Here is a 230,686-nt window from a genome sequence, read left to right as displayed (position 1 = left end):
TTCGTCGGCCGTGGCGAAACACTCGATCTTGGCCGCTGGCAACTGCTGGCGAATCGACTCGGCAGTGGCTTCGGCGCTCGCGAGTCGCCGGGAGCAGAGTCGAACGCGGGCGCCGTCTTCGGCCAGCATACGGACCACTCGCTGGCCCACCGGGCCGGTAGCGGCCAGCACCGTGGCGGTCGATTGGGCAAGTTCTACGTGCCGGCCAGCGGCCAGCACCGCCGCGGCGGCCGTGGTATTGGAACCGCTCGAGTCGAGCATGGCCGATACTCGCATCGGGCCAAAGCAAGTGTTGACCACCTCGGCCAGCACTTGCTCGCCGAGGGCAACGTCGCTGCCGCCGACGAAAATCGCAGTGTCATGCAGCTCGCCCGGACTTCGGGTGAAGATGGCTCCGTAGACCAAGTCGCGAACCACGTCGGGGGTCACGCCCGCATGGCGGAACAGATGGTCGGCCCCCGAGTCGACTGCCACCACGCTATCGAACACGCTCGGCTGAGGGTCGGTATCGAGGCAGATAAGAATCTTGGCTGGCATGTTGACCCGAAGTAAGAGCGTGGGCGGGAGCGAGCGTAGAAAGCAGTAGAGGAAGGGAGAACCACGAAGTTTAGGCTCTCCCTTCCTCCGAACAGTTTTTCCAGCCGCTTAGAATCCGCGGAACGGATGGGCTGCTTCATCCTTCCCGGCAATCATCTCCGCGGCGGTCGGCTTGCCTTCCATCGCGTTCTTGATCGCCATCTTGGTGGCTTCGTAGTTGTAGTCGTAGATTTTCTTGTCGTCCTCGGCCTCGGGGTGGATGAACACGCCGCAAACGCAGACGAGGTCCTCGGCAGCATCTTGGGCAATCACGCCGTCGGCGACGCTATCGGCAACCGCTTTGGCTACGGCAGCCTGAGCCGGGCCGAACATCTGCACCGCTTGCTTCATGCCTTTAATGGTGACCTTGGTAACCATGACCGTAGCGGGCTTTACCGCCAGGTTGGGGGTGAGTACGGCCAGCAGGTTGGAGTGGCCTTCGCTCTGACGAGCCAGTGCGTTGGCAAAAGCAACGCCTACGGGGCCATCTTTGCTGCCGACGAGCAGGTCGATGTGGGCAATTTCGTTTCCGTCGCCCGCCAGGGCTTCGCCAATATACATGGACATGAAAGGTGTCTCCTACAAGAAATGGAAGATACGGCCAGCCGGTGGTTTTGCCGCCAGTCCCAATGCATTGGGTAAAAACAGCCGCTACGGGAAGAAATCGGGCTGTTTTGGGCGAATGGCACTATGGTAGGGCCTACCCGTCGCGACCCCATGCCGACGGTGCCCGTGCCACAGCCAGGGAGGATACCAAAACCACCCGGCGAATCAAGCGACCGAGGCTCCGAAGCCCTCGGCCGATTAATCGTTACAACTGGTGGAGATTCGCGGTCTAACACCTATAGACAGGAGTCATTCGCCCCCGTTCCGCGGGGCAGCGTGCAGCTAGCGACTGGCACAAGAGGATGCCCGCAAGCGGTCAAGCAGCGTTATTTCTGGACAAATGGCTTATTCTTTGCAAAAATTAATACTAGGAGCCGTGCACTCGCATCGAAGCGCGCTGGCCCCTACTATGGACAGACAGGTTGAAATGCTGGTCGCCCTTCACCCCGGTCTGTTCTGCTGGCTCCGCCAGGCTTCGGGGTGTTGCCCGCAGCGAGCTGAATTATGCTACCGATCCTATTCCTACGGGCGACCACGTTGGACCAGACACCAGGCGTGACTCGCGAGGGCAAACTCGTAGCGGATCGCGTCCCATCATTTACTTGCGAGCAACTCATGGAAAGTACCCGAGTGGTTCGTCACGTTAGGAGAGAACAGATGAGGCAAACCAATTCCAGTCGCCACGCAGCGATGCGCGGCTTCACCCTGGTCGAACTGCTGGTGGTCATCGCGATTATCGGCACGCTGGTCGCACTGCTGCTGCCGGCCGTGCAAAGCGCCCGCGAGTCGGGTCGCCGCGCGACATGCACCAACAACATCCGTCAGCTTGCTCTGGCGATGCAGAACTACGATTCGAGCGCTGGCCACCTGCCTGGCTACGTGAACGATATCGAGAACACCCGAAGCGCCAAAGACAACAACTTTCAGTATACCGAGGCTCGTCAGGCCACTTGGGTCGTGATGCTCTTCCCCTACCTCGAGCAGCAAGCCCTGTGGGATAATTGGTCGGACGCAACTCAGTCGTTGAGCGACTCGGCGAACACGCCTGAACTGCCAATGCTCGAATGCACGAGCAACGCCCGCGATATTCCGGGCAGCCCTTGGTTGTCGTATGTTGCCAACAGTGGTCAGCTAATGACCGACCCCACCCGCAATGGTGTCGGCGAATCGGCTGCGAACGGGGTGTTTGTCGATCGCAGTGTTAACCTTAACGCACTACCAAGCACGGGGGCTGCCGACGGCCGCGAAAGCGCAAAGCCACCGCAGGTGTCGATCGGTTCGATTCTCGACGGCACGAGCAACACGGTCATGTTCAGCGAGAACCTCTACACGTTCTACTGGACCTACGTCGATGGCAACAACAACCCAGTGGCCAACTCGCAAAACAAGGACGACATCTTCAAAGACAATCCTCACTGGTTCGGCTTTGGTTGGACCAACTCCACCGCCTCGGGTAACGACGGACAGTGCGACACGAATTGGCTGAAGATCAACGGTGTCTCGAAGGACGCGGCCCCGATCATCTACATGAACAAATTGGACGATTGCTATTCGTACCCCTCGAGCAACCATCCCGGTGGTGTGAACATGGCGTTCTGCGACGCTCGCGTGGAGTTCGTTACCGATGGCATCGACCTGACCGTGTACGGCCAGCTATTGACGTCCAACGCTCGCCGCTCGTCGTACGCTCCTGGCGGCACGCCCGATCGCAACTTGCCACCAGTGTCGGGCGACGCGTTCTAAGTCGCCCGCTAGCAGACCACTGGCGGTCCACCGCTGGTCGGATTAGTGGAGTTACAACCATTGCCACCGAGGCTCGCGAGAGTCTCGGTGGTTTTTTGTTGCGCTCTCGCTAAAGAAATTCTGCGACACCCGTCGCCATACACGGGGTTTGTATTCTTGAAAGCCAAAACGTTCGTTGCTAGCAAATCGCACTTGGCACACGGGTTAGGCGGTGGCGGGTTTCCCCTTCTGCTCCGCTCACAATTAGACAACCGAGACAGGCTCTCTGCCTGATCCTCCAGATACGATCAAGGAGATCACGATGACCAAATGGTTGATGCTGTGCTTGACACCGCTGGCCATGCTGCTGGCGACTTCCGTTTACGCACAAGACGGACCACCCGCCCGGGAACGCGGCCAGCGCAATCCCGAGAGGATGAAGCAACTAATCGAGCGTTTCGACAACGATGGCGATGGTGAGCTAAGCGTCAAAGAACGTCAAGCCGCTCGCAAAGCGTTTGCCGAACGCCAAGCCAATCGTGGACCACGCGATGGTCGCGGACCTCAAGCCGAACGTGGACCACGCGAAGGTCGCGGACCACAGGCCCAACGCGGACCACGTGAAGGACGCGGACCGCAGGCCCAACGTGGACCACGCGATGGTGCAAAGAAACCAGAAGGCAAGGGCAAGCCCGATGCCGCGAAGGCCAAAGGCGACAAGGCCAAACTAGCCAAGGATAAGTCTCCAAAGGCCAAGGCAGCCAAAGGCAAGCCAGCTGCTGCGAAGCCGACCGGCATGCCATCGCCCGATGCGATTTTCGATCGCCTCGACGCCAACGACGATGGCGTTTTGAGCAAGGAAGAGTTCGCGACCCTCGCCAAACGCATGCAAGCGGTACGTCAGAATATGCAACGCAGCATGAGCCAACGCCGAGGACCCACAGGGGGTGGACCTCGCGTGGCCATGCAATCGAAGGGCCCCAATGGTCCTCGTCAACGCGGTGAGTTCCAAGGCCGTGGCGGTCGCGGACCCGGCCAAGGTGGACCAGCGGCTGGTGGTCCCGGACGTAGTGGTTTCGGCCCTCGCGGCGCGGCAGCCAAGTCCGATAGCGACGACGAGACCCCCAAGCCCGAGTTCCAGGGTCGCGGTAATCGCGGTCCTGGTCGCGGTGGCCCCGCCTTCGGCGGCCCCGGTCGTGGCGGACAGGGCGGTCCGGCGGCTGGCTTCGGACGCGGTGGCTTCGGACGCAGCGGCGATGAAGCCAAGGCCGACGATGCCGACGACAAGGCGAAAGCCGAAGCCCCAGCCCGCGGTGGACGCGGCGGCTTTGGCCAAGGTGGTCCTGGATTCGGCGGCCCCGGATTCGGTGGACCTGGCTTTGGCGGACCGGGCCGTGGCTTCGGTCGTCCGCAAGCAGAGGCAGATGGCGAATAGCCTTCGGTAGCCTCGTAACAATCCCCCCCGCTGATACCCCTCCGCTGAGCTTCGGCTTTGCGGAGGGGTATCTTTTTGCGTGCTTCCGTTATCTCCCTGCGAGAACGGGCTAAAACAGCAGACATCGCCCGTTTCGCGGGTTACACTTCTAGTATTGCTGGCCCGGCGCGAGCCGATTCGATCGCATCGATCCTGGCGGTTATGCCGTTGTTTGCTCCCATTGCCAGCAGCAAATATAATGGCGGAAAGAACTTCCGTTGCTCCTGTGTCTGCTCACCTGGTTACGCCACCATGCACCGACTGTGTCTGCTTGCCCTATCCCTGCTTGCCCTATCCCTGTTTGCCGCGACTTCGCTCGTTGGCAACACAGTTGCCGCCCAGCCCGAACGTTCCGGCCCACGGACGTTTGCTCCCGGCGTGATCACGACGATCGAACCCGAGATTCTCTCAGAGGAAACCTATAGCCGGAAACCGATGATCGAGATCACGGCCAACCAGGCCCTCGATTGGGATCCCGCGACGATTGCGAAGACTCGCACGCTCTACAGCCAGGCCAAGCAAACCACGTTCACCAACGAAGTTTGGGGGCTGGAATTCAGCTTCAAACCACTGCGGATGGTCACGGTCGAGGTGCCGAACGCCCAGGGCGAGAGCGAGCGAAAGCTGCTGTGGTACCTGGTTTACAACGTGCGAAACACGGGCGAGCGACTCAAAGCCGTGGAAAAAGAGCTGGGTGAGTTCACCGCCGAACCGGCCGAACCTAAGCCAGTCCGCTTCCTGCCGCACTTCGTGCTCGAAGGCCAGGATCGCGACACGAATGGCCAGAAAATCTACAAAGCGTATCTCGATCGCATCATCCCCGGCGTGGTCGAAACCATCCGCCAGCGCGAGGTGCCTGGTCGCGAATTGCTAAACAACGCCGAGATGGCGGCTACGCCGATCGAAGTCAGCACCGAAGCCGAAGACCACACCGTGTGGGGCGTGGCGATCTGGGAGCAAGTCGACCCCGAGATGGACTTCCTGTCGATCTACGTGAGCGGTCTGACCAACGCGTACGTCTGGGCTGACCCCGAAGGGGAGTACCAGGCAGGCGACCCGGCAGGCAAAGGCCGGCGAATCGCGGCCAAGACACTTCAGCTCAACTTCTGGCGTCCGGGTGACGAATTCCTGGAGAACGAGAAGGAAATTCGCTTCGGTGTTCCCGACGGCAAAGCCGACCTGTACGGCGTCGACGAGGGGGTTGCCTACCAGTGGACCTTCCGGTAGGATAGCTAGGCTCCGAGGGGAATATTGTTCCCCCAACTACCCGTACAACCCCGCAGCGGCGGCATTTTTCGCTTATTTGCTGCCGCGCGACTCCAACGTGGAGGCCCCTGAAATGGCACATAAAAAAGGTCAAGGTTCGAGCCGCAACGGTCGCGATTCGAATGCCCAACGTCGCGGCGTAAAGAAGTACGGCGGCGAAAAGGTGATTCCGGGCAACATCCTGATCCGTCAGCTCGGCAACAAGTACCACCCCGGCATCGGCGTTGGCCAAGGCAAGGACTACACCTTGTTTGCTTTGGTCGAAGGCCAAGTGATGTTCGACCGCGAAGGTCGCCGGATAAACGTGGTTCCCACTGCCTAAGTAGCAGCCAGGTGCCATCGCTAGCTGGGTGCCGCCAACCGAACAGTCGCAGAGGGACGCCAGGTGCGTCCCTTTGTTTTTGCGCTAGCCATTCCTACCCCGCCTGTCCCACGCTAAGTTCATGTTTGTCGACCGCGTAGAAATCGAATTGCAAGCCGGCCGCGGTGGCGACGGGTGCGTGAGCTTTCGTCGCGAGAAGTTCATCCCCCGCGGTGGTCCCGACGGCGGCGACGGCGGCAACGGTGGCAGCATCATCGTCGTGGCCGAAGCCGGAGTCGACAGCCTGGCCGCGATGGCCCATCGTAAACACTGGCGAGCCAAGAGCGGCACGCCTGGCTCTGGCAGCAATCGCCATGGAGCGAACGCCGACGACCTGATCATCCGCGTCCCGCCCGGCACGCTGGTTCGCGACTCCAAACACAATCTCGTGCTCCGCGACTTGGCCAACGCCGGCGACCAGGTAGTAGCCGCCCGCGGCGGGCAGGGTGGCAAAGGCAACGCACGCTTCAAAAGCTCCACGAATCAGGTTCCGCGCGAGTCGACCCCCGGTACCGAAGGCGAGCAGCGAATGATCGTGTTCGAGCTGAAGCTGATTGCCGACGTCGGCCTGCTTGGCAAACCGAACGCGGGCAAGAGCACGCTGCTGAGTCGAGTATCACGGGCGCGGCCCGAGATTGCCAACTACCCGTTCACGACCAAGAAGCCGAACCTCGGTATCGTCCAAGTCGACCTCGACACCGAGTTCGTGATGGCCGACATCCCGGGCCTGATCGAAGGGGCCCATAGCGGCGCCGGCCTGGGGCTCGAGTTCCTCCGGCATGTCGAGCGCACGCGAGTGTTGCTGCATCTGGTCGAGCCGATGCCGATGGATCAATCGGATCCGATGGCCAACTATCAAGCCATCCGCAAGGAACTCGAAGAGTACTCGGCCGATCTGGCGGCCCGCCCCGAAATCATCGCGGTAAGCAAGGCCGAACTCCCCGGCGCGGCCGAACTGGCCGAGCAACTCGCTGCCGAAACAGGCCGCGAAGTGTTTACCTTCTCGGCGGTTACCGGCGAAGGGCTCAAGGAACTACTCGGCCGCACGTTTACGATGCTCAAGGACGCCCCAGAGTAGCAGCCAGCGTTCGAGCGTCCGCTCACTTGGCAATCTCGCGATAGTAATCGATCGATCGCTTGAGCCCCTCGGCAAGATCAACCGATGGCTCGTAGCCCAACAGCTCTTTGGCCTTCGACACGTCGGCCAGGCTATCGCGGACGTCGCCGGCGCGGGCTTCGGCGAAGATCGGTTCGATCTCGGTTCCCAACGCTCCGTTCACGGCCGCGATCAAATCGAGCAGCGTTGCTTGCCGACCGCAGGCGACGTTGATCGACTGGCCGACCGCTTTGGTCGACTCGGCCGCCAGCAGATTGGCCTGCACCACGTCGGCCACGTACACAAAGTCGCGCGACTGCAGTCCGTCGCCGTAAACCGTGGGGCGCTCGCCGGCCAGCATCTTGCTGACGAAGATCGGTATCACGGCCGAGTACTCGCTGGTGGGATCTTGCCGGGGGCCATAGACATTGAAGTACCGCAAGCAAACCGTTTCGAGCCCAAAGCTCTTGGTAAACGCCTGACAGTAGTACTCGCTGGCAATCTTGGCGGCCGCGTAGGGAGAGAGGGGATCGAGCGGGTCGTCCTCGCACTTGATCGGCGTGGGGCGATCGCCATACGCAGCGCTCGAGGCGGCCAGAATCACCCTTCGCGCCCCCGCCTTGTGGGCTTCGGTCAGCACGTTGACCGTCGCGGTCGCGCATTCCGCGTGCGATCGCAACGGATCGCGGACGCTCGCGGGGACCGACGCCAACGCGGCCTCGTGATAGACGACTTCCACCCCTTCGAGGGCCGAGGCCATAATCTTCGCATCGCCGGCGTTGCCTTCAATCAGTTCGACTTTGCCAGCCAGATGGTCGAGGTTGCGACGAAAACCGCTCGACAGGTTGTCGACCACCCGCACCTGCTCGCCCCGCTCGACGAGCGCCGTAGCGATGTGCGATCCAATGAAACCTGCCCCGCCGGTAACTAAGAAGTTCGTCATCGCAGTGAAATCCATCTCCTCACACCAACAGCACCTGTCCAACCTGCAAACAAACGCAGGAAGACTGCTGGCGAGTTACCGGTAAGCGGCGATTGCGTGCTAGTTGTTGTATCGCAGCGTCTTGAACAACTGACGATAGTCGGCGCGATGCGCGGCGGCCGTATCGATCGGCAGCGACATCTCGTCTTCGATCACCAGTATATCGTCTTCGGTCGACAGCGAGTGTTCCGAGGGCTGAGCCGCACGGTCGGCCTCTTCGGCCAGATTGGTCACCTGATCGAACAGTTCTTCTTCGGTATCTTCGTCCAACTCTGTCGGATCGACCGCATGCTCTCCATCGTCCAGTCCATCGACTTCCACCACGCTGAAACCAGCGAATGGTTTCTCCGCTTCCAGCTCCAGTTCCTCCAGCGGTTCGGCTTCGTCGATCACCCCAGCAGGCTGGTTGATGAGCACGCTGTTCTGCTCGACTGGCAAACTCACATTGCTGAGCATCTGCCCCAGATCGGCATCACTGGTGCTGGTAACACGAGGACGCCTTGCCGGAATCGCTTGCTCGAGCGAGGCAAACTCGTTGATCACCACTTCTTCTTCGAAATCGTCACCAAACAGGTCGTCGACACTCGGAGTCGGCTCGACCGGTTGCATGGGCTCCATGGCCACCAACTCGGTGACCGGCTCAACAACGCTGGTAACCGACTCGATCGCAGCAGGCGGTTGCTCTTGAGACTCGGCCACAGGAGTCTCAAACGCTTCGCCTACCTCGATCGAAGCCTCCAGCTCGAGCTCGAGTTCGAGTTCCAGCTCCTCTGCATCCGATTCGCTGTCGGCTTCCGGCTGATGAATACGGGCGGTCACCGGAGAGGTTTCCACGGTCGACTCGGCCAGCTCGTACTCCCCGTCGTCTTCGGAGAGCGGGCCATACTCTACCACCTGCTCTTGCTCGGGCTCGTGCCCCGCGATCTCCGGCGTGTCGGGCAGGTTCCACGGGGTCGGCAGTTGCTGCAGATCGGCCCATGCATTCTCGACGCTTCGCTTCGTGACCTGCAGGTCGCCATGCTCGGCGGCCAACACCAACGCCCGATCGCACACCTGGTTGACCAATCGCGCGATGCCATCGGTCGCCCGAAAAACTGCATCCAGCGCATCGGCAGTGAAGAGTTTGTCGGGATCGACCCCAGCAGCAGCCAGGTGCCCGCGCACCATTTGGGCGGTGTCGCCGTGACTCAAAGGAGACATGTAACAACGAGCCGCGATGCGTTGATTGAAGGCCTCGATCTCGGGCTCGGTGAACGTTTCCTCGAGCGCCTGCGAACCAGCGAGCAACAGCCGCACGACGGGAGTCCCCTGGTAGGCGACATTGCCCAGGATGCGCAGCTCTTCGAGCAGCCGCACCGGCAGCGACTGGGCTTCGTCGACCAGTAGCAACATGCCCGTGGTGCGAACATCGCCCGACGATAAGTAGTCCATCAAAGCGAGTCGCAGGTCGCCTTCGTCGCGCTGACGATAAGGCTGACCCAGCTCAAACAAAATGGACTGCAGCAACGCCCGACGGGTGCAGAGTTGGGCACTGGTGAGACAAACGACCGGGCGGTTCTTGCCGATATCGCCGGCAAGCACCTGCAAGAGCATCGACTTGCCAGTGCCAGGCGCGCCGATCAGCAAGGCAGGGCCTTCGCCGCGATCGAGACAGCGTCCGAGGATGCCGCGCGCCTCTTCGGCAGCAGCAGCAGGATAGTAGCGATCCACCCGGGCATGAGTTGGGAACACACGCTCCGTGGCGCGGGCCAGATCGGCAATCGTAGGCATCGGTTCATCCTTGAGGGGGGAGTGGCTTGGTCGTACCGCCTTGGTACACAGTCGCGTACCTCGTCGTTTCCATCGGCCAGGTTGTACGGCTAACTCCAATCGGGGAAAAAGGTTAAACTAAACCCCATAAGTCTCTAATCGGCAGCTAGCGAAGCGCGACATTCGCCTCGCTGATCGATTCGTAAAGATCGTCACCTCCCGGGCGGCTCGCACCCCTCGTTTTCTAGTACTTATATAGGCGCATTTGATGCCGATCCCCTTTCGTATAAAAGTGTGCGGACTTACCTCCCGCGAGCAGATGGTGTCGGTGGTCGAAGCGGGGGCCGACGCGTTGGGACTGAACTACTACGAAAAGAGCAAACGCTTTGTCGGCGAGTGGAAACTGCCACCGCTCGGCGAGTTGGAGGACATCGGCCAGCAAGCGATCACGCTCGTGGGACTCTTCGTGAACCACCCTGTAGAGGTAGTGAACTACACGGCCGCTCGCGTCGGCTTGCGATGGGTGCAGCTGCACGGCGACGAGCCCCCTGAGTATTTACCGTTACTCGATCCGAGCTTGAAGATCATGCGGGCGTATCGCACCGACAACTGGGAGCGAGTGCTAGCAGACCTCGACGCGTGTCGCTCGTGCGGGCGAAACCCCGATGCGATCTTGCTGGATGCCAACGTACTCGGCCACTACGGTGGCACTGGTGAAACGGCCGACTGGCAAGCATTTGCCGACCGCGATCGCGAGCAACAACTGCCGCCGCTCATTCTGGCCGGAGGGCTGACGCCCGAGAACGTTGCCGAGGCGATTCGCGTCGTGCAACCCGACGGGGTCGACGTCGCCAGCGGTGTCGAAAGCACACCTGGCATCAAGGATATCGAGCGCGTGAAGCAATTTGTCAGCGCGGCAAAATCCGCTTTGCATCCCGCCTAACCCGCTTTCCAATGCGGGCGGGTGCCCCTACACTAAGTAGTCTTGCCGAATTGGAATCAATAGAAGCGGCCGACCTTCAGGTCGGCTGCAACACACCCCCAGCCACGGAGTTACTTAGACGTGCCTGAACTCGAAACCGCAAAGCTGCCGTACAAAGTTCTGGATTGCACCCCGGAAGAATTCGAGCGGTTGGCCGCTTGGGGTCGCAAAGAAATTGAACTGGCCGAAAACGAAATGCCAGGCTTGATGGCTTTGCGCGAAAAGTATGGAAAAGAAAAACCGCTTACGGGCGCCCGCATCGCTGGCTGCCTGCACATGACCATTCAGACCGCGGTTCTGATTGAAACCCTGGTCGAGCTTGGTGCCGAAGTAACCTGGAGCAGCTGCAATATTTTCAGCACCCAGGATCACGCCGCGGTGGCGATCGCCAAGGCAGGCATTCCCGTTTACGCCTGGAAGGGCATGAGCGAGGAAGAGTTCGATTGGTGCATCGAGCAAACGCTGCACTTCCCTAGCGGCGAACCACTGAACCTGATCCTCGACGACGGTGGCGACCTGACCTTCATGGTCCACAAGAAGTTCCCCGAACTCTTGGGCGAGATCAAAGGCCTGAGCGAAGAGACCACCACCGGTGTTCACCGCCTGTACCAGATGCACGCCAAGGGCGAGCTGAAGTGCCCGGCGATCAACGTGAACGACTCGGTGACCAAGAGCAAGTTCGACAACCTGTACGGCTGCCGCGAGTCGCTGGCCGACGGCATCAAGCGTGCTACCGACATCATGGTAGCTGGCAAGGTGTGCGTCGTGGCTGGTTACGGCGACGTCGGCAAGGGCAGTGCCCAGAGCCTGCGTGGTTTCGGCGCTCGCGTGCTGGTCACCGAAATCGATCCGATTATCGCCCTGCAAGCGGCGATGGAAGGTTTCGAAGTCACCACGATGGAAGACGCAGTGACTGAAGGCGACATCTTCGTCACCACCACTGGCAACCGCGACATCATCACTGGCGAGCACATGAGCCAGATGAAGAACGACGCGATCGTCTGCAACATCGGCCACTTCGATCTCGAGATCGACATGGCTTGGCTCGAAGGCCAAGTGAAGGATGGCAAGGTCACCAAGACCAACATCAAGCCTCCTCGCGAAGGTGCGGTCGACAAGTACACCTTTGCCGATGGTCACTCGATTCTCATCCTGGCCCAGGGCCGGTTGGTGAATCTTGGTTGTGCCACGGGTCACCCCTCGTTCGTGATGAGTGCCTCGTTCACCAACCAGGTGATGGCTCAACTCGCGCTGTGGGGCGAGGACGAAGAGTTCCCCGTCGGCGTCCACGTGCTGCCGAAGTACCTCGACGAAGAGGTCGCCCGTCTGCACCTCGGCAAGCTTGGGGTGAAGCTCACCAAGATGACCGATACCCAGAGCGAGTACCTCGGCGTGCCGGTCGATGGCCCTTACAAGCCCGACCACTACCGCTACTAAGAGGGATGAGGGTTCAGGAATCAGGAACCTGATTGCTGAATCTCAACATGAAACACAAAGCCGCCGAGGCGCTGCCTCGGCGGTTTTTTTATGCGCGGCACTCACGACGCGGCGGTACAATCGCAACGTGATACTTACTTATATAGGGGAGTAAATCGATGCGATTTTTGGCCAGTTTCGTCGTTGCTTGCGTCTTCGCCGCTCAGGGGTTAGCACAATATAACGTGCCAAGTATTTCAGCAGAGGTTCCCGATCGTCACGCCGTCGCCATCCGCTGGTGGGGGCAAGGGATGGTCAGCATTGAGACCTACTGGAACTTGAAGGTAGTGATCGATCCCATCAGCAAAAAGAGTGGTTCCGCGCTGCCTGATGTGGAAGCGGATTTGGTGCTGTTGTCCCATGAGCACACCGATCAAAACAACGTCGATGGAGTGAAGCGCGAGCCGCATCTGGTCCGGGGGATCGATGAATCGGGAAAACACTGCCACATCAATCACCGATTTGATCGAGTGGAAAACTCTCTCGAATGCCAGTGGTGGGAGGATACCAAAGCCAACGTCGACAAACGCACCAGCCACACGATTGGCGTCTATGCGATTCCTGCCTGGCGCAACAACGCCGAAGGGTCGGCACGTGTCTCGGCCGCAATGTTCAAGATCACCGTCGATGGCGTCACCATTCTCTATTGCGGAAGTCTGGGGCAAGCGGAACTTACTGACGAGCAACTCAAGAAAATTCACAAAGTGGATGTGCTGCTGGTGTCGACCGCTGCGGCCGAAGACCAACTTCATTCGCCAGCGACTCGGATTAGCCAGCAAGTCAAGCCAAGATTCATCGTGCCTATCGACTATGAACCGAAAGAATCAATCGGCGACGTCATGGGTATCGACGCCATGTGGAGGGTGGAGGAGCGGGACCACAACACACTGGCAGTTTGCCAATCGCAACAGCCAGTGTTTGGTAGTAAGCTGGTTTTCCTATCGCCGGAACCCTACCAACCCACTGGCGAACTTGCCGAACTCTTAACCAAAATGGACGCTGCCTGCAAAGCGTCGCAAAAGGTCTTCGCCCCGCTATCGGCGAATCAGTTGAACTGGCAACCACCCAATGGCACCCACACTCCTCGGTGGAACGTGGAGCACATGTTGGGTCGGCAGTTGGGGTTCTTCAGCCAGATCTACGCGACGATCGATCCCGATACGTTCGCCCACGTCGACCTGAACCCGGCGCAGATGCCGCCCGACTACAAGGCCGCGCACCCCAACTGGGACGGCGCCGAGGATGCTCGGCAAATGGAGCGGGCGAATGCCTACGTGCGGCGGTTCGCTTATTTACTGGAGGGGGTCGACCTCGATGCCAAGGCCCCCGGCAGTTTCTGGACTCCCCGCAAACTGCTAGAACAAATGGACCGTCATTTCGCGGAACACACCGCCAACGTCGAGCGGAAATTCGAACTCGAGGGCTGGCCCAAGGAGTAGGACGCCTGGCGGATTCTTGTTAAACTCGCAGTGCTAGCATCGATGCCCTGGTTCTGCGGAGAGAGACACATGCGTTTTCTGCTGACGAGTCTTTTGGTCGGATTCACTTGTCTGGTGTTGGCCATCCCGGCCGCGGCTCGCACGACGATGCCGATCGGCAGGCATGGCGCCAAGTTCACGACCGACGAAGATTGGAAGCGCCGGCAGATCCTCCCCAACCTGGGCCGCGACCAATTCATCCTCGGCGGCGGCCGTGGCATCTTCATGGTGATTGTCGAGGCTCCGCAGCTTCTCGAAAACGAGGAAGAGTTTCGCCTGACTCTCAAGAACTCGATGGCTGTCATCACAGTGAAGACTCGCCCACGAGGCCGAATACTCTACAATCGCAAAGCCGACTTTGGCTACGCCCGCGCGTTCATGGACGCCGACATCGACAACGCCGAACTGGTCTACAGCTTCCAACTGCTCGCCCGCGATGGACTACGGTACCAGATCATCGCCTGGACCTCTCGCTCGAAAGCCGACGAGTTGGAAAAGCAGCTCACCGCGGTGGTCGACGAGTTCAGCTTCCCCGCGGCCGGCTCGGCGTGGGACAAGAAGACGGTGCCGCGCGAAGTGACGCATCACCTGCCGGGGGTTTCGCTGAGTTTCAAAATTCGCGACTCGGTGCACCAGCCCACGGAAATCCCCCAAGCCATCTTTGCTTACGGCAGCGAGGACGACATGCATGGCATCTTCGCCTACGAAATGCCAGGCACGCTCGCAAACATCGACTACTTCCTCGACCGCGAACTCCAGGACCTCAATCAAAACGATTCCGAGGAGTACAAGGAACACTCCCGCAAGGACGTTCGCTACGGCGATACCCCAGGCCGGTGCCTGGTGGCCGCGAGCGACACGTTTACGGTGCACATAACCGTGCTGCAACTACCAGGCAATCGGTTGCTTGAGCTTCGCTACGCCCACTCCGGCGCGCCCGACCTGAAGCGGTTCGACCGCGATTTGTTTTGGGACACCTTGAAAATCAACCCGGTCGAATCGGGACTCGATCTCCCTGAGCACTACTTGGAAGTTGAAGCGAGCGCGTTAAATAAGTATCAGCAGGAAGTAGCCGAACTTTCGACCGACCTCTTCGCGGTCGAGAACAGCACCGTGCTCAGCCTGACTCGTTACGACGACCAGCGGTACCTGATCGCCAACTACCACGAAGCCTCGCTGGTGGGTCCTGGTGGAAAAGAGGTGCTCTACAGCACCGACGACTGGACTCCGATGCCATCGATTGCGAAGTGGCAAGATGTTTGGATTCTGGCCGATGGCACCGGTGAGCAGATCGATCTCGAGTCGCATGAACCATGCGACTTGGAACTCAAGCCACTGCTTCTCGCGTCGTTCGAAGACCAGCTTTACTACGTACCAGTGATCCGCCCCGAGGCCTTGCCGGGATACGACAGCATCACTTCCGGCCAAGGCGATGAGCTGCATGTGTGCCAAGTGGATGGAACCGACCGGCTGATCGTGCAACTTACCAACCGTCGCATCACTGGCATCTCGATTGCTCCCTCGGGCACCGATGCCTTGCTGCGGACTCGTCCGCAGTACGATCCGAACAGCGAGAAGTACCGAATCGACATGAAGCTGGTTCGCGTCACCCTTGCGACCGGGAAGACTCAGGAGATGGGCGACTGGGAAACCGTGGAGTGCACCACCAGCACCTCGCGCGGCTGGTTAATTACCGGCACCCCCCAGCACCAACCGCGCGGCATCTACCTGCTAGATGGGTCCGGCAACCTGACCACGCTGCTCACCAGCGACGATGGCATGGGAGTCGAGATCGTCGACAAGAACCTGGTGTACTGCGAGCCCGATATCCGTGAGACTGCTTCCCGGCTCGTGTTCCGCCAGATCGAACTGGCGAACCTCGAACAACGTGGGGCACTGTGCCAGCCTTTCTGTCAGGCGGTGATCAACCGTCTGGCCGAGCAGTGGGCCGCCGAGTCCACCGCCGACGAGCCCCTCGACTCGCCGGAGGCAATCGCTGCGAGTCTCGACCGGGCGTCAGCGCTTTGCGAGAAGCTGGTGGGTTGCCCGCTGCCGACCGAGCCGCTGGAAGTCGACCTGCTCTGCGAAGCCATGCCGTTTGAACCCAATCTATCGCCCGACGCGAATCGGCTGCTGGTAATGATGATCACCCGCGCGCTGCTAGACCAAGGAGCCGAATGGATTGCGTGCGACGACTACGATTCCGACAAGTGGATCGCGCTCGATAAAGGGGTCGTCCTCAACCTGTACGCGGTGGGCTACACGCCCGCTTCGATCTATACCAGCACCTACTACGACTCCGAATCTGGATTGTGGCGACCGGCCTCGACACTGCTAGACGAGGTGCAAGGTCGCCGGTTGCTTTTAGGGCTCGACGCGCAGAAGATCGCCGAGGCATCCAAGGCCAGCGTCTCGGCAGGTGCCGAGAAGCTTGATCTCGACAACGTCGACGCACTTGGTGCGCTGCTCGACGAAGCCCCTCAGAACCTGAAGTTACGTAAAACGGTTTACGACCATCTCGTGACCACAGGTCGCTTCGACCAACTGCTGCAACTGGCAACTCCCCGCATCGCTGGCCCCAACGCGGCCGCGATTGACTACCAGGCTTCGTTCGCGGTCCGCATCCACCAGTGCCCCGACGACGAAACCGCAACCGCGCTGGCCGAGGAGCTTCAGCAGGTGTTGCGGCAGTATCCCACTGAGCCATCGCTCTACTTGCTGCTGGGTACTTTGTACGAACGACTCGATGAGGCTCCCTACCCTCGCAGCCGGGCTTGCTTCAATCGCGTGATCGAAATGGGCTCGTGGAGCGGCGAGGGAAGGCAGGCGGCCGAGCGTCTCGAAGCGATCAACGATGGACCTCAGCCTTAGCTTGAGCAGGGGACATGGGCCAAGGTTTTGGTCGCTCCCAACTTCCGACTATACTGAATCGCTCGAAGTGGCAACGGCCATCGAGTTCAGCAAGGGGGAGTTATTGATGCCAAAGATCGCCTGCCCGGCCTGCGAGAAGGTCTACAACATTCCCGACCAGGCGGTCGGACAGGTCGCTACCTGCAAGTGCGGCAAGAAGTTTCGTTTGGGCAAACGCAAGCCGATCACCGCGCCGAGAGTGGTCGAAGCATCCGAGCCCACTCAGACCGAGGACTCGTTCTGGGACGATGCCTTGAGCGAACCGGTCGTCTCCGCGAGTGTTGCACCGGTTGCTTCAGACCATGGTAAGACGACATCTCGCTCGGCTGCCAAGTCGTCCAGCAGCGCCGAATCTTGGAAAGTGTGGGCCGACTACGGCTTTCGAGCGGCGGCAGTCATGGCCCCATTTGCTGTCTGGCGGATCGCGTACAACACTCTGTCAGAGTCGATGGACGAAGACTCACTCGGTGGGCCAATGCTCTATAGCACCGTGATGTTCCTGGTCGCTTTGGTGGTCGGAGTGACACTGGCGAAGTACGGCATCGGTTTCGATCGCGGATCGATGAAGCATCGACTGACCGGGCTCGGATTGATGTTTGGAGGAATCCTGAGCGCAGCGGTAGGCATTGGCGTAACCATCGCCCTTTCTTCTGCCACCTCGGAGGCGGGGTTCTTCGTGATTGGTGGATTCGGCTTCGGCTTGATCGTCTTCTTCATCGGGATGCTGCAATTCTTATCCGGCCGCAATCTGAAGTCGGAATTCTCGCACACGCGGCACCTCTAGGCTGGCGGGGCTAACAACACTGGTCGCAAATCTGGTAACATCGCCAGTCAGCTTACCCGTATTTTAAGCCCCCTCCCCCCTACGAGCATCATGCCCCAGATTAGTGCTTTCCGCGGCTTGCGTTACAACCTTGGCCAGGTCGGTTCGTTGTCGAGTGTGGTCGCCCCGCCGTACGACGTGATTGATCCCGAGCTGCAGCAGAAGCTCTGCGATGCCAACGAGTACAACGTTGTGCGGCTAATTCTGAATCCCGATCAGCCGGGTGACGACGACCAAAACAACCGCTACACCCGAGCGGCCAAGCTGCTGAAAGCCTGGCAGCGCGACGGCGTGCTGCAGCCCGAGGGCGATCCGGCCATCTACGTGTATCACCAACACTACACGGCCAACGGGCAGGAATACACCCGCCGTGGGTTCATGTGCCGGTGCCGGCTCGAGCGGTTTGGCGAGGGCAACATCTACCCCCACGAGGAGACCCACGGGGGAGCCAAGGCCGACCGCCTGAAACTATGGAAGGCCTGCCGGGCGAACCTGAGCCAGATTTTCGGTCTGTACCCCGACAACATGAATCAGGCCCAAATGATTCTCGATGCGGCCATCGCCGAGAAGACCCCGCTCGAAGCCACCGACCACCTCGGCGTGGTCAATAAGCTGTGGCCGGTGACCGATCTCACCGCGATCAACATGCTCGAAGGAGTACTGGCCCAGCTGCCGGTTTACATTGCCGATGGTCACCACCGCTACGAGACCGCGTGCAATTACCGCGACGAAGTGGCCGCCCAATGGCGCGAGGAGCATGGCGAGGAGCTGCCGGCCGATCATCCCGCGAACTATGTGCTGATGATGTGCGTATCGATGTCGGACCCCGGCATGCAGGTGTTGCCGACTCATCGCCTGTTCCGCGGACTGGCACCGCTCACCGCAGAGCAGCTGGTCGCTCAGCTCGGCGACGCCTTCGAAACCGAACCTGCCGGCAATGGTCCGGACCGGGCGATCAGCCTGTGGGAGGAAATTGAAGTCGAGGACGAACAAGGTACCATGGCGTTCTACACCGCCGAGGACGACGCCTGGACCCTCGCCCGCGTGACCGAAGCAGGGCGTGAGAAACTGGCCGAGGTTGCGACCGATCGCTCCAGCGACTGGCAGTCGCTCGGCGTGAGCATCCTGCACCGACTGGTGATGGACACCCTGCTCGGCGCGTCCGACTTGCCGGCTCCCAAGTACGTGCGGGCCCTCGACGAAGTTCCCCCCGGACTGAAGGAAGGCGACTCGGCCGGCCGCGACCTGACTGGCCAAGAAGGATCGGGCGGGCGGTTCGAACTCGCCTGTTTGGTGATGCCGGCCACACTGGAGCACATCCGTCAGATCAGCTCGCACGGCGAACGCATGCCGGCCAAGAGCACCTACTTCTATCCCAAGGTGCTCAGCGGTCTGGTGATCAACCCGCTCGAGTAACCCGCCAACAGGGTGGGTGCAAAGTTTGCCTGGTTCGCCTCGTTCCACGTGCAACATCCCACCGCCCTGCAGAGCCAGCTGGGTGATGTTTCACATGAAACAAGTGGGAAGACCTGGCAACCCACGCGTTTCACATGGAACGCGAAGCCTGCGAAACCTAGAGAACCTGTTCCACGTGGAACATGCAATGGGGCTGCGCGGGTACCAATTCGCGTTGGGACTTCGTCCAGAGGTCCAAGGAGCTTCCAGCGATTGGTGGAAGGGGCTGTTTTGCTGCTGGTAAAAAAAGTGGCAACCAGTCGGCAGGTGCGCTATATTGGTGCCCGACCTACCCCCCTCCCCTTCCCACCTGGAGCTTCTCCCATGACCACTCGACCGCAGCAACTCGGACGTCGTCGCTTTTTGCAGGCCAGTATGGCCACCGTGGGTGCGCTGACCCTCGCCCCCGGATTAGCCCGCGCGGCCTCGCCGAACGGAAAGCTTCGCACCGCCCACATCGGCGTGGGAGGCATGGGGCACGCCGACCTGAACTCGATCCGCTCGCACGCGATGGTGGAAGTCGCCGCGTTGTGCGATGTTGACTCGGGCCGCTTGACGGCCGCTGCCAACGAGAATCCTGGCGCGAAAACCTTCGTCGACTACCGGGAGATGATTGACCAACTCGGCGACACCATCGACGCGGTGGTGATCTCGACCCCCGACCACACCCACGCCCCCGCGGCCATGACCGCCATGCTGGCCGGCAAGCCCGTCTACTGCCAGAAGCCGCTCACGCACGAAGTGTTCGAATCTCGCCAGCTCCGCAAGGTAGCCGAAGCCAAGGGATTGGTCACACAGATGGGCGTGCAGATTCACTCCACGGCTCCCTACCGCCGGGCGGTGAAAATGATTCAATCGGGCGTGATCGGCAAGGTGAGCGAAGTGCACGCCTGGTCGAATAAGGACTGGGGCTTCGACGGTGCCGAACTTCCGGCCAGCACTGCCGCGCCGGAATCGCTCGACTGGAATCGCTGGCTCGGGGTTGCAGCCGAGCGTCCCTACGTGCCCGGTGTGTACCACCCTGCGAGCTGGCGGAAGCTCATCGACTTCGGCACCGGCACCCTCGGCGACATGGGCGTGCACATCTTCGACACCCCCTACACCGCGCTGGAGCTGACCGCGCCGAATTGGGCAAAGACCACCTGCCGGCCCCCGACCGGCGTTGGCCATCCGAGCAAGAACATCGTCGAGTACGAGTTCCCCAGCACGAAGTACACAACAAAGACGATGTCGTGGAAGTGGTACGACGGCGGCTTTGCTCCCCCAGCTGAGCTCAAAGAGAAGCTGCCAGCCGACGTCAACCTGCCAGGCCAGGGTTCGCTGTTCGTGGGTGAGAATGGCATGCTGCTGTTGCCGCACGTGGCCGAGCCACAACTCATTGGCGACTTCGGCGACTACAAGCAACCGGAAGTCGAGCATGGCGATCACTACCACCAATGGGTCGATGCCTGCATGGGCAAAGGCGAAGCGAGCATGCCGTTCAGCCTGGCTGGCCCGCTCACCGAAGCCCTGCTGCTAGGTGTGGTTGCGAACCGCTTCCCTGGCACTACCCTTGAGTGGGACGCCGAGGCGCTGCAGGTCACCAATCTGGAAGAAGCCAACGCTCTGATCAAGCGCGACTACCGCTCCGACTTCGCGGTGAAGAACCTCTCATAGGCTCCTATCTGCGAACAGCGACTAAGCACCAAGGCACGCCGGGCGAAAGTTCGGCGTGCCTTGCTTTGTTTGGTGAGCCAGCCACCCAACCTGGTGAACCACTGCGGAGCTGCAACGTACAGAGGATGGGTAAGCTGTTCCACGTGGAACGACAACCTGGTGCACGTGGCCCATCGATCCACTGGCATGGCAAGTTTGCCTGCGCTCTAACTTTGCGTTTGCGTTTTGCACTTGTCGGGAAGCACTCCAACGACCTGGTCGAAGATCGCCAGCTGCAGCGTGATCAGAACACTGACTCCTGCCGCCAAGGAGATCGCCCCCAACCAATAAAGCAGGCCGCTCAGTTTTAACATGGCGACCACCACTGCGATAAAGGTGGTTTGGATTAGCAGGTCTTTCAACTCGAACCGCCACCAGATTCGCGAGCCGCGACCTTCGACCCGTTTGTATTTACGCAGCGACCGGCGCACCATTACCCTCGCTCCTACTCCGCCCGAGAGACCTGCGAGCGTCATGGCGAGCCATCCCAATACGTCGTCGACGTGCCCCGCTCCAATTTGATCCTCCACCACCAGGCAACCCGACATCGCCCCCGCCCAGGTCATGGCGTTGAGCACCGACAACCTTCCGCGAAGCAGCACGTACAGAATCGCGGCAAACAGCGCGAGGAAAATCGCCACGAAGCCAAACGTGAAAAAGGCCAATAAGGTTCCGACGCAGGGAAAGATAAACGTCGCTGGTACTGCCCCTCCGAGCGCGGTGCCGAGCACGCCCGCCCAGTACCCTCGCCAGGCCAGATTCAGCAAGGCATCTACTTCGCTCACCCCTGGGGTCTGCGAATGGATCTTCTGCTGTTCTTTGAGCTCCTGCAGGTACGCATCGTGTTGGTCGCCGATCTGCTCCAGCTCTTCGCGGTCCGACTCGTCGAGTCGCAGCGATTGGGGATCGTCAGGCATAGCCGCGTACCTTTCGCACAAACCGCAACACCATTTGCAGCGTGATCGCTTGGAAGAACAACCACGCGGTCAGATAACTGGCCACCACTCCCGGCGCGGGAGTCACCAGTTTCAACAGTCCCAGGATTCCTGCAACCCAGGCGGTGGCAATCAGCAAGTGACGAATCTCGAACCGCACCCGAGGCCCGCGATTGGCCGATGGTGCTGGGTTGCTCCAAGCCGGATTGGCTGGGGGAATCGTATTCCAAGCCGCCCCGAGTTGCCCACACAAGGTAGCGCACACTGGCCCTATTGCCAGGACGCACCACCACGCAAATTCAAACTCGTTCACAGGCACAAGAAATCCCACGGTGCACAAGAACCCGGTCAAACCTCCTGCAACCGTCGCGACCACCGGCCAGCGACGCTTCGGCGAAGTCGTGCGAGCAATCGCCATGATGATGCCCAGCGAGACCAGCGTCACGGGAGCCACGACCACTGCAAGAACGGCGATGGCAAACACCGGCATATAGATGACCATCGTTACCAGCCCCACCAGCTCGGTCCTTGAGTTGGGCTGATCGTTCACCACCCACATTACGATCAAGAACAGCGCATACACACAAGCATAGAGCACTCCTCCCTTTAGGATGCCAATCAGGGCGACGCCGATTGCATCGTCCGGCTCCCACTCGTACCAGGCGAGCACCTCTTGCGGCGGCTCAATCTCCGTCCCCTCCTCGGGTTGGACCAGCTTGGTGTCACTCATAGCCGCGGACCTTCTTCACGACGACAATCACGATCGCCAGTGTCACCGCCTGGTAGACCAACCACCCGGCAACGATCGCTGCGAACCAGGGGACAAGCAGATTCATCGCTTTGAGCACTCCGAGCAGTGCGGCCACCCAAGCGGTTGCGATCAAGAGTTGGCGGATCTCGAAACGCAATGTCTGCTGCTCCTGCTGTTGATCAGGGACACTTGTACGACGAGTCCTGTTGGAGGAATCCTCCCGATTGGATGCAATCGCCGGCAGGCTCGCCCAGACCGCTCCGATTTGACAACAAAGCGTTGCGCAGGCAGGGCCAAGCAGAAGCCTCAGGATCCAACCACCTTGCCCATCGTAGATCATCAAGCCGGCAACAGACATCGTAGGTACAAATGCGGCCAGCCCTCCGGCTACTCCGGCGATGACCAGCAAATGAGTCTGTCGCAGCGTGGTGCGAGCGATCAGCCAAACGAACAGGTAGCTCATGAACGCAAGCGGCGTGAAGAGCATCCCGAGCAGAAAGAAGCACAAGCTGACATACCAGATCAGTACGAAAAGAAGCTGCAGGACTAGGTCGTGTTGACATTCATGCCAAGCTGATCATGAGTGACGCCAGGCAGAGGAATCCATCGTAGTTTCGATCAGTTTTATCGTATCGTGTAGCGACCCTACGGTAGTGTTTTAACCGGTTGAAGAACCGCTCCACGACATTTCGGAGTTTATAGCGTGTGCGATCGTACCTTTTCTGTCGAAACCCACGGCGAGTCGGAATCACCGGCTTCGCGCCTTGGCGACGAATCTGATCGCGAAACCAATGGCAATCATACCCTTTGTCGGCGACGACGTATTCGGGAGTTAGTCCTTCCAGCAGCGTTTCTGCTTGGTGCATGTCGTGTCGGTTGCCACCCGTCAAAGTCAGACGAACCGGGCGGCCATCGCCCGTTACCGCGGCGTGGACTTTCGTTCCCCAACCTCCGCGCGAGCGGCCCATGGCTTCGCCACCGAGCCCCCTTTTACGCCCGCTGCGTGTTGATGGGCTCGGACCGTTGTCGAGTCGAGTAGCAAGTGCTCCAAGTCGGGCTCTTCGCCCAGAGTCTCCAAGACTTGCCGCCAGACGCCACGCTTGCACCATCGATTGAAACGCTGAAATACCGAATTCCAAGGGCCAAAGCGAGTGGGAAGATCGCGCCACGGCGCGCCTGTGCGGGCGATCCACAACACCGCGTTCACGAACCGACGATTGCTCGCCGCGGTTCGACCGGGATCGCCGGATTTGCCAGGCAAATGGCCTCGAATCTTCAACCATTGTTCGTCTGTCAGTTCGTGCCGTCGCATCTATTCGCTCCTCCATGAGCAGGTAGGGGACGACACCGTGATACCATTTCGACAAAATCTACGCTACATAAATGTCAACACGACCTAACATTCCTCCAGAATCACTCGACGAGAACTGCAGGAGACAAGGTACCAATCCAATCAGCAACGCGTAGGCCCACCCGCCGAACAGCGTGCCGAGCGAGGCCAGTTCGATGTAGGGATAGTAGTAGGATCCCCGCTCGCCAGGTCGGGGGGCCGTGGGCGAGTCGGTCCTAGGTTCGCGTAACAAAGTCTGCTCACTCATAGCCGCGGACCTTCTTCACGACGACAATCACGATCGCCAGCGTCACTGCCTGGTACACAAACCACCCAGCGATGATTGCTGCGAACCAGGGGCCAAGCAGGCTGGTTGCTTTGAGCACTCCGAGCAGTGCGGCCACCCAAGCGGTTGCGATCAAGAGTTGGCGGATCTCGAAACGCAAGCGGAAAGGTGGCTTGCGCGCGCCGGGCACCGGTGGCATCGCTCCTGGAATATCCACTTCCCGTAGAGTGCGATACGTGACTGGCAAGCACATCCAGACCACGCCCATCTGACCGAACACCGTGGCAATAAATGGCCCCCACATCGCCACGAGTTCCAGGTCGCCTCCGCGGCCCCAAATTAGCAACCACAAGATCGAAAGGAATCCAGTGAGCCCGCCCGATACTCCAGCCACCACCAACAGCGGGGCCTGGCGAAACATGGTGCGGGCGACAAGCACCACCAGAGCGTACGAAACAAGGCTCGTCGGCAACGCGATACTGATTGCCATGAAGATTCCGGCGATCAATACGAACAAGCCAATGAGAGCTATTGCCATGAGTTCATCTGTGGAACCGCTCGCTGCTGTTGTCATGACCACAAGGAATCCGATCACCAGGGCGCCCACCAGCACGAAGGCCACCGCCCCCAGCAAGGATCCGACAACAACCCGGCCGGCGAGTTCGCCGGTGTAAGTGGGCGGTTCCCACTTGGGGTCGACCATCGACGACTGCCATCGTCCGGCGACGTTTCGCTCGTTCATGCCAGGTGTCCTTCCTGCCGAGCGGGGGTGTCGAGACCGCGCATCTTCTTCACGACACGGATGGCAATCACTAGCGTCACCGCCTGGTAGACGAACCACCCGGCGACGATCACCGCGCTCCAAGTTCCCAGCAGATCGGTCGCCTTCATCACGGCAAGCACCCCCGCGACCCAGGTGGTGGTCACCAGGATCTGCCGGATGTCGAACTGCAGCCAGGGACGATTCGACAGCTCCTCCGGATCGGCTTTGTTGCCATACGCCAAAGTGGCCGTGGCCCAGACCCCACCGAATTGCAGCACCACGGTCGCCAGGGCGGGTCCCAGTAGTATCGCTTGCAGCGAAGAGGCCGGTTCGAATACCGACCACCAATCAGGATCGACAAACACGACCGACGTACAGACGAACCCCACGAGCCCGCCGGTTCCCCCAGCGACGACCGGCCAGGGCGGTTTGTTGCCCACGGTATAGATCACCACCGAGGCGGCCGCCATCACTAGCATCACGATCGGCAGTAACACAATCACGATCGCCAGCGAAGCGGCCAGCAGCAACAGCAAACTGAACACCACCATGGCTGCCAGTTGCGACACGCCGTCGAGTCCCGATCGGGCGATCGACAGCACCGCTGAGAGTATGAGCACAAGCAATACATAGACGAACGCGGCGACCAGAATGCCCACCAGGGCGGAGCCGGGGCGGGCGTCCTGCGCAGCACGGTACTGCTGCTCGAGGTGCTCTACTGTTTGCTCGTCGTACACCGGATGCTCGCTCCCCTGCTGAAGTGCCGGCGGTCACCTCATGGAGCACTGCGGCAGATCGTTCCTGCAATTCTACCAGCGGGTCGATTCGTTCACCAACCGGTCGGTCGTCAAGCGCGAACTGCCAAAAGACGTGGGAGAGTGTAAGCGTCACAATTGTGGGCAGTTTGCTTAAGCTGCGTACTTTTGCCAGTAGTCTTCCCAGCAGCCGCGTTGGCTGAGGTAGAGGGCGCGGAGGTGGCACACGGCGTTTGAGCCGTGCTGGCTCCAGCGCATGCCGCTTTGCTTCAAGCGCCCCGCCACGACGGTTTTGCACGCGCTCTCGACCGGGCCGCTGCCGATCTGCCAGCCGTGGGCCACGTAGCGGGGGTAGTTCATCTTGTGCTGGTGGTTTTGGAAGTATCGCAGGCAGGTCGTATAAGCTTCGCGTTGAGCGGAAGACCAGTTGGTCTTCTCCAGCGACTGCAACATCCACACGATGCTCAAGCCTCCTTGGTGCTTCAGCCGGTGACACCACGATGCCAACTGAGCAGTGCGATGCTCCTCGTCGTCCGGATAGAGCGACTGGCTTAATTCCACCAGGTACTCACTCGCGTGCCAGAAGTCGAGGATCCGCTCCGCACGCGGGAAGTGCACTCGCAAGAACTCTTCTAAACCAGCACCGCCATCCGAGATCGCGATCTGCTGCTCTGCCTCGTCCCACCCAACCGCGGCGGCTTGGCGACGCAGTTGCCGCCCAAGTTCCGGGAGTTCATAAAACCCCGATAAATACCGCACCGAATGCGGGTCGGGCGAGCGAGCATCCTGCTCGCTGTTTATGTTGTAAATCATGCCGACGTACGCCATGCGGCCCTCGGCCTGCGCGCCACGAGGGCCTTGCTGTCGCACGCCTGTGGCGTCGAGACTCACGTACGCGCACGTCTTGCCATGCGCATCGCGTTGCCAGGCGAACGGCTCTGTGTTGCCAAACGTCTCGCCTTCGGCGAGTAACGTTTGGAGACGCTCGCCAGCGTCTTCGGTGACTCGTTCGACGGTCGACTCGCTGACTTTCAGTCCACACAGTTTACGAAGTGTCACTTCGCTCGACTGAGCGAAGCTCGTTTGCACGCCGGCGATGCTCACCACCTGGGCCGCGGCCGGACTAAACTTTCGCTTGCCGAGTCCCAACGTTTTGTCCCGCGGAAACAATCCGTGACGGCACCGGCGGCAGTGGTAGTAGTGACGCCTCACTTGCAGTGGGCCGAGCAGGCTATCGACCCACCGCGAGCGAACGTTCACGCAGCGGGCGTCGCCATTGCAGGTCGGGCAGACGCAGCTAGCTTTCTCGTACCCGTCCCTTTTTTTGTCGCTCGTTGGCGACTGTTTCCAAGGCCTTGGCTCCGAGTGCATGCACTCGGTCGCGGAGGTCGAACTCCGTCTGCCCAAACAGATTCGAGTCGTCCTTGCCAGCGAGCGCCTTCGCGATCCGCCGGCGTTCCTGCTCGAAGCAATCTCCCAGCAGCTCGTAAACTCGCTGCTCCTCTTCGTTTAGCTCGATTGGCTCACGCGGCGAATAGGCCATGATCATCTCCTGGCGTGTGGCAAAATAGGAAGAGTCACCCGGCACAATATATTAGAACCGATTTCATGCCTACTTTCGAGACGCTTACACCGTGGGAGAAGTGGCCAAACTTCGTCGTTGAACCTCTCGCGTGGTTTGGTCTAATGGACAGGTTACGAACGACACGTCGGAGTGCCCAAGGAGCCCTCAACATGCCGCCCCCCAATCGTACTCCAACTCGACTCCCCGCAGACGACCTGCGAGCGAACGCCACCCCCCTCGCGGTTTGCCCTGCGCAGGGGACAAGTTGCCAGCCTTGCCCAAGCCCCCTGCCCCGCGATCGGGGGCTCGCAGTACCTGTTGGGCTCGGCGGCGAAATAGATTCCCACATGGGAATCTATTCTGCTGCTTCTGGTACGCTCGCCTCGAGTGTTTGGTGCGTAGGGCTCGGGAAAAACGCGAGATTCGGCAAGCGAAAAATAGATTCCCACCCGATCGATTTCCTGGGAAATGGGAATCTATTCCCCGACCGTTTCGAGGGGGGTGCTGCTAGCAACAATTGACGTTCCCTCGCTGGCGACAGATTCCTAGAATCCTGCCCACTACCAATCCCCCGATCCGACGATGCGTTTTGCGCACCTCGGCCGCGGGTCAACCACAGTCCCCGTTTGCTTCCAACCCTATGGGTCGCGTGATCACGATTGCCAATCAGAAAGGTGGGGTCGGCAAGACCACCACCGCGGTCAGCCTGGCGGCTGGCTGCGCGCTGGGCGGCATCAAGACACTGCTGGTGGATCTCGATCCCCAGTGCAACGCGACGGGAGCCATCGGCAACGCGCCGGTCGAGCGGCATCCGCTGGTCGACTCGCGCCCGATTCGCGAAGCGGTCGCCAAGACCGACATCGAGAATCTCGAACTGCTGCCTGGCAGTCAGAGTTTTCGCGATGTGGATGCCTTGGCAACTCAGGCCGATAACGAGTCGCGGTTGGTGGCCGACCACCTGGCAGCAAGCCTGAGTGTGTACGACCTGGTATTGGTAGATTGCCCTCCATCGTTGGGCGGCCTCACTCGCACCGCGCTGGCAACCAGCGACGAGGTGGTGATGCCGATCCAGTGCGAGTACTTCGCCATGGAGGGACTAACGCAAATGATTGAAATCATCCGGCAGGTCATGACGACCGACAACGCCCGGCTCGAGTTCGGTGGCATCCTACTAACTATGTATGAACCGGAACTCGAGTTGACGCGGGAAATCGATCGCGAGGTGCGCGACTTTTTCGGCGACGTGGTTTTCTCCACCGTTGTTCCGAGAGATGTTGCGTTAGCCGAAGCGCCAAGCCATGGCCAGCCGATAATGAACTACGCACCACGTTCGCAGGGAGCGCGAGCGTATATAGAACTTTGTCAGGAGGTACTCGACCGTGTCTAATCAACGCCGACTGGGACGTGGCTTGGAAGCATTGCTGGGGCGCTCGCTCGACGAGCCCACCACCGCCAGCACCACGACAGAAAGTATAAGTCTACCAACCGACCCCGCCGACGAGGGCATGCACGCTAGCATGGACCGCGACTACAACGGGCAACTCTGGTTGGACCTGGTGTCGATCGACACCAACCCTCATCAACCGCGCAAGGAGTTCGACGAACTCGAAATCGCCGACCTGGCCGATAGCATCCGCGAGCACGGTGTGATCCAGCCGCTGGTCGTTCGCCAGGCGGGAGATCGCTTCCAGCTGATCGCAGGTGAGCGACGCTTGCGTGCTGCCCAAGCAGCAGGCTGGGAACGAGTGCCGGTTCAGGTGCGCGACGTTACCGATCAGCAAATGGCCGAGTTGGCCATTGTGGAGAACGTGCAGCGCAAGGATCTCAATCCCCTGGAAAAGGCCGCCTGCTTCCAGAAGTACCTGCAAGACTATAGCTGCACGCAGGAAGATCTCGCCTCGCGGATTCATATCGATCGCTCGACGATCGCGAACCTGATTCGCCTGCTCGAGCTTCCGGAACCAGTGAAGAAAATGGTGAGCAAGAGCGAGATCACCCAGGGCCACGCCCGGGCGCTGTTGCCGCTGGGAGACGAAGATCGCCAGATCGACTTCGCTTACCGGGTGCGGGCCGAATCGCTTTCGGTGCGAGCCATCGAGCAAATGGTGCAAGACGCGATGGCCGAAGAGTCGGGTGACCTGCTTGCCATGCCGGGCTTGGAGAACAATCCCTCGAAGCCGAAGGCGACGCGGAGCGAACAGCTGGCCATGCTCGAACAAGAGCTTAAGGCCGCGCTCGGCACCAAGGTCGCACTGACACAGAACGCTAAGGGCAAAGGTAAGGTGACCATTCACTTTGCCGACGCAGAGGAGTTCGAACGCCTGCGTTCGATGCTCACCGGCGCCGGCCCTGTGCAGTCGACACCGCAAGTGGTCACCGAATCGGTAGAGCCGGCTCCCATCATGGAAACCGAATCGACCATGGAACCGCAGTTCGACACCATGCAAGATGGAATGAACGACTTTCCTGCAGCCGCCTAGCATGAGGTCTCACTAGAGTGATGGCAAGGAGCGAGGTGAGTCGATCGAGTACCACTCGCTAACCTCCACATCACCACGACCAGTGCAAACAACTGATACACCCTGCGAGCCGAGAGCCTAAATGCTCTCGGCTCGCAGTGCGTTTAGAGAACAAGAAGGAGCAGCGACTGAATCACGCGACCACTAGAATGGCCAGGCGATCGGCACGATGACCACCGACGCGACCATCAAGATCAGCGTGAGTGGCAAGCCGATCCGCAGGTAGTCGACTGGCCGGTAACCGCCGGGGCCCATGACCATCAGGTTGGTCTGGTAGCCGATCGGGGTCGCGAAGCTAAGCGAAGCGGCCAGCGCGACCGCCATGATGAACGGACGCGTGGAGTATCCCCCGTCGGGTCCCGCCAAGGCGACACCGACCGCGATGGGAATCATCATGGCCGCGACCGCGACGTTGGAGATCATCTCGGTAAACAGAGCGGTAACCAAGTAAATAAGAGCAAGTAATACGTAAGGCTGTAGTGATGCTGAGATGCCAGAAGCGGTAGTCACGCTGACTAGGTGGTCGGCAATGTACTGAGCCGCCCCGCTGGTCTTCAGCGCCTGGCCTAACCCAATGGCGGCCGCAATGGTGATGATCACCTGCAGGTCGATTGCCGAGCGAGCTTCGGAGGTGCTCATCGCGCGGGTGCCGATCATCAGGAGCACGATCGCCAGGCCAATGATCGGCTGCGGCTTGCCTGCAAACAGATTGCCAAACGGAAGCAAGTCGCCCCACAACCCAGCAACCGTAAGCCATACGATCATCAATCCAAACAGCGCCATGGCCACGATCGCTCGATCGTGCCGACGGGCCGATGAGCCACCGATGGCGCTCACCAAGTAGAAGTCGCGACTGTTGCGATACGCCTCGGCGAAGTCGGCTTTGGTTTGCAGTAGCAGGGTGTCGCCAGGCTCGAGTCGAATGCTACCGATCTTGTTGGTGAGTCGCTCGCCATTGCGATGCACCGCGACGATGGCCGCGTTGTAACGTTGGCGGAAATTCGCCTCGCGAACGCTCCGCCCAATCAACGGCGAAGTCCGCGAGAGCACTGCTTCGGTCAATCGTCGCTGCGTTCGCTGGGCGGGTTGGAACTCGTAGGTCAGGTCGGCCGCGGGAACCAATCCGGGAATACGTTCGAGGTCGGCGATGGTTTGCACGACTCCGGTGAACACCATCCGATCACCGGCATGGATCATGTCGTTCGGCGTAACCGGCGCGATGAGTTCTTCGTCGCGATCAATCTCGATCAAGAACAAGCCCGGCAAGTTTCGCAGCCCTGCCTGCTCGACCGACTTGCCGATCAGTGGGCAATCGTTCTGAACGAGCATCTCGACCAGGTACTCCCGCCGGCGCTCGCCGAGTTCGTCGATAATCTCACTTCGTTTCGGTAGCAGCTTGGGTCCGATGGTCAGCAGGTAGACGACTCCGATGATCGCCAGGGGGATGCCGACCCAGGTGATGTCGAAGAACTCAAGCTCCTCGACCAGCTCAGCTGGTCTTCCTGTCTCGACGATCCACTTCTGCAGCTTGGCGAGTTCCGCGTTCACTACCAGCGTGGTGCTGGTGCCGATCAACGTGCAGACTCCGCCGACGATGGTCAGGTAGCTCAACGGTATCAACACCCGCGACGGCGAGACTTTGCGTTGCCGACACCAATCGAGCAACACTGGCATGAACATCGCTACCAGCGGGGTGTTGAGCACAAAGGCCGAAACCGGCACCACGGTCAGGGATAGTCGCACCAAGGCTGCCCGCTCGGTCTTGGCAGTGCCGAGGATGGCGGTGCCGATCCAGTCGAGTGCACCGGTCGCACGCAATCCAGCAGAAGTGGCAAACAGCGCCGCAATAAATAGTACGGCCGGGCTGGCAAAGCCTTCGGTCGCCTGACGGGGAGTAATGACCCCCGAGAGGGTCACGAGCACCAGGCCGGCCAAAAACAGCAAATCGATCGGCACGCCCCTCAACCAGACCAATCCGCAAAAAACCAGCGCGATCACCAGCAAGGCAATCACGCCGTCGATGGTCAGCCCCCCTGCGGCGGCGATCAGGGGTACGACATCAATCAATGCAAGCATCGGCCCAAACGCGACAAAAATGCTAAACTAATACACAGCAACAACTTGCGACAATTCTAGCTTGCCCGATTCGGTTTGTGCAGTCGTTAAATGGTGTTAAGCGAGATGCGCGTTCCCGCGATCTCGGGTCACAAATTGAGGAAAACCGATCGCGTCACAATAAAAAGTAGTATGTGGAGCGAAGGGTAAGTGATCCTCGAACGTGTCGCCGCCGACAGAATCGTCAGGATCTGTGGGCGATTTTACGCCAAAACTTGTGGCAGTCGCCCTATGGCTGGAATAAACTGGTAGAGACCCCCCTGGCCTTAAACTGCGCTGGGGGTAACAACTTAGGCAATCTACGCGGCCGTTCACTCCTCAGCTTACGGGAGCCGGAACAGGCGGCCGCTGACGTGTAAGGTACCTACTCGGAGTACCCCCTGATGACGATATTGATGAGTTTGCGTTCGTTTGGCTTTAGTGCGTTGTTCGCCCTGGTGGCCGCAATGTCGGTCCCGGCTGTAGCCGACGAGGCCCGGCTCGAAACTTACAACACGACCGACGGTCAGTCTTACTTCGCGTTGACGATTCCGCGATTAGACGATCAGAACACCGCGCCGCGTGATGTGGTGCTGGTGCTCGACACTTCGGCGAGTCAAGCCGGCTTCTTCCGCGACACGGCGATGGCCGCGCTGGAGCGCTGCGTTGAGTCGCTAAATGCGGACGATCGTGTTCAGATCGTGGCCGCCGACTTGGACGCACGTCCCATGAACGATGGCTTGGTATCCCCCACCGATGCTAGCGTGAAGGCTGCCATCGAAAAGGTGGGGCGCGAAGCTCCGCTCGGATCGACCGACATGCATCTGGTGTTGACCACCGTGACCGACATGCTGAAATCGGCCGATAGCGATCGCCAACAATCGATCGTCTACTTCGGCGACGGCATGAGCAACGCCAATCTGATGGATACCGACACGTTCGCACAATTGGTTTCTGAACTGCGAACCGAACTCGTATCGGTTCATAGTTTTGCTGTTGGACCGAAGCGTGACATCGTGATGCTCGCCGCCCTGGCAAACCAAACCGGTGGCAATCTTTATGTGGATCCCGAAATGACTTGGGCCGACGAGGCCGAAGGCATCAGCGTCGAACGTGCTCAAGAAGAAAACCGTCGCCGCGGCGGCGTGGCTGGCAAAGAACTTGCCACTTGGGTTCACGGCACCGTGATTCGCTGGGAAAAGACTGAATGGCCTGCTTCGGTAGCGGCTGCTTATCCTCACGACTTGGTTCCCGTACGCAACGATCGCGAAACCATCGTGGTTGGCAAACTGCAAGAAGCCGCCTCGGTAGAGGGTCAATCGCTGCACGCTGAGTCGGGCACGCAAACCATGACCTGGCAACTAGCCGAAGCACCGGCCCACGTTGACCTTTCGTTCCTGCCTGAAATGGTGGGACGAGCCGAGAAAGATGGCGGTCTAAGCCTCACCACGCTCGGAATTCGTGGATTCGAAGAAACCGGTCGCTCGATGCTGGCTAGCGTCGAAGAAATGACGAACCTCGCCGAGCGTGCCATTGCTATGGGCGACCGCGAAGGTGCCACTCAACTGGCCAACGCGGTGCTGCGACGCGATCCCGAAAACCTGCGAGCCCAAACGGTTCTCAACTTGATCGAACGTGGCGGAAAGGTCACTCCTGAAGACCTGCCGGCCATCAGCAACCAAACCGATCTGAGCTTGGTTCGTGAGCCTTCGACAGTTGGACCCGAAAGTGGCGAAACCATCAACGGCATGCCTGCTCGCGAGGCGGTGATGGATGGTTCGTACCTGACGGAAATCGAACGCCAGAACCGCATCTTCTCGGAAATGATCGAGAAGGAAGTGGAAGTCGCCGTGTCGGATGCCCGCGATACCATGCGGACCAATCCCGACAGTGCCGCTCAAAATCTGAAGCTGATGCTGCAGAACGTTCGTACTGCTCCTCAGCTGCTTCCCGAAGTTCGCTCGCAACTGGAAGACCAATTGCAGAACGTGCTGAAGGAAACCGCTCGTGCTTCGGTGGTCGACGCCGAACTGCGTCAGCAAGCTCAAGAACGCGAAGCAATTGCTCGCGAAACCAAGATGATCAACGACCGCTTGCTTCGTAAAGAAGAGAAGCTGAAGCAGCTTTCGTCGCGGATGAATGCGTTGATGGATGAGCGTCGGTACGAAGAAGCTCAAGAGTTGGCCGACATCATGTACGAAGAAGACGACAAAGCTGTTGCTCCGATGGTGGCTGTGTTGAACTCGCAGTTCCAACGTCAGCATTACTTGCAAGCGATTACTCGCGAACGTCGCTGGCGTGGAACTTGGGAAGCCTTCTATCAAGTCGAGCTTTCCGCAGTGCCCGCTCCGGACGAACCACCAATCGTCTATCCGGACGCCGAAGTTTGGGAAGAGCTCACCAACCGTCGCGAAAAGTACAAGGCAGTCGACCTGGCTGGCCAAGATGGTGCCGAGCAACGCATCAACAGCGCGTTGTCCGATCCTCTCACCAGCTTAGGCCTGGAGTTCCAAGATGCTCCGCTGTCGGAAGTCGTCGACTTCCTGCGTAGCGAGTACAACATCGAGGTTCAGCTCGATATCCCTGCCTTGGACGACCTCGGCCTCTCGCCGGACGAACCGATTACCGTGAACCTGCGAAATATCTCGCTTCGTAGTGCCATGCGTATCATGCTGCGTCAGTTGGATTTGACCTACGTCATCTCCGACGAAGTGCTGCTGATTACCTCCGAAGACGAAGCCCTGACTCGTCTGCAAGTCAAAGTCTATCCAGTTGCCGACTTGGTACTGCCGATTGAAACTCCCTCGTCTGGCGGCTTCGGCGGCATGGGCGGCATGGGTGGCGGTATGGGCGGCGGCATGGGTGGTATGGGCGGCATGGGCGGCGGTATGGGTGGCGGCATGGGCGGTATGGGTGGCGGCATGGGCGGCATGGGCGGCGGCGGTGCCTTTAGTGTGCCCGATGAAGCAGACCCAGCCGAGCAGCCCGCAACCGAAGCCAAGCCCGCTACCAAGACTGCTGTTACGAGCAGCCCTGCTGAAGTGAGCAAAGACCAAGACCCTGAAGTCTACTGGGACAACTACTTTGGTGCCGAACTGCGTGACAACGCCAAGGTGCGAGCAGAAGTTCGCGACCAGATGAAGGCAGGCCGTTACGACCAGGTAACCGCCTTGATTCAGTCGGCCCTGCGTCACGGCCAACCTCAACCTTGGATGTACGAAGCCCTCGGCATCGCCATGCAAATGGATGGTCGTGCCCAAAAGGACATCGAACGTGCAGTGATGTCGGCAGTCGATTTCAGCCGCTCGGCCGACGAATTGTCGTACATCGCTGAGTACCTGAGCCGCATCGATCTCAACAAGCGTGCGTTGCAGGTCTATCGTCAGGTCGTGAAGATCGATCCGCTCCGTAGCGAAGCCTATGCGATGGGCTTGCGTGCTGCTCAGCGGGCCAACGATCTCGAAGGCGTGAAGTGGGCAACGCTCGGCATTCTCGAGCAAGCCTGGCCTGCAGATCAGGAAGTGATCAAAGACACCGCTTGGCGAGTTGCTAAGGCAACCATGGAAGACCTGGCCAAGTCGGGCAAGAAGGACGAAGCCAAAGAATACTGGACCAACGTGTCGAAGGCCCTCGAGCGCGACTGCGTCGTACGTGTTTCGTGGACCGGCGACGCCGACGTGGATCTGTCGGTGATCGAGCCCGGTGGTTCGATCTGCTCGACTCACGCCCCCCGCGCCTCGGGCGGCGGCGTAAACATGGGCGACACCCTCGTGAGCATGACAGGTTCCGATAGCGGAATCTTAAGCGAAACTTACGTTTGCCCTCGTGGCTTTGCTGGTGAATACCAAGTTCGCGTGACTCCTGTCTGGGGCAAAGTTACCGCTGGTAAAGTGACCGTCGATGTGTTCCAGCACCTGAACAACGAAGAAAAGGTGCAGCATCGTCGCGAGCAGCTAGAACTCGGCCCCGATGGTCGGACCGTCAAGTTCAACCTGGCGGAAGGTCGCCGGGAAGAAGCCTTGGAAACTCAACTGATTGCTCATGCCATTCATCGGCAGCAAGCAGTGAGCCAGGCTGTTGGCCGTGCGGTGTTGGCGCAACAACTCGATTCGGCTTCGGATCCAAGTGCTTACCCCATTCGCGGTGAAGATCCAGCGAACGCCCTGCGTCGCCGGTTGCTGAACGGTGGTGGTGGAGCCGTTGGCTTCCAGCCTCAGATCGTCACCCTGCCTGAAGGTACGAACTTCTACGCCACTGGCGTGGTATCGGCCGACCGTCGCTACGTGCGAGTCACGTGCTTGCCGTTCTTCTCGACGATCGGCGACGTCTCGACGTTCACCTTCGCAGGTACCGCCACCGACGATAACAACAATAACAACAACGGCAACAATAATAACAACAACAACAATAACAATAATAACAACTAGTCAAATAGTCGCCTTTGGCCGCCGGGTTCGCCCGGCGGCCTAAAGTGCGATGAATCGAGTGGTGGCAATCGTTTTTCAAAACCATACTTGCCAGCAAACACCCTAAATGTTTGCTCAATCTGCCTGGCGATCTCTCCTTCGCCACGCATTCGCTTACCAAACTCGCTCTTGTAAAGCTGACCATCGCGAGTCGCCCTGGTTAGCATCTCGACTTTCGTCGCTCGATCGGGATAGCACTGGCGCAGCCAGTCAAAAAACACCTGGTCCACCGCCTTGGGCAATCGCAGCAACACAAAACTGGCTGCGCGTGCGCCTGCTTCGCGAGCCGCGGCGAGAATCGCCGGCACCTCGCTGTCGGTGAGCCCGGGGATGATCGGGGCGACGACTACCTGCGTGGGTATGCCGGCCGCCGACAAGGTTGCTAGCGTACGCAGACGAGCCTCTGGTGTGCTCGTACGCGGTTCCATGGTACGTGCTAGCTGCGAGTCGAGTGTCGTAAGCGATATGGCAACATGCACCGCATTGAACTGGGCTAATTCGGTGAGTAGGTCGAGATCGCGAACGACCAGAGCATTCTTGGTGATAATGCCCATCGGCTGCCGACACTCGGCCGCAACGGCTAAACACGACCTGGTTATCTTGAAACGCTGCTCCGCAGGCTGGTAGCAGTCGGTCACACCAGACAGGGCGATCCACTCGCCTTGCCATTTTGGCTTCGCCAGCCATTTGCGAAGTAGTTCCGCCGCCCGGTGCTTCACAAACACCTGGGTCTCAAAATCGAGCCCCGCCGACAGCCCCAGGTACTCGTGGGTCGGTCTGGCGTAGCAGTAGCTGCATCCGTGAGCACACCCACGGTAGGGATTCATGCTGTATCGAAAGGGGATGTCAGGGCTATTATTCTGCGAGACGATCGTTTGGGACTCGTCGGAATGATAGACGGTATCGGGTTTCCGCAGACCCTCTAACAGCTCAGCATCCTGGTCACAATCGGTGAGATCCCACTCCATTTGGGTGGTCAAATAGCGGTTGGCGGGCTGCGATTGAGCCCCGCGTCCTCGCACTTTCGGCGTTAGTGGTTGGTCGGCCATGGTGGTTGCAGTGTAACGATGAACACCCACAGGGGCAATCGAACCGAAAAAAACAGGGAATAAAAAAACTTACAAAGTTTCTCCGATCGACCTTGACCCCAAAGGCTGAGAGTTCTATTCTCCCGCCCAGTTGAACAACAAACGTCGTTCAACCAACGCCAAGTCGCCTTGGCAAGAGAATTAGAAACCTGTACTAATTGGCACAATTGCCACGGTCGATAACAAACAGCCCTTTCACCGGTAAACCGAACGGCCTGTTCCCTGTTTTCTACTAGGCATTGCGTTGATAAATCGGTACCATAAATAGATTGGCACAACCGGATAAGCTTTCTCCCCCCAACCGCTTACCATCTGTGCCCGCCCAACGCAGGCGACAATGCGTCCAATCGCTCCCGGAAGAGTTTGCCGTCCTTTGCCCCCCTGGGACGTAGCTTTTCTGGGAGCTTTTTTTATTTCTCCATGCTAGCAGACGCGGCCGCAGGGCGTTTGCTACTCTTCGCGGGACGCTGAGTCCCAGCACATCTGGCGAAACTACTACAGCTGGCGAAGATAGGCTGATTCTTACTGAGATTCGCCGCTAATGATGTGGGGTCTGTCGCGAGAATTGCCTCGTCCGATTAAGATGACTCACTTTGAGTCACCTATACTAGGTAGTGAACCTTTGGCTCGCCGCCTGAACTTAACGACAATCCCTGAGAGGACTTGCGATGAAAATCGCTGTGATCGGAACCGGCTACGTTGGTTTGGTTACCGGAACTTGCTTCGCCGATAGCGGGAACGATGTCACTTGCATCGATATCGATGAGAAGAAGATCGAAAACCTCAAGCAGGGTATCATCCCCATTTACGAACCAGGCCTGACGGAACTGGTTCAGCGGAATTCCGCGGCTGGTCGTTTGAAGTTCACTACCGATACCGCTGCTGGGGTTCAACCAGCCGAAGTCGTCTATCTGGCGGTTGGTACTCCCCAGGGAAAAGATGGTTCGGCCAACATGTCGGCCATGTGGAGCGTCGTAAAAGCGATTGCCCCCTACCTGCAAGAGTCAGCGATTGTCGTTACCAAGAGCACTGTCCCCGTCGGCACGAACGCCAAAATATTTGGCATGCTCAAGGAACTGACCGGCCGCGAATGCGACGTTGCCAGCAACCCCGAATTTCTGAAGGAAGGGGCTGCGATCGAGGACTTCATGAAGCCCGATCGCGTGGTGGTAGGTGTTCGCCGCCCGGAGGTATCGGACGTGCTTCATCAGTTGTACGAGCCTTTCCTCCGCACCGAAAAGCCGTTTATCAGCATGTCGCCTGAGAGTGCTGAGATGACGAAGTACGTGGCTAACGCGATGCTGGCGACCAAGATCAGCTTTATCAACGAGATGGCAAATCTGTGTGAGAAGATGGGGGGCGACATCAACGATGTGCGTCGCGGCATCGGGCACGACAGCCGCATCGGCTTCGCTTTCTTGTTCCCAGGCGTCGGCTACGGCGGTAGCTGCTTCCCCAAGGACGTGCGGGCGCTGACCTCGATGAGCCTCGACCACGATTGCGAACCCACCTTGCTGCGTGCGGTGGATGAAGTGAACGAACGCCAAAAGTCGGTGTTCAAGCAACCGATTCTCGACCATTTCGATGGTGATCTCAAAGGCAAGAACATCGCCGTGTGGGGTCTGGCCTTCAAGCCGCGGACCGACGACATTCGCGAAGCTCCCGCATTGGTGCTCATCGATTGGCTTCTCGAGCAGGGAGCCTCGATTAAGGTGCACGACCCCGAGGCCATGGAGAACGTCGAAGCCGAGTTGGGCGACAAGGTTGCCTACTGCAAGTTCCGGATGGATGCGATCGAGGGTGCAGATGCCCTGGTGATCATGACCGAGTGGAAAGACTACCACTCGCCCGATTTTGCGGAAATGTACCAGCTGATGAAGTCGCCGGTGGTGTTCGATGGTCGTAACCTGTACGAGCCGGAACGGATGAAACGCCGGGGATACAAGTACTACAGCATCGGCCGCAAGGCGGTTTAGCGTCCTCTGCCCCCCGGCCGCATTCCTCCCGGCACGTAGGTGGCCGCCCGCAGCGGTACGATAGGCCGAGATTTCCGCTGTTTCGTTGACAGCGATGCCCGTTCCATCTAGCCTAAAGGCAGGGACAGAACGTGCCTGCGCAAGGGTTGCGTCTGGGCATAGCGAGTGGTAAACGTCGGCTATCCGCGACGTGGTGAAGGCCAGCACCTAGTCGCCGTGGAAGCCGGATCTCATCTGCCTCCACCGCCGTTGCCACGATGCTCTTATTCATTGCTCTCAACGAGGAACATAGGTCATAGAGATGAACCGTCTAGCAGGAAGGTGGCTGGTTGCCGTTTGTATGTTGAGTCCCTTCGTGGGATCAATGCAAACCCAGGGAGCCGAAGTCTCCATCGGTGGATTTATCCCCTTCGTAGGAATCACGCTCACCGATGAATTCAAGGATGCCCAGAGCGACCTCTCGGGAGGCTTCTTTCTCACCGAACGCGAAACCTCATTGGTTGGTTCTGAGCTTAGAGGTAACAACAACTCATTTATTCACGACCTGGCATTGCTCGATACTGGTGCAGCCACCCATATTCTTGGCCCGCGTGCTGCCGGAATTAGTGGTTTCGACATCGATGGCAACGACTTCGATGGCACTAATATTCAGCAGATCGGTGGTGCAACAGGTTTAATTGATCTGTCGATCGACGACCCCTTAGGAGTGTTCGTCAGTGGACTTGCCAATCGCACCTCGGAAGGGAATACGCTGGAGATCAATCGCAGTACGTTCCGTGGCCAGTCGAGCTTTGCGACGCTATCGGCTCCCGAAGAGTGGGCGTTGCCAAACATCATTGGTTTGCCAATGGCCGCGCAACATAAGATTGTGATTCGCAACGATCAACCACAGGTGTTTGAGTACGAGGGCCGCACTGTACGCACTCCAAACATCGAACTCAAAGACCTCGGTTCTGGCTCCGAGGGCATTTTGCGTCGTACCGATCTAAAGATTCGTCCTGGGGCATCCTTTGTTTCTGGGCCACTCTATATCCAGAATCTTGATTTCTTCTCCGGCGATCTCGAATTCCACGAGAACCCACTCTCCCCCACCGTGGTGGAAAACGCAGCAATGTTTCTCGACATCGACATGCACAACGGCGACGTCGGTTTCGAAGACAAAGAGTTTCTGTTCGACACCGGTGCCGACTTTACGGTGATCTCCAGCCTTACCGCGAAGCGACTAGGATTCGACGTAGTGCTTGATGAGCCCGACTTCCTGCTCGAGGTCGAAGGTTCTGGCGGTATTCAAGACGGCGTGCCCGGCTTCTATGTCGACCAGTTGAACATCGACACCGTGGGGGGCAATTTCACACTCACCAACGTGCCAGTCGCGGTGCTGGATGTGACCAACCCCAACGATCCAGGCAATATCATCGATGGCATCATCGGCATGCACTTATTCAATGGTCGCAATCTGGTGATCGACGCGAATCCGTCGATTGGCCAAGGCGGCACAGGTCCGAGTCTTTACATTAGCGATCCGGTAACCACCGACTTCGACTGGAATTCAACCGCTACGACGCAATCCTGGCACACGGCCGGCAACTGGTCGGCTAGCGCCGTGCCCGACATGCTCGCGGCAACCCAAGTGGTGAACGTAACCGGCAACGCCCAAACGGTCACTCTGTCGCAAGATGCCGAATCGAATACCGTGGTTGTCGGCGGTGGCTCGGGCAGCCCCATCGAGCTGTCGCTGAAATCGGGGGCGACGCTCACTACGTTTGGCGAAACGAAGGTCGACGCAGGCGGCACCCTCACCATCGAAGCCGGCGGCAAACTGGATGCTCAGTTCATCAACATCGAGCAAGGCACCCTCCGAGGCAGCGGCGAGATCTTCGTCGGTACCGGGCCGATCAATTCCCCGGTCCGCAATATTGATGGGCGTGTCGAAGCAGGCGATGGCATCGGCCGACTCACCATCGATGGCGACTTCTCGAATCTGGCCGAAGGAACCGTTGCGTTCGAACTGGCAGGCACCAACGTAGCCACGGAGTACGACCAACTCGACGTCACGCGTTACGCCTTTCTCGCTGGTGTACTGGAAGTCACACTCGACGCCGGGTTTGAACCAGAGATGGGCGACTCGTTCACATTGATTACCGCCGACGAAGCTGTCTCCGGCAGGTTTGAGCAATCGATTCTACCGCTCGGCTACGAATGGTCGATCGAGTACAATCCCAACAACGTGGTTCTTTCTGTCACTGGCTTCATCGAACTGCTGCAAGGCGACTTCAACTCCGATGGCACCGTGGACCTGGCCGACTACACCGTATGGCGCGACAATCTTGGCTCCATCTACACGACTGCCGACTACCAGCTTTGGAAGAGCAACTTCGGCAAGAGCCTTTCGCAACCCGCTTCGGCCGTCAACGCAGTGCCGGAACCAACCAGTGGAGTGCTATCAATGGCCATGCTAGCCCTGCTGATTGGTGGTTTGCGAACTCGAAGCTTGCGGCGTTCGTAACCAGTGGTACGATCAAAGAGTGTCAACCGAGAGCTGAGGAGAGTCTGCCAGCTTCAACCAGTCGAGACCCAAACGATGCATCTCTACCTTCGGCAACTATTCCCAATGCTGCTGGTTTGTGTGTTTGCAACCTCGACGCAGGCGATTACGGTTCAGCTTGAGTTTGATACTTCGAGTCCTTTCTACACCAACTCCACCGCCCGCAATTCCATTCAGCAGGCGGCTACCGATTTGGGCTACTGGATCACCTCGCCACTTAGCCAGATCAACGAGTACTCGTGGGAACGCGACAGCACGACCATTAGCAGCCAGCAACTGAGCAGCACCTTCAATTGGCGGTTTAGCTATACGCACCCAACGCAAGGCTCCGTTAACATCACCGATACGCTTCCATCGAACACGGTGAAGTTCTTCGTCCGTGGACAAGATCTTGCAGGGAGCACGCTTGGTCAAGGCGGAGCGGCCGGCGTTGGCTACTCGGCTAGCTATGGCATTTCTTATTTGGGAGCCATCAATGGGACCAATCTCCAAACCCAGTTCGAGCAGGTCGTCGATCGGCAATCCGAAACCGCCACCGGGGAGTTCACCCGTGGGTCGGGGCCGGTGATCTCGACCCTCTCTGGAACCTCAAGCATCAACCTCGGCGGCAACATCGCCCAGACCGACTATTCCGTCTCGTATGGCCCTGCGTTTGGGACGCTCGCCCTCGACACGAGTACCGGCAGCAAGACGCTCGAGCAGTACTGGCATCTCGACGTGACGACCGACGTCGCCGCGGGCAAGAACGACCTGTACTCCGTCGCCCTGCACGAAATGCTCCACGCCCTCGGCATGGGGGCTTCCGAAACGTGGGACGACCTAGCCAGTGGAAACACCTGGACCGGCTCCGAGGCCATTGCCGAGTACGGGACCGGAGTCAATTTAGTGTCGGGCGCCCATATTGCTTCGGGCCGTATGAGCACCAGCATCGAAGACGGCGCAGTGCAAGAAGCGGCCATGGATCCCACGATCACCACCGGCACACGCAAGTACATGACCGCGCTCGACCTCGCGTTTCTCCGCGACTTGGGATACACCACCCGAGCGATTCCCACGTTCTCCGACCCCGGCGACTTCAACGGCGACGGCCTCGTCGACCTGGCCGACTACACACTTTGGCGCGACAACCTTGGAGCGTCCACCGAGGCGGCGATCAACAACAACGGCAATGGCGGCGGCATCACCTCTTCAGACTACACCCTCTGGAAGAACAACTTCGGCACTTCCTACGCGTCGGGCTCCCTGGCAAACGTCCAGGTGCCTGAACCCTCGACCACCTCGCTGCTCCTGCTGGCGCTAGCCATCGCCGGAGTGGTTGGACGCCGATCCGCCCGCTAGTTCTGGCAGTTTTCTACTACACGCGGCCTGGTTCGACTCGAATTCTTGCAAGTCGATCGCCCCTGGTTTACCCTAGCAGCATCACTTTTTGGAATCGGCAACTTAGAGTACGTCTGCATTGTGTCGGAGGGGGCTGAGCATGGTTCGCGTGAGTTGGCAACTGCGGTGGTTTTGTTGTTTAATGGCCCTCGGCATCGCGCCAGCGATGGCTACCAATTTGAGCTGGAGCGGGGCCGCTGTCGGAAATAGCAACTGGTCGGACACCAACAACTGGCTCCAGGGCGAGTCTCCTACTGGCAACGACCTGGTAATTGGCGATGTCGTGGTCGGCGACACGTCAGTGAACACCGACTTCTCAATCGCCAGCTTGCTACTCACTGGCGGTTCGACCGCCGACACAGCAGGCAACTCGCTCATCGTCGACGGCATGACGACGGTCACCGCCAACGGTTCCAAGCTCGTCATCTCTCCGCATGCCGACGACGCCATGCAATCGTCGGCCATCCTGAGTCAGGCCATCGTGCAATCAGGCGGCGAGATCCAGCTACTCGGTGGGGTACTCGAGATCGACGAGCCCGACACCCCCACGGCTACGCTTACCGTTGCCGGCGGTGGGTTGCTCTCAGGCCATGGCACCCTACTACTCTCCGACTCGCTAGGCGAGACGCCGACCGTTACCTTCATCAACGATGGCCTGTTGCTGACCACAGCAAGCGAAGAACTCTCGACACTAACCATTCGGGCGATTGGCGAGCAGCATCGACTCGACCTCGATGGCACCACCGATACCGGTATTGTGAGCATCGCTGCCGGAACCATGCTCGACTTGCAAGTGGCCACCGAGGTATTCGGCGGGCTACTAAATCTGGACAGCGGCGCAACGCTGCAGGTAGCTCACCAGCTCGATCTGGTCGAAGCATCCCTTACCCTGTCGAGCATCGACGCGGAAGCCGCGCCAGCCACGTTGCGTTCCGACAGCACCGTGACCATCGATAGCAGCATGCTGAATGTCACGGGTCACACCAGCCGTATCGAAGCCCCTTTTCACTTCACCTCGTCCTCCTCAGGCGGCACACTCGTCGCAAGCGATAGCCGGCTCGTCTTGGCGGGCGATGGAGAGTTCGATGGTGGTAGCTCGCACACCGGCGACGGCACCCTCGCTTTCGAAGGGGGACACTACACCATCTCGGGCACGCAACTGTTCGACATGACCGGCGGCACCATCGTGCTGGATGCTGATACCGAACAGGCCGAAACCTGGCAGCTCGATGCTCGGCTGGTTGTAAGTGCATCGCAGCTCGACGATTTTGGCGACAACTCGAACGACCAGACCGATACCATCGCCATTCATGGGGCGAGCGGACAGTTGGTCGTGTCGCAGGGCTCTTCCAACAGTTGGACCCTGGCCCCTCAAGGCAAGATCGAGATCCATGGCACCAGTAGTTTTGCCTCGTCGCTACGGGGAGACAACATCGCCGTGGCGGGCACCATCGAAGTGATCGATAGCACCAAGACCGAAGCGAAGCTTTCGATCCTCTCCGGTGGCCAGGTCACGATTGCTACCGAGGGACAAGCCCTGCAACTCGCAGCGGGCAACTCCACCGATCCCCACCGCATCGCGGGCGGTGTTATCAGCGGGCCGGGAACCCTGACGACCGATGGCCAGACCTCGCTCGAAGGCTTCGGCACGATCGACGCCCCCGTTGACTTCCCCGCGTCGTCGTCCCTCTGGGCGAGCGGCGGCACCCTTACCATCAACACGCAAGTGCTCGACGCCGAATGGATTGGCACCGCCGCCTCTACCGGCTCACTCCATTTGGCCGCGGGGCTCGATACGAGCAATGTCCGCGGGTTGGAACTGAAGGGTGGAGTCGTGACCGGCAGCTATATCGCCAACAACGGCATTACGCGGGGCAACGGGTCGATCGAGGTCACGTCTTTCTACAACAACGGAGTGCTGCACGCCTTGGCTGGCGAGGGTGATACGCTGGTGGTTGCGGCCGCCAACAGCATCGACCTCGACGGTGCTCTGCTCGTCGCGGGAGAGGTGCAAGCCACCTCGGCCAACCTAACCATCGCAGCCCCGCTGAGCGACGACTTCGGGGGCAAAGCGACCGTCGGAGCAGGACGTGCACTGCGATTCGAACAAGGGTGGATTCTGGCCCCTGAGGGATTGCTCACCCTCTCTGGCGATGGCTCCAACGCAGCCAGCCTGGTTGCCGACTCGCAGATCGCAGGCCCGGTAGTCGTCCATGGCATGGCGATGATGTCCGGCACCACCACCTTTATGGCCGGCTCGAGCGTCGAACTTGTCGAATCAACCGACTCGCTGGAACTCGAGGGTACGTCGACTGTAGAGGCAAACGCAAGCTTCACCGGACTGGGGAGCGTGGTCAACCAGCCCATGTCGGTGCTCACCATGGCCGACAACTCGACCCTCGGCGTCACTCTGGCAAACGAGGGAGAACTTCAGATCGGTCACCATTCCTTGGTGTTGTCGTACGAGCAACTCGCATCCGGCACCCTTGGCATCACGCTCGACAGCGTCGACTCTTACGATCAACTCTTCTACGAAACCAGCGTCAGCCTCTCCGGCGGTCTGCAGGTCCTGCTTGGCGAAGGCTATTTGCCGACGATCGGCGACTCCTTCACTATCATCACTGGAGCCGGCAACCTGACAGGCGGGTTCGACGAGAACTTGGTGGAGGCTCCCGCGCTCGCGGGGGCCTTAGGTTGGCAACTCGACTACACTTCCAGCGAGGTCCTGCTGAGCGTGGTTCAGCTCACCTTAAAAGGCGACTTCAACGCCGATGGCATCGTGAATCTGGCCGACTACACCCTCTGGCGCGATCATCTTGGCTCGCCGGACGAATCAGTACTCTCCGGCAACGGTGACAACGAGAATGGGGTCGACGCGGCCGACTACGTGTTGTGGAAACAGCACTTCGGTGAGTCGATTCCTACCGACTCGCTCGTTTCGCAAGCGGTGCCAGAACCAAGCTGTCTGGCAATCGCGATGCTTGGCCTGCTACTCGTGCCTGCTGTGCGAAAAGCGTGTCACAGCTGATTGCCGCAGCGACTGCAGTAGATCGCGTCGGGGTCGGTCACCTGGAAATTGCAGCCTTCGCACTTTCTGGCCGACTGCTGGCTCTTCTGACTCATAACCTCCGCACTAAACAGCCCGGTCGGCACGATGATAATTGCATAGCCCAGCAGCATCACGAGCGAAGCGACCGCTTTGCCTTGCGGGGTAACCGGTGCGATATCGCCATAGCCAACCGTGGTCATGGTAACGATCGCCCAATAGATACTGACTGGAATGTTGTCGAAGCCGCTATCAGCTCCCGCTTCGATCAAGTACATGATCGATCCCAGTACCACGATCGTGCACAAGATCACTGTGATGAACACGGTAATCTTTGGCCAGGTTTTACGAATTGCGAGCAACCAACCTTGGCTTTCGCGCACGTGGTGGGCGAGCTTTAACACTCGAAACACGCGAAGAAGCCTCAGCGTACGAATCGTCGCGAGCGACTGGGCGCCGGGTAGAAAGATGCCCAGGAAGCTTGGTAGCAACGACACGATGTCGACCACGCCGAAGAAACTAAAGACGTACCGCGCGGGTCGATTGACGCACGCCAGTCGGGCAATCAACTCGATCGTAAAGAGTCCGGTAATGAACCACTCGAGCTTGGTCAGCAGGCTTCCCCAGACAGCGCTTTCGCGCATACCCTTGACGCTTTCCAGGCTTACCGCGACCACGCTCACCACAATCACGATCAACAGCAACACGTCGAACCTTCGCCCCGCGGGCGTATCGTGCTCGAAGATCACTTCGTACCATCGCCGCTGCCAAGTCCTGGGGCCAGGGCCAAGCGTGGGGTTGCTCATCGGATTGTCGCGATTTTGCTGATCCATGCAGCAAGTGTAGCTTATGCGTCGCGACGCCTGAACCTCGTTTTGGCACGACTCCCCCAGGGTGCGATCGGTGCCAAATGGTCTATAATTGCAGATCCCCACCGCACATTCTCCCAGGAGTGGACCATCATGCCGAATCACCCCCCTGCCCTGCTGCTTAGCCTGATCGCCTGCCAGTTGCTGCTCTGCATGAACACGGGGTTTGCTGATCCGCCGGAGGGTTACGAGTTGGTGTGGGCCGACGAGTTCGACGTGGATGGCCCCGTGAACCCTGAAAACTGGACCTTCGAGAAGGGGTTTGTTCGCAACGAAGAATTGCAGTGGTACCAGCCCGAGAATGCTTTCTGCAAAGATGGCTTCCTGGTGATCGAAGGTCGTCGGGAGCGTCGCGACAACCCCAGCTACGATCCCAATGCCGGCCGGGGAGACTGGCGACGTAACCGCCAGTTCATCGAGTACACCTCGTCGAGCCTTAAGACTCAAGGGTTGCAGGAGTGGACCTACGGGCTGTTCGAGATCCGCGCCCGCATTGATGCCCGTGATGGTTTGTGGCCCGCCATTTGGATGCTTGGCGTCCGCGGCGGTTGGCCCCGCAACGGCGAGATCGACATCATGGAGTTCTACGACAACTCGATTCTTGCGAACACCTGCTGGCAGCATGGTCGCCGACGAGGGCAAGTATGGGACACTGGCAAGATACCGCTCAGTGAGTTCGGCGAAGGCTGGGCCGACGAGTTCCACGTATGGCGGATGCTGTGGACTGAAGAAGAGATCCGTTTATCGGTGGACGATCGTGTGCTAAACACCACCGACCTGGCGGAAGTTGATCGCACGAAAGGCGACTTTGCCAAGCCGTTCCGGCAACCGAATTACTTGCTGCTCAACCTGGCCATTGGTGGCAAGAACGGCGGCGATCCCAGCCAGACCGAGTTCCCTGGCACCTACCAGGTCGACTACGTTCGGATGTATCAAAAGCCAGCGAACGAAGAGACACCGTCGAAATCTCAATAGGTTAGGATCATGGCCCCTGTAAACAAAGCGAGACCGAGAACCCACCCGCGTTGGCAGATTCTCAGTCTCGTGTGAACCAACTTGAGTCGTTTGCCGCAGAGCTAACGGACCCAACTGTATCCGAACCGTGCGGTGAACCCGGTGCCATACACACCGGAGCCATGCACCAGATAATCTTTGTCGGTCAGGTTCTCAAGACTCAAGCTGAGCCGATGCTGGTTGTGGCGACCGTAAGAACGCCCCATCCGCACGTTTAGCGTAGCGTAGCCAGGGGTGCCGCCAGGGGGGATGCGTTCGTCGCTGAGATCCCGCACCGGATCGAGTCGATCTTGCTTATCGGCCATCCAAACATACGTTGTCACGTAGCTACGCAACTCGCGATCGCGCCAACGAAGCCCCAGGATACCCTGCTGCGGTGGAATGCGACTGAGCGGGGCGCCGGTCTCCTTGTTCTCGCCGTAGGTATACCAGTAGTTGCCGTAGAGACTCCACTGCCGATCGAGCAAGTATTCTCCGTCGAACTCGACGCCTTGAATCGAGGAGTCTTGATTGTCCTTGGTAAACTGGTTCGCTCCGGCCGTGATCGGCACGATGTTATCGTCGATCTGTGTCCAATAGACAAACGTCTGCGTACGAAGCTTCTCGTGGTCGGTCTTCATACCGATTTCGTAGGTCACCGAGTGCTCGGGAGTCAGGTCGAGGCTCGGCAAGTCGAATCCCGCCTGCAACACGTTCGGGTTATTGGCCATCAGGTCGTCCAAGTTCGGCGGGCGGAAGCCTTCGCTAATGTTGCCAACCAGGTGAATATCGCGGTCGACCTCGTACACCAAGCCCACATGAGCAACCCAGTCCTGGAAGTTCGGATTGATGAACATCGGCGTGGGAGTGCCAGCCACTTCGACGACTGGCGTGCCAGCCAGATCGGCCAGTTCGTACCGAACGCCGGTTTCGACGTCGAGACGATCGGTGAGAGCAAATCCCCAATTGAGGAACACGCCGAACCGTTCGTAGAAGGCATCGTCCGGCACAATCGGCCCCGTAGCCGCCCCGCCGTACGGCGAATCGACATCGTCGTGGTACCAATCGAAGCCAGCCGTCAGCTTACCAAAGCCTTCAGCCAGTTCCTTGGTCGAAACCGCGTTGATACCTACCGATTCGACATCGGTCTCCTGATAGCGGGTGGTTGGAACACCACGGGTTTGAACGTCGCGCTGGCGATGGTACGAAGTGGTGACCGTCAGGGCGTCGCTCCATGCGTTAGGATTCACCGCCTGGTAGCGTACGTATGCCAAGTCGCGTTGCTGGGGATCGAAGAACCGGGCTCCACTCAGCGTGTTGCTGTTGTTCAGGTCGCCCGGGTACCCAGGGAACCGATCGCTCCGCGGCAATCGTTCTTGCTCGAAGTGTTGCAACGATACGGTGAGCATCGAGTTGCGATCGAGCAAGTAGTTCATCTTCACATCGCCAGCGTACTGGTCGTAGTCGGTGCCCGGCTGGCGGCCGAAATCGAAACCGGTGTCCAGATCGTTCACGTTGTAGTAGCTACCTCCCGCGAACACGCCCATCGAGCCGCCCCAACCTTCCACGTTCATCCGGCTGTAGCTCGACGAATCGGCCGTGTTGTAGTACTGGTGAAACTCTCCGGTCGAATAGTCGCCGCAGCACATTCCGTACTGGCTATCGGGGCTGCGACTGACCACGTTGATGACGCCGCCGATGGCATCGGCTCCCCACAGCACGGAGCCTGCCCCGCGAACCACTTCCAGGTGATCGACCATGCCTGGATCGATGGTGTTGAAGTACTGGTTCGGGCCAAAGCGAGTAACCGAGTTGTTGAGCCGCACCCCGTCGACCAGGATAAGGACCTGCTGCCCGGTAAGACCACGAATGAATGGCGACGACTGCCCAGCAGCGGTCCGCTGCATCATTACTCCCACTTCGTTCTGCAAGGCGTGGAACATGTCGGTCGCCTGCTTCTCGGCCAGGATCTCGCGAGTCACGATGGTGCCGGCCGCGGAGGAGTCGAACAGGTTCCCCCCGCCACGCAGGATGCCGGTGTTCTCGTTGAACAACCCTGGCTGGCCAAACTCAAGCTGGCTCAGGTTGGGGTAGCTCCGCTCGGTGCCGAGCAAGGTGTTCGGCGGATTGTTTGCCGAGAATGGCTCGGCCAGGGGAGCTGTAGCCTGATGGCTCTCTGCAGCTTCCGACGACGCAGCATCGTCCACAGGTGGTTGCACCTGCACTTCGGGCAAGGTGGGCTCCTGCGTCGGAGCCAGGTCGTCCTGGGCCAAGACAGCAGTTGCACTACACAGCAACATCCCCAACAAGGTGAACCTTGCTCCCAGTGAGGTCCAATTAGGTTTATCCATACAAATCACGAGGCAATCCCTTTCGCCCGTTCCAGTGCAGGGGTCGTGGCACACCGCTAGACACTTCGACCTGCAACTGGCTTCCGGTTGCTTGATTGATCGGATCAATCATGCAAAACGCTCAAACCGAAACAACCGCGCCAGACGTACCTGGCCTAGTTTGCCTAACCGGAACCACCCGTTCTGTTGGTACGCATCTGTCGCCTGACGAACTCACAATCGCAGGCTTAGCGTGGGAATTGCCGCACTATTTGGGCAGGAAGCTAACCGGCAGAATGGCCGTCGATTCCACCGGTTCACCATCGCGCTGCGCGGGGTGGAAGGTCCATTGCTGCACTGCGTCGATCGCCGACTTGTCGAGCAGTTCATGACCGCTGCTGTCGACTACATCTACGAGGCTCACCGAGCCGTCGGCGGCGATATGCAGCCTCAGCGTCACGCGGCCCGACCAACCACTCTGAGCCGCTTCCTGTGGGTACTGCGGTACAGCTGAGGTCAGCAGCTTGGCAGGCACCTGATCGTCGAGTCCCACGCTTGCGGGCTCGGAGCTGACGCTCGCCGGGGTGGGGGTCGACGACTCGACCACGGCGCCCGGCGGGGTTGGAGTAGCAGGAGGTTCTGCCGGACTGACCACTGCTTCGGCGGGCAGCTCGATTTCCCACTCGGGAATTGGCTCCGGATCGGTCACCAGTTCGGTTGGTTCGACGAGCAGATCGGGTTCAATCTCCACTTCGACCATCGGGGCTTCGAGCTCCGGCGTTGGCAGTTGCTCCGTGAATTGGGCAGCCAGCACAAACCGTTCGCCCGACAGCGTTACCCGCTCTACTCGACTCGCAGGAAACGCCACCCAAACAGCAGCCAACGCGAGTAGATGCAAGCAAACAGAAGCACACCAGGCGGCAGACCACTGAGTTTGATTCGCTTGCGAGGCGTGCGGTTGGCTCTCGAACTGCGGTAGATCAATCTCGTCGGACGACGTGTCCGAAAGAGGAGAAGAGAGCGGGGCTTCGTAAGCAGGGGGCGCCTCGACGGTCGAGTTTTCGGCAATGAGCGTCAGCAACCCCAGCTTCCCCTATTTAGTCAGGTATAACCTTCCGCGCGACGTGGTTCGCAATCGATACATTTCGCCCAGATGTTCAATCCAAACTTCCCGACGACCTTTGAGCAACTCGCGAGACTGCAAAATCACGGCTCCCTCCGAAGAGTTCGCCTCGCAGGCTCCTCGAGTTCTTTCGACCGTGCCGACTGCCCCGCTCCGTTCAATCTGATTGTACATGATTTTCTCGACAATCCTTCGCTGGTGCTGGATAAGTTCTCAAACGATTGTCGTGTTCAATGCATACGCCATGCCGCTTTGCCGGGCGGGTGAAAAAGGCGGCAAAACGGGGACGATCGACAGATTCGCCTCGAATTCACCCCTCGGGAGTGTCGCGCAGACCGACACTCGGGTCGAAGGTTGTGACAGCGCAGCGGGTGCCAGCATGAGTCGCCCCGGCAGGTGACCAACCAGGTTGGCGCTGCCAGATACGATGGGTCGCCCTACGAGCGACGCGGTCGACTACAGGTCGAGCTTCACGCCCAGCTCCTTGAGCTGCTTGTTGTCGACCGAACCAGGGGCCTCGGTCATCAGATCGGTTGCCTTCTGCGTTTTGGGGAAGGCGATCACGTCGCGGATGTTGTCGAGCTTCGCGAACAACATCACCACCCGGTCGAGGCCGAGGGCCAGACCGCCGTGCGGCGGGGCGCCGAAGGCGAGTGCTTCGAGCAGGAAGCCAAAGCGGTCCTTGGCAGTCGCTTCGTCGATGCCGAGCAGGCCGAACACCTTGCTCTGCGTCGCCGCGTCGTGAATACGAATGGTACCGCCGCCGGCTTCGTAGCCATTGATCACCAAGTCGTACGCCTTAGCGCGGCACTTCTCGGGGTCGCTATCGAGCAACTCCACGTGCTCATCGAGCGGTGCGGTGAACGGGTGGTGCATCGCGTTCCACCGCTGCTCTTCGTCGTCGTACTCGAACATGGGGAATTCGACCACCCAGCTGAAGTGCATCGCGTTGGGGTCGTACAGTTTCATCTCGGCGCCGACCTTCGTGCGCAGGGCGTGCAACACCTTACAGGTGCTAAGCCAGTCGGCAGCAGAGAACAGAATCAGGTCGCCAGGCTCGGCGTCGAGTCGTTCGGCGAACTTCGCCAGCAGCTCTTCGCTAAAGAACTTGGCAATCGTGGAACCGAGCTTGCCATCGTCTTCGCAGCGGAACCAGGCGAGGCCCTTGGCTCCGTAGCCTTTGACGAACTCCGTAAGTCCATCGATGCCACGACGGCTATACGTGTCGGTTCCCTTCTTGGCGTTGATCGCACGTACGAACCCGCCACCTTCGACCACCGACTTGAACACACCGAAATCGCTCTCGGCAGCCAGGTCGGTGCAGTCGGCGATCTCCATACCGAACCGCAAGTCGGGAGCGTCGTGACCAAAACGCTTCATGGCTTCGTCATACGTCATCCGTGGTAGCGGAAGCTGGATGTCGAGGTCCAGCACATCTTTCGCCAGCTTTTGCATCAGGCCATCGATCATGCCGATCACGTCGTCGCCGTCGACGAAGCTCATCTCGAGGTCGACCTGCGTGAACTCCGGCTGACGATCCGCTCGCAAGTCTTCGTCGCGGAAACAGCGGGCGATCTGCACGTAGCGATCGTAACCTGCGATCATCAAAATCTGCTTGTACAACTGCGGCGACTGAGGCAGTGCGTAGAAGCTGCCATTGTGCACCCGGCTCGGCACCAGGTAGTCGCGGGCCCCTTCCGGCGTGCTCCGCCCGAGGATGGGGGTTTCGATATCGACAAAGTGGTTCTCTTCGAAGTAGTCGCGCATCCGCTTGGTTATCAAGTCGCGGAGCAGCATGGTGCGCTGCATCACCGGACGGCGCAAATCGAGGTAGCGATGCTTCAGTCGCAGGTCTTCGCCCGGTAGCTCGGTGACCTTCTCCGACGGGCTAACTGGCGGGGTCTTCGCCTTGTTCAGCAACTGCAGCCCAGTGGCCCGCAGTTCGATGTCGCCTGTCGCCAGGCGAGGGTTGTGTTGTCCGTCGGGGCGCGAGGCCACGGTGCCGGTGACTTGAATCACGTACTCCGCACGCAGCGTCTTGCTTTGCTCAATGAGATCCTCGGGCGTGTCGGGTGGGCTGAAGGCCACCTGAGTGATGCCGTACCGGTCGCGAAGGTCAACAAACAGACCGCCGCCGTGGTCGCGATAGCTATCCACCCAACCACAGAGGGTGACTTCTTGCGAAGCGTCAGAGGCACGGAGTTCGCCGCAGGTATGAGTACGTAGCATTGAGGTTTTGGGGATGCGGATTGCGGAATAAGTGACTTAGGGCGTTCTCGCACAGGCGAGGCCGAACTGGCGATTGTAATTGGCCAGCGGATAACGGGCTAGGCGACCATGCTAATTCGGCTGTGGCATGCCGCAAGCATCGCTCGACTGAATCCAGTCGCCGAGCCGCTGCATGCCTTCGGAGGTCGACACGGTCGGATCGTAGCCAAAATCCTGTCGAGCAGCCGAAATATCGTACCAATGGTGGGTCGAAAGCTGCAGAGCCAGGAATCGCATCATGCGGGGTTCCCGCTCGAACTGCCGGGTCGCCCAGTAACCGAACTCCATGGCCGCTCCCACCCAGTAAGCGGCTCGTCGCGAAACACTCTTCTCAACCGGCGGCAAATCGGCCAGGGCCAGGATCTCGTCCACCCAGTCCCAGCAATTCACCGGCTCGCCCTGACTCAAAAAGTAAGCCTTGCCGGCAACCGGGCTATCGGGCAGCGCCAGGGCGTCGGCCGCTTGCAGGTGGGCCTCCGCTGCATTCTCGACATAAATACAGTCGACCAGGTTCGTTCCTTTTCCCACCCGCCGAAGCTGCCCGGTGCGAGCCCGCTCGATGAGTCTGGCAGTAAGGTGGTGATCGCGAGGGCCCCACACCAGGTGAGGACGCAAAGCACACGTGCGTAGCACTCTGTCGCCAGCGACCGCTTCGCCATTGGCGGTGAGCACCATCTCTTCGGCAATGGCCTTGGAATGGGGATAGTGCGACAACCAGCGGACTGGATACGGGGTCGACTCGTCGACTCCCTGCTGATCGCGGCCCGCGAAGGCCACACTGGGACTACTGGTGAACACCAGTCGCTCGATGCCTTGCTGCTTGCAGGCAGCGAGCACGTTCATGGTGCCATGAATATTCGACCGGAAATAGTCGAACCATCGGCCCCAAACGCCCACCTTGCTGGCAACGTGAATCACGCAATCGATGCCCTCGCAGGCCTTGGTCACGTCGGCCAGGTTGCCCAGATCGCCGCGGTGCATCTCGACGCCGAGCGCGGATAGCTCGGGATACTCGCCGCGCGCGAATCCCCGCACCGAGTCGCCCCGGGCGAGTAGCTGTTCGACGATGTACCGCCCGAGGAAACCGCCAGGGCCGGTGACGAGGTAACGCATCAGGAAAATGGGCTGCCGGATATGGGGAGTAGCCGAGGACAGGGGAGCCGGCTGGAACAGGGTTGCAAAACGCTAATCTACGATAATTCAGGCCGCTTTGGTACGTGGCGGCCAAATGCCGAAAAATCGGCCCGAGCACAGGAAAATAAACAGATTGGAAGTTGCCGCTTGGCATCCGATATTCGCTCGTCCTTTCCTGCGGATCTCCAATCCGTCTTGGTCCGCCAGATCCCCGCAGGGGGCCAATCTTCCCTCTCTATGCGGATAGATTCCCACTGCTGGGCAAATAGATTCCCAATTTACCCACCGATGGGAAAATTGAATCTGCACGCACTCTGCAAAACCAGTGGTTTTCGCGCTGGAATAGATTCCCATTTCCCAAAACGCATCGAGTGGGAATCTATTTTTGCGATGGGAATCAATCGCAAGTCGTTTACCAGTAACTAGTTGCATCAACACCTCCGCGATAGTTGCCCAAAATAGATTCCCACCCATGGGAAACTATTTTGGAGAGGATTCAGGATTCAGGATTCGGGGGGCAGGGGGCAGGGAATGTCATCTTGAAGGAGCTTCCGGCGACTGAAAGATCTCGCTTACCGCTTACAGCCTAAAGCCTGCAGCTTTGACAACCGCGCAGCAGCCAGCGCCCAGGCAACCGAAATCGAGCTCGGAGAGCCCCCTACAGCACGCTTGCGTGGTAGATGGATTCAATCGATTTGATGTTCACTCGGTTACATAATTCCATCCTCCAACAACGAACCACTGACAACAAACAACGGACCAAAATAACCTATTCATTAGAACACCATTCGTGGCCAATTCCCAGCGAAAAGTGGTGAGAATTCAATTCGTCTTCCTCGTTCCCACGCTCCGCGTGGGAACGCACAGGAGACCGCTCCGCGGTCATTCCCCGGACAATCGCCATCAAGATTCAGTCAGAGACCGGAAAGCGACTACCACTCCCTGGTTACCTCCAGCACTCCAGGCATCCCCGCATAGTTCCGGGCACTCGAGTAGCGCCAGTGGACCGGGTCGTCGACGTAGCCGCGTTTCACAGGATTGCTGTGAATGTACTCGATCTTCTGCAGCATCATTTCGTCGCTCGTAATCTGTTTCGGCTTACTCCCTTCCTGCCACAGCTGATACTGGCGGTCATTCTTGTGAGCCTGTTTGCCGAATGCGAGTTGCTTCAAGAGTGTTTTGGCGTGGGCCCCCTTCAAAAGGTCGATTAACCTTCTAGCCGTGTACGACTTGAAGTCTCCCAGTTCCTTGGCCAATTGATCGCTCGAAGCAATGAAATGTAAATGATTCTCAAGCACGACAAAAGCAAAAAGAGTCATCCGGTTATTGGATTGCAAGTAGGCCCAGGAATCTAAAATCACCTGAACCGCTTCGGTGCGAGTGAACACGGGGAGCCAATCCACAACGGTGCATGTGAGAAAGTGCGGATATGCAGTATCGTGTATCTTGTAGCGAGTTCTTGCCACGGTTCGCCTATCCCCAGTCCACGATGCGAAGTCTCAAGTGGATGCCCATGATTGCCACCCACTGACCATTCTAATTGCCACCAGGCACTCCACAAAAAGTGTTGTGGAATAGGGGAGTACGTGATCTTCTATGACCGCGGAGCGGTCTACCATTGCGTTCCCACGCGGAGCGTGGGTACGAGGGAAGGGATAGACGCTAAGATTTGTTCAGCTGCTCCGTAGCCCAGATGGCTAGCTGTTCGCGATTGATCTTCGCGTTATGGCGGATGTCGGTGGGGAGACTTTTGGGATACAGAAGGAACTGCTCAACTGCCACGACTGCTGGCGAATCTGCGAAGTCCGATTTCAGCCAATCCCCTGCTAACGACGTGGGTCGCTGCGAACTTGGTGACACCTCATCTTGGCTGTCGACCTCGACCGTCACGCTTGGATTCGCTTCCCAGACGACGACTGGTGACTGCTGCGTTCGAGGACCAACGCCTACCAGCGCCGATCGTCGCACGGCCTCGTGCTCATTCACCACCTGCTCGACACACTCGGTGAACAGTGGGCCATGGCTCGTCTCTACCCGCTGGCTCTTCCGGCCGCAGTACCAGAAGCGATCTTGCTCGTCCAAGTACCCGACATCGCCCATGCGATGCCACACGGTTTGGCCGTCGCGAATCTTTGCGAGCTCGTTGTGTTTGCCACCCGCGGTTTCGAGGTACTGGCGACTCACCTGGGGACCGCAGACGATCAGCTCGCCGATCTCGCCAGTGGGTAGCGGCTCGGTGTCGTCGATCGTCGCGATCGGCTCGTCGGTGATCTTGATCACCCGCCAGGCGATGCTGTCGACCTTGGCGCCGACGCAAACGCCGGCCCCTTGTCGGGTTTTGGCTTGGGTCTCGTCGAGAATCTCGCGGGCTTCCATCGTCGAAACCGGCAAGCTCTCCGTGGCTCCGTAGGGAGTATGCAACTGTGCTTCGGGGTGGACGAACTCGAGTGTCCGCTCGATCACCTCGGCCGAAACCGGTGCTCCGCACGAGAACACCTGGCGGAGCGTCGGAATCTTCTCGCCCGACTGCTGACAGTGGCGGCTCAGTTTGTCCCACACCGCCGGCGAGGCAAACGACTGCGTCACCTGATGCTCATTCGCAGCGGCCAGCAATTTGTTCGGGTCCGCACTCGCGGGGCGGCTGAAGTCCATCTCGGGCAGCACGGTCGTAATGCCCAAGGCAACGTTGAACAACCCGAACAGCGGAAAACAGGCGAGGTCGGTTCCGCCTGCTTCGAGACCGTACATCCGCTGAATCTCGGTGAGCTGGGTCACAAACGTCTCGTGTCGGTAAACCACTCCCTTCGGTGGCCCGGTGCTGCCGCTAGTGAAGACGATTGCCGCGGGATGATCGGCCAGGGTTTCGGGCAGCACGACGTTCGACTTCCGCCCAAGCTCGGCGATGCTAGCAAGCGGCTTGCCCATGGGGAGCCAACTGGGGCCGACATTCACGTTCCACTTAGCCTTGGGAAACTGCTTTCGCTTGAGCCATCGCAAAGCGTGCCCAATCGGAATGGCGACAAAACCATCGGGCTCGGTCGACGCCAGGCAGCGAACAATGTTATTGCGGCCGAGCCCCGAGTCGACCAGCACCATGGTTGCTCCGCTCCGCAGCAGGGCAAACACCAAGGTCACGAACTCGATGCTCGGTTTGACGAGCAGCGTGATTCGCGATTGCGGCTCGATGCCAAATTCGATAAACCCACGTGCTAGCAGATCGGCGTTGCGGTCGAGCTCGGCAAACGTGATCGACCGCCGACGCCCCCAGGTTTCGACCAGTGCGGGTCGATCGGGCGCATGCTTCGCCGAGGCTTTCAGGTAGTTGGCGACGTTCACTCCAAGCGATTCCATCCCGCTATTCTCCCCGTTCAGGGGCCCGAATGCTAGCACGGGTGGACGAATCGATCTTTGAGGAATAGCGGGGTTCTGCTACTACGCTTCAAAACAAACTCCGCGCCCGAGGTGCAAGGCAGCCCCTTGGGTCATGTCGGTGAACCTGCTAGACCCCACGGATGGGAAATCGTCATGTCAAAACCGAAGAAACTTCGTCGTTTTGTATTACCCGCTTTTGTCGCAACTACACTTTTGGCCGCCGGGGCTGGTACGGGCCTATGGATGTTTCAATCCGATGGCGAATCGCTGAACCCCGACGTTCAGTCCGATCTGGAAAAGGGATTCGAATCGGCCGCAGCGAATAATACGCTCGGATCGACCGCCAAGACGCCCAGCGACAGCGATGATGAACTCGCGATGCAACCCGAGGGCGAAGCTCCGCCCACCTTGGATCTGGTTCCCGAGCTTCCGGCCGTGGAACCGCTGCCTTCGATCGAGCTGGCCAACAACGAAGCAACGATTTCCGACGAAATAACCGAAGAACCACGTGACGCCGGCGAAGTGCTGGCGCGGGGGCAGACTCCGTTTGCCGACTTGCCGCCGATCAGCCCGATCGGGGGCGACAATCCGCTCCGCACGAGCCTGCCAGCTTTGGGCGACGATGCCATTGAGTCGAGCGATAGCCCCGATGCGGCTGCGGCGTTTGCCGATGCCCCGGTTGAGATGCCCGAGCCAATGTCGATGCCGGAGCCGATGAGCATGCCGGAGCCGATGCAGTTGCCCCCGCAGCCCGAGGCTTCGCCGATGGTTGCCGAAGAGCCTGCGGCCGAACCGATCGACATGCAAGGTGGCAATCCGTTGCGTTCGGCACCGCTGCCCGCGATCGAAGAGGCTCCCCAAGCCCCCGCCCCGCAGCCGAATGGCTTTGACAACGCGGCCAGTGGATTCGGCAGTGCTCCCAATGGATTTGAGAATGCAGCCCCAGCGGCGATGCCGATGGCCGATTCCACGATGGAACCAGCTCCCTTCGAGCAGCCTGAGCCCGCTCAAATGGCCCCGGCCGCTTCGATGAACGCCTTTAGCCAACCCGCTCAACCCGCGCCTGCTCCTCAACTGGAGTCGACGGAGCCGTCGCGAATGGCTTCGCTCGAGCCGACTCCGTTGGCCAATCCCACCATGTCGACCTCCGGCACCGGTCGCCCCGGCGAGCGGGCCCTCGAAGGGGCTCAGCAGCCGTCGCTGATCTTGCAGAAGTTTGCCCCCGAGGAAGTTCAGGTCGGCAAGCCTTGCAAGTTTGTGATCAAGGTGCGCAACGTAGGCCAGCGTCCTGCGGCCGACGTCATGGTGGTGGACGAGATTCCGCTGGGTGCCCAGTTTATGGATGCTTCGCCGCAGGCCGAAGAAGCCGGCAGCAAGCTCGCCTGGCAGTTGGGCACGCTCTCGCCTGGCGAAGAGCGGACGCTCGACATCAAACTCATGCCGACCGAAGAAGGCGAAATCGGCTCGGTTGCTCAAGTTACTTTCTCGTCGCACGCATCGGCCAAGTCGGTTTGCACGCGTCCGCAACTTGCATTGCGAATGTCGGCTCCAGGCGAGGTGCTCATCGGCCGCCAGCAACGCATTGCGATCGAACTACACAACCCCGGCACCGGCGACGCCACCGGCGTGATGCTGCTGGAGAACGTGCCTGAGAACGTTCGCCATCAAGCCGGTCCGGCTCTCGAGTTCGAAGTCGGCACGCTTCGCGCCGGCGAGACTCGCCGAATGGAGTTGGTGCTCACCGCCGAAAAGGCGGGCCATGTCGCCAACCTGCTGACCGCTCGCGCGGATGGCAATCTGCAGGTGCAGCAGCAGGTCGACTTCGAAGTGATCTCCCCTGCCCTGGCCGTTGCCCTGAATGGCCCGCAGCGTCGCTACCTGGAACGCCCCGCAACCTACACGGTTAGCATCGACAACCCCGGCACCGCTCCGGCGAAGGACGTGCAACTGGTCACCAAACTGCCCCGCGGCATGAAGTTCGTGCGGGCCAACAACCTGGGCGAGTACGACTCCACGACGCACAGCGTCTACTGGTCGCTGGCCGAATTGCCCGAAGGACAAAAAGGCTCGGTGGAACTCGTCGCCATGCCGATTCAGTCGGGCGACCATACGATCGAAGTCGAAGGTCGCGCCCGCGAAGGGCTGGAAGATCGCACCTCGCAAGCGGTGCGAGTCGAGGGCCTGGCTGCCATCATGTTCGAAGTACGGGACGCGCAAGACCCGATCGAAGTCGGCGGAACCACCAGCTACGAAATCCGCGTGGTGAACCAAGGTTCGAAGGCGGCTACCAACGTGCAGGTGTTCGCCCAGGTTCCTCCCGGCATGGCAGTCACCAACGCTCAAGGCGAGACCCGCTCGGCGGTTCGCCCTGAAGGGGTGGTGTTTGAACCGGTCGCCCAACTCGCTCCGAAGGCCGAAGCGACTTTCCGCATCGACGTGCAAGGCGTTCGCCCTGGCGATCAACGCCTGGCGGTGGAAGTTCGCACCGACGACATCCCGCAGCCGATTCGTAAAGAAGAGAGCACTCGGGTGTTTGGCGACGAATAAAAAACAGGCATCCCGTCCTTCCCCCTGTTGAGGGGAAGGACCAGGATACCTGGCTGCGGTGAAGATTGGTCCCTCTGATCAGCAAAGTGCTAGTGGGCAGTGCACTCGCTAGTCAATCCTCCGCCGCAATAGGATGGCTTTCTCTACGTTCACGTCCTCGCCTGGCTTGAAGGCCACGGGGCGAGTGCGATCGATGATGTAGAACCCACGATGCCGCTCGAGATCGCCGGTATCGCTGCCAAGTTCTTTGCCGAGTTGGTATCCCTGCGGATAGACCTTCTTGTACAAAGCTTGGGCGCGATCGAGGTTGCCACCGGCCTGGTTCATAAACTGCTCCTGGACGTTATCCTGGTCTTCATTCCAGTTCGGGGCCGGCAGTACTTCGAAGTACCCCACGGTGACCCACACTGCGAACACTCCGCTGCGGTTGGTCGTCAGGTTGTCCAAACGCGTTAGCGGCATCGTGTGCATCGCGCTGTTGCGTTTGGCGTCGATCGCCGGCGTGGAGCAAAGCTCACTAAACAACGGGACCGGCGGCGAATCGGCACCACCTTCGCCAGGAATGGCCTCGCGAGTTTCGTTGAATAGGCCGTTGCCGTTCTCGTCGATCGCGGCATTTCCCCAGCCCAGATCGGTACCTGGCCGAATGGGATGCGAACGCAGCATCGAAACCTCAACTCCACCGTCTACCATGTTCGGCACCGGCACCAGGTCGCCCGCGTCGCTGGAGCGGAACGGGTTCTTGAAGAACGTGGGGAACTGCGGGTTCATGACCAGTTCCGATCGATCGGGACCCGTGAGCGTGGTACCAATGACGGGAAGAGGGTCGGGATACCCTCGGCGACTAAGCACCACATCGCGCCAGGCGGGGCCAAAGTGACCGTAGGCCAACAGGTTGCCATTCACAACCGCGTCGCCATCGCGAACGCGATGCATGAGCCCGTCGAATACATCCGACCACATCTCGGTAGAGGTGGTATTAGCTGCCCTCCTTGGGCCACCACCTGAACTCCCTTGAGTCACCACCGTTTCACGTTGCGAAACAATGGTGTTCAAGTTCACCTTGCCTGGTTCCCGGTAGTCAGGCACGCGGTTGAAAGGTGCCATCAATCTAGCACGAGGATCGCGAGGATCGTCGGCACTTAACATCGAAGCGACATTAAGCCTCACCGGCGAAGCGATGTTAAACGAAATCGGATCGAGCATCGTATCGGTCCCGACGAATCGCGAAGGAGTATGCACGTAGTCGAGGATGCGATGGAAGTTCGGCGCCCCAATTGGCACGGGGTTACCACTCGAGTCGCTTTGAACCATCGCGGGAACTGCAGACGACAAGGTGAAGTTGAGTAAATGACCGAAGTTCGCCACCATTGTATCGTAACGCAACTTGTTGGCATCCTCGACTAAACCGCTGCTGCTCATATCTAGTGAACTGAGGTCTTCCACGTAAGCGTTGATGCCACGATTAGAAATCGTCGAGAACTTGCGGAGCATCTCTGCGTTGCTCCAGGCAGGCACCTGCAGCAATTCGCTTTCGCTCACGAACGGACGGTTGTTCCAATTCAACCAGGGATACGTCGAGGCAATCTGGCTATCAGGGCGCGGAGCCCCAGCGGCCGCGCCGGCCAGACCAGCGGTATTGTCTAAGTCGGTAGGATCGCGGGCCTCGGCGAGCGTGGTTGCCTCGGGTTGCAGATAGATGTCTCCCGCAGCCTGGTTAGGCATGCCTAACGAATGCTGGAAGAAGTAATCCATGTGGTTCTTGGTAATCAGGTGGTCTTCGCGAACCGCTTCGGCCATGGTGCCGCGTCTGGCTCGCGACATCGCGAGGCGTAACTTCGAGGGGAAGCCCCCAAGGTTTTCCGGAGCCATGAAGAAGTCCTGCTTCCAGATCGCCCGTTGAGGCTGCTGGAAGGCAGCGTTGGTGGCCCCCAACGATTGACGCGAAATACCCATTCGCTCGGCCGACTCGAAGCGAGTCTCGTTGCCAGGTGCGTTAACCTTCACGCTGCTTGTGCCATTGAAAATGGTCAGGTCAACCGACGCCGAATCGACCGTCAGGTACGGATTCACCGGGAGCGAAGGATCGTGCCCGGAGTACTCGGGACGAGTGGGGTCCGAGGGACTGATCTTGGTATAAGCGGCGTTGTAGCCAGGCTCCGGGTTCCAAGGCATGGTCGGATCGGCCAGGCGTTGCAGGTGCAGCACGCGGAATCGTCGTACCGAACGAGGTTGCTCCCACGCATTGTTGAACTCCGGTCCGACATCGAACGGGGTATCGAAGTGCACCGAGTTACCACTGCTATCGGCAAACGCACCTTCGCCTTCGGCCGCATCGGGACGCCATTGCTGGTTCGTATCGCCCGAGTCGGCTTCGAGCTGGGCCAGCTCACGAGTTCGCACTCCATAGCCATAGGCGGGCTCGGAGATATTCATGTCTTCCACCGGTACAACCACTGCCGGAGCGACCACGTTGGCGGTTGGCTCGAGCGTGGTATTGTTCACTCGCCCAGTGACGTTGGCCGTGGACGAACCGGTACCGCTATTGGCCAGATACATCAATTCGCCACCGCGGGCAGTCTCGACGTTGCCTTCGGAGAACAAGCCACCGTTGGCACCGACCAACCACTGCTGCTGATAGGGATTACCCGAGGGATGCATCTCGAAGCGTCGGGTGCTATCGATTGCTCCCTTGTGCGTGAGATCGTCGGTCTTGGTAACATCGGTACCCGCGGTGTTCGGGGTGCGGCGACCGATAGTATTCACAAACCGCAAGCGACCGTCGTCGGTGGTTTCGAGGTTGTCGTAGACCGTGCCGGCCGAACCAATCACCGCGTAGCGACCAGGCATTACCGGAGCGATGGCCACATCGGGTCGGCTATTCTGCAACTTATTGTTGGCCACAAACCGGAAAGGTAGCGACACAAGATCAGGCATGCCGCCTAACTGTCGCCCCAGGCGAATGTAGTTAAACGGAATCCGCACCCGAAGGTCCGAGTAGTACTGCTTCAACTGGGTTCCGTAACCGATGTCGCTATAGGTACGAGCGGTCGGGTTGAAGCGACGCAAATTCGTATCGGCACCGGTCACAGGATCGCGGGTTCGCGCCCAGAAGGGGGTATTGTTCGAGGTGAAATAGAACTCCCGCTCGATGTAAGGGTATGGCTTCGAGAAAAGCTGCCGATCGAAATCGGACGATTGATTCTGCGGATCGTCCGCAGTCACATTGTCGCTGGCAGTCTTCATCTGTTGCCATTGCGACATTGGCCACCGCACGCGGGGAGTCCCGTTTTGCGAGATCGGCGAGATGTAAAACATCTCGTCCCAGTCGAGGTTCATCGGATCCATGCTCGGCACCTGGTCGGTGGTGTTGCCGGCCGCCTGCATGGCTTTCCAGAAGTCGTTCAACGGCTCAGGCTGCCCCGCATTGCTAGAACGCAAGTCGCCGCTATGGGAGCGTTGATCGTCGCGTGTGGTAAGCGAGGTATCCAGGCCTTCGTAGGGATCTTGCCCCGCTGGCCGTGTATCCAGCGAGTTGTAGCCGGGGTGCTCTTCGACCACGATCAATCGCCAGACGGGCGAACGCTGCACTTTGCCCGAAATTGGATCGTAGCGCCCCACGTTCGACAAACGATTGAGCAATACTCCTTCGATGCGAGTTTCGGGAGTACCATCGCCATCGACGTCGGCCCAATGGTAGGTGTCGTCGTTATCTAACGTGTTATCCCCGTTCTGATCGAAGTCACGAATAAACTCGTTGTTGTTCTCTTGCGGATGCTGCGTAAATCCATGGCGATAGAGTTCTACCGGCTTCGGGGCGTCGCCCGACCAGGGATTGTAGATTTCGACGTACAACGAGCCCCGCGGTTCGAGCCGTTGGTCGGGGTCGTCGTCTTGAGGTTTATTCTGGTCGTTCTGACCGTTGGTCGTGGTGTTGTCGCCTTTGCTGGCGGAGGTCGACAAGTCTTCCACGCGTGTATCGTGGAAAGCAAACGACTCGCTGATCAGTAGCTCGGGACGCTCGGCACCCCATACCACGTTGCGAGTGGCCAGGTCGTCCTGCAACTGATTGCCACCGGTTCCGTAAGTCGGCACCGGATTCGAGATAACTCTCAAGCCGTTGGTGCCCATGTAGTTTCCGTCGCCATCGATGTCGGCCGCCCACTCCACGATTTGAACGTGGTTTTCGTTGGTGGTCGCGTCGCCATCGAGCGGAATCAAGACATCGTCAGAGATGTCAGCCGGCGTTCCGTTGTCGTTCACGGGGCCCCAGCCATCCCATGGGACCTCGTCGTACTCAAACGGAGTGTTTATGGAATCGGAGTCGCGGAAGTCGACACAGTTCACCGCCCACTGAGCAACCTGCCGGCAAGTGTAGCGACGTTGGGCTTCGATCTGAGCCGCGTTCGCGTCCATGCCCGTCGCCCGCAGTTGGTAGGCCTTTACGCGCAGGTAAGCCCGCACCGAAGGATCGTACGGGTCGTACGGAGCCAGGTAATCTTCGTCCATCAAAATCAGCATCATCACGTACAAGTGGCGCGCGTAGAGCTGGCGAGCCAAGTGGGCATCGTCGCGAAGCACTCCGCCGGCGGGCGTTGTTGCGCGTCCGGAGACGTCGATGCCCATCGTGTGATCGACGTTTGCCGGTCGACCAGAACTCGATTCGAGCTGAGCTGCCCAGAGGTTGTCTACGAGGGGTTCACCTATGCCGTCGCCGTCGAAGTCGACATAGTCGCTTTCAGTTGCAGGATTCCACTCTCCATCATTGTTGTAATCAGCATAAAAGCGACCATCGCCATCCAAGTCGATAAATGGCTCTCCTCTAGTCCAAATACCATCGCCATTCACGTCGTACCAAGGTTCGCCGGCTTCCAGAGGTTCGTCGACCACACCGTTGCCATTGTTATCCTGGCCATCGCCGAACGGACGATTGATGTCCATCTTGTAACCAGCCAGCACCTCGGGTGGGAGCAATTGCTTGGTGATATCGTTCAGGATGGTAATCGCCAGAGGATTTTTCCAGTTGTAAGGTCGCGTTGCCCCGTCGACCAGGAACTTACGCGCCCGGTAGCGTTGAATGCGATACCACAACACGTCGACCAGTCGAGCTTCGGCGACACTCTTCCCCGTGAGCGACGCAAAGTCGTCGGACCAACCGCTGAGGAAGCGAGGATCGTTGGGGTCTACCTGACACCACCCAATTTCGCCAAGACCGGTACTGGGATTGAACGGAACCACATCGTCGATCGCCTGACCATCGCCATCGGAGTCGGCCTGATCGTCGTCGACCCCCGCGTTACCAGGAGCCCCATCGGGGCCAAGTTCCGAGATGTAGCTCGGCACCACGTCGGCCGGCACCGGCACTTCGTAGCTTTCGGTCGTCACCTGACGGCTATTGATGGCGGTCAGCTTCTGGGCGATCGCCATTTCTTCGGCCGTAGGAGTCGAGGGGTTCGCAGCGACGGTCAGCACGTACTTGTTAGGATCGAACGCTTCGACGATGTCGTACAGTCGGCTCGGCGCGGTGCCGGTTTCGGGATCGTACGAGCGAAGAATCCGCTCCATTTCGGCTGGAGCGAACAGCGCGTCGTCGTTAATCGGGGTTGCAGAACCCAAGATCGCCGACTCATACGTGGTGCCACGGCGGCCTTCCGGCGAGGTGTTTGTTTCGTAAGGACTGTCATCCACAAGCGTGGGCAACAGTTGTTGCAGGAACGTGCCACCGCCGTCGTAAACGGGTTCGTAAACTGGTTGCCCCATGTAATCGACTGCGGTCGAGTAACGACCACGTAGGTCGGGCGAGGTCGCAAACGCCGAAGGCATGGTATATGGCAGCAATGCTGGGAGGCCGGTGCTGACATATAGGTTCTGCGCACGCTGACGATCGACCACGGGGTAGCCGAGGAAGTCGAATGGCAACTGTGGTTCGCGGTTCCCTTCGGTCACGCCAGAGGTGGTGATGTCGAAGGTCATGCCTGGCTTGATATTCTGCGCTGCGTCGGCAGCATTCATTCCTGTAGCGACCATCACTTGATTGATCGAACCGTTGCGGCCCCAAGTCGCATCCGACCGAGCATCGCTAGCGAACCGGCCAAACAGCAAGCTGGCGTAGTCGTCGGTCATGGGATCGCCAAAGCTCGGAGTGTAACCACTGCGGTACGGCTTCTTGAGCGATGTGAGAATCGATCGCAGCGAAATATCAGCAGGCCCCCACCCCATGCCAACCGGCATCAGGTTCGAAGTCCACACTGGTGTAGCGACACCGAGCGATGCCTGATCGCCACCGGCAAGGTTCCCCTTCACATTGCGAGTGACTGCAAGCATGGGATCGAAATTCGTGGCCGCGAAGTGATCGGCCGAGCCATGAACGTTCATGTTCAAGCGATTGTCGAGATCGACCACCAGGAACGCGTAGAGCGGTTTGAACAACCGGCCATCTTCGGTTTCTTTCACCGGGTCACCGAGGTCGACCCAAATGCTGTCGGCAATGCCATCGTTGTCGTTATCGACGTCCCAGGGACCGGTGAGTTCCCAGAAAGCAGTATTGGACTGAGGATTTGTGCCATCGAAACTGGGGTGATCCTCCCGAATGGGACGCATGGAGATGCGCCGCTTGATACCGACCAGCAAGTCGCGGACATCCACCGACAGCCCCGGATCGTCGCCCGTATCATTCGTAGAACCTTCTCGAATCGCGTCCAATCCATAGGGATGGGCAATCGCGGAGGCGATATCGCTCGGCGAAGTACCTCTGCCAGAAGTCCACGATGAGTTCAGCAGGCGCGTGTACCAGTAGTTCATCAGCGCGGGGCGATGGAACGACGGGATGACCGTGTTCTCGTGATTCCAACGAACCGTGGAGCCATTGTTGACAAACACGTTGAGCGCGGTTGCCGAATCGAGAATCGGACTGTCCTCTGGAGTCGTATTCAGGTAACTGGCCATCGCCCGCGGCGTGAGCGGCATGTAGGCCAGGAAGGCGTTTTGATAGTCGACCGCGTCGTACGACTCGTCGCTACCACCTGGCCCATCTGGAGTAAGGTACAAATCTTGCCCGGAGTTTGCATTGCCAAACGGCACAAAGCCACTGGACCCATCAAAATGGCCCAGCAGCGACACGCCGGAACTGGGATCGAACTGGTCGCGACCCATGGGGTGGTACTGGAAGTTTGGCATCAGCGCAAGTTGCTGAAAATCAATCGGCGAGCCATTGTTGTCGAGCAGGGTTTCTACGGCTCCCAGGCGGGCGGTGCCGCGGGCGGCCAGACGGTCGTAGCCAGCACCGGTTCCGTTATGAGGGCGACCATTCACCATGAACGCATGGCCCTGCAGCGAGCCAGCATCGGCCACCAAGTCGGCAATCTCCACATCCCGATTCGTACCCGCAGCCATCACCGAACCGTCGCTCCGCGGGAACATCATCACTCGCATCCGGTAGACCGGCAGGATGCCGCCAACCACGGCGCGCACGTTTTGATTCATGCCGACGTACTCGTAATCCACGATCCGCGCCGACTGGCCCGCGGCCGGCCCGGTGAGCATGGTAAAGATACAGCCAGCGTAGTAGTCCTTGCGGGTCGACAGCGAATAGTCGACCGGCTGTCCCCAAGCGTTTCTCTCGAGACTGATGACGTTGCCGGCTTCGAGCATACCGTTGACGTTGGGATTGTCGAACACAAAGATGTCGATCAACTGCCCGCTAGTCGGGCCTAGTTCGTTGCCGGTTGTTGCCGCTGCGTATTTGGCAATCGGGCTGAACGGATCGGTGGGATCATAATTCGAGGGAACAAACACCCGTCCGGTAAAACCATCGGAACCATACACGTCGCGCAGCAAGCTATGGTAGCGAATCGAGGAGTTGGGGTTGTTCGTATCGCGCAACACCTGTAGCATCGCCCGCTCAAGCAGGTCGGTGGGGTTGTTCTCGGTGCGGTTCAGCTTCGCAGACACCTTACTGCCAGTCGCGGCAAAGCGGCTGCTAATCAAGAACGCGGTACCTAGCACCATAAACAGGGCCAGAACACTAAGCACCACCATCAACAACACGCCTCGACGTTCGCGGCGACGAGTCCGCAACCACAAACGCTGGCGACGAGCTTCTAATTGTCGTTGTTGTAAGAGAGACATACTTGCTTGTTCCGTTCCGTGATTCCCCAGAATCGCGACTTGCCAACGCGAGCGGGAAAAAGGTTATCTGATCGGTATCGTTGTTATCTGAAGCAATGGCTGCCGTGGAGACGGGTGCTATAGCGGCACCAATCGCCAACCACAGCTGGCTTGGGTTATCGTTGGTATTCGCCTAGCGATTCAATCCGCATGGTCTTGGTGTGCACCGCGACAGCCCCCGGGAACAAGCCGACGCGAATCTCCGCGCCAGCAGCCCACGGCCAATCGGGTCCTCGCAAACCGACGAGTCGTTGCCGATTGGAATCGGTAAATCCATTGCCAGTCGGCGTGTCATCAACGGCCAACACCTTATACCACTGCGTAAAGAACAATGGCTCAGCAGGTGTACTTGAGGGATGTGGACCACTGACCATGATCCACTGCCCTGCTTTCAGTTCGGCAAAAGGCTCGGTGGTCTGTGCGGCATCCGACCGAAGTTGAGTGAGCAGCAGTTCGCCGCCACCGGTGCCGGTCGAAACAACTCGCCCGGCCACCAGACGCTCGGATAGCTGCAGGCTACCCAGTGCTCGTTTGTAAAACACGACCACCGAAACATCGTAATAGTAAGCCGAGGGGTTCAAGGCCAGCGCTTCACGGGCATCGCTCTGCGTGGGGGCCACCATGGCAATCCAGGAGTAATTCCCCTTCGATTCGCGAGCCAGTGGTGCTTCGGAGCCGCTGTTGGTGTCGATGATACCGTCGCCGTTGAAGTCGCCTAGCATGCGTTGCACGGTGGCTCCATCCTCGTCGCTGGGCACAAAGTTCATGTCGTCGCCGCTTTTAAACATACGGCTGGCAGCGGCTTCGTTCGGCACCCCGTTAATGGCGGTCGACAGCGAACTGCAACGCCTAACCGGCCAGAGATCTTCGAATACTTTCCAACGATCTCTGTCGCCAGCACCACCGGCAATACTGACTGGATCGGAAACGTCGGCCGCGTAGGGAGCCATCAACAAGCCATTCGTATTAAGCCCATCACGGATGCCGGCCGCGGTGCCGAGGGGATCGATCACGTACACAAATCCCTGATCGCGGTTTAGGTTTCGCTGATAAACACTCTCATTCGACCGATCGGCAGTCGCCATCCAGTTGCGCATCGAGTTGCCCATCGACCAGCTGGTTTCTCCGTTATAGTAGCTCCAGTTCTCGGGACTCAGCTGCCCCTTGGCTACCAGCTCGGCAAACGCCGCCTGGGCGATGGCTGCCCCGTTGTCGGCGATATCGGCCTTGAGCATGTAGTAACTACCGACCGGAAACATGGCCGCCGCGCCTAACAGCCCGATCGACAAGATGGCCATCGAGATGAGCACCTCGGCCAAGGTCACACCCGCACGGCTCGGCCGCGGGTGGAGCATCGAAGTAGAATAAGTTTGAATCATCGTTCTATCTCGTTTCTCAGTTTGCCCCTGAGAATGTGTACGTTCGAGAAACCGTGGCCGAGTAGCTTTGCGAGCTTCTCTTGGTTTGCCTTGCCGGGGTTTCCGTCTGTTGGTTAAGCGTTTAGCTACCGCCCGAGCGATTCATTTCGCGAGCGAATTCTTGTGCGGCTTGAATCTGAATCATACGTTGATCGAGATCATCGGTATCACCATCACGGTCCGCGTCGTAGTACGTCAACGTCTTCGTATTCACAAAGGCATTTTCCGTGGTCACCACACTACCAGTCTGAGCGCCGACCACAATCCAACGACTCTCGGTGTTCAGCCAGTTAAGCTTCGCTTTTTCGAGTTCAATCTCGGTCTCGGTGCCTGTGGTCAGGTTCAATCCCGTCGCGGCGGGAATCAACTCCCGACGCCCCACCAGCAACGCGACATTGTTTGTGGGTCGAGTGAGCACCGAGAGGGGAAGTGTATCGTTCGCTTTCACCACACGCTTTTGCTGTACTCGTTCAATGCTCCCTTCGGGATTGAACATCACATAAATCGGAGTGTCGTCTGGCGTTTCGTTGATAAGTGCATCGCGTTCGTTTCCATTGCTCACATGGAAAGGCAGCCCACCCAAGATTCCAGAGGCTTCCAGATCGATCGCGATGCCGTTGGGCAACTGATAAGGGGCCTGCGCGGTGGGGGTTGGCTGGCGAAGAATCTTGTATTTCACCGGCTCCGACCAGTAAGGGGGGGCGTTGCCACCGGCCATGAAACCACCGGCCATGAAATAAGCCGACGAAATCGGAGCACCATTACTATCGCTAACCGGATTCAGCAGTTGACCGGTGTTGTTGATGACCTGAGCAATCAGCACTTGTCGATCGGTGGTATTTCCGGCGTTACCCATTAAGTACCCGCTAATAGGATCAACAGCACCAACTTGCGTTCCAACAATCCGGAATCGAGAGCCAAGTACCTCAACCACATCGCCAACACGCAACACTCCCTGCGGCACAAGGTCGGCATCCCACCCATTGGGCAAGCTATCGTTGTTCGCGATGCCCTTCGTAACAAAGTCGAGATACACGTTCGCGTTGTTGGCATCGGGCGTTAATGCGACCCGCATCCGCGAGTTCTCGTCGAATCCGGTATAGGGAGCAGGTTGCTCGACATGTACCACCTCGATGCAGACGCCACGATCGTTTGCATTGTTGGTTTCGCTCGACAGACGTTTCAGGGCGATGCCCGAAGGACGGCCGGTGCGAATAGCCTGGGCTTGCACCATGGCGATAAACGTATTCAAGCTCCGCGAGGTTTCGCGGATGCGGCGCTCGGTCGTGCTCGGCGTGAGCACCGGCAAGGCGGCTGCGGTCAGGGTCGCGAGAATCACAATCACCACCAGCAGTTCGACCAGGGTCAAACCAGCAGCTGCGCGACCTCGGCGACCGTGCGTAGCAGGCGCAGCGGATGCACCGGCCACGATGGCCTTGCCTGCAACGTTTGCCTTTCGCATATCCAGTTTCATACTAGTCGCCTGAGATGTTGTGGTTGGTAATGTTATCGGCCCCGCCGTACGGGTCGACTTCGTTGCCCGCCTCGTTCATCGGCGACCCCAGGAAGAAGTCACCTGCCGAGGAAGTCACCGTCTCAAACGGACTTAGGTGAGCGGTACTCACGTAGGTTCCAGCTGACGGAGTTGCATCGGGCCAAATTGTGGTATCGCGAGCGGAGTACAGGTTGTACTGCTCGTCGGGGCCAGCCGAGAAAATCAGCGGCACCACGCGAAACGCTCGCGGTTCGACGCGGAACGCATCCATCGGATCGTGATCGGCGGCCGCGGCGTTTAGCCAGGTCGCGGCGGTTGGGTCGCCCAAATCGCGTGCGTTAAGCTGGCGATCCGAATCGTAACCGACTGGCCAGCGGATAAAGCTAATCGGGTTGCCCCAGCCATCGACAAACTCCTTGGCACCATCGCCATCGGTATCGCCGATGCTCTTCTCACTGAACAGCGAGCGGGCTTCGCCGTCGGCCGTGGCGATCATCACCATCATGTACAAGCATTCGGCCCCTTGGTTCTGCTTAATCAGTTCTTTCGAAACGCCTGCATTGAGCATGCTGAAATACTGCCGGCGGTAGGCTTCGACAATCGGAGTCGCTCCACCAAAAGCGGGCGGCACCGAGGGTGGATCGAGATACTGCGGCGAGTTCAAGTTGCTCGCGCCATTCACTGCATCCACCGAGTTCAGCAGCACGTCGCTCCAGCGGTCGGGCATTTCCATCAGCATCAGCTCGCGAATCGCGTACAAACGCATCTCGGCCATCGCGAGCCCGCGCTGCTGAGACGTGATGTTTCGGCGGCGGACCTGGTCGTCGAGCTGGGATTGAATCGCTCTACTGACCGGCGCGCGGCGATCGCGGTAGCTGTCGTATTGTTGCGATACCAACGTGTGCAACCGAGTGACGAGCGCCTTGGTTCGGGCCTCACGAGCACTCTCGCCCGCCCGAGCGGCCACGCCGAGCAACAAGGTTGCCAGGATACCGATGATCACGATGGTGACTAGCAATTCCACCAGCGTAAACGCCGCCCGTCCTACCGAGGAACCATGGAAGGAGGAAGACGGAAGGCTGGCGCGCACCGCTGTGGTTAAGCGTTGAGGCTCCCATGGCTGCTTCCGGGTTTTCTCATCCAACTTCCAACTCATGGTTGCGAATCCTCAAGGGTTCGTTGCGTGGAGAAGTTTGTAATGGTGTCGGCCAATTCGCCGGTCCAAGGACCCTCCGGGTACAGCAACACGCTGTCAGCACTCGCAGAGCCATTGGTCCAGTCCACCGCAACGTTGGTTGCCAGGTTGCCCCAGGCATCGTCGAGGCCAGCCGAGAGGATTTGGCACTTCCCTTCGTTCGCAAGTTGCAGATTAGCTACGGTTCGCGCGGCCGCGTTGAGCTTGAGCGTCTTAATCGGGGCGACCCCACCAAAGGCAGGTTCGTAGGTTGGCCGTCGCGAGGCATCAAAGTACGCGTAAGGCATCGATAGATTGCGGGGCAAATACACCCACAGGTTGATGCGCCGCGTATCACCAGTGCGAGGATCAGGATAGGTAATGTACCTCCCACTGAACTGGTTATTGCCGTCCAGGGGGCCCAACTGCTGTTGATTGAAATCAAAACCAGTGCGCGCGGCGAAGTCTTCTCCTTCGTTAGACAGGAACGAAGGGCCGCTGGGACCACTCAAGGGATACTTCGGATCGTTGCTGAATCCACCTAACCAGAACACAATCGCTTCCTGCGGAGTGATGCCGACCTCAACACCACCACTATTGTTCATCTGGTATTGACCACTGCTTACCCCAGTGGCAAGCACCTGAATCAGCGTGGCGTTCTCACGGTTCGAGCTAAACGCCTTATTCAGATGGCGGGAAAGCTCGGCCGTTGCGTTTGCAGCAGGCTGGTTCGAGAGGTTGGGGGGATACGAACCGCCCGAAGTAGTGTTGGTATAATCGTCAAACCCTTGGGCCAATTGGGTGCAGTCCGTTTGGACGGCTGCTTCGCGGGCGGCTCGCAGCGCGGACACGACCGCGACGGTGAGCAGGGCGGCCAGGGTGCCGATAATGGCGATCACCACCAGTAGCTCCACCAGCGTAAAGCCAGGCCGAGTCGCTTGGCGTGTTTCGCTTGTTAACGTCTGTTGCATGTTCATCACGTTGTTCCTACGTGAGTAGTGAATGTTAAATGTTGGACCAATGGCGTCGGCTAGCGACTTGCACTAACCGCTCAAGCCTTCAATGAGCTTCACCAGCGGAATGAACAGGGCGATCACGATAAAGCCGACCATACCACCGAGAATCAAAATGAGCAGCGGTTCCATGAGCTTGGTCAAGCTGTCGGTAAGTACCGCGACTTCTTCGTCGTACACGTCGGCCACTTTATAAAGCATTGTGTCGAGTTCACCTGTCTCTTCGCCGACGTCGACCATGTTCACCACGATGTCGTCGACGATGCGCTGCTTGTATTTCAGCAGGTAAATTAGCGCCCCGATCACTGGAAGCGAGGTCACCCAAAAGAACAGGGCGACCGGATGGAAGCCCGGCGTGCTGTTCTCCTTCATTGGCTTGGCAATCGATTCACCTTCGCGAATCGCTTCGCTAATACGGGTATACATCCGCTCGAACACTGCATTGCCGGCCGTGTCGCGAGTGATGTTCAACGCTTCGAGAATCGGCACACCGCTGGCCACCAGGGTGCCAAGCGTACGGGCGGTACGAGCTAGCGTGTTCTTCTCGAACAACTGCCCAAAGATCGGCACCTTGATGATGTACTGATCCCAGCCCATGCGGCCTGCTTTGAACTTGCGCACCAGCATGACGAACAGCCAGATACTGGTGGGAATCAACGGAATTAGGAACCAGAACTGCATGGTCATGTCCGACATCCAGACCAATAGCTCGGTCATGTAGGGAAGTTCCAGGTCGAACTCGGTGAAAATCTTACGGAACTCCGGCACGATCTTGATCATGATGAACGTCAAGATCAGCACCGCGATACCTACCACGAACACCGGGTACATCATGGCACCGCGGACTTTTCGTTTGAGCGATTCGGCCCGTTCCTGGAAGTCGGCCAGACGTTGGAGAATGAGTTCCAACGCACCACCCGCTTCGCCCGCTTTAATCATGTTGACGTACAAGCGATTGAAGCACTTGGGGCTCTTCGACATCGCTTCGGAAAGCGTCGCACCCGCCTCGATTTCGTCGCAGGTGTCCTCGAGCGAGTATTTCAACCGCCCTGGCTTGGCCTGCGTCGCGAGAATGCGGAGCGACCGCAGAATCGGCAAGCCGGCGTCCTGCAGAATCGACAGCTGACGCGTGAACGAAGTGAGTTCTTTGCTGCTCACGCCGCCGAACACGAAGCCGCGCTTCTTCTTCGCGGCGGTGCCGGTTTCTTCCTTCTTGCGGCTCTTCTTGACGGAAATCTTCGTCACGAAGTAGCCCATCTGGCGGATGGTAGCCTGCGCTTCTTCCTCGGTGGTCGCTTCGATCACGTCCTTGATCTCGGCGCCGGTGGCGTCCATCGCTTCAAACTGGAATGTAGGCATGGTGAAGTTTCCTTCGGAAACGCGGTCGGCAGTTAGTTGTGGGGTGCGATCAGTGCACCGAGTCTCTTAGGTGTTTTGTAAAACGGGTGCCGCTTGGGCCCCCTGCGATTACGCTTCCATAATGGTTTCGCGAATCACTTCTTCCGGCGTGGTGATTCCTTCGAGCGCGGCATTCATGCCGGCCGTGCGAAGGGTAACCATGCCATGCTTTTCGGCTGCTCGACGCAGCTCTTCGGTCTGACAGTTTTCCATGATCAGGTCGCGAAGGTCGTTGTTCATGATCATCAGCTCGAACAAACCAACGCGGCCCTTGTAGCCGGTGTTGTTGCAAACTTCGCAACCGCTACCTCGGTAGAACTTGTGCCCCTTCATCTCTTCGGCGGTGATCTCGAGGTCGTCGAGCACCTCCTGAGGGGGATGGTATTCTTCGCGGCAGTTCTTGCAGACCCGACGCACCAACCGCTGGGCGAGGATCGCCTCGACCGTGGCGGTGATCAAGAAGGTCGGCACCCCCATGTCTTTCAGGCGGGTAATCGTGCTCGGCGCGTCGTTCGTGTGCAACGTGCTGAACACCAAGTGGCCCGTGAGCGACGCCTGCACCGCGATTTCGGCGGTCTCGAGGTCGCGAATCTCGCCGACCAGCACCTTGTCGGGATCCTGCCGCAAGATCGCTCGCAAGCAGGCGGCAAACGTGTTGCCAATCGAGGCATCGATCGGCACCTGTACGATGCCGTCCATGTCGTATTCCACCGGGTCTTCGGTGGTAATCAGTTTGTCTTCAACGCTATTAAGCTCGTTGAGGGCCGAATACAACGTAGTGGTCTTGCCCGAACCAGTTGGTCCAGTCACGAGCACGATGCCATTGGGCTTCTTGATGACTTGGCGAAATACCTTCATGGTATCGTCGTTCATGCCGACTTTGGCCAAGTCGAGCGACACGACCGAGCGGTCGAGCACCCGCATAACCACACTTTCGCCAAACATGGTCGGCAGCACGCTCACCCGCAGGTCGACCGGGTGACCACCAACGGTCAGCTCGATACGACCGTCCTGCGGCAACCGCCGTTCGGCGATATCGAGGTTGGCCATCACTTTAATACGCGTAGTAATGGCGAACGCCAGGTGACGAGGCGGCGGTACCATTTCGTACAGCACGCCGTCGGCCTTGATGCGAATGCGGAACTCGTCTTCAAACGGTTCGAAGTGCAAGTCGCTCGCGTGATCCTTAATCGCCAGCAGCAACACCATGTTGAGCAGCTTACGCACCGGAGCACTGTCGGCCAGTGCTTCGACGCTTGTCAGGTCGATCGGCCCATCCGAACTTACTTCGGCCGCTGCGCGGGCGAGTTCTTCGTCCGACTCCAGGTCGCTCACCAGGCTCTCGACGCTTTCGGTATTCTCACCGTAATAACGTTCGAGGGCCGCGTTCATGCTACTGGGAGTCGTGACCGCAACGCGAATGTTGTAGCCCAGGAAGGTTCGCAGTTCGTCCTGCACCGCCAGATTCTGAGGATCCGACATCGCAACGGTCAGGGTGCTGCCATCGAACTCGGTCGGCACAATGCGATACATATTGGCCATTGGTTCGGTGACCATGGCCAACACATCTTTCTCGATGGTTAGATCCGCAACGGTCACCACCCGCAAACCCATTTGTTCGCCGAGGGCCATCGCTACCTGGTCTTCATTGACCAAGCCCATATCCATCGCAACACGGCCGAACAATTGACCGGGCTGCTGCTTTTGTTCGTCGATCAGCAGTTCAAGCTGCTCGTCGGACAAGTAGCCCATGTCGACCAGAATCTGTCCAATACGCCGCATTGCCATGGTAGTAAGGGGGAGTTAGAGGTACTGACTTAGTTGTTCGTTAATCGGTGTGTCGCGAGCCGCAGATGCTTCAAGTGCACCTGCTACTAATTCTCATCCTTCTCATCGTCATCAAATATTCCGCGTTCCGCCGCAGCAAAGCGAGCGGCCAGTTCGTCGGCCACGTTGCACTTGGCCAAGGCATCTTCTTTGCTCACAAGCCCTTCGCGCCAGAGCTGGAAGATATGGTCGTCCAGCAGTTTCATGCCAAACTTGGCACCGGTTTGAATCTGGGAGGTAATACGGAAGATTTTGTTTTCGCGAATCAGGTTGGCGATAGCGGACGTGACCACCAGCACCTCGTGAGCGGCCACACGGCCACCGCCGACCTTCTTCAAGAGTTGTTGCGACAAGATGCCGATCACGCTCGAAGCTAACTGGGTACGAATCTGATCCTGCTGATTATTGGGAAACACGTCGATAATACGGTTGATCGTGCCCGCCGCACTCGAGGTGTGCAGCGTGCCGAACACTACGTGACCGGTTTCGGCCGCGGTAATGGCGGCTTCGATCGTTTCCAAGTCGCGAAGCTCACCCACCAGGATCACGTCGGGGTCCTGACGCAACGCACGACGAATCGCCTCAGCGAAGCTCGTCACGTCGACCCCAACTTCACGCTGGTTCACGGTCGACTTCTTGTGATTGTGCTGGAACTCGATCGGGTCTTCGATGGTGATAATATGGTGGTCGACGTTCTCATTGATGTAGTCGACCATGGCCGCGAGCGAGGTACTCTTACCCGAACCCGTCGGCCCGGTAACCAGCACCAAACCACGCGGTCGCATGATGATCTTCTTGAACACCTCGGGGAGCTTCAGCTCATCCATGGTCCACAATTCGACCGGAATCTGCCGAAGCACGAGGGCCACTTTACCGCGCTGACGAAACACCGAAACACGGAACCGAGCCTGGTCGCCAAAGGCAAAACCAAAGTCAGTACTACCGGTCTCCTGAAACTCCTGCTGGCAGCGATCCGGCGTGATGCTCTTCATCAGGCCCATCGTGTCTTCAGGTTCGAGCACCTTGGTCTTGAGCTTCTGCATCCGGCCATGCAACCGCAACACCGGAGGTTGGCCCACCGTGATATGCAAGTCGCTCGCGCCCTGCTTGATAGCAGCCGAGAGCAGTTTGTCGATAAGAATAGTGCCCATGACGATAGCTTCCTCTTTGCGCAATTGGATACGATCGACACGACCTCGCGGTGGAGGCCACGTCTGAACGAGCTTAGTTACGCGAGGAAGTTCCCTGTTCCGTTTGCTGTGGGGTTGCCTCTGCGCCCCTATGCAATGGGGGCATACCTCCGCAGCAGCGGCCTACGTTGGCGAAAACTTGACCAGCAACCGCTGTACCCTGGCCCGCAACGATTGCGGAATACAGCAGACTGCCTGGCTCGGCCAGGTTTCACCGGTACGACAAGCGGCCGGTAAAGGATTATTCGCCCGCGCATCGGACGACTCAAGTCTCGATTTTACTTCAAGTTACCGCCATTCGTGAAGCAATTCGCCATGAACATGGGGGAGAGTCGTCGAGCGCGGGCAGCAAAACCAGAGCCTTGCGATAAGGGTTGGCTCGGTAGTCCGACGACTCCCACCCAGGGGGCACCCTGGCGGGCGGCACCCGTGGCGAATCGCTTTGACTACTACGACTTCTTCGCCACGCGGAATACTTCGTCGATCGTGGTGATACCCCGACAGACCTTCAGCAGTGCGTCGTCATACAGCGTGGACATACCTAACTTAATAGCCTCTTTGCGAATTTCCTGGGTCGAAGCCCCCTGGAAGGTCAGCTCCCGAATGCGGGAGTTCATTGTCATCAATTCGAATACACCAAGACGACCGCGATAGCCACTGCCACCGCAGTGACTGCAACCCTTGCCACGCATGAACGTGGCCTCGGCGGCCATCTCGGGAGTGATGCCGGCGGCCTCCAACTCGCTGTCGCGGTAGGTGTGCGGTTGCTTGCATTTTCCACAAATCACCCGCACCAAACGTTGGGCAAGAATTCCAATCACGCTACCTGCCACCAGGTAGGCTGGGACTCCCATGTCGACCATGCGCGTAACGGCACCCGGCGCATCGTTCGTGTGTAGCGTACTGAATACCAAGTGTCCCGTTAAAGATGCCTGGATTCCCATGCTCGCCGTTTCGTAGTCTCGCATCTCGCCGACCAGAATCACGTTCGGAGCCTGACGCAGCATGGCCCGAATAATCAGCGCGAAGTCGAGCCCGATCGAGTGCCTGACCTCCACCTGGTTGATGCCCGGCAGGTAGTACTCCACCGGGTCCTCGGCGGTGATGATCTTACGGTCGGCCCGGTTCAGCTCGTTCATGGCCGCGTACAGCGTGGTGGTCTTACCCGACCCCGTGGGACCTGTCACCAAAAGGATGCCATTCGGCCGACGAATCAGATTACGGAACACTTTGAAGTCGCGGTCCGACAAACCGAGCTGACGTACGCCTACCCGAATGTTGTCCTTATCCAGCAGACGCATCACGCACGACTGGCCATGGTTGGTCGGCAGCATACTGACCCGCAAGTCGAGCTCTTTACCGCCGGCGGTGATCTTGATGCGGCCGTCCTGAGTCCTGCGGCGTTCCGCAATATCCATGCGGGCCAAAATCTTGATACGGCTAAGCAGCGCCCCGAGCAGACGCCGAGGCGGGCTATCGCGTTCGACCAGCACGCCGTCGATGCGGTAGCGAATCCGCACGCGGTCCTCGAACGGCTCGACATGGATGTCGCTCGCTCGTAGCTGCACGGCCTCGCTGATCATCAGCTGGACCAGACGCACGATCGGCGCACTGGCTTCGTCCACCGTGTCGTCGTCGTCCATGCCGTCCGACTCTTCGGTCTCGGTAAAGTCGATGGCCGTGTCGGTGAATTCCTGCAGCATCGAGTCAGCCGACTCGTCGCCGATCTGACCGTAGTTGCGGTTAATGGCTTCCAGGATGCTCTCGCGGGTCGCCAGGGCGATGTCGATCTTGCGGTTCAGAATGAACTGCAACTTGTCGATCGTGTCGAAGTCCTGCGGATCGCTTACCAGCACCCGCAGCACGCCGTTTTCTTCGGCCAGCGGAATTACCGCGTTTTCACGCGCCACCGACTCCGGCACCAATTCCACCACCGCTGGCGGAATGGCGACGTCGCGCAAATCGTAGTATTCATAGCCATCGCGGGTGGCGAGGGCTTGCATGATTTGCTCGCTCGAAGCGTACCCCAACTGCACCAAGGCATCGCGGGGTTTGGTGTGCTGCGTAGCCGCATGCTGCTTGGCTTCGGCCCATTGCTCAAGGCTGATCAGGCCTTCTTGTACAAGATAGTCGCCCAGGTCCATGGATAGCTCTGTTCGCGGTCGGAGTGTGATAAGTGGTAGAAATGGGCCACGACATCAAAACTGCCGGGGCTCCTTGAGAATTCGCAAGCGGTCGGTCTGGATATTGCTGCCTGATGGACAACGCGTCCGAAGTCACCAGAAAGCGGAGGGCCGCCAAGCTCGCACGTCGATTCGGTAATCCAGGCTCCGTAAACGACGCTAACTCCCTACCACACCTAGACTAATGTCGCGTTTGGGGGGTGTCAACTAACAGGCATTCACGCCCGCTGCGAGCCAGCCGACTCGAAGCACTCCTGCCACGCGGAGCGGCCCCCCTATGTCGCTTTGGGCCTCCCCTAGGCCGCCAAACGCGACGCCAAGATCCTCAACACTTGCAACTGTCACCACCGGTACAGCCCTGAGAACCAGTAGTCTGCGGGGGGATGATGCCCGCCAATTCCGCAAACATCGGAATCGAATACCAAGTTAACGCCAAACACCGGCCACGGGGCCCCGCACCGCCTCGACCCACCAGTAAAATAGCGTCGCTCGCCAGTTTGCTTGTCTTTAGCTTGGACCTACCTCATGACCACTCTGACTGCGTTGCCTGTCCGTCGATCGATTCGGCTCTCCGCTCTGCTACTCACCACGATGGTGCTACTCTCGCTGCCAGCCGCTGCTCAGCAGTGGAGCGTGCAGCAGTCGCAAGAGTGGTATGAGAAGCAGCCATGGCTGGTAGGCTGCAACTTCCTTCCCTCCACCGCGATCAATCAGATCGAGATGTGGCAGACCAGTACTTGGGACAAAGCGACCATCGAGCGTGAACTCACCTGGGCGCAGCAACTGGGATTCAACTCGGTTCGGGTTTACCTGCATGATGTGGTCTACGCCCATGAGCGCCAGGCGTTCCTCGACCACATCGATCGCTTCCTCAACATTTGCCAACAACGAGGTATCCGCCCAATCTTGGTGCTGTTTGACGACTGTCATTACGCAAAGCCCGAAATCGGCGACCAACCCGATCCTATCCCTGGCGTGCACAACTCGGGATGGAAGCAAAGCCCCGGCTACGACATCACCCTGGCGTACGAGCGAGGTGAATTGCCGGACTCGGAGGTCAAACGACTAAAAGACTACGTCACCACGGTACTAACTCACTTTAAAGATGACCCACGCATCCTGGCTTGGGATCTCTACAACGAGCCGGGCGGCAGCCGCAGCCAGTCGCTACGACTGCTGCAAGACACCTGGCAGTGGGCCTGGCAGGTTCGCCCTTCGCAGCCCCTCACGGCCGGGGTCCGCGGCACCTCGCTCCCTGCAGCCCGCAAGCTCAATGCCAAGAACGCCGACATCTACAGCTTCCACGATTACTCGTCGCCCAAGAGCTTTGCGAAATCGGTCGCCGAGGCGATCGAGCAGGCCGACGGCCGCCCGGTGTTCTGCACCGAGTACATGGCCCGCCCGAAAGGCAGCACGTTCAAAGCCTGCTTGCCGGTTTTCAAAAAGCATAAGATCGCCTGCTACAACTGGGGGCTCGTCGATGGCAAGTCGGGCACCAAGTGGAGCTGGGGGACGCGCAGCATCGGAGCCGGCGACGCGGTGCCGACGCCGAAACGCGATCCGGCCAACGCGCCGAGCGATCCCCCGCTCTGGTTTCACGACATCTTCCACCCCGATGGCACGCCGTACATCGAAGCCGAGACCGATTTCATTCGCCGTACCCTCCGCGACGAGTAACCAAACGCCAGGCAGCTTGTCGGCCCGCGAACGCACGACTACGGTACCTTTGGTGAGCCACCACGTGCCCCCCGAAGGAGCAATAGCCATGTCGACCGATCAAAAACCAGTCGAACCACACCTCGCATCGCCGTTCTACGAGTTCAGTGCCAACTCCTTGCGCGGCGAGTCGATCGAGATGGCGCAGTACGCCGGCAAAGTAGTGCTGGTCGTGAACACCGCGACCAAGTGCGGGCTGGTGTCGCAGCTTGAAGGTCTTGAGCAACTCTTCCAACAGCATCATGACGCCGGACTCGAGGTGCTCGGGTTCCCCTGCAATCAGTTCGCCGGTCAAGAACCACTCGAAGGCGAGCAGATCCAATCGTTTTGCTCGCTGAACTATGGTGTCAGCTTTCCGATGTTTGAGAAGATCGACGTCAATGGCTCCTCGGCCCACCCGCTGCTCCAATGGCTCACGAGCGAACTCCCCGGCCTGCTCGGGCAGCGGATCAAATGGAACTTCACCAAGTTCCTGATTTCCCGCGATGGCACCCCGCTCAAGCGATTCGCCCCGACCACGCAGCCAGCAAAGCTCGATTCGGCCATTCGCCAGGCACTCGCAGCATCGCCCTGATTAGTGCGTGCCAGCAAGCGACACACGCCGAACTCACCTCAACGAGCGACCACTCCCCCCTGCCCCGTGCGTTTGCACTATTTTCAGGTTGCTACCCGGCTGCTCACCTGCTAGCCTTAGGACTAGCGGCTGCCCGCCCTGCACCTGCGAGCATTACCCGGGCAAGAACCTCTGGGCTCAACATCACAGAGCCTTGCCGCGAAATCACCCATCCGCATTCAGGGGACAGAGAAATGGCACGTAGTCTTACGAGTCTCGTTACGATCATTGCTTGTTGCTGTGCTTCGCTTTCGTGGGGAGCCTACACCCACGTGTATCAAATTGCCGACACCAGCTCGTACGCGTTCAGCTACTCTGGCGGTCTAAGCGGCTACCAGTTCGACTCCAGCCTGGTTGGCACGTTCCAAGTGACGATTCCCGACAGCGGCCCCGCGTTCATCTCCGCAGCCGATATCAAGATCGGCGCCCTCTCTCCTACCAGCAACCTGGTCGGACTCAATCCTCCGACCGATGCTAATCTTAGCAATTACCTCGTCGACGACTTAATCGGGCTGCCGGTGATTAACGACTCTGCCAACTACCCCTTCGAAGACGATCGCAGCCTGGCCGAGCTCTTGCAAGCCGATTCGGTCACCCGGTTCGCCCTCGACTTCACGCCTGGCACTAGCGAATCGCAGGCGCAGCTCACCATCGCCTCGCACCGCCCAAACAAGCTCGATGGCATGGTCTCGAGCCTCATCGCCCCCGGACTCCCCGTGGTCCGCATTCCAGAACCCTCGACGCTATTGCTAGGCCTCGGCCTGTTCACCGCATTGGCAATCCACAAGCGTCGAGTGTAGCTCACGACTTGGGTGGCTTCCGGGATACGAGCAAGTTACCATGACGAATCGGAGCACCTAGCCGTCCAATGGCCAGCATGCATCAGCAGACATCATGTCGAAAATGGAGCCGACTTGCCTTGCCCTTTATGGTTCTAAGCCTCGCTGGCTGTGATCAGCTTCTGAATCAGAACACAACTCCGACAATAACTGTTCGCGCACGCGATTGGCTTACCGCACAGGGAATCGACATTTACGACAACCAGCTAGTTGGCTCCCACCGCTTGCGAGAGGAAGAAAACTGGCAACCGATGAACTCTCATTCGCTAGGAATGATCCTTGGATATGTCAGTTGTTGCTCGGTCAAGAAAATACCTGGCAGGAGTGGCCCTGTCGCCTGCCTACCTCCACCAGTGCACCTAGTTCGTGTCAGCAATGCGTCGGGGGAGGTGGTGCTGACAATCGGGATCGGCCTCGAGGCCAGCTATATCGAGACACAGGAAGGAAATGAAGGTCGCCTCGCAAGATGGTTTCCGTCGGAGGAAGTCCGCATATCGCTAGAACGAGCGGTTGCGGAGAACTTCGAACAACCTGCACAGCTGACAACTCCCATAGAAAGGCAACAACCTTAAGAGGACGGCCATCTCCACTCCATCCTCAAGCACTTGGCGAGAACGCTGATGGCCGCGGGCGGATTCCTCTGCTCACGAACTCATCGTTTCCTGCTGCTTTCGAGCTCCCTCACCCTTCTCATTGGCTCAACGACACCGACGCACTTGTGGATCTCGATATCCAGTTCACATTCAAGGCGTGCACCCCGCTTGCAGATCGTTTACACTAGTCACAGCAACACACGATCGATACACCGACAACACTTCCTCAGTTACTTCCGCCCGACAGATGGCGGCCCACGGTGTTGCACCTGATGTCTAGCTCGGAGATCCGCTAATGAACACCCGTGAATTGATAGTACTCACTTCCCTTTGCATTCTCAGCACCAATGCGTTCGGGGCGGCCACCACGATTATTATTAGCGACGGCGACGACCTCGCCGGTGCGATTGCGAGTGCCTCGCATGGATCGACCATCGAGATTCACAGCAACGACACGTTCGTAACGGACCTGTCTTGGAGTCATAAGTACCTGACCATTGAAGCAGCCGAGGGGTATCGCCCCACGATCCAGGGATCGATCATCGGCATCAAGGGAAGTAACCGCACAGGGGCTGCCTTAACGGGGCTCAATGTAACTGGTGGTATATCCGTCGACTCCACTGGCACCACGTACTCGACCTTGCGATTGACCGATTTAACCATCGGCGGAAATGCCGGCTTTGGAGGAACAGGCGAGTTCCGCATCGATGTCGATAGCCGCAATTGCCAATACAATGGCACCACCATCATCAGCGGAACTAGCGACTTTTCCTTCGGCGGCTACTTCGAAGGTAATACCTTCGCAGACGACATACTTATGTCCACACTCACCGATGCCCGCATTCGCAATACGAAATTCTACGAAAACGATTTTCAAGGGCGTGTCATCTCTCAAAGCATTGGCCCCGATAGGTCTTTACGCCAATACACGTTCGATCGCAACTGGTTCCAACGCGGCCTCGAACTCGTGTCGGGCACCTACAGCACTCTGGAGTTTACGGCCACAAACAATCTGTTTGGCCGATTGGATTCCGACACTTTGGGCAACGAAACGGGCTTTGAGCTGCGAACCGGCCAAACACAGGTTACCGTCGATGGTGAGTTTGTGAACAACACCATTGTTGGTTTTGCCACTGGCATCGACGTAACCCTCTACGAATCTTCGTATTCCCCCGACAAGCTTTCTCTATCGTTCGTCAACATGCTGCTCGACAACATGGATGACATCAAGAATTTCGATATCGGCACCATCTATTCCTCCCTCATCTCCGATGGAACGTTCGCCGGAACCAATGGCAACTTCGGGGGCCAGCCAATCCTGGGACTCAACGGCCGACTCCTTACTGGCTCGATCGGCATCGATCGCGGCAACAATGCAGTGGCCTCTGATTTCGACTTTGCAGGCAACCCGCGCGTTCTCGATGGAGACCTCGATGGCATTCCCGTCATCGACGTCGGTGCTTTCGAATACATGGTTCCAGAACCAGCTTCCATCTGGTGCGCACTGGCCGGCTGTTTGCTAACGATGCGATGGCTTGCCTCGCCGAACCGCTTGCGACAAGCCAAGTAGTTCCGACGAACTGCGTCACTCCTAAGACGAAGAGCAGTGGCAACGGTACTCGATGGCACCACCGAATAGGATGTCGATAGCGGTCAGCTGAGCGACATCGATCATAAGTTTCTCTTTATCGGAAGAGGGCTCAATCCAGAGTCGGGGCTGCAATTGAATAGAAATCGGTACTATCACTCGGCATTAGGGAGATGGCTAACGAGCGCCGCAATTGGGTATGATGCTGGCAGCCTAAGCCTGCATGAGAACGCGGGGGAGTATTAGTGGCAAAACAGCCTTTCTCATTTACATCCAACGGTTCAATAGATTTAGCCCCTGCTCCGTAGTGCGGACATGTGTTAATACCATGCGTTCTCACTACGGCTATTTCGATGTGTTCGCCTGACTCCTGTAATTGAATAAATCTCATCGTGAAACAGAATCTAGCTTTTACACGGTTTTCGATCAGGGAGTTGCTGTTAATAAGCACTATTATTGCAGCAATTGCCACCCTAATTGTTACTAGATTTCCACAGCATTATGAGACCACCGATTTTTGCAAGAACTTTTCTATAGAGCAATCTTTAGACGAACTTGAGAAAGAAGGGATTATTAAGCAGAACGATGATGGCAAACCCATCGCATCTCAAGGTCCGTATTCTTGTGTCATGCGTTGTGAGTTCGGTGAATTGAATACTGGGCAAATCATTATCCTGCGTGACACTGTTAAAGAGGCGATCGAGACTGCAATTACAAGTAGTGATTTAGACATAATCGGTAGCCGACATAAAGCTTCGATACCTGGAAGCAATACCCAATCTCCCAGCTCTTCCACAGACACGTTCCACTATCGCGGCGATGGCAATTATGGAGTGGCAATTTCTTACGTTTTTCAGACGGATAAGCAAACAAGTAATGTAATCATTATCCAAGAGTCCTTGATTTGGAGCAGTGCCGCTCGGAAGGGTTCATAGAGCATTGAGATGTCAACAAACAACCCCCTTTTCAAGACGAGCTTGTGGAATGTCATTGAAGGCACACCCATCCGAACTTGCTTGTTGACTGGAGACGCAGTTGTTCTCGAACGGATCGCATGGGGGGCGGGTGTAACCGTGTGGTACTTATGTTTGAATGGTGAAGCTCTCGATATCATTGCTGGTCGATTGAGACCGGGAAGTGTTGTGAGCTTCTACTTTGATCACAGGATTAGGAATACCGATTCGAGCACGCTGATCCACGAAGAGATTTCAGATGTTATTAGGTCGAATGGTGAGTGCGTAGTGGGGGCCCTGGAAAGGGATGGCATCGAGATCGCGGTCGATTTCGTTACTTCCATCGGAGAATCGATGGAGTTTGTTACTGACCACAAGCAAAGCAAGCATTACTTTTGGGGGCCGTTTCCAGGGAGAGACAACGATGGAGTGAACTCCGTTACGTTTACGGTTCCCGATATTGATGGAGTAGTGCGACAACACCCACATTGATTCGGGGAAGGTTTCTGAACGATTGCGAGTGACTGCTAACCACACCCTTTCGGCAGGGTGCCACTCTACGCCGTTAACCCTTTCTTTGCCTTAAAAAAGAGGTCTCGATGTAACAGCGTATTTCGGCCATCCTTTCAGTTGAACCAAGGAAGGGGCGGCCATCACTTACCCGAAGGGAATCGGGCATGTTACATCGAGACACTCAAGTGCGGCTGAATATCGTGTGCCTTCGGCAATGTTTGCGTTGGTTGTTGGCGGGAATCTGTTGGCGAACGATCCGCTTCCGCAACGACTGCAGTTGGACTCCTCGGTCACTAATGGCAGCCGCGCTGTTATGGGCCTGGTCGGACGAGCAGACTCTCACCGAGCGTTTTTTCGTTGTGCGTAAGATACTACTCTGCCTCGATAAAGAGCAACAGCAACTGGCCACTTCCTACCAAGCCTTCATAAAAATCCTTCGTCGCTGGACGAAGCCGCTCGCCGCGTTGTTGCAGTCAGTGCTGCAACAACGGATGCAAGCGACGCTGACCGATTGCTGGCTCACCGCGGGATACCTCGTATTCGCGGTCGATGGTAGTCGCCTTGAATTGCCTCGCACCCGCTCGCACGAACAAGCCTATTCGACGATTCGTCACGCACGACGGGTAAAGAACAGTCGCTACAAGAGACGGCAGGCCAAAGATGCGAAGAAAGTCAACTCGCCTCAACTCTGGCTCACAACGATGTGGCACATCGGTACGGGATTGCCGTGGGACTGGCGGGTCGGACCTGGTGACAGTAGCGAACGTGTCCACTTGCGGGAGATGCTCACTAGCTTGCCAGCCGGGGCTTTGATAACGGCCGATGGCGGATTCATGGGGTACGAAGGGCTGCAAGCGATTATCAAAAGTGGCCGACACGTCCTGCTGCGAGTGGGAGCCAATGTGCGGTTGCTGAAACAGCTTGGTTATGTACGGGAATGGACCGGCACGGTCTATCTATGGCCCGATCGGGAATCGAAGCGTGGCAACGAACCGCTCGTGTTGCGACTGGTGGTCGCTACGGATGGCAAGCAGCCGGTCTACCTGGTTACCAATATCCTTTCTCGGCGTGAATTGAGCGACAAGCAGGTGATTGCATTGTATGCACGTCGCTGGGGCATCGAACTATTCTATCGCCATCTCAAGCAGACCTTTCACCGTCGAAAACTCCTCTCTCGCGAAGCCGAGAACGCCAAGCTCGAAATCACCTGGTCGTTGTTCGGCTTATGGGCGATGTCGCTGTTCGCGTTGGTCGAAGCGATGAAGCAAGGCATCACACCAGCAAAGTTGAGTTTCGCCAAGCTGCTGTTGGCGTTTCGCCGCACGATGCGTGATTACCTGCATCCAACGGAGAAAAACGAACGCCTGTGCGAGAGGCTTCGCCAAGCCATCATCGACAGCTACAAGAGAGCAAACAAAACCAGCCGCAACTACCCACGAAAAAAACAAGCCAAACCGCCAGGAGTACCACAACTGCTCACTGCTACCAAGACACAGGCCCTGCGAGCAAAGCAAATCAAACCAGTACTACGAAAAGGGTTAACGGCGTAGGGTGCCACTGCTGGCTTGTCGCGGTGTGTCACCACACTCGAAGAACTAAGCAGCCAACGAACCCCGGCTACAAATCTGCGGTAGCGAGTAGTCTAGGACGTGGGTAGCGGTTTCTAGCCACGGATGAACACCGATCATCACGGATGGGTTAGCCTGTTGGGCTTCGCCCACCGACAACGGGGCGTGGTGCGTTTGTGCGGAGTGGCAATGCGTGGTGTGCCCTGCTGTCGGTGCTACCCAGTTGCTCCGCAGGCTCGGCATCTCTGCCATGTTGGCTCGATTGTCGCGCGTACTCTGATGCTACCCTCCCCGGGCCTGATAGCCCGACCCGTGTCTCTTTATTGGCCGCAAGCGGAGGGTGAATTTGGTGCTTGGATTCTCACCACTTTTCGCTGGGAATTGGCCACCATCAGTGTTCTAATGGACAGGTGGTCGTTAGCTGTCGGCTTTCAGCTATCGGCTGTTGGCTTTTAGTGAAAGGAGGTGAATCAGATGTGATGCTTGTCTAAATGTCGGATTACTGGCGACACGCAGGCGAAGGGTTGTTTGCGTGGGCGTTCGCTGCTGCGCGTGTGGCAAAGCGGCCGTGGGGCTGCGTCGCTGGAAGCTCCTGGACCCACGCTACTACCCTTTCTAACTCCCAACCTCCAACTCCCAACGTCCAACCAAAATAGTTTTCCACCCATGGGAATCTATTTTGGGCACTTTCGACGGAGGTGTTGATGCAACTTGTGTCCTACCAACGACTTGCGATTGATTCCCACTGCGAAAATAGATTCCCACTCGAAGCGTTTTGGGAAATGAGAATCTATTCGGGCGCGAAAACCACTGGTTTTGTAGAGTGGGCGATAATTCAATTTTCCCATCGGTGGGTAAATTGGGAATCTATTCTCAAGCGAGCGTATCACAAGATAGACAGCAAGACAGCAGGTTGTATTCCCCGATTTGGGGGAACTCGGAACCTGCAACTAGCCAACGGGCGAGCTTACGCGAGGAGCAGTTCGTCGATGAGCGACGATTCGGAGTCTTCAGGAGCAACCGTGAGTCGGCGGGGGCCGCTGTCGGTCACTGCGATCGTGTGCTCGAAGTGGGCGCTCGGGCGACCGTCGGCGGTCACCTGGGTCCAGTAGTCTTTGAGCAGTTTCACCCGCTTGGTGCCCATGTTGACCATCGGCTCGACCGCGATCACCAGACCGGGCTCGATGCGGAAGTCGCCGCTGCCGCGGAGGGCTCGGCCGAGGAAGTTCGGCACCTGAGGATCCTCGTGCATTTGCCGGCCGATGCCGTGGCCGACGAAGCACTCAACCGTGGAGTACCCATGATCCGAAACATACTCGGCCATTTCGCGAGCGATCTGGCTCCACTTGCTCTTGGTATGCATCAACTCGTAAGCCATGTTGAGCGTTGCTTCGGTCACGTCGAGCAGTTGCTGCACTTCGGGATCGATCTTGCCGACCGGGTAAGTCACAGCCGCGTCGCCACACCAGCCATTGATGCGAACCCCGGTGTCGAGGCTCAGGATGTCGCCTTCCTTGAGCGGGCGGGTGCTCGGGATGCCATGGACGACTTCGTCGTTCACGCTCATGCAAGTGACTGCGGGGAACTTTGGCTTCCCGCTGTTGTGGTGCGGGTAGTTCTTGAAGAGCGGCTCGCCACCGAGCTTTTCGAAGTAGTCCTCGATCGCTTTGTCGATTTCTACCGTGGTGATGCCAGGGGCTACCATCCGCCGAGCGATTTGATGGGCCTGCCAAACAGCCAGGCCCGCACGCCGCATCTTCTTGATTTCGCGTTCGCTCTTGAGGTGGATCAATGCCTTGCAGTGGGTGGTAGGGCGATGGGAGTAGTAACAAACGGCCGAGTCGCGTTGGCTCGCACCTACTTTATTTTACTGAACCGAAGCGATGGCCGCCAGCAGCGACTGGAAGACATCCTCCATCGAACCGGAAGCATCGACCGATCGCAGGATCTTGCGATTGCTGTAGTAGTTCACAAGCGGTTCGGTTTGATTTTCATAGCTACGCAGGCGTTGGCGAATGGTCGCCATGTTGTCGTCGCCGCGGCCACGTTTCATCAGGCGTTGCAGCAGTTCGCCCTGCTCGATCACCAACTCCACTACCACATCGAGCGGCGTATTGCGGGAGTCGAGCAACCGATCGAACGCTTCGGCCTGGTGCAGCGTGCGAGGGAATCCGTCGAAGATGCACCCAGGCTTGCAGTCGTCCATCTCGATGCGGTCGGCAACGATGTCGAGCACCATCTGGTCGGGCACGAGTTGCCCGTTATCGAGATAGTCGGCGACCAGCAACCCGAGTTCGGTGCGGCGTTCACGTTCCTTGCGGAGCATCTCTCCGGTGGAGAGGTGGGCTACACCGAGCTCCTGGCACACACGTTTGGCTTGTGTACCTTTACCGGCGCCAGGAGGTCCGAGGAAGACGATACGCATGAGATTGCCTCTCGAGCAATTGGAGGGAGTAGACCTGCCGCCAATCGCCAGCGAGGTGAAAAGGACCTATTCCAACAAGCCCTTATAGTTTCGCATCACGAGGTGGCTGTCAATCTTCTGCACCAAATCGAAGGCAACGCTTACGGCAATCAGCAAGCTGGTACCACCGTAGAACATGGCAATCGAGTAATCGACGTCCAAAGCCCCGGAGATAACCGTCGGAATGATGGCGATCAAAGCCAGGAAGCCCGCACCGACGTAGGTGATACGAATCATGACCTTCTCCAAGTAATCGGCCGTCCGCTTACCAGGGCGATACCCCGGAATGAACGAACCAAAGTTCTTCAGGTTGTCGGCCATATCCTTCGGATTGAAGGTAATCGCGGTCCAGAAGAAGCAGAAGAAGTAGATAAGTACGAGATACAGGAGGTTGTAGACGTAGTTGTGAGCCCGCAAGGCTTCCACCCACCAGTCGCTGAAGCCTTTAAACCAACTATCGGCTGGCAACAGAGCACCAAGCTGTTGGAAGATGATCATTGGGAAGAGCAGCAAGCTCGAGGCGAAGATGATCGGCATCACGCCAGCCTGATTCACCTTGAGCGGCAGGTACGACTTCTGACCACCCATGGCACGACGACCACGGATGTGCTTGGCGCTTTGCATCGGGATACGTCGCTGGCCGAGCGTGATAAACACCACGCCGACGACGACCGCGACAAACATGGCCGCGAGCAACAAGAGCTTTTCGGGACCGATGCCGTTGGTGGAGCCGAGCTCGCCGTTGTATTGCTGGATAAGCTTCCAGCCAGCGGTCGGCATGTTGGCCAAAATACCGGCCATAATGATCAGGCTGATACCGTTGCCGATGCCGTACTCGTCGATTTGCTCGCCGATCCACATCAGGAACACGGTTCCTGCAGTCATCGTGAGCACCGCGACAATTCGCCAGCTAAAGCTCAGATGGAGATGACCAGGATCGCCGACCAGGAAGTCGGCATGCACGTACTGGCCTGCTTCGACAAACGAAGTGAGGAAGAACCAGCTTTGGAACAAACAGAGCGCCACGGTTGCGTAGCGGGTATATTCGTTGATCTTTTTCCGCCCGGTCTCGCCTTCCTTCTGCAATCGCTCGAGCGAGGGAATCACGCTGCCGAGCAATTGGAAGATAATCGAGGCCGAGATGTACGGCATGATGCCGAGACCGAAGATGGTGATCTGGTCGAGTCCGGCCCCGGAGAAAGTAGAAACCGTGGTCAGCAGTTGGCCGAGGCCACCTTCGCCGCTCATGGTTGCAAGGCGCTCCGGATCGATAAACGGCAACCGGATCTGGAAACCCAGACGATATACCGCGAGCATCCCGATCGTGAACAGAATCTTCTGCCGGAGTTCGGGGATTTGCCAGACAACGCTAAGTTTCTTCCACATGGCGGGAACTCAATTTCTCGGTCGCATGAGGTGGGGAGCGGAAACCCTAACTATCGGTGAATAAACGACTAACCGCAAGACCAGCCTACACAGAAGTCGATTCAAAGCATTGCTGGCATCGTTCGTATCCGATCCCTACAATCGCAACCGCTTACTTTTCCGCCTTCTTGCCTTTTTCAGCCACAGGCGTCTTGCCAGGGAGCACAACGGCCTCGGCCCCGGCCTTTTCGATCTTTTCGAGAGCCGACTTGCTGAAGCGGTGAGCCGAAATCTTGACCTTCTTGGTCAGTTCGCCATCGCCCAGCACCTTAAGCAGGTCGTAACGACCCTTGGCCAGGTTCTTTTCAGCCAGTGCTTCGAGGGTGACTTCGGCACCAGCTTCGAACGCCTTGTCGATTTCACCAAGATTCACCACCACTACCGTGAGACCCCAACGATTGTTGAAGCCACGCTTAGGAATGCGGCGAACCAGATTCATAGCACCACCCTGGAAGGTGGGCTTGCGTGAAGAACCAGCACGCGAACCTTGGCCCTTGTGGCCACGGCCAGCTGTTTTGCCCTGCCCCGAACCGGGACCTCGACCCAAACGCTTGCGTTTGCGGTTCTTCTGTATTCCGCGATGGACGTCGTCCAAAATCATGATAGGGTCACTCCTCGGAGTCGCTCAACTTCCATGCGTGGGCGGAGTTGCTTCAGGCCTGCGATGGTGGCTTTCACCAGCGAGACGGGATTATTCGAGCCAAAGCTCTTGGTCAAAATGTCATGGATACCTGCAGCTTCGCAAACCGCACGCACTGCAGCACCGGCGATTACACCAGTACCAGGCGAAGCGGGAACGAGCACCACGCGGGCGGCACCGAACTCACCAATCACCTGGTGAGGGATGGTCGACTCGTCCATCGGGACTTCGACCATGCTCCGCATGCCTTCTTTGCGGGCTTTTTCGACGCAGGGGGGGACTTCGTTGGCTTTGCCGTAGCCCCAGCCCACTTTGCCGTTGCCATCGCCAACGACCACCATGGCGGCGAAACTGAAGCGACGACCACCCTTTACCACGGCGGCACAACGCTTGATCTTCACCACGTGTTCGTTCAGTTCGCCACGTTGGCGTTCTTCTTGTACTTTTGCCACGCTTGATTGCTCCGCGTAAGTCGGAGGTAACTGGAGTGAGTTAATCGAATCGAACTCGATCCCGAGTACTCACAGAAACTTCGTTAAGTATCTCTTCGCAAGGGCGACAAGTCGCCCACACACTAAAACTGCAAACCACCTTCACGAGCGGCATCGGCCAGAGCTGCTACCCGGCCATGGTACTTGTAAGCACCACGGTCGAAGCAAACCGTTTCGATACCCGCTTGCTTGGCGCGTTCGGCAAGGGCCTTGCCGACCAGAGCAGCCGCATCTTTGTTGCCGCCGTATTTTACATCGCCGGACAGACCTTTATCGAGCGTCGAAGCACTGGCAAGTGTCTTGCCAGCGATGTCGTCGATCAACTGAGCCGACATGTGCTTGTGACTCCGGGTCACCGACAGGCGAGGACGTTCAGCGGTTCCATTAAGCCGCTTGCGAACGCGAAAACGCCGCCGAGTCCGCTGGCGAAAAATGGCTCTACTATGTTCCATGGCAGGAATAACCTCTGCGAAATCGACTCGCAAGTGAGCACCTTGCCCACTCACGCATGAATGCTTTTATCTTACTTGGTACCGGTCTTACCAGCCTTACGACGCACTTGCTCGCCTTCGTAGCGAATGCCTTTGCCTTTGTAAGGTTCTGGCTTGCGTACAGCACGCACTTCCGCGGCGAACTGGCCGACCTTTTGCTTGTCCATGCCTTTGACCAGAATGTGCGTCTGATCTGGGCAGGTAACTTCGAGTTCCTTCGGGATCTTCTTGTGGATCTCGTTGGCGAAACCGACGCGAAGCTGAAGTACATCACCAGCGATAGCACCGAGGTAACCAACGCCGTGGATCTCGAGCTTCTTCTGATAGCCTTCGGTAACACCGACAATCATATTATCGATAAGCGAGCGGGTCAGACCGTGATAGGCACGCACTTCACGCACTTCGCTATCACGCGAGCAGATCACTTCGTTGGTTTCGCTGTTCACCTCGATCTTGATCTCCGGGCGGTGATCGTAGGTGAGTTTACCCAGCTTACCCTCAACGGTAACCGTACCGTTGGTGATATCAATCTTGACCCCGCTAGGGATCGTAATCGGTTTCTTGCCAATTCTCGACATGATTCAGACTCTTAGCTTTCGGCTGTCAGCTATTAGGGGGTTGTTTTCTGGCCGCGGCGGTTCCGCTGGCCATGAGCCGCTCGTGAGCCGCTGTTGTTACCACAATTCACAAAGTACTTCGCCACCCAACTTGCGTTGGCGGGCTTCGCGGTCGCTGATCACACCACGACTGGTGCTGATCACCGAAATACCCAAACCGTTGAGCACGGGCTTCAACGTGTTGGCACGGGCGTACACGCGGCAGCCTGGTTTGCTGATCCGCTTGATGTGGCGGATAACACGTTCACCATTGGGGCCGTACTTCAGGTCGATGTGCAGTGTCTTTTGGGGTTCGCCTTCGGTCTCAACCTCGTGCCAATCCCAGATATAACCTTCACGCTTTAGCACTTCGGCCAAACCGCACTTCACTTTCGACACCGGCAGCGACACCGTGGGCCGTTCCACGCGAACAGCGTTGCGGATGCGAGTGAGCATATCGGCGATCGGGTCGGTCATCATCGCGCCAGAAACTCCTGGGGTAATGGCTGGTAGCTTTCGCTAACAGCTTCTTATTTGGTGGACGCTCGGCTACGGCCGAGGTCAGTGTGCCTTGGTTACCAACTAGCTTTGCGGACGCCTGGAATCATGCCTTTGTCAGCAAGATTCCGGAAGCAGATCCGGCAAATACCGAACTTACGATAAACAGCGCGGGGACGACCGCAAATCTTGCAGCGGTTCTCGCGGCGGGTGCTGAACTTCGGTTCGCGGTTGGCCTTGGCGATTTTTGATTTACTTGCCACGAATCGGGTTTCCTTGAGACGGGATCTCTTGGTCGTTGAAAGGGGGGATTACTCTTCGACGTCCGGACGCTTGAACGGGAACTGGAACGACTTGAGTAACTCGCGGGAATCATCGTTGGAGTGCCCCGACATGCAGATGACAATGTTCATGCCTTGGCTGCGGGTGTACTTGTCGGGGTTCAACTCTGGGAACACCAGGATTTCCGAAAGTCCCAGGCTATAGTTGCCATTGCCATCGAACGCGGTGTCGCTCAGTCCGCGAAAGTCGCGAACACGAGGAAGTACCAGCGAAATCAGGCGATCGAGGAACTCGTACATCCGAGCTCCACGCAGGGTGACCTTTGCCCCGATCGGCATGCCTTGACGCAACTTAAAGTTGGCGACGCTCTTTCGAGCCCGGCAGATCAGCGGCTTCTGACCGGTGATCTCGGTAAGGGCACTTACCGCATCTTCCATGTTCTTCTTGTCGCTGATCGCGCTGCCCACGCCCATGCTGACCACGATCTTTTCGATCTTCGGCAGGGAGTGAGGATTCTTGCGACCCAGGCTTTCAGCCAGAGCCGGTCGAATCTCCTTGTTGTATTGTTCCGCCAGGCGGGGGACGACTGAAGTGGACATGATGGCTATCGGTTATTGCTAGGTATCGCGACTGACCGGCGACTCATTGGTCGGCCTGGCCAGGCCTGAGTTGTGTAAGCTTTTACTTCTTGGCGTGAGCAGCCCGCGGCGGAGCAATCCGACCAGTCGAGGTGCCGCACTTCTTGCAGTACCGCTCCTTGCTTCCATCATCCAGGAAGCGGGCCCCGAGACGGACGCCCTTGCTGCAGGAACTGCAGTAAAACATGATGTTCGAAACATCGACCGGCATCTCCTTACGGAGACGGCCGCCTTGGGGGTACTTCTGGCTGCGACGAACGTGCTTCCATACCAGGTTCACGCCTTCGACCAGTGCCTTGCCCTTGGCGCGATCTACCTGCACGACAGTGTGCACCTTGCGAGTGCCGTCGTCTTGTTTGGTGCTGTCTTCGCCGGAAATCACGACGACGCTGTCACCTGCTTTGATTAACATCTTGGTAGCTGGGGCTGAGGACTCGGATCTGAACTAAACTACTTCGTTAGCCAAGCTAACGATCTTCATGAAGCGACGTTCGCGAAGTTCGCGAGCGACCGCACCGAAGATACGTGTACCACGCGGGTTGCCGTCTTTGTCTACCAACACAACCGCGTTGGAGTCGAAGCGAACGTAGCTTCCGTCGGCCCGGCGGGTCGGGGATTTGGCACGCACGATCACGGCACGCACGACAGCCTTTTTCTTGACGTCGCTACCGGGGATCACGCTCTTCACGCTGCAGACAATAATGTCGCCAAGGCCGGCGAACCGACGACGGCTACCACCCAACACCTTGACGCACATCACTTCTTTGGCGCCAGTGTTGTCGGCAACGTTCAGCCTGGTTTGCATCTGAATCATGGTTTACTCGCTTATCTTACTCGCTCGACTCGCCACGGCCGGCGAGGGGCTGCTTACTTGGCTTCTTCAGCTTCCTGTTCCGCTTTTTGGGCTGCCCGCAACGCGGCCAGGTCCACCGCTTGGCTCTTGGCCACGACCCGCACCAAATCCCAACGCTTGGTCTTCGACTTTGGTGGGCATTCAATAATCTCTACCGTATCGCCCATGGCCGATTCGTTTTGCTCGTCGTGCACATGGCACACCGTGCGGCGGCGAATGAACTTACCGTACTTGGGATGCCGTTCCAAACGCGACACTTCCACGCGACGCGACTTGTTCATGCGATCGCTGGTAACGACGCCAATTACTTGCTTCTTAGGCATTGTTGGAGGATTCGGGGTAAAGTCTCGGAGTTCAGGGACCCGCTAAAGTCGACCTGAGTAGTTATTTGGTAGCTTCTTCTTGCGCACCTGCAGCAATGGCACGCTCACTTTGAATCGTCTTGACGCGAGCAATCAAACGGCGATTAATCCGCAGTTCGGTCGGAGCGTCCAGGCGTTCGGTTTGCGACTGAATACGCAAGCGAAACAGGTGTTCGGCAGCATCTTTGAGCGTCAGCTCAAGTTGCTCGTCACTCATCTCGCGTAGTTCTTTGGCGGTAGTCATGGTCGGCTATCGGCGGTTAGCTGTGGCTATCAGCGATGAATCGTTCGTCTCGCTCACACGTTAGAGCGAGACCCTCTGCCATAGTTAGGCTTGTCGTTTAATCATCCGGCAACGAACTGGCATCTTGTGAGCCAGACGAGCGAAGGTCATCTTCGCTTGTTGCTCGCTAACGCCGGATACCTCGTACATAACCGTACCAGGCTTCACCGTGGCGGCCCAATAATCAGGTTCACCCTTACCCTTACCCATACGAGTTTCGAGCGGGATCGACGTAACTGACTTATGGGGGAAGATGCGGATATAAAGCCGACCTTCACCACGAATATATTGCTGAGCGGCGATACGACCTGCTTCGATCGTTTGCGCGCTTACCCAGCCACCTTCGGTAGCCTGAAGTCCAAAGTCGCCATACACCACGGTGTTACCGCGGGTCGCGTTACCTTTTATACGACCTCTTTGGCTTTTTCGATGTTTGACCCTCTTGGGCATCAGCGCCATCGGTATCGTCCTCAAACATGCCTTTGTTAATCCAAACCTGGACGCCAATATGCCCTTGCGGGGTCATGGCTTCCACAAAACCGTAATCGATGTTTGCACGGAGCGTACTCAGCGGAATCGATCCGGTAATCTGCTTTTCGCGGCGAGCCATTTCGGCACCACCTAGGCGTCCTGCCAACTCAATCTTAATGCCCTTGGCACCCGCCTCCATGGTTTGCTCCATCGCCCGCTTCATGGTGCGACGGAAGCCAGCTCGCTTGCCCAGCTGCTCGGCGATATCCTCGGCAACGAGGTGAGCCTGCAACTCAGGGCGACTAATTTCCTCGATCTTGATGTTGATCCGACGACCAATCAAGTTCTGCAGTTCGTCCTGCAGTTGTTCCACTTGCTGACCTTTGCGGCCGATGATCACACCAGGCCGGGCAGCGTGCAGAACTACCTTCACTTCGTCGCGGGTCCGCTCGATTTCCACCTTGGGAATACCAGCGAACTTGTATTTCTTGGTCACGTAGTCCCGGATCTTTTTGTCTTCCAGGAGCAGCTCCGCAAAGTCTCGCTTCGAGGCATACCAGCGGCTCTTCCAGTCGAGCATGATGCCGGTGCGAAAACCAATGGGATTGACTTTTTGGCCCATAATGTAGGGTTCTGGGGTCGGAGTTCGGAAATCAGGGACAGTTGCGTTGCGTAGCGACTACTCGACGGCTACTACAATATGACTGAATCGCTTCTTAATAACATGGGCCATGCCGCGGGCACGAGGGCGGAGTCGCTTGAACATCGGGCCACCGTCGACGCGGGCTTCCACCACACGCAGACCACCCAAGTTCGGAGCGCCACGATCCTCGGCATTCGCGCGGGCACTTTTCAGCACCTTCTCGAGCATCCGAGCCCCACGATGGGGTTGGTACTTGAGAATGGCCAGGGCCTCGTCGACTTCTTGCCCACGAATCATATTCGCCAGCGGACGCACCTTCGTGGCGCTGATTCGTGCATGCTTGTGTATTGCTTTGTATGCCATTGCTCAGGCTCTCGGCTCAATGCTTTTGGTTCCCAGGCCGCTAGTTGGTCATCCAACCAGCTCCACAGGACAAATAGCCAGTTAATTACTTCTTCTTCGCTGCGTGCCCACGGAAACTACGGGTGGGAGCAAACTCACCCAGCTTGTGCCCGACCATGTCTTCGGTGACAAACACTTTCATGTGCAACTTGCCGTTGTGCACCATGAACGTGTGGCCAACGAATTCAGGAATGATCGTGCAGGCCCGCGCCCAAGTCGTGATCGGTTCTTTGCGACCCGACTCGTTTTGCTTCTCGACCTTTAGATAAAGCTTCGGGTCGACGTAAGGGCCTTTTTTCAGTGAACGTGACATGTATTGGCTCTCGGCTAATCAGCTATTGGCTGTTCGCTGTGGGTGATCGGCAGTTGCTCGCTACCGACCGACAGTTTGTATTTACTTCTTTACCAGTTTCTGCACGCCGTACCGCTTGCTCTTGCGACGACGCACGATCGCGGCGTTCGAAGGCTTGCGACGTTGGCGAGTCATGCCGCCCTTGGCGCTCTTGCCGGTGGGGCTCACTGGGTGGCGACCACCCTTAGTGCGACCTTCACCACCACCATGCGGATGGTCATGCGGGTTCATCGCGGTACCACGAACGTGGGGACGACGGCCCAACCAACGCTTGCGGCCTGCTTTACCCAGGACGATGGCACTGTGATCGGAGTTGCTAGTCGAACCAACCGTTGCCCGGCAGGCCGAAGGGATACGACGGATTTCACCGCTCGGCAGCGAAATCTGAGCCCAGTCGGCTTCACGAGCCATCAGTGTAGCACTCGTACCAGCACTGCGGCAAAGCTCGGCACCACGGCCAGCCTTGAGTTCGACATTGTGCACCACGGTACCCAGCGGAATCTTCGACAGTGGCAAGCAGTTGCCGACCTTAGGCTCGCACTCAGGACCGCTCATCACTTGGTCGCCAGCCTTCAGGCCAGCAGGGGCGATAATGTAACGCTTTTCGCCGTCGGCGTAGTGGAGCAGAGCAATGCGAGCGGTACGATTGGGGTCGTACTGAATCGAATCGACCTTGGCCGGCACGCCATCTTTGTTGCGACGGAAGTCGATCAGGCGGTAACGACGCTTGTGACCACCACCACGAAAACGTACCGTGGTGACACCTTGGTTATTGCGACCACCGGTCTTGGTGATCGTCCGCAGCAGGCTCTTCTCGGGCTTGGCACCTGGCGTCAAGTCCTTGAAGTCGCTTACCGAGGCACCACGGCGGCCCGGAGTCGTCGGATTGTATTTGCGAATACCCATTTGTTCGAAGCTTTCAGCGTTCTGTTTTTAGTAGGCGGTTAAGTGACTCTCAACTACTAAAAGAACTCGATGGTGTGCTCTTTATCCAATGTGACGATGGCCTTCTTCCAATCGCCAGTGTATCCGAAACGCTGACGGGTGCGGCGTGGCTTGCCCTTGCGGTTCTGGATGTGAATCTTCTCAACCTTCACGTCAAACAGCTTTTCAACTGCCTTGCGAATATCGGTCTTGGTTGCCAGCTTATTGACCTGGAAGGCATACGCGTTGAAGCGTGTCGATTGCTCGGTGCCCTTTTCGGTCACTAGCGGCCGAAGCAGAATCTGATGCGGTTCCAGCTCCAGCGTTGTTTTTTGGGGAATATGGCGAGGCATGGCTCACTAACCTTTGCTTGACTATTCTGCGGCGGACGACTCGGCCGAACTTCCATTCGCTCCGGCCGACGCACGGAGAACATCGAGTGCCGACTTGGTTACGAGCAACCGACGGGCCGACAAAACGCTCAAGGCGTTCAGCTCAGCCGCGGGGGCTACCGCAACCCGGTCGATGTTACGACCACTCTTGTAGACATTCACGTTGTAACCATCGGTCGCAACGAGCAGCGAATCGTTCTCGATGCCCAGGTGCTTGATGATCGACACCATGTTGCGAGTCTTTGGCGACTCGAACGACAACTCGTCGATGACTACCATTTCGTCATCCTGCACCTTCGAAGCGATGGCCATGCGAGTAGCCAAACGAAGGGCCTTACGAGGCAGTGAATAAGAGTAATCGCGAGGACGCACCGCGTGGATGTGACCACCACCACGGCGGACACCACTGCGGCGATGACCAGCACGGGCGTTACCCGTACCCTTTTGGCGGTACAACTTCTTGGTGCTGCCAGCGACTTCGGCGCGGGTTTTCGTTTTGTGGCTACCCTGACGCTGATTGGCCTGGTACATCACCACGGCGTCGTGCAGCAGTTGCTTGTTGATCGCAGGCGCGAAGTCCGTCGGCTCGACATTGTAGGTGCCGACCTTGTTGCCTTTTCGATCGTGAATTGTGAGCTTAGGCATGATTGCAGGTACTCGGTATCGAGCTTAAAGAGAGAAACCCCTCCGTCCTCTGACCTCCGACCTCTCCCTACAGTTTGTTGGTTTGCTTAACGACGACGAACCCACCATTCGGACCGGGGACGCTGCCGCGAACCAGAAGCAAGTTGTTATCCGCATCGACGCGGACGATCTTTTGATTGCGAACGGTCGTGCGGGCGTTGCCGTACTGACCGGGCATCCGAATACCCTTGAACAAGCGACTCGGGTAAGCACTACAGCCAGTACCACCCAAGTGACGGTGACACTTCTTGACACCGTGCGTGGCACGCTGACCGCTGAAGTTGTGCCGCTTCATGGCACCGGAGAAACCGCGACCCTTGCTCGTGGCAATGATGTCGACGGACTTAATTTCGGCGAAAGCGTCGACCGTGACCTTCGAGCCAGGAGCCAGATCACCAGCACCGCCGCGGATCTCGCGGACAAAACGCTTTGGCTCACAGGAGGCCTTGGGAGCAGCTTCGACACCAGCAGCGGTGCGAGCCTTAGAACGCTTGCTATCGAGCTTTGCTACATGACCCCGCTCGCTTCGGCTAGCCAAGCGACGCGGCTTATCGAGATAACCAATCTGCACGGCTTCGTAGCCGTCTTTGTCCTGCGTGCGAACCTGCAACACATCACAGGGTCCTGCTTGAACAACCGTCACCGGGACGACGACACCCGAGTCGTCGTAAACCTGCGTCATCCCGACCTTGCGGCCCAGGATACCCACAACTGGATTGCTGGCTGACATCTCTCTATCGCTCATCGCTTATTTCGCGACGAACGCCCTCAGTATATGGTCATGTAGGCTTGTGAGCGGGGAGACACGCGGACTGACTTCAGGGGCTCTAAGCACCGAAGACAGACCCCGGCTTACCCTGCTCAACTTCCGATCATGCGTCTTTTACCCACAGAAATATTATAAAATTAAGCCGTGGTGGCTTTGATCTTGATGTCCACACCAGCAGGCAGGCTCAGCTTATTGAGTGCCTCGATGGTCTTGGCCGTAGCCTGGACGATATCGATTAGCCGCTTGTGAGTGCGGATCTCGAACTGCTGTCGCGACTTCTTGTCGACGTGCGGACCACGCAGAACGGTGTATCGCTCAATACGAGTCGGCAATGGGATAGGGCCATGAACAATGGAGTTAGTCCGTTTGGCGGTATCTACGATCTCGGCTGCACTCTGATCGAGTACCGAATGATCGTAAGCTTCCATTCGAATGCGAATAATTTCCTGTGCTTGCGCCACGACGGATGCTCCTCACTCCACCTCAGTGTATTGGCGGCTCGAGTCGAGCCTGCACCGAGGTCCATTACCCTGGTTTTCAAACAACAATAGTCGCCCCCTCGAACTCAAGGGGAATCGGTGAATTTACTGGCCCAGCTCCAATGCGTCAACCGGCTGCCGATTGAATTTCAAAATGTGTTTTTCCCGGTGCTGGCATCTCTGTTACATCCACGAGAGACCGCCTATTTCACCCGAATTCCCTCACTTCAGCGAGGTGCGGCGCAGCATCTAGCGTTGCCTTGGCCGATGGGTAGGGAGGAATATTTGCCTGGCAACAGGCATTTTTCGAGCGCCAGCTATTCGGCCTGGTGAGTAAGATGAGAACCGTAACGTGTCCTCCGCAGCTATCGCCATGTTCGGCGGTTCTCTGGCAAACGTGGTTTTTCCGGGCGGACACGGTCCTTGGGAGGGGGTTTCGTGGCGCTCAATGTGAAGTGTCCGTGCGGCAAGCAGTATTCGGTTCCCGAGTCTGCCGCAGGCAAAAAGGGCAAATGCAACAGCTGTGGCCTGACGTTTGTCATTCCTAGCCCCGAGCTTTCCGCAAGCAACGTGGCCCCGGCAGTTTCGGGTCAGTCGGAGCCTGTTACTGCCTCAGCTGAACAGGGGAACAAACTTGCTCCCCATGACGACACCGAAAACTACAATCCATTTGCCGCGCCCACCACGAGCTCCGCGCCCGACATCCCCTCATCAGGCGTCGGCACAATCGACATCCGTTCGGCCGGACTCTCTTGGGCCATCTACCTCGTCTTCTATGGTGCGGTGATCACGCTTGTTAGCCCAGTGCTGTTGGTAACGAGCTTGGTGATATCGTTGGTATTCCGTTCTGATGCGATTTGGATTTTCATCGTTGGAGCCCTTGGCCTGGTCCTTTTAGGATACTTGCTCAATACAGCCGGCCGGGTCCTGTGCCTGGTTCGCGCCCCATCGCTTGGCAACGCGGGATTGCTCGTTGCCTCGATTGCTTGCGATCTCAGCTCGATCGCTCTCACTGTACTTAGCGTTGCCGATATCACCGACCATCAAATCACTTCCCTTGCGGGACTGCTGGCCCTCGCGTCATGGCTACTCTTTGCCTTCTACCTCAAGGCAATAGCCAAACTTATAGGAGATGCATCCCTCGTAGACGAAGCCCGCAGGCTCACGCTGATACTCGGGGTGGCCGTTGCGTTGCCGATAGTGAATAGCCTGCTTGTGCTCCTGTTTGGCTCGGCGATGATTGCTTTTGGCTTAGGGTCGTTTGCGATCATGCTCTACGGGCTGGTAATGTACATGCTCCTGATTCGACACACCGCCAAAGCGGTTCGACCTTAATCCAAGCGTTACGATGATTCCCTACTTACGTTCTAGCACTCACCTACTTTCACTCACCTGCTTTGCTGTATTCGGCATGACCATTACTTCGGCTCGAGCAGCCGAGCCGACGAGCATCGCCCACCAACTGGCGAGCGTGCCCGACTCTCTCGCCCATCAATACGGTGCGCGGGACGATCGTGGGCATTCGCTCGACTGCTTGAATCCCTACCAGGACGATCAGCACCGCATTCTGGGTGTCTATCACTACCTGCGCGACGGAGTCTTTCACCTGGCGCTCGGCGAGTCGAGCGACGCAGTGCACTGGAAGTTCCTGGCCAAACTCGATACGCACGCCTCGCAAGGGCAGCTTTTGCAAACTCCCGATGGCGAGTATCTGCTCGCTTACGAAAAGGATGCCCCCAACAGCTGCTGGATTCGCATCGCCCGCTACGAGAGCTTTGCTTCGCTCTGCCAGTCGGAGGCAAGCCGCTCCATCGATATCGATCGCACGCTCGCTCCTACTGCCGAAGGGACACCGATGATCGAGCACATCAGCGAGCAGGATGGCGAGGAGGTGCTCGACGTGCGGCTGCATTATTACCGCAACGCCGAGGTTGATCGCCTGGCCCGCGGGCGGTTGGTCGCGTTCGAGCAATGGTCGGCCAAGCCTGATGCGTCGCTCAATCGAAAGTTCACTAAACTCGGCGCACGCGGCAACTTTGGCAGTCGCGATCTGTTCTCCTGGGCGGGCGAAGCGTATTGCTTACAGGAGATTCAGCTCGCTCCTCAAGACTGGAGCTCCTGGCGAGTCTATCTATGCAACCCGACCGGCGAGCCGATCGAGGAGCTGAAGATTCAAACGCACCAAGGCTCCAGGTCGTTTGCGAATCCTCATGCCGAGCCGGTGACATTGAGCGACGGCACCCGCGCGGTGCTCGTTACCGCGTTCATGCCGAGTGAAGGCTCCGCGGCCGGCGAGTCGGGCGAGCTCCTCTACCTGGTCCGCCAGCCAGCAGACCGCCCGTAACCGCGGCTTGCTATCACACGCTGCGGTGCATCACGCGCTAGCGTAACCAACGGCTATCGGTTTGTAAAAAACGCAACGCGATGCAATTGTTTCACTCTCCTAGAGTAGAAACACGGGGAAACGTGCCCCAAATGGCAACTGGCACCAGACTTGCTTCGTGAGGCGGTCGCGTCACATTTTACTCTCGTCGAAAGGATTCACGAAGGTTTCATGCGATTGTGATAGCGGTGTTGGTTTCGGTCGCGGCCGAGGTAACCCCCTCGGCCCCACCGTACGCACCCCCTCGTTATGCGCCTGCGATTCCCAGCATGGTGCCTTCCCCTGCACCGCAAGCGGCACCAACCATCGCTCCGGCGGTCGAGGGACGGCCGATCACTCTCAATATCGGCGAAACCATGTTTGCCGCCAGCACTCTGGCGGTCGCTCCAGCGATTCCGACGGAAGCTACCGAACAAGACTCCCCCAACACCCAACAGATCGTGCTCGAAGGCAAAGCGTGTTGCTCGATTGGCGATGGCGACGTGCTGATCGTGGCCGACCGAATTCAAGTCGAACTGCAAGGAGCCAATGTGAAAAACGTGATGGGGCTCGGCAATTGCTCCTACGTCGAACAAAACAACAACGGCATGCAGGCTTCTGCCAATCGCATTCAACTCCACGAAGGTGGTGTTCTACTCGAAGGCAAGGTGCGACTGCTGTGCTCGAACGGATCGATCGTCGAAGCCGAATCGATACAAAGCCAAGCGAACAGCAGCGGCAAGCAACGCTTCCGCGTCTCCGACGAAGCCACCATCACGATCGACGACTAACCGTCGCCACGTTTCGATAACATCGTTCACACCTCCCCTTCGCTCCTTCCTTGAAGACGAATTGCGAGGGACTGGAGCCTTGCTCTGGTCCCTCGCTTTCGTATTGCCGGGACTCAATCGCTCAATCGTTTAGCCCAAAGCCGTAGGCGATGGCTTTCGACACGGTGCATGAAGAGTCGCACTTCGTCTCATTCTATTTCGATGCACGCGCCGCGTGCTCGCGGGCCAGTATCTCCGCGATGTCGGCCACTTGGCCGCGGAAGATCTCGGAGGGTTGAAACTCATATTCCTTCTTCAGATCGGCGACCTCGTGTGCAGGAGGTAAGTAGTCGCCAGCTACCTTGATGCTTAGCACTTCTCCACAGTGTGGCAGTCGCGTGAGTGTAAATTCTTGACTCGGGAACGCATGGGGCGGCGGTAGTTCATTCAGATACTCGTCGCCCTCGTCATTTTCCGATGACTCGCCCCTGTAGAGGTCTGTGTTGTAGAGCCATTGCCCCTGGAGGTAACGAATCGTCTCCTCTCCAATCCCTAAGGCCAGGATGGGTGCAATGTTTTGAAAGTACGAGATTTCAATCACCTCGGGGTCGATCACGTGAATCACCTGAACGATCTGATCTTCGATATCTCGCCTGATTAGTCGTCGCGGCTTGGGACAGAACGGCACCAGAAGGATTAGCATCACGATCAGAAAGCCAGTTGCAACGAACCAGCCGATCCAGTAGGCAATGCTTGCTATCTCTGTGGAAATGGAAGAACCGATGAAGCGACAGAAGAGGCTTAGCCCAAAGCCAAGAAATAGAAACCAAACAGCCAGACAACCGTAGTCGGTGAAATCGGTTCGCAGAATCCGATTTAGCTCCCGTTGCTCGTCGGGAGTGGGAAGTCTCTCGGTTAGTGTATGCGCAGCCGGCTCCTTGGATTGCCGGTGGTGGAAGAGCGAATAGGCATTGCTAGTCGATATCCAGCATCACGATCATGGTTTGAGCGACTGAGAACCTGCAGTTCTGGCGAATAGCCTCTTGCTTGAGTAGCCTCTTGCCATCCTCTCCAAGATCCTCGACGACCTCAATTGCTGCATCGTCGGCCCCCGCCCCCGCTAAAAAGAGCATGCAGGCCGTGCGGATAATCCAGCGGCCGAGGAACTCCCAGTGCCATTTCTGGTAGAGCATCATGGCCTTGTTGACTAACTCCACTCGAACTGTGGAAGCCCGAGTTGGGTGAATTGATTGATGATTTTACAGCGCAAGCGGGCTTCCGTTTGTTGGTTTTCGAATACTCGGTTTTTGAGATGGCTCCCAAAGCTTTGTTTCACTCGGTACATGGTCGTTTCCGCCAAGCTTCTACGATGATAGCCCACTTCCTCTTTCCAACTCCTACGCCCCTTGCGTCGAATCTGACGAATTGCCTCGTCCCGGGGCAAAGGCTCCTCCGCAGAGTTGCCATGTTGTTTGATCTTGGCGTTGTGCTGCGGCGGAATCACCGGCTCAATGCCTTCGGATTCCAGCCCTTCATAAACCTTCCACTTGTCGTAACTACCGTCGCCGTGAAACTTTTTTACGGGCTGCTCCACCTGCTCCAGCATTTCGGGAACCGCATCGGCATCGTGGCAACTGTTCTCGGTCAAAATCTCCGCCACAATCTCGCGGGTGTCAGGATTCACCGACAAATGCAGCTTCCGCCATGTCCGCCGCTTCGACTTGCCATGCGTCCGCATCTTCCATTCGCCCTCGCCAAACACTTTCATGCCGGTGCTATCCACCACGATATCGATGTCGCCCCTCTTGTTAGCGATATCGAGCGAAACATTCAGCTTGCTGGCTCGCTTGGCGAGCGAAGAATAATTGGGAATCGCTGCCTCGACGCCCAACATCGCCACCAGCGAGCGGCCGAATCCCTCAGTCTGCCGATAGGGAAGTTTCAGCAGTTCGCGAATCGTCAGCAAGCACTCGATCGCCGTATCGCTGAAGACAAAAGGGCGACCGACTTTTGTCTGGTCGTTAGGATGTTCCCAGTTCTCCAACGCCTCGTCGCTAAACCAAATAGTGATGTTTCCACGCTCGATGAGCGACTTGTTATACTCCTTCCAGTTCGTGACTTTGTAGGTTCGTTTTTCTTTCGTAGCCATGTTCGATCTCCGTAAAAAAGGTACGTGGTTCCATTCCACGTTAGTTTTTACGGAGGTTTGTGACTAATTGTTCAACAAGGCCGAGCATCATCAAAAAACGCGCCCAGCAAAGCTGGATCAGGGCAACGGCGAAACGCATGGGACCGTAGTCTTCTTTCTAACGTTCTTCAGGTAGGGCTTTTCCTTTGAAATTGGCCACCCAATCTGGTATAGTGAACACCTGAACCGCTGCGGTTCGGACGTTCGTTTTAACAACTGCAACAGAATCGAAAAAAGCGGCTAGTGCAAGTTGCACACCCATGAACTTCATTGACGGCCCTTTATCCCACGGATCACAAAACGATGAACGGAAATGGTCATTTTGAAAACGCCTTTGAGGCACCGTTGCGACACCAGATCCGAGGCTTGGGGCTACTTTCTATTACCCCTGGGGGCACAATCCCCGCAGCAAGCACCGGAGCGATCGACGCAAGTCGTTGCAAACAAAAGGGTTACGCCGAACAGAAAGGTTTCATGGGCCCGCGTTTTGCCCCCACGAATCGTTTTTCGGGCTTTTGGGGGCGGGGGCACAATCGCAAGTCCTTTCATGACAGGGGGTTACAACAATCGATTTCGCCCCACCCCAGCGAGTGGGGGCTTTATTCCATGACGCTCCACCATGTTCGTCCTTCGCCTGGCGAGTCGACCTTGCCGTGGACTGCGCGGTTTCCTATGCTCCGCCGCTGCTCGCACTTGCGCTTCCCTTCTCTTCGCTGTCGACCGTTATGTCCTTCGTCCATCGATTCTGGCCACCACTTGCCCTGGCGACAGTCTTGCTAGCCGCGGCGACTGGCTGCCATTCGCTGGGAAATCCAGGCGATTTAACGTCGGATTCACTACTGAAAGCGGCCAAACCCTCGCCCGACGCGGTGACGCTCGACATCTACTGGGCGCGGACCAGCGTCGACGACCAGGCGTTTGCGGCCGAGCTATGGCAGTCGGTCGAAGAGGATCGGCTGCCAGTCGAAGTGCGGCGATCGCTCGCCGAGTATGGCCTGCGGGCCGGCGTGGTCGGTGGTTCGCCGAGTGCCGAGTTGATGCAGCTATTGAATCCCAACGGCCAGGCGCCTGCGTCGAGCCAGCTAGCATCGCTCTCGTCGGCTCCGCCGAAGGTGACCAAGCGGATGAAGCAAATCGGTCTAGGCCAGCGACTCGAACTGCAAGCGACAGACTCGCCGCGGGAGTTCACGCTGCTGGAGAATCAGGATCACCAACTCACCGGGCGGCAATTTCCCGACGCCCAGGGAATTTACGGGCTCAAGGCGGTTTCGCGAACCAGCGACCGGGTGCAGGTGGAATTGCTGCCGGAACTGCACCACGGCCAGCCCCGCATGCAGATCCGCCCATCGGGCCCGGGGATGGTGGTTCAGCAGTTCGCTCGCGACTTCGAAGGGTTCGACGATTTGCGATTATCTGTAGATTTAGCGCCGGGCGAAATCCTCGTGATCACCTGCTTGCCGGAGTCTGCACACCGACTGGGCGGTTTGTTCCACCATACCGAGGTCGAGTCGTATGTGGAGCAGAAGTACCTACTGGTGCGGCTGGCTCACGTGCCGGAACCGGCCAATCTAGCGGCCGAGAAGAACAGCTACTGGCCTTGGAAATAAGGGCTTTGCGTCGCCTGGAGGGGATGTGGAGTCGCGCGATGTGCGATGCCGCACGACGCAAAAGTGTGCTGAGCCGTGGAGTCACAGTTGGGGGTCTCCGGCCCTCCTCCTCCGCACACAACAGCAGTAGAATGTGGTCTCATCCAGGTACACACACCTTTCCCTCCATTCAGGAGACACTATCATGCCACTAGTCCCTATGCGACTGCTGTTGGACCACGCCGCCGAAAATGATTACGGCCTGGCCGCGTTCAACGTGAACAACATGGAACAGATTCAAGCGATCATGGAAGCCGCGGCCGAGACGAACTCGCCGGTGATCGTGCAAGCTTCGCGTGGTGCTCGTAAGTACTCGCAAGACAACTACCTGCGTCACCTGATGCTGGCTGCTGCCGAGCTGTACCCGACCATTCCTATCGTCATGCACCAAGACCACGGTAACAGCCCCGACACGTGCCAGAGCGCGATCGACAACGGCTTTACCAGCGTAATGATGGACGGCAGCCTGCAGGCCGATGGCAGCACCCCCGCCGACTACGACTACAACGTCGGCGTTACCAAGACCGTGGTCGACGCTGCTCACAAGCAAGGCGTTTCGGTCGAAGGTGAACTCGGCTGCTTGGGCTCGCTCGAGACCGGCGGTGGCGAGCAAGAAGATGGCCATGGTGCCACCGAAGCGCTGTCGCACGATCAACTGCTGACCGACCCTGATGAAGCCGAACGCTTCGTCGCCGACACCGGTGTGGATGCCTTGGCTGTCGCTATCGGTACCAGCCACGGTGCTTACAAGTTCACCAAGAAGCCAACCGGCGAAGTGCTGGCCATGGATCGCATCGAAGAGATCCACAAGCGTCTGCCGAACTGCCACCTGGTGATGCACGGTTCGAGCAGCGTTCCTCAAGAGCTGCAGGACATCATCAACGAGTACGGTGGTGAAATGAAGCAAACCTACGGCGTGCCTGTCGAAGAGATCCAAAAGGGTATCAAGCACGGCGTGCGTAAGGTGAACGTCGACACCGACAACCGCATGGCCATCACCGGTGCCATCCGTAAGGTGTTCGCCACGACCCCCGAGAAGTTCGATCCCCGCGATTACCTGAAGCCCGCTCGCGAAAAGATGAAGGAAGTCTGCATCGCTCGCATGACCGCCTTTGGTCAAGCTGGCTGGGCCGACAAGATCAAGCCGGTTTCGATCGACGAGTTCTGCAGCTTCTACAAGGGCTAAGAACCGGGCGTCTAAGTGTCCAACAGCAGCCGGTGCTCTCCCCGGGGAGCGCCGGCTGTTTTGTTTGGTGCCGAGTGGATTGTGTGTTAGAGTTTGGTTCGAATCGCAACCTCGTTGTCCTGAATAACGGAAAGCACTGCCATGCACTGGACCCTCCCGACGATCGCTATCCTGATGTTGATGCTGCCTAATACGATCCACGCCGAGGAGAAAACCGAATTGTTGATGGAAGTCCCCCAGCTCGCCGAACGCCTGGCCGCCGAGTCGCAAGCTCCCAGCCCGCTGGTGGTGCTCGATGTTCGCTCGGCCGACGCGTTCGCCGAGGGTCATATTCATGGTGCGCTGCACGTGGATACCAAGGAGTGGAAGTCGACCTTCGGCCAGGGCGACGACACGGCCGCTTGGACCTCGCGCATCGGTCGCTACCTCCCCAGCAATAACACAACCGTGGTGGTCGTCGATACCAAGGTCTCTCCATCGGCTGCTCGCGTGTGGTGGATGCTCAAATACTGGGGCGTCGACGACGTTCGCGTGCTCAACGGCGGCATGCAGGCCTGGCGGGCGGCCGAGCAAAGCCTGTCGACCGACACTCCCTCGTTTGTCGAGAGCAGCACGTTCAAAGCAACCGCTCAGCCCGAGCGCTTCGCCGACTACGCCGAGGTGCGAGCGATTGCCGATAGCGACCAAGCGGCGACCTGCCTTATCGACACCCGCACCGACCAAGAGAATGAAGCCGGGTACATTCCTACCGCTCACCATCTGAACTGGGAAGAGCTGGTCGACGCCGACACCGGCAAGCTGCTCGAGATCAACCAGCTCAAGCAATTGCTCGAGCGCGTGCATTTCGATCCTGCGAAACCAACAGTCACTTACTGCGGCGGTGGCGGCCGCGCAGCGGTCATGGCGCTTGCTGTCGAGCTGGCCACCGGCAAGCCAGCCGCCAACTACCATGGCAGTTGGGGCGACTGGACCAAGCGCGAAGCCAGCGGCGGGCTGCCAGCCGAGTTGTCGTTTGGCAGCGCAACCGCCGGCGACACGCCGGAGCAATGCCCCGAGGAGTAACGCGAGTGCGCTGCTCGCAGCTTGTATGAAATTAGCCATCGTAAGCGGTTGCCATGATTCGCCGTTCTGTTCCTCTAGTCGAGAAGCCTGACAAATTGTTGCTTGTGTCGCAGGTGGAACACGCCCGCGTGAGCGCCGAGTTGGCGCGGGCGTGGGGCAGTGAGCAGGTACCGCCGGTGGTGTGTGCGGCCGATAGCGACAATCCTCACCTGCAAGACGTACGGCACGAACTACTATCGGCCATCGCCCGTCACGACGACGGTTGGGCGCGATGGGAAGCCAATCCGGCGATCGACCCCGAGCAAGGCCGGCCCTATTCGTTTCTCGATTTGCCTCGCGAGCAGGCGCTGCCGCTCTGGCGCGACTCGGTGCTTCGCTGCCGACAGATTGGTCCGCTGGCCGGCTGGGTGGTGGCCGGGCACTTCTCGCATCTGCTGGCCGATTCGCACGAAGCTGGCTGCGTGGTAAGTCAGGAATGGCAGCAAGAGATCGAGCTCTGGCGCGACGATTGGTTTCGCGACTGGCACAGCACCAACCGCCCAGTGCATTCCGCAAAGCTGGCCGAAGAGTGCCTGGAGTGGCTGCGGGTGTTCGACTGGCGGAGCCCATTACTGTCCGGAGTTCGGTTCTTTGCATTCCGGGAGTGTTGCGCGGCGTCTTATGATTGCATGGATTGGCTTACGCGATCAAGACTCGCCGCCTTTTTCCTTTCACATTGCGCAGGCGGCAGCGTGAGAATCGCGGCCGAGTGGCAGCGTCTCTAAGTCGATTGCTGTTTCTTTTTCTCGCTCCGCCGCGCGGCCGACTGCCGGGCCAGTTCGTTCTGACGTTCTCGCTCGCGGAGGATCGGCAGGATCTCTTCCAGGGTTGCCGCCCCGCGGCCGACCTGTCCCATTAGGGCGAACAGGTACTTGCTCGGTCGATAACCGGTGTGCAGGTACATCAGCAACACGGCAATGACCGCCACGTAGAAGTGCGTTTGCACCCCTTCGCTTGCGTGGCTGATCAAGTGTCCGAAGTTCGCAGAGCTCTTCAGCCACCGAAAGAACAGTTCTACTTGCCAACGATAGCGATACAGCATGGCAATCACGTGCGCCGGTACATCGAGCAGGTTGGTGATCAACCGCAGTTGCGACGGTTTTCCCTTTTCTTCGCAAGCGACGATGACTTCGCGAAGCTGCACTCGGGGAACTCGATGTCGGCTCGGATTCGAAGACTTGAAATGTCCCACTCCATCGCTGAGCACGCCGGCCGCTTTGTCTTTTTCGGTGAGTTCGCGACTTTTCACTTCCCGCAGCGTGGGCGAATTGCCCCCCGCTGGGCGATAACGAGCCACGAAGTGCGATTGCAACGCGTGTGTGTCGTCGTAGTGCGCTGCCAAGAGCGCGAAACTCATGAAGCCGCGGTCGTACAGATAGATACGACCGGGCTGCAACCGTTCGATGGCTGAATCGGCCTCGCTCTGGCCAGGGGATGGAATGACGATTGCCTCGGGAAGCCACGTGCTCACCGGCAAATGGACATCCACCCGCGCTCGATGCTTCTTCGCCCCATGATTGTTCGTATTGCACATGGCCCAGGCGACTTCGGCCACGGCCGGGAGAAACGTGCCATCGACGGCCACGGTCTGCTGGAGCAGTTCGTCGAGATCGTCGTCACCTATCGATTGCCGTTTTGACTTGCGGGCAAGTTGCCGGCGGAGGGCATCGAGAATCGGCTGCAATCGCTCGGGGTCGGCCAGTTGATTGAAGTCTGAGAGCGTACTTCTAGTGATCTTGCGAATCGAAAGGTGTTTCTGAGCCTGTACCGTTTGGCTGAAATCTTCGATGGTTCGCAAACTGCGGATGGTGGGATTGAAGAACGCCAGCAGGTAGGCTACGAACACGTCATCGAGAAATAACTTGCGATTACCGTGGGCGTCTTCCGAGCGGAGTTGTTTGAGAAACTTCTCCAAAAGCCGGACATACTTCCCCCCAATGACCTGCTCGGGCCACACTGGTAGCTCGTCTTTAGCAACTCGCTGGGAAGGCATGGACTATGTCGTACCACACCACTCCCCACCGCGCAAGTTCAGAATCGGTTAAGATTAATTCCGGACAGTAATGGGCGGAGCCAGTGGCACCCGGGGCAATGCACTACATCCATCCTCTGCACCCCTATTCCCTGAGAGGGAATCGACGCCCAGCGAAGGGTTTTGCGCCGGCGAGTTCCGCGAGCCAAATCGCTACCCTGGAGTGCAGCCTCGATAAGCAGAAAGGAAACCAGAACCGCCACGCTTAAGCCAATGGCAAACCCCCAGGCCCTCCCCGGTCCTGATAGCCCGACCCTCCCGCAAGCAGGAGGGTAAACACACGAGTGCTACGAGATTCCCCTTGTGCTACCCTGGAGTGCTTACAAGTGAAAATCGCTGATGATTATCCAGGCTTCCTCGGGCGTTTCGGCGAATTGCACGAGGTCGAGATGCTCGTCGGCAATCACCCCTTCGTCGGCCAGTTGCTGGAAATTGATGATCGACTCCCAGTACTTACGGCCATAAAGAATGATCGGAATCGCTTGCATGCGACCCGTTTGCCGCAGGCAAAGCGTATTGAAGAGTTCGTCGAGTGTGCCATAACCACCGGGGAACACCACGAGCGCGGCCGCGCGAAGGATAAAGTGGAATTTACGCATCGCGAAATAGTGGAACTGGAAACAGAGTTCCGGTGTGATGTACGGATTGGGTTCCTGCTCGTGCGGTAGTTCGATGTTCAGGCCGACGTTCTTTGCACCGACATCGTAGGCACCCCGGTTGGCGGCTTCCATGATGCCGGGCCCGCCGCCGGTGGTAACGACAAACTCGCACTTGCCATCGGATTGGCAGGTGCTCGAAACCAGTTTGGCAAACTCGCGGGCGTGGTCGTAATAGTAGCTCTTGGCCAGTTGGGCCTCGCTCCGCACGAGTGCCCGCTGCAATCGCTTGTCGTCCGGCGCGGCGGCCAGTTCCTTCTTGGCGATCTCTACCCTTTGTTCGGCCTGATCGCGGGGTACGATCTGCGTGCCGCCGAACACGACGATCATCGTCTCGATGTGGTGTTCGCGGAGCAGTTGCTCGGTTTTTTGCAGCTCCAGCTGCATCCGCACCGGGCGCTGCTCATCGCGCTTGATGAAGTCGACATCGTACTCGGCCAGCTTGTAGCTGGGAGAATTCAAGATCGCTTTGCGATTGCGCTCCACGGCCTCCGAAAGGCCAGGGTGTCGGGCGTCTAAAGTGAATTCGTCGGGTGTTGGTTTGGGCATATTTCTTCTGAATCCATGCTAGTGGATGAGCAAGAGGGTGTTCCTGGAAGCAGCTCCGCCCTATTTGGCCGTCACCGAATAGGGCGGTGTCGTCGCTCGCTAATCTAGCGTATGCGATTCGCCCATTTCGGGCACTATGGGTTTCCAGCCCCGCTCGGCTGCTAGCGTGTCGGCAAATGCCTCGGCGCTGTCGGGCTCGCCGTGCGTGAGGAACACCTGGCGAGGGTCTTGCTTTAAACCGCTGAGCCAGCGTAGCAGCCCGCTACGATCGGCGTGGCCGCTGAGCCCGGGAACTTTCTCGATGGCGGCGTTTACCGGAACGTCCATACCGTGCATGCGGATTGTAGGGGCCCCTTGCTCGAGCGCCCGACCACGGGTGCCGACCGCCATGTAGCCACCGAGTACCACGGTGTTTCGCTTGTCGGGGAGCCGCCGCTTGAGGTGATGTAGGATCCGCCCGGCGGTCATCATGCCGCTCGACGAGATGATCACCGCGGGTCCATCCACGTTGTTGAGCCCCTTCGATTCATCGACGCTGCGGCACAAGTGCACAGCCGGCCCGCCGAGCACGGGGCGTTCGCCGTTCAAGTCGCCTTCGGCCAGGTCGTGGTCGTCGGAGTGCTCGCGATAGATGTCGGTCGCGTTGCACGACATGGGGCTGTCGAGATAGATCGGCAAGTCGGGGATCTTGCCTTCGCTCTTGAGCACCTGCATCAAGTAAATCAACTGCTGAGCGCGTCCCACTGCGAACGAAGCCATGAGAATCACGCCGCCTCGCTTGACCGCGCGATTGAACACGTCGGCCAGTCCTTCCGAAAGGTCTTTATCGGGATGGTCGCGATTACCATAGGTGCTCTCACAAACCAGAACATCGCATTCCGGTGGGGGGGTCGGATCGAAGTAGAGCGGACCGTCGTAGCGACCAACATCGCCCGAAAAGAGGATTCGCAGCGGCTTCTCGCGGTTGCGAACTTCGACCTCAATCATGTTCGAACCAAGCAAGTGCCCCGCGTCGTGAAAACGAGCCCATATCGGACCCGCGACCTGGTGCCAATTCTCGCGTTCGACTTCACGCAATAGCTTGACGGTTGTGAGCACGTCCTTGCCTTCGTACAGCGGCAAGGCGGGTTTGTGTTTCGAGAAGCCCTTTTTGTTGGCGTAATCCGCGTCGTGCTCTTGAATCTTGGCCGAGTCGAGCATGATGATCTCTGCCAGCTTGGCCGTGGCCGGCGTGCAGAAAATGCGGTTGTGATAGCCCTGTCGAACAATCCGTGGCAAGTAGCCACAGTGGTCGAGGTGGGCGTGCGTCAGTAGTACCGCGTCGAGGTTCTTGATGTCGAACGGCGTCGGCTGCCAGTTCAGCTCGCGAAGCTTCTTGAGGCCTTGAAACATACCGCAGTCGATGAGCACCCGTGCGCCATCGGCTTCGAGCAGATATTTGGAACCAGTAACCGTGCGGGCGGCACCGTGAAACGTAAGTTGAGTCATCGAAGAGCACTCGAAAGTGAGAGAATAGAAATCGGAGAATTACAAGATTCCACTCGCTAACGCGGCCAGCACAAACACAGCGGCGGTCACCGCTTCGACGAATGGATACTTGGGAGAGATAGGAGCTTTGCAGTCGTAGCACTTGCCACGGAGCATCAGCCAACCGAGTACGGGCAAATTATGCCAGGGACGGATCGCGTGCTGACACTTCGGGCAATGAGAACCTGGCCAGACCACGCTCTCCTTGCGAGGGAGCCGGTACATCACCACGTTCAAGAAGCTACCAACACACCCCCCCAGGAAGGCGATGAAGACAATCACGAGCCACCACTGGGCGTCGTTCAGGTTGATCGAGTCGGCAAGCATGAGATCTAGTGTAGACAGCAGAGTCGAGCCAGGCGAGCGTCCCAGCCTAGTAAAGCCCTGCCAAAGGGCCCCCTTTTGCTGCTAGCGAATCGACTTTTCGGGTGATGTCGGGGTCCTCGGCCAGCGCCGGGACGTGATGGGGCTTGGTGCGGGCGTCCATGACCAGCGGCCCCTGGCATCCCCAATGTTTGTGCTGGATGAATGCACCGATGCCATCCACGTCGGACGCGGGATTGGTACGCGTAAACGTGACCCACAGGAAGTTACTGAGCGATTTGGCCACAAACTGCGAATCGTCGACCAGCAGTACCAGTCGGAAGCGGTGGATCGATTCGTAGGGGGAGTAGCTCTCGCAGAACCTGCGCAGATCCTGCGTGCTATCGAACTCCGCAGGGGGCTGGTGGAAGCTCGGCGCCGGGCAGGGGGGAGCCTTCACCGCCAGCACGCCAGGCATCACGATCTCAGGCTGGCTGAAGCCATCGGGCAATCGCAGATCGCTGGGGAGTTCGGTAGCCAGATCGAATTGTCTCTCGCCGACCGCAGCGACCACCAGCTTCGATCCCGAGTTCAAATTGCTGCCGGAGTAGTCGAGGGTATCGATGGTGGTCTCGGTGGTGAAATGCAGGTCGCGGTTCCAATCGGCCCGCGACAGCATGTGGGCGAAGAATCGCTCGATGTCGTGCAGGTCGAGTTGGGGATCGTCCTGCGAAGCAGCAATCCACAGGAACTTGGCCAGCGACAACTGCCCCTGACCAAGGATGGCACTCGCCTGGGTGAGCAGTTCTTGCGGGCGGTCGACCTTGCGATAGGGCGTGTAACGTTCGCTGCCGATGGCTAGCAACAAGGGGTGCACGCCGGCAGCGTCGACCGCATGCACCTGCTTCACGCCAGGCAGCACCGCAGGAATCAATCGCGACGTGAGTTCGTGGATCAATTGCCCGAACATCGTGTCTTCCTGCGGCGGCCGACCGACCACGGTGAAGGGCCAGATGGCACCATCGCGATGATACACCTGCTCCACTTTGAGCACGGGGAACGGATGGGCCAGCGAGTAGTAGCCCAGGTGGTCGCCGAAGGGCCCTTCGGGTTTCAGCTCGCCTGGGATCACGGTGCCGCAGATGGCAAAGTCGGTATCGGCATGCACCGGCAACCCATCCGACCGACGCACCATCCGCACGCGACTGCCCCCCAGCACGCCAGCAAAGCCGAGTTCGCTCATTCCTTCCGGCAACGGCATCACCGCCGCCAGGCTCATCGCAGGGGGGCCGCCGACAAAGATGTTCACGCGGAACGGCTCGCCGCGTTCGACGGCCATTTGCTGATGCACGCCGATCGAGCGGTGGATTTGGTAGTGCAGACCAATCTCATCGTTCGGCACATATTCGTTGCCGCCGAGTTGGATGCGATACATCCCCAGGTTCGAGCGTTTGAGTCCCGGCTCGCGAACGTCTTCCGTATAAACCTGAGGCAACGTGACGAAAGGCCCTCCGTCGCGGGGCCAGCTTACCATCTGTGGCAACTGGCTCACGGTGGTTTTGTTCGCCATCACGGGGCCATTGGAAACCAGCCGTGGGAGCATTCGCAGGGCTGCCAGCGGAACGCTTGCGTACTTCAGCGGATGGCGCAACGCAGCCATGGGGTCGATCTTGAGGTCAACCAGTTGTTCGAACACGGCCAGCTCGTGACGAAACAGATACCGCGACCGTTCGATGGTGCCGAACAAATTGCTCACCATCGGGAACTTGCAGCCGACGACATTGGTAAACAGAATGGCCGGCCCGCCGGCTTCGAACACTCGCCGATGAATCGCGGCCGCCTCAAGATGCGGATCTATCGGTACGTCGATGCGCACCAAGTGCTTGTTGCGCTCAAGATCGTCGACACATTTTTTTAGCGAGGCGTAAGCCATGAGGATGCCAAGTGGTGTAAAGTCGTGCGGTAGTTCTTATGGATGATAGTACGATCCACCAATCGATGACCACCGACCAACATTGCGGCGGTGATTGCTACACCCGCCGGCGGAGCTTCATGCCATCGCGGCCGTGGAAACTCAGCAGCAAGGCTCCGGTCGATCCGCACTCGGCGAACAGCTCTTCGCTCAGGGCTTCTTCACCTGGCCAGGGATAGCAATACACCAGATCGAAGTCGTCGATCTCCAGGTCGATTTCCTCGTAGGCGCTCGGAGCGTCGGTTCGCACCCAGTTGAAGTCGCCCGACATGTCGAACAGGTCGACCTCGTCGTTCGGCACGAAGCTCCCCGCGGCGAAATCGGCGTCGATCCCATGATCGTCGGCCAGTTCGCGGGAGAGATCGACCAGCTCGGGTTCGATTTCGATGCCGACCGCGTCGAATCCCAAGGAAGCAGCCAGACAGGTCACGACGCCGACGCCGGAGCCCCACTCCACAAACCGACGGCCGGCCGCCATGTTCGAAGTCGCAATCGCGACCAACGCCTGGTAGGCCAGCACAAAGTCGCTCGGCACAAACGCAGCGACCGGCTTGTCGCGATGTTCAAACTGGAACGACTCAATTCGGTCGTCCGCGTCGTTCAGCAAGCGCACCATCTGTTGCGGCAGGGCAATTGCCGAGGGTTCAAATTCTAAAGTCTTCAATCGGGCCATGGACGAGGCTCTTGCTCGGGGACGCGGTGTGGTTGCGACCCGCAACCGGGAAACATTATGTTAGTTACTTTCTAGCTACTATTTTGAAACTCGCCTAGTCGCTGGCCAGTGCCGGCAGATGAACGCTCGGAGCACAGCAAATATGCCTGATGGGACGAATGTCGGACTGATTGGTTACAAGTTCATGGGCAAGGCCCATTCTCACGCGTTTCGCACGGTCGATAAGTTTTTCGACCCGACTTCGAAACCGGTAATGAAAGCCATTTGCGGTCGCGACGAGCAGGCAGTGAGCGAGTTTGCCGAGCGGTGGGGCTGGGAAAGCTACGAAACTTCCTGGCAAACCTTGGTTTCTCGCGACGACATCGACCTGGTCGATATCGGCACGCCAGGCAGCACGCATGCCGAAATGGCCATCGCCGCGGCTCAGGCTGGCAAGCATGTATTTTGCGAAAAACCGATGGCCATGAACCTGGCTGAGTGTCGGGCGATGCTCGAGGCGGCCCGCGCCGCTGGTGTGAAGCACATGGTGAACCACAATTACCGCCGGGTGCCGGCCGTGTCGCTCGCGAAGCGGATGATCGAAGCCGACGAAATCGGCGAGATTCGCCACGCCCGGTTTACCTATCTGCAGGACTGGCTGACCAATCCTGAGTTCCCCATGAACTGGCGATTGCGCAAGGAATCGGCCGGCAGCGGCGCCCATGGAGATCTTGGTTCGCACATGATCGACCTCGCCCACTTCCTGGTCGGCGACTTGGATAGCGTGGTCGGGCAAAAGAAGACCTACATCACCGAACGCCCCGCCGAAGGCACCAGCAGCGGCTTAACCGCCACCGCCGGCGAAGGGACCGAGCAGGTCACAGTCGACGATCACAGCATGTGGCTTACCAAGTTCGCCAACGGAGCCTTGGGGTCGTTCGAAGCAACCCGACTGGCAGCGGGGCGGCGAAACTTCAATCGCTTCGAAATCAACGGCAGCAAAGGTTCGCTGGTCTGGTGTTTTGAAGACATGAACTGGCTCGAGTTCTACAGCACCGAGAGCCCCGCGCACGAGCAGGGATTCCGTCGTATTCTCGCGACCGAAGAGTGCCATCCCTACGCGGGCAATTGGTGGCCTCCAGGACACCTGCTGGGGTACGACCACACGTTCGTGCACGCCGTGTACGACTTGCTGGAAGACATCGCCCACGACCGCCCCTGCTGGCCCGATTTCCGCGACGGCGCGCAAGTGGTCGCAGTGCTCGAGGCGGTGAATCGCTCGATCGACTCCGGCAGCTGGGCCGACGTGGAACGCGTGGAGTAGCAGGCGACCTTTTACCGCTCGGCTCGCCCAAGAAATACCGTCGTGTCAACTTAGGCAGCGGTTATCCTCCAAACAGCCGCTCACTGGGCTCGACCAGTCGAGTGTGGTAAACAATACGGTACTTCAAAGCACTTGATGCTCCTGGCGGTTCTAAATAAATTGCACTTCTAACCCCCTGGTCCTCTCATGATCAAAGCAGCCGTTATTGGTACTGGATTTATCGGTCCCACGCATGTCGAGTCGATTCGTCGGCTTGGGTTTGTCGAAGTCGTGGCCCTTTGCGAGCGGAGCCAGGATCTGGCCGAGGCCAAGGCCGCGGAACTCTCGATTCCCAAGGCCTACGGCGATTTTCGTGAGATGCTGGCCGACCCCGATATCCAGGTCGTGCACAACTGCACGCCTAACCATCTGCACTTCGAGATGAACAAGGCCATTATCGAAGCAGGCAAGCACGTAGTCAGCGAAAAACCGCTGGCCATGGATACCGAGCAGTCACGCGAGCTGGTGCGTTTGGCCGAAGAGTCGGGCGTGGTGAATGCGATTAACTTCAATTACCGCTTCATGCCGCTGGTGCGCCAGGCCCAGCAAATGGTTGCCAAAGGCGACATCGGCAAGGTTCACTCCGTGCACGGTAGCTACCTGCAAGACTGGCTGCTGAAAGAGACCGACTGGAACTGGCGATTGGTGCCAGAGATGTCGGGCTCGTCGCGAGCGGTTGCCGACATCGGTAGCCACTGGTGCGACATTGTTCAATTCGTGGCCGGCGTGAAGATCAAGAGCGTGATGGCCGATTTCCACACGATCTATCCCGAGCGTAAGAAGCCAAGCGTCGAAGTCGAAAGCTTCGCTGGCAAGCAGCTGAAGCCTGAGGATTACGAATCGGTACCGATCAACACCGAAGACTACGCCAGTTCGCTGCTCGAGTTCGAAAACGGTGCACACGGCGTCATGACCGTTAGCCAATGTTCGGCCGGTAAGAAGAATGGTCTGACCTTCGAACTCGACGGCACCGAAGCTTCGCTGGCTTGGGATCAGGAACGCCCGAACGAAATGTGGATTGGTCGCCGCGATGGACCCAACGAAACGTTGATCCGCGACGCCAGCCTGATGTACCCCGAAGCCCAGGATTACGTGCATTACCCGGGTGGTCACAACGAAGGTTGGCCGGGCGGTTCGAAGAACCTGTTCCGCAACGTCTACGGACACATCGCCGGCAAACGTCCCGGCGGCGACTATGCGACCTTTGTCGATGGGCACAACGCCCTGGCCATTTGCGAAGCGATGGTCAAGAGCAGCAAAGAACGCAAGTGGGTCGACGTCGAATATTAGGCCGTTGGATCAAGGCCCAATAGTTCAGATATAGGTAAAGTAAAACACGCCCCCGGTGGATCGCTTCCACCGAGGGCGTGTTTTTTTGCCTCCCTCCAACCAGACCGCCGTGCGATCGGTGCCGCAATTGACAGATGTGGTACAATAGAAGCATGTCGACTGTCAGTTACACACCTTCCGCCGATCTCTCATTTCACGTTCCCGTGACGGGGATGTCGCTTGCGCAATTTCGAAATTGGGCCGAGTCGGAAGCCTATCCCAAGCAAGGAAAGGTGGTGTACTACCGGGGGGAATTGTTTTTTGACATGAGTCCAGAACGCATCGATTCGCACTCCGCGCTTAAACAGACATTAAACTTGGTCATCGGGGGATTGGTGCAGCAGCGTGACCTGGGACGCTATTATCCCGACGGTGCAGGCATTCAGAACGAAGCAGCGGCTGTGGCCAATGAGCCCGACGCCTTTTTCGCCAAGTGGGCTACTATCAAGTCGGGCAAGCTCGCCGCTCCTCCCGAGAAGCAAGGCAAGCACACCGCACTGGTGGGGGCGCCTGACTGGGTTTGCGAAATCGTTAGCGACTCGTCGGAAGAGAAGGATCTGGAAATCCTACGCAGGGCTTATCACGCAGCGGGCATTCCTGAGTACTGGATACTCGACGCTCGCAATGAAGAAATTCGCTTCCTGTTGCTCACCTGGACCGAGAACGAGTACGCAATGGTCGAGTCAGTCGACAACTGGTACCGCTCGTCGGTGTTCGATATCGACTTCCAACTCACCCGGCAGATCGATCAAGTCGGCTGGTGGCAGTACGAACTCAAGTATCGCTGATATTCACTCTCTAATAACCTAAACGCCCTCGGTGGATCGCTTCCACCGAGGGCGTGTTGCGTTACAAGGTGACAGTTGTAAACTACAGGCGAGACGTTGACTGCTGGTCGTCGTCCTCGTCCTCTTCCAGCACCGCGGTCGAACTCGTGGTCTCCGCTTTTGGAGCTTTGCCATTGGTCGAAACTTTCATGACGGGCTCGTCGAACGTATCGCTCGATTCTCCCGCAAGTTTGGCCAGTGAATCGGGGATCTCGACACCCCCGATGTCCTTCATCACTTGTAGCATTGGTGGTAACGTGCCAGCCATGCTGTGCAGGAAGTCGGCCGTGCTGCTGCGGCCATCTTTGCCGCCACCGTTTTCCCAGACCACAACCTTGTCGAACTTGATGTTCGAAATTGCCTTGGCGCTGGCCTCGGCCAGGTTGTCGAGGTGTTCGAGCATCATCAACTGGAAGGCCTCTTTGGCGCCGCCGCAAGCCGCGACGATCTGCTTCAGGCCTTCGCCCTTCTTGGCCAGGATCTCGTACTGACCTCGGGCTTCGGCTTCGAGCTTCGCGTAGATCGCGGCCGCTTCACCTTCGGCTTCGAGTCGTCGTTTCTCGGCTTCTACCACCTTGCGAGCTTTCTCCGCCTTGGCAGGAGCTTCGAGCTCCGCCCGCTTCTCGGCTTCCACACGTTCGGCCTCGGCCATGGCGGCCTTTGCCATTGCGCGGTTCTGAACTTCAATCACCGCTGCTTCGGCTTGTCGCTTTTTCGATTCGCCGCGTTCGTAGGCTTCGGCCCTTTCTACCAGCAGGGTGGCTTGCGATTGGGCGACCTTGGCCTCGGCGATGTTTTCGCCATCCACTGCGGTGGCATTCGCGTCGGCTACCGCAATACGCTTTTCTTGCTCGGCCTGTTTCACTTGGACTTCGCGCTGGAACTCCGCGGTGCGTTCGCCGACGGTTTGTTCCTTCTCGAGTTCGGCGATGCGAACCGATTGCTCACGCAACGCTTCGCGGGTACCGATCTCGCGGAACTTTTGGGCGTTGGCGACTTCCACGTCCTTTTCGCGTTCGGCGTTAGCCACACGGATTTCACCTTTGCGCTGCTCGTCGGCCACGTCGCCACGTGCTTGTTGAATGGCTTCGCTAGCGGCCTTCTGCCCGATCGCGTCGATGTAGCCCGACTCGTCGGTGATGTCGGTGATATTCACGTTAATGAGCACCAAGCCGATCTTCTTGAGTTCCGGTTCCACCGATCCCTGGATATGCTGCAGGAAGGTATCGCGGTCGCGATTGATATCCTCGATTTTCATCGAAGCAATCACTTGGCGGAGCTGCCCGAAGATGATTTCCTCGGCCTGCTGACGAATCTCTTGGGTCGAAAGTCCCAGCAAACGCACCGCTGCGTTGTTCATCACGGTTTGTTCGGTGCCGACTGCCACGGTAAACACGCTCGGCACATTGACGCGAATGTTCTCGATCGAAAGAGCCCCACGCAGGGGAATCTCGATCTGAATCGGTTCCAGGCTCAAGTACTCGTACGACTGGATCACCGGTAGCACGAATGAACCACCACCATGCACGGTTTTCGCGGTGCGACCTTCGCCGCCGGTCCTGGCACCGTAGACCACCAGCACCTGATTACTGCTACAGCGTTTGTAGAACATCTTGGTCAGGCTGGCGAGAAACACGATCAACGCCATGACCAGGAGGAATCCGGCAAACACCCAGGCAAACGTGGGTACATCGTTTAACGAGAAGGCGGCCAGCGTTGGCACAATACTTAGATGACTTGTCATGGTTCAGTTCTCCCCTTTTGTTCTTACTTACGATTGGCCTTGTTGACTAACTCCACTCGAACTGTGGAAGCCCGAGTTGGGTGAATTGATTGATGATTTTACAGCGCAAGCGGGCTTCCGTTTGTTGGTTTTCGAATACTCGGTTTTTGAGATGGCTCCCAAAGCTTTGTTTCACTCGGTACATGGTCGTTTCCGCCAAGCTTCTACGATGATAGCCCACTTCCTCTTTCCAACTCCTACGCCCCTTGCGTCGAATCTGACGAATTGCCTCGTCCCGGGGCAAAGGCTCCTCCGCAGAGTTGCCATGTTGTTTGATCTTGGCGTTGTGCTGCGGCGGAATCACCGGCTCAATGCCTTCGGATTCCAGCCCTTCATAAACCTTCCACTTGTCGTAACTACCGTCGCCGTGAAACTTTTTTACGGGCTGCTCCACCTGCTCCAGCATTTCGGGAACCGCATCGGCATCGTGGCAACTGTTCTCGGTCAAAATCTCCGCCACAATCTCGCGGGTGTCAGGATTCACCGACAAATGCAGCTTCCGCCATGTCCGCCGCTTCGACTTGCCATGCGTCCGCATCTTCCATTCGCCCTCGCCAAACACTTTCATGCCGGTGCTATCCACCACGATATCGATGTCGCCCCTCTTGTTAGCGATATCGAGCGAAACATTCAGCTTGCTGGCTCGCTTGGCGAGCGAAGAATAATTGGGAATCGCTGCCTCGACGCCCAACATCGCCACCAGCGAGCGGCCGAATCCCTCAGTCTGCCGATAGGGAAGTTTCAGCAGTTCGCGAATCGTCAGCAAGCACTCGATCGCCGTATCGCTGAAGACAAAAGGGCGACCGACTTTTGTCTGGTCGTTAGGATGTTCCCAGTTCTCCAACGCCTCGTCGCTAAACCAAATAGTGATGTTTCCACGCTCGATGAGCGACTTGTTATACTCCTTCCAGTTCGTGACTTTGTAGGTTCGTTTTTCTTTCGTAGCCATGTTCGATCTCCGTAAAAAAGGTACGTGGTTCCATTCCACGTTAGTTTTTACGGAGGTTTGTGACTAATTGTTCAACAAGGCCCTTACGATTCGATGATTTGGTGTGCGACAAACTTCTACGCGACGTCCTTGGTAACTCGCACCGTATCGGTGTTGACGATGTCGAGTACCACGATGCTGGTTCCGGTTGGTAACTGTTCGGAGTCGCTGGTGAGTGCCTGGTACTCCACCGTGCGGCCTTGCATTTCCAGATGCACTTTTCCCAGGCCTTGATCGTTGGCCGGAATGGAAAGGTAAACCGTTCCAGGATGGCCGAGCGAGTTGCGAATGTTTTCGTTGCCCGAGGATTGCAGCACGCGAAACAACTGGCGGAACGCCCAGTACACGGCATACATCGCTCCGATGCCGGTGGCGGATGCGACGACTAGCGAAACCTTGGAATCCAGTCCGGCCGACAAACAGGAAAGCCCCGCCAGGCCGAAGAACGAAGCCGCCGACGCGACAGTGCGCATCGAGATCACTTCGAGTAGCCAAAGTCCGTGGTCGTGTCCCGGTGTGTCGTCCATGTCGACATCCCCACCCACGTCGAGATCGCCGCCGTCGTTTCCTCCACCGAGAAACAGCATGAGTAACTGCAGGATGAGAAAGGCACTTCCCAACGCTGCGCAATAGAAATAGACCGTTTCGAGCATCTTACGAGCCCTTTCGACAGAGAACACCACACAGAAGCGAAACTGTTCTGTTGAAAGATGTTCGTCGAGAGTTCTCGAATCTTGGACGAAATCGCTGTCGCGTCGACCTTCATTCGCGGAACCCCGTATGCTCGTTGGCTGACGCCCGCGTGGCTATGGTCGCGCGGTCGAAGCCAAGCCGGGGTGCGAGAGCACTGTAGTCACTCGTGCGTGGGCTGCTCAGCGCTGTTGTTCGATCCAGCGAAGTACCACATCCGCGACGTCGACATTGGTCGCCTGGGCTATGGCCCGCCAACCAGGTACCGCGTTCACTTCGATGGCATACAGCCGGCCATCGCGCCCGGGCAGTAAGTCGACACCAGCCAAAGGGGCACCGACCGCTACTGCGGCGCGGGTAGCCATGTCGAGTTGTTCGTCGGTCACTTCGTGAGGTTCCGCAATGGCTCCGCGGCTAATATTGGTTCGCCAGTCGAGTGCGTTCCGCCGCCGCATGGCGAGCACCGTGTCGCCGACCAGTAGCACGCGGATGTCGAAACCCTCGTGGGAAATGAACTGCTGCAGGTAGAGAATGCCACCGAGTTGCACGACGAGCTTGAACGCCCGCAGAGCGAGGGCTTCATCGGTGAGTCGTGCGATGCCGCGACCTTCGCCGCCGAACAGGGGCTTTAGTACCACGTCGCCTCCAAGATCGGAGAACGCTTGCATCGCTGCTTCGACGGTCTGGCACGTGGTCGTCGGCGGAGTGAGCAACCCAGCTTGGGACAGTCGGCTTGTGGTCAGGTACTTGTCCACCGCGGCTTCGATGGCCTTGGGAGGATTCACGACCAGCGTTCCCGACGTCTCGAGGCTGGCCAGGGCATCCATGCGAAACACGACCTGCTCCAGCGAACCAGGCGGCATCGTTCGCACCAGCACACAATCGTGGTCGAGCGAGGTGATGGTCTCTGGAGATGAACCGTGAGTCGCGGTGACTATCGAGCCCGCTTCGCTCAGCGTCGCTGCCATGGTGCCGAAGTCGAAGGGCTGGATCGTATGACGACCCCTTGCTGCGCGTTGCAAGTCGCGCAGATACCAACTTTCAGCAGATCCAAGAAAAGCAATTCTCACGCGAAGCGAACCACAGCAAAGCCAAGACTAATGGGTAAACGACTTGTCCAAGACGTCGGGAGCGTACTCGCCAAAGCGACGGGCGACGCCGGTGTCGAGGTTCACGAACTCCACCACCCCAGGGCTGAAGAGGTGACTATCGATCTTGTAGAAGTCGTTGTCGTACTCGGCAAACAACTCGGCGAAAGGTCGTCCATGATCTTTCGAGCTGTTGGAGGGAGTCTTCGGCCCGATGCTATCGATGCTCGCCTGGTCGCCTCGCACGTACAGCACCACGTGGCCACCGTACAGGATAGCGTCGTTCGTGCGTCCGATGCCGGCCAGCGAATTCTTGGCAACCGGCGGCAACGGGGCAGAGCCCCATCCGCTTTTGATGCGGGAGATGTCGAAGTTGAGTTCGTGCAACTTATGCAACGCTGTTTCGACGCTTCGTGCAACCACTTGAAGGTTGCCTGCTTGGCTATTCGTGGGAGCGACCAGCAGCGACAGGTGTTTTGGATCGACGCCGCATTTGCTGGCGATGTCGTGACACACGTCGCTGGGGGGCAAGGTGTCGCTCTCAAGCAACCCGACTGCGACGTCCGATTGTTCGTGATAGCCTATCTGATCGAACAAATCCTCTCGCGCGGCCGAGGCCCGCATCGGACCTGAGCCCATGGCGAAAAACTCGTCGCCGGCGATCGCCCATCCGGCGTACTGCGAAGCCATGCAGGCGGCTACCGGTTGATCGGTTCGCACAACGACAGCCGGCCCGCCGGTTCGCGGGTCGATCGCCAGAGAGACTTCGCCAAGCCCCGACATGGCGATCCCGGCCATCCGACGCCCCGCCTCGAGCCCACCGGGCGCTTGCACGCCCAGGTCGAAGATGCGCCGATCGTCCGACTGCCATACATGAATGCGCAAGTCGACCGCTTGGTCGACCAGCGACTCGCACAACACCCAGGCACGATGGTTCAATTGCAGATTTGCCATCGGCTCAGTATCGCAGATCAAGTCGATCGCTGGCAACTATCCTGCGATAGCAATGCGGTAAACTGGAGAGTTCAGGCGAGGTGTCACCTGCTTGGAATTGGACTTGCTTGTGCAACCATGGCTCATGGTGCTTGGTCTTTGGGACCAGCGGTGAGCTGGCTTTGAGTCAGCGTGAGTTCCTCCCGCACTTCGCCTTGCTCGTCGACCAGGCGAAAGGTGACCGTGGGATCGGCCGGGCGGGTGTCGAAGGTGAACTCGCCGAACGCTTTGATGTTGGTGTGCCCAAACCATTGCTGAGTACGATCGTTGCCCCAGGCCGCGGGGCCGGTCATGCCGCCGAGCGAAGCCGGTTCGAACTCGTAGAAAGTATAACCCGATGGGCGGGCGATCTGCATGCCGCGGGCGCCGTGTCGGTCGCCAGAGAGCAGCAGCACGCCGGGCACCTGGAGTTGCTCGATGAGTTGAAACAGGGCCTCGCGGCCGTTGGGGTCCCACACGCCCCACGAATCTTTGCCGTTGGAGACCTGATTGCTCCACATAGTACCACTCGAAATGATGGTAAACGGTCCTTGGCACTGCTTTAGCTCGCTCTTTAGCCAGGCGGTCTGCTGATCGCCGAGGTAAGCATTCTCGAGTTTCGGCTTCGCCTTGCGCAGCGATCGGGTGTCGAGCATGATTAAGTCGACCGGGCCGATGCGAGTGTGAAAGTAGATGCCAGAGTCGGCTTCGCCATACGAGGGATTATTCCAGTTTTCAGTCCACACTCGACGAACGGCAGCCACGTCGGCAGCGGAGTAACCGGAAGGAATTCCTGAACGGTCGTTGTCGAAGTAATCGTGATCGTCCCAGCTGGCGTACAGCGGCATGCAGGCGGCAAAAGGTTGCCAGCCGGGCGAAAGGTCGCGGAGCAAGTAGTCGCTGCAGTGCAAGCCGATCTGATTGTTGCGATCGTCCACCGCAAGGTCACCGAGCAGAATCATCGCCCGGTTCTCGCGAGCAGCCACTTGCCCCAGCAGGTGTGGGTTATGAAGCCCCGCTTTGTGAAAGCACGAACCGAAAGCGATTCGAGTGATGCCTGATGTCTCGCGCAAGGTGGTGAAGTGTGCTGGAGTCTCCAGCGTCACGTTCTCGCCGTCGATTTCTATGTCGTAGGCGTACGAAGTATCGGCCGTGAGGCCATCGAGCACTACACGAACTGCAAGCCCGGACTCCTCAGAGCTAGCACAAGGTCCGAACCACCGGTCTTTTTCCTCTCCCGAGGGATCGACTACCCGCACCCGCACACTCGCTGGCTTGGTAGTTCGCAGCCACACTTGGGCGCCGTCAGTTCGTACATCGCCAAGCATGGGGCCACCAGTTAGTCGCCGACCAAAATGCTCGGCGGATTGAGCCACCGAAATGTTGTTGGCGAAGTTGCTCGTGGGGTCCGCTCGAAATGCCTCGGTGGCGGCCTGATAGAATTGCTGCACCTCGTCGGAAGGTGCTCCGTAACTTTCGAGCAGTTGTTGGTCGATGGCTGCAGAGCCACGGTGTGCCATGGAAAGCGAGATCGCTATCTCCGGCGCGGTGGTGCGTACAGGCTCGTCGCCGATGGCCGGCAAGGTGAGCAATGCCAGACACGCAAGTAAGGTCATGATGCGACCCATCATTCGGCCTCCAGGCAGCAGGGCAGGGGGAGTGCAATTCTCCCCTATGCTACCATCGGGACCGAATGATTGTTGCCAAAAAGGGAACGATGGCCTTGGTTCACTTCCGAGGTGCAGTGCGAATGGTCATTCGCAGCAAGGATACTGTTACTTAAACAGCTGCCCGAATGGCGAACGGCCAACTTGCGTGTCGCTGCCAGTGCCGAGCAGATTGTTCACGATTTGTCGTGGACCATCGAGCTCGCTAGTGACCTTTGCTTGAAACTCAGCGAATTGGCCATTGATTTTGGCCATCTGGGCGTCGGTCTTCTGGCGGGCTTGAGCCACCAGGCGATCGCGTTCGCCTGCTACCAGGTCGGTCGCACTCTTCTTGAAAGCCGAAGCCAGTGCGGTGCCGAGAGTCGAGTCGAGCTTAGCACTCGGATCGTCGAGCGTTCCGGTAAGGCTGACCGTAGTCGTGGCCGAGTTCACGCCCGACAGGTTGCTTGCGAGCGACGATTGCAACTGGTCGCTCAGTCGTCCCACAGCAATGGTGGGAGTAAGCTGCAAGCCGGTTTGCACGATCTCGACCTGGCCATCCAGGTTGTCGCCTTCCAAGTGGAACGCGAGGGAGATATTCGCCCGCGAGGGTTCGAGGGCCAACTGCAGTTTGCCGGTTTTGCCGAACGCTTGGGCTGGGAGCAGCAGATCGCTGGTGGAGCAGACCACTTCGTCGCGAGGTACTTCGTCGGTGCGATCAAACGTGGCGACCACCGAAAGCGGCAAGCCACCCTTGGTCTTGAATTCCACGGTCGTGGGTTTGGTGTGCAACTCCGGTTGGTTGGTCCAGTCGCGAACCATACCGACCAGCTCGACTGGTTGTCCCGAAATGCGAGCGGTGCCGTCGATGCGAGCTGCCTTCAACAGCACGTTTGGCAAGTGTTCGACTCCCGCGAACAGCACGTCCTCGCCGCGCGTGGCGGTCGATTCCACGGTCTTGTGTCCCCGTGGCGGCACCATAGTGCGAGCCCATTTCACCCAGGCAATTGTCTGGTATAGCGGATCGGAAATGCTATTGCCGAGCAGGTATTCGGTAAGCTGCTGCGAGTCAATCTCGTCGAGCTTCAGTTGTTGGCGAATCAGCTGCTCATCGTGTTCGCGGGCAGCGGCTACTGCTTCGCGGTCTTTGGCCAACTGGTCGGGAAGCAAGGCAATTTCGTTCTTCAGTTGACGAATCGACTGTTCCATCGCTTTCAAGCGTTGCGGCACCTGGGCCAAGAAATCCACGTGCCGGAGCGGATTTTGCTTGGCGGTGCGGACGTCTTGCTCCAGCTGCTTGGCATCGGCCTTGATGCTCTTCGCCTTGGCTTCGAGGTCCTTGTACTTCTGCGGCCACCGCTGGCCGAGTTCTTCGGCCAAGCGAACCGATTCGAATTGCTGTTCCAGGTCGGTTGTGAGCCGCGATTCGAGCTGCGTCAGCCACGCCCCACCAGCCTCTTTGGCCATCGGAGCCAGCCACGATTCGGCTGCCTGCTGTTCGAGTTCCTCAGGTGTAGCGGGCAACTCGCCCGAGGTGGTACGCTCGGTATCGAACGCCAGCCCGCTAATCACTGCGTAGTCGGCGATTACCTTCTTCCGCAGCAAGGCGTTGGTGTTCAGGTCGATTTCCACGCGGTCGGCTTCCACCAGATTTCGCATCGGCGATTTGGGATTCGCGATCGCTATGTTCTGCATCAGCACCCGTGTATCCAGCAGCGACGCCTTGACGGATTCGACGTCGACTTTCGCGCCGATAGAGCTTTCGCCAGTGCTAACGATTCCCCAGCGCAACAGGTACCCGCTGCCAACTTCGGTGAGTAACAGAAGGGCAATCAGGAAGATGACGCGTGGAATGATATAGCTGAATCGCAAGAATCGCATGGAACAAGTTCCTTAAGAACAACGTTCTTGGTCGGGGAGGCATTTAGCCCTGGTAGCGTGCGGCAAATTGTGCACCGGTAAGCACTCGCGCGAGTTTGTAGCGAGCAATCCAGCGAGCAATCGGTGGCCCAAAGCGTTCGAAGAACTTAAGACTGCCGTAGTAGCAGGGGTAGCTGATGTAGATCGCCAGTAGCAGCGAACCAATCGTCACGGTGTTGTTGAAACCAAGCAGTGGGCCGAGCGGCTGGTTGTAGAGCCAAGCGAACGACTCTTGCAGGCCAGGCTGGCCGAGCAGTTTGAGGCCAATTTTGTGCGAGAGCGGATCGCACAGCGGCGAGATCGCCGAGAACAGTGCCGCGGCCATCATGCCGGCTGCCTTATTCACTCGCAACGCGCAAAGCACAAACAAGAGCACAACAGCGATCAGGTTGCCCTTAGGCACCATGCCGAGGATCATGCCCAGCGTGAAGCCGAGAGCCATCTGCCGAGGAGTTTCGTTGCCCGCCAGTGCATTGAACAGTTGACGAACAGGATGAAGCAAAAGCGAAAGCATGCGACGCCTGCTAGCACGAAGGTGTTTACGTAGACCACCACAAACCGGGGATGGTCCTCCTCCGTCTAGTTCGGCTGTCGGATTACACCGACTTTAACGATTATGCCGGCATTTGCCGGTGCGACGCTAGCACTGCTACTGCTCAACGTCATTCGCTATTCGGCAGGCTTGTCGGTCGCTTGGATGCGCTGCTTTCGTAGTTGCTTAAGGGCTTGCAGCAACCCCATCGCATCTCCGCGACGCGGATCGAGTTCGTTTAGGTGCTCGACGCTCTTCAGTGCCCGGTCGTAGGCCTTTTCATCGCCTCGCCGGTAGAGCTCATACTGCAGGGTCGCCAACCAGAGCGAGTACTGATACACGCGAGGCTCGAGTTCCACCGCGGTGTTCGACGGGGCTTCGGCTTCCACCAGGTCGCCGAGCTGATACAGCAGCACGCCCTGACGGTAATAAATCGAACCATTGTCGGGCAGCATCTCGGCATCGCGTTTCAGCAATTCGATCTCTTCGCGACGCAAGCGATTGATCTCCGCCTGGTCGCCTCCGGCGTCGGAGAGCAACAGCGCCAGCTCACTTCGCAGGCTGCTCAGGTAGGGTTCTAGCCGAATCGCCAAGCGAAGTTCCTGTTCGGCCTTTTTCTGCTTGCCTTCGCGGCGAGCCAGTTGGGCCAGCTGCTGATGGGCGCCGGCTCGTTCGCTGGAGAGTAGCAACTGTTGGCGATACTCTTCGACCGCTTCGGGGAACTCCTCAGCAGCTTTGTTGCCCAGCATCTCGGGCGGAATCTCCAACAGGCGCCGAGCGGCTGCGATCCGCACGATGCGGGACGAATCGGAGAGTCGTGGGCCAATGCGTTTCACCGCTTCGTCGACCGAGTTGATTTCCACCGAACCGATCGCTGCCTGACGAATCTTGGGCACCGGCGAGTCGATGGCTTCGTCGACCGCTTCGTTCGACTCGGGAGTATGGTAAAGCGACAGCATTTCGTAGATGGTCGCTTTGATGATCTCGGGAGTCGTCTTGCGATCGAGTGCTGCGAGAATCTCTTCTTCCTTTTCGGGATCTCCCTGGCGTGCCGCGGCCAGAGCGACCGCCCAATGTGGATCGTCAGGGCGATTCGGGCCATACCACTCCAGCACCTTGTCGGCTGCCCATTGGGCGGATTCTTCTACTTTGGTATGGCAACGGTTGCAGGCGTTCGGCGTGCCCAGCGACACGGTCAGATCGGGGCGCGGGACACGAATGCTATGGTCGCGACGCGGGTCGACCACCATGTACTTGGTCTCGGGCATATGGCATTCCACGCACGAGGCTCCTAAAGTGCCGACTTCGTGATGGTGGTGCGTTGGTGTGTCGTACTTCGCTGGTACATGGCACTGCGCGCACAACGCGTTGCCTTCGAACTTTGTTTTCAGCGAGTGAGGGTTGTGGCAGTCGCTGCAGCGGATGCCCTCGCGGTACATACGACTCTGCAGGAACGAGCCATATACGTACACTTCGTCCAGGATCTGACCGTCCGCGTGGTACAGCCCTTCGTGAATCAGCGAGACGTCGTAATAGTTGTCGACCGCTTCAGGAGGGCGGAAGTCGGGGTGCACCTCGGATCGACGCGAATGGCACGGAGCACAGGTGTTGAGCTGCGGGGTGGGATCGAGCGACTTGAGCTTCGCCAGCCCGTAGCCATGTTTGCGATCCCAGAACAGCGAGTTGCTATTCGCCAGTTTCACATGCAGGCTACCAGGACCATGACAGGCCTCGCAGCTCACGTCGATTTCGGAAAACGTGGTGTGATAGGTATCGGTCTCGACATCGTAGTTCTTCTGCAAGTTGGTCGAGTGGCAGATTGCACAAGTCGTATTCCAGTTTTGCGCGATGCCAGTCCAGTGAGTGGGATCATCCGGTAGCAAGCGTTCATCGGTGGCATCTGGAGGAGGAACGTAGAACCACTCGTTCTTCACGGTGTCCCAGCTGACGCGGAGCACCTGCACTCGACCATCAGGAAACTCCACCATGTATTGCTGCAGAGGACGAATGCCAAACGTGTATTTGATAAGGTAGTCGTGATTCTCCCCATCGGGGCCTTCGGCATTTACCCAGTACTCATCACCCTTGCGAAAGAAACGGGTGACCTGGCCAAAACGTTCGAACTCCGTGTTGTTGAAGTCGCCTACCACCGCGTCTTCGGTGGCAAGCTCCATCGCGCGATCGTGATCCGATCCATGGAAATCGTCGTATTCAGCCTGATGGCAATCGATACACTGACCGCGGCCCACGTAGGAGGCCACGGCCAGCGCGTCGTCTGGTTCGGTCGCGACGTAATCGAATGCAACAGCACCCACCAGTACCACGGCAACCAGGGCAGTTATCACCAACCAGAGGGCGATGCCCTGCTTTGCTATACGTCGCTTCATGAATCTCAATTCGTTAGGGGCTACTACTTTTCGGCTTCAGCAGATTCCGCCACTTCGGCAGGCACGCCGCGCAGTTCGAAGTCGTCCCAGTCCGCACAGTCGTCGAAGCTACCAACTCCCACCCGACCAGCTTTGAAGGTGGTGTCTTCAGCAGTCATCGCGGGAGTCTTGAAGTCGTCGAAGTAGATCTCGATCTTCCCCGACTCCACGTCGCGGACGATCTTTACGCGATGCCATTCGTCGTCCCAAGGAGTTCCTTCGGTAGTGGTCACCGAAATCGCTTTGCGATCCGCTCCATTCACGATGAAAATCTGATTGCAGTGGGGGTCGCCCAATTTGCCGAGATGCACGTAGTAGAAGTGAGCCGAGTCGACATAGCCGAAGAACAAGCAGGCGTCGCGGTGTGGATATTCCTCCACGGTACTGCGTACCGAAACGGTTAATTCAAAATCACTTACCGCATGTTCTTTGAGCAACGCTACATGAAGCGGGCTGCGGTGCGGCGGCTTGTAATCGCTTTCGCGAACGTATTGGCTGAGGATGCCGCGATCGTTCACCACGGTGTACTGCCAGGAATCGGAATCGAGGAACTCCCATTGCTTGCTGTTGGTTTCAAAGTCGTCTTTGGCAACGGTTTCCAATTCCTTGGCGGGGGACTCCTCTTCGGCATGTGCGAATGTTGGTAACAACAAAATCAGCATCGCGAGTGTCGCCATGGTGCGTCCGTATGCGGGCATGGTGCAAGACTCCTGGAAGCAGAGGGATGGAAAGAGTGGCCCTAAACTAGTGCCGGTAAAGACAATCCAGTTTACACCGTGATCCAGCCGCTGGCGAACCGCCGGCTTGGACCTGCGTATTTAGAGAAGGAGCCTGCAGATCCGAGGTAGTTTTGCAGTATCCAGACGCCATGTTGATTACAACCCTTACGATCCAACCCTGGAGGTCCTGATTTTTGCGCCCGAGGGAAAAAAAGCCCAAAATAGCTTTGCATCACCCTCAGCAATTTTGATAAACCAATACCTGTGATGAATGAAGTTCATCGCCACAGGCGTTCAGCAGATCTTGTTTTGTCCTAACAAAAAGGAGCTTCTGATCAGTTGTGATTCTACTCTTTACCCTCTTAATTACGTCCTTGAGGGTGCGTTGATGAGATCGGCTATCGTTGCGACCGGTTGCTCCCGGCCCTTTTAAATCGCTTTGCCGTGCATCGTTTTTCCATGCCGCATAGCACCGCCCTTATTGGGCACCAGGCCTATCCGGAAGTCGCCCGCCGCTAGCGGAACGTTCTCGCGAAGCGCACAGAACCCGAGTTCTACGCTCGTAACTCAGAAAGGTGATCCTCGTTATCGAAACTGAAACAAATCCCTAAAGCCCGCTTCGCTAGCGTTGACTGCGAGGCGGGCTTTCACTTGTTTATGGGATGCAAGAGCCGGTGTTTCAGTCGTAAAATTAAGTGTTGTGTTGACCCCGAGGTTGTTTTTTGAAAGTGAAATCGGCGAAAATCAATAAAAGACTGCTGGATATATCGCGAGTATACGATATAATAAATCCAGTGAGGCAACGACGTGCAAAGCGACGAATGCCTTTCACTGCGAAGTGGGGCAAATGGCCTCACCTTTTTTTCGCTTGATATATCGTAATATCGCTATATGTCCGTGTGTTGGAGGTGAACCGTGCTAGGCTGGGCGATCTTTGGCGGAATCGCAATTGGCTTTGCCCTCGGTCTGACCGGCGGCGGAGGCGGAATCTTTGCTGTGCCGCTGTTGGTTTACGGGTTGCATCTCGAGCCTCGTGAAGCCGTAGGTGTGTCGCTCGCTGCAGTTGGAACCACCGCAGCCATCGGGGCGATCACTCGCTTGCGGCAAGGCGAAGCCAACTTTCGCATCGGTTTATTGTTTGCCTTCGCGGGAATGATCGGAGCCCCTCTCGGCGGTTACCTTTCGAAATTGCTGCCGGAGACTACCCTGCTGATTCTATTTAGCGGGCTGATGCTGGTGGTGGCCGTGCGGATGTGGCTGAAGTCGCTGGCTAAGTCGACCGACGAAGAGCAGTCGAACTTCGTGTGCAAACGCGACGAATGCGGACAACCAACCTTAGGCCCGCGATGCATTGGTCTATTAAGCCTACTGGGATTGTTAACCGGTATTCTGTCGGGCATGTTCGGAGTCGGCGGTGGATTCATTATTGTCCCTGCTCTCGTGCTGTTCGGTGGTTTGAAAATTCACTCTGCGATTGCCACTTCCTTGATGGTGATATTCCTCATCAGCATTTCGGGAGTTACTTCCTATGTTCACCAAGGTGGTCATATCTCGTGGGCGCTCACGGGGCTCTTTGCACTTGGTGGAGCCGTTGGCATGCAACTAGGATCCCGTCTCTCTCGCGAGTTGTCGGGGCCCACGCTGCAAAGAGTATTTGCCATCGCCATGGTGGCGGTAGCCATGTTTGTTGTTGCCCGTTCTATCGCATAAACGTCTCAACCAATTCACTTGTTGAACCAATAAACCCAGAAGGAGTGTTGATATGTTACTCCGCTATTTTTACGATCGCACGCTTGCTCATGCCTCCTACATGGTGGGCTGTCAGAAGACAAAAGAAGCGGTAATCGTCGACCCCGGTCGCGACATCGAGCAGTACCTCGACGCGGCTAAACGCGAAGGGGTGAAGCTCGTCGCTGTGGCCGAAACCCACATTCACGCCGACTATGTGTCGGGCGCGCGGGAACTCGCCGATCGCGTGGGGGCGAAGCTCTATGTCTCCGACGAAGGGCCAGAGGATTGGAAGTACGCCTACGCAGAGCAGTACGACCATCATCCCTGCAAAGATGGCGATCACTTCAGTATCGGCAATATCGACTTTGAAGTGCTGCATACACCGGGCCATACGCCCGAGAGTATCTCGTTCGTGCTCACCGATCGAGGCGGCGGGGCGGATCGTCCGATGGGCATCTTCACCGGCGACTTCGTATTCGTGGGCTCGATCGGCCGCCCCGATCTGCTGGAAGAAGCCGCCGGCATGGTAGGCACTGCAGAGCAGGGGGCTCACCAGTTGTATCACTCGGTGGTTCGGTTCCGCGAACTGCCCGATCATCTGCAGGTCTGGCCAGCCCACGGGGCGGGAAGCGCATGCGGCAAGGGGCTCGGGGCGATTCCCTCCTCCACGGTTGGCTACGAGAAACTCTTCAATCCGGCTTTGCAGTACGAAGATGAAGAAGAGTTTGTGAAGTACATTCTGGCCGATCAGCCGGAAGCTCCAAAGTACTTCGCCGTGATGAAGCGGGTGAACAAGCAGGGGCCAGTTGTGTTGGGTCCCTATGCCGAGCCCGAAACCCTGCCGGCATCTGCCTTGACCGGTGCTCTCGAAACAGGAACGGTCGTCGACCTTCGGGCGCCCGCCGAGTACTCTCGAGGTCATGCACATGGCACGCTCAACATTCCCGCCGGCATGCTGGCCGGCTGGGCCGGATGGCTCGTCGACTACGACAAGCCGGTTTGGCTCGTCGCAGAACCTGGCGAGGTGAAAGAAGCCATTCGAGTGCTGCAGAAGATCGGAGTCGATTCGATTCAAGGTATCTTCTCGGCCAGCCAATTGGCCGACGCCGGGCTGACTGGCGAAACCTACACCAGTGCGACTCCGGAACAACTGGCCGATCGCATTGCCGCCGACGAGGTGCAACTGGTCGACGTGCGGGCCAACGGCGAATGGAACGAAGGTCACATTCCGCAGGCACAGCATCACTTCTTGGGCAAGCTCCCTGAGACGCTCGCGGAGCTCTCCAAGAACAAACAAGTAGTCGCCCAATGTCGCAGCGGTATGCGTTCCGCCATTGCCACCAGTGTGCTGTTGGGGGCGGGGTTCGACGTGATCAACATGAGCGGTGGCTTCGACGCCTGGCAGAAAGCCGAATTGCCGGTCACTCAGCCGCAAGCCTGCTCGAACGGGCAAGCCTGTGCGGCCAGTTAGTCTACTTTGTCTTTCTACACGGGGCCGTCGCCAAAATGGCGGCGGCCCCGTTTGAGTGTTTATCATGAATAGTACACCCTCTCCCGCTTTAGCCGATCTTGAAAGCGACTCCGCTGAGTTACTTCGAGAACTCGTTGGGCAAGTTGCTCGCTTGAACGAACGCCTGGATCGTCTCGACGCTTGGCAGCAAGCAGCCGAGTCGTTTGGTGCTATCGCAATCGACGTTGTCGACGAGCAAGCCCAACAGTTGAGTAGCACATCGACCCCCGCCAACGAGCGGTTCGAAGGATTGACGGCACTCATTGAGCATCTAACTCGGAAGTCGACAATCGACTCGCTCACCAAACTGCTGGACCGGGCTCCGCAACTCGAGCAACTCGCCCAGCTTGCGGACAAAGCCCCCGATGCCATCGCAGCGGTGGTGGATGTTGCCGACGAGTGGGTGGCCAAGCAATCGGAGCAGGGAATCAACGTCGCTGAATCGCTCCGCCGCAGTTTGCATGTTGCGATGTGGCTTACCCAGCAGTTTGGCGAAGTGGAGCTTGAGCGGCTTACTTTGTTCCTGCGCTCGGGAGTGGTCGATCCCAATGCACTGCAGATCGTAAGCAATGCCGCGACCGCACTGGTGGAATGCCAACGCGAATCGTGCGAAGCAAACCAGCCGAAACGTGCAGGGATCATTGCCGCTCTGCGAAGTCTTTCGAATCCCCATACCCAGCAGTCACTCGCGTTTGCTATTCGATTTTCCGATGTCCATGGCAAGCTCGTTGGCAAATCGTGTATCGAAAGCCCCACCCCACAGGAACCCACGTCATGAGCCATCATCAAGTTGTCATCGTTGGCGGGGGAGCAGCTGGCATTACGGTTGCATCTCGATTGATTCGTACCCATCCCAGCCTGGATGTGCTGGTGATCGATCCGGCCGAGTACCACTACTACCAACCGCTCTGGACGCTCGTCGGAGGCGGTATCTTTCCTCGGGAAGATTCTCGCAGGCCAGAGGCCAAGGTGATTCCCCCAGGCGTCGAGTGGTTGCAGGAAGCCGTCGCCGAGTTCGATCCCGCGGAGAATCGCTTGGTAACCAGCGAGAAAACCGAGGTCACCTACGACTTCCTGGTCGTCGCGCCCGGCATTGAGCTTCGCTGGCAGCAAATCCCGGGGCTTCGCGAATCGCTGGGCCGCAACGGAGTGTGCAGCAACTATTCGTACGATTCGGTGGCGTCGACATGGGAGAACATTCGCAACTTCCAAGGGGGAACCGCCTTGTTCACGCATCCGGTTGGTGCGGTGAAGTGTGGCGGTGCTCCTCAGAAAATCTGTTACCTGGCTGAGGAGACATTTCGTCGAAACGGCGTGCGCGACAATTGCGAGGTGATCTTTGCGATTGCTAAGAAGGCCATCTTCGACGTGAAGCTTTACGCCGATGTGTTGGAGAAAGCAGTCGCTCGCAAGGGAATCGACGTTCGCTACGCCCTCGATTTGAAGGAGGTACATGGCGAACAGAAGCAAGCGGTCTTTCAAACGGTCGATGGAGACGAGACGGTAACCATCGACTACGACATGCTGCACGTGACTCCTCCCATGGGACCACCACAGTTCGTCGCCAATAGCCCCCTGGCAAGCGAAGCTGGTTGGGTCGATGTCGATCCGCATACGCTCCGCCATTTGCGATTCGACAACGTCTTCGGGCTGGGCGATGCATCGAGCCTTCCCACTTCGAAAACCGCAGCGGCCATTCGCAAGCAAGCGCCAGTGGTCGTTGAGAATCTGCTCGCTGCCATCGAGGGAAACCAACCAACCGCCAAGTACGATGGCTACACCTCGTGCCCGGTCGTCACCGGATACAACAGCCTGGTGCTGGCCGAGTTCAACTACGACAAAGTGCCGGAGGAGACGTTCCCGTTCAATCAGGCCGAAGAACGCTTCAGCATGCTGATGCTCAAGGAATACGCCCTGCCCGCCCTGTACTGGCACGGCATGCTCAAAGGCCGCGCCTAACACATTCCCGCTCGTGGCAATGGACTTCCTGTGTAGGTAGAGGTCTGCGGCGGTACTCGATGCCATCGTTCGTACTCGCTGGGTAGACAGCAATCGCATCAGAAACTCGTACCTGATGTGGAGTAGGGATGGGGCCAACAAGAACCCAGCAACCAGAAATCCTGCTCGCCGCGCCATGGCTTTCCAGTCAAGCGATTTCCAACCTACAAAACACCAAAAAATTCGCCAAACGATAGATTCCCAACGCTGGGCAAATAGATTCCCAATTTACCCACGGATGGGAAAATTGAATCCGCACGCACGCTACAAAACCAGTGGTTTTCGCGCCCGAATAGATTCCCATTTCCCAAAACGCATCGAGTGGGAATCTATTTTCTCGCTGGGAATCTATCGCAAGTCGTTTGCCAGTAAGAAGTTGCATCAACACCTCCGCGATAGTTGCCCAAAATAGATTCCCATGGGTGGGAAACTATTTTGGTTGGGAGACGATTGGAGATTTGGGATTGCGGAATGCGGATTGGGGAATGTCATCCTGACGGGAGCTTCCAGCGACCCGAAGGATCTCAGCCTACCGCTTACAGCCTATAGCCTACAGCTTTGACACACGCGCAGCAGCGAACGCCCACGCCGGCAAACCATCGCCTGCGCGTCGCTAGAAGTCGGACACAACCCAAGCATTACATTTGATTCACCTCCAATCACTAAAAAGCCAATAGCTGAAAGCCGACAGCCACAACACCACCTATCCATTAGAACACCACCGGTGGCCAATTCCCAGCGAAAACTGACAAGAAAAGATAGCCGCCCGCAGTCCCTCTTCTTCGCGCTCCGCTGGCCCCGATTCCGCAGCACAGGTCGGCCTCTCAGGGCCGGGGAGGTGGGATTTAGAGAAGATACGTTACGGTCCAAGGACTAAGCGGCTCTGGATGTCACCAACCGCCAAGCGAAACCAGTTCTGCAATTCAGGGCGTTTACTCCCCATTGCCGGACGAGCCGGCAACCGCTCCCGAAAGGGGGTGGCTAGCCGTGCCACGCAGGCGTTTTGGCAACCGAACACCGGTGCGCAGTAGCGTGCGTTTGGCGAAACACAGCTTGCGAACAACGACGCTGCTGCCGAGATCCGAAATCGCTGCAAAATCCAGTGCAGCAACCGTCGGAATGGTGCGGAACTGCACCGCATTCTGCAGAGCGAGCCGGAGAAATCGGAGAAACACTATGTTTCCAGTAGTGCGGGAAGCACCGAAGTAGTCCGGGAGGGACTCGAATCTCCCGCGTTTTCCCCGCAAATTACAGCACTTCTCTCGAAAGCGCTGCGCAATGCGCTGCGCGAGATTCTGGGGGAAGGATCTCAAGAGAAATCACGCTAGAATGACTTCTGTTCTAGACACACTTCCAACTAGCCAGCTGATCCCTGGCGTCGGCTCGCCTCCCTGTTCTTCTATCCTTCGAACAGGTGGCGAGCCGGGTTGGCTACGATGAAGGGTAGGCCATGGCCAACGTTTCCGATGCTGATATTGAGGCTGCCGTCGCGGCTGCTGGGAGAGTCGATTACACCGCTACCGTGGAGTTGAGAACCGTTTTTCAGTTTCAGGAAATGCAATGGGAATATGAACGCCCAATTCTCTTCATCGTTCAGATCGGATCGATGCTCTATCACGATCTGCATGCCCTTTGGGAAGCACTTGAAATTGACGGTGTCCGGGAGGCGCTCGACCGAGCGAACGACTACCCAGCAGTGGTTGCCGGTTGCCCGGGTAACTCATTCACGGAAGCGACCTATTCGGCTGGGATCGAAATTCTTGATCGGCTTACTGAGTTGCATGAAGGCGAGTCGCCTCACTGGTCGTTTCACCAGATCAGGGACCGGGAGTTGCCACCACCGAAGTTGAATCTGTTCTGGTTGCGCCGCCAGCATTTCAACACCCTTGCCAATTCTCTGCGGGAGTTGGAGCCCGTTCCACCCCTCAACCGTTTCTCACTCAGCAAAGAACTAAAACGCGCAACGTCAGGGCGTTCTTCATTGCCCAGACCTTCCTACAACGAGGATCGTGACCGCTTTATCTACGAGGAGAGGATGAAGGTTCCTCCTACTCCCTACTCGGAAATTCGGAAAAGAATCAAGCAGGTTGACGGTTGGTCGCACCTTGGTAGCGACCCAGGGGCGCGACGAGCCGCCCAGAATTACGTTGAGAAGCATCGGCTGCCGCCGATGCCTAGCTTCTCTTAGAAGGTTCAACGAAGCGCATCGAAGCGCTTTGGTAAGTTATGTAAGCGCTTCGATGCGCTTCAATTTTCAAGCGAAACTTCTCTCGCTATTCTCTTGCGCAGTGTCGCAGGCAATGCCGCCTGCTTCTCTTGATTACTCAACACGTGTAAGGGTTTTTCCGATGACAGTTCCGGTCTCGCGCCGCCTTCTTCTCTCTCGCGAAGAAGCTGCAAAACAACTTGGTATTGGTATCCGCACGCTCGATGCTCACATCAAGCTCGGCAATATCGCACACGTTCCCATGGGGCGGCTTATCAAGCTCCACCCGCAGGAGCTTCAACGCGTCGCTGACGAAGGCCTTCCGATCCTGTGCCCGTCGCGGTAGCCGGTTTTTCCCTGCATTCCTCGAGAACATAAGCAGCCCTTCGCATGAAGCACATCACTCCTACGCTTACGAAATTCAAACGACTTGCACGCCGGCTTGGCTTGCGGGACTTTGAGGCGGCTGGCGTGCTAGAGCTACTGTGGATCGCCACCCAAAACGAAGCTCGAAGGGGCGATATCGGCAGGCTTTCCAACGAGGAAATAGCGATTGCGATCGACTGGGGACGCGATGAAAACGAGCTGGTTGACGCACTCGTCGAAACTGGCTGGCTCGACCCTCACCCTGAACATCGCCTTGTCGTTCACGACTGGTGCGAGCACGCACCACGGTATGTGAAAGGCGTGGTATCGCGGCAGGGGGGCTTCATCGTAAAGTCGCTAGAAGTTGAACCTACGTCGTCGACATACGTTGATGACGTAGGTTCGACTCTTGCTAGCAGCGAAAGCTCAAAACGCACGAATGCTACGTATGTTGATAACGCACGTCCTGAACGTATGTCGTCTGCGCACGTAGCCAACAGTAGTACCCATACAACCCTACCCAACCAAACCCCACCCCACCCCAGCGAGTGCGACGAAGCGTCGCACGCGTGTGATTGGGGGGAGGTGGTGGATAAATTGGAGGGAGCAGGGGTGAGCCAGACGGGCAAGGCGATCGCCTCCGCTCGCGAAAACGGCGTTGCTGCCGAGCACGTTCTCGAAGTCGTCGCGTATTGGAGTAGATACCGAAATGGTTGGAGTCAACCCGCGCTCGCTTTGTATCGGCGTGTCTGCGCGGCGAAGCCCGACCTGCAAGTTTCCGAGGGGTGGCTCGACTTCCGACGTGGCTACGCTGCTGCTGACGTGAAGCCACCGCTATCGGCTGCGGTTCAATCACTCATGGCCGAGCTTGATGCCGACGATGGGCTTTCGCGGATTGTTGCGGGCTCGCACAGTTTCCCACGAACTGAGTGGAAGGCGGTGCAGCAAGAAGCAGCGAGAGAGGCACCGCATGGGCTTCCGCGAAATAGAGTTAACCTGCTTGCGGCAAAGCTATGGCGGGAGAAGCACCAGCGAAGTGAGGTGTCAGCATGAAAAGGCTTTACCCGCGACCGCCAAAGCAGTGTCAGCGCGAGCCGTTCACACGTGCTACCCGGGAGCGAGCGAAGCGAATCGGCCGCGACGAGGCCGAACGCCTGCTGCGCGAGCACTTGCCAAACATGGCGGAAGCGTTGCTGGCGACCTGGCCGGCAGGCGAGCCGATTGGTCCGGCTTGTGAAGCGGCACTGCTTGGAATTGTGGAGGATGGCGAATTATGAGCGATACACAAACCAGAAAAGCAACCTTCGTTGGCGATGTTGCCCGCGGCGAGGCTGCCGGCGAGGTTTTCCAGGAATGGCACTCGGCGCTCGACGTGCTTCGCTTGAATGGCACGATTGATTTCGATAGATGGGTGGAAGCGGCTGACCTGATTGAGAGCTTCACGCGGCCGACGCTCATCGTTTTTGATTCGAACTGCCAAGCAACTCAAGGCTTCGCTCTGGTCGAGCAGGCGGTGCGGTTTGCTCGGCAGGAAAGACGCCTGCCGGTTGGCCTGCTGCTTCGCGCTGGTCTCGGCTACGGCCTGAGATTAAGCACTTATTTCGATGTGACTTTCGTCACGCCCGAATCGACCGTTGGTGTTACCGCGGCGCGCACGCTCGACGGCGAGTTGGCAACTGGCTGGCGCTGGCACGCCGACCAGGTGCCCGGTCCCGGCGTTGGCTGGCAAGTTTCCCGCGAACGATTGCTGTGGCTTCGGGATCAGCACATCGGCGCGGAGTTGGCCGAGTCGTTGTTCTCGCTGCTGCTTTCCCGAGACGAAGCGTTTGCATTCGAAACGTTCACCGAAGTTACACGAGGTCACTCAAAATGAGGCACGAATTAGCGGCACTGCTGCCGGCGGCAACTGCTGAACTTCACGAAGCGTTGGCGATTTCGCCAACGCACCAGGTTGCGCGTTATCGCGAGGAATCAAAAATGGTCGCGACAAGCCGGATCGACGGCGTGTTGACGCCTTGGTATCTGGAGCGGGTTCGTGAGCGGCTCTACTCGTTGCTGCGAAACGACTCAGTCGGCCACGTAATCCTGCGCATGAGTTCGCCGGGCGGTCTGGTCGCTGGCACACCTGAAACAGCCGATCTTGTGCGAGAGCTGAGCGAAGCGAAAGCGGTAACTGTGGTTGCGAGCGAATACCTAGCGAGCGCCGCCTATTGGATCGCCTCGCAAGCAACCACAATCGTCGCCTCGCCTTCAACGGTGGTGGGCTCCGTTGGTGTGGTTTCGGTGCTCACTGATTCGAGCGCGGCTTACGAAGCGGCTGGCATTAAAGTGATTCCGGTTGCCTCGGCAAATGCGAAGCATCGCGGAATGCCCGGCGTGCCTGTCACTGAGGGCGATATTGAGGCGGTTCGCGCACAGGTGGAGGAAGTTAGCAGGTGGTTCCTCGCGTATATAAATCGCGTGCCGCCGCGGCGCTCAAGAAAACGCATGACTTCCGACCAGATACTGCAGGCGATTTCCGCCGAAACCTACTACGCAGAGGAAGCGTTGAAGCGGGGCTTCGTCGACGAGGTGGCAGCACCCGAGCATGCCATCGCGAAGGTGCTGGCGAACGACAAGCACGCCGATCTTCACGGCAAGGATGCCTACGAGAAATACGCCGAGCTGGCTATCGCCGCGCACCCTGGCATCGACTATTTGGCAGACCTCAGTGAATCACAGGAGGCTGCTTTGCGACGCAAATACCCAACACTTGCCGAAGCTGCCGACGACTACCGGCGGCTCCACTAGAAGAGCAACAAACCACTCCCCCCCCACCACCACAAAGGATTGAAGATGCCGACCGCGACTCAGAAGAAAGAAACCCGCCTGCTGCCCGTCACAAATGAGGTGCTCGCGATCTTAGAACGTGTTTTAAAATTCACTTTTCCGCGCTGGCCAGTCTTTTCGACATGAGGCTGATCATGGCGACGTAGGTGATGGCTTCGCTGGAGGCGGTTGTTTTTTCGTAGTCCTTGCTGTTCCGTCGATGTCGGGCCAGCCAGGCGAAAGTTCGTTCCACGATCCATCGCTTCGGCAATACCACAAACCCTTTTAGGCCGACTGGCCTGAGCACCGTTTGTAGAATCCAACCAAACGTTTCCCAGGTCCAATCGGGCAACCCTGATCGACCGTACGCGAAGTCGCCAAACACAATCTTGATTCGCTTGAATTGCTCGCCCAGCTTGTCCATTACCCATTCGGCTCCGTCCTGGTCCTGCCAATCCGCGCTATGAACGACTATCGCGAGCAACAATCCGAGCGTATCGACCGCCACATGACGCTTGCGGCCCGTGATTTTCTTGGCCGAATCGTAGCCCCTTTCTTCACCTCCTTCGGCCGTGCGAACCGATTGGCTGTCGATGATCGCTACCGTGGGTGTCGACTTCTTGCCTGCCGCTTTGCGTGTTTTGGCTCGCAACGCATCATGAATCTTCTGCCACGTGCCATCATTTCTCCAACGCCAGAAGATGCCGTAAACCGTACTCCAATTCGGAAAGTCCTTAGGCAGCATCCGCCACTGGCAGCCCGTGCGGACGACGTACAAGATCGCGTTGATGATCCGCCGGCGGTCAATCGGACGACGTCCGAACTGCGAACGTGCTGGCAACAACTGACGAAGCAATTGCCATTGTCGATCGGTGACATCACTGCCATACTTCCTTTCCGTTTTCATGCTACGGCTCCTTCCTCAGGCTGCTAACCAAAAGAGGGAGCCGTAGCTGTTTTTCTTTAATCAGGCAATTTCAAAACACGTTCTGAGACAACGAGCGAGAAAACAAACTGCGGATGGCGGTTGCGTTCGAGGCGGTTGTCGATGCCCTAGAATCTCGCCATGCCCTACTCACCCCCGCTGAATTTCATGTGAGCCCAGAAGAGTGGGCGATACTCCAGACGGGCGTAGCGAGCGGTCGGAGCGGCCAGCCTCGAATCGAGAGCAAGCACGACGTTGCGAGACTCTTACAGGCTCGCCGCAATTGCAATCGAATGCTTGAGGAAATCGGGGGCTGGCCCGAACCGTTACAGGCCGCCCAACAGAAACTGGAGGAAGCCGAAAAAACGCTAAATGAAACGCGGGCCACTATCGAGGATCTTTCGGTAGAGGCGGAAAACGAACCGGCGTTGGAGTCTCAGTTGCGAGCAATTACCTCACGGCTGGCTGGTCTCCGCGAACGGCACTCGAAAGCGAACAGCGACGTGATTCGCATCAAACGCTTGTATGATTGTTTGTGCAAATCGGCTCCCCCCATCTTACGTGAAGTCGTCGAGCGTCGAGCCACGGATTTGGGGGTGGATGCATCGCGGCGAGCGGCCGAGCATCTTGCTCGCGAGATCGCAGACGAAAAGAGAATGAGCGATCAAAGCAATTCGCAATCGCTGTGGTCTTGGCTTTCGCCACACACTCGATATCGCATCGTATGGCAGGCGGTGAAGAACCTCTGCCCGGAGGCCTTGGAAGTCTCCAGCGAAGGAAAGAAATCGCTGAATCGTAAAAGGTGGAGCGAGTTTCTTGAGAGCATGCGTGAAGCCATTCCAGCGAAAGAAAAGAAGCTTGCGGAGCTTCACCAAGAGATCGAGCAATTGGTGGAAGAATCACGCGAGCCGATCCATGCGTGGATCAATGCGCGACAGCTAGAAGTTTCGATGCTGCTGCCGAGCGACTGAGCTAATCAGTCGTGGTGGCGGTTTTTCCGTTTTAGGTTTTGCAAAGGAGTCATGGAGATGAGCGAACAATCAAACAGTCAAGCCAGTGAGGAAGAAGTGGGAGGCCTGTCGCTAGCGGAGGCACGCGTCAAGGTGCGCGAGATCCAACGAGAAAGCGGCAAGACTCGCAGGCAAGCGTGGGCAATTTTGAAGCGTCGGAATCCCAACGCACGCGAAGCCTCGAAAATGGGCCGCCTACCACTGTAGCAGACCTTGCGGATGGCAGCGGGCTTGCTCGCGACGGTCGGCCGCTGGCGGCCCGCTGCCACTTGAATTCACCAGCGGGCTGCTATTGCGTTGGGTTGACGAAAAGGGCTCAGGTGATGAGCCAAAGCAAAAGCCAACGCGAGGCGATGGCAGGCGAGCTGTGGCGAGCCCTGGGGCACCCCCCACCCCCCCCGGGGGCCAAGGGTCCTTTGCCGGCCCCCCCTCCCGCAGTGGGCTCCGCCAGCAATCGCGGCACTTTTATTTACTCGAAGGTCAGAGGGTAAGTAAGTAAGTGGGCGCGGCTAGAAGGCCCCAGATGGCGTTCCCCCCGGTATTCCAGAAGCTCCTCGCCGCCAAATCACTTACTTACAGAGGCTCTCAGAAGGGATTTAAGCATGGGCACAAAGTTCGAACTTCAAGGCTCCGGTCGCGGTGCGGTGGAGCTGATCCGTCAGCTAAACGCCGAACTCGACAAATCGGAACAGCAAGGGGCCGGCGCGGCGAAAGGCCTCGCGAAGCTGAAGAGCGAGGCGGAGCGATTCGCGGCCACGGGCGACAAGGTCGAGCAGTATAACCACAAGCTCGCGCGGCTCGCCCAGTACGTCGAAAAGGGAGCCTTGGAGCAAGGCAAGGCCGAAGCCGCTGCGAATCGTTGGCGTCAACAGCTTGACCGCCTCGACCCAAAGCTTCGGGAGGCGGCCGAGAGCGAACGCAAGCTCGCAGCGGAGTCGGAGCGAGTCAAGCAGGCGCTGCGGCAGCAGGGTGAAACGCTCAAGCAGTCGCTGGAAACTCCGCAGGAGTCGTTCAACCGAAAACTACGTGAAACGATTAAGCTGCACCGGGCGGATGCGATCAGCGTAGAGACGCGGCGACGTAGGATCGCCCAGCTTCGTGGCGAGCTGCACGCGGCGACCTCGGCCACCAAGGGGATGTTCAGCAAGCAGGTGCTTAGCGGTTTGGCCGCTGGCGTGACTGGCTTGCTGAGCGTTGGGTCGGCCGCCAGCACGGCAATGCAGACACTCCGTCAGATGGAACAAACCGCGCAGTCGGCCAGCAGCGCGGTGGTTGAATCGCTCGGGTCACTCGGCGAGCTGCAGCAGGTCTCCGACTCGCCGGAAGATTACTTGGCCAATCTCGGCGTGGCTCGGGAGGCGGTCAAACGCGGCATCTTCGAGAATTACTCGCAGGGCGGTGATTTCGCGATCGCTGTGAAGAATGCAGGCTACTCGAAAGAGGACGTGAGGGCGCTCCTCGATATCGGAGAGAACCGACAAATCGCTGGCGACAAGCTGATTGAGTTCGGCAAGTCCGCCAGCAAAGTTGGCAACCTGTATGATGGGCGGTATTCACTGCGCGAAATCGCCGACCGTGTCTCAGTGTCTTCGAAGGAAACGCAGGTGTCGGCGGCTGAGACCGCCCAGGCCAGCACGAAGTTTGGGCAGCAGTCTCGCGAGTTGAAGTTCACCGGCGACTCTTCAATGGCGGCGTTGGCCGTGCTGGAAAAACAGGCGGGCAACATCGACCAGGCGGGAACGCAGCTCGGCGCGTTCTATAACTCGCTCCTACGTCGCGGCCTGGCGAAAGGGACGCTGGTAGAAACGCTCGATAGCATCCAATCGCAAGTAGATGCTGGAAGCACGGCCATCAACGTGTTGGGCGAGAGCAACGCTGCGATGGCGTTCTCGGCGTTGCAGAACGATCGTGCAGGCTTCGCTCGGATTCGCAGCAACCTCGCCGCGGCCGATGGCTACCTGGATGCTCGCCGGTTCATTGATGTCGATCCTTCCGTGAGCGCCGCGAATATGGTGCCCGGCTCGGCTGGTCGGTTGAAAGATGCGGCCTTGAAGTATGGCGATATTGAATCGGCGAGCGAGGCGGCCGCGAACGACATCGAAGCAGCCTGGCTCCGTCGCGGCCATCCAACCATGGCGGCCATTGGTCGCGGCCTGACGAATACGCAAGACGCGCTAGGTGATGATCGCAGTATCGTGCTAGGCGCGGCGAGGAACGAATACATCGGTCTCGAGAACCGCCTTGGGTACGCGAAGTATTTGCAGTCGACCCCCGGCAACGCAAACGAAGCGATCGTGCTTCAGAGGCTCATTCCGCTACTAGAAGAGCAATTGGAAGTCCAAAAACGAAGCCTTGGGATTCAAGAGCAAAACGAGCTGGATAAGGGCAGCGAGCGCGTGCCTGTGCGAGTCTACGGCACGCCTGAGAAATCTGCTGGCGAACTCCTCTACGAACGCTACGGCACGACCCAACAGGAGTAGTGAGAAACGCATGACCATCGACAAACACATTCGCAAGCTCTTCGTAGATTGCTACGTCGGCCTGCCCCACATCGATATTCAGATGCACCAGGCGGCCGAGCACATGACCTCGGCTTTCGTCGACTGGCTAATCACGGACCTGGTCACCGTCGACGAGGTCCGCGCGTGCAGCACGTTCGAAGAGCTGTTAACGCTCGGCAGCGAGGTTGCAGAGAAGCGAATCGCACAGTTGCCCGCCGACGTGCAGGCCGTCGCTCGTGAGTCGGTCGAAAACGCGAATAAGGTGCTGCGCGAGGAGTTGGCGATGCTGAAACAGGAGGTCGGCCTGGTGCCACCGTCGTAGGCGGCGGGCTCGGCCGAGCGATTCTGTCCAGGAAACGTTTCCTGAACAGATCGAACATCCCGGTAAGTTTACCGGAAGGTTCAACGAGTACTCGAGCGACGTCGCTGGCGGCGGTGGTCGATCGACTGGAAATCGGTGCAACTTTTTGCACCGATTTCTGACCGCAGCGATGGTGGATAGACTCCGGAATTATTTCCGGAGTCGGGTGGCGAAATCGGTGGAATATTTTCCACCGGTTTCGAAGCGTGAGTGTGGGCCGATCGGTTGTGCCACTTTTTGCACAACCGGTTCTGAGTGCTTCGTAAACTCAGGAAACAGTTCCTGAGTCTACGAGCGGCGAAACGTCAGGCAAAAATGCCTGAACCTTTCGAGCGAACCTTCAGCAACTTTTTGCTGAATGTTGGGGGCGGTCGCGATTGAGATCCCGCCACGTCGCTGGCGGTGGTGCTGCAGGCGGTGGCCGATCGGTTCAGGCAACGTTGCCTGAACCGATCGCTAGTGAACACCCAGAAAGTGCGCTTGACCTTTCAGTGGCGGAAATGCAGAATGTGAGCATGAAACGCCCTTAACGGGAATAGATGACTATGAAACCCAACGATGAAATCAGAGAGCATGCGCGTATTGGTGTGGGGTATCCGCAAGGACCCCGGGCGGGTTCATCTCCGCCTCATAGCGCCAGTACGCGCATGCTCTTTCTTTATGGACTCGCCACTCTGGCGATCCATGGAAGGTTCAACGCGGATGATAAGTGTTGCGAAAAACAAGCGAGTCGCCCCCCTTTCTTCACGTTCCCCGGCTAGCAAGCGAGCGCTGAAGGACGTAGACATCGAGCGAGGGGAGCACCACTACAAGGAATCTTGTCGCTGCCCCCGCTGCAGCTATGCGAATGCGGCGGCCGATCGAATCGCAAGGTTCATGGCCTCGGAAAAGAAGCTCAGCGCAGTCACGAATCGCGATCGGGCGTTAGCTCGCTCGGCGCGGCGATTAGCGAGGCGAGCAGAGCTAAATGCTGCCACCGAGCAGGCGCGGGCCGAGTGGGCCGCGAACGTCGCGGCCAAGCAGCTATCGACCGACGAAGTGGTTTTCCCCGCCGGGATCAAGTGGGTCGACGTGGAACCGATCAGCAAGGCCGAACTGGCCGAGGTGCTGGCGGACGTGACCGGCGAATCGGAAGGGGGCTGCGAATGATGGCAACCGTCGTACCTAGGGCGCACGTGGTCGGGCACGATCTATTGGAGGCAGCAAAGCCACTTGCTTTGCTGGGATGGATCGCACCCGCCCTCATCACCGCACGCCTAGCCCTTGAAAGTGCTTTGCGTGAGATCGTCGCCGATGCGGGGTGCGAGCCCAAGCACCCTAGCGGTATCGTCGCACTAGTTGACGCTGCGGTGCTTCACGACTTGCTGCCAAGCCCTGTAGCGAGCAAAGCGAAGCGATATGCGGTGAGCCTCAATAGAGTGGCTCACGGCAAATCGATCAACCTGCAACTCGCGGTAGGCTTGATCGAGTCGATCGAGCATTACCTAGAAGAGCTGCGATCGAAGTAGTAGAGAGACCCACGCCGGCCGCGGCGAGAGTCGCGGCGGCGTGATTTTGAGTGTAACCCACGACAGGTGTTACCAGGTTGAGGCGGAGAAAGTGAAAACTGCCAGAAAGGCAGCCACAGGAAGCGTCAGAATCGCACGGAAGCGGTCGGCATGACCTTTGATACCTACGCTGGCCGAGGCCATCACCGCGGCAGCGTAATTTTGAACTAACCCACGACAGGTGTTACCAGGAGGGGGGAATCAGTGGCCAAACTTGGAAAAGACTCACGCGGAAATCGGTACATTCAATTCGAGAACCGCGACAAGCAGACCAAAACCATTCGCTTGGGGAAGGTCTCAAAGCGTGATGCGGAGGGGGTACGATACCACGTCGCGGAATTGGCGCAGGCCATGATTCTCGGTGGTGTCCCATCCCCGAAGACTACGCGATGGCTAGCAGAGGCCAGCGACCAGATTCGTGAGAAGCTGGCGAAGGTCGGCCTCTGTGAGGATCGTACCCAAGGCACCCTTGGGGTGTTCATTGCAGAATACACGGCGACACGTCCGGACGTGAAGGCCTCGACCAAGGCCGACTGGAAGCCCGTGCACAGGAGCCTACAAGAGTATTTCGGCGAGGGGCGTTCGCTTCGAACCATCACCAAAGGGGATGCGAAGGCCTGGCGTCGACACGCTGCCGAGGGCTCGCCCGAGCGTAAAGTGAAAGGCCGGACGATTCCGGCGAAGCCGTTGGCCGAGAACACGCTGCGGAAGTGGACGAAGATAGCGAAGTCGCTATTCAACGCAGCGATCGACCATGGTTTGCTGGAGGTGAATCCGTTCGCAGGGCTGCCTGCAACGGTAACCGAGAATCGAGAACGCGACTATTTCGTGACGCCAGAGCAGGCTTCCCGCGTGCTCCAGGCTTGCCCAGATCAGGACTGGCGAAGCATCTTCGCCCTTTGCCGCTGGGGTGGCCTGCGGTGCCCCTCTGAGGTGCTGACGCTGAAGTGGTCGGACGTGCTTTGGGATCAGAATCGATTCATCGTTGATAGCCCCAAGACTGGACACCGGGTAGTGCCGTTGTTCCCCGAGTTGCGGGCGGTTCTCGACGAAGCATACTTCGGCGACGACACCCCGGAGGTGTTCGTAGTGAACAAGCAACGCAACGCCACCGCGAACTTCCGTACCACGATGATGAAAATCGTGAGGCGGGCGGGCCTGGCTCCCTGGCCCAAGCTGTTCCACGCCCTGCGGGCTTCCAGGGCTACCGAGTTGGCCGACCAATGGCCTGGGCATGTCGCATCGGCCTGGCTTGGGCACTCCCAGGAGGTCGCCAATAAGCATTACCGACAGGTAACCGAAGACCACTTCGAACTGGCGGCCACTGGTACCGGGCGCGCTGCGCCATGCGCTGCGCAACCTGCTGTCAACGAGTTGCAAGAGGTATTGGCAAAAATCGACGGCACTGGAAATACAGAGGTATTACAGTTGTTGCGACTGGTTGACAGTTGTATAGTAGTCCGGGAGGGACTCGAACCCCCGACCAAGGGATTATGAGTCCCCTGCTCTAACCGACTGAGCTACCGGACCAAGTTGTACGTGGGCCTGGATCGCGAGGATCCGCCCCTTGGTAAGTTATCAAGTATACACACCTAGCCCATGGCTGGGCGAGTGCCGCTGCCTGAGGTGTTGCTATGCTCGCCGCTTACCAGAGCGATTACTTTGTTGCCCGCTTGCGGGGTCAATTCGCTGTTAGTGGCCAGCACACGAAGGCGGCCTTTTTCGGGCACCAGGAACATTATCACCGCGGTCTCGCCATATTTTGTGCGGAAATCGTCGAGGGTGAAATCGTCGCTCAGAGTGGTTTTCTTGATGCGATACCCATCTTCGTACAGTTCTCGTAGGCGATCTTCCGTGAGATCCTGGGTAAACAGGATTCGACCTCGCAAGTGAGATGGAATCCGCTGATGTCGTTCGCTGGTTTTCTCGTGCAGGGCTAACTGATAGACATTCGCCGAGCCAAATTGTTCGGCAAATTGACTGACAGCCAGCGTATTTACTTCGTCGTTGGGGGTCATCGCCAGCAATTTCCCCACGTCGCCTAGGTCGGTCTCGCTGTGCACGAATTCGCTGCCGATGCTGGCGTAGCAGACCGAAAGCCCATCCATGCGGGCGGCGGAGATGTTCTCGGGGTTCGTGTCGACCATCAACGTCGAGAATCCTTCGTTCTTGAGCGCCTTCGCGATTTCGCGGTTCACAGGAGTCGCACCGACGAACATCACGCCCTGGGGATCTTCGCGGGAGAGGCCCAACCAGCGTGCCAAGGGGCCGAGCGACAGCCCGTAGATAGTGACCGTTCCCACGACGGTGAGAAAGGTAATGAGTACTAGCTTGTCGCCTTCGGCGGCGTATTCCGAGTTGTTCTTCGCGATGCCGAACGCAAACAGGGTGGCCACCGAAGCCGCAACGATTCCGCGAGGGTGAATCCACGCCAGGAACATGCGTTGCTTTTGAGTCAGTTCGCTGCCGATGGTCGAGATGAAAACTGCTAGTGGGCGGACCACCAGGATCAGCATCAACACCATGACGGCACCACCCCAGCCAACATCCTTAAGCTGCTCAGCGGTCGGTTGGATTCGCGAGGCTAGCGCAATGAAGAGTACCGAGAGCAAAAGCACGCGCAGATTCTCTTTGAACTCGATGACGTGCTTGATGGTCACCTTGTGCTGATTGGCTAGGTACATGCCGAGTGCGGTGACCGTAACCAGACCCGACTCGGGTTGCAGCAGGTTCGAAACCGCAAATGCCATGAGGACCAGCGCCAGAATCACAGGATTCTGCAGGTAGTCGGGCACCAGGTAGCGTCGCATTAGTTCGCGGATTCCCCAGCCACCGATGTAACCGAGACCGATTCCGATAACCACTGTTTTGCCGAGCGCTACTAGCGTGCCATGAGCCATGGTGTCGGCCGAGGGATGGGCGACCGCTTCGTAAACCAACGCAGCCAGCACCGCTCCGATGGGGTCGTTGATAATGCCTTCCCATTTGACGACCGAACCGAGCTTGCGCTCCGGGCGTACCTGGCGCAATAGTGGAAGAATAACCGTAGGCCCGCTAACGGTGAGCAGCGCGCCGACCAATGCTGCCATTGGCCAGGAGAAACCGACCAGCCAGTGAGCCGCTAGCGCGGTGAGCACTGCAGTGATTAGTAGGCCAATGGTGACTAGCCGAATGACGACGCCGCTATGATCGCGAATCTCTTTGAAACTTAGCGACAGACCTCCTTCGAATAGGATCACCCCGACGGCAAGCGACACCATGGGGAACAGTATCGAAGAGCCTTCCAGGTAATCTTCGGGAGGGCCGACTAGATAACCAAGTCCGAAGCCAAAGAATAGTAGCAGCACAATCGCCGGCAACTTGAATCGCCATGCCAACCACTGCGCTGCAATGCCAACAGTCAGCAGAAGCGATAGGTAGATAGGTGTCGGCAATGAATCCATGGCAGCCGTTGGTTAGTAATGGTGAAAACCAGTAGAAGACAGCTACCAATCGCAGGGAGTCAGATATTAGGCAGCCTGGTCGGCGGCCTCAGTCTGCTCGATGTCTTCCGTCTCTTCTTTATTGGCTGGTTGCTTGTTTTGGCCAGAGTTGGCGGCTTCCATTTCCTCAAATACTTGCTTGGCGTCGGCTGGCAAATCGTCCAACACCATCACAAGTCCGCTTTCACGGATTGCCTTATCGGCGATTGGCAAGAACTCGCGTGCGAACTCTAAGCAAACACTCTCGGTGGCCTTTTCGTCGGGGCTAGATATCGAGGTGAAATAGAGCTTGTAAAGTGCCCGGCAGTAACCAAATGCAACACGTGCGTCCTCTGGACTTGTCCAGACGATCGATACATTGTCGGCCGAGGTTCCTTCGGCAAGTGGTTCGGGTTTCCACCATGCCCAATAAACTCGCTGAAAGGCTTCCTGACCATTGCGGGCAAGGCGAAACTTGGCCGTCGAGAATTCTGCGGTCGGGAGTTGCGGCACATCGATATCAACAGCACCGATCTTGCCAACTTGTTCGTAACCCGCATTCACATAACAGATGTTAGGCGTGTGTTGCGAAACTTGGCGGAAGTGCCCCACGATAAACCAAATGGATACTTGTTCATTGGTTTTCTTGTTGCGGTAGATACGATCGATGTAGCCATCGGCACCGGCCAGTTTACGAACGTCCTCGGCTACCTCGTTGTCTTCACCAACCCAGTCGCCAAATTCCTTAGGGATGCCGGTTTGCAGCAAGTAAGCACATTGCTTGGCTGGCATATTGGCTCCCCACACCCAATTCATCAGGTACCACTGGTAGCCAGTTAGTACCGCGAGGACCGGTAAAAGTACGATAAAAGGTAGGTATTTCGTCATGGGGGAGCTGCCTGGGAAAAGGTGCTTAAGTGCTTTGCAGGTAGTACTTTGCGCACACTAGGCCAAGTGTAAATAATACTTTGTAAGAATAGGCCTGTGTTCTGGGAGTGTCAAGCAATGGATCGCTGACAGGACCGCCGTGAGAGTGGCGAGAAACCGTCCCCACCGAGCATCTGTTTGCAGGCTTCTGGTAATGCGCAAACATTCAGCCTCGAGTTGCCTATGTCTCTTCTCTAATGCTACGCAGGCTGGCTTGGTAGTGTTCGGGGAGGATGGCCTTTAATCTCACCCGTTTTCAGGCCGTTTCATCTGCACAACCGACAAAGCTGGCTTGCGGAACAGGATACTGTTGGCAGAAAGCAAGTTGGTGTTATTCGCCGAGGAACTTCTTCACTACTTCGTCGGGAGCAGGCCCGTAGTCGCTCGGCGTCATCGAACACCCTGCCCGACCTTGGCTCAGACTCCGCATGGCACTGGAGTACCCAAACAGGTTGGCTAGTGGTGCCTCGGCATGCAGTACCGTGTCGTTGCCGCGAGTCTCGGTTTGATGGATGATGGCTCGTCGCTGTTGGAGGTCACCTACCAGGTCGCCGACGTGCTCATCCGGTGTAGATAGCTCAAGCTTCATAATCGGTTCAAGCAGCACAATGCCTGCTTCACGCAGTCCTGTGTCAAACGCGTGATTGGCGGCCGTGCGGAAGGCGATTTCCGTCGCGTCGGTCTCGTGTACTTCGCCGCCCAGCACGGTGACCTTCATTCGCATTAGCGGGAAGCCTAGCGAACCACCACCAGCGGCGGCGTTTTCCAGCTCTTCCATCACCACATTCAAGTATTCGTTGGGAAGCCCGTGATTGGGGTCGACCGTAACAGTAACCGGTGGAGCATGGGCGGCCAGCGGCCCGGTGGCTACGAACGGTTCGACGCGTAGCTTTACCGCTGCGGTATGTTGGACGCCGTTGATCAAGCGATTGCACTCGCCGACTACTTCGACCGCCTTGTCGACCGTTTCGCGGTAACTCACTCGTGGGCGATGCACCTTGACGTTCAGTTTGTAATCGCGTTCAAGCTTGTGCTGGATCACTTCCAGATGCAACTCGCCCATACCGCTGATGATGGTCTGGCCGGTCTCTTCGTTCTCAATCGCGGCAAACGTGGGGTCTTGCTTGCGAAGCATATCGAGCACGTCGGAGAGCTTCTTCTTGTCAGTTGTACTCTCTGGTTCGATAGCCATCGAGATCACGGTATCGGGGAACTCAATCGACTCGAGTTGAATCGGCTCACGAGTATCGCACAGCGTGTCGCCGGTAATGCTGTTGCGCAGTCCAATCACCGCACAGATATCGCCCGCTTGGGTTTCGGTGAGTTGCTCGTCTTTCTTGCTCGCATGCAGCCGCCAGAGCTGCGCGACGTTTTCTTTCTTGTTCTTGCCTGCGTTCAGCACACGGCTGTTCGGTTTAAGCTCGCCGGAGTAGATGCGAATCCAGTGCAGGTCGCCAGTCTTGAATGGTTGCACCTTGAACACCAATGCACAAAACGGTTCGGTGGTGTCCGGCTTGCGCGAGATCTTCTTGCTCTCGCCTTCTTCCCCCTTCTTTCCTCCCGATTTGCTGCTCGGATCGGTGCCAACCACGGGAGGCATCTCCAGCGGATTCGGCAGATAGGCGGCCACCGCGTCGAGCAGTGGCTGCACGCCCATGCCATGCAGGGCCGAACCGCAGAGCAAGGGTTGGATTTGCTGATGCACCGTGGCGTCGCGAATCACGCGATGGATCAGCTTCTCCGGAATCGGCTCTTCGGCAAGTGCCAGTTCCATCAACTCGTTGCTGTAGTCATAAAGCGATTCCAGCAGCTTCTCGCGATAGAGTTGAGCCTCGGTAAGCAGTTCTTCGGGAACGTCTTCTTCGTCGATGCGAATGTCTTCCTTCCCGCCGGGGAAGGTGAGCAGCTTCATGCGGATAAGATCGATCACGCCACGGAATGGATTGTCGGTGTGGGGAGGTCCTTGCCCAACGGGAATCTGTAGCGGAACCGGCGTCGCGTGCAACCGGTTCTCGATTTCTTCCAGCACCGCGTGGAAGTCGGCCCCTTCACGATCGAGCTTGTTAATGAAGGCAATCCGTGGCACGCCATACTTGTTAGCCTGACGCCATACGGTTTCGCTTTGAGCCTCTACACCTTCTCGGGCGCTAAACACTACCACCGCTCCGTCGAGCACTCGCAGGCTTCGCTCTACTTCAGCAGTAAAGTCGACATGCCCGGGCGTGTCGATCAGGTTGATGTTCACCTCTTTCCAAGGGAATTGCACGCACGCCGAATAGATGGTGATGCCCCGCTCGCCTTCCTCGGGATCGTCGTCGGTGGTGGTAGTACCTTGATCCACGGCGCCGGCGCGATGCTTTGCGCCGCTGACCCACAGCATTTGCTCGGTAACGGTGGTCTTGCCGGCATCGATGTGAGCAATGATGCCGAGGTTGCGAACTTTGGTAAGGTCGGTAGCCATGATTTCTTGGTGGAGTCGGAGCTCGCACGGGCAGCGTCGAGTCGACTCCCAATTGTGCTTACATGGCTCGGGCGGCCATGCTTGCGGGGATGCCAATTAGTAATAGTGCCAGCAGCATTTCCAGCCGCCAGTCATTCAGACCCAGCCAGCCTTTCACATGGATCCAGTAGTACAGACCAACTGCAACCGCTACAAACGTTGCCAGTAGTAAGTAGCAATGCCTTGAGCATCAGGAGGACTCGCAGCAACAGGAAATACTTGGTTCGGCTTGGTGTTACGATCCGCGCATGGAAAAAGCCAGGGGCCAGAGACCAAGATTCTACCATAAGAACCTTGATCCCTGACCCCTGGCCTTGATGACTTCTTTCGTTACCAGGCGAAGTGAGCAAATGCCCGGTTGGCGTCGGCCATACGATGGACGTTTTCGCGTCGGGTCATTGCAGTACCCTCGCGGTTGAATGCTTGAACCAGTTCGTCGGCCAGCTTCATGTGGGTGGGACGACCCTTCTTTTCGCGAACGGCCATCAGAATCCAGCGAATCGCCAGCGACTGTTGACGGGTGCGATTCACTTGCATCGGCACCTGATAGGCAGCACCACCAACACGCTTACTGCGAACTTCGATCGAAGGCTTAACGTTCTCCACCGCTTGGGTGAATACATCGATTGGCTCTTCGTCGGGAAGACGCTTTTTGATTTCGTCCAATGCATCGTAGAACACACGCTGTGCGGTGCTCTTCTTGCCATCCAGCATCAGATAGTTGGTGAATTTGGATGCAAGCACGGATCCGTAAACGGGATCGGGCTTCAGTTGTTTGCGGCTGGCGGTAATACGACCCATATTTGGCTCTCAAGTACTGGCGTTTAGCAATCAGCTAAAATGTCTGTTCAGGCAGTTTTCGGGTGACCAACCGTGATTCAAGGTCGGCCGACCGCCTGAGAGTGTGTGTTAACCCTTCTTCGCACCGTAACGGCTGCGGCTTTGCTTGCGACCGTTTACACCCAACGTATCAAGGGCACCACGGACGACCTGGTAGCGAACACCCGGCAAGTCGCGAACACGACCACCGCGGACCAGCACGATGCTGTGTTCCTGCAGGGTGTGGCCTTCGCCGGGGATGTATACCGTGACTTCCTTGCCATTCGACAAGCGAACACGGGTAATTTTCCGCAACGCGGAGTTTGGCTTCTTAGGAGTCATGGTCCGCACTTGCAGGCAGACACCACGCTTTTGCGGGCACTTCTCGAGCACGGGCGACTTGGAAAACTTCCGTTTCGCCTTGCGGTTCTTGCGAACTAGTTGGTTGATTGTGGGCATAGTGCAATAACGCGTTAGTACGTGGTCTAGGTCAGCCCCAAGGGACTTTGGGGAACCACTCAATATAAGGGAATATCTACGGCGGTCAACCGGCCCCTGGCCTGCAATTTTGAGGCCAGGGATTTCGGAAGAACCGCAATATCGGCAATCCCGGCAGGGATTACTCCATCGGTGGCGAAGGAGGCAGGTCTCCATCGTCCATCGCTGGTGGCTCGGGGTCGTTGCCGAGCAAGGCATCCAGGGTGCTGGGAATCTGACCCACTGCGGGTGGGAGTTCGCCGTTGCCAGCCTCGGGCATGCCCGATTGCAGCAGTGGGAAGCTCTTCTCCAGCAGCGAAGCCTTTTCGGCCGCGAGGGCTTCGAGGGCTTCGGGGTTGATCCGGACTTCCGACTCCTGAATGCTCCGGAAACCGGTACCTGCAGGAATCAAGTGACCCAGGATCACGTTTTCTTTCAGGCCGACCAGGTTGTCGGTTCGGCCAGCCAGGGCGGCTTCGGTAAGCACCTTGGTGGTTTCCTGGAAGCTCGCCGCCGAGATGAAGCTTTGGCTCTGCACCGAGGCCTTGGTAATACCAAGCAACTGGGTAGCGGCCGTGGCCTTCTTCGGTTTGGCGCCCTTCGCCAGGGTTCCGCCGAGGGCTTCGATCTGGGCGTTGGCTTGTTCGAGCACGTCCTTGGGAACGATGGCTCCTTCTTCGAACTCGCTGTCGCCCTTGTCCGAAATCCGCAAGCAGAGAGCGATTTTCTCGTTAGCCAAACGGAAGTCGTACTTGTCGACCACACTGCCTGGCAGCAGATCCGTATCGCCCGGCGATTCGATCTTCACCTTACGCAGCATCTGCGAAACGATGATCTCGATGTGCTTGTCGTTAATATCCACACGCTGACTGCGGTACACGTTTTGAATCTCGCGAGTCAGGTACTGCTGAACCGCTTCTTCGCCAGAGACACGCAAGATGTCGTGCGGTACCAAAGGACCATCGACCAGCGAATCGCCCGCTTTGACCAAGTCGCCCGTGTGAACGCGGGGGTGCTTGTTCTGCGTCACGAGATGCTCGCGTTCGATGCCGCTTTCGCTGCGGACGATAATCGAACGCTTGCCACGCTTCTTCTCTTGCATGATCTCGACGACACCGTCGATCTCGGCGATCACCGCAGGATCTTTCGGCTTGCGTGCTTCGAAAATCTCGGTCACGCGAGGCAGACCACCCGTGATGTCCTGGTTACCACCCGCTTCACGCGGGGTTTTGGCCAGCACCGCACCGGGAGCAATCTCGTCGCCTTCCTTAACTTCCAGGTAAGCCTTCTCGGGCATGTAGTAGAAGTCAAGAATCTTGCCATCGGCGGGATCTTCTACGACGATCTGCGGATGCAGGTCGCCCTTGTGATCCATCACCAGATAACGAGTATGGCCGGAGGCTTCTTTCTCGGCGCGAATCGTTTCGCCTTCGATGAGGTCTTCGAAGCGAACCTTACCACCAGTCTCGGCAAGAATTGGAATCGAGTGTGGATCCCATTCGCAGAGCACGTCGCCCTTCTTGACGGTCGAATCTTCTTCGAACATCACGTGGGCACCGGTCGGTACGTCGTATTTCTCGATTTCGCGGCCTTTTTCGTCGACCAGGGAGAGCTCACCGTTGCGAGCGAGCACGATGCGTTCGCCTTCGGCGTTAACCACAGCCTTCAGGCGGGCGTACTTGACGATACCTTCCTTGGTAGCCTTGATATCGCTCTTCTCGACGTCACCACTGGCCACGCCGCCGATGTGGAACGTACGCATCGTAAGCTGAGTACCAGGTTCACCAATACTCTGGGCAGCGATGATACCGACGGCCATGCCTTCTTCGACCAGGTTACCGGTCGACATGTCCATGCCGTAGCAAAGGCGGCAGATACCGAGTGGGGCGTCGCAGGTCATGCCGCTGCGAACCTGAATCTTCTCGAGACCCAGTTCCTCAATCTTGCCAGCGATTTGACCGGTGATGAGTTCGCTTTCGCCAACAATCACTTCGTCGGTAATCGGGTTCACGATGTTCGAACGGCTAACACGACCGCGGATCGAGTCGGCGAGGCTCACCTCGACCTTTTCACCACGGTAGATAATACCCTTGGTGATACCCTTGGTGGTGCCGCAGTCGTGCATGGTGACGACCACGTTTTGGGCGACGTCGGCTAGCTTACGAGTGAGGTAACCGCTGTCGGCCGTCTTCAAAGCAGTATCGGCCAGACCCTTACGAGCACCGTGCGTCGAGCTGAAGTACTCGAGTACCGTCAGGCCTTCGCGGAAGTTCGCTTTAATGGGGGTCTCGATAATCTTACCACTTGGCTTGGCCATCAGACCACGCATACCACCCAGCTGACGCATCTGTTCGACACCACCACGAGCACCGGAGTGGGCCATCAAATACACTGGGTTCACGTATCCGCCATCGCGGAAGTCGTTTTGCAGGGCGGTCATCATCGCGCTGGTGATTTCTTCACGAGCGTGAGTCCAGGCGTCGAGCACGCCGTTGTACCGCTCACCTTCGGTGATGATACCGCGTTGGTACAGCTTATTACGCTTGAGCACTTCCTTCTCAGCCGCGGCGAGAATCTTGCCCTTGCTGTCGGGGGTGACCAAGTCGTCGGTTGCGAACGACAAACCACTGAGTGTCGACTGCTTGAAGCCGAGACGATTCATGTCGTCGAGCAGATCGATCGTGCGACGACGTCCGAGGAACTCGTAGCAGTCGCTAATTACCTTCGACAACTGACGAGATACCAAAGCGGTGTCGTAGTAAGGCATGCCTTCAGGCAGGATCATGTTGAAGAACACACGGCCAACCGTGGTTTCAATCACCTTGCCCTTTGCGTTTGGATTGTCCATCTCTTCACGCATGCAGCGATCTTTTGGCAAACGCACCTTGATCTTCGCATGGGTGCTAACCTTGCCGGCTGCATGGGCCATCTCGACTTCTTCCATCGAGCTGAACGTCATGCCGTCGCCTTTGGAGTCGGGCACGTTCATCGTGATGTAGTAGCAACCCATCACCACGTCTTGCGACGGGCTAATAATCGGGGCACCATTGGCCGGGCTAAAGATGTTGTGCGTGCTCATCATCAGCGTGTGAGCTTCCACCTGAGCCTCGATCGACAGCGGCAAGTGAACCGCCATTTGGTCGCCGTCGAAGTCGGCGTTGAAGCCCTTACACACGAGCGGATGCAGGTTGATCGCGTTACCTTCGACCAGTGTCGGTTCGAAAGCCTGAATACCCATGCGGTGCAGCGTGGGAGCACGGTTCAGCAGCACGGGGTGGTTGGTGATCACCTCTTCGAGGATATCCCAAACCTCTTCGTCCTTGCGCTCGAGCATCTTCTTGGCCGACTTGATCGTGTCGGCATGCCCTAGCTCCTTGAGCCGGCGAATAATGAACGGCTGGTACAGTTCCAGGGCGATCTTCTTGGGGAGACCACATTGGTGCAGACGCAGGGTCGGACCGACCACGATCACGCTACGTGCCGAGTAGTCGACACGCTTACCAAGCAGGTTTTCACGGAAACGACCCTGCTTACCTTTAATCATGTCGGTAAGCGATTTGAGGGGGCGGTTCGAGCTACCGAGCACTGGACGCTTGCAGCGGTTGTTGTCGAACAACGCATCGACCGACTGCTGGAGCATACGCTTTTCGTTGCGAATGATCACTTCGGGAGCGTTCAGGTCGACCAGCTTCTTCAAGCGGTTGTTGCGGTTGATGATCCGGCGGTATAGATCGTTCAAGTCGCTTGTCGCGAAGTTGCCACTGTCGAGCAGCACGAGCGGACGCAGGTCGGGCGGGATCACGGGGATCACGTCGAGCACCATCCACTCTGGCTTGTTGTCGGAGTCGCGAATGGCTTCTACCGTTTTCAGACGGTTGATCAGGTCCTTGGCCTTTTGCTTCGAACCAGTCTCCTTGAGCTCTACACGCAACTCTTCCGAAAGCTTTACCAGGTCGAGTGCACCCAGCAGCTTGCGAATGGCTTCGGCGCCCATGTCGGCTTCGAAGGCACCTTCGCCGTATTCTTCGCGTGCAGCGCGGAACTCTTCTTCCGTGAGAAGTTGTTGCGGCTTCAGCGTGGTATCACCAGGATTGGTCACCACATAATCCTGGAAGTAGATCACCTTCTCCAAGCTGGTGGTCTTCATCGCCAGCAGCGAACCCAGGCGGCTTGGCATGGCCTTGAAGAACCAGATATGCACGATCGGTGCGGCCAGCTCGATGTGGCCCATCCGCTTGCGACGCACGCGGCTGTGGGTGACTTTCACACCACAGCGATCGCAAATCATGCCCTTGTACTTCATGCCACGGTACTTACCGCAGGCACATTCCCAGTCTTTCTCGGGACCGAAGATCCGCTCGCAGAACAGACCATCCTTCTCCGGACGATAAGTCCGGTAGTTGATGGTCTCGGGCTTCTTCACTTCGCCGAACGACCAACTACGAATGTCATGCGGACGGGCCAAGCTGATTTTGACCGAAGCATAGTCGTTAATGCGATCGAAGTTGGAAGTTTCGAGCAGGCTCATGTTTTAGCTCCTGGATGGGTATGGTTCACGCACAAGGCGTGAGATCGCAAAGAAATGAACAGTTTTGCTCACGTGTTCCCTGACGCTAATGCGCCTGTGCGTGAGCCTTCCGTGACCCTGCTCAGATCTGTCGTTTCTCCAACTGCATGTTCAGTCCCAAGCCGCGAATCTCGTTGGTCAACACGTCGAAGCTGGCAGGGGTACCTGCTTCCAGGGTGTTTTCACCCTTAACCATCGATTCGTAAATCTTGGTCCGACCTTCTACGTCGTCGCTCTTAACGGTCAGCAACTCTTGCAAGATGTAAGCAGCACCGTAGGCTTCGAGGGCCCACACTTCCATTTCACCGAAACGCTGGCCACCGAAGCGGGCTTTACCACCCAGAGGTTGCTGCGTAATCAGCGAGTAAGGACCCGTGCTACGGGCGTGGACCTTATCGTCTACCAAGTGATGCAGTTTGAGCATGTAGATGTAGCCAACCGTGGTGCATTGCTCCATCGGTTCGCCGGTGCGGCCATCGTTCAACCGAACTTTACCGTTGGTCGGCAAGCCGGCGTCGGTCAGGCACTGGTTGATTTCGTCTTCGTTGGCCCCGTTGAATACCGGAGTAACCGCACGGAAACCGAGCTTGGCACCGGCCCAGCCGAGGTGGGTCTCGAGAATCTGACCCACGTTCATACGGCTTGGCACGCCAAGCGGGTTCAGCATGATCTGCACTGGCGTTCCATCGTCGAGGAACGGCATGTCGGCAATCGGCATGATCTTCGAGATCACACCCTTGTTACCGTGGCGACCGGCCATCTTGTCACCGACCGAGATCACTCGCTTGGTGGCAATGTAAACCTTTACCATCTGCAGAACGCCGCTGCGGAGTTCGTCGCCACGCTTCATGCTGTTGAGCTTGCGATCGCGAGCATCGATGGCATCTTCCACCGCTGGCCATGATTGCTTGTGAATCCGTTCGAGATTCTTCTGCTTATCAGGGCTGCGTACGTCGATGCTTTCCAGGCGGAACGACTGGGCTTGTTCGGCGACGAACTTGGGATCCTGGTCGTGAACCAATGAGTTGCCGTCGTCGTCGACCAACTTGCGGCCGAGCACTTCTTCCATCTCGCTGACCATTGCATTGAAGCTCGTGGCGATTGCCTCGTTGCCTTCTTGCTCGGCCACCTTGAGGGAGTGCTCGAATTCCTTGCGTTCGTCTTCCGACAGGCTCATGCGACGCGAGAACTTCTGCGTGTCGATCACGATGCCTTCAACGCCCGACGGTACTTCGAGCGAATCGTTCTTCACATCTTCACCAGCACGACCGAAAATAGCGTGCAGTAGTTTTTCTTCCGGAGTCAGTTCGGTCTTGCTCTTCGGCGAAACCTTACCGACCAGAATGTCACCCGGCTTCACGTACGTGCCGATCTGCACGATACCGCTCTCGTCGAGGTTGCGAAGCATCTTTTCGCTGACATTCGGAATGTCGCGAGTGAACTCTTCGCGGCCCAGCTTGGTTTCGCGGATTTCGACGTCGAACTCTTCGATGTGAATCGAAGTGTAGGTGTCGCGTTGCACCAGCTCTTCGCTCAGGATGATCGCATCCTCGAAGTTGTAGCCTTCGAACGACATGAACGCGACGAGCACATTACGACCAAGAGCCAGGTCGCCCTTGAACGTGGCAGCACCATCGGCAATCACCTGCCCCTTTTCGACCTTGTCGCCAGGCTTGACGATTGGCTTCTGGTTCTGGCAAGTGCGTTCGTTTAGGCCGACAAACTTGCGAAGCTTGTGCACTTCGGGGCCAATTTCAATTCGCTCGGCATCCACATAGGTCACCGTGCCCTTGTGGCCAGCACGCACGAGCATGCCGCTATGGCGGGCGACGTCGCGCTCCAGACCGGTACCAACCACTGGAGGTTCAGCCACCAGCAGAGGAACAGCTTGTCGCTGCATATTCGAACCCATCAACGCGCGGTTCGCGTCGTCGTGCTCGAGGAACGGAATCAAACCGGCCGAGACACCAATCATCTGGCTCGGAGCGACATCCATGAACTCGATCTTGTCGGTCGGCACCAGCACGAAGTCCGACTTGAAGCGAGCGACAATGGTATCGCCAACCAAGGCGTCGTTTTCCACCGCAGAGTCAGCCGAAGCCACGTATGCGCGGTGCTCTTCGTCGGCACGCAGCCAGATCACGTCGTCGGTGAGCTTGCGATTCTTGATCACTCGGTAAGGAGTAACCAGGAACCCGTACTCGTCAACCGACGCGTACATCGCCAGGCTCGAGATCAGACCGATGTTCGTACCTTCCGGCGTTTCAATCGGGCAGATACGACCGTAGTGCGAAATGTGAACGTCACGCACTTCGAAGCCGGCACGCTTACGGTTAAGACCACCAGGGCCTAATGCCGAAAGACGGCGTTCGTGCGTGAGCATCGACAGCGGGTTCGTTTGGTCAACCACCTGCGACAGTTCACCACGCCCGAAGAAGTACTCGATCGCAGCCGAAATACTCTTGGGGTTGATCAGGCTGCGAGGAGTCATGTCCTCCTGGTCCTTCAAACTCATCCGTTCCTGCACGGTACGGCGGAGCTTGAGGAAACCCTTGCGAAGTTCGTCGCAAGCGAGTTCGTCGATGGTACGCAGACGACGATTACCAAGGTGATCGATATCGTCGATCTGGTAATCGCTGTCGGTGGCGGCCAGGCCGAGGATGTACGACACCGAATTGATGATGTCTTCCGGCCGCAGGATCATCTCCGTTTCGGGAACGTTGATGTCGAGCTTACGGTTGATGCGGAAACGTCCGACGCGGCCTAGACGATACCGGTTGGTATCGTAGAACTTCTCGCTGAACAGCGTGCGAGCCTTCTCGAGTTGAGGAGGATTACCCGGACGAAGCCGCTGGTAAATGCGAAGCAATGCTTCTTCGTGGCTGCTGGTAACATCGTCGGCCAGAGCGTTCAGCAGGTGAGGAGTCGGCGGGGGATCCATGATCTCCACGCTCTTCACACCCGATGTGCAGATGATTTCAGCAGTATTCTTCGTGATGCGATTGCCGCATTCGACGATGATCTCGCCAGCGCGATCGCTGCCGACTGGGTAGACGATGTCGTCGACTGCAATCTTGCTTTCGATCTTAGTCGCGCTGCGACCGTCGACGATCTTTTGCTTAGCCGTCTCGAAGAACGCCCGCAGGATGTCCGAGTCGAGCGAGAACTTCGGATCCATCGCACGCAGTAGGGTAACCACCGAGAACTTACCGCTCTGGTCGATACGTACCGTGATGCTGTCTTTCTTGGTCGTGTTGACTTCGATCCAGCTACCACGTTCGGGGATCACTCGGCAGCTATAGACCTTGCGCTCACCAACTTCGACTTCACTTACGAAGTCAATACCAGGGCTGCGGTGCAGCTGACTCACAACCACCCGCTCGGCACCGTTGATGATGAATTCACCACCGCCGAGCATCACTGGCAGGTCGCCCAGGTACACTTCTTCTTCTACCGGCTCATCCCCTTTGTTCAAACGCAGCCAAATGCGGAACGGGCGGCCGTAGGTCAGGCGAAGCTGACGGCATTCGTCGGGATCGTAGCGGGGCTTGCCGAGTTCGTAATGCAGGTAATCGAGGCTAATCGACTTGTCGTAGCTCTCGATCGGGAAGATTTCCTGCAATACCGATTCGAGGCCCTCGTCCTTACGTTTCTGCGCGGGTTTGCCGCTACCAGTGTATTGAAGGAAGTTGGCGTAGCTGGCGGTCTGGATCGCGGTCAGGTCTGGGAGTTCCAGCGGATCGCGGCCGCCACCAAAAACACGGATTTCCTTGGTATCGAGACGTCGTTGCGCAGGCACAGCCATGGCGGAACTACTCCATTGGTTGGACGTAAGGGTCCGTTGATCGAACGTGAAGGGCCCGAGGCGACACGCGGGCAGATACGCCAGTCACTTCGATAAACGTACGGAAGGCCGGCTGCACCAAAGGCGCGCAGCGGCCTACTTCGCACTTCACCGAAGGGGCGATGAGGATGGACAGCAGCGGAAAGCTCATGCAATCGGCCGAAAGGGAAGGCAAGCAAGCGTGGCCAGTTAAGGTGTTATACCAGAAACCGACCACTATGGGCACTCGCGTAACTTCCACCACGCACAAAAAGCCCGCAGGCTAGGCGGTGTGGGTAGGTTGGGGTGGCGAAATTCGCGCACCCCTTACCTTGCCACGCGAAACGGCATCCAGCGACACTCACGCGTACCTGCACCATGAAGGGGCAGGGAACACGATTGAGTGCTACTTGATGGAGACCGTAGCGCCAGCTGCTTCCAAAGCTTCCTTGAGCTTCTCGGCATCTTCTTTCGAGATACCTTCCTTGACCTTGCTGGGGCAGCCTTCGACCATTTCTTTGGCTTCCTTCAGACCCAGGCCAGTCGCGGTGCGGACTTCCTTGATGACGCCGATCTTCTTGTCGCCGAAGCCTTCGAGCACGACGTCGAATTCGGTCTTCTCTTCCGCAGCGGCAGGACCGCCTTCGGCGGGAGCAGCCATCATCACGGCACCACCACCCGAAGCGGGCTCAATACCATGAACGTCCTTCAGGTAATCGCTAAGTTCCTTCGCCTCTTTGAGGGTCAGGCCAATAATCTTCTCTCCGAGGTCCTTGGTGGTTTCGGAGTATTCGGCAACTGCTTCGTCGCTCATGGTTACGGTTCCCTTTCTCGCTGGATCGGCCGCGGGCGGGCCTTGTCAATTGACGGTGTCGGTATTCGCGGGGCTTGGCAATCGCTACTCAGGCTGCACCAAAGACCTTGCGAGTTGATTTTAGTGTTGATTCGAATCTATTCTGCGGCGTCTTCTTTTTCGCTGATCTGCTTGATCTGGCTGGCAAGGTTAGCACCACCAGCAAGCATTTGACCAGACAGCGTCGCACCCGGCGATAGAATTTGACCCATCAGAATGCTGAGCTGTTCTGTGCGGCTTGGCCACTTGCTGACTTGCTTGACCTCTTCGGGCGAGATCTTGGTTCCGTCCATTACACCGCCTTTGGCGGTGAACTTCTCGAACTCTTTGTTGGACGAGAGCTTGGTGACTTCCTTGGCCAGCGAAACGATGTCTTCTGCACCCCACACCACAGCAGTGGTGCCAGCAGTTCCATCGAACGCAGGGCTTAGGGTCGTGCCCTCAGCAGCCCGGCGAGCCAGGCTGTTCTTAACCACAAGCAGGTGAATATTCTTTTCACGCAGTTGCCGGCGGAGCGCCACGGTGTCGTTGGCTTCGAGCGAGGCCACATCCACCAACAGGGCGTCGGTCACGCCATCCCAACGAGACTTTAGCTCGTTGGTAATCATGTTTTTTACAAGCTTACTCATGACAGTCGGGGGGGTCAGGGGTTGGTGATCAGCCAGGCTGCTCACCCTGTTGAATTAAATGGCTACGCAAACGCTCGGGCTCATGGTCGCACTCAGGTGCACGCTCTTCACGTAAACACCCTTCACAGCAGAAGGTTTCATGCTGATGATGCGATCGATGAACGCCTGGATGTTCTCGTTAAGCTTGTCCGAGTCGAAGCTCAGCTTGCCAACGATTGCGTGGATGTTGCCACCCTTGTCGTTACGGAACTCAACCTTACCCGCCTTATATTCTTCGACGGTCTTGGCTACATCGGGGGTCACGGTGCCCGCACGAGGCGAAGGCATCAACCCGCGAGGGCCGAGCACGCGGCCGAGAGGACCAACTACTTTCATCATGTCGGGAGCTGCGATACAGACGTCGAAATCGGTCCAGCCGCCGAGGATCTTCTTGGCCAGCTCTTCGTCGCCTACTTCATCGGCTCCGGCTGCGGTAGCTGCTTCAGCTTGAGGGCCTTTGGCAAACACGACCACTCGTTGGTCTTTGCCAATGCCGTTGGGCAGTACGATCGAGCCACGGACGATTTGATCGGCCTGAGTGTGATCGACACCCAGACGCATGGCGACTTCCACCGATTGGTCGAACTTGGTGGCGTCGTAACCTTTGAGGGTTTCGATGGCTTCGGCCAGAGGAACCGGGTTCTTCGGCTTCTTGGCAGTCGATGCCTTGAGACGCTTGGTGAGTTTTGGCATGATGCTTCCCCCTTTCGCGGAAGAAGTGTGGTTCAAACCGCCGTCTCGATGGTGAGCCGGCGTCCCACGTTTGGTTATGCTTGGTAAAAACGCGTGTACTGGTGGATTTCAGGCGATGTTAGCCTTCGACCACGATGCCCATGCTGCGGGCGGTGCCGGCAATCATTCGCACGGCGTGCTCCAGATCGCGGGCGTTGAGGTCTTGCATCTTGGTGGTGGCGATTTCTTCCAGCTGAGCGGTCGAAACTTTGCCAACCTTGGTCTTATTCGGCACACCCGAGCCCTTCGCTAGGCCGGCTGCTTTCTTGAGCAAAACTGCCGCGGGGGGGCTTTTGGTGATGAAGTCGAAGCTGCGGTCGTTGTAGACCGTGACCACCACCGGAATCATCATTCCGTTTGCTTCTTTGGTGGCATCGTTAAACGCTTGGACAAACTGGCCTAGATTAATGCCGTGCTTACCGAGCGCAGTACCGACAGGAGGAGCAGGTGTTGCCTGCCCACCGGGAATTTGGAATGCTGCTTTGCCAACAACTTGCTTCGCCATGACCTAGTCGCTCGAGCGCTTAAAGGTGAGGAATATCGACCATTGCCGAGCCCTGTTTTCTACCCGCTTAGCTGGGAAAAGAAAAGTAGGGGGGCATAGATTTTTGTAATTTCTTTGTCCGCTTTGGCGAAAATGGCACGAAAGTAGTGCCCAGGTTGCCAAATCGGAAAAAGTGCTAGCATGGCGAGAGGATTCAGCGGGCCCGCCGAGTGGGGGAGTGCGGCGATTACAGGCCTTCGACCTGCCAGTACTCCAGTTCCACCGGGGTGGGGCGACCGAAAATGCTCAGCATCACGGTAACACGGCCGTGTGTTTCGTCGATGCTGCTCACCTCGCCTTCGAAGTTCTCGAAGTTGCCTTCCATGACCTTGACCTTGTCGCCAGGGCTGAACTTGATATCCAGCTTGGGAGCTTCCTCGGCCTCTTCCACTTCGGTTTGCTGGAATTTAGCGACTTCGTGGGGATCCATCGGAGCAGGCTTGCCGCCGGCGCCGGTGAAATCGCCGATTCCCGAAGTCTCGCGAATCGCAAACCAGGTATCGTCGTTCACGTGCATTTCCACGGCAATGTAGCCAGGCCAAAGCTTGCGTTCGACGATTTTCTTCTTGCCACCTTTGAATTCGGTGACATTCTCCGTGGGTACTTTCACCTCTCCGAAGTAACGGTTCAGTCCTTCGATGGCAATCTTGCGACGAAGGGCGTCGGCAATGGAGCGTTCGCGGTTGCTTTGAACCTTTAGGATGTACCACTTCAGGTCGATGTCTTCTTCCTCGGGAACATCGATTTCGATGGGGCCGGAGGGAGTGACTTCGGGCTCGGAGTCGTCGACTAGTGCTTCCAGCTCTTCAAGGGTCGGCTCGCCGTCGGCCGGTTGGTTGCCGGTTTCGGTTGCCAGTTCCTCGGCAGCTTCTTCCAGGGCTTCGGTGGCAGCACCTTCGTCGGCCGAGGTATCGGCGACTTCCTTCATTTGCCCGGAGACATTTGCCTCCAGGGCCTCGGCGTCGCCGGAAGCGAGCGGGGTTGCATCTTCAGCTGGATCTCCAGCCACTGGTTCCGCGGCCGAATCGCCGGACGTCAATTCTTCCTGTTTTTCGACGTCGTCGTTCACAGTCAAACCCCAAACGGGAGGTGTAGAGAGATAGATATGCGAGTTGCGTTAGACTACTTGGCCAGCTCGGTAGCGGCGTCAACCGTGTCTTTCTTGATCAGGCCTTCTGCTCCGGCCTTCAATGCTTGAAGGATGAAGTCGAAGCTGAAGAGCAGGATCGCCAGCAGGAAGATCACTGCTATCACCACAATCGTGGCGTTGATCAACTCGCGTCGTTTGGGCCAGGCGACTTTGTTCATTTCGGCTTCGACCGAAATGAGAAAGTCGGCAAACTGGGGCATCTGAATCAGGCGAAAGCATGCCCAGACACCTGCCAGAAGCAGCCCAAAGGGTAGTAGGTACCGAACGGGCTGGCTGTCGATCGATTGCAGTTCGCCGGAAAGCGACCAGCAACCCAAAGCAACAATGATAGCGCAGGCCGCAAAGGTTAGCTGACGGACAACGCGCCCTTGGGTACGTTTATAGAGATTGAACTTAAACAGTTCTTGCAGGTAGGCACCCACCGACGACTCCCGCCAAGTGACCAATGCCGCTTGCGGTCCGACCGGCCATCGGCCAGATTCCGCTCCCGGCAGCTAACAAAAATAAATGGCAGGGGCGGTGGGACTCGAACTCACAACCCCTGGTTTTGGAAACCAGTGCTCTGCCAATTGAGCTACGCCCCTAAATGAAATCGCATCTACGGATAGGGTGAATGGCGGGTGGCCGTAGAGCCACCCGCCATTCGGTATCCGATTTTATAACTACTCGAGGATCTTGGTGACCACGCCGGAACCGACGGTCTTGCCACCTTCGCGGATAGCGAAGCGAACGCCGTCTTCCATAGCGATTGGCTTGGAGAGCTCGACGCTCAGGCGAGCGTTGTCGCCGGGCATGCACATTTCGGCGTCACCAACCAGGTTGGCGGTACCGGTCACGTCGGTGGTGCGGAAGTAGAACTGAGGACGGTAACCGCTGAAGAACGGAGTGTGACGTCCGCCTTCTTCCTTGCTCAGCACGTAAACTTCACCCTCGAACTTGGTGTGCGGAGTGATCGAACCCGGCTTGGCCAGAACCTGACCGCGTTGGATATCTTCACGCTTTACACCACGCAGAAGGCAACCAACGTTGTGGCCAGCTTCGGCGGATTCCATGGTCTTGTTGAACGCTTCGACACCGGTGCAGGTGGTCTTGGTAGCGCCTTCTTGCAGACCAATGATTTCGACTTCGTCGCCAACCTTGATCACGCCCTTTTCGACACGACCGGTGGCCACGGTACCACGACCTTCGATCGAGAAGACGTCTTCGATGGCCATCAGGAATGGCTTGTCGACTTCGCGGGTGGGCTCGTCGATGTACGTGTCGATGGCATCCATCAGCTCGCTGATGCACTTCGAGGCTTCGGGGTCCGAAGGGTTCTCGTAGGCAGCCTTGGAGTTGCCCTTGATCACTGGCACGTCGTCGCCGGGGAAGTCGTACTTGTCCAGCAGTTCGCGGACTTCGATTTCGACCAGTTCCAGCAGCTCTTCGTCGTCGACGAGGTCGCACTTGTTCAAGTACACCACCACCTTGGGCACACCAACTTGACGGGCGAGCAGGATGTGCTCACGAGTCTGGGGCATCGGTCCATCCGGAGCCGATACAACCAGAATCGCACCGTCCATCTGGGCGGCACCGGTGATCATGTTCTTGATAAAGTCGGCGTGGCCCGGGCAGTCGATGTGGGCGTAGTGACGGTTGGCAGTCTCGTATTCAACGTGAGCTGCGGCGATGGTAACCGTCTTGGTTTCGTCACGCACGGTACCGCCCTTGGCGATATCGGCATACGACTTGGCCTTGGCCAGACCCTTGGCGGCCTGCACAGCGACAATAGCGCCGGTAGTGGTGGTTTTGCCGTGGTCGATGTGACCGATGGTGCCGACGTTCACGTGCGGCTTGGTACTAGTAAAGGTATCCTTGGCCATTTTTGTCCCTAACTCAAATACCTGGGAAACACTGAAGGTGAAACAATTAAGGTAACCGGTAAGTCACCACTCGAAAAGCTGCTGACGCGACTCGAACGCGTGACCTCGTCCTTACCAAGGACGTGCTCTACCAACTGAGCTACAGCAGCATTTGTTTCGGTGGTGGACTCTTAGCTTTCGGCGCTGCTTACATCATAAAGCTGTAAGGCGTGAGCCGATAGCCGACAGCCCCCATCAAAGCGGGTGAAGGGAATCGAACCCTCGTCTTTAGCTTGGAAGGCTATTGCTCTACCATTGAGCTACACCCGCAAGCAGGGGTGACTACATTCGAGATCACTTGTGGAGAGTCATTCGACTGACTTTCCACAACTGTTAGTTTCTCGAAGTTTGTCGCTTTCGCTAGTGGGAGGTGTAGGATTCGAACCTACGAAGGCATGAGCCAACAGATTTACAGTCTGTCCCGTTTGACCGCTTCGGTAACCTCCCGAATGGGAAACTTCGGTTCTTCTGCGAGCCCATCGCTTAGTCGCTTATGCTGCTTGCTAGCAGCCCCCGCACGGTATTGGTGCTGGTTTTGCCGGCGTTTTTGCAAAAGCGGACGCTGGAGTCGCTGGAACTTGGTTTCTGATTGCATTCCCGGAAGTCTGCAATCGCTTCGGCCGCACGTTGCCGCGGCAACTAGCCGAAGCCCCACCAGAGAGCTAGCGGAGGGACTTGAACCCACAACCTGCGGTTTACAAAACCGCTGCTCTGCCAATTGAGCTACGCTAGCGCGCTGATCGCGTCCAGTCAGACGCAACCGACCCGCGATATCGTGCGAATCGCTTAATATACAGTCGACACCAACAGCCGCAAGGGTGGTTCGGGGGGTGCACTTACGAAAAGTGCGTCTCGTCCCGATTGGTGTACCCCGTAAGGTCGAGCGATCCGACCAGGTGACTTGCCAGGAGTGTTTGTGGAATTAGTTGCCTGTGGAGCGGGTTAAGCTCGAAAAGACTCTAGTTTTCCACTGGTTCCGGCGATGTCTCGCGTATGGCTTCCAGGGTGCGAGCGACGCTTTGCCCGCAGGTAAGCCACTGCTGGTATTCCTGTTCCGAGAATTTCGGCTGTAAACGCCGGGTGACGCCAGTTCTTCCGACGATGCACGGCAATGCCAGGCAAAGTGGGGGGAATTCGTCCCCTAGGTTCACCTGGGTCGAAACCGGCATCGTTTGCAGTCGGTCGCCCGCGATACTGCGGATGATAAGCTGCAGGGCCTCGCTAATCGCATAGCAGGTATGCCCTTTAAGGCGAAAAACGTCGGTGCCCGACGAGCGAGCCGCCTCGATCATGCTTTGCGGGATATCCGCAGGATCGAGGGTCACGCCTCCTACGGAGGCCCCGCTTTGCCATAGGAACTGCGAATCACCATGTTCGCCGAGTACGTAGGCCCGCACGTCGTCGGGGTGGACCGATAGATGCTCGGATAGCGACAGACGGAACCGGCAGCTGTCGATAATCGTGCCTGCCCCCATCACTCGGCTGGGTGGGAAACCGGATAGCTCAATAGTGTATTGGGTGAGGGCTTCCACCGGGTTGGTGGCCACAATCAGCACAGCTGCGGGGTTTTGCTCAGCAAGCAGCGGAACGACTTGGCGGAACAGGGCCGCGTTGTCGGCGGCCATCGCGTTACGGTCGAGTTGGATCTGGGGGACCGCCAGGGTGAGAACGATGATGTCCGCGTTGCGGCAATCCTCGACCCGCCCGTAGGTAATAAGCGGGGGATCGTCGAAAAAGCTGCTGGCGTGGCGCAGATCGAGCGTTTCGCCCTGCAGTCGGCCTTGATTTCGGCCAACCAGCATCAATTCGCTGGCTGTTTCAAGATTCAGCAGCGAGTAAGCGAGCGCCGCTCCCACGTGGCCAACGCCGACAATCGCAATTTTCATCGCTAGTTTCCTTCGCTGGGGCCGCATGCTGGTGGATAGCTGCGGCTGGCCATCGAGTCAGACAGACATTAGCGGAGGGCGATTTTTACCACCCGACCCGAGGCGACGAAATCGAGCTTGCCTTCGCGAGCCAGCCAGCCGACTGCGGCAATCACCGTGTCGCCAGGAGCATCGACCAGCTTTTTGAGCGACGTGGCCGTCTGTGGGCCTTGCTCGGCGAGGGCTTTCCACACATCGCCGGCGGTGTGCCCAATGTGGTCGCTGGTCATCAGCACCACGGGTTTGGCTTTGCTGGCGGCGGCCTTTTTCTTGGGGGCAGCCTTTTTGGGGGCTGGGGTCGGCTTCGCAGCAGCGGCTGGCGTTTCAGCGGGGGCTGGTTTGGCGGCAGGGGTGGTCTTCGAGGCAGCGGTTTTCTTGGCCATGGCGGGTGGCTCCTCTGGCGGGTGGCACTTGGCAACGGATCGACAGATAACAGCGCGGCTTGCGCTAACACGCGAGCCGCGCTTGTATGTTTTTGTTTGCCCGACCGGGGAATGCAAGCCGGTGGTCGGGGCAATCCGCCTAGAATGAAATGTGGGAAGCTGGCCCGCTGACAGCGTTACAACGCCTGATAGCAGGGCGAATCGGAGGCTTAGGCCTCTTCGATGGCTTCCTTCACGGGCTGCACGAAGTGGGGCGATTTGCCCGAGGCGCTGAGTTCTTCGGCCTTCTTTTCGGCTTCTTTCTTCTGATTGAAGTCGTACAGGGCGACCCGGCGGAGCGACTGGTTGAACACGCCCCAGAAGGCCTTCAGGCGGACTTCTTTGGCGGCCTTCGCGCGGCTCTTACGCTTGGCCTTTTTCTTGACCTTCTTTGTGGTGCCGTCTGCTGCCTCGGCTGCCTCAGCGGCTTCGGCTTCGGCTCGCAGTTCTTTGCGATTTATGACTTTACGCGCCATGGCAATTGCTTTCGATGCACGGTAGTTGGGGGGTGGGCTGCAATCTGTCGATTTTAGCGAGCATCGGCCGAGATGCCTACCGACCCTGTTGGGTGCCGGCGACAAATTATTCGCTGTTTTTGTTTGCCAAGTCGCTACAGCTTGATGCCGAGTCGGGCCGCGCGGGCCACCAACCCAGGGCGAAAGTACACCATCGGATTGTTTTGCAGACGCAGGTTCTTGGATGCTTTGCCGCGCGCCCAAAAATAGGTCGAGTCGACCAGCGACACCGGCAGCACGCCTTGCTCGACGAGGGCCACGATTTTGGCAATGAATTCTTTGTCGGATTGGGTTTTCACCCGCAGGCCGACGAGCAGCCGTTCCTCGAGAACCGGTCCGCGAGGAATCGTGGCCTGCGCCCGATCTGCTACCAGCGCGCAGGCCATGGTAGCAACGGAACTGGCGACCCAGCGAAAAGTGTTTAGCAGGGCATCGCGTCGCGAAAGCATGATGAAAACTCGCCAGGCTGGTGGTGAACTGAAAAGCGAAACAAAGCTCCGCACCACGCCGAACCGTGGCACGCCTAGCTGCGTTTAGTAAAAATAGGAGTCGCTCACAAGAGCGATTCGCGAGAGATCCCGGCACGCTGTTTGCTCTCGGTGCGATCACCGAAAAAGGCGATAAAAAGGTGGCGACCGTTCTTTCGTGAACTACAATTTTGCTGTAGAGTCACAAACCCGATTGGGAGCCCGCGAGCGTCCGAAAAGATTGCTCGCGAAGCTGAAGTTCAGCAGGCCCTGGTCCGATAACCTTACTTGCATACAATGACTCGACCTGCTCGCTGCAGTGGGATCACCCACCGCGAGCGTCGAGGTAGCGAATCAAACTTGCCGGCCAACATTCCGCCGGGAGGACCTAAAAATTCGATTGGCCCGAATCGATCACATGGCTGTGCGCAGCACCGTCCGATTTGCGTCATTCTTCGAGCGACTCCACTCCGTCGCAATAGGCCGGTTAGTTTGTTTTATCGCCGCTTGCGGTTTAGCCCATTGGACTAAACCGCAAGCGGTTTTTTTATGGCTGTGAGGGTGCGTCGCGCGTTTCGTCGACGTACACATGACTCGCGACATGCGAATCGAGATGTTGCTGATCGCCATCAAGTTCGATCGTCTGTCCACCATCAGCGTGCACTTCGGCCACCGAGCCCGACACGCCGATCGCGATGCCCGACTCGCTTAGCTCGCGCAAGAACTCTGGCGATTGGTCGACCACTCGCACGACGCGAAACTGTCGTCCTGCGGATAGCTCGGCCAGCGGAATGGCCGCCGCGTGGGTCATCTCGCCATCGGCCGCCGGAATCGGATCGCCATGCGGATCGAACTTCGGGTGACCCAGGTGTTGCTCGATGCGGTCGACCAGCCAGTCACTGACCGCGTGCTCCATGTGCTCGGCTTCTTCGTGCACTTCGTCCCACGAGAGTTCGAGTGTCTGGACGAGAAACAGCTCGATCAATCGATGGCGGCGGATCACACGTAGCGCCAGCGCGCGGCCGACCGGGGTGAGCTGCACCCCCTCGTACGGCTTGTAGCTCGCCAGGCTGCTTTCGGCCAGCGTTTTGAGCATGCTGGTCACCGTGCCTGGCGACACCGACAGGGCCTCGGCGATCTGCCCTGTAGAAACCGTGCGGTGCAGGTCGCCGTCGGCCAGCTGGTAGATGGCCTTCAAGTAGTTTTCGACGGTCAGGCTTGCCACGAAGTCGATCCTCGTTTCCCAGTGTTTCGAAAGGGGACGCCCTGTGAGGATCGCCCGCTTGCCGGTAGTCTAAAGCGAGTGTCGCCCTAGTGTAGCGTCGAATCCGCGGAATTGCCCGCAGATTTTCACGTCGTCGTGGGAGGCGCATCGCCCTGAGCGATACACTCCTACGGTATTCCCTTCCCACGCTTTGTCGGTCCCTCCAGAATCGCTTGCTGTTGGTCTATGAGTCACTCCCAAGCTCACTGGCGCGAACTCTATCCGTTCGGCTCGCACTGGCTCGGTACGGACAAGGGGCGCATTCACTACATCGACGAAGGTGCGGCCGACTCGCCGCCGATGTTGTTCGTGCATGGCAATCCCACCTGGTCGTTTCACTGGCGCCGGCTGATCACCGCGCTGAGCCCACGATTTCGCACCGTGGCAATCGACCACCTTGGTTGCGGGCTGAGCGACAAGCCGCAGCAAACGCTTCGCCTGGCCGATCACATTGCTCACTTGGTTTCGCTAGTTGAGGAGCTGGACCTCAAGAACATCACGCTCGTCGCCCAGGACTGGGGAGGAGCCATTGGGCTGGGGGCGATGCTGCAAGCACCCGAGCGGTTGTCGCGGATCGTGCTGTTCAATACCGGCGCGTTTCCCCCTTGGTACATTCCCTATCGAATCGCTGCCTGCCGTTGGCCGGTGGTTGGGCGGTTGGGCGTGCAGGGGCTCAACATGTTTACCCGGGCGGCGCTCACCATGACCTTGTCGCGGAGCAGCCAGCTCGCCCCAGAAGTCGCAGCCGCCTACCTGGAGCCGACCAATAGCTGGGCGAATCGTCGTCAGATCTACGAGTTCGTTGCCGACATTCCAATGTCGGCCAAGCATCCCACCTGGCATACGCTCGAAGGCATCGAGCGTGGGCTCGAGTCGCTGGCCGATCGCCCTGCGCTGCTCGCCTGGGGCATGCAGGACTGGTGCTTCCGTCCCGACTGTCTGGAGAAGTTCATCGGCTACTGGCCCAACGCCGAAGTGCACCGCTTGGACGATGTCGGTCACTGGGTGGTTGAAGATGCTCCCGATCAATCGCTCGAGCTGATTGAGTCGTTCTTATCGCGTACTGATGCTGAGGCACTTTCATGAGTTCCGCTGAGCCTTCTCGTTTTTCGTTGGGGGCGTGCGCCTCGCTGGCTTGCTTGTGGGAGGCCACCTCGGCGAAGCCGGGCAACGTGCATCGCGGTGCCGATTTCGAAGACCTGAGCTACGCCGACTTTCTCGCCAGCGCGGCGGTCATCGGTCCGGTGATCGAACGCTGCAGCGAGCAAGGTCTGGGAGCCACCGTGCTGGCTGGCGTCGAAGCGACGCAGCGAGTCGCCGGAGTGAACACGAACCTCGGCACGTTGTTGCTGCTTGCACCGCTCGCGATGGCCAAGGGCGACACCCAACTCGCTGGCAAGCTCATCGAGCAGGCGACCGCCGACGACGTGGCCGACATCTATCAGGCGATTCGCCTGGCCAAGCCTGGCGGGCTTGGGGAGGTCGAGCAAGGCGACGTTGCCCAGCCGCCCGAGCACTCGCTGCTGGCGGCCATGCAACTGGCGGCCGATCGCGACCTGATCGCACGCCAGTACACGACGAACTTTGCCGACGTGGTTGCTGCGGCCGACTACATCGAGTCGCACCTGGCCGGCGGGCGGAAGCTGAACGACTCCATCGTGCTCGGTCAGTTGTTGCTGCTCTCGCGCCATGGCGATAGCCTGGTGGCCCGCAAACTCGGCCAGCAGCTCTCCGACGACCTGGCGACGCAGGCCGCCACGACGCTGGCCTTGTACACGCAAGACATCGAAGCCTACTACCGCGGAGTCGCCGACCTCGACTTCTGGCTACGAGCCGATGGGCATCGTCGCAATCCCGGAACCACGGCCGACCTGCTCGCTGCGGCGTTGTTTGTGCTGCTCGTCCAGAACCGTCTGTCGATGCCGGTGCAGTTTTACGCTCCGCCGGTCGAGTAGCTTTCGCCTGCTCGCCCCGCGCTCACGAGGCCAACCATGCAAAACAGTTATCGCGTTCGGCTTGCGAAGGAACAATTCACGTTCTGCGCGGCGCACTTTATCACTTACGCCGGTAACATTTGTGAGCCGCTGCACGGGCATAACTACACGGTGTCGGCCGAGTTCACTGGGCCGCTCGATGAGAACCAGTACGTGGTCGACTTCATCGCCGCTCGCGATGCGCTGATGGCCATCACTAGCGGGCTTGATCATCGCATGCTGCTGCCGACCAGCCATCCCACCATCGCAGTCGTGGCCGACGATCGCGAGGTGACCGTTACATTCGAGGATCGCCGCTGGGTGTTTCCCAAGGGCGACTGCGTGCTGCTGCCGGTTTCGAATACCACGGCCGAGTTGCTAGCTCACCACATTGGCGAGCAACTGCTAGCATCGCTGGCCGAGCAGGGCTTCGCGCCTGCCCGGCTCGAGGTCGCGGTCGACGAATGCCAGGGCCAGCAGGGCGTTTGCGTGTGGGACGCTTAGCACGCGGGCTTTCTTGTCGACTGCCAAGGCTAGCGTTGTCTGCGGTAAAGTTTGCCTAATCGGCAAAATCTCTCAAGCTCGTCGCTCGCGAGCTACGATTCAATAGATACCCTTGCGCGGTAAGTGCGCGCGAGGGGGGTCGACTACTTTTCCCCCCAGCTGTTTGTCGCCACTATGTCGGATATTCATCGCGCTGCAATCGTACTGATGAGCCTGCCCGAGGATGAGGCTGCGCTCGTGCTGAGCAAGCTCAGTGCTAAAGAGGTCGAACAGGTTTCCATCGAGATCGCCCGCACCAAGCGGATCAGTCCGATGGAGCAGGACACCACGATCCGCGAGTTCGCCAATACCAGCCCCGCGGCTTCGACCGAAGGGGGAAGTCTCGACCTCGCGAAGAATCTGGTGAAGAAAGCGCTCGGCTCCGATGCCGGGCAGGCGCTCGACAATATTCGCCAGCAGATCGAAGCGTTGCCGTTCGGGTTCTTGCGAACGGTCGATAGTCAGAACGTGTTGACCTACTTGAGCGACGAGCATCCTCAGACGATTGCGCTAGTGATGTCGTATCTGCCAGCCAACTACGCAGCCGAGGTGCTCGCGGGGCTCTCGCCCGACCGGCAATTGGCCGTCGTGCGGCGGATGGCCACGATGGGGCAGACGAATCCCGAGATCATTCGCGAAGTCGAACGCGGCCTCGAAGGGCGGATGTCGAACGTAGTGAGCCAGAGCCTGCAAAGCGCCGGCGGCGTGGAACCGGTGGCCGAAATGCTCAACGTGACCGAGCGGTCGATCGAACGGATGATTCTCGATCAGATTGCCGAAGAAGATCCCGATCTGGTCGAAGAGATCCGCCGCTTGATGTTCGTGTTCGAGGATGTCGCCAAGTTCTCGGGCAAGGACATCCAGGTCATGCTTAAGCACATCGAAACTTCGCAGTGGGCTCTGGCTCTCAAGGGTGCCAGCGAGGAACTCAAGGACAAGGTGCTCGGCAACATGTCGCAACGGGCGGCCGATATGCTCCGCGAAGAAATGGAGTTCCTCGGGGCGGTCAAAGTGTCCGCGGTCGAAGCCGAGCAGCAACGCATCGTCGATATCGTCCGCAGCCTGGAAGACGCCGGCGAAATCGAAATCAATGCCAATGGCGAAGAAGAGCAGCTGGTGCAGTAGGTGGCCTGTCGGGTTCTCGTCGCCGGCTGGCGGTTTTGGTCGCCAGCCGCGCAATGTCGTGTTAAAGTGGTAGGCACGGATTGCTGCCCTATAAGCCATTTTATTGAGGTCGCGTCCGCTATCCAGCAGGAGCCACCTCATGACGAACTCGCGTGCGGCTAGCAAACTCTGGCTTTGGCTTGCACTGGCGGCGGTGTTGCTTGCGATGGTGGTGTTGTTCTGGGGATTCGCGGATCCAACACGTTGGATCATCGTCGAAACTACGGGCTTGCCATGGCCAAAGTCGGCAGAGGTGCTTGGAAGCGACTACCAGGAAGCGGGCCCGTTCGGCACAGACTTTGTGCGAACGATCCACCTTGAGATGAGCCAGGCCGATGCCAACGCCTGGCTTCAAAGCTCTCCCTTCGGCGGGAGAGTTGCTTGGCAGTCCGGCCCAGTGACTCCGATCGAGTCGCAGCTCTTCCCCATCTCTGTAGGCGACGACCCCACGCTCCGCAGCGCCAAAGCCGATCTGGAGTCGGAGCAAGCGTTGCTAGTCATTCAACCGCAAACCGGCGAGGCCTGGCTGCAGATTTGGAATGATTGATAGCGAAACGTAGTCGCTGTTGGTCAGGCGGTGTTCGGTTGTGATTCGATTGGCAGTAGCTTTTGCCCTTTATTTACTGGTTTGCCAGCATCGTAGGGCGAGTTCTCTGATTGCTATTTCGACAGCGGCTTCCGATTAGGTCTATCCACAAGTTTCGCCAGCCGATACCATGAGGGTGGTAGGTCAGTCGATTGATGACTACGCTTCTAGCCCTCTCTGGTGGTTAGTCCCCGACGCTTTTTCGCCCGTCCCGCCTAGTATGTGGTCGTTTTGCCGACCGTTTTCTTTTGGGCATGGCGCTATTGTTTGCCCGGTTCTGTATTGGATGGAGACTATTTTGGGTAAGAAGTTGTATTGTGGAAATCTTAGTTATGAGATGTCCAGTGGAGATCTTGAAAAGCTCTTCAGCGAATTCGGTGGCGTACGCGACGCCCAAGTGGTTTCGGATCGTGAAACCGGCCGAAGCAAAGGATTTGGCTTCGTCGAAATGGAGTCGGATGGCGATGCGCAATCGGCCATCAATGGATTGAACGAAACGCTGCATAATGGCCGTCCGTTGACGGTGAACGAAGCCAAACCGCGTGAAAGCCGAAGCGGCGGCGGTGGTGGTGGATACGGCGGCGGTCGCGGGCGACGCTATTAACCAAAGCTAGCTTACGGACTTTTAGTGGTTGCACAGAGCGGGCCAGCGTTGTTTGCTGCGCCCGCCAACCACGATCGATCGCACCCGTGCTTGGGGATTATGTGTCCAAAAATCAAAACACCTTCGAAAAACGACGTCGCGAGCTAGAGAAGAAACGCAAGGCGGAAGAGAAACGCCAGAAGAAGCGGGTCCGCAAGGAAGAAACCATAGACGAAGAACCTTCGAGTTCCGTGGTGGATGACGACACTGAGGGGAGTTGAATCAGACTTTTGCACGGAGGTGGAAACCTGTAAATCCGAGAGGCAGAAGTGATTTTATCGATGACCGAAGAGTGCGTGTTAACGGTGTTCCGACAGTTCTATATGACCCCCGACAAGATGCTGTGCTTCTATGGGCAAGACCTGGAAGACAAGACCATGGCCTTACAAAGCCTCGTGGATAGACAGTTCCTGGTTCGCGAAAAATTCAAAGGGGGATACTCGCTGACGGAAGCCGGGTATCACCATATGAAGCAATCGGTGTAGTGCTTTTCCAAAGACCTCCCGGGGCGATGCCCCGGGCTGGCATGTGATTGCCCCTTCGGGGCGTGATACTGTCTGCACCCTCCCTTCGGGATGGGTCGGGCTATCAGGCCCGGGGAGGGCCTGAGGCCTTGACGTTGGCTTGAGCATAACGTAGGAGCGTGCATGCTCTCGGGGCCCGATCTGATGAATTGAGAAGCTTTCTCCGCTTCCCACCTCCCCGGCCCTAAGAGGCCGACCCGCGTTCCTGGAATTGGGCCAGCGAAGGGGGAATTGGGTGTTTTGATTCTCTCCATTTTTCGCTGGGAATTGGCCACCTGTGGTGTTCTAATGGACAGGTGATTGAGGCTGTCGGCTTTCAGCTATCGGCTGTTGGCTTTTTATGAAAGGAGGTGAATCAGATGTGATGTTTCTCTAAATAACAAACGACTAGCGACGCGCAGGCGAATGGTTGCTGGCGTGGGGGCTGGCTGCTGCGCGTGTGGGTAATGCGGTGGTGGGGCTGCGACGCTGGAAGCTCCTGGACCCACGCTACTACCCTTTCAAACCCCAACTTCCAACTCCCAACGTCCAACTCAAAATAGTTTCCCACCCATGGGAATCTATTTTGGGCAACTATCGCGGAGGTGTTGATGCAACTCATTGCTGGTAAACGATTTGCGATAGATACCCAGCGCGAAAATAGATTCCCACTCGATGCGTTTTTGGAAATGGGAATCTATTCGAGGGACGAAACCACTGGTTTTATAGAGTCGGCGGAGATTCAATTTTCCCATCGGTGGGTAAATTGGGAATCTATCATAATGCTAGTCGCGGCCTTGGTGAGGGTTGCAATGGTTGGCGGGGAAATATCCCGTGCTAGCGGGCGAATCACGCCTTGCAAATCTGGACAGGGCGGTTATACTTCCACTCCTTACATGAGGTGTGAGACTTACCGAGCTTTGAGTGCCGGTCTGTTCACTCAAGCTCGATATTTCGCCTGCCAGGCGGTCGTGAAGTTCAATCGCGACGCCCCCTCGGCAGGTGCCGCTCGACTGCGATTGATTCTCTTGCCCCTTAGGCCTTGCCTCCCCAGACGTAAATGAGCTGGGGGAACGCCCTTCTTGAGTAACAAGTTGGCCACCTACCAGGTGGAGCAAGGCAATCCAACGGCAAACCCTCGCTTGCGAGGGACCCCACGAAGCCCCCTAGTGGTAGAGGTCTGCGGACCCCGACCGCGCCCAGGGTGCAGACACGAAAGTAGATTAGTTAAAAGATGAAGTTCACCGAACTTGGCTTGGCCGAACCGTTTCTCCGTGCCCTCGAAAAATTGGGCTATGAAGAGGCCACCCCGATTCAAGCGGCTGCAATTCCGATGATCCTGGCCGGGCGCGACGTGATTGGTTGCGCCCAAACCGGCACCGGCAAGACCGCTGCGTTCACGCTGCCGATGCTCGATCGTTTGCTGCAGACGTTGCCACCGAAGCCCGAGGGGCACAAACCCGAAAAGCCGAAGCACAAAGGTCCGAAGGGATCAAAAGGGGCGAACCCACGCCCACGCGTTCTCAAGTCGCTGGTGCTGTCGCCTACTCGCGAGCTAGCTGCCCAGATTAGCGAGAGCCTGAAGAAGTATGGTCGCCACACTCCGCTACGTCATTGCGTGGTGTTTGGCGGCGTGTCGCAACTCCACCAGGTGCGGGCGCTGCGTCATGGGGTCGACTCGTTGGTTGCGACTCCCGGGCGGTTGCTCGACCTGATTGGCCAAGGGCACATCGACCTGTCGCAGATCGAAATCCTGGTGTTCGACGAAGCCGATCAGATGCTCGACATGGGCTTCCTGCCCGACCTCAAGCGAATCGTGTCGATGGTGCCTGAGGAGCGTCAGACGCTGATGTTCTCGGCAACGATGCCGACGGAGATTCGCCGCCTGGCGGAGCAATGGCTGACCGATCCCGAGAGCGTGGAAGTCGCTCCGGTAGCGACTCCCGCCGAGCGGATTGCTCAAAGCGTGCGGATGGTCGAGAAGAAAGAGAAGCCCGACGAGCTAGCGCGGTTCTTGAAAGAGACCCCGCGGAGTCGCACGTTGGTGTTCAGTCGCACGAAGCATGGTGCCGACAAGATCGTCAAGCGTTTGGAACGCGACGGACTTCGCGCGGCCGCCATTCATGGCAACAAGAGCCAAGGAGCCCGCACCCGTACGCTCGAAAGGTTTAAGGGTAAGAATCCTCCGATTCTGGTGGCGACCGACATTGCTGCCCGCGGTTTGGACATTCGCGATGTTTCGCACATTGTGAACTACGATTTGCCAGAGGCCCCCGAGACCTACGTGCACCGCATTGGGCGGACTGCCCGGGCGGGTGCCGAAGGGGTAGCGATTTCGTACTGTGCTCGCGACGAGCGACGTTACTTGTTCGCGATCGAACGGTTGATGAAGACCCGCATCGCGGTGCATGGCGAGAATGGCGAAGAGCTGGAACCTGCCCGCCCGATGAAGGAGCAGTCGCACTCCAATCGTCAGCAAAACGGCGGCCAAGGTGGTGGACGCCCACAACGCGGCGGCAACTCCTCGCGTCCGAAGCGGAAGCGTCCGTTCCGGAAGTCCGGGCAGTTCGGCGGTTCCGGCGGTCAGTCGGAAGGACGTCGCGGCGAACGTTCCGGCGAACGCGGTCCGCGTAGTGAGTACGGTCAACGCAGCGAACGATCCGGCGAACGTGATTCACGTAGTGAGTGTGGTCAACGCAGCGAACGTGGTGATCGTGGTCAACGCGGAGAAAACGGTGAACGGACCGGCCAACGTGGCGAGCGTACCGATCGCAACGACCGTGGTCCACGCGGCGAAAACGGCGAACGCACCGAACGCGGTCCTCGCAACGGCAAGCCAGGCGGAAAGCCCGGTTTCAAATCGGGCTTTAAGTCGGGCGCACGCTCCGGTGGTAAGCCGGGTGCCACGTCGCGTGGCAACAGCTCCGGCGGCGGCAATGGTGCCAAGGCTGGTGGTCGTCCCGGTGGCAAGCCTGGTGGTAAGCCTGGAGCCAAGTCCGGCGCGAAAGCCGGCGGCAAGCCATGGGGCAACAAAGGCAAGTTCAAGTCGAAGGGCCGTAAGCCGCAAACGGCCGCCAACTGATGTTGACGGCCTCGGCTGCTTGGAGTCGTGCGTTAATAAACGCATCGACTCCGTCGAGCAGCATCTGAACGGCAATCATGATGAGCAGTAGGCCCATTAGCCGTTCGAGAGCAATGGAACCGCGCCGCCCGAGCAGGTGATACACCAGCGAGCAGGCGGCCAGCAGCAAGGTCGACGAGATCGTCGCCAGCGCGATGCCACCGATTACGGTTGGCATCGCGTGGTGCTTGCTGAATAGAATCACCATCGAAATCGCGCTTGGCCCCGCAATCAGCGGCATCGCAATCGGCACCACCAACGGGGTGTCGGTGGTCTCTTCGTCGAGCACGCGCCGGGAGGGAAACAGCATTCCCAAGGCGATCAGGAACAGTACGATCCCGCCGGAGAGTTGCAGCGAGGCCTCCTCGAGGCCCAGAGTGTCGAGCATCGCACTGCCGAATATCGCAATCAGGATGAGAATGCCCATGGCGATGGCACCCTCGCGCAGAATCACTAGCGCCTGCTGCCAGCGAGGGAGATCGGACACCAGCGAATTGACAACAATCATGTTGCCAAAGGGGTCCATAATCAGAAACAACATCAAACCAATGGCAATCATGGGGCCGCTTCGACGAAGAGCTTCTCGGTGAACGAAATCTGCAGAGGGCAGGGGGCAACCCGCCTTCTCTCTGGCCGATTATCACGTAGCCAGGCGATTCGTACCAGGAGCACCAGCCAGCCGACATTCCGCGAAGCACTCCGTGCACAGAGATCCGTCACCCGGTCAGGGTCCTGGAGGAGCGGTGGTTGCATCACCGCCGGTATCGAGTGCATAACTAGTGTTATCGAGGTACCGCCCGCCGGCGGCTACCCCCGACCACGAACCCCCCGGAGCACCCATGGCTAAAACCGCAAAATGTATCCGTGTGGGATCGACCTACCACGGAGGGCTCGAAGGCAAACTCAGTCTGGTAGGCATCCTGCTCTTTGTGCTTTCGGTACTCTTGGCAACGGTCTTCTTCCTCATGACCCCCTACGAGGGGTGGCTGGTCGCACTGATGACCTTATTCAATGGCTTGATCGCCTGGCTCTTGTTCCAGGCCTTGGCCGAGCACCTGCGATTGCAGAAGAAGATTGCTGGCCTGCCGTACGGCGGGCGGATCAGCCGCAACTTTGAATCGCCGGTGTACCGATGCGGTGAGTGCGATCGCGAGACCGACAGTCCGTACTATTGCTACTACTGCCGGTGCGACCTGGTCGACGGCGACCCCAGCGACGCCGAGCCGGAATAGACAGGGAATTTGCCTGTCACTGGAGTGTTCTGCGAACTGCCCCCTGACTGACACCGCCCGCTCGATTAGCATAGGGAGTTCGATTCCCAGCTAGGAGCAAACGCGATGGCCCTCAGTCCGATGATGCAGCAGTACCACCAGGCCAAGGAAGTGGCCGGCGATGCGCTTTTGCTGTTTCGCATGGGCGACTTTTACGAGTTGTTTTACGACGATGCCAAGGTAGCCGCCCGCGTGCTGGGGCTATCGCTTACGAGCCGCGACAAAGGGGAAAACCCGGTCGCGATGGCCGGTTTTCCTCATCATCAGCTCGATCAGTACCTGGCCAAAATCATTGCCTCGGGGCACCGAGCCGCAATCTGCGATCAGATGGAGGATCCGAAGCAGGCTAAAGGCATCGTGAAGCGCGAGATCACCCGCATCGTGAGCCGCGGCACCGTGACCGACGACTCGCTGCTCGATCCCGCGGCCAGCAACTACCTGGCGGCCCTCATCACCGATGGCGACGCGCAACAGGTCGGCCTGGCGTGGGTCGACCTTTCGACGGGAGCCTTCCAGGCGGCCGCCCTGCCGGTGCGGGATGTGGTCGACCAGCTCGCCCGCATCGCGCCGACCGAGATCGTGGTGAGCGACGAACAGCGGGCCGAGCTCCCCGCCGAATGGCTTACCGGCCGACAGTCGACCTCGCGCCCGGCGTGGGCGTTCAATCAACAGCAAGCAGCCGAGCGACTGGCTCAGCACTTCGGCACTCAGCGGCTCGACGGGTTTGGCTTCGATCACGAGTCGGCGACCGATCGACTGTCGCTGGCCGCCGCGGGAGCGGTGCTCGAGTACCTTACCGAAACCCAAAAGGCCGACCTGTCGCACATCGCGTCGCTGGTGCCGCTGCGTCAGGCCGAGTCGCTGGAAATCGACGCGGCCACCTGGCGCAGCCTGGAAGTCACTCGCACCCTCCGCGATGGCAGCCGCGAGGGTACCTTGCTCGGCGTGCTCGACCGCACGGTCACCCCGATGGGGGCCCGCCGGCTCGGTAGCTGGCTCGCCCACCCGCTGGTCGATGCCGAGAAGATCGACGAGCGACTCGACGCAGTAGCCGAGTTGGTAGAGCATCCGCAGCTCACCTCGGCAGTGCGGGACGTGCTCAAGGGCATCTACGACATTCAGCGACTCGCCGCGCGGGTAACCACCGGACGCGCCGGCCCTCGCGACCTGTCGTTCGTCGGTCGCACGCTGGCCGCGCTTCCCGCGCTCAAAGCCAAGCTGACCGGCCGGGCGAGCAAGCTGCTGGCCGCGATTGAGGAGCAGGTCGACCTCTGCCCCGAACTGCGGAGCAAGCTCGAAGCGATGCTCGAGGAAGCCTGCCCGCTGCTGGCCCGCGAGGGTGGCTTCATCCGCCCGGGGGCTGACAGCCGGCTCGACGAGCTCCGCGAACTCATGAGCGGCGGCAAGCAATGGATGGCCAACTACCAGACCGCCGAGATCGAGCGGACCGGCATCCCCAGCATGAAGGTCGGCTTCAACAAGGTGTTCGGCTACTACTTGGAGGTCACCCACGCCCATCGCGACAAGGTGCCGGCCGAGTACATCCGCAAGCAGACGCTCAAAAACGCCGAGCGGTTCATCACGCCCGAGCTGAAAGAGTACGAAGAAAAGGTGCTGAGCGCCGAAGAGCGGGTGCAGGACCTTGAGATGCAGCTGTTCACCGAACTCCGCGAGCTGACGCTGCGTCATGTTCCGCGGCTGCTGTCCACGGCCGAGTGCTTGGCTGATCTCGATGCCCTCGCGAGCCTGGCCGAGGTGGCCCGCGCCCGCGACTACGTGCGTCCCGAGATTGCCGACGCGCCGGTGCTGGAGATCGAAGCAGGCCGGCATCCGGTGGTCGAAGCCACCGAAGCAGCCGGCACGTTCGTGCCGAACGATACCGTCTGCGGGGGAGTGGCCCCATCCACGCGAGCCGCCGACGAGTCGCAACCCACCGCCGCGAGTCCGCAGATCCTCCTCATCACGGGTCCCAACATGGCGGGTAAGAGTACTTACATTCGCCAGACCGCGTTGATCGTGCTGATGGCCCAGATCGGCAGCTTCGTCCCCGCCCGTAAGGCGCGGATCGGGGTCGCCGACCGGTTGTTCGCCCGCGTCGGTGCAAGCGACGAGCTGGCCCGCGGGCAGAGTACCTTCATGGTCGAGATGACCGAAGCGGCCCGCATTCTCAACACCGCCAGCGAACGCAGCCTGGTGGTGCTCGACGAAATCGGCCGCGGCACCAGCACCTACGACGGGCTGTCGCTCGCCTGGAGCATCGTGGAGTACCTGCATCACCAGATTGGTTGCCGCACGCTGTTTGCGACGCACTACCATGAGCTCACGGAGCTTGCCGACCAGCTGCCCGGCGTTGCGAATCGCAACGTGATGGTTCGCGAGCATTTCGGGAAGATCGTGTTTTTGCACCAAATCGTCGAAGGCTCCGCGGATCGCAGCTACGGGATCCATGTCGCCCAACTGGCCGGCGTTCCGCGGGCAGTAAGCGAGCGGGCGGAGGAGATTCTCGCCGAACTCGAACAGTCGGGCCACCGCCTCGACACGCCACACGCCGAAGTGTCGCCCCCGCACACGCAGACCGCCCCCAGCCAAAAGGTCGGCATGCAGCTCACGCTGTTCGAGACCGCCGAACACCCCGTGGTCGAAAAGATCCGCGAGCTCGATCTCAACAATATGACCCCATTGCAAGCCCTGGCAGCCATGGACGCGCTGAAGAAGGATTTGTAACCGCAGCCTCTGATTGCGATCGCCCCGCAGGGCAGATCGTAGCACGACACTCCGTGTCGTAAACAATGGTAGCGAACTTCCAACTGCCGAGGCGTGATCTACCAGGCAAATCGTTGCCAACTACCTACGACTCGGAGAGTCGTGCTACTTTCTTTTTTCCCGACCTATAAAACCGCCGGTCCAGCGAATACTCTGGAGCAAGTCCCTGGTTCGGCTCCCGGGGACTCGGTTCGAACACCACAGTGAGATCGGGCGATGGGACATCGGTATGCCAAATGGGTAGTCGCGGCGGCAGTGCTGCTGGCGGTCGTGCGGATCGCTTCGGTCGCATCGCATACCGAGTACGGATGGGGGCTACTGTCGGACCAGTGGCAATTCGCCCTCGGTACCCCGGTGGGGCTGCAGCACACGCCCATCGGTCAGTGTCCTCCTGTCGACCAAGCCAAGTTCTGGCTGGCGGAGACCGATCGCGTGGTCGCCGAGCATCCCGATTCGGCCTCGCTTGCCATGGGAGCCGCTTGGGTGCTCGACTCCCCGGGCGTCGATTTTATGTCCGGCTACATGAAGTCGAAGGAATATCCCAAGGCTTTTCCGTCCATGGGCATGGAGCTAGACGATGAAGCCATTGCCCGGGCCACGGCAGAGTTTCGCGAGCGGTGCCTGCCCCGCTGTCTGGAGCTGGCACGACGAGCCACTGAGCTCGAACCGCAGAACGTCGACTGGTGGCGAATGCGGGCGCTGCTTGAGTTCGAGGGAGACCAGTTCATGAGCGGCCTCGACTTTTCACCCCGCGAAGCGGACTGGCTGCAAGTGCTCGAACAGTGTCAGCAGCACGATCCCGACAACGCCCTCTACGATTACTTGGCGGCATTTAGTTTGTGGGAGCAGTCGGCCAGTTACGATGCGTTCTTCCCCGATGATGCTACGCAAGACGAAGACTTTCAGCGAATCGATCAGCAAACCAGAAGGCTTGCAAGTACTGTAAGTAGGACGCTCGCAATTCACGACGAGTCCGGGTTCCTGCAAGGCTGCAAGCGGTTCGAAGCGGGGCAGCAGAAAGCGTACTTAGCGTTTGGCGAAGCAGGGACGCCCTGCATTGCCGAGTTAGTTAGCCAATCTGGGGCCAAGCAATCGGACTGGCCCATCGTCGCGACCAATCGATTGATTTCCTACCGACAAACGTGGCTCTATGCTATGTTGTCGCGCTGGTGCATGGTGCAAGCCGACGACGCGATTTTGGACGGCAACATCGAGCTGGCAATAGATCACAAACGTCAAACGCTACGGCTCTTTGAGCAAGCGATCCTACCCAAGGAGACTTCTGCACTTGATCTTCAACTTCGATACGCAGTCATCCGCGAGGCTAATTACGCAGGACTGCTAAAGATAGCTGAGGCTTTCCCCGACGCCATCTCGCAAGCGGAACTCGACGCGCTGAAATTGCGAGAGCGCCAACTCCGCATCGACGCGGCGACACTTACCGCCGCGTTGCAAACGCTGCATGCCGAAGTCTACCCCGAACCGTTCAGCACCACCCGCGAGGCTACCTACTCGGCGGTCGCCAGTTTGTCGGCCGGCGCGATGTTGTACCTCGCGTTACCGCTGCTGTTGGTCGGCTGGCTATTGGCTCGCCGGGGCGACACGCCCTCGCATCTCGGCTTTGTCCGGCAGTGCGTTGCCTGGCTAGTAGGCTATGGACTGACGATCGTGGTGCTAGGCATGGCCCCGGCCGAGGTAATTAGCCACGCCTGGCAGCAGCGGGCGATCATCGGCGGCATCTGGCTCTCGGCGTTTGCCATCGCTGCGGGGGCCGCATGGATACTGCTGCGTGTGATACGTCGCCGGCAAGTTCGCTATCAAACACGGACGCTGCTGGCGATCACCACCGCGATCGCTGTGTTGGCGGCCCAATGGCCTTGGGTCTCCTGGGCGTTGGCAGCGCTCGCTGCGAATCCCCCCGAGTTGTGGGTGCACGCCCGCGGATTCGGCGGCCTCGATGCCGAGGTGATTCGCGCCGGCACCAAACTGCAAACCGGCTCTTGGATGTGGGCGGTGCTGCAGTGGTTCGCCCACCTGGGGCACTACGTGGGACTCGCGTTGTCGCTGCTGCTGGTGATCGGGTGGTACGTGCTGCGGTCGGCCAGGCAGCAACGCGAAGGCTGGCGACTTGGTTTTGTGCCTGCCGATCGGCAACGCTGGTCTCAACTACTCCGCTTTGCCGGCCGTTCCGCCGCGGGGGCGGCGATCGTCTGGTTGCTGGTATATGCGGCGATCTTTTCCCAAGCCGCAGCGCTAGCCGATGCAGAGTTCCAATACAAAATGCGATATTGTCGCGACCCGCTAGCCCACTACAACGAGATTGTCGAAGCCCAAGCGACGGTCAAAGCCTCACCCGCAAAGATGACGCCAATCCGCCAGCAGGTGGAGTTCGACCTGTCGGACGAAGAGCTTTTGCAGCAGTACTACGGCGAGGAAGAGTAGACTCTTCTCGCAATATGGAAACAGTTGTAGCCTCCGCCCTTGTGGCGGAATGCGTGGCACCTCCAGCAGGCCACAAGGGCCTGGGTTACAGTGTGGTGACAACTCCTTTACCTTTTAAGCCACGGAGTGGCGAAACAGATTAGCCTGGGGCAAACGCCGGCGAGTTCCACGAGCCGAAGTGTCGCCCCAGGTTTGGTTTTGCGTAGCGCCCCTCCCCCGGCCTGATAGCCGGACCCTCCCGAGGGAGGGTGTAATTCGTTATCCGTGTTTCATCGGTGTTCATCCGTGGCCGAAGAATCTTTCCATTTTCTAGTAGAAATTGGCCACCAGATGTGCACTAATGATCAGTGCACCACCGCGTGATGGGTGCGACGCTGTTTGACAATTTGGCTATCGGCTGTCGGCGTTAAGCTTTCGGCTTCCTGCCGCGCGAAGGTCAACGATCCTAGTACCTCCCTAGCCGGACCGCCACGCGGTCCGTGTCGTTGATCCCAGCGAGGGAGAAGAATCGTTTTGCCCCCACTCAACAGCAGGGTGGGGCGAAACTCCCGGCGGGCGTTTTTTGACAATGCAAAAAATGTCGGTAAACCCAGGCGAAACGTGAAGTTGCCGCCCTCGGTGCGGAGAGAATAAAGCCCCCACGAATCGATTTCCCGCTTTTGGGGGCAAAAAGACTCCCGAGGGGAGGGGGGAGATTTGAGGAATATGGCCGAGGACCGACGTATCGTCGGAACGCTCGTTGGGGTCCTGTGACCTACGAGATTCTTCCGTCATTGGATGCTCCCGCAGAATGAAAGTTCCAACCAATCAGCCGCAACATCAGCGCATATAAAAACAGATTCCCATCGCTGGGAATCTGTTTTGTGGATTGCTTTGCAGGTGGTCGTCGCACGGTGTTGCGGCTAAACCAAGGGCTTACTCGGCAGCGACAAATCCGTCGCAGATCGCCTTGCACTCGTCGACGGTCAGCTCGCCTTGCTTGACGACGAAGCGGTACTTCACGGTCAGCGGCTTTTCGGGCGTGACGTCGGTCGCGAAGTACGAACCGAAGCGGGCGTAGTCGCGTTCGCTATAGCGGGCCGGCTTGGGATTCTCGGGGTGGTTGCAGCGAACCACGGTGTATCGCTCGCCATCGAGCACGAAGCAGACCGCGTGCCAGGGCAGGTCGATGCACAGTTTGCTCTCATCCGAGTCGGGCTTGTTCTGATCCCAGTTGCGGGTCTCGCCCTCTTTGCCTTTGCCATCGGGGCGCAGGTAATAGGTTTGCTTGGCGGTTTCGTCCGGCACCTTTTGCGAAGCACGGAACTGCACGCCGGCGTGCTGCGGGTCGCCATCGAGGTGGATCTTGTCGATGTTCTTCGCTGGGGTGAGCGTGGAGACAAAATCGATTTGAGTCATGCCGTCGACCTGACCGACTTGCATGGTCCGTTCTTCGGTAGCGAAGACTTCGCCTTCTTGCCCGTGCCAGTAGACGACGGATTCAATTGCACCGCTCGTGGGATACGATTCCATCATCGAGAATCGTTCGTGCTCAGTGAAAGCCTTGCCATGGCAGTGCCAGGTGTCGCACTTCTTGCCGTCGCCGTAGGTGATGCGATTGAAGCCGTAGAAGATGCCGCGGTGGTGGGGGAATAATCCGCCAGGGCCCTTGGTGATGATCTTCGATCCATCGGGGCTGAACACGTGCAGGTAAGGCTTATAGGTTTCCGCGCGACGCTCGCCGTTCGACTCGTCGATGGGAGCGTACATGTATCGCACAAGCGGACTGCCGTTGAGCGTGAGTTCGCACTCGTGCTTCTCCTCGTTATCGGCCCAAGTGTAAGCGGAGTCGCCCGCCTGGGCAGCAGTGGGGATTAGTGTTGCCAACAGCGCGAGGCTCAAGGCCGCAAGCGCCGACGATCGGAAAGGGGTAGTGATGTTCATAGATTCCAAATTACCGCTTGAGGAAGGGGCCCGCAACGTCTGCGATACCGGAAAATCTTACGACAATGCCGCTTCCACGGCAGCTTCGGTATCCGCAAGCAGCTCCTCTCCCTCGGGGCGACTATGGATATAACAGACGTTTTTGTCGAATACGCCGATCGAAAGCTCGTCGGCCGGGCGGTCGCCGAAGCTCAGTCCCAGCGCCCGGGCTGCTTGCACCATCGGCCCGTCGGGGTCGACCTGGCGGATCCGGCTGACCGCTTCGGAAATCGGCACGCTGGTCATCTCTGGTGGGCGATAGCAGAGCATCTCGCCGAAGCGACCTTCGACCACCATGCGAACCGCATGGGCGCCGAACTGGGTGGCCAGTGCACGATCGAACGTGGTGGGCGCACCGCCGCGTTGCAGGTGACCGAGCACGCAGAGTCGGGTTTCGCGATGGAGCCGGCGTTCGATTTCGTCGGTCACCGCGCGGCCGATGCCGCCGAGTTTGAGCTGCTGGCCGCTGACTTCCTGGCCGACCATGTTGCCGTCGGGCATGTGTGCACCTTCGGCCACGACGACCAGGGTGAACTTCTTGCCTTGGCTCTCGCGGTGCAGGATCTTGTGGCAAATGTGCTCGAACTTCCAAGGGATCTCTGGAATGAGGATCACGTCGCCGCCGCCGGCGATGCCAGCGTGCAAGGCAATCCAGCCCGCATGGCGACCCATCACTTCGAGCACCATGATCCGCTCGTGACTGGCGGCCGTGGTGTGCAGGCGGTCGAGGGCGTCGGTTGCGCACTCAATCGCGCTGTCGAATCCGAACGTAAACGCGGTGGCCGACAGGTCGTTGTCGATGGTCTTCGGCACGCCGACCACGGGGATGCCATTTTCGTGGAACTGTTGGGCAATGGCCAGCGAGCCATCGCCGCCGACGCAAATGAGTCCGTCGATGTCGAGCTGTTCGATGGTTTTCTTCACCCCTTCGATCAGGTGCTGTTCGATTTCGACTCGGTTGTTTACCCCTTTGACCGCTGCGAAGCGACCTTTGTTCGTCGAGCCGAGAATCGTGCCGCCTTGGCTCAGGATGCCTTTGGTGTTCTTCGGCGTGATCGGCACGTATTGCACCGGGTCGTAGAGACCTTCGTATCCCTTGAGGAATCCAATGCAGTCGTATCCCAGCTGGTCGCAGCTTTTCGCAGTGCCGCGAATCACCGCGTTGAGACCGGGGCAATCGCCGCCGCTGGTGAGAATGCCAATACGCTTCGACATGATGATGAATCCTGATTCAATGGGAAACCGCCTGCGGCCCACTCGCAGGGGGCCTCACGAAAATATAGTTTTGGCTCCAGCCTGCGGGCGGGAGTTCGCCACGGAACCCGCGACTGGCATCGAGAGCACAAACCGCATAACCCGAACCAACGACATTTCGCCCAGTAAGTAGGAGATCGACCATGATGAGGAACCCCGCGATGTGTGGCATCGCGCACCTGCGATCGATAGAATCAACTAGACACCCGCCAGCGGTGACCGTAACTAACAGCATCCTAGAACAAGCGAAGAGGCTTACTCGTGTGGGGCGGACTCGATTGGCTTTTGATATTGTTCCTCGGCGTCTGCCGGCTCTTGGGTCTGGCTCCGCCCGAGCAATCGGAACGCGAGAACATCATCCAAAACATCCTCGCGGTTCTGGTGCTAGTGGTCGTCGTGAGCTCGGTGCTGGCAGTGATCGGCACGCTTGTCTTGAAGTGAGGCGTGGTGCTGCGACTGGGGCACTCACCTGGAAGCGGCGGATTTGAGTGAAAAGGTAGGAGCAATAGAGATGGCTATTTGTCCAAAGTGCCAAGCCAGTATGGGGCAGACGGCAGTGAAATGTGAAGCATGCGGGTACGACTTTTCGGAGCCCACTAGCAAGCGATCGCTGGCCGATACATCGCGAAATGTTGGTAACATTTTCTTAATGCTCGGCGGCGTAACCGCTGGTGTGTGGAGTCTGCTCTCCGGGGTCAGCTCGATCGGTCTCCTGCTAATGATGGAATTTACCCACTTCGCCATATCGCTCAGTTTGTTTCTGATTGCCGCGGCACTGGTTGTGGTATTCATGCGGGCACAGGAAGATGACTAAGCAATCAGCAATGATGCACACCACCTACGGACGGCTACACGCGTGCTTCTGCGAGCACTTCGCGATAGAGGGCAGCCATGCCGCGGGCCATGGTGACGTCGGAGTAGTACTCCGCATGGCGAGCCATCGCCGCGGCAGCCATCGTCGAGTGGTCGATGTGATTGTTGGCGAACGCGGCCAGCGTCTGGGCCAACTGCTCGGGGTTGTTTGGTTCGACGAGCATGCCGGTCTTCAGGTGTTGAATCGCCGCGGTGGCACCTTCCACCCGCGAGGCAACCACCGGCACGCCGGCCGCCATGGCTTCGAGCACAACCATCGGCAGCCCTTCGCCATACAAGCTCGGCAGCGCCATGATATCGAGCGTCGCCAGCTCTTCGGCGACCGCGCTGGTGAATCCAGTGAACTCGACGTGCTGGCCAAGGTCGAGCTTGTCGACCAGCTGACGAATTTGCTGTTCGTACTCGGGAGTCTCGAACCCACCGATCAGCCGCAGTCGCAGGTCCTTGCCTTCGTTACGGGCGCGGTGGATGCCCTCGAGCAGCACCTCGGTTCCTTTGCGGGGGCGGAACAAGGCGACCATGCCGACCACCATCGGCGATGCCACCGGCACCGCAGGCCGCTGGATGTCGGTCGCTGGCACCCCGTTAGGAATGCAGACGATTCGCTCTTCGCTGACCCCTTGCTCGTGCATGTACGACTCGAGCGACGGCGAAACCACCACCACCCGCGAGGCACTCGACAAGCAGAAGCGTTCGACTTTGGTATTGATCCAGTTTTGCCAGCGACGTTCGCTATCGCGCGACACCGGACTGTGAACGTGATACACCCAAGGCAGGCCCAGGCTGCGAGCGACCATGGCGGTCACCAGCGCGGTCCGCGGCGTATGGGCGTGGAGCACTTGGTACTGATGGCGGCGCACCAGTTGCTTAAGCTTGCCGACCACACGCAGGTCGAATCGGCCCCGCATCGGCAGCAGCGTAAGTCGCGAACTCGAACGACGCACCTCGCCAAACTTGCCAGGCTTGATGGCAACCAGATCGGCTTTTACTCCTTCGTCCGGCAGTCGCACTGCCAGCAGGTCCTGCACCCGTTCAGCACCCGAGTAGTGCTCGCCATTGATCACGTGCAGCACCTGCACGGTGGTAAGCGGATGGATCGGCAGCAGCACCGGGTCGTCGACAACCGGAACGCGGATTTCAGGAATCGCGGGCGCAGCGGGGGGGCTCGGCGGGGGAGGGTAGAGCTGTAAGGTAGGAGGTTGGCTCGACATCGGGCACCTACGCGACGCAAGGAGGAGATTCGTGTGCTGGATATCCAAACTTAGTTCGCCGCGAACTCGCGAGCGGAGCCCCGACGTGCAATCGCAAACGAACCTCCGCGCACAGGCGGGGCTTCCGCTACAATCGATAGAAACCGTTCGCCATCCTGGGGATCCACCGATGCAACCGTACGTGCAAATCACCACTACCACCGGCGACCATGCGGTGGCCGAAAAGATTGCGGTCGAGCTGGTCGACCACCGGCTCGTCGCCTGTGCTCAGATCAGCGGCCCTGTGCGAAGCGTCTACCGCTGGCAAGGCAAAGTCGAGTTTGCGGAAGAGTTCGTGGTGCACATGAAGACCACTGGCGAGCACATCGAGTCGGTCAAACGCGTGATTACCGAACTCCACCCGTACGACGTGCCGGAGATCATCGTGGTGCCGATCGTCGACGGTAGCCGTGAGTACCTGTTGTGGCTAGACGAAGAGACCCGCCCTGGTGACGAGTGATGAATAACAATCCCTATGCTTCGTCGGAAGTAACGATCAATGAGGAGAAATAAAAAAAGAGCAAGCCGATGAGCGGCTTGCCCTTTGTGAGTTGCAGTAGGTGATGGCTCGTGGAGCCGACTAGCGGCGTCGAGCAGCCAGCAGGCCAACTATGCCGAGTACCGCCAGGGCGATGCTGCCTGGCTCAGGAACTTGGCGACCAACCACACGAAGCTCGGGCTGGAAGCCAGCTTCGGTAGCACCGCTGGTGAAGATTTGCCAGCCGTTGCCGGTGCCACCAGAAGCAATGTACAGGCCGTAGTTGGCATCGCCAGCTCGCCAGTTTTCGACGATCGATTGCACGTCGATGTACAGCACTTCGGTATCGTTCATGTCGATGATCGATTGGGCCTCTTCAGCAATGAAGCCACCATCGATCAGCTCTTGAGTTTCGTTCGAGCTAGCGTCCGAGTCGCTGTCGAGGCTTTCGTAGGTGGTGTTCTCGTCCCACGGTTGCATGATTTGGTGCACCGTGAACGGTCCGGGAGAATCCGAAGCACCATTGGAAAAACCGGTAACGAGTACCAGCTCGGCCTGAACGATTTCGTCGTACTCACTCAAGTCGAGACCACCGAACTGAACTAGGTAAGGTTGATCGTAGGAGTTGTTATCCAGGTCTTCGCCATCGAGGAAGTATTGATCGGCACTGTTGCCATTGATCAGCGTGCCAGCCGTGTCGGCATTCACGCCGTTCGGGAAGATATCGACCGTGGGATTCTGCGTTTGCAGTTCCACGCCCGAGTCCATGGTGTAAGTCACGTTCAGCGTGGGACGACTTTCGAAGGCGCTGCTCACCGAGGTGTGGTAGCTCCAGCCGTCGCCGCTGCGGTCGGTGCGAACACCAAAGCCGTAGGAGGTGCCGCCGTTGGCGACAAGTTGCATTTCGCGATCAATGCGGGCGTAGGAGGTGGTTTCGACGGTGGTCATGCCATCGAAGCTGCCCAGGATCATGGCAGTACCGCCATCGAGGCCGTTGCCGCCGGTGTAGCTGTCGAAGGTCTCATCGGAACCGAAAGGGGAGCTCAACGAGTAAACGTTGAATGCACCACCCGAGACATTGTTGGAGGTGACACTGCTCGTGGTGAATCCGAGGCTAGCATTCAAGATCACCGCACCACTGGGGATCGAGGTGTTTTCGAAGCGAATCAGCAGGTCCTTGCGATCCGAGGCGGTGGGGCCACCGTCGAGATAGAAGCTCGCGTCGACGGTGTCGACAGGGTCGTCGCCCTGTTCTGCTTCGGCACGGCCAATGCGGCGTTCGACGGTTCCGCTGTACCCATCGGTACCTTGCTGGTACGTCAGCGTGGTCGTGGTGACAGCCACGGCGCTTTCCGTCGCGGCGATTGCCAGCCCGCAGGCTAGCAAAGCGATATAAGCTCTCATTAGTGTCAACTCCTGGTGTATATCTAAGGGGGCGATAAGCTCTGCTGGGATAAAACAGCAGTAATGGGGATACCCAGCGGTGGCAGCAAAACTAAGACGCGTAGTATATTCCTCTGCCAATCCGCTTGGATGAAGACAGTGTGAAGATTGAGTTACGTTTTGATGAGTTCGACATGAGGGGCCGAAATGGCAAATAAACGAGCTGGAAGTCCGCTTTCGAATGGATCAATTCGACCACGCGCATCATTACGAAAACACATCGAAGATTAGGAGAGATGGGCAGTTCAGGAGGAGCTTTTTCGGCTGCTGAATGAGTGCGCGATTTCGCAAGCTCGAAGCCTAACCACCGATGGCCGGATCGCGATAAGCAGCGTTGGCAGGTCCCTATTTTGGCTATCCAGCAGGCAACTTTTTTTGCTCTTCTGCTGCGATTTTGGTCTCGCCCGCAATTTGTCCCCTTTTTGGGGGCGAAAACGGTCCTCCGCAAAGCGGGCGGCCGCCGGGCAGTCCCATTTAGTTAGGCTGCTCACCCATGATATATTGAGGGGCTACACCGACTCGCAGCGAACCCCCGATTTGGCTGGCCGGCACGCTGGCCCCGACCTCCCACCTTTGGCCCCTCCCTTATGGATCCTAAGAACATTCGCAATTTCTCCATCGTTGCCCACATCGATCACGGGAAGAGCACGCTTGCCGACCGGCTGCTTGAGATCACCGAGACGATCAGCAAGCGGGATATGAAAGAGCAAGTGCTCGACGACATGGAGCTCGAGCGCCAGCGGGGCATTACCATCAAAGCCCGCGCGGTGACCATGCGAGCCAAAGTGGATGGCAAAGAGTACGAGCTAAACCTGATCGACACGCCGGGCCATGTCGACTTCCAGTACGAAGTCTCGCGTTCGCTTGCTTGTTGCGAGGGTGCGGTGCTGTTGGTCGATGCGTTCCAAGGGGTCGAAGCCCAAACGGTGGCCAACGCCTACGCGGCGATGGAGCAGGACCTGGCGATCGTGCCGGTGATGAACAAGGTGGACCTGAACCATGCTCGTCCCGATGAAGTGAAGCAGGAGATGGAGCAGACGCTCGCCATTGATCCCGACGAAGTGCTCGGTTGTAGTGCCAAGACTGGCGTCGGCTGCGACGAGGTAATTCGAGCGGTGGTTGAGCGGGTACCGGCTCCCACCGGCGATCCCAAGGACACGCTGCAAGCGATGGTGTTCGACAGCGTGTACGACGAGTTCCGCGGTGCGGTAACCTACGTGCGGGTAATGAACGGCACCGTGAAGAAGGGACAGAAAATCAAGTTCCTACAGGCCGGAACCGTGCACGACGTGGTGGAGCTTGGCCAGTTTTCCCCCAAACGAGTGGCTCGCCCGCAACTCTCTGCGGGGCAGGTGGGCTACCTGATTTGCAACATCAAATCGCTGGGCCAGGTGCACATCGGCGATACCGTGTCGGTCGCTACCGGCGAGCCCGCGGCCAAGCTGGCGGGTTACCAAGAGCCGAAACGCATGGTGTTCTGCGGTCTCTATCCATCCGACGGACAGGACTTCGAGCAACTTCGCGAAGCACTCGGCAAGCTGCAAGTGAACGATCCCAGCTTTGAGTTCTCCCCCGAAACGTCCGACGCGCTTGGCTTTGGTTTCCGCTGCGGCTTCCTGGGATTGTTGCACATGGAAATTGTGCAGCAGCGCCTGGAAGGCGAGGCCGACATCGACCTGGTGCAGACCGCCCCGAACGTCACCTATCAGGTGACGAGCAAAGATGGCGAAGAGATTGAAGTGCACACGCCGCAGGAAGTGCCGGACCATGGCGAAGTGGAAGAGATTCGCCAGCCGATCGTGCGGGTGAACTTCGTGCTGCCTACCGAGTACATCGGCGGCATCATGAAGCTGTGCGCCGATCGCCGTGGTGAGTACGTGCGGACCGAATACCTGTCGGCTACTCGGGCCATGCTGGTGTACGACTTGGCCTTGGCCGACGTGGTATACGACATGCACGATCGCTTGAAGAGCATCACCCGCGGCTACGGAACGATGGACTACGAGGTGCTCGGCTACCGCGCCGGCGACCTGGTGCGTCTCGATATTCTCGTGAAAGGCGAACGGGTCGATGCGTTGTCGATCGTGTGCGACCGCCGCGACGCGGATACTCGCGGCCGCGCGGTAATCAAGAAGCTCAAGCAAGAAATTCCGCGGCATATGTTCGAAGTCGCGCTGCAGGCGGCCATCGGCACCCGCGTGATCGCTCGAGAAACCATCAGTGCGATGCGCAAGAATGTCACCGCAAAATGCTACGGCGGCGACATCAGTCGTAAGCGCAAACTGTGGGAGAAGCAGAAGGAGGGTAAGAAGCGGATGAAGTCGATCGGTCAGGTCGATATCCCGCAGAAGGCGTTCCTCGCAGTGCTCGAAACTGGAGAAGAAGAGGGGAAAGGCGGAGTGAAGTCGCGGTAACTTCGCGAGAACAAGTTCGAAATCCCCCGCGTCATCTCTTAGAACGTGTTTTGAAATTGCCTGATTAAAGAAAAACAGCTACGGCTCCCTCTTTTGGTTAGCAGCCTGAGGAAGGAGCCGTAGCATGAAAACGGAAAGGAAGTATGGCAGTGATGTCACCGATCGACAATGGCAATTGCTTCGTCAGTTGTTGCCAGCACGTTCGCAGTTCGGACGTCGTCCGATTGACCGCCGGCGGATCATCAACGCGATCTTGTACGTCGTCCGCACGGGCTGCCAGTGGCGGATGCTGCCTAAGGACTTTCCGAATTGGAGTACGGTTTACGGCATCTTCTGGCGTTGGAGAAATGATGGCACGTGGCAGAAGATTCATGATGCGTTGCGAGCCAAAACACGCAAAGCGGCAGGCAAGAAGTCGACACCCACGGTAGCGATCATCGACAGCCAATCGGTTCGCACGGCCGAAGGAGGTGAAGAAAGGGGCTACGATTCGGCCAAGAAAATCACGGGCCGCAAGCGTCATGTGGCGGTCGATACGCTCGGATTGTTGCTCGCGATAGTCGTTCATAGCGCGGATTGGCAGGACCAGGACGGAGCCGAATGGGTAATGGACAAGCTGGGCGAGCAATTCAAGCGAATCAAGATTGTGTTTGGCGACTTCGCGTACGGTCGATCAGGGTTGCCCGATTGGACCTGGGAAACGTTTGGTTGGATTCTACAAACGGTGCTCAGGCCAGTCGGCCTAAAAGGGTTTGTGGTATTGCCGAAGCGATGGATCGTGGAACGAACTTTCGCCTGGCTGGCCCGACATCGACGGAACAGCAAGGACTACGAAAAAACAACCGCCTCCAGCGAAGCCATCACCTACGTCGCCATGATCAGCCTCATGTCGAAAAGACTGGCCAGCGCGGAAAAGTGAATTTTAAAACACGTTCTTAGAATAGGAGAGCTATTTCTTAGGCTCTTCCACATTAAAGGATGGCGTGTCATGAGAGTTTTGTGCTTTGCCTTACTGGCGAGTTTCTGCTGCGGAGCGTTTGCCAACGCGACCGACTTCTACATCGACCCGGTGCACGGCACCCCCGAAGGGCAGGGGACCAAAGGGTCGCCTTGGCAGAGTTTGCAGGGCGTGTTCGATCGCGGTTTGGTACAGTCGCAGCAGTGGGAATCGCTGCCGCCGACCGACGCGACCAAGCTGGTGGCGAAGAATCCCCAGGGAGTCGTGAACCCGGGCGACACCATCCACTTGCTGCCTGGCGACCATGGCACACTCACCCTGCGTGGCTATTACAACGAGCAGCCAATCACGTTGTGCGCTGAGCCAGCCAACCAGGCGGTGCTCCACCGAATCTCGCTCGTCGCTGCGTCGAATTGGGTATTCAAGGACCTGACGCTCACCCCCAATCCGAAGGAGACCAAGCGACGGGGAGATTTGATCTCGGTCCGCAACCATGGCCATCACGGAAAAGTTCACGACATCACCGTGGAAGGCTGTCAGCTGAGTTCCGCTAGCGATAGCGACATCGCCAAATGGACGATCGAAGACTGGAACAAGCTTCCCGCCAACGGCATTTTGGCCGACGGAACCCAAATCACCATTCGCAACAATCAGGTGCGGAATGTCAACTTCGGCATTTCGGTAAACGCGAGTCACTCATTGGTGGAACATAACCTCGTCGAGAACTTTGCCGGCGACGGTCTACGCGGGCTCGGCGACTATAGCGTGTTTCAATACAACACGGTAAAGAACTGCTACGACGTGAACGACAATCACGACGATGGGTTCCAAAGCTGGTCCACCGGTTCTGGCCGACCGGGCAGCGGCAAAGTGGTCGGTATCACTTTACGGGGCAACGTGATCATCAACTTCGAAGATCCCAACCAGCCCTTCCGTGGACCGCTGCAGGGCATCGGTTGTTTTGATGGCATGTTCGAAGATTGGGTGGTCGAGAACAACGTGATCGTGGTCGACCAATGGCATGGGTTGACGCTGCTGGGGGCGACCGGCTGTCGAATCGTGAACAACACGGTGGTCGACGCTGCGGAAGGCCGCCCCGGCCCAGCTTGGATTTGCATCGACAAGCACAAAAACGGTACTCCGGCCACCAACAATGTGGTTCGCAATAACCTGGTCACCAGTCTTCGCGTGCCCGACCGCCAAGCGAACCAGGTCGATCACAATCTGGTGATCGAGTCGCTAGAGCAAGAGTTCACCGATCCGAGTGCTTTTGATTTCTCGCTCAAGGCTGACTCGAAAGCCATCGATGCCGGCGCGGCCGATTTGGCGCCGGAGATCGACATCGCTGGCACCCCACGACCGCAAGGCAAAGCGGTTGATTTGGGAGCCTACGAATTGAAAGAATAGGCGAGCAAAAAAACAGGAGTTCGAGCGATAGGCTCGAACTCCTGTTCTTGATTGTTACTTGTGGTCGCGAACGTGCGTTACCGCCAGTCGAGGGTCGAGAACCGCTTGTGGGCTTCGCGCTCGAGGGTTTCGCGGTGATCGGGATGGGCGATATCGATGAGTGCCCGTGCCCGTTGACGCAGGTTCTTGCCGTACAGGTCGGCCACGCCGTATTCGGTGGCGATGTAGTGTACGTGAGCCCGTGTGGTAACCACACCAGCACCGAGCTTGAGTACCGCACTGATGCGGGTCTCGCCTTTGCGAGTGGTCGACGGCAACGCGATAATCGGCTTGCCGCCGGGCGACAGGGCTGCACCACGGATGAAGTCCATCTGACCACCCACACCCGAGTAGATGCGGGTGCCGATCGAGTCGGCACAGACTTGACCGGTCAGGTCGACTTCAATCGCACTGTTGATGGCCGTGACCTTGGGGTGGCGACGAATCACCGCGGTGTCGTTCACGTAACTCGCTTCGAGCATTTCGACCGAAGGATTGTCGTTGATAAAGTCGTACACGCGTTGGCTGCCGATGCAGAACGACCCCACGACCTTGCCGACCTGGCGGGCCTTACAGGCACCGGTGATCACACCCTTCTCCACCAGTTCCACGACGCCATCGCTGAACATCTCGGAGTGGATGCCAAGGTCCTTGTGATCCTTCAACGCAGCGAGCACTGCGTCGGGAATCGCTCCGATGCCAAGTTGCAGGGTGGCTCCGTCTTCCACTAGTTCGGCCACGTGGCGACCGATCGAGCGTTCGACCGCAGTCGGCTCGGCGGTAACGTGGGCGTGTAGCGGTTCGTCGTGTTCTACCGCCAGATCGATCTTCGAGATATGAACCAAACCGTGCCCGTGGGTGCGGGGCATGTGGCGGTTGATCTGGGCGATGACGAACTTCGCCGAGTCGGTGGCCGCACGCGAAGCGTCGATCGAAACGCCGAGCGAGCAGAAGCCATGGCGATCGGGGGGCGACACCTGAATCATCGCGACGTCGAGCGGCAGCACGCGATTGCGGAGCAGGCCGGGGACTTCGCTCAGGAAGATGGGAATGTAGTCGGCGTAACCATCGTTCACGGCCGGGCGAACATTCGCACCCACGAAAAACGAGTTCGAGTAAACGCGGCCACGTAAACCGGGCGCGGTGTAAGGGGCACTACCTTCGGTGTGCAGGTGCACAACTTCGAGGTCGTGAAGGTCGCGGGCGCGGCGACCGAGCGCTTGGACCAGCGCTTGAGGGGCTGCGGACGCCGTGTGCACGAACACACGGTGGCCCGATTGGACGACTTGGATGGCTTCGTCTGCGGTGGTAATTTGCACGGGGGCCTCTGCTTCCTACCCTGTGCCTATGTTCTCTAGGGCAAACTGTTGTCTGCGATCCAATCACGCAGTTACAGTACCGCATGAGAAACAAGGCGGGTACGTTGGGTTGAGTCTATTATGGCCTGTTTGCAGGCCAGGAGCGACTTTCTTGAAGTAGGCAATAATGGTAAAGAATCGTTACCGCCTTAAGCCCTATTGTGCACTCTTAGCAACTTTGCGCCGAGGGTAGTTTCGCGATCTCTTGCAGATTGTTGTGTGTCACCTGTGCGACCACGCCAAAGCGCTAATTCTGCCTGAATAAATGGCAGAGGCGTCGCACTACCGATACAGTGGGCGACGCCTCTGTGCGTGATGGCACACTAAAGAAATTGGGTTTCTTTATCGTTTGGGGATGGCTACTCCGAACCTAAACGTGCTAGCTCGGGTCGGCGAGGGCTGTTGTCGTGCGACAGCAAACCTTGCGGGCCGACGAAGTAGTTGTTGTTCCCCTCGACAATTAAATTGTAGGCTTCTTGTTCTTCGCTGGAGGGCGAAGTCGAGCTTACCTCCACCGGACTTCCCTGCGCGGAGAAAATGTAGTCGCCGGGTTGTAGTTCGCTGGCCATTTGCCAGCCTTTGCCTTCGACCCAGAAGGGGTGCCCGGGGGTCGATTGCAACTGATACCCACCCGCGTCGACATGCGTCAGCGGCGAAGGGGCCCGAACCGTGGTGGTGAGCACCGGACGGAAGCAGAGTTCGCCGCTCCGCTCATTCATGGTCAGTACCAGATCGCCTGCAGCGAGGGTCTCGATGGCCTGCATGCCGGTCTTGGTCCAGACCTCGGTGCCAGCGGCAAAGCACTCGTGACGCAATGGGGGTGGGGGACCCGACGAAGAAGGAGGGCTGCCGCTCGATGGGGGCTCGACGTAAACGTTGATCATCTCCGACGTACTGATGCGATAGGTTTGCTCGGGAAGTCCATTCCGCGATTCGTAACCGTTCTTCTCGTACCAGTAATCCCACCAGGCTTGCGGCGAGTCGCCGAGGTCTTCGCCAGTGGTTTGTGCGAGCACAGCAATGATACGGTTGTTGATTTGCAGGCGTTGCTCGTTGATGGCAGCTACCATTTCGACTCGCTGCGCGGCTTCGCGCTGGTAATCCTGGTACTTACCGGCCGACGCTCGGCGACCACGGTTGAGGACTGCTTGTGCTTCGCCACTGGTTGGATCGCCCCCGTAGGTGACAACGGCCCCGCCGGTCCGCGAAACCTCGGCCCGCTCGCCGCCGTTGGGGCCTTCGGCGAACACTTCGTGATCGTACTGCACGCGGCCGGTCGGAGAGATGGAGACTTCGAAGTGGGTTTCGAGCTCCGCGGCCAATCCGGAAACCAGCAGCGGAATGTACTCGTGCTCAGGACGCGCCTTGAGTTGTTCGCCTGCCAGGGTGCGGAGCTCCTGCTCTTCGGCAAGCACCGAGATGCGGACTAGCGATTCGCAGGCTTGATAACTCGGTAGCTGGCCCAAGGCGAGCAGAAACGCCTTGCTCAATTCTTTGTCGCGATCAGCTTCGGCGGGGGTGATACCACGCCGGCCGGCCATGAGTCGTTCGAACTCGGGGATGGCCGATTCATCCACTTCGGCTCCGAGTTCGGCCAAGGCGATTTCGGCTTTGACTCCACCGAGTTTTAACGCGCGGTGCCATCCCGCAATCCGCGCCCGCCATTGATCGCTACGCTTGCGAAACTCACGTGACTCGTTGCGAAGTGCTTCGAGTTGATCGGCTTCGACCAGATCGCCTTCGAACGCGACGAGGTTCAGCCCATGGAGGGCTTCGCGATTTTCGCGATCGATCGATAGCAGCTTCAGCCAGTGAAATCGGGCTTCGTCGTTCAGATCGTTCTTACGGCACCATCGCGCCAGGCGAAGATGATCGCTGGGGGTGTCGGCCGCTGCTTCGCGAAGCGCGGCGTACTCTTTCGTTACGGAGCTACTATTGGCGGCCGATTGCACTTCGTGGATGGATTGCCATTGCCCGTCGACCAGTATTTCGCCCTGGTTCCAGTGGGCCGGCCCGAAGTCGGGGGCCAACCGAGCGGCTTGCTGCAGCAGGTCGTCTCGAAGCGCGAGATCGCCCGTCGCGCCTGCCGATTTTGCTTCGCGTGTCATGCGTTCGGCGATACCGGTTTTTACCGATGCATCGTCGGCACGCACGGTTCCCGCCGCACCGACCAGCAGGCAGGTCAGCACGAAACACCAATTCAGTCGCATAGTTTTCCTCACGGAATTTAGAGTGTGGTGGGGAGCACTCAGGGTTTCGTGATTACGCGACGTTTTTATTCATTTCCCAAGCAAAAAATCGAAATGGTAAGCTGGGCAATTCGGGCGCCCGGTTGATTTAGACGATTGCAAAAAAGATGGCCGCCGATTGCGCGGGAGGCAATCGGCGGCCGGGCGGAGGCTCGCAGTGGGGGCATGCGAGCCAGCGGGGGTGTTAGGAAGCACGACTAGCCAGCACTAGCAGTGATTACAGTTGGTCGACCGGCGTTTCTTCGAACACCAGCTTCGCGGGCGGAACCTTGGCGGCGATTTCGCTAAACGCTTCGATCATTTGCGATTCCATTTCGGCAATCGTCGAACCACCAGGCACGCTGATGAAAACACCATCGCCAGCGGCGGCAATCGCCCGCATGATGTCGCGATCGGCGTTCGCACCCACGGCCATGGTGTGGATGGTAATGCCTCGGCGAATCGCTTCGGTGGCTTCGTAGAACGCGTATTGCTTGTTCGTGTTGCTCGTTGAATAGTCGGCAACACCGTCGCCGTCGAAGTCGGTCCAGTCGTTCCAATGGAAGTTACTCGGCAAGCTCCATCCTGATGGGTAACGATTGGCTTGACCGTCGGTCATCAGGATGATGGTGGGACGGGCACCGTACCGCACGTGTCCTTCGTCCGACGGGTCGTCGGCACTGCCGACAAGCATCTCGCGAGCCTTGAGCACGCCATCGCCCATACCGGTGTACGAGTCGTAATGACCCGCCTGGTGGCGGCGTTGGATGGCATCGATCACTCCATAGTTGGAAGTGATTGGGTTGCTCGAAGTATCGAGCGTCACTTCTCCGTCGTAGTGGGTGGTTTCCCACACCGAATAGGTACCATAGCTCACCAGGCCGACTTCATCGCCGAAGTCGAGTTCGCCCAGGAAGTCGAGGAACAGCGAGGTGCCATTCTTCACTGCGTGGAACGGGTAGTGCGAGGTGCGCCATAGGTCCTCCGATTGATACCATTGGATGCGGCTCTTTTGCATGTAGTTGAGCAGTGAGCGATACCCGTACTTCTTGTGGTAGGGACCACCCATCGACTTCACGCTACTGATGTAGTTCTTCCACAGGTTGCGGCTGGTGTACTCACTCGGCATGCCTTTGGGAGTGCCGTCGGAGTAACGTCCCGACTGAGGGTAGGGATACTTGAGTTGACCCGGGAAGTTGGGGTCGTCCGACGGGTACTTATCTCCAAGCCCCAAGGCTTCGAAGATGTAGTTCGTGTCGTTGCTCGACACGTAGGTACCCTCGGCCGAGTCGATCTCACCATACTCGGTGAGCCACTTAGCACGTTCGGGATGATCGGGCCAGCGGACGTCGGCATCGAGCAGTTGCTGGTACATGCGGTCGATCGAGGCTTCGACCTGCGACTGGCCAAGCGAGTCGAACGCCTTAAATTCGGTGTCGTCGCTCATCGAGCCGGAGAAATCGAGCACGAGAACCATGTCGCGTGCTTCCACAAAAGCGGTGGCCGAAGCCAGGATGTCCACCGAATCGCGGCCGACCGCCCAACCAAAGGCCAGCGGCAGCGCAGCGTCCGGCGCGGCGGAGTCGGAATTGTTCCTACGCGCAACCACCTGCACCACGTTTACTGGGTTTGCACCCCAGTCGATCGGCCAGGTGTTCGTGTTGGGGTCGTAGCGACGTTTCCCAAAGCGAACGTCACGCTGGGGATCGATGAACACACCATTGGCTTCGGCCACCTTCGAGGCCATCAAGCGAGCCGCTTCGGCGGCAATACTATTGGGATCGAGCGAGGGATCAATTCCTGTCTGACCCGCTTCATGCACCGCCGCGGCAATTTCTTGCGACGCTGCTAGTGCGGCCGCATCCACGGCATTTTGCATTTCGGTTTCGGTAAGCACGATGCGGCCGGTATCGACCGTCAAGGCCATGAAGGCAAAGATACCAATCAAGAGGAAGCCGGTGAGAACGATAATGATACCGCGGCGTTGCGAGCGATTCGATGCGGAGTTGAGTTGAGTGCGCATGTTAAAACTCGGGGCGTGAGGAGCGAGGCGGAGGAGGGGGGGGCGAGGGGGCTATTTAGTCGGACAGGTTCGCCCGGCCGTTTCGGAATACCACCGAAGCGGTCAGCGCGTAGTCACTACCATTGGGAACAGACGTGTAGCTAACTGCCGAATAGTTGACCGACACCCGGACTTCGAACAGCCGGAGATCGTTATTGGGATCATCGATGTTGAAGTCGGTTTCCGGATTCTCGAAATCCTTGACTTCCACCGTGATCGAATCGGCGGAGATGCCGTTGGAAGCGAGGAAGCTCTTGATGTCCTGCTCAAGCTTCTGATTGCCGGTCGATCCTTCGGCGAGCATCCCATTACGATCCATCGATGCGAAGCGGGCACCTTCGCGGGCGGCGATGCTAAGCAGGTTCTGCGTTTCGAAAGCCCGGTTTACCGACATCATGCCGAACATAATGGCGACCAGAACTGGAGCAACCACCGCAAACTCCACTGCGGCGATTCCGTGCTTTCCAGAGACCTTCGGGCCGAGGGGTGTTCTGCGGAGGGGCATACGGCGGAACATGAGATGGCCTTTTGGGGAAGGGAACGTGTAAACAGCCCAGCGCGGGCGAGGGGGCTATTCGTGCCTTATAAATGCTCGGCCTTCGAGCACTACGCCGCTCATAAACGGCATAGGCACCAAGGCGATGTCGTTGTAGTCCACGCGGGCGCGCACCACGAACAGTTCTCGCGGCTCGGCGTCGGCAACTTCGATGTTCGGCAGCGCGTCAAATTCCGAGGAGGTTTCGGGCACCGAACCTCCCTCGTCGAAGACTCCGGCACTGTTCACTGAGATATCAGCCACCTGGGCATCGATGGCTCCGCCAATCACTTGGCGAACATGCTGGGTGATCTTGGCGGTTGTTTGACCTTCGGTGGCTCCTAAACGAGCGCCTGCTCGCGTCGCGCTTCGCAGCACGTTGTTCACCATCAGTGCGTGGCCAAACTCGACCAGCGATAGGATGAACATTAGGAAGATCGGAAGGACAAAAGCGGTCTCGACGATGGTCGTACCTCGTCGATCGCGCAGCGCCACACGATGGAGTAATGAACTGTTCATGGCAAGTTCGGGGATCGACGCAGCCACCCAAACGGGGTGGTCGATCCAATGCAAGATGAGTGTGGATTAGGAACGCTGGGGACGAGGCGAGATGAGCGAGGTGAGTTGAAGGTCTACTGTTCCTATTTCAACCATAGGTTACTTTTCGGCGTTGGGAGTAAAAGGCGCAGGTATTGTTCGCTTTTCTTTAAGTCCATTGCAGTCCATTGCCATCTTGGTCCTGCATTTTATTCAGCTAACCAGACCCGCTTTTTCGAGTTCAATTGGACCTAAACTCAAGCGAATGAACAGTTTACGGCTGGAGAATGCGGAGTCTCGCTAGCAGTAAAGAGGGAGGTCCGCAACTAGGTGTCCTCCATCTGGCCGTAATCTTCATAAGTTTCCCCGACCTAAAACTTTGCCGATTTTCTCAAGCAGAGGCTTTTCTACCCCAAATTCAGGGACTATCTTATCCGGGAGCCGGCGTTAGGAAGTCGGCTTATTTAGGGTAGTTTCTGCAGTTATTGTGAACTGCGAAACAGGATTTTTGGGGGTTCTGTCGGTTGTCATTCGGGGCATCCAGAAGCTTTCCCAGTTTCCCCTTTTTTCCATCCGCGAAACCTCGGCGACGACTGACCCAGCCGCTTGGAGGGTAAATGGAACTGTTGGGAATTCGTTTTTTTCTTTTTGTGCATCCGAGAGGATGGGAGGAACACTTTATGAAACGTTATTTTGTGGCGGCTGCCGCGGCGGTGATGCTGCTGGCCGCCTCGTCGGCGAATGCCGACTGTGGTTGCGGAACACCCGCAGTGACCACAGATTGTGGTTGCGAGCCCACGATGGTCACCAAGACCGTCTATGTACCGACCTACGAAACTGTCATGAAGACAGTGAACTGCACTGAGTACACCAAGGAAGAGCGTACCCGCACTTACACTGTGTACAAGCGCGTCCCTCGCACGGAAGAGAAGACGAAGACTTACACCGTGTGTGTTCCTGAAAAGCGCACCAAGACGGTTGAATACACCGTGATGGTTCCCGTTCAGGAAACCAAGACCCAAGAGTACACCGTGAAGGTTCCTTACACGGAAGAAAAGGAAGTTGAGTACACGGTGATGACTCCCGTGAAGGAAGAAAAGACCAAGACCTACACGGTCATGGTTCCCTACACCGAGGAAGTCGAGCAAACCTACACCGTTCAGGTTCCTACCTACGAGGAAAAGGAAGTTGAATACACGGTGATGGTTCCCGTGCAGGAAGAAAAGACCCAGACCTACACGGTCATGGTTCCTTACACCGAAGAGGTTGAGCAAACCTATACGGTTCAGGTTCCTTACACCGAAGAAGTTTCGGCTACTCGCACTGTCACCAAGCGCGTTCCTGTCGAGACCACTCGTACCGTGACCGTTAACACTGGTCACTGGGAAACTCAAACCGTCGAAGTGCCTTGCTGCACCTACGATCCTTGCACCTGCGAAAAGGTCGAAAGCGTTCGTACCTGCTGCAAGCGCGTGTGGGTCCCTGGTTGCGAAACCAAGGAAGTTCCTTGCACCACTTACGAGTGCGTGACTGAGGAAGTGCCTTACACCTACAACGTCACCAAGTGCCGCACCGAAGAACGCACCCGTACCTGCACAGTTACGAAGTGCCGTCCTGAAGAGCGTACCCGCACCTACACCGTGACGAAGTGCGTGCCCGAGACCAAGACCAAGACCGTCAAGGTCTGCAAGATGACCACCGAAGAACGCACCCGTACCTGCAAGGTCACGAAGTGCCGTCCTGAGGAGCGTACTCGCACCTACACCGTGACGAAGTGCGTGCCCGAGACCAAGACCAAGACCGTTAAGGTCTGCAAGTACCGCGACGAAGTTCGTACTCGCGAGTGCACTGTTACCAAGTGCGTGCCCGAGACCAAGACGAAGGAAGTTGAGTACTGCGTGATGGTTCCGCAGGAGAAGACCAAGACCTACACGGTCACCACCTACGACTGCGTTCCTGAAGAAAAGACCCAGACCTACACGGTTTGTGTTCCTGTGACCGTCACCAAGGAAGTTCCTGTGAAGGTTTGCAAGATGGTTGCTCAAGAAGTAACCGTGCCCGCCGATTGCGGATGTGCTAGCAGTTGTGGTTGCGAAAGCTACTGCTGCAAGCGTTTCGGTGGTCGCCTGCACAAGCTGTTCCACGGCTGTGGTTGCACCACTTGCTGCTGCCAGTAGTCTTCCGCTCGTAAGAGCGAAGAGTTAACGTTTAAAAGCGGGCCAGCTTCTTTCGAGAGGTTGGCCCGCTTTTTTTGCGCGCCCTGCTAGCATCCCCCCACTCCCTGCGGGCTTTCTTTCTTGTCTTGCCGCGGGTGGTTTGCTAGAAGCCGGTAGCAAATCCTCGTTAAATTCTCAGGCAACCTCCAGCGACGGTGGTTGTTACCGATCTCCTCTTAATTGGCCATAACAGATGGATCTGGCGCGCGTCACAAGCTTTTCCTTGTTCTCCTGGTTCGTGGTCGGCATCACCGTTTCGTGCGTGGGTGTCGCTTCCTCTGCAACCGCTGCGGAAACCATACCGGGTCCCTATCTCTCGACCGCGACTCCCGAGCCGTTGCCGCTGGAGTTGACCGAACCCGCTTTGGCTCCCATCACGCCCGAACAGGTGCTAAACGTCCCAGCGACCGACGTCGACGTGATGGTCACGGTCGAAGAGCGACCCAAGTGGTACTACCCCAGCTATTGGGTACAACTCCCCGGGTGGGACACCGCTTTGGAACTCGGCATCAACGGTTCGAGTGGTACCAGCGAGAGCCTGAGCGTGCGAACCGGCGGGTACATCAAACGCGAAAGCGATTTGCGGAAGATCGACTTCAACATCTACCACAACCGCACCAAAGCCGGCGGCATCGAAACACAAAACAACGCCCAGGCGAACTTCCGCCATGATTGGCTGATGCCGAACTCCCCCTGGACTATCTACGCGCAGTCGCAGTTGTACTACGACCAGTTCCAGGCGTTCGATCTCAACCTGAATATGAATGGTGGTCTTGGCTACCGTTTCATCGACGAAGAGCACCTGGAACTGACCGGCCGTGTGGGTGCGGGTGCGTCGCGCGAGTTTGGCAGCGTCGACGACGAGTGGGTGCCTGAAGCCCAGTTCGGATTCGACTACGAGCAGAAGCTCTCGGATACTCAGAAGGTTACCGCCTCGATGGACTACTACCCCGAGTGGGAAGACTTCAGCAAGTACCGCATGCTCACCAATTTGGGCTGGGAGGTCGAGCTGGCGGTGCCTTCGAACGTGAGCCTCAAGGTGGCGGCCACCAATCGTTACGACAGCGATTCCGGCGGCGTCGACCCCAACAATCTGAACTATTCGGTGCTGCTGTTGTGGAAGCTCTAAAAGCCGACCACCCTCCGTTATAGGGGGCGATCCGTCGCACATTTGCCAACGAATTGCTACACTATTCCCGTACCCGTTTCTGCGCACCACAGGGGATTCCCCAGTGCAAGGCACCACCCACCCACCTTACGAAGTTCCCGCCGATCATCTCTCGGATCTCCAGAAGGTACTGGATAACGAGATCCCGATGTGCGCGCAGATGAATATGCTGGTCGCCGGCCATACGTCGGAGGGGCTGGCGATGTCGATGCCGCTGGAACTCAATCGCAATCATCACCTCACCGCCTTTGCGGGTAGCCTCAATGCGTTGTGCACCATCGCCGGTTGGGGCACGGTTTACTTGCTACTCCGCCGGCTCGGAGAAGAAGGCAACACGGTGATTCGACGCAGCTCGATCAAGTACCATTTGCCGGTTTCCGACAGCCTGGTGATCGCCCGCTGCCATCCGGTGGCCCCTGCGGCCGAGCAGCACTTTGCCGAGATGTACCTTGAGAAAGGTCAGGCCAAGCTCGACCTCTCGATCGAAATCGCCGGCGATCCACGCCCTTCGGTGGTGTTCTCGGGCTCGTACGTGGTTACCCGTCAGCCGGGATGCCGTTTTGGCATGCCGTAGCCCCGGTCAGTCGCGTATTTAACCGCTCGTGTGTTGCCAAAGTGGCAGTGCTCCCGACGCATGAGAATTTCTTTGTTGCCGTAAGCTGTTATGCTGTAACGACTTGCGGAATCTTGTGTGGTTTGGCATCGGAGTTGCTTTTTACCCCTCCGTTCCTCTGGCACGCATGCCAGGGATTAAAAACGAATGGTCTCGGTGTATTCCGAATTGTTTTTCGTGAGGAGGTAATAGCCATGAAAACTACCCATCCCAACAACCGTCTGCAAAACCTGTTTCCTGCTGCCATAGCCGAGGTCGATTCGTTTGTCGACCAGTTCTTCGGTCCCGCAGCCCGCGGCTCGGCCCTGCGTGCCCCCGTTTCGATCTGGGAGGGAGAGAACCAACTCTACCTGGAGATCGACGCTCCTGGAGTCACCCAGGAAGGAGTCGAGGTCACCTTTGAGAAGGGGCAACTGACCCTCTCGCTCGAGCGCAAGGCTCCCGAGTACGAGGGCAAGCTCTGGCATGCCGAGCGGGGCTTCGGCAAGGTCACTCGCACCCTGTCGCTGCCTGAGACGGTCGATCCCGAAACGATCGAAGCGTCGCTCCGCGATGGTGTGCTGCAGGTAACCATCGGCAAGCGGCCGGAACTCCAACCGAAGAAGATTGAAGTGAAGATTGCCTAATGCCATCGGCTGGCAACGATTCGCAACCGAGCGGTCGCTCCTTTCGAGGAGCGGCCGCTTTTTTATTGCGATTCGCGAAATCGTGCTTGGTGACTTTTGCATTTTTCGCTTCGAAATGGCCACCTGTTCTGTTATAAATGAGTGGAGTACGTATGTATATGTGTAGTGATTGGAAAGGGAGAGGATGATGCCGCGAAACAGCCTGACTAACGATGTCGCGTTGAGCATGGCAAACTGCTTGCCTGCGAGGCGTTATGCCCCCACTCGCCGGCGGGGTGGGGCGAAATGGCGCGAGGCCGAATGCCATCCGCGCGCAAAAGTAACTGGTTTCAAAGGGGCAAACGAGCACCCGCCGCCATCGGCGAGTGAGAATAAAGCCCCCACGAATCGATTTCCCGTTTTTGGGGGCACAATCGTGGTGGGGGCAAAAACGCGATGGCCCTGTCGACGACCGAACTCATTAGGTGCTCTGCGAAATGAACAGGTCGCCCGCGTACTTGCCGAGCAAGCAGGCGGAGAAGCCGAGGCCGCAGTTCAGCATCACGTTCATCACTGCCAGCATCGGCTTGGCAGCGAGGTAGAGCTTCACCGTATCGAATCCAAACGTCGAGAACGTGGTAAGTGCGCCAAGGAAGCCAATGGTGATGGCCGCGCGACCCGAGTCAGTAAGCCAACGCCCACTGATAATCGCTTCGTGCATCAGAAACCCGAGGATGAAACAGCCCGCGATGTTCGCCAGCAATACGCCGATGGGGAATCGCTCGCCGAACAGGCGTTCGGCCGCCATGACCACGCCATATCGGCAGACCGCACCCACGGCCCCTCCGATGGCAATCGCAACGAGTCGGGAGATCACAGGTTCCAAGGCAGCACTCTCTTTCTGCGCAGCGAGCGGCGATTTCGCAGCTCGGCGTGGTCGCTCAAAACAACATGTCTTATTTTGTGTAAATCGTGCAGTTTATCAACTGGCGCTCATATATTCTCACTGGCTTGCCGATTTTAACCCGCGGACGCTCTCTATGAGGGCAGTGCTAGCGGTACGCCGAAAAGCGTGCACGGCGATTGATGTTCTAGAGAAAAAACGTGGCACAGGAGGTGCCGGCCATGGCAGGCAATCATAAACGTACTCACTGGAATCACGATGGTTGGATGCTGATTGCATTCGTGTTCGTCGTTGGGTGGGTAACGCTAGACGCTTGGCAGCCAGAGGCCCCGCAGTTCATCGCGCCGACTCCTCGTTCGCCGCAACTGGCAAAACTCACGCAGATGCTTGAGAACGAACCAGTGCCTACTTATATCTGGTTACAGGTTCCCAACGAACCACCGACGCTTGCTGCTGACGAAGCGAAACCAGCAGAGGAAACAACCGAAGCACCGCTGCTTGCGATTCCGGAGTCGACGGAATTGGCCGAATGGCAACCTGTCGCCGAGGTTCCAATGGAGCTACCCGACCTATCGCTGGTGTTGCCGCCGATGCTGTTCAAGCAAGCGGACGAAACGAGCAAAGTGGTCGATATCAATACCCCGGAAGCGATTTGGCTTCGCGAACAGTTAAGTGCCGACCGCATGGCTAGTCCAGCCTGGCAGGCTGCGCCGATCGACGGATTGGGATGCTTGTCACGGCTGCCGGGAGCCTGGTTGGATTACCGGAGTCGCACGCAGATGAAAGCCCACCTGGCCGACACGAAGCGATACGCCTCGCCGCCGTCGCTGCTGTATGGACCTCAGCTGATGAGCCCTGGCGACCGCCTGGCGATGCGGATGACTCCGGAAGTGGCTCCCACACCGAAGTGGGACGCAAGAAGTTGGGATGAGCAGTTGCTCGATTCGACTCGTCCCTGGATGGGAGCCGGCCTGAATCGGTCGCTTCGCCAGGGGGTAATTGCCGAGCCGAGTGCGTTGATCAAACTGCTGAGCGAACTGGCTGGCGAGCCTTATGCTCGTGATTGGGCGCTGCGTTCTCTCGTAGCGGTGCACGAGTCGGTATCGTCCCCCAACCGGACGTTGGTGCCAACCAGTCAGCAGTTGGAGCAACTCGCGGTGCTGTCGGGCGAAGCCGAGCGGCTGGCGAATCTAGCCCCTAACGCCGGACTGGCGACCAAGCTGCGACGCGCTCGGTATGCCATTTGGCGCCGGGTAGCGGTATGGCAAGCGGTGGCCGGCGTGGTCGCTCCGCCGGTCGAGCAGTTCTCGCTGGCCAGCACCTCGGCGAGCAACGCGAGCGGGCGTGCCAAGACGATTGGTACGCACGAAAGCGTAGAGATCGATCAATTACTGCGAGAGGTCGAAGCGTATGAGAACGCCCCGAGCCAACCCCGCGGCGAGCTACTAAGTCAGCGGATCGCCCAACTGTTCGACGCCCCGTCGATCGCACGCAATGAACTGGCAACCACGTTGTCGGATAACTATAACAACGCCAATCTGCGAGTGGCGATTTCCGAAGAGTTCCTCAATCGCTTCCTGCCAAAAGGGATGACGAAGGTCGAGCCGATTCACGATCGAATTCTTGGCACTCCGGTGAGTGGTCATGCTTCGACCGAAACCGCGGCCAGTGTAGACCTGTTGCCCGATCCCAACGCCTGGCGGTTGGGCATCGAGCTGACCGGGCACGCGAATTCGTCGACCGTCGCGTTTGAGCGAACCGTGCGTGTGAGGACGCAAGGGGTTACGTCGTTCGCAGCCAGGCAGCAGGTATTGGTGAACACCGACGGGTTGTTCACCGGGCCGGTGGTCGCTGATGCGACGAGCACGAGCCGCTTTGTGAACGCGCGAAGCGAGTACGATTTCTTTCCCTTCGTCCACGGCATCGTTCGCTCGAAAGCCTCCAGCGCGTTTTCGCAACGTCGCAGCCGGGCGCAGAATGAGGTGTCGACCAAAACCGAAGCACGGATCCGTCAGGAGATGGACTCGACGGTTCGCGACGCGATGGCCCGCGCGGGAGGCGAGTGGCAAGCCCGCGTGATCGATCCCTTGTCGGGCGGCGGGGTGAAGATCGATCCGGTCGAGATGCTGACCACCGACGAGCGGCTGATCGCCCGCTTGCGGGTGGTGCATGGCGACAACTTGGCCGCACACACTCCGCGGCCGCGGGCACCGAGCGATAGCGTGGCCAGCGCACAGTTGCACGAATCGGCCCTCACTAGCCTGGTGGCCGGGCTAGAACTGGCCGGCCAGCGGCTGACGCCCGAGCAGTTTGTCGAGCGGCTGCAGAAGTTTGCCCCGGAGCTATCGGAGAAAGACGTCGACGACGACGCCCGGGAGGCAATTATCGAGTTTGCCGATGGCGACCCCGTGATCTTCGAACTGAAAGAAGGGCAGTTGCACCTCGCCTGGGAGGTTCGTGAGTTGGTGGTGCGTGGAACTGCGACGAGGAACTTCAAAGTGCACGTGTACTACACGCCGGCCGCTGATGGCCTGGTCGCTCGGTTCGATCACAAGAGTGGTCCCTACTTTGAAGGGAACCTGCGGAACTCGCAGCGGATGCGACTGCAGACGATCTTCGGCAAGATGTTTCCCAAAGATAGCGAACTGCTGCTGGGAACCAAATTCGCCGACGATCCTCGTCTGGCCGGCCTGATGATCACGCAGTTGGTGATCGACGACGGCTGGTTGGGCATCGCGCTGGGCCCCGAGCAGCCAACTCGCTCGGCACAAATCGACCGTTACGCCCCGTTATGGAGGTAGCTAGCAACTTACGAACAATCTGAATGCAAGTTGGTTTACCACTCGCGACGGCGACGGCTGTCGGGGATGCTCATCGACTTGCGGTACTTGGTAACCGTGCGACGGGCGACTTTAATGCCCTCGGCATCGAGCGCGGCCACCAGGGCGTCGTCGCTCAGCGGTTTCGACTTGTCTTCGTTGTCGACGATTTCCTGCAGCTTCAAACGAACGCGATCCCAAGCAACCTCTTCGCCATCGGCACTCGTCGTGCCACCGACAAAGAATCGCTTGAGCGGAAAGATCCCGCGTGGCGTTTGAATCCACTTATCGTCAACCGCCCGACTTACGGTCGTCACATGCACGCCCACTTTATCAGCGATCTGCTGCATTTTTAGTGGTTCAATGAACTCCGGACCTTCATCAAGAAAGCGAGTCTGATGATCGACGATCGCCTGCGAAACACGCGAGATCGTACTACGACGTTGCTCAATGGCATCGATCAGCCATTGCGCCGCGTTGATCTTCTTCTTGATGTACTCTCGAGTTTCGACATCCTTCTGCTGAGCAGCTTGCTGCAGCAGCTTGCGATGGTAAGGGCTGATCGACAGCGAGGGAATTTGATTGTCTTCCAGCCGAACTTCGTACTCGCCTTGTTCGTTGCGTTCAACAAACACGTCGGGCGTGACGCTCGGTACGCTCACGTCGCCGTAATCGGCACCCGGCTTGGGCTTGAGAGTACGCAGCTCGTTCCAGAGCTCGTTGATCATCTCGATGCTGAAGCCGGTTTTCTTGGCGATCTGCGGCAGACGATTGTTTTCGAGATCCTCGAGATGGGTATCGATGAGCGTACGCAGTTCCTCGTACAGCGGCATCGACGGAGTCAGCTGGAGCAGCAAGCACTCGCGCAAATTGCGAGCCCCGACGCCGGGGGGGTCGAGCGATTGGACCACGCTGAGCGCCTTTTCGGCGATTTCCATCTGCTGAGCGTGGTACTGCTCGGCATTGCCGTTCAAATCGACCGCGGCCGGAGGAATCACCTCGACCAGCGGCAGCTTGAGATAGCCATTCGAGTCGAGGCTGTAGATGATCCGTTCGGCCATCAAACGGACTTCGGACTCAATTTCGAACCAGCTCAGCTGATGGTGCAGGTAGTCGGCCAGCGACTCAGGACGGGCCGAGATGTTGGCCATCGCGTCGTGCTGGCGATCCCCTTCGGATTCGATTTGATCGCGCGACGGGCGGCTGCGTTCTTCGTAGTCGTCCGGCAGGTTGTCGGCCATGTTCATGAGCCGTTCGAAGTCGTCCTCGTTGTTGTGCTCTTCGTCCACAACGAGTTCACGCTCCGACTCAGCCGGGGCATCGGGATTCTCGACGTCGTACTCTTCGTTGGAATCCGAGTCGCTATCGGTTTCGTTACTAAGCTCCGATTGCTCCAGGGTTGGATTGTCTTCCATCTCCTGTTCGATGCGTTCCTGCAAGGCCATGATTGGCAACTGCAAGATTTCCATCGACTGGATCATCCGCGGTGCAAGCACCTGCTTTTGAGCCAGTTGCATCTGTTGTCCAAGGGAGAGACGCATCGCCGTACTACCGATCTTAGTAATGGACTTCGCCGCTGCTGGCAGGGGCGAAGGTTTCGTGATTCGTTTGCGAATGGTGTGAGCCATCCGCATGTAGCATACCGCCCACGGGCGAGGGAGGTCAAACCATTAACGTCTAATTGGCATGGATTGTGCTGCAATGATAGCGTAGCATCCCGTTGCTAGCGCAGCACTTCAGAAAACCGGGATAAATCGACCAGTTCACGTAATTAGAAGAAGCGGAAACGTGTTGTCCGGATTCGCATTGTACCCGATTTGTAACAGATTGAGATCAAAAAAATTGACTTTACAAAAATAATCAGATTGATCTCGGCCGCCGCCGCTCCGCAGGCTCGAGCCTTAGGCCTGATCGGCTGGGTTGCCGCCAAGGTTGTTGAGCAGGTCGCCCATGCCCGGCAGGTTGAGATCGCCGGTCATCTCCTGCATGGCTTCCTGGTGAAGTGCCTGAGCCTTTTCCTTAGCCGCGTTGAACGCAGAAGGGAGCAGATCTTCGAGCATTTCGCGATCGCCTTTGGCGACCAGGTCGGGATCGAGTCGCACCGCCAGCACCTGCCCGGTACCGTCGACTTCGACTTCCACCAATCCACCTCCTGCGGTGCCGGTAGCTCGCTTCGTTTTGAGCTGCTCGCCGAGCGCCTGCATTTTGGTGTTCATTTCCTGGGCTTGTTTCACGATGTTGCCCAAGTTGGCGAGCCCACCGAGTCCCTTAAACATAGATTGGCTCCATAGTGTTAACGTTTGGTCGATTTACCAGGTGGTGTCACCCGCAGTTTCGTGGGGTCGGCAGCAAACAGTTCGATCGCCTTGGCGACGAACGGCCGCTCGGCCACTTCGGTTTGCAGCTGACGCCGGGAAACCGCTCGTGGCGGTGGTGCCGCTGCATTACCATTATCGGGCGTTTTCGCCGACTCGTCGACTTCAAACTTGAGCGCGACCGAACAACCGAGTTGCTGGGCCATCGAGTTTTCAAGGCTGGAACGATTCTCCGGGATTTCGCACTGACTCTTCGACAGGCGAGCACCGGGGGCAAAGCTGACCACCACCGAGTTATTATCGTCGCTGAGGCGAACGTCGTGGGCCGCTTCGGCGTGTGTGGTGAGAATCATGCCCAAGTCGTCGGCCATCGTACGCCAGGCTTGTTTTACCGACTCGTTGGTCAGCGAAACCGGAGCCTTGGCAGTTGCCGGGGTAGGGGGATCGACGCGATGCGAAGCCTCGGCGGGCGCGGCTGCCTGCGGCGGGGCGGCTGTCGCGGGTGGAGGAGTTCGCTCGGCGACCGCGACAGCAGGCGGGGAAGGCGTTGGCTCGGGAGCAGTCGCAGTTGGTGCAGGCCGTGGTGGTGGGGACGGTTTTGCTGGCACGTTCCCCAATTGGGCCGCCGCTTCGGCGAAGCTCATCTCCGGCGCGTCATCGTTTTTTTTTACTGCCGCCTGCGGGGCTGGAGCCGACCGAGTGGGGGTTGGCTGACCGGTGCGAAGCTCGGCAATGGCAGCGGCCAGATTGTCGAGATCATCAAGGTGTGCGAGTCGCACCACGGCGGTTTCGGCCAGCGTCCGCGTATGCAGGCTCCCTCGCATCCGCGAAGCGGTTTGATCGAGTACCTGAATCATCGCGAGTACTGTGTGCACGCCGAGTCGCTGACCGAGTTCGCGAGTCAAATCGTATTGACTAGGAAGCACGAAACGCAATTGCGAAGTATCGCATCCCACGACCATGGCCATCACGTCGCGGAAGTAGCCGAGCAGCTGATCGATCAGCTGGCCGACTTCGGCTCCGCCGGCCACCGCTTCGTCCAGGTTGCTGAGGGCGGCTGCTGGATTGCGATCGACAATCGAAGTGACGAGCCGACCGATTCGTTCGCCGGGAGCGATGCCCAGCAAGGTGTAAACTTCGTTGGCTGTGATTTGACTGCCAGCCACGGCGAGCAGTTGCTCGAGCAGCGATTGGCTGTCTCGCATCGACCCCGCAGCGCGAATCGAAAGCACGGCCAGCGCCTCGTCGTCGATTTCCACCCCTTCGGCGCTCGCGATTTGTTGCAGCCGTCCAGCGATGGCGGTCGACTCGATGCCGGCAAAGTCGAACCGTTGGCATCGCGACAGAATGGTGATCGGCACCTTCTGAGGGTCGGTGGTCGCGAAAATGAACTTCACATGCTCGGGTGGCTCTTCCAGCGTTTTCAGAAGCGCGTTGAACGCTTCTTTGGTGAGCATGTGGACTTCGTCGATGATATAGACTTTGAACGGCACCCGGCTCGGCCGAATCGCGACGTTCTGCCGAAGCTGGCGGATGTCGTCGATCTGGCGGTTGCTGGCACCGTCGATCTCGATCACGTCGACATCTTCGCCCGAAGTCACGCTCTTGCAAACATCGCATTCGTTGCACGGCGTTGGGGTGGGGCCTTGCTGGCAGTTCAGGGCCTTGGCCAGCACGCGGGCAGCCGAAGTCTTGCCGACTCCGCGAGCTCCGGTAAACAGGTAGGCGTGACCGATGCGGCCGGTCGAGATCGCCTGCTTCAGGGCCTTGGCTACATGCTGCTGGCCAATCAGCTCGTCGAAAGTCTGCGGGCGGTACCGGCGAGCCACTACCGTGTAGGACTCATTCGATTTCGGCGTGGCGGCGGCAGTTTCGTCCATGTCGCACTACAGAGTCGGGCTGGATGGTTCGCGGAATGCGACGGGTGCTGTTCAGCCCCACCGAAGGGGGCTAAGAGGGCGGCAACGGGCGAGAGACCCCCACACAAACGAACGCATGCTTATGGCTGCTGCGTTTCCACCCTGACCAGGTTCGCAAGGCCCGCATTGCAGGGGCCTCTCGCCCGAAGCCGCCGCTACCAGTATGACGACTGCGCAGCGAGCGTCAATTGCCCGCTCCCAGCTGCTGGCGTAGCTCCGCGGCCTGTTTGTAGTCGGAAACAGCCTTCTGCAGCTTTTCCTGCTCGGCAGCCAGTTCTCCGAGCTGGGTTTCTAGAGTTTCGGCCGTTTGTTGGACATCTTTCTTGGCGGCCGCCAGTTCGCGTCGCTGGGCCTTCAGCTCGTTCAACTGTTCTTCGAGGGCCGAGATCTCGCGATCCGCCTGTTCCACTCGGCTTGCTTCGGCAGTGAGTTTCTCCGTGACCTCGGCGAGCTGGGTGGTGGTCGACTCGACTGCTTGCTGCTTTTCAGCCAGCGACTGCTCGAAGGCCGCTCCGGCGCTGGCGTACTCGCTGATCTCGGCCTTGAGGTTGGCAACCAGCTTCTCGGCTTCGGCCATCTCGGCCTGGCGTTTGCTAAGCTCCTGCTGCAGTCGATCACGCTCCGCGGTAATTGCTTCGATGTTCGGCAGCGTTTTTTCGGCCTCGGTCAAGGCAGCCAGCATTTCTTGCTGCTTGCCTAACTGCTGCTTGAGCGAAGCGACCGCCTGCTGGCTATCGCTATGCGACTTGGCCAGTTGCGGACGATTGGCTTCCGTTTGTTTCTTCTGCTCCTGGATGGCTTCGAGTGCCGATTTGCTTTCGGCGATCTCGGCTTCAAGCTTCGCAGCTTGCTCGCCGTCGGATTCTTCGCCCTCCTGGTTGCCGAGCGCGGCGAGTTTCTCCTGCAAGTCGAACAGGCTGGCTTCGGCCTGCTTTTGCGACTCGGCGGCAGCAGCAATTTGCTGGTCGGCTGTTGCTAGCTGCTGGGCTTCTTGCTCAAGCTTAGCCGTGGCCGCGGCGAGTTGCTGCTCGATGCTCGCCATCGCTTCGCGGGCGGCTTGTTTTTGCTCTTGGTGCTTATCGACCGTAGCCTTAGCCCCATCCAGCGTCATGGTGGCGGCGGCAACCGACTGCTGGGCAGGATCGATGGTGGTACTCGCCTGATTTAGTTGGGCTTCGGCCGTGGCCAAACGCATTGCAAGCGTCGGTGGATTCTCAGCAAGCTGGCCGACGATAGTGCCCGATTCCAGTTCGGCAACTTGGATGCTGCCGGTCCAGTCGGCGAATACGGCCAGTTTCTCGTCGAACGTAGGAGCAATTGCCAGGGCGATGTCGTTGGATTTTCCGAGTTGCTTCAGTTCCTTGCCATCGGTGTTCCAGAGTTTGGCAACACGGTCGCGTCCGACGGTCAGCAAGCGGCCATCTTTCGTAAAGCGGGCGTCAAGCACGCTGGAGCCGCCTCGCCATTGCTTTACGGGATTGCCATTGGTTTGCCAGGTGCGAATCTCGCCCCCATCGTCGACGCTTACAAGCAATTGCGAGTCGCCCCGCCAGGTGACCGCAGTGATGGCCGCCTTATGGCCCGTGAGATTCGCGACCGGTCGTCCGGTCTTGGCTTCCCACAAATGGGCGTTGCCTGCACGATCGGCGGTGACCAGCAGCGTGCCATCGGGGCTGAACTCTAGCGCGGTGACCCAATCGGTATGTTTGGTAATGCTGTAAACCAACTCGCCATCGGCAGTGCGATGCGCCTGCACCCGCCGGCGCGGGCCGCCGAACGCGACGAGCGTATGATCCGAGGTGATATCGGCCGCCAGCACGGTATCGAGCTCGTCGCCGATTTCGGCAATGCGCTTGCCTGTTTTCACCTTCCAGAGATGTACGACGCCGACCTTGGCTCCCTGACCACCCCCGACGAGCAGCAGATCGCCGTTGCGGCTGAAGCGAACCACTTCGGGCGAGCCGGCGAGGAACGGGGCGACGCCGAGCAGTTCGCGAGTGTCGGTGTGGTATAGCAACACTTGCCGCTGCCCGGTAACTGCGACGACTGGCGCCCAGGGGCTCGCGGCCACGTCGGCCACGGCGCCGGGTACGGGGGAGTGGACCACTGGTTCGCGGAAGAATCCGCCCGGCATAGCGGGCTCGCCCTCAGGGCGGTTATCGGCCGAAGGCACAAACGCGGCCACGGCAGCCTTCTTCGATTTCTTGGCCTTCGAGCCGGCGTTTTCTAGCAATCCTCCATCGATCCAGGCTTTGACCAAGGCCAGTTGCTCGTCGGGCAGTTTGTCGGAACCGGGCGGCATGATCGGCTCGTCCAGGTGTGCCATCAATTGGTAGAGTCGCGAACTGTCGGCCGCGCCGGCTTCAACCACTTCGCCGCTCGCTCCGCCGGTTAAGGTGTCGTTGTACGTTTCGAGCGACAGGTCGGCGCTCCGTCCTCCTTGGTCGTGGCAAGCCAGGCAGTTTTCGCGGAAGATCGGCAGCACATGATCGACGAAGGTCACCTTTTCTGGCACTTCGGCGACTGCAGTCGAGGCCATGGCCAGCAATGCTAAAGGCAAGGCAAGCAGCCGCGCGCTGAGTTTCAGTCGAAGGAACTTATCGCTGCAAAGTTGGTCGTTCAACATTCCGCACTCCGGAATCCACATAGGTTGTTGGCCATGAATGCTATTATTCAAGCGACGAATCACAGTGCCGCTGATGGTTTAATGGTTGAAGAGGAACTCGCGAGAGTTGAGCACCGCCCAGAACACGTCCTCGAGTTCTGCTTTTGGTTTCTGCGTGTCACCAACGATTTGGGCGATTTGTTGTCGCTCCTCTTCGGTTGGTTTGCGAGCCAGGCATCGCAGGTAGATGGCATCGAGCACCTCGTCGACCGTGCTGCCCGAGTCGAGCATGCGGCCTACAAGATTGCCTTGCTGCACCTTTGCGTGCACGGTGTTGCCGTTAAGCATGTGCAACGCCTGCGACAACGTGGGATCGGTTTGCACTTCGCACGCACAGACCGACTCACGCTTCGCCCGCCCGAAAGTGGTGAGGAAGTAGGTGCCGGAGCGGCCGTCGGCGATTTCCACCGCCCGCGATCCCAAGGGCAAGCCGGGTAGCTTTTCGGGGTTCTCGGTCACTTGGCAAACGCAGTCGAGCAAGGTTTCGGCAGGGAGCCTTCTCGGCACCGCGTGAGCGAAGTTTCGCAGATCGGTTTCGTTCGACTCGTTGGTCACCGTGGAACGCTGGTAGGCGTTGGAGTTGCAGATATCGCGGACGAGTTGCCGCAGATCGTAGCGATAATCAATCAGGTGATCCCCCAGCGATGCGAGCAGCGCGGGGTTCGAAGCGGGATTGCTCACCCGGAAATCGTCGACCGGCTCCACGACGCCGACCCCCATGAAGTGGGCCCACACGCGGTTAGCGATGTTCGGAGCGAACCAGGGATTCTCTTCGCTAGTGACCCATTCGGCCATGATTTCACGGCGATCGCGTCCCTTGGTATCGGGGGCCTCGCCGCCGAGGAACTTGGGAGCGACCTGCTGCCCGGAAACGGGGTGATTCACCTCGCCTGCACCGCGGTTGTAGATCATCCATTCGCGATAGTCGCTTCCACGCTTGCGGTTAATCTGCGAGAAGAACGCGGTGAATCCGTAGTAGTCGTCCATCGTCCAACGATCGAACGGATGGTTGTGGCACTGGGCGCACTGCATGCGAATGCCGAGGAACGACTGGGCGACGTTCTCCGAGATCTTATTGGTATCGGGCTCGATTTGGTAGAAGTTGGTTTGAGGGGTGTCGAACGTCGAACCGCTGGCCGAGAGCAGGTCTTTGACCATTTGATCCAGCGGCACTCCGTCGTCGATCTGCTTCTTGAGCCATTGCGAGTACAAGAACATGGCCTTGTAATCCACGCGATTCACTTCCGATCGCACCATTAACAGTTCGGCTAGCTTGAGTGCC

The 230,686-nt window shown here is 58.3% G+C and carries 188 protein-coding genes, 6 tRNA genes, 1 other RNA gene and 1 pseudogene (2 of these 196 running past the window's edge); 77 read left to right on the top strand and 119 right to left on the bottom strand.

Annotation, left to right across the window (positions count from 1 at the left end):
- Positions 1 to 537 carry the 5' portion of an NAD(P)-dependent methylenetetrahydromethanopterin dehydrogenase gene (locus Pan181_RS21735; RefSeq protein ID WP_145250087.1) on the bottom strand. It extends 336 nt beyond the left edge of the window, so the window shows 537 of its 873 coding nt (coding positions 1–537); it begins with the start codon at positions 535 to 537; the stop codon falls past the left edge of the window.
- Between the two features lie 108 nt (positions 538 to 645).
- Positions 646 to 1,143: a formaldehyde-activating enzyme gene (gene fae, locus Pan181_RS21730; protein WP_145250084.1), complete on the bottom strand. Its 498-nt coding sequence runs from the start codon at positions 1,141 to 1,143 to the stop codon at positions 646 to 648.
- Between the two features lie 696 nt (positions 1,144 to 1,839).
- Here fae and Pan181_RS21725 point away from each other — a divergent pair.
- From Pan181_RS21725 to obgE, 5 genes are all read left to right on the top strand, one after another.
- Complete coding sequence (locus Pan181_RS21725; protein WP_197529309.1) at positions 1,840 to 2,925, top strand: DUF1559 domain-containing protein; 1,086 nt, start codon at positions 1,840 to 1,842, stop codon at positions 2,923 to 2,925.
- Between the two features lie 301 nt (positions 2,926 to 3,226).
- A complete protein-coding gene (locus Pan181_RS26820; RefSeq protein WP_145250079.1) occupies positions 3,227 to 4,339 on the top strand; it encodes an EF-hand domain-containing protein in 1,113 nt (370 codons plus the stop codon).
- A 291-nt stretch (positions 4,340 to 4,630) separates the two neighbouring features.
- The gene (locus Pan181_RS21715; protein WP_145250076.1) at positions 4,631 to 5,605 is read left to right on the top strand and encodes a hypothetical protein; all 975 of its coding nucleotides are present in this window, start codon (positions 4,631 to 4,633) and stop codon (positions 5,603 to 5,605) included.
- 112 nt (positions 5,606 to 5,717) lie between these two features.
- Positions 5,718 to 5,966 carry a 50S ribosomal protein L27 gene (gene rpmA / locus Pan181_RS21710; RefSeq protein WP_145250073.1) on the top strand — a complete coding sequence of 83 codons (249 nt, stop codon included), beginning with the start codon at positions 5,718 to 5,720 and terminating at the stop codon, positions 5,964 to 5,966.
- Between the two features lie 121 nt (positions 5,967 to 6,087).
- Complete coding sequence (gene obgE, locus Pan181_RS21705) at positions 6,088 to 7,083, top strand: GTPase ObgE (protein WP_145250070.1); 996 nt, start codon at positions 6,088 to 6,090, stop codon at positions 7,081 to 7,083.
- 22 nt (positions 7,084 to 7,105) lie between these two features.
- Here the strand turns inward: obgE and Pan181_RS21700 are convergent, their stop codons facing one another.
- Both Pan181_RS21700 and Pan181_RS21695 read right to left on the bottom strand, forming a co-directional pair.
- Positions 7,106 to 8,044, bottom strand: coding sequence for an SDR family oxidoreductase (locus tag Pan181_RS21700; RefSeq protein ID WP_145250067.1), 939 nt, complete (start codon positions 8,042 to 8,044; stop codon positions 7,106 to 7,108).
- 99 nt (positions 8,045 to 8,143) lie between these two features.
- Positions 8,144 to 9,853, bottom strand: a complete 1,710-nt coding sequence (locus tag Pan181_RS21695) for an ExeA family protein (RefSeq protein ID WP_145250064.1) — start codon at positions 9,851 to 9,853, stop codon at positions 8,144 to 8,146.
- Positions 9,854 to 10,100: 247 nt separating this feature from the next.
- Here Pan181_RS21695 and Pan181_RS21690 point away from each other — a divergent pair, with 247 nt between their 5' ends.
- From Pan181_RS21690 to Pan181_RS21660, 7 genes are all read left to right on the top strand, one after another.
- Positions 10,101 to 10,775: a phosphoribosylanthranilate isomerase gene (locus tag Pan181_RS21690; protein ID WP_145250061.1), complete on the top strand. Its 675-nt coding sequence runs from the start codon at positions 10,101 to 10,103 to the stop codon at positions 10,773 to 10,775.
- A 120-nt stretch (positions 10,776 to 10,895) separates the two neighbouring features.
- Positions 10,896 to 12,251, top strand: coding sequence for an adenosylhomocysteinase (gene ahcY / locus Pan181_RS21685; protein ID WP_145250058.1), 1,356 nt, complete (start codon positions 10,896 to 10,898; stop codon positions 12,249 to 12,251).
- Positions 12,252 to 12,409: 158 nt separating this feature from the next.
- On the top strand, positions 12,410 to 13,729 hold the full coding sequence (locus Pan181_RS21680; RefSeq protein WP_145250056.1) for an MBL fold metallo-hydrolase: 1,320 nt from the start codon (positions 12,410 to 12,412) through the stop codon (positions 13,727 to 13,729).
- Between the two features lie 69 nt (positions 13,730 to 13,798).
- A complete protein-coding gene (locus Pan181_RS21675; protein ID WP_145250053.1) occupies positions 13,799 to 16,639 on the top strand; it encodes a hypothetical protein in 2,841 nt (946 codons plus the stop codon).
- A gap of 106 nt (positions 16,640 to 16,745) precedes the next feature.
- Positions 16,746 to 17,462 carry a zinc ribbon domain-containing protein gene (locus Pan181_RS21670; protein ID WP_197528578.1) on the top strand — a complete coding sequence of 239 codons (717 nt, stop codon included), beginning with the start codon at positions 16,746 to 16,748 and terminating at the stop codon, positions 17,460 to 17,462.
- Between the two features lie 90 nt (positions 17,463 to 17,552).
- Positions 17,553 to 18,917, top strand: a complete 1,365-nt coding sequence (locus Pan181_RS21665; protein WP_145250047.1) for a DUF1015 domain-containing protein — start codon at positions 17,553 to 17,555, stop codon at positions 18,915 to 18,917.
- A gap of 363 nt (positions 18,918 to 19,280) precedes the next feature.
- A complete protein-coding gene (locus Pan181_RS21660; protein ID WP_145250044.1) occupies positions 19,281 to 20,612 on the top strand; it encodes a Gfo/Idh/MocA family protein in 1,332 nt (443 codons plus the stop codon).
- A 206-nt stretch (positions 20,613 to 20,818) separates the two neighbouring features.
- Here the strand turns inward: Pan181_RS21660 and Pan181_RS21655 are convergent, their stop codons facing one another.
- The 9 genes and pseudogenes from Pan181_RS21655 to Pan181_RS21615 form a co-directional block, all read right to left on the bottom strand.
- Positions 20,819 to 21,568 (bottom strand): hypothetical protein, encoded by a 750-nt coding sequence (locus tag Pan181_RS21655; protein ID WP_145250041.1) that lies wholly within the window; start codon positions 21,566 to 21,568, stop codon positions 20,819 to 20,821.
- Positions 21,561 to 22,316, bottom strand: coding sequence for a hypothetical protein (locus Pan181_RS21650; RefSeq protein ID WP_145250038.1), 756 nt, complete (start codon positions 22,314 to 22,316; stop codon positions 21,561 to 21,563). The genes Pan181_RS21655 and Pan181_RS21650 overlap by 8 nt, the downstream gene beginning before the upstream one ends.
- Entirely contained in the window at positions 22,309 to 22,800 is a 492-nt protein-coding gene (locus Pan181_RS21645) for a hypothetical protein (RefSeq protein ID WP_145250035.1), read from the bottom strand. The genes Pan181_RS21650 and Pan181_RS21645 overlap by 8 nt, the downstream gene beginning before the upstream one ends.
- A gap of 100 nt (positions 22,801 to 22,900) precedes the next feature.
- A pseudogene (locus Pan181_RS21640) lies at positions 22,901 to 23,649 on the bottom strand (IS5 family transposase).
- Between the two features lie 58 nt (positions 23,650 to 23,707).
- Positions 23,708 to 23,935, bottom strand: a complete 228-nt coding sequence (locus Pan181_RS21635) for a hypothetical protein (protein WP_145250032.1) — start codon at positions 23,933 to 23,935, stop codon at positions 23,708 to 23,710.
- The gene (locus tag Pan181_RS21630) at positions 23,928 to 24,695 is read right to left on the bottom strand and encodes a hypothetical protein (RefSeq protein WP_145250029.1); all 768 of its coding nucleotides are present in this window, start codon (positions 24,693 to 24,695) and stop codon (positions 23,928 to 23,930) included. Before Pan181_RS21630 ends, Pan181_RS21635 begins: the two co-directional genes overlap by 8 nt.
- Positions 24,692 to 25,453 (bottom strand): hypothetical protein, encoded by a 762-nt coding sequence (locus Pan181_RS21625; protein ID WP_145250026.1) that lies wholly within the window; start codon positions 25,451 to 25,453, stop codon positions 24,692 to 24,694. Before Pan181_RS21625 ends, Pan181_RS21630 begins: the two co-directional genes overlap by 4 nt.
- 171 nt (positions 25,454 to 25,624) lie before the next feature.
- Positions 25,625 to 26,731: an ISKra4 family transposase gene (locus Pan181_RS21620; protein WP_231943638.1), complete on the bottom strand. Its 1,107-nt coding sequence runs from the start codon at positions 26,729 to 26,731 to the stop codon at positions 25,625 to 25,627.
- Between the two features lie 37 nt (positions 26,732 to 26,768).
- Positions 26,769 to 27,014: a hypothetical protein gene (locus Pan181_RS21615; protein ID WP_145246355.1), complete on the bottom strand. Its 246-nt coding sequence runs from the start codon at positions 27,012 to 27,014 to the stop codon at positions 26,769 to 26,771.
- A gap of 661 nt (positions 27,015 to 27,675) precedes the next feature.
- Between Pan181_RS21615 and Pan181_RS21610 the strand changes: the two genes are divergently transcribed.
- Both Pan181_RS21610 and Pan181_RS21605 read left to right on the top strand, forming a co-directional pair.
- Positions 27,676 to 28,422, top strand: coding sequence for a ParA family protein (locus tag Pan181_RS21610; RefSeq protein WP_145250023.1), 747 nt, complete (start codon positions 27,676 to 27,678; stop codon positions 28,420 to 28,422).
- On the top strand, positions 28,415 to 29,515 hold the full coding sequence (locus Pan181_RS21605) for a ParB/RepB/Spo0J family partition protein (protein ID WP_145250020.1): 1,101 nt from the start codon (positions 28,415 to 28,417) through the stop codon (positions 29,513 to 29,515). The genes Pan181_RS21610 and Pan181_RS21605 overlap by 8 nt, the downstream gene beginning before the upstream one ends.
- Positions 29,516 to 29,698: 183 nt before the next feature.
- Here Pan181_RS21605 and Pan181_RS21600 read toward each other — a convergent pair whose 3' ends face one another.
- On the bottom strand, positions 29,699 to 31,630 hold the full coding sequence (locus Pan181_RS21600) for an SLC13 family permease (protein WP_145250016.1): 1,932 nt from the start codon (positions 31,628 to 31,630) through the stop codon (positions 29,699 to 29,701).
- Between the two features lie 434 nt (positions 31,631 to 32,064).
- Between Pan181_RS21600 and Pan181_RS21595 the strand changes: the two genes are divergently transcribed.
- Positions 32,065 to 36,075 carry a VWA domain-containing protein gene (locus tag Pan181_RS21595; protein WP_231943665.1) on the top strand — a complete coding sequence of 1,337 codons (4,011 nt, stop codon included), beginning with the start codon at positions 32,065 to 32,067 and terminating at the stop codon, positions 36,073 to 36,075.
- Here Pan181_RS21595 and Pan181_RS21590 read toward each other — a convergent pair.
- Positions 36,072 to 37,163 (bottom strand): PA0069 family radical SAM protein, encoded by a 1,092-nt coding sequence (locus Pan181_RS21590; protein WP_145250011.1) that lies wholly within the window; start codon positions 37,161 to 37,163, stop codon positions 36,072 to 36,074. The genes Pan181_RS21595 and Pan181_RS21590 overlap by 4 nt on opposite strands.
- Before the next feature lie 707 nt (positions 37,164 to 37,870).
- On the opposite strand from Pan181_RS21590, the gene Pan181_RS21585 reads away from it, so the two are divergent.
- The 4 genes from Pan181_RS21585 to Pan181_RS21570 all read left to right on the top strand — a co-directional run bounded on the left by Pan181_RS21585 (position 37,871) and on the right by Pan181_RS21570 (position 46,128).
- Positions 37,871 to 39,178 (top strand): UDP-glucose dehydrogenase family protein, encoded by a 1,308-nt coding sequence (locus tag Pan181_RS21585; protein ID WP_145250008.1) that lies wholly within the window; start codon positions 37,871 to 37,873, stop codon positions 39,176 to 39,178.
- Positions 39,179 to 39,542: 364 nt separating this feature from the next.
- Positions 39,543 to 41,684, top strand: coding sequence for a retropepsin-like aspartic protease (locus tag Pan181_RS21580; RefSeq protein ID WP_231943887.1), 2,142 nt, complete (start codon positions 39,543 to 39,545; stop codon positions 41,682 to 41,684).
- Between the two features lie 75 nt (positions 41,685 to 41,759).
- The gene (locus tag Pan181_RS21575; RefSeq protein WP_145250002.1) at positions 41,760 to 43,061 is read left to right on the top strand and encodes a PEP-CTERM sorting domain-containing protein; all 1,302 of its coding nucleotides are present in this window, start codon (positions 41,760 to 41,762) and stop codon (positions 43,059 to 43,061) included.
- Positions 43,062 to 43,200: 139 nt separating this feature from the next.
- Entirely contained in the window at positions 43,201 to 46,128 is a 2,928-nt protein-coding gene (locus tag Pan181_RS21570; RefSeq protein WP_145249999.1) for a hypothetical protein, read from the top strand.
- On the opposite strand, the gene Pan181_RS21565 is transcribed toward Pan181_RS21570, so the two are convergent.
- Complete coding sequence (locus tag Pan181_RS21565) at positions 46,119 to 46,979, bottom strand: ion transporter (protein WP_197528577.1); 861 nt, start codon at positions 46,977 to 46,979, stop codon at positions 46,119 to 46,121. The genes Pan181_RS21570 and Pan181_RS21565 overlap by 10 nt on opposite strands.
- A gap of 129 nt (positions 46,980 to 47,108) precedes the next feature.
- Here Pan181_RS21565 and Pan181_RS21560 point away from each other — a divergent pair, with 129 nt between their 5' ends.
- The gene (locus tag Pan181_RS21560) at positions 47,109 to 47,990 is read left to right on the top strand and encodes a glycoside hydrolase family 16 protein (protein WP_231943664.1); all 882 of its coding nucleotides are present in this window, start codon (positions 47,109 to 47,111) and stop codon (positions 47,988 to 47,990) included.
- Between the two features lie 101 nt (positions 47,991 to 48,091).
- Here the strand turns inward: Pan181_RS21560 and Pan181_RS21555 are convergent, their stop codons facing one another.
- The 7 genes from Pan181_RS21555 to Pan181_RS21525 all read right to left on the bottom strand — a co-directional run bounded on the left by Pan181_RS21555 (position 48,092) and on the right by Pan181_RS21525 (position 58,214).
- On the bottom strand, positions 48,092 to 50,281 hold the full coding sequence (locus Pan181_RS21555) for a TonB-dependent receptor plug domain-containing protein (RefSeq protein ID WP_197528576.1): 2,190 nt from the start codon (positions 50,279 to 50,281) through the stop codon (positions 48,092 to 48,094).
- A 325-nt stretch (positions 50,282 to 50,606) separates the two neighbouring features.
- Positions 50,607 to 51,419 (bottom strand): energy transducer TonB, encoded by an 813-nt coding sequence (locus Pan181_RS21550; RefSeq protein WP_145249993.1) that lies wholly within the window; start codon positions 51,417 to 51,419, stop codon positions 50,607 to 50,609.
- A 12-nt stretch (positions 51,420 to 51,431) separates the two neighbouring features.
- On the bottom strand, positions 51,432 to 51,635 hold the full coding sequence (locus Pan181_RS21545; RefSeq protein WP_145249991.1) for a hemin uptake protein HemP: 204 nt from the start codon (positions 51,633 to 51,635) through the stop codon (positions 51,432 to 51,434).
- A 282-nt stretch (positions 51,636 to 51,917) separates the two neighbouring features.
- Positions 51,918 to 53,690: an aspartate--tRNA ligase gene (gene aspS, locus Pan181_RS21540; RefSeq protein ID WP_145249988.1), complete on the bottom strand. Its 1,773-nt coding sequence runs from the start codon at positions 53,688 to 53,690 to the stop codon at positions 51,918 to 51,920.
- A gap of 111 nt (positions 53,691 to 53,801) precedes the next feature.
- Positions 53,802 to 54,842 carry an NAD-dependent epimerase/dehydratase family protein gene (locus Pan181_RS21535; protein ID WP_145249985.1) on the bottom strand — a complete coding sequence of 347 codons (1,041 nt, stop codon included), beginning with the start codon at positions 54,840 to 54,842 and terminating at the stop codon, positions 53,802 to 53,804.
- A gap of 953 nt (positions 54,843 to 55,795) precedes the next feature.
- Positions 55,796 to 56,329 carry an REP-associated tyrosine transposase gene (locus tag Pan181_RS21530; RefSeq protein WP_145249982.1) on the bottom strand — a complete coding sequence of 178 codons (534 nt, stop codon included), beginning with the start codon at positions 56,327 to 56,329 and terminating at the stop codon, positions 55,796 to 55,798.
- Positions 56,330 to 56,525: 196 nt separating this feature from the next.
- A complete protein-coding gene (locus Pan181_RS21525; RefSeq protein ID WP_145249979.1) occupies positions 56,526 to 58,214 on the bottom strand; it encodes a fatty acid CoA ligase family protein in 1,689 nt (562 codons plus the stop codon).
- 174 nt (positions 58,215 to 58,388) lie between these two features.
- Between Pan181_RS21525 and Pan181_RS21520 the strand changes: the two genes are divergently transcribed.
- Entirely contained in the window at positions 58,389 to 60,782 is a 2,394-nt protein-coding gene (locus Pan181_RS21520) for a COG1361 family protein (protein WP_145249976.1), read from the top strand.
- Positions 60,783 to 60,890: 108 nt separating this feature from the next.
- On the opposite strand, the gene Pan181_RS21515 is transcribed toward Pan181_RS21520, so the two are convergent.
- The 9 genes from Pan181_RS21515 to Pan181_RS21475 form a co-directional block, all read right to left on the bottom strand.
- Positions 60,891 to 68,909 carry a hypothetical protein gene (locus Pan181_RS21515; RefSeq protein ID WP_145249973.1) on the bottom strand — a complete coding sequence of 2,673 codons (8,019 nt, stop codon included), beginning with the start codon at positions 68,907 to 68,909 and terminating at the stop codon, positions 60,891 to 60,893.
- 155 nt (positions 68,910 to 69,064) lie between these two features.
- A complete protein-coding gene (locus tag Pan181_RS21510; protein WP_197528573.1) occupies positions 69,065 to 70,327 on the bottom strand; it encodes a type IV pilus modification PilV family protein in 1,263 nt (420 codons plus the stop codon).
- Positions 70,328 to 70,448: 121 nt separating this feature from the next.
- Positions 70,449 to 71,840, bottom strand: a complete 1,392-nt coding sequence (locus Pan181_RS21505) for a pilus assembly FimT family protein (RefSeq protein WP_145249970.1) — start codon at positions 71,838 to 71,840, stop codon at positions 70,449 to 70,451.
- A gap of 1 nt (position 71,841) precedes the next feature.
- Positions 71,842 to 73,017 (bottom strand): type II secretion system protein, encoded by a 1,176-nt coding sequence (locus Pan181_RS26685; RefSeq protein WP_145249967.1) that lies wholly within the window; start codon positions 73,015 to 73,017, stop codon positions 71,842 to 71,844.
- Positions 73,014 to 74,012 (bottom strand): type II secretion system protein, encoded by a 999-nt coding sequence (locus Pan181_RS21495; RefSeq protein ID WP_145249964.1) that lies wholly within the window; start codon positions 74,010 to 74,012, stop codon positions 73,014 to 73,016. Before Pan181_RS21495 ends, Pan181_RS26685 begins: the two co-directional genes overlap by 4 nt.
- Positions 74,013 to 74,078: 66 nt before the next feature.
- Positions 74,079 to 75,407 (bottom strand): type II secretion system F family protein, encoded by a 1,329-nt coding sequence (locus Pan181_RS21490; protein WP_145249961.1) that lies wholly within the window; start codon positions 75,405 to 75,407, stop codon positions 74,079 to 74,081.
- A 108-nt stretch (positions 75,408 to 75,515) separates the two neighbouring features.
- Entirely contained in the window at positions 75,516 to 77,234 is a 1,719-nt protein-coding gene (locus Pan181_RS21485) for a GspE/PulE family protein (protein WP_145249958.1), read from the bottom strand.
- An 86-nt stretch (positions 77,235 to 77,320) separates the two neighbouring features.
- Positions 77,321 to 78,424 (bottom strand): type IV pilus twitching motility protein PilT, encoded by a 1,104-nt coding sequence (locus Pan181_RS21480; RefSeq protein ID WP_145249955.1) that lies wholly within the window; start codon positions 78,422 to 78,424, stop codon positions 77,321 to 77,323.
- Between the two features lie 488 nt (positions 78,425 to 78,912).
- On the bottom strand, positions 78,913 to 80,607 hold the full coding sequence (locus tag Pan181_RS21475; protein WP_145249952.1) for a GspE/PulE family protein: 1,695 nt from the start codon (positions 80,605 to 80,607) through the stop codon (positions 78,913 to 78,915).
- A gap of 564 nt (positions 80,608 to 81,171) precedes the next feature.
- Here Pan181_RS21475 and Pan181_RS21470 point away from each other — a divergent pair.
- The 5 genes from Pan181_RS21470 (at position 81,172) to Pan181_RS21450 (ending at position 86,930) form a co-directional block, all read left to right on the top strand.
- Positions 81,172 to 82,323 (top strand): cellulase family glycosylhydrolase, encoded by a 1,152-nt coding sequence (locus Pan181_RS21470; protein ID WP_145249949.1) that lies wholly within the window; start codon positions 81,172 to 81,174, stop codon positions 82,321 to 82,323.
- 88 nt (positions 82,324 to 82,411) lie between these two features.
- The gene (locus Pan181_RS21465) at positions 82,412 to 82,936 is read left to right on the top strand and encodes a glutathione peroxidase (RefSeq protein ID WP_145249946.1); all 525 of its coding nucleotides are present in this window, start codon (positions 82,412 to 82,414) and stop codon (positions 82,934 to 82,936) included.
- A 233-nt stretch (positions 82,937 to 83,169) separates the two neighbouring features.
- A complete protein-coding gene (locus Pan181_RS26300) occupies positions 83,170 to 83,775 on the top strand; it encodes a PEP-CTERM sorting domain-containing protein (protein WP_197528572.1) in 606 nt (201 codons plus the stop codon).
- A 927-nt stretch (positions 83,776 to 84,702) separates the two neighbouring features.
- A complete protein-coding gene (locus Pan181_RS21455) occupies positions 84,703 to 85,977 on the top strand; it encodes a choice-of-anchor Q domain-containing protein (protein ID WP_145249940.1) in 1,275 nt (424 codons plus the stop codon).
- 410 nt (positions 85,978 to 86,387) lie between these two features.
- Positions 86,388 to 86,930, top strand: coding sequence for a hypothetical protein (locus Pan181_RS21450; RefSeq protein ID WP_145249937.1), 543 nt, complete (start codon positions 86,388 to 86,390; stop codon positions 86,928 to 86,930).
- Positions 86,931 to 87,203: 273 nt separating this feature from the next.
- Here the strand turns inward: Pan181_RS21450 and Pan181_RS26815 are convergent, their stop codons facing one another.
- Entirely contained in the window at positions 87,204 to 87,338 is a 135-nt protein-coding gene (locus Pan181_RS26815) for a hypothetical protein (protein WP_261342239.1), read from the bottom strand.
- Between the two features lie 419 nt (positions 87,339 to 87,757).
- Here Pan181_RS26815 and Pan181_RS21445 point away from each other — a divergent pair, with 419 nt between their 5' ends.
- The gene (locus tag Pan181_RS21445; protein WP_197528324.1) at positions 87,758 to 89,011 is read left to right on the top strand and encodes an IS4 family transposase; all 1,254 of its coding nucleotides are present in this window, start codon (positions 87,758 to 87,760) and stop codon (positions 89,009 to 89,011) included.
- A 985-nt stretch (positions 89,012 to 89,996) separates the two neighbouring features.
- On the opposite strand, the gene map is transcribed toward Pan181_RS21445, so the two are convergent.
- From map to rpsJ, 23 genes are all read right to left on the bottom strand, one after another.
- The gene (map, locus tag Pan181_RS21440) at positions 89,997 to 90,821 is read right to left on the bottom strand and encodes a type I methionyl aminopeptidase (protein WP_145249935.1); all 825 of its coding nucleotides are present in this window, start codon (positions 90,819 to 90,821) and stop codon (positions 89,997 to 89,999) included.
- Between the two features lie 75 nt (positions 90,822 to 90,896).
- Entirely contained in the window at positions 90,897 to 91,454 is a 558-nt protein-coding gene (locus tag Pan181_RS21435) for an adenylate kinase (protein WP_145249932.1), read from the bottom strand.
- Between the two features lie 66 nt (positions 91,455 to 91,520).
- The gene (secY, locus tag Pan181_RS21430; RefSeq protein WP_145249929.1) at positions 91,521 to 92,879 is read right to left on the bottom strand and encodes a preprotein translocase subunit SecY; all 1,359 of its coding nucleotides are present in this window, start codon (positions 92,877 to 92,879) and stop codon (positions 91,521 to 91,523) included.
- A 151-nt stretch (positions 92,880 to 93,030) separates the two neighbouring features.
- Positions 93,031 to 93,519: a 50S ribosomal protein L15 gene (gene rplO / locus Pan181_RS21425; RefSeq protein WP_145249926.1), complete on the bottom strand. Its 489-nt coding sequence runs from the start codon at positions 93,517 to 93,519 to the stop codon at positions 93,031 to 93,033.
- Positions 93,516 to 94,010: a 30S ribosomal protein S5 gene (gene rpsE / locus Pan181_RS21420; RefSeq protein ID WP_145249923.1), complete on the bottom strand. Its 495-nt coding sequence runs from the start codon at positions 94,008 to 94,010 to the stop codon at positions 93,516 to 93,518. The genes rplO and rpsE overlap by 4 nt, the downstream gene beginning before the upstream one ends.
- A 122-nt stretch (positions 94,011 to 94,132) precedes the next feature.
- Positions 94,133 to 94,501 (bottom strand): 50S ribosomal protein L18, encoded by a 369-nt coding sequence (rplR, locus tag Pan181_RS21415; RefSeq protein WP_145249920.1) that lies wholly within the window; start codon positions 94,499 to 94,501, stop codon positions 94,133 to 94,135.
- A 71-nt stretch (positions 94,502 to 94,572) separates the two neighbouring features.
- Positions 94,573 to 95,118 (bottom strand): 50S ribosomal protein L6, encoded by a 546-nt coding sequence (gene rplF, locus Pan181_RS21410; RefSeq protein ID WP_145249917.1) that lies wholly within the window; start codon positions 95,116 to 95,118, stop codon positions 94,573 to 94,575.
- Between the two features lie 96 nt (positions 95,119 to 95,214).
- Entirely contained in the window at positions 95,215 to 95,616 is a 402-nt protein-coding gene (rpsH, locus tag Pan181_RS21405) for a 30S ribosomal protein S8 (protein WP_145249914.1), read from the bottom strand.
- 95 nt (positions 95,617 to 95,711) lie between these two features.
- Entirely contained in the window at positions 95,712 to 95,897 is a 186-nt protein-coding gene (locus tag Pan181_RS21400) for a type Z 30S ribosomal protein S14 (RefSeq protein WP_145249911.1), read from the bottom strand.
- A gap of 48 nt (positions 95,898 to 95,945) precedes the next feature.
- The gene (gene rplE / locus Pan181_RS21395; protein ID WP_145249909.1) at positions 95,946 to 96,515 is read right to left on the bottom strand and encodes a 50S ribosomal protein L5; all 570 of its coding nucleotides are present in this window, start codon (positions 96,513 to 96,515) and stop codon (positions 95,946 to 95,948) included.
- Positions 96,516 to 96,597: 82 nt separating this feature from the next.
- A complete protein-coding gene (gene rplX / locus Pan181_RS21390) occupies positions 96,598 to 96,966 on the bottom strand; it encodes a 50S ribosomal protein L24 (RefSeq protein ID WP_145249906.1) in 369 nt (122 codons plus the stop codon).
- Positions 96,967 to 96,999: 33 nt separating this feature from the next.
- Complete coding sequence (gene rplN, locus Pan181_RS21385; RefSeq protein WP_145249903.1) at positions 97,000 to 97,368, bottom strand: 50S ribosomal protein L14; 369 nt, start codon at positions 97,366 to 97,368, stop codon at positions 97,000 to 97,002.
- Between the two features lie 53 nt (positions 97,369 to 97,421).
- Positions 97,422 to 97,730, bottom strand: coding sequence for a 30S ribosomal protein S17 (rpsQ, locus tag Pan181_RS21380; protein WP_145249900.1), 309 nt, complete (start codon positions 97,728 to 97,730; stop codon positions 97,422 to 97,424).
- A 61-nt stretch (positions 97,731 to 97,791) separates the two neighbouring features.
- Positions 97,792 to 98,013 (bottom strand): 50S ribosomal protein L29, encoded by a 222-nt coding sequence (gene rpmC / locus Pan181_RS21375; RefSeq protein WP_145249897.1) that lies wholly within the window; start codon positions 98,011 to 98,013, stop codon positions 97,792 to 97,794.
- Positions 98,014 to 98,097: 84 nt separating this feature from the next.
- A complete protein-coding gene (gene rplP / locus Pan181_RS21370; protein WP_449188354.1) occupies positions 98,098 to 98,502 on the bottom strand; it encodes a 50S ribosomal protein L16 in 405 nt (134 codons plus the stop codon).
- Complete coding sequence (rpsC, locus tag Pan181_RS21365) at positions 98,450 to 99,145, bottom strand: 30S ribosomal protein S3 (protein ID WP_145249891.1); 696 nt, start codon at positions 99,143 to 99,145, stop codon at positions 98,450 to 98,452. Before rpsC ends, rplP begins: the two co-directional genes overlap by 53 nt.
- Positions 99,146 to 99,202: 57 nt before the next feature.
- On the bottom strand, positions 99,203 to 99,529 hold the full coding sequence (rplV, locus tag Pan181_RS21360) for a 50S ribosomal protein L22 (protein WP_145249888.1): 327 nt from the start codon (positions 99,527 to 99,529) through the stop codon (positions 99,203 to 99,205).
- Positions 99,530 to 99,614: 85 nt separating this feature from the next.
- Positions 99,615 to 99,881 carry a 30S ribosomal protein S19 gene (gene rpsS, locus Pan181_RS21355; protein WP_145249885.1) on the bottom strand — a complete coding sequence of 89 codons (267 nt, stop codon included), beginning with the start codon at positions 99,879 to 99,881 and terminating at the stop codon, positions 99,615 to 99,617.
- Positions 99,882 to 99,962: 81 nt separating this feature from the next.
- Entirely contained in the window at positions 99,963 to 100,826 is an 864-nt protein-coding gene (gene rplB / locus Pan181_RS21350) for a 50S ribosomal protein L2 (protein WP_145249882.1), read from the bottom strand.
- 56 nt (positions 100,827 to 100,882) lie between these two features.
- Entirely contained in the window at positions 100,883 to 101,197 is a 315-nt protein-coding gene (gene rplW / locus Pan181_RS21345) for a 50S ribosomal protein L23 (RefSeq protein ID WP_145249879.1), read from the bottom strand.
- Between the two features lie 21 nt (positions 101,198 to 101,218).
- Positions 101,219 to 101,881: a 50S ribosomal protein L4 gene (rplD, locus tag Pan181_RS21340; protein ID WP_145249878.1), complete on the bottom strand. Its 663-nt coding sequence runs from the start codon at positions 101,879 to 101,881 to the stop codon at positions 101,219 to 101,221.
- 67 nt (positions 101,882 to 101,948) lie between these two features.
- Complete coding sequence (rplC, locus tag Pan181_RS21335) at positions 101,949 to 102,602, bottom strand: 50S ribosomal protein L3 (protein ID WP_145252383.1); 654 nt, start codon at positions 102,600 to 102,602, stop codon at positions 101,949 to 101,951.
- A gap of 224 nt (positions 102,603 to 102,826) precedes the next feature.
- Entirely contained in the window at positions 102,827 to 103,150 is a 324-nt protein-coding gene (rpsJ, locus tag Pan181_RS21330) for a 30S ribosomal protein S10 (protein WP_145249875.1), read from the bottom strand.
- A 456-nt stretch (positions 103,151 to 103,606) separates the two neighbouring features.
- Between rpsJ and Pan181_RS21325 the strand changes: the two genes are divergently transcribed.
- The 3 genes from Pan181_RS21325 (at position 103,607) to Pan181_RS21315 (ending at position 106,321) form a co-directional block, all read left to right on the top strand.
- Positions 103,607 to 104,503, top strand: coding sequence for a hypothetical protein (locus Pan181_RS21325; protein WP_197528571.1), 897 nt, complete (start codon positions 103,607 to 103,609; stop codon positions 104,501 to 104,503).
- 13 nt (positions 104,504 to 104,516) lie between these two features.
- Positions 104,517 to 105,512, top strand: a complete 996-nt coding sequence (locus Pan181_RS21320; RefSeq protein WP_145249871.1) for a hypothetical protein — start codon at positions 104,517 to 104,519, stop codon at positions 105,510 to 105,512.
- A 227-nt stretch (positions 105,513 to 105,739) separates the two neighbouring features.
- On the top strand, positions 105,740 to 106,321 hold the full coding sequence (locus Pan181_RS21315) for a hypothetical protein (protein WP_145249868.1): 582 nt from the start codon (positions 105,740 to 105,742) through the stop codon (positions 106,319 to 106,321).
- Positions 106,322 to 106,514: 193 nt separating this feature from the next.
- Here the strand turns inward: Pan181_RS21315 and Pan181_RS21310 are convergent, their stop codons facing one another.
- The 3 genes from Pan181_RS21310 to Pan181_RS21300 all read right to left on the bottom strand — a co-directional run bounded on the left by Pan181_RS21310 (position 106,515) and on the right by Pan181_RS21300 (position 108,449).
- A complete protein-coding gene (locus tag Pan181_RS21310; protein WP_145249867.1) occupies positions 106,515 to 107,006 on the bottom strand; it encodes a hypothetical protein in 492 nt (163 codons plus the stop codon).
- Between the two features lie 268 nt (positions 107,007 to 107,274).
- Complete coding sequence (locus Pan181_RS21305; protein WP_145249865.1) at positions 107,275 to 107,496, bottom strand: hypothetical protein; 222 nt, start codon at positions 107,494 to 107,496, stop codon at positions 107,275 to 107,277.
- Between the two features lie 11 nt (positions 107,497 to 107,507).
- The gene (locus Pan181_RS21300) at positions 107,508 to 108,449 is read right to left on the bottom strand and encodes an IS5 family transposase (protein WP_145244898.1); all 942 of its coding nucleotides are present in this window, start codon (positions 108,447 to 108,449) and stop codon (positions 107,508 to 107,510) included.
- Between the two features lie 764 nt (positions 108,450 to 109,213).
- Between Pan181_RS21300 and Pan181_RS21295 the strand changes: the two genes are divergently transcribed.
- The 4 genes from Pan181_RS21295 (at position 109,214) to Pan181_RS21280 (ending at position 113,146) form a co-directional block, all read left to right on the top strand.
- Positions 109,214 to 110,095 (top strand): hypothetical protein, encoded by an 882-nt coding sequence (locus tag Pan181_RS21295; RefSeq protein ID WP_145249863.1) that lies wholly within the window; start codon positions 109,214 to 109,216, stop codon positions 110,093 to 110,095.
- 184 nt (positions 110,096 to 110,279) lie between these two features.
- Positions 110,280 to 111,320 carry a class II fructose-bisphosphate aldolase gene (fba, locus tag Pan181_RS21290; RefSeq protein ID WP_145249861.1) on the top strand — a complete coding sequence of 347 codons (1,041 nt, stop codon included), beginning with the start codon at positions 110,280 to 110,282 and terminating at the stop codon, positions 111,318 to 111,320.
- Between the two features lie 141 nt (positions 111,321 to 111,461).
- Complete coding sequence (locus Pan181_RS21285; RefSeq protein WP_145249859.1) at positions 111,462 to 112,382, top strand: sulfurtransferase; 921 nt, start codon at positions 111,462 to 111,464, stop codon at positions 112,380 to 112,382.
- Positions 112,383 to 112,435: 53 nt separating this feature from the next.
- Positions 112,436 to 113,146 carry a DUF3891 family protein gene (locus Pan181_RS21280; RefSeq protein ID WP_145249857.1) on the top strand — a complete coding sequence of 237 codons (711 nt, stop codon included), beginning with the start codon at positions 112,436 to 112,438 and terminating at the stop codon, positions 113,144 to 113,146.
- On the opposite strand, the gene Pan181_RS21275 is transcribed toward Pan181_RS21280, so the two are convergent.
- The 6 genes from Pan181_RS21275 to Pan181_RS21250 form a co-directional block, all read right to left on the bottom strand.
- Positions 113,143 to 114,414, bottom strand: a complete 1,272-nt coding sequence (locus Pan181_RS21275; RefSeq protein WP_145245135.1) for an IS4 family transposase — start codon at positions 114,412 to 114,414, stop codon at positions 113,143 to 113,145. The two genes, Pan181_RS21280 and Pan181_RS21275, sit on opposite strands and share 4 nt — an antisense overlap.
- Positions 114,415 to 114,773: 359 nt before the next feature.
- Positions 114,774 to 115,658, bottom strand: a complete 885-nt coding sequence (locus tag Pan181_RS21270) for an LOG family protein (RefSeq protein WP_145249855.1) — start codon at positions 115,656 to 115,658, stop codon at positions 114,774 to 114,776.
- 99 nt (positions 115,659 to 115,757) lie between these two features.
- Entirely contained in the window at positions 115,758 to 117,146 is a 1,389-nt protein-coding gene (locus tag Pan181_RS21265; protein WP_145249853.1) for an MBL fold metallo-hydrolase RNA specificity domain-containing protein, read from the bottom strand.
- Positions 117,147 to 117,185: 39 nt separating this feature from the next.
- The gene (locus Pan181_RS26810) at positions 117,186 to 117,512 is read right to left on the bottom strand and encodes a prepilin peptidase (RefSeq protein ID WP_145249851.1); all 327 of its coding nucleotides are present in this window, start codon (positions 117,510 to 117,512) and stop codon (positions 117,186 to 117,188) included.
- A gap of 46 nt (positions 117,513 to 117,558) precedes the next feature.
- Positions 117,559 to 119,421 (bottom strand): UbiD family decarboxylase, encoded by a 1,863-nt coding sequence (locus Pan181_RS21255; RefSeq protein WP_145249849.1) that lies wholly within the window; start codon positions 119,419 to 119,421, stop codon positions 117,559 to 117,561.
- Between the two features lie 97 nt (positions 119,422 to 119,518).
- On the bottom strand, positions 119,519 to 120,133 hold the full coding sequence (locus tag Pan181_RS21250) for a methyltransferase domain-containing protein (RefSeq protein ID WP_145249847.1): 615 nt from the start codon (positions 120,131 to 120,133) through the stop codon (positions 119,519 to 119,521).
- A gap of 142 nt (positions 120,134 to 120,275) precedes the next feature.
- On the opposite strand from Pan181_RS21250, the gene Pan181_RS21245 reads away from it, so the two are divergent.
- From Pan181_RS21245 to Pan181_RS21235, 3 genes are all read left to right on the top strand, one after another.
- Positions 120,276 to 121,436, top strand: a complete 1,161-nt coding sequence (locus Pan181_RS21245) for a Gfo/Idh/MocA family protein (RefSeq protein ID WP_145249845.1) — start codon at positions 120,276 to 120,278, stop codon at positions 121,434 to 121,436.
- A gap of 186 nt (positions 121,437 to 121,622) precedes the next feature.
- Positions 121,623 to 122,765 (top strand): Gfo/Idh/MocA family protein, encoded by a 1,143-nt coding sequence (locus Pan181_RS21240; RefSeq protein WP_145249843.1) that lies wholly within the window; start codon positions 121,623 to 121,625, stop codon positions 122,763 to 122,765.
- Positions 122,766 to 122,917: 152 nt separating this feature from the next.
- Positions 122,918 to 123,592 carry a Uma2 family endonuclease gene (locus Pan181_RS21235; RefSeq protein ID WP_197528570.1) on the top strand — a complete coding sequence of 225 codons (675 nt, stop codon included), beginning with the start codon at positions 122,918 to 122,920 and terminating at the stop codon, positions 123,590 to 123,592.
- A gap of 82 nt (positions 123,593 to 123,674) precedes the next feature.
- Here Pan181_RS21235 and Pan181_RS21230 read toward each other — a convergent pair whose 3' ends face one another.
- The 10 genes from Pan181_RS21230 to Pan181_RS21185 all read right to left on the bottom strand — a co-directional run bounded on the left by Pan181_RS21230 (position 123,675) and on the right by Pan181_RS21185 (position 136,374).
- Entirely contained in the window at positions 123,675 to 125,375 is a 1,701-nt protein-coding gene (locus tag Pan181_RS21230) for a flotillin family protein (RefSeq protein WP_145249838.1), read from the bottom strand.
- Between the two features lie 46 nt (positions 125,376 to 125,421).
- Positions 125,422 to 126,363 carry an IS5 family transposase gene (locus Pan181_RS21225; RefSeq protein WP_145244898.1) on the bottom strand — a complete coding sequence of 314 codons (942 nt, stop codon included), beginning with the start codon at positions 126,361 to 126,363 and terminating at the stop codon, positions 125,422 to 125,424.
- A gap of 116 nt (positions 126,364 to 126,479) precedes the next feature.
- Positions 126,480 to 127,055, bottom strand: a complete 576-nt coding sequence (locus Pan181_RS21220; protein ID WP_197528569.1) for a hypothetical protein — start codon at positions 127,053 to 127,055, stop codon at positions 126,480 to 126,482.
- Positions 127,056 to 127,274: 219 nt separating this feature from the next.
- Positions 127,275 to 128,060: an ATP-grasp domain-containing protein gene (locus Pan181_RS21215; RefSeq protein WP_145249835.1), complete on the bottom strand. Its 786-nt coding sequence runs from the start codon at positions 128,058 to 128,060 to the stop codon at positions 127,275 to 127,277.
- A 129-nt stretch (positions 128,061 to 128,189) separates the two neighbouring features.
- On the bottom strand, positions 128,190 to 129,134 hold the full coding sequence (gene mch, locus Pan181_RS21210; protein ID WP_145249833.1) for a methenyltetrahydromethanopterin cyclohydrolase: 945 nt from the start codon (positions 129,132 to 129,134) through the stop codon (positions 128,190 to 128,192).
- A gap of 122 nt (positions 129,135 to 129,256) precedes the next feature.
- Complete coding sequence (locus Pan181_RS21205; RefSeq protein ID WP_197528568.1) at positions 129,257 to 130,768, bottom strand: alkaline phosphatase D family protein; 1,512 nt, start codon at positions 130,766 to 130,768, stop codon at positions 129,257 to 129,259.
- A 159-nt stretch (positions 130,769 to 130,927) separates the two neighbouring features.
- Positions 130,928 to 132,679, bottom strand: a complete 1,752-nt coding sequence (locus Pan181_RS21200) for a TIGR03545 family protein (RefSeq protein WP_145249829.1) — start codon at positions 132,677 to 132,679, stop codon at positions 130,928 to 130,930.
- Between the two features lie 43 nt (positions 132,680 to 132,722).
- Positions 132,723 to 133,232 carry a TIGR03546 family protein gene (locus tag Pan181_RS21195; RefSeq protein WP_145249827.1) on the bottom strand — a complete coding sequence of 170 codons (510 nt, stop codon included), beginning with the start codon at positions 133,230 to 133,232 and terminating at the stop codon, positions 132,723 to 132,725.
- Positions 133,233 to 133,387: 155 nt separating this feature from the next.
- Positions 133,388 to 135,637: a cytochrome c3 family protein gene (locus Pan181_RS21190; RefSeq protein ID WP_145249825.1), complete on the bottom strand. Its 2,250-nt coding sequence runs from the start codon at positions 135,635 to 135,637 to the stop codon at positions 133,388 to 133,390.
- Between the two features lie 23 nt (positions 135,638 to 135,660).
- The gene (locus Pan181_RS21185; RefSeq protein WP_231943663.1) at positions 135,661 to 136,374 is read right to left on the bottom strand and encodes a hypothetical protein; all 714 of its coding nucleotides are present in this window, start codon (positions 136,372 to 136,374) and stop codon (positions 135,661 to 135,663) included.
- A 936-nt stretch (positions 136,375 to 137,310) separates the two neighbouring features.
- Here Pan181_RS21185 and Pan181_RS21180 point away from each other — a divergent pair.
- The 4 genes from Pan181_RS21180 (at position 137,311) to Pan181_RS21165 (ending at position 141,595) form a co-directional block, all read left to right on the top strand.
- On the top strand, positions 137,311 to 138,105 hold the full coding sequence (locus tag Pan181_RS21180; RefSeq protein ID WP_145249823.1) for a sulfite exporter TauE/SafE family protein: 795 nt from the start codon (positions 137,311 to 137,313) through the stop codon (positions 138,103 to 138,105).
- A 52-nt stretch (positions 138,106 to 138,157) separates the two neighbouring features.
- On the top strand, positions 138,158 to 139,597 hold the full coding sequence (locus tag Pan181_RS21175; protein ID WP_145249821.1) for an MBL fold metallo-hydrolase: 1,440 nt from the start codon (positions 138,158 to 138,160) through the stop codon (positions 139,595 to 139,597).
- 64 nt (positions 139,598 to 139,661) lie between these two features.
- Positions 139,662 to 140,414 carry a hypothetical protein gene (locus tag Pan181_RS21170; RefSeq protein ID WP_145249819.1) on the top strand — a complete coding sequence of 251 codons (753 nt, stop codon included), beginning with the start codon at positions 139,662 to 139,664 and terminating at the stop codon, positions 140,412 to 140,414.
- Positions 140,411 to 141,595, top strand: a complete 1,185-nt coding sequence (locus tag Pan181_RS21165) for an NAD(P)/FAD-dependent oxidoreductase (protein WP_145249817.1) — start codon at positions 140,411 to 140,413, stop codon at positions 141,593 to 141,595. The genes Pan181_RS21170 and Pan181_RS21165 overlap by 4 nt, the downstream gene beginning before the upstream one ends.
- 971 nt (positions 141,596 to 142,566) lie before the next feature.
- Here Pan181_RS21165 and Pan181_RS21160 read toward each other — a convergent pair.
- Complete coding sequence (locus Pan181_RS21160; RefSeq protein ID WP_145249816.1) at positions 142,567 to 142,770, bottom strand: hypothetical protein; 204 nt, start codon at positions 142,768 to 142,770, stop codon at positions 142,567 to 142,569.
- Between the two features lie 314 nt (positions 142,771 to 143,084).
- Here Pan181_RS21160 and Pan181_RS21155 point away from each other — a divergent pair, with 314 nt between their 5' ends.
- From Pan181_RS21155 to Pan181_RS21130, 6 genes are all read left to right on the top strand, one after another.
- Entirely contained in the window at positions 143,085 to 143,822 is a 738-nt protein-coding gene (locus Pan181_RS21155) for a hypothetical protein (RefSeq protein WP_145249814.1), read from the top strand.
- Positions 143,823 to 143,982: 160 nt separating this feature from the next.
- Positions 143,983 to 144,186: a MerR family transcriptional regulator gene (locus tag Pan181_RS21150; protein ID WP_145249812.1), complete on the top strand. Its 204-nt coding sequence runs from the start codon at positions 143,983 to 143,985 to the stop codon at positions 144,184 to 144,186.
- A gap of 44 nt (positions 144,187 to 144,230) precedes the next feature.
- The gene (locus Pan181_RS21145) at positions 144,231 to 145,259 is read left to right on the top strand and encodes a hypothetical protein (RefSeq protein WP_145249810.1); all 1,029 of its coding nucleotides are present in this window, start codon (positions 144,231 to 144,233) and stop codon (positions 145,257 to 145,259) included.
- Positions 145,256 to 145,483 carry a hypothetical protein gene (locus tag Pan181_RS21140; RefSeq protein WP_145249808.1) on the top strand — a complete coding sequence of 76 codons (228 nt, stop codon included), beginning with the start codon at positions 145,256 to 145,258 and terminating at the stop codon, positions 145,481 to 145,483. The genes Pan181_RS21145 and Pan181_RS21140 overlap by 4 nt, the downstream gene beginning before the upstream one ends.
- Positions 145,480 to 146,079: a hypothetical protein gene (locus Pan181_RS21135; RefSeq protein WP_145249806.1), complete on the top strand. Its 600-nt coding sequence runs from the start codon at positions 145,480 to 145,482 to the stop codon at positions 146,077 to 146,079. The genes Pan181_RS21140 and Pan181_RS21135 overlap by 4 nt, the downstream gene beginning before the upstream one ends.
- The gene (locus tag Pan181_RS21130; RefSeq protein ID WP_145249805.1) at positions 146,076 to 146,996 is read left to right on the top strand and encodes a S49 family peptidase; all 921 of its coding nucleotides are present in this window, start codon (positions 146,076 to 146,078) and stop codon (positions 146,994 to 146,996) included. Before Pan181_RS21135 ends, Pan181_RS21130 begins: the two co-directional genes overlap by 4 nt.
- A gap of 130 nt (positions 146,997 to 147,126) precedes the next feature.
- Here Pan181_RS21130 and Pan181_RS21125 read toward each other — a convergent pair whose 3' ends face one another.
- Positions 147,127 to 147,921 (bottom strand): IS5 family transposase, encoded by a 795-nt coding sequence (locus tag Pan181_RS21125; protein ID WP_145245101.1) that lies wholly within the window; start codon positions 147,919 to 147,921, stop codon positions 147,127 to 147,129.
- Positions 147,922 to 148,232: 311 nt separating this feature from the next.
- Between Pan181_RS21125 and Pan181_RS21120 the strand changes: the two genes are divergently transcribed.
- The 7 genes from Pan181_RS21120 (at position 148,233) to Pan181_RS27075 (ending at position 154,855) form a co-directional block, all read left to right on the top strand.
- Positions 148,233 to 148,910, top strand: coding sequence for a hypothetical protein (locus Pan181_RS21120; RefSeq protein ID WP_145249803.1), 678 nt, complete (start codon positions 148,233 to 148,235; stop codon positions 148,908 to 148,910).
- Positions 148,911 to 148,967: 57 nt separating this feature from the next.
- On the top strand, positions 148,968 to 149,156 hold the full coding sequence (locus Pan181_RS21115; protein ID WP_145249802.1) for a hypothetical protein: 189 nt from the start codon (positions 148,968 to 148,970) through the stop codon (positions 149,154 to 149,156).
- 395 nt (positions 149,157 to 149,551) lie between these two features.
- Positions 149,552 to 151,429, top strand: coding sequence for a hypothetical protein (locus Pan181_RS21110; protein WP_145249800.1), 1,878 nt, complete (start codon positions 149,552 to 149,554; stop codon positions 151,427 to 151,429).
- A 10-nt stretch (positions 151,430 to 151,439) separates the two neighbouring features.
- Positions 151,440 to 151,772, top strand: a complete 333-nt coding sequence (locus Pan181_RS21105; RefSeq protein ID WP_145249798.1) for a hypothetical protein — start codon at positions 151,440 to 151,442, stop codon at positions 151,770 to 151,772.
- A gap of 915 nt (positions 151,773 to 152,687) precedes the next feature.
- Positions 152,688 to 152,960: a hypothetical protein gene (locus Pan181_RS21100; RefSeq protein ID WP_145249796.1), complete on the top strand. Its 273-nt coding sequence runs from the start codon at positions 152,688 to 152,690 to the stop codon at positions 152,958 to 152,960.
- Complete coding sequence (locus Pan181_RS21095; RefSeq protein WP_145249794.1) at positions 152,957 to 153,319, top strand: hypothetical protein; 363 nt, start codon at positions 152,957 to 152,959, stop codon at positions 153,317 to 153,319. The genes Pan181_RS21100 and Pan181_RS21095 overlap by 4 nt, the downstream gene beginning before the upstream one ends.
- 390 nt (positions 153,320 to 153,709) lie before the next feature.
- Positions 153,710 to 154,855, top strand: coding sequence for a tyrosine-type recombinase/integrase (locus Pan181_RS27075; protein WP_145252379.1), 1,146 nt, complete (start codon positions 153,710 to 153,712; stop codon positions 154,853 to 154,855).
- On the opposite strand, the gene Pan181_RS21085 is transcribed toward Pan181_RS27075, so the two are convergent.
- From Pan181_RS21085 to Pan181_RS20965, 25 genes are all read right to left on the bottom strand, one after another.
- A tRNA-Ile gene (locus Pan181_RS21085) sits at positions 154,815 to 154,888 on the bottom strand. The two genes, Pan181_RS27075 and Pan181_RS21085, sit on opposite strands and share 41 nt — an antisense overlap.
- 62 nt (positions 154,889 to 154,950) lie before the next feature.
- A complete protein-coding gene (locus Pan181_RS21080) occupies positions 154,951 to 156,801 on the bottom strand; it encodes a cation:proton antiporter (RefSeq protein WP_145249792.1) in 1,851 nt (616 codons plus the stop codon).
- Between the two features lie 66 nt (positions 156,802 to 156,867).
- Positions 156,868 to 157,707 (bottom strand): exosortase-associated EpsI family protein, encoded by an 840-nt coding sequence (locus tag Pan181_RS21075; RefSeq protein ID WP_145249790.1) that lies wholly within the window; start codon positions 157,705 to 157,707, stop codon positions 156,868 to 156,870.
- A gap of 370 nt (positions 157,708 to 158,077) precedes the next feature.
- Complete coding sequence (gene fusA / locus Pan181_RS21070) at positions 158,078 to 160,207, bottom strand: elongation factor G (protein ID WP_145249788.1); 2,130 nt, start codon at positions 160,205 to 160,207, stop codon at positions 158,078 to 158,080.
- 369 nt (positions 160,208 to 160,576) lie between these two features.
- Complete coding sequence (rpsG, locus tag Pan181_RS21065) at positions 160,577 to 161,047, bottom strand: 30S ribosomal protein S7 (RefSeq protein ID WP_145249787.1); 471 nt, start codon at positions 161,045 to 161,047, stop codon at positions 160,577 to 160,579.
- A 108-nt stretch (positions 161,048 to 161,155) separates the two neighbouring features.
- Positions 161,156 to 161,524: a 30S ribosomal protein S12 gene (gene rpsL / locus Pan181_RS21060; protein WP_145249785.1), complete on the bottom strand. Its 369-nt coding sequence runs from the start codon at positions 161,522 to 161,524 to the stop codon at positions 161,156 to 161,158.
- Positions 161,525 to 161,684: 160 nt separating this feature from the next.
- A complete protein-coding gene (gene rpoC / locus Pan181_RS21055) occupies positions 161,685 to 166,070 on the bottom strand; it encodes a DNA-directed RNA polymerase subunit beta' (protein WP_145249783.1) in 4,386 nt (1,461 codons plus the stop codon).
- A 121-nt stretch (positions 166,071 to 166,191) separates the two neighbouring features.
- Positions 166,192 to 169,914: a DNA-directed RNA polymerase subunit beta gene (rpoB, locus tag Pan181_RS21050; RefSeq protein ID WP_145249782.1), complete on the bottom strand. Its 3,723-nt coding sequence runs from the start codon at positions 169,912 to 169,914 to the stop codon at positions 166,192 to 166,194.
- 424 nt (positions 169,915 to 170,338) lie between these two features.
- Positions 170,339 to 170,746 (bottom strand): 50S ribosomal protein L7/L12, encoded by a 408-nt coding sequence (gene rplL / locus Pan181_RS21045; protein WP_145249781.1) that lies wholly within the window; start codon positions 170,744 to 170,746, stop codon positions 170,339 to 170,341.
- Between the two features lie 137 nt (positions 170,747 to 170,883).
- A complete protein-coding gene (gene rplJ / locus Pan181_RS21040; RefSeq protein WP_145249780.1) occupies positions 170,884 to 171,414 on the bottom strand; it encodes a 50S ribosomal protein L10 in 531 nt (176 codons plus the stop codon).
- Between the two features lie 54 nt (positions 171,415 to 171,468).
- Complete coding sequence (gene rplA, locus Pan181_RS21035) at positions 171,469 to 172,146, bottom strand: 50S ribosomal protein L1 (protein WP_145249779.1); 678 nt, start codon at positions 172,144 to 172,146, stop codon at positions 171,469 to 171,471.
- Positions 172,147 to 172,264: 118 nt separating this feature from the next.
- Positions 172,265 to 172,690, bottom strand: coding sequence for a 50S ribosomal protein L11 (rplK, locus tag Pan181_RS21030; protein ID WP_145249777.1), 426 nt, complete (start codon positions 172,688 to 172,690; stop codon positions 172,265 to 172,267).
- A 226-nt stretch (positions 172,691 to 172,916) separates the two neighbouring features.
- Complete coding sequence (nusG, locus tag Pan181_RS21025; protein WP_231943662.1) at positions 172,917 to 173,798, bottom strand: transcription termination/antitermination protein NusG; 882 nt, start codon at positions 173,796 to 173,798, stop codon at positions 172,917 to 172,919.
- A gap of 53 nt (positions 173,799 to 173,851) precedes the next feature.
- Positions 173,852 to 174,301, bottom strand: coding sequence for a preprotein translocase subunit SecE (gene secE, locus Pan181_RS21020; RefSeq protein ID WP_231943661.1), 450 nt, complete (start codon positions 174,299 to 174,301; stop codon positions 173,852 to 173,854).
- Positions 174,302 to 174,387: 86 nt separating this feature from the next.
- Positions 174,388 to 174,463: transfer RNA gene (locus Pan181_RS21015), tRNA-Trp, on the bottom strand.
- 78 nt (positions 174,464 to 174,541) lie between these two features.
- Positions 174,542 to 175,741 (bottom strand): elongation factor Tu, encoded by a 1,200-nt coding sequence (gene tuf, locus Pan181_RS21010; protein ID WP_145249774.1) that lies wholly within the window; start codon positions 175,739 to 175,741, stop codon positions 174,542 to 174,544.
- A gap of 76 nt (positions 175,742 to 175,817) precedes the next feature.
- Positions 175,818 to 175,890 (bottom strand) — tRNA-Thr (locus Pan181_RS21005).
- Between the two features lie 89 nt (positions 175,891 to 175,979).
- Positions 175,980 to 176,050 (bottom strand) — tRNA-Gly (locus Pan181_RS21000).
- Positions 176,051 to 176,144: 94 nt separating this feature from the next.
- Positions 176,145 to 176,227, bottom strand: a tRNA-Tyr gene (locus tag Pan181_RS20995).
- A gap of 213 nt (positions 176,228 to 176,440) precedes the next feature.
- Positions 176,441 to 176,513: transfer RNA gene (locus Pan181_RS20990), tRNA-Thr, on the bottom strand.
- 226 nt (positions 176,514 to 176,739) lie between these two features.
- On the bottom strand, positions 176,740 to 177,666 hold the full coding sequence (locus tag Pan181_RS20985; RefSeq protein ID WP_197528567.1) for a malate dehydrogenase: 927 nt from the start codon (positions 177,664 to 177,666) through the stop codon (positions 176,740 to 176,742).
- 68 nt (positions 177,667 to 177,734) lie between these two features.
- Positions 177,735 to 178,088, bottom strand: a complete 354-nt coding sequence (locus Pan181_RS20980) for a winged helix-turn-helix domain-containing protein (protein ID WP_145249770.1) — start codon at positions 178,086 to 178,088, stop codon at positions 177,735 to 177,737.
- Positions 178,089 to 178,297: 209 nt separating this feature from the next.
- On the bottom strand, positions 178,298 to 178,603 hold the full coding sequence (locus tag Pan181_RS20975) for a hypothetical protein (RefSeq protein ID WP_145249769.1): 306 nt from the start codon (positions 178,601 to 178,603) through the stop codon (positions 178,298 to 178,300).
- A 134-nt stretch (positions 178,604 to 178,737) separates the two neighbouring features.
- Positions 178,738 to 179,091, bottom strand: a complete 354-nt coding sequence (locus Pan181_RS20970) for a hypothetical protein (protein WP_145249767.1) — start codon at positions 179,089 to 179,091, stop codon at positions 178,738 to 178,740.
- 565 nt (positions 179,092 to 179,656) lie between these two features.
- Positions 179,657 to 180,334: a metal-dependent transcriptional regulator gene (locus Pan181_RS20965; RefSeq protein WP_145249765.1), complete on the bottom strand. Its 678-nt coding sequence runs from the start codon at positions 180,332 to 180,334 to the stop codon at positions 179,657 to 179,659.
- Positions 180,335 to 180,559: 225 nt separating this feature from the next.
- Here Pan181_RS20965 and Pan181_RS20960 point away from each other — a divergent pair, with 225 nt between their 5' ends.
- The 9 genes from Pan181_RS20960 to Pan181_RS20925 all read left to right on the top strand — a co-directional run bounded on the left by Pan181_RS20960 (position 180,560) and on the right by Pan181_RS20925 (position 188,867).
- Positions 180,560 to 181,459 carry an alpha/beta fold hydrolase gene (locus Pan181_RS20960; RefSeq protein WP_145249763.1) on the top strand — a complete coding sequence of 300 codons (900 nt, stop codon included), beginning with the start codon at positions 180,560 to 180,562 and terminating at the stop codon, positions 181,457 to 181,459.
- Entirely contained in the window at positions 181,456 to 182,328 is an 873-nt protein-coding gene (locus Pan181_RS20955; RefSeq protein WP_145249761.1) for a triphosphoribosyl-dephospho-CoA synthase, read from the top strand. Before Pan181_RS20960 ends, Pan181_RS20955 begins: the two co-directional genes overlap by 4 nt.
- A gap of 36 nt (positions 182,329 to 182,364) precedes the next feature.
- Complete coding sequence (locus Pan181_RS20950; protein WP_145249759.1) at positions 182,365 to 182,850, top strand: 6-pyruvoyl trahydropterin synthase family protein; 486 nt, start codon at positions 182,365 to 182,367, stop codon at positions 182,848 to 182,850.
- Between the two features lie 174 nt (positions 182,851 to 183,024).
- Positions 183,025 to 184,014, top strand: coding sequence for a flagellar motor switch protein FliG (gene fliG / locus Pan181_RS20945; RefSeq protein ID WP_145249757.1), 990 nt, complete (start codon positions 183,025 to 183,027; stop codon positions 184,012 to 184,014).
- Positions 184,015 to 184,153: 139 nt separating this feature from the next.
- On the top strand, positions 184,154 to 184,600 hold the full coding sequence (locus Pan181_RS20940) for a hypothetical protein (protein ID WP_145249755.1): 447 nt from the start codon (positions 184,154 to 184,156) through the stop codon (positions 184,598 to 184,600).
- Between the two features lie 337 nt (positions 184,601 to 184,937).
- Positions 184,938 to 185,243, top strand: coding sequence for an RNA recognition motif domain-containing protein (locus Pan181_RS20935; RefSeq protein ID WP_145252375.1), 306 nt, complete (start codon positions 184,938 to 184,940; stop codon positions 185,241 to 185,243).
- Between the two features lie 101 nt (positions 185,244 to 185,344).
- Positions 185,345 to 185,503, top strand: coding sequence for a hypothetical protein (locus tag Pan181_RS26295; RefSeq protein ID WP_197528566.1), 159 nt, complete (start codon positions 185,345 to 185,347; stop codon positions 185,501 to 185,503).
- A 60-nt stretch (positions 185,504 to 185,563) separates the two neighbouring features.
- On the top strand, positions 185,564 to 185,767 hold the full coding sequence (locus Pan181_RS20930; RefSeq protein WP_231943660.1) for a hypothetical protein: 204 nt from the start codon (positions 185,564 to 185,566) through the stop codon (positions 185,765 to 185,767).
- A gap of 1,252 nt (positions 185,768 to 187,019) precedes the next feature.
- Entirely contained in the window at positions 187,020 to 188,867 is a 1,848-nt protein-coding gene (locus tag Pan181_RS20925) for a DEAD/DEAH box helicase (protein WP_145249751.1), read from the top strand.
- Here the strand turns inward: Pan181_RS20925 and Pan181_RS20920 are convergent.
- Entirely contained in the window at positions 188,827 to 189,465 is a 639-nt protein-coding gene (locus Pan181_RS20920) for a MarC family protein (protein ID WP_145249749.1), read from the bottom strand. The two genes, Pan181_RS20925 and Pan181_RS20920, sit on opposite strands and share 41 nt — an antisense overlap.
- 280 nt (positions 189,466 to 189,745) lie before the next feature.
- Here Pan181_RS20920 and Pan181_RS20915 point away from each other — a divergent pair, with 280 nt between their 5' ends.
- The 3 genes from Pan181_RS20915 to Pan181_RS20905 all read left to right on the top strand — a co-directional run bounded on the left by Pan181_RS20915 (position 189,746) and on the right by Pan181_RS20905 (position 195,382).
- Positions 189,746 to 190,138 carry a hypothetical protein gene (locus Pan181_RS20915; RefSeq protein WP_145249747.1) on the top strand — a complete coding sequence of 131 codons (393 nt, stop codon included), beginning with the start codon at positions 189,746 to 189,748 and terminating at the stop codon, positions 190,136 to 190,138.
- A gap of 105 nt (positions 190,139 to 190,243) precedes the next feature.
- Entirely contained in the window at positions 190,244 to 192,901 is a 2,658-nt protein-coding gene (gene mutS, locus Pan181_RS20910; RefSeq protein WP_145249745.1) for a DNA mismatch repair protein MutS, read from the top strand.
- A 255-nt stretch (positions 192,902 to 193,156) separates the two neighbouring features.
- Positions 193,157 to 195,382, top strand: a complete 2,226-nt coding sequence (locus tag Pan181_RS20905) for a hypothetical protein (RefSeq protein WP_145249743.1) — start codon at positions 193,157 to 193,159, stop codon at positions 195,380 to 195,382.
- 915 nt (positions 195,383 to 196,297) lie between these two features.
- Here Pan181_RS20905 and Pan181_RS20900 read toward each other — a convergent pair.
- On the bottom strand, positions 196,298 to 197,305 hold the full coding sequence (locus Pan181_RS20900) for a DUF6807 family protein (RefSeq protein WP_145249741.1): 1,008 nt from the start codon (positions 197,303 to 197,305) through the stop codon (positions 196,298 to 196,300).
- 57 nt (positions 197,306 to 197,362) lie between these two features.
- Positions 197,363 to 198,559 carry a 6-phosphofructokinase gene (locus tag Pan181_RS20895; RefSeq protein WP_145249739.1) on the bottom strand — a complete coding sequence of 399 codons (1,197 nt, stop codon included), beginning with the start codon at positions 198,557 to 198,559 and terminating at the stop codon, positions 197,363 to 197,365.
- 300 nt (positions 198,560 to 198,859) lie between these two features.
- On the opposite strand from Pan181_RS20895, the gene Pan181_RS20890 reads away from it, so the two are divergent.
- Positions 198,860 to 199,039, top strand: a complete 180-nt coding sequence (locus Pan181_RS20890) for a hypothetical protein (RefSeq protein WP_145249737.1) — start codon at positions 198,860 to 198,862, stop codon at positions 199,037 to 199,039.
- A gap of 70 nt (positions 199,040 to 199,109) precedes the next feature.
- Positions 199,110 to 199,412 carry a hypothetical protein gene (locus Pan181_RS20885; RefSeq protein ID WP_145249735.1) on the top strand — a complete coding sequence of 101 codons (303 nt, stop codon included), beginning with the start codon at positions 199,110 to 199,112 and terminating at the stop codon, positions 199,410 to 199,412.
- 34 nt (positions 199,413 to 199,446) lie between these two features.
- On the opposite strand, the gene Pan181_RS20880 is transcribed toward Pan181_RS20885, so the two are convergent.
- Positions 199,447 to 200,682 carry a glycosyltransferase gene (locus Pan181_RS20880; RefSeq protein ID WP_145249733.1) on the bottom strand — a complete coding sequence of 412 codons (1,236 nt, stop codon included), beginning with the start codon at positions 200,680 to 200,682 and terminating at the stop codon, positions 199,447 to 199,449.
- A 31-nt stretch (positions 200,683 to 200,713) separates the two neighbouring features.
- On the opposite strand from Pan181_RS20880, the gene cutA reads away from it, so the two are divergent.
- Entirely contained in the window at positions 200,714 to 201,181 is a 468-nt protein-coding gene (gene cutA / locus Pan181_RS20875; RefSeq protein ID WP_145249731.1) for a divalent-cation tolerance protein CutA, read from the top strand.
- Positions 201,182 to 201,301: 120 nt separating this feature from the next.
- Here cutA and Pan181_RS20870 read toward each other — a convergent pair whose 3' ends face one another.
- Positions 201,302 to 202,603 carry a PEP-CTERM sorting domain-containing protein gene (locus tag Pan181_RS20870; RefSeq protein ID WP_145249730.1) on the bottom strand — a complete coding sequence of 434 codons (1,302 nt, stop codon included), beginning with the start codon at positions 202,601 to 202,603 and terminating at the stop codon, positions 201,302 to 201,304.
- Positions 202,604 to 203,229: 626 nt separating this feature from the next.
- Here Pan181_RS20870 and lepA point away from each other — a divergent pair.
- The 3 genes from lepA to Pan181_RS20855 all read left to right on the top strand — a co-directional run bounded on the left by lepA (position 203,230) and on the right by Pan181_RS20855 (position 207,421).
- Positions 203,230 to 205,056, top strand: coding sequence for a translation elongation factor 4 (gene lepA, locus Pan181_RS20865; RefSeq protein ID WP_145249727.1), 1,827 nt, complete (start codon positions 203,230 to 203,232; stop codon positions 205,054 to 205,056).
- A 124-nt stretch (positions 205,057 to 205,180) separates the two neighbouring features.
- Positions 205,181 to 205,975, top strand: a complete 795-nt coding sequence (locus Pan181_RS20860) for an IS5 family transposase (protein WP_145245101.1) — start codon at positions 205,181 to 205,183, stop codon at positions 205,973 to 205,975.
- 69 nt (positions 205,976 to 206,044) lie between these two features.
- Entirely contained in the window at positions 206,045 to 207,421 is a 1,377-nt protein-coding gene (locus Pan181_RS20855) for a right-handed parallel beta-helix repeat-containing protein (RefSeq protein WP_145249725.1), read from the top strand.
- 77 nt (positions 207,422 to 207,498) lie between these two features.
- On the opposite strand, the gene Pan181_RS20850 is transcribed toward Pan181_RS20855, so the two are convergent.
- The 5 genes from Pan181_RS20850 to Pan181_RS20830 all read right to left on the bottom strand — a co-directional run bounded on the left by Pan181_RS20850 (position 207,499) and on the right by Pan181_RS20830 (position 214,162).
- Positions 207,499 to 208,779 carry an acetyl-CoA hydrolase/transferase family protein gene (locus Pan181_RS20850; RefSeq protein WP_145249723.1) on the bottom strand — a complete coding sequence of 427 codons (1,281 nt, stop codon included), beginning with the start codon at positions 208,777 to 208,779 and terminating at the stop codon, positions 207,499 to 207,501.
- Positions 208,780 to 209,177: 398 nt separating this feature from the next.
- Complete coding sequence (locus Pan181_RS20845; protein ID WP_145249721.1) at positions 209,178 to 211,028, bottom strand: polymorphic toxin-type HINT domain-containing protein; 1,851 nt, start codon at positions 211,026 to 211,028, stop codon at positions 209,178 to 209,180.
- A 256-nt stretch (positions 211,029 to 211,284) separates the two neighbouring features.
- On the bottom strand, positions 211,285 to 213,069 hold the full coding sequence (locus Pan181_RS20840; protein ID WP_145249720.1) for a vWA domain-containing protein: 1,785 nt from the start codon (positions 213,067 to 213,069) through the stop codon (positions 211,285 to 211,287).
- A gap of 55 nt (positions 213,070 to 213,124) precedes the next feature.
- Positions 213,125 to 213,625 carry a TadE family protein gene (locus Pan181_RS20835; protein WP_145249718.1) on the bottom strand — a complete coding sequence of 167 codons (501 nt, stop codon included), beginning with the start codon at positions 213,623 to 213,625 and terminating at the stop codon, positions 213,125 to 213,127.
- Positions 213,626 to 213,679: 54 nt separating this feature from the next.
- A complete protein-coding gene (locus Pan181_RS20830; protein ID WP_145249716.1) occupies positions 213,680 to 214,162 on the bottom strand; it encodes a TadE/TadG family type IV pilus assembly protein in 483 nt (160 codons plus the stop codon).
- Between the two features lie 698 nt (positions 214,163 to 214,860).
- On the opposite strand from Pan181_RS20830, the gene Pan181_RS20825 reads away from it, so the two are divergent.
- The 4 genes from Pan181_RS20825 to Pan181_RS26290 all read left to right on the top strand — a co-directional run bounded on the left by Pan181_RS20825 (position 214,861) and on the right by Pan181_RS26290 (position 218,803).
- Positions 214,861 to 216,357: a hypothetical protein gene (locus Pan181_RS20825; protein ID WP_197528565.1), complete on the top strand. Its 1,497-nt coding sequence runs from the start codon at positions 214,861 to 214,863 to the stop codon at positions 216,355 to 216,357.
- A 262-nt stretch (positions 216,358 to 216,619) separates the two neighbouring features.
- Positions 216,620 to 217,525, top strand: a complete 906-nt coding sequence (locus Pan181_RS20820; RefSeq protein ID WP_197528564.1) for a DUF481 domain-containing protein — start codon at positions 216,620 to 216,622, stop codon at positions 217,523 to 217,525.
- 103 nt (positions 217,526 to 217,628) lie between these two features.
- Positions 217,629 to 218,138, top strand: coding sequence for a YiiD C-terminal domain-containing protein (locus tag Pan181_RS20815; protein ID WP_145249710.1), 510 nt, complete (start codon positions 217,629 to 217,631; stop codon positions 218,136 to 218,138).
- Positions 218,139 to 218,371: 233 nt separating this feature from the next.
- Positions 218,372 to 218,803: an Hsp20/alpha crystallin family protein gene (locus Pan181_RS26290; protein WP_197528563.1), complete on the top strand. Its 432-nt coding sequence runs from the start codon at positions 218,372 to 218,374 to the stop codon at positions 218,801 to 218,803.
- A gap of 460 nt (positions 218,804 to 219,263) precedes the next feature.
- Here the strand turns inward: Pan181_RS26290 and crcB are convergent, their stop codons facing one another.
- Positions 219,264 to 219,659: a fluoride efflux transporter CrcB gene (gene crcB / locus Pan181_RS20805; RefSeq protein WP_231943883.1), complete on the bottom strand. Its 396-nt coding sequence runs from the start codon at positions 219,657 to 219,659 to the stop codon at positions 219,264 to 219,266.
- A gap of 248 nt (positions 219,660 to 219,907) precedes the next feature.
- On the opposite strand from crcB, the gene Pan181_RS20800 reads away from it, so the two are divergent.
- Complete coding sequence (locus Pan181_RS20800; RefSeq protein WP_145249704.1) at positions 219,908 to 222,487, top strand: hypothetical protein; 2,580 nt, start codon at positions 219,908 to 219,910, stop codon at positions 222,485 to 222,487.
- A gap of 35 nt (positions 222,488 to 222,522) precedes the next feature.
- Here Pan181_RS20800 and rpoN read toward each other — a convergent pair whose 3' ends face one another.
- The 6 genes from rpoN to Pan181_RS20770 form a co-directional block, all read right to left on the bottom strand.
- A complete protein-coding gene (gene rpoN / locus Pan181_RS20795) occupies positions 222,523 to 224,046 on the bottom strand; it encodes an RNA polymerase factor sigma-54 (protein ID WP_145249702.1) in 1,524 nt (507 codons plus the stop codon).
- A gap of 360 nt (positions 224,047 to 224,406) precedes the next feature.
- Positions 224,407 to 224,781: a YbaB/EbfC family nucleoid-associated protein gene (locus Pan181_RS20790; RefSeq protein ID WP_145249700.1), complete on the bottom strand. Its 375-nt coding sequence runs from the start codon at positions 224,779 to 224,781 to the stop codon at positions 224,407 to 224,409.
- Between the two features lie 17 nt (positions 224,782 to 224,798).
- On the bottom strand, positions 224,799 to 226,700 hold the full coding sequence (gene dnaX / locus Pan181_RS20785) for a DNA polymerase III subunit gamma/tau (protein ID WP_145249698.1): 1,902 nt from the start codon (positions 226,698 to 226,700) through the stop codon (positions 224,799 to 224,801).
- Between the two features lie 84 nt (positions 226,701 to 226,784).
- An RNA gene (gene ffs / locus Pan181_RS20780) (signal recognition particle sRNA small type) lies at positions 226,785 to 226,883 on the bottom strand.
- A gap of 40 nt (positions 226,884 to 226,923) precedes the next feature.
- Positions 226,924 to 229,365: a WD40 domain-containing protein gene (locus Pan181_RS20775; RefSeq protein ID WP_197528562.1), complete on the bottom strand. Its 2,442-nt coding sequence runs from the start codon at positions 229,363 to 229,365 to the stop codon at positions 226,924 to 226,926.
- Between the two features lie 78 nt (positions 229,366 to 229,443).
- Positions 229,444 to 230,686 carry the 3' portion of a DUF1549 domain-containing protein gene (locus Pan181_RS20770; protein WP_145249694.1) on the bottom strand. The gene runs 1,202 nt beyond the window's last position, so 1,243 of the gene's 2,445 nt are visible here — the last part of the coding sequence; its start codon lies off the right edge, out of view — the gene reads right to left on this strand; the stop codon is at positions 229,444 to 229,446.

This window comes from Aeoliella mucimassa (assembly GCF_007748035.1).
In the GTDB taxonomy this organism is placed as follows: Bacteria; Planctomycetota; Planctomycetia; order Pirellulales; family Lacipirellulaceae; genus Aeoliella; species Aeoliella mucimassa.
Note: the sequence above shows the minus strand (reverse complement) of the source record. Positions and strands in the feature narration are given on the sequence as shown.

Excerpts from the sequence above, each read along its gene's own strand:
- fae (WP_145250084.1), bottom strand. The coding sequence starts at position 1,143 with ATGTCCATGTATATTGGCGAAGCCCTGGCGGGCGACGGAAACGAAATT.
- Pan181_RS21725 (WP_197529309.1), top strand. The coding sequence starts at position 1,840 with ATGAGGCAAACCAATTCCAGTCGCCACGCAGCGATGCGCGGCTTCACC.
- Pan181_RS26820 (WP_145250079.1), top strand. The coding sequence starts at position 3,227 with ATGACCAAATGGTTGATGCTGTGCTTGACACCGCTGGCCATGCTGCTG.
- Pan181_RS21715 (WP_145250076.1), top strand. The coding sequence starts at position 4,631 with ATGCACCGACTGTGTCTGCTTGCCCTATCCCTGCTTGCCCTATCCCTG.
- rpmA (WP_145250073.1), top strand. The coding sequence starts at position 5,718 with ATGGCACATAAAAAAGGTCAAGGTTCGAGCCGCAACGGTCGCGATTCG.
- obgE (WP_145250070.1), top strand. The coding sequence starts at position 6,088 with ATGTTTGTCGACCGCGTAGAAATCGAATTGCAAGCCGGCCGCGGTGGC.
- Pan181_RS21700 (WP_145250067.1), bottom strand. The coding sequence starts at position 8,044 with ATGACGAACTTCTTAGTTACCGGCGGGGCAGGTTTCATTGGATCGCAC.
- Pan181_RS21695 (WP_145250064.1), bottom strand. The coding sequence starts at position 9,853 with ATGCCTACGATTGCCGATCTGGCCCGCGCCACGGAGCGTGTGTTCCCA.
- Pan181_RS21690 (WP_145250061.1), top strand. The coding sequence starts at position 10,101 with ATGCCGATCCCCTTTCGTATAAAAGTGTGCGGACTTACCTCCCGCGAG.
- Pan181_RS21680 (WP_145250056.1), top strand. The coding sequence starts at position 12,410 with ATGCGATTTTTGGCCAGTTTCGTCGTTGCTTGCGTCTTCGCCGCTCAG.
- Pan181_RS21675 (WP_145250053.1), top strand. The coding sequence starts at position 13,799 with ATGCGTTTTCTGCTGACGAGTCTTTTGGTCGGATTCACTTGTCTGGTG.
- Pan181_RS21670 (WP_197528578.1), top strand. The coding sequence starts at position 16,746 with ATGCCAAAGATCGCCTGCCCGGCCTGCGAGAAGGTCTACAACATTCCC.
- Pan181_RS21665 (WP_145250047.1), top strand. The coding sequence starts at position 17,553 with ATGCCCCAGATTAGTGCTTTCCGCGGCTTGCGTTACAACCTTGGCCAG.
- Pan181_RS21660 (WP_145250044.1), top strand. The coding sequence starts at position 19,281 with ATGACCACTCGACCGCAGCAACTCGGACGTCGTCGCTTTTTGCAGGCC.
- Pan181_RS21655 (WP_145250041.1), bottom strand. The coding sequence starts at position 21,568 with ATGCCTGACGATCCCCAATCGCTGCGACTCGACGAGTCGGACCGCGAA.
- Pan181_RS21650 (WP_145250038.1), bottom strand. The coding sequence starts at position 22,316 with ATGAGTGACACCAAGCTGGTCCAACCCGAGGAGGGGACGGAGATTGAG.
- Pan181_RS21645 (WP_145250035.1), bottom strand. The coding sequence starts at position 22,800 with ATGAGCTACCTGTTCGTTTGGCTGATCGCTCGCACCACGCTGCGACAG.
- Pan181_RS21635 (WP_145250032.1), bottom strand. The coding sequence starts at position 23,935 with ATGAGTGAGCAGACTTTGTTACGCGAACCTAGGACCGACTCGCCCACG.
- Pan181_RS21630 (WP_145250029.1), bottom strand. The coding sequence starts at position 24,695 with ATGAACGAGCGAAACGTCGCCGGACGATGGCAGTCGTCGATGGTCGAC.
- Pan181_RS21615 (WP_145246355.1), bottom strand. The coding sequence starts at position 27,014 with ATGGCCTATTCGCCGCGTGAGCCAATCGAGCTAAACGAAGAGGAGCAG.
- Pan181_RS21610 (WP_145250023.1), top strand. The coding sequence starts at position 27,676 with ATGGGTCGCGTGATCACGATTGCCAATCAGAAAGGTGGGGTCGGCAAG.
- Pan181_RS21600 (WP_145250016.1), bottom strand. The coding sequence starts at position 31,630 with ATGCTTGCATTGATTGATGTCGTACCCCTGATCGCCGCCGCAGGGGGG.
- Pan181_RS21595 (WP_231943665.1), top strand. The coding sequence starts at position 32,065 with ATGAGTTTGCGTTCGTTTGGCTTTAGTGCGTTGTTCGCCCTGGTGGCC.
- Pan181_RS21590 (WP_145250011.1), bottom strand. The coding sequence starts at position 37,163 with ATGGCCGACCAACCACTAACGCCGAAAGTGCGAGGACGCGGGGCTCAA.
- Pan181_RS21585 (WP_145250008.1), top strand. The coding sequence starts at position 37,871 with ATGAAAATCGCTGTGATCGGAACCGGCTACGTTGGTTTGGTTACCGGA.
- Pan181_RS21580 (WP_231943887.1), top strand. The coding sequence starts at position 39,543 with ATGCAAACCCAGGGAGCCGAAGTCTCCATCGGTGGATTTATCCCCTTC.
- Pan181_RS21575 (WP_145250002.1), top strand. The coding sequence starts at position 41,760 with ATGCATCTCTACCTTCGGCAACTATTCCCAATGCTGCTGGTTTGTGTG.
- Pan181_RS21570 (WP_145249999.1), top strand. The coding sequence starts at position 43,201 with ATGGTTCGCGTGAGTTGGCAACTGCGGTGGTTTTGTTGTTTAATGGCC.
- Pan181_RS21565 (WP_197528577.1), bottom strand. The coding sequence starts at position 46,979 with ATGGATCAGCAAAATCGCGACAATCCGATGAGCAACCCCACGCTTGGC.
- Pan181_RS21560 (WP_231943664.1), top strand. The coding sequence starts at position 47,109 with ATGCCGAATCACCCCCCTGCCCTGCTGCTTAGCCTGATCGCCTGCCAG.
- Pan181_RS21545 (WP_145249991.1), bottom strand. The coding sequence starts at position 51,635 with ATGTACAATCAGATTGAACGGAGCGGGGCAGTCGGCACGGTCGAAAGA.
- aspS (WP_145249988.1), bottom strand. The coding sequence starts at position 53,690 with ATGCTACGTACTCATACCTGCGGCGAACTCCGTGCCTCTGACGCTTCG.
- Pan181_RS21535 (WP_145249985.1), bottom strand. The coding sequence starts at position 54,842 with ATGCGTTACCTCGTCACCGGCCCTGGCGGTTTCCTCGGGCGGTACATC.
- Pan181_RS21525 (WP_145249979.1), bottom strand. The coding sequence starts at position 58,214 with ATGGAATCGCTTGGAGTGAACGTCGCCAACTACCTGAAAGCCTCGGCG.
- Pan181_RS21520 (WP_145249976.1), top strand. The coding sequence starts at position 58,389 with ATGTCAAAACCGAAGAAACTTCGTCGTTTTGTATTACCCGCTTTTGTC.
- Pan181_RS21515 (WP_145249973.1), bottom strand. The coding sequence starts at position 68,909 with ATGTCTCTCTTACAACAACGACAATTAGAAGCTCGTCGCCAGCGTTTG.
- Pan181_RS21510 (WP_197528573.1), bottom strand. The coding sequence starts at position 70,327 with ATGATTCAAACTTATTCTACTTCGATGCTCCACCCGCGGCCGAGCCGT.
- Pan181_RS21505 (WP_145249970.1), bottom strand. The coding sequence starts at position 71,840 with ATGAAACTGGATATGCGAAAGGCAAACGTTGCAGGCAAGGCCATCGTG.
- Pan181_RS26685 (WP_145249967.1), bottom strand. The coding sequence starts at position 73,017 with ATGAGTTGGAAGTTGGATGAGAAAACCCGGAAGCAGCCATGGGAGCCT.
- Pan181_RS21495 (WP_145249964.1), bottom strand. The coding sequence starts at position 74,012 with ATGAACATGCAACAGACGTTAACAAGCGAAACACGCCAAGCGACTCGG.
- Pan181_RS21490 (WP_145249961.1), bottom strand. The coding sequence starts at position 75,407 with ATGCCTACATTCCAGTTTGAAGCGATGGACGCCACCGGCGCCGAGATC.
- Pan181_RS21485 (WP_145249958.1), bottom strand. The coding sequence starts at position 77,234 with ATGGCAATGCGGCGTATTGGACAGATTCTGGTCGACATGGGCTACTTG.
- Pan181_RS21480 (WP_145249955.1), bottom strand. The coding sequence starts at position 78,424 with ATGGGCACTATTCTTATCGACAAACTGCTCTCGGCTGCTATCAAGCAG.
- Pan181_RS21475 (WP_145249952.1), bottom strand. The coding sequence starts at position 80,607 with ATGGACCTGGGCGACTATCTTGTACAAGAAGGCCTGATCAGCCTTGAG.
- Pan181_RS21470 (WP_145249949.1), top strand. The coding sequence starts at position 81,172 with ATGACCACTCTGACTGCGTTGCCTGTCCGTCGATCGATTCGGCTCTCC.
- Pan181_RS21465 (WP_145249946.1), top strand. The coding sequence starts at position 82,412 with ATGTCGACCGATCAAAAACCAGTCGAACCACACCTCGCATCGCCGTTC.
- Pan181_RS26300 (WP_197528572.1), top strand. The coding sequence starts at position 83,170 with ATGGCACGTAGTCTTACGAGTCTCGTTACGATCATTGCTTGTTGCTGT.
- Pan181_RS21455 (WP_145249940.1), top strand. The coding sequence starts at position 84,703 with ATGAACACCCGTGAATTGATAGTACTCACTTCCCTTTGCATTCTCAGC.
- Pan181_RS26815 (WP_261342239.1), bottom strand. The coding sequence starts at position 87,338 with ATGCTTGCTTTGCTTGTGGTCAGTAACAAACTCCATCGATTCTCCGAT.
- Pan181_RS21445 (WP_197528324.1), top strand. The coding sequence starts at position 87,758 with ATGGCAGCCGCGCTGTTATGGGCCTGGTCGGACGAGCAGACTCTCACC.
- Pan181_RS21435 (WP_145249932.1), bottom strand. The coding sequence starts at position 91,454 with ATGCGTATCGTCTTCCTCGGACCTCCTGGCGCCGGTAAAGGTACACAA.
- secY (WP_145249929.1), bottom strand. The coding sequence starts at position 92,879 with ATGTGGAAGAAACTTAGCGTTGTCTGGCAAATCCCCGAACTCCGGCAG.
- rplO (WP_145249926.1), bottom strand. The coding sequence starts at position 93,519 with ATGATTTTGGACGACGTCCATCGCGGAATACAGAAGAACCGCAAACGC.
- rplR (WP_145249920.1), bottom strand. The coding sequence starts at position 94,501 with ATGGAACATAGTAGAGCCATTTTTCGCCAGCGGACTCGGCGGCGTTTT.
- rplF (WP_145249917.1), bottom strand. The coding sequence starts at position 95,118 with ATGTCGAGAATTGGCAAGAAACCGATTACGATCCCTAGCGGGGTCAAG.
- rpsH (WP_145249914.1), bottom strand. The coding sequence starts at position 95,616 with ATGATGACCGACCCGATCGCCGATATGCTCACTCGCATCCGCAACGCT.
- rplE (WP_145249909.1), bottom strand. The coding sequence starts at position 96,515 with ATGTCCACTTCAGTCGTCCCCCGCCTGGCGGAACAATACAACAAGGAG.
- rplX (WP_145249906.1), bottom strand. The coding sequence starts at position 96,966 with ATGTTAATCAAAGCAGGTGACAGCGTCGTCGTGATTTCCGGCGAAGAC.
- rplN (WP_145249903.1), bottom strand. The coding sequence starts at position 97,368 with ATGATTCAGATGCAAACCAGGCTGAACGTTGCCGACAACACTGGCGCC.
- rpsQ (WP_145249900.1), bottom strand. The coding sequence starts at position 97,730 with ATGCCTAAGAAGCAAGTAATTGGCGTCGTTACCAGCGATCGCATGAAC.
- rpmC (WP_145249897.1), bottom strand. The coding sequence starts at position 98,013 with ATGACTACCGCCAAAGAACTACGCGAGATGAGTGACGAGCAACTTGAG.
- rplP (WP_449188354.1), bottom strand. The coding sequence starts at position 98,502 with ATGCCCAAGAGGGTCAAACATCGAAAAAGCCAAAGAGGTCGTATAAAA.
- rpsC (WP_145249891.1), bottom strand. The coding sequence starts at position 99,145 with ATGGGCCAAAAAGTCAATCCCATTGGTTTTCGCACCGGCATCATGCTC.
- rplV (WP_145249888.1), bottom strand. The coding sequence starts at position 99,529 with ATGGCATACAAAGCAATACACAAGCATGCACGAATCAGCGCCACGAAG.
- rpsS (WP_145249885.1), bottom strand. The coding sequence starts at position 99,881 with ATGTCACGTTCACTGAAAAAAGGCCCTTACGTCGACCCGAAGCTTTAT.
- rplB (WP_145249882.1), bottom strand. The coding sequence starts at position 100,826 with ATGGGTATTCGCAAATACAATCCGACGACTCCGGGCCGCCGTGGTGCC.
- rplW (WP_145249879.1), bottom strand. The coding sequence starts at position 101,197 with ATGCCTCGCCATATTCCCCAAAAAACAACGCTGGAGCTGGAACCGCAT.
- rplD (WP_145249878.1), bottom strand. The coding sequence starts at position 101,881 with ATGCCTAAGCTCACAATTCACGATCGAAAAGGCAACAAGGTCGGCACC.
- rplC (WP_145252383.1), bottom strand. The coding sequence starts at position 102,602 with ATGACGCAGGTTTACGACGACTCGGGTGTCGTCGTCCCGGTGACGGTT.
- Pan181_RS21320 (WP_145249871.1), top strand. The coding sequence starts at position 104,517 with ATGATTCCCTACTTACGTTCTAGCACTCACCTACTTTCACTCACCTGC.
- Pan181_RS21305 (WP_145249865.1), bottom strand. The coding sequence starts at position 107,496 with ATGATGCTCTACCAGAAATGGCACTGGGAGTTCCTCGGCCGCTGGATT.
- Pan181_RS21300 (WP_145244898.1), bottom strand. The coding sequence starts at position 108,449 with ATGGCTACGAAAGAAAAACGAACCTACAAAGTCACGAACTGGAAGGAG.
- Pan181_RS21295 (WP_145249863.1), top strand. The coding sequence starts at position 109,214 with ATGTCCTTCGTCCATCGATTCTGGCCACCACTTGCCCTGGCGACAGTC.
- fba (WP_145249861.1), top strand. The coding sequence starts at position 110,280 with ATGCCACTAGTCCCTATGCGACTGCTGTTGGACCACGCCGCCGAAAAT.
- Pan181_RS21285 (WP_145249859.1), top strand. The coding sequence starts at position 111,462 with ATGCACTGGACCCTCCCGACGATCGCTATCCTGATGTTGATGCTGCCT.
- Pan181_RS21280 (WP_145249857.1), top strand. The coding sequence starts at position 112,436 with ATGATTCGCCGTTCTGTTCCTCTAGTCGAGAAGCCTGACAAATTGTTG.
- Pan181_RS21275 (WP_145245135.1), bottom strand. The coding sequence starts at position 114,414 with ATGCCTTCCCAGCGAGTTGCTAAAGACGAGCTACCAGTGTGGCCCGAG.
- Pan181_RS21270 (WP_145249855.1), bottom strand. The coding sequence starts at position 115,658 with ATGCCCAAACCAACACCCGACGAATTCACTTTAGACGCCCGACACCCT.
- Pan181_RS21265 (WP_145249853.1), bottom strand. The coding sequence starts at position 117,146 with ATGACTCAACTTACGTTTCACGGTGCCGCCCGCACGGTTACTGGTTCC.
- Pan181_RS26810 (WP_145249851.1), bottom strand. The coding sequence starts at position 117,512 with ATGCTTGCCGACTCGATCAACCTGAACGACGCCCAGTGGTGGCTCGTG.
- Pan181_RS21255 (WP_145249849.1), bottom strand. The coding sequence starts at position 119,421 with ATGGCTTACGCCTCGCTAAAAAAATGTGTCGACGATCTTGAGCGCAAC.
- Pan181_RS21250 (WP_145249847.1), bottom strand. The coding sequence starts at position 120,133 with ATGGCCCGATTGAAGACTTTAGAATTTGAACCCTCGGCAATTGCCCTG.
- Pan181_RS21245 (WP_145249845.1), top strand. The coding sequence starts at position 120,276 with ATGCCTGATGGGACGAATGTCGGACTGATTGGTTACAAGTTCATGGGC.
- Pan181_RS21240 (WP_145249843.1), top strand. The coding sequence starts at position 121,623 with ATGATCAAAGCAGCCGTTATTGGTACTGGATTTATCGGTCCCACGCAT.
- Pan181_RS21235 (WP_197528570.1), top strand. The coding sequence starts at position 122,918 with ATGTCGACTGTCAGTTACACACCTTCCGCCGATCTCTCATTTCACGTT.
- Pan181_RS21230 (WP_145249838.1), bottom strand. The coding sequence starts at position 125,375 with ATGACAAGTCATCTAAGTATTGTGCCAACGCTGGCCGCCTTCTCGTTA.
- Pan181_RS21225 (WP_145244898.1), bottom strand. The coding sequence starts at position 126,363 with ATGGCTACGAAAGAAAAACGAACCTACAAAGTCACGAACTGGAAGGAG.
- Pan181_RS21220 (WP_197528569.1), bottom strand. The coding sequence starts at position 127,055 with ATGCTCGAAACGGTCTATTTCTATTGCGCAGCGTTGGGAAGTGCCTTT.
- Pan181_RS21215 (WP_145249835.1), bottom strand. The coding sequence starts at position 128,060 with ATGGCAGCGACGCTGAGCGAAGCGGGCTCGATAGTCACCGCGACTCAC.
- mch (WP_145249833.1), bottom strand. The coding sequence starts at position 129,134 with ATGGCAAATCTGCAATTGAACCATCGTGCCTGGGTGTTGTGCGAGTCG.
- Pan181_RS21205 (WP_197528568.1), bottom strand. The coding sequence starts at position 130,768 with ATGACCTTACTTGCGTGTCTGGCATTGCTCACCTTGCCGGCCATCGGC.
- Pan181_RS21200 (WP_145249829.1), bottom strand. The coding sequence starts at position 132,679 with ATGCGATTCTTGCGATTCAGCTATATCATTCCACGCGTCATCTTCCTG.
- Pan181_RS21195 (WP_145249827.1), bottom strand. The coding sequence starts at position 133,232 with ATGCTTTCGCTTTTGCTTCATCCTGTTCGTCAACTGTTCAATGCACTG.
- Pan181_RS21190 (WP_145249825.1), bottom strand. The coding sequence starts at position 135,637 with ATGAAGCGACGTATAGCAAAGCAGGGCATCGCCCTCTGGTTGGTGATA.
- Pan181_RS21185 (WP_231943663.1), bottom strand. The coding sequence starts at position 136,374 with ATGCCCGCATACGGACGCACCATGGCGACACTCGCGATGCTGATTTTG.
- Pan181_RS21175 (WP_145249821.1), top strand. The coding sequence starts at position 138,158 with ATGTTACTCCGCTATTTTTACGATCGCACGCTTGCTCATGCCTCCTAC.
- Pan181_RS21170 (WP_145249819.1), top strand. The coding sequence starts at position 139,662 with ATGAATAGTACACCCTCTCCCGCTTTAGCCGATCTTGAAAGCGACTCC.
- Pan181_RS21165 (WP_145249817.1), top strand. The coding sequence starts at position 140,411 with ATGAGCCATCATCAAGTTGTCATCGTTGGCGGGGGAGCAGCTGGCATT.
- Pan181_RS21155 (WP_145249814.1), top strand. The coding sequence starts at position 143,085 with ATGGCCAACGTTTCCGATGCTGATATTGAGGCTGCCGTCGCGGCTGCT.
- Pan181_RS21150 (WP_145249812.1), top strand. The coding sequence starts at position 143,983 with ATGACAGTTCCGGTCTCGCGCCGCCTTCTTCTCTCTCGCGAAGAAGCT.
- Pan181_RS21145 (WP_145249810.1), top strand. The coding sequence starts at position 144,231 with ATGAAGCACATCACTCCTACGCTTACGAAATTCAAACGACTTGCACGC.
- Pan181_RS21140 (WP_145249808.1), top strand. The coding sequence starts at position 145,256 with ATGAAAAGGCTTTACCCGCGACCGCCAAAGCAGTGTCAGCGCGAGCCG.
- Pan181_RS21135 (WP_145249806.1), top strand. The coding sequence starts at position 145,480 with ATGAGCGATACACAAACCAGAAAAGCAACCTTCGTTGGCGATGTTGCC.
- Pan181_RS21130 (WP_145249805.1), top strand. The coding sequence starts at position 146,076 with ATGAGGCACGAATTAGCGGCACTGCTGCCGGCGGCAACTGCTGAACTT.
- Pan181_RS21125 (WP_145245101.1), bottom strand. The coding sequence starts at position 147,921 with ATGAAAACGGAAAGGAAGTATGGCAGTGATGTCACCGATCGACAATGG.
- Pan181_RS21120 (WP_145249803.1), top strand. The coding sequence starts at position 148,233 with ATGCTTGAGGAAATCGGGGGCTGGCCCGAACCGTTACAGGCCGCCCAA.
- Pan181_RS21115 (WP_145249802.1), top strand. The coding sequence starts at position 148,968 with ATGAGCGAACAATCAAACAGTCAAGCCAGTGAGGAAGAAGTGGGAGGC.
- Pan181_RS21110 (WP_145249800.1), top strand. The coding sequence starts at position 149,552 with ATGGGCACAAAGTTCGAACTTCAAGGCTCCGGTCGCGGTGCGGTGGAG.
- Pan181_RS21105 (WP_145249798.1), top strand. The coding sequence starts at position 151,440 with ATGACCATCGACAAACACATTCGCAAGCTCTTCGTAGATTGCTACGTC.
- Pan181_RS21100 (WP_145249796.1), top strand. The coding sequence starts at position 152,688 with ATGGCCTCGGAAAAGAAGCTCAGCGCAGTCACGAATCGCGATCGGGCG.
- Pan181_RS21095 (WP_145249794.1), top strand. The coding sequence starts at position 152,957 with ATGATGGCAACCGTCGTACCTAGGGCGCACGTGGTCGGGCACGATCTA.
- Pan181_RS27075 (WP_145252379.1), top strand. The coding sequence starts at position 153,710 with ATGATTCTCGGTGGTGTCCCATCCCCGAAGACTACGCGATGGCTAGCA.
- Pan181_RS21080 (WP_145249792.1), bottom strand. The coding sequence starts at position 156,801 with ATGGATTCATTGCCGACACCTATCTACCTATCGCTTCTGCTGACTGTT.
- Pan181_RS21075 (WP_145249790.1), bottom strand. The coding sequence starts at position 157,707 with ATGACGAAATACCTACCTTTTATCGTACTTTTACCGGTCCTCGCGGTA.
- fusA (WP_145249788.1), bottom strand. The coding sequence starts at position 160,207 with ATGGCTACCGACCTTACCAAAGTTCGCAACCTCGGCATCATTGCTCAC.
- rpsG (WP_145249787.1), bottom strand. The coding sequence starts at position 161,047 with ATGGGTCGTATTACCGCCAGCCGCAAACAACTGAAGCCCGATCCCGTT.
- rpsL (WP_145249785.1), bottom strand. The coding sequence starts at position 161,524 with ATGCCCACAATCAACCAACTAGTTCGCAAGAACCGCAAGGCGAAACGG.
- rpoC (WP_145249783.1), bottom strand. The coding sequence starts at position 166,070 with ATGAGCCTGCTCGAAACTTCCAACTTCGATCGCATTAACGACTATGCT.
- rpoB (WP_145249782.1), bottom strand. The coding sequence starts at position 169,914 with ATGGCTGTGCCTGCGCAACGACGTCTCGATACCAAGGAAATCCGTGTT.
- rplL (WP_145249781.1), bottom strand. The coding sequence starts at position 170,746 with ATGAGCGACGAAGCAGTTGCCGAATACTCCGAAACCACCAAGGACCTC.
- rplJ (WP_145249780.1), bottom strand. The coding sequence starts at position 171,414 with ATGAGTAAGCTTGTAAAAAACATGATTACCAACGAGCTAAAGTCTCGT.
- rplA (WP_145249779.1), bottom strand. The coding sequence starts at position 172,146 with ATGCCAAAACTCACCAAGCGTCTCAAGGCATCGACTGCCAAGAAGCCG.
- rplK (WP_145249777.1), bottom strand. The coding sequence starts at position 172,690 with ATGGCGAAGCAAGTTGTTGGCAAAGCAGCATTCCAAATTCCCGGTGGG.
- tuf (WP_145249774.1), bottom strand. The coding sequence starts at position 175,741 with ATGGCCAAGGATACCTTTACTAGTACCAAGCCGCACGTGAACGTCGGC.
- Pan181_RS20985 (WP_197528567.1), bottom strand. The coding sequence starts at position 177,666 with ATGAAAATTGCGATTGTCGGCGTTGGCCACGTGGGAGCGGCGCTCGCT.
- Pan181_RS20980 (WP_145249770.1), bottom strand. The coding sequence starts at position 178,088 with ATGGCCAAGAAAACCGCTGCCTCGAAGACCACCCCTGCCGCCAAACCA.
- Pan181_RS20975 (WP_145249769.1), bottom strand. The coding sequence starts at position 178,603 with ATGGCGCGTAAAGTCATAAATCGCAAAGAACTGCGAGCCGAAGCCGAA.
- Pan181_RS20970 (WP_145249767.1), bottom strand. The coding sequence starts at position 179,091 with ATGCTTTCGCGACGCGATGCCCTGCTAAACACTTTTCGCTGGGTCGCC.
- Pan181_RS20960 (WP_145249763.1), top strand. The coding sequence starts at position 180,560 with ATGAGTCACTCCCAAGCTCACTGGCGCGAACTCTATCCGTTCGGCTCG.
- Pan181_RS20955 (WP_145249761.1), top strand. The coding sequence starts at position 181,456 with ATGAGTTCCGCTGAGCCTTCTCGTTTTTCGTTGGGGGCGTGCGCCTCG.
- Pan181_RS20950 (WP_145249759.1), top strand. The coding sequence starts at position 182,365 with ATGCAAAACAGTTATCGCGTTCGGCTTGCGAAGGAACAATTCACGTTC.
- fliG (WP_145249757.1), top strand. The coding sequence starts at position 183,025 with ATGTCGGATATTCATCGCGCTGCAATCGTACTGATGAGCCTGCCCGAG.
- Pan181_RS20940 (WP_145249755.1), top strand. The coding sequence starts at position 184,154 with ATGACGAACTCGCGTGCGGCTAGCAAACTCTGGCTTTGGCTTGCACTG.
- Pan181_RS20930 (WP_231943660.1), top strand. The coding sequence starts at position 185,564 with ATGACCGAAGAGTGCGTGTTAACGGTGTTCCGACAGTTCTATATGACC.
- Pan181_RS20925 (WP_145249751.1), top strand. The coding sequence starts at position 187,020 with ATGAAGTTCACCGAACTTGGCTTGGCCGAACCGTTTCTCCGTGCCCTC.
- Pan181_RS20920 (WP_145249749.1), bottom strand. The coding sequence starts at position 189,465 with ATGATTGCCATTGGTTTGATGTTGTTTCTGATTATGGACCCCTTTGGC.
- Pan181_RS20915 (WP_145249747.1), top strand. The coding sequence starts at position 189,746 with ATGGCTAAAACCGCAAAATGTATCCGTGTGGGATCGACCTACCACGGA.
- mutS (WP_145249745.1), top strand. The coding sequence starts at position 190,244 with ATGGCCCTCAGTCCGATGATGCAGCAGTACCACCAGGCCAAGGAAGTG.
- Pan181_RS20905 (WP_145249743.1), top strand. The coding sequence starts at position 193,157 with ATGGGACATCGGTATGCCAAATGGGTAGTCGCGGCGGCAGTGCTGCTG.
- Pan181_RS20900 (WP_145249741.1), bottom strand. The coding sequence starts at position 197,305 with ATGAACATCACTACCCCTTTCCGATCGTCGGCGCTTGCGGCCTTGAGC.
- Pan181_RS20895 (WP_145249739.1), bottom strand. The coding sequence starts at position 198,559 with ATGTCGAAGCGTATTGGCATTCTCACCAGCGGCGGCGATTGCCCCGGT.
- Pan181_RS20885 (WP_145249735.1), top strand. The coding sequence starts at position 199,110 with ATGGCTATTTGTCCAAAGTGCCAAGCCAGTATGGGGCAGACGGCAGTG.
- Pan181_RS20880 (WP_145249733.1), bottom strand. The coding sequence starts at position 200,682 with ATGTCGAGCCAACCTCCTACCTTACAGCTCTACCCTCCCCCGCCGAGC.
- Pan181_RS20870 (WP_145249730.1), bottom strand. The coding sequence starts at position 202,603 with ATGAGAGCTTATATCGCTTTGCTAGCCTGCGGGCTGGCAATCGCCGCG.
- lepA (WP_145249727.1), top strand. The coding sequence starts at position 203,230 with ATGGATCCTAAGAACATTCGCAATTTCTCCATCGTTGCCCACATCGAT.
- Pan181_RS20860 (WP_145245101.1), top strand. The coding sequence starts at position 205,181 with ATGAAAACGGAAAGGAAGTATGGCAGTGATGTCACCGATCGACAATGG.
- Pan181_RS20855 (WP_145249725.1), top strand. The coding sequence starts at position 206,045 with ATGAGAGTTTTGTGCTTTGCCTTACTGGCGAGTTTCTGCTGCGGAGCG.
- Pan181_RS20845 (WP_145249721.1), bottom strand. The coding sequence starts at position 211,028 with ATGCGACTGAATTGGTGTTTCGTGCTGACCTGCCTGCTGGTCGGTGCG.
- Pan181_RS20840 (WP_145249720.1), bottom strand. The coding sequence starts at position 213,069 with ATGCGCACTCAACTCAACTCCGCATCGAATCGCTCGCAACGCCGCGGT.
- Pan181_RS20835 (WP_145249718.1), bottom strand. The coding sequence starts at position 213,625 with ATGTTCCGCCGTATGCCCCTCCGCAGAACACCCCTCGGCCCGAAGGTC.
- Pan181_RS20830 (WP_145249716.1), bottom strand. The coding sequence starts at position 214,162 with ATGAACAGTTCATTACTCCATCGTGTGGCGCTGCGCGATCGACGAGGT.
- Pan181_RS20825 (WP_197528565.1), top strand. The coding sequence starts at position 214,861 with ATGAAACGTTATTTTGTGGCGGCTGCCGCGGCGGTGATGCTGCTGGCC.
- Pan181_RS26290 (WP_197528563.1), top strand. The coding sequence starts at position 218,372 with ATGAAAACTACCCATCCCAACAACCGTCTGCAAAACCTGTTTCCTGCT.
- Pan181_RS20800 (WP_145249704.1), top strand. The coding sequence starts at position 219,908 with ATGGCAGGCAATCATAAACGTACTCACTGGAATCACGATGGTTGGATG.
- rpoN (WP_145249702.1), bottom strand. The coding sequence starts at position 224,046 with ATGCGTCTCTCCCTTGGACAACAGATGCAACTGGCTCAAAAGCAGGTG.
- Pan181_RS20790 (WP_145249700.1), bottom strand. The coding sequence starts at position 224,781 with ATGTTTAAGGGACTCGGTGGGCTCGCCAACTTGGGCAACATCGTGAAA.
- dnaX (WP_145249698.1), bottom strand. The coding sequence starts at position 226,700 with ATGGACGAAACTGCCGCCGCCACGCCGAAATCGAATGAGTCCTACACG.
- Pan181_RS20775 (WP_197528562.1), bottom strand. The coding sequence starts at position 229,365 with ATGTTGAACGACCAACTTTGCAGCGATAAGTTCCTTCGACTGAAACTC.